166 protein-coding genes, 2 tRNA genes, 4 pseudogenes, 1 riboswitch and 5 other annotated features are annotated in these 173,297 nt (G+C 42.6%); of the genes and pseudogenes, 26 read left to right on the top strand and 146 right to left on the bottom strand.

Going from position 1 to position 173,297, the window contains the following annotated elements:
• Positions 1-1,927: 1,927 nt before the first annotated feature.
• The 4 genes and pseudogenes from safA to nadB form a co-directional block, all read right to left on the bottom strand.
• Positions 1,928-2,075: pseudogene (gene safA / locus SB775_RS08570) on the bottom strand (SafA/ExsA family spore coat assembly protein); the annotation flags it as partial.
• Positions 2,076-2,933: 858 nt separating this feature from the next.
• Positions 2,934-4,040, bottom strand: coding sequence for a quinolinate synthase NadA (gene nadA, locus SB775_RS08565; protein ID WP_410861246.1), 1,107 nt, complete (start codon positions 4,038-4,040; stop codon positions 2,934-2,936).
• The gene (gene nadC / locus SB775_RS08560) at positions 4,037-4,888 is read right to left on the bottom strand and encodes a carboxylating nicotinate-nucleotide diphosphorylase (protein ID WP_089361651.1); all 852 of its coding nucleotides are present in this window, start codon (positions 4,886-4,888) and stop codon (positions 4,037-4,039) included. The genes nadA and nadC overlap by 4 nt, the downstream gene beginning before the upstream one ends.
• Positions 4,869-6,452: an L-aspartate oxidase gene (gene nadB / locus SB775_RS08555; RefSeq protein WP_410861244.1), complete on the bottom strand. Its 1,584-nt coding sequence runs from the start codon at positions 6,450-6,452 to the stop codon at positions 4,869-4,871. The genes nadC and nadB overlap by 20 nt, the downstream gene beginning before the upstream one ends.
• 103 nt (positions 6,453-6,555) lie before the next feature.
• Between nadB and SB775_RS08550 the strand changes: the two genes are divergently transcribed.
• Complete coding sequence (locus SB775_RS08550; protein ID WP_410861242.1) at positions 6,556-7,683, top strand: IscS subfamily cysteine desulfurase; 1,128 nt, start codon at positions 6,556-6,558, stop codon at positions 7,681-7,683.
• 46 nt (positions 7,684-7,729) lie between these two features.
• Entirely contained in the window at positions 7,730-8,263 is a 534-nt protein-coding gene (locus SB775_RS08545; RefSeq protein WP_061466154.1) for a transcription repressor NadR, read from the top strand.
• Between the two features lie 153 nt (positions 8,264-8,416).
• Here the strand turns inward: SB775_RS08545 and SB775_RS08540 are convergent, their stop codons facing one another.
• From SB775_RS08540 to SB775_RS08485, 12 genes are all read right to left on the bottom strand, one after another.
• Complete coding sequence (locus SB775_RS08540; RefSeq protein WP_410861241.1) at positions 8,417-8,551, bottom strand: hypothetical protein; 135 nt, start codon at positions 8,549-8,551, stop codon at positions 8,417-8,419.
• A gap of 93 nt (positions 8,552-8,644) precedes the next feature.
• Positions 8,645-8,812: a hypothetical protein gene (locus SB775_RS08535; RefSeq protein ID WP_410861240.1), complete on the bottom strand. Its 168-nt coding sequence runs from the start codon at positions 8,810-8,812 to the stop codon at positions 8,645-8,647.
• Positions 8,813-8,975: 163 nt separating this feature from the next.
• Entirely contained in the window at positions 8,976-9,851 is an 876-nt protein-coding gene (gene pheA / locus SB775_RS08530) for a prephenate dehydratase (protein WP_089361654.1), read from the bottom strand.
• 132 nt (positions 9,852-9,983) lie between these two features.
• Complete coding sequence (locus SB775_RS08525; protein WP_061464241.1) at positions 9,984-10,433, bottom strand: ACT domain-containing protein; 450 nt, start codon at positions 10,431-10,433, stop codon at positions 9,984-9,986.
• A 40-nt stretch (positions 10,434-10,473) separates the two neighbouring features.
• Positions 10,474-11,763, bottom strand: a complete 1,290-nt coding sequence (obgE, locus tag SB775_RS08520) for a GTPase ObgE (protein WP_061464242.1) — start codon at positions 11,761-11,763, stop codon at positions 10,474-10,476.
• A 48-nt stretch (positions 11,764-11,811) separates the two neighbouring features.
• A complete protein-coding gene (locus tag SB775_RS08515) occupies positions 11,812-12,357 on the bottom strand; it encodes a Spo0B C-terminal domain-containing protein (protein ID WP_410861238.1) in 546 nt (181 codons plus the stop codon).
• A gap of 544 nt (positions 12,358-12,901) precedes the next feature.
• The gene (rpmA, locus tag SB775_RS08510) at positions 12,902-13,192 is read right to left on the bottom strand and encodes a 50S ribosomal protein L27 (protein ID WP_034308845.1); all 291 of its coding nucleotides are present in this window, start codon (positions 13,190-13,192) and stop codon (positions 12,902-12,904) included.
• A gap of 12 nt (positions 13,193-13,204) precedes the next feature.
• Positions 13,205-13,537, bottom strand: coding sequence for a ribosomal-processing cysteine protease Prp (locus SB775_RS08505; RefSeq protein WP_410861236.1), 333 nt, complete (start codon positions 13,535-13,537; stop codon positions 13,205-13,207).
• 13 nt (positions 13,538-13,550) lie between these two features.
• Positions 13,551-13,859 carry a 50S ribosomal protein L21 gene (gene rplU, locus SB775_RS08500; protein WP_034308849.1) on the bottom strand — a complete coding sequence of 103 codons (309 nt, stop codon included), beginning with the start codon at positions 13,857-13,859 and terminating at the stop codon, positions 13,551-13,553.
• A 13-nt stretch (positions 13,860-13,872) separates the two neighbouring features.
• Positions 13,873-13,956 (bottom strand) — a sequence feature (ribosomal protein L21 leader region).
• Between the two features lie 76 nt (positions 13,957-14,032).
• On the bottom strand, positions 14,033-15,502 hold the full coding sequence (locus tag SB775_RS08495) for an Rne/Rng family ribonuclease (protein WP_410861234.1): 1,470 nt from the start codon (positions 15,500-15,502) through the stop codon (positions 14,033-14,035).
• 41 nt (positions 15,503-15,543) lie between these two features.
• Positions 15,544-16,410 (bottom strand): M50 family metallopeptidase, encoded by an 867-nt coding sequence (locus SB775_RS08490; RefSeq protein ID WP_061464246.1) that lies wholly within the window; start codon positions 16,408-16,410, stop codon positions 15,544-15,546.
• Positions 16,403-17,152: a M23 family metallopeptidase gene (locus SB775_RS08485; RefSeq protein WP_089361657.1), complete on the bottom strand. Its 750-nt coding sequence runs from the start codon at positions 17,150-17,152 to the stop codon at positions 16,403-16,405. The genes SB775_RS08490 and SB775_RS08485 overlap by 8 nt, the downstream gene beginning before the upstream one ends.
• 284 nt (positions 17,153-17,436) lie before the next feature.
• On the opposite strand from SB775_RS08485, the gene SB775_RS08480 reads away from it, so the two are divergent.
• Positions 17,437-17,880, top strand: a complete 444-nt coding sequence (locus SB775_RS08480) for a S1 domain-containing RNA-binding protein (protein ID WP_053347157.1) — start codon at positions 17,437-17,439, stop codon at positions 17,878-17,880.
• Positions 17,881-18,024: 144 nt separating this feature from the next.
• On the opposite strand, the gene minD is transcribed toward SB775_RS08480, so the two are convergent.
• The 9 genes from minD to SB775_RS08435 all read right to left on the bottom strand — a co-directional run bounded on the left by minD (position 18,025) and on the right by SB775_RS08435 (position 25,896).
• Positions 18,025-18,828 (bottom strand): septum site-determining protein MinD, encoded by an 804-nt coding sequence (minD, locus tag SB775_RS08475; RefSeq protein ID WP_089361659.1) that lies wholly within the window; start codon positions 18,826-18,828, stop codon positions 18,025-18,027.
• Between the two features lie 2 nt (positions 18,829-18,830).
• Entirely contained in the window at positions 18,831-19,514 is a 684-nt protein-coding gene (minC, locus tag SB775_RS08470) for a septum site-determining protein MinC (protein WP_089361660.1), read from the bottom strand.
• Positions 19,515-19,630: 116 nt separating this feature from the next.
• Positions 19,631-20,149 (bottom strand): rod shape-determining protein MreD, encoded by a 519-nt coding sequence (mreD, locus tag SB775_RS08465; protein WP_410861233.1) that lies wholly within the window; start codon positions 20,147-20,149, stop codon positions 19,631-19,633.
• Positions 20,146-21,018 (bottom strand): rod shape-determining protein MreC, encoded by an 873-nt coding sequence (gene mreC / locus SB775_RS08460; protein WP_410861231.1) that lies wholly within the window; start codon positions 21,016-21,018, stop codon positions 20,146-20,148. Before mreC ends, mreD begins: the two co-directional genes overlap by 4 nt.
• 196 nt (positions 21,019-21,214) lie before the next feature.
• Entirely contained in the window at positions 21,215-22,234 is a 1,020-nt protein-coding gene (locus tag SB775_RS08455; protein ID WP_061464254.1) for a rod shape-determining protein, read from the bottom strand.
• 147 nt (positions 22,235-22,381) lie between these two features.
• Complete coding sequence (radC, locus tag SB775_RS08450) at positions 22,382-23,056, bottom strand: RadC family protein (RefSeq protein ID WP_089361663.1); 675 nt, start codon at positions 23,054-23,056, stop codon at positions 22,382-22,384.
• 48 nt (positions 23,057-23,104) lie between these two features.
• On the bottom strand, positions 23,105-23,674 hold the full coding sequence (locus tag SB775_RS08445; protein WP_410861229.1) for a Maf family protein: 570 nt from the start codon (positions 23,672-23,674) through the stop codon (positions 23,105-23,107).
• Positions 23,675-23,870: 196 nt separating this feature from the next.
• On the bottom strand, positions 23,871-24,836 hold the full coding sequence (locus SB775_RS08440) for a hypothetical protein (RefSeq protein ID WP_410861228.1): 966 nt from the start codon (positions 24,834-24,836) through the stop codon (positions 23,871-23,873).
• A gap of 307 nt (positions 24,837-25,143) precedes the next feature.
• Positions 25,144-25,896 (bottom strand): prepilin peptidase, encoded by a 753-nt coding sequence (locus SB775_RS08435; RefSeq protein WP_410861226.1) that lies wholly within the window; start codon positions 25,894-25,896, stop codon positions 25,144-25,146.
• A 491-nt stretch (positions 25,897-26,387) separates the two neighbouring features.
• Between SB775_RS08435 and SB775_RS08430 the strand changes: the two are divergent.
• Positions 26,388-26,685 (top strand): annotated as a pseudogene (locus SB775_RS08430) (transposase); the annotation flags it as partial.
• A gap of 26 nt (positions 26,686-26,711) precedes the next feature.
• Here SB775_RS08430 and SB775_RS08425 read toward each other — a convergent pair.
• The gene (locus SB775_RS08425; protein WP_410861225.1) at positions 26,712-28,001 is read right to left on the bottom strand and encodes a bifunctional folylpolyglutamate synthase/dihydrofolate synthase; all 1,290 of its coding nucleotides are present in this window, start codon (positions 27,999-28,001) and stop codon (positions 26,712-26,714) included.
• Positions 28,002-28,099: 98 nt separating this feature from the next.
• Between SB775_RS08425 and SB775_RS08420 the strand changes: the two genes are divergently transcribed.
• Positions 28,100-29,041: an ATP-grasp domain-containing protein gene (locus tag SB775_RS08420; protein ID WP_410861224.1), complete on the top strand. Its 942-nt coding sequence runs from the start codon at positions 28,100-28,102 to the stop codon at positions 29,039-29,041.
• Positions 29,010-29,864 (top strand): ATP-grasp domain-containing protein, encoded by an 855-nt coding sequence (locus SB775_RS08415; RefSeq protein ID WP_410861222.1) that lies wholly within the window; start codon positions 29,010-29,012, stop codon positions 29,862-29,864. The genes SB775_RS08420 and SB775_RS08415 overlap by 32 nt, the downstream gene beginning before the upstream one ends.
• A gap of 71 nt (positions 29,865-29,935) precedes the next feature.
• Here the strand turns inward: SB775_RS08415 and SB775_RS08410 are convergent, their stop codons facing one another.
• Positions 29,936-32,587: a valine--tRNA ligase gene (locus tag SB775_RS08410; protein ID WP_410861220.1), complete on the bottom strand. Its 2,652-nt coding sequence runs from the start codon at positions 32,585-32,587 to the stop codon at positions 29,936-29,938.
• A gap of 43 nt (positions 32,588-32,630) precedes the next feature.
• Positions 32,631-32,859 (bottom strand) — a binding site (T-box leader).
• A 237-nt stretch (positions 32,860-33,096) separates the two neighbouring features.
• On the opposite strand from SB775_RS08410, the gene SB775_RS08405 reads away from it, so the two are divergent.
• Complete coding sequence (locus SB775_RS08405; protein WP_061464264.1) at positions 33,097-33,288, top strand: hypothetical protein; 192 nt, start codon at positions 33,097-33,099, stop codon at positions 33,286-33,288.
• 56 nt (positions 33,289-33,344) lie between these two features.
• On the opposite strand, the gene ysxE is transcribed toward SB775_RS08405, so the two are convergent.
• From ysxE to hemA, 8 genes are all read right to left on the bottom strand, one after another.
• Positions 33,345-34,415 (bottom strand): spore coat protein YsxE, encoded by a 1,071-nt coding sequence (gene ysxE / locus SB775_RS08400; RefSeq protein WP_286140740.1) that lies wholly within the window; start codon positions 34,413-34,415, stop codon positions 33,345-33,347.
• A gap of 132 nt (positions 34,416-34,547) precedes the next feature.
• The gene (spoVID, locus tag SB775_RS08395) at positions 34,548-35,969 is read right to left on the bottom strand and encodes a stage VI sporulation protein D (RefSeq protein WP_089361672.1); all 1,422 of its coding nucleotides are present in this window, start codon (positions 35,967-35,969) and stop codon (positions 34,548-34,550) included.
• Between the two features lie 342 nt (positions 35,970-36,311).
• Complete coding sequence (gene hemL, locus SB775_RS08390; RefSeq protein WP_089361673.1) at positions 36,312-37,601, bottom strand: glutamate-1-semialdehyde 2,1-aminomutase; 1,290 nt, start codon at positions 37,599-37,601, stop codon at positions 36,312-36,314.
• 39 nt (positions 37,602-37,640) lie between these two features.
• Positions 37,641-38,636 (bottom strand): porphobilinogen synthase, encoded by a 996-nt coding sequence (gene hemB / locus SB775_RS08385; RefSeq protein ID WP_089361674.1) that lies wholly within the window; start codon positions 38,634-38,636, stop codon positions 37,641-37,643.
• 18 nt (positions 38,637-38,654) lie between these two features.
• Positions 38,655-39,431 carry a uroporphyrinogen-III synthase gene (locus tag SB775_RS08380; RefSeq protein ID WP_410861219.1) on the bottom strand — a complete coding sequence of 259 codons (777 nt, stop codon included), beginning with the start codon at positions 39,429-39,431 and terminating at the stop codon, positions 38,655-38,657.
• Entirely contained in the window at positions 39,431-40,363 is a 933-nt protein-coding gene (hemC, locus tag SB775_RS08375) for a hydroxymethylbilane synthase (RefSeq protein WP_061464269.1), read from the bottom strand. Before hemC ends, SB775_RS08380 begins: the two co-directional genes overlap by 1 nt.
• 9 nt (positions 40,364-40,372) lie before the next feature.
• The gene (locus tag SB775_RS08370; protein ID WP_089361677.1) at positions 40,373-41,203 is read right to left on the bottom strand and encodes a cytochrome C assembly family protein; all 831 of its coding nucleotides are present in this window, start codon (positions 41,201-41,203) and stop codon (positions 40,373-40,375) included.
• Between the two features lie 10 nt (positions 41,204-41,213).
• Positions 41,214-42,563, bottom strand: coding sequence for a glutamyl-tRNA reductase (hemA, locus tag SB775_RS08365; RefSeq protein WP_410861217.1), 1,350 nt, complete (start codon positions 42,561-42,563; stop codon positions 41,214-41,216).
• Positions 42,564-42,815: 252 nt separating this feature from the next.
• Between hemA and SB775_RS08360 the strand changes: the two genes are divergently transcribed.
• Positions 42,816-43,298 carry a LiaI-LiaF-like domain-containing protein gene (locus SB775_RS08360; RefSeq protein WP_410861215.1) on the top strand — a complete coding sequence of 161 codons (483 nt, stop codon included), beginning with the start codon at positions 42,816-42,818 and terminating at the stop codon, positions 43,296-43,298.
• Between the two features lie 75 nt (positions 43,299-43,373).
• On the opposite strand, the gene yihA is transcribed toward SB775_RS08360, so the two are convergent.
• The 34 genes and pseudogenes from yihA to SB775_RS08190 all read right to left on the bottom strand — a co-directional run bounded on the left by yihA (position 43,374) and on the right by SB775_RS08190 (position 73,373).
• On the bottom strand, positions 43,374-43,955 hold the full coding sequence (gene yihA / locus SB775_RS08355; protein WP_061464273.1) for a ribosome biogenesis GTP-binding protein YihA/YsxC: 582 nt from the start codon (positions 43,953-43,955) through the stop codon (positions 43,374-43,376).
• Positions 43,952-46,273 (bottom strand): endopeptidase La, encoded by a 2,322-nt coding sequence (gene lon, locus SB775_RS08350; protein ID WP_061464274.1) that lies wholly within the window; start codon positions 46,271-46,273, stop codon positions 43,952-43,954. The genes yihA and lon overlap by 4 nt, the downstream gene beginning before the upstream one ends.
• Before the next feature lie 254 nt (positions 46,274-46,527).
• The gene (lonB, locus tag SB775_RS08345) at positions 46,528-48,198 is read right to left on the bottom strand and encodes an ATP-dependent protease LonB (protein WP_089361681.1); all 1,671 of its coding nucleotides are present in this window, start codon (positions 48,196-48,198) and stop codon (positions 46,528-46,530) included.
• A 197-nt stretch (positions 48,199-48,395) separates the two neighbouring features.
• On the bottom strand, positions 48,396-49,664 hold the full coding sequence (gene clpX / locus SB775_RS08340) for an ATP-dependent protease ATP-binding subunit ClpX (RefSeq protein WP_061464276.1): 1,269 nt from the start codon (positions 49,662-49,664) through the stop codon (positions 48,396-48,398).
• A 424-nt stretch (positions 49,665-50,088) separates the two neighbouring features.
• Positions 50,089-51,381, bottom strand: a complete 1,293-nt coding sequence (gene tig / locus SB775_RS08335; RefSeq protein WP_061464277.1) for a trigger factor — start codon at positions 51,379-51,381, stop codon at positions 50,089-50,091.
• A gap of 184 nt (positions 51,382-51,565) precedes the next feature.
• Positions 51,566-52,600: a tetratricopeptide repeat protein gene (locus SB775_RS08330; protein ID WP_410861213.1), complete on the bottom strand. Its 1,035-nt coding sequence runs from the start codon at positions 52,598-52,600 to the stop codon at positions 51,566-51,568.
• Positions 52,601-52,767: 167 nt separating this feature from the next.
• On the bottom strand, positions 52,768-53,367 hold the full coding sequence (leuD, locus tag SB775_RS08325; RefSeq protein ID WP_410861211.1) for a 3-isopropylmalate dehydratase small subunit: 600 nt from the start codon (positions 53,365-53,367) through the stop codon (positions 52,768-52,770).
• Positions 53,368-53,395: 28 nt separating this feature from the next.
• The gene (leuC, locus tag SB775_RS08320) at positions 53,396-54,805 is read right to left on the bottom strand and encodes a 3-isopropylmalate dehydratase large subunit (RefSeq protein ID WP_289319944.1); all 1,410 of its coding nucleotides are present in this window, start codon (positions 54,803-54,805) and stop codon (positions 53,396-53,398) included.
• A 69-nt stretch (positions 54,806-54,874) separates the two neighbouring features.
• Entirely contained in the window at positions 54,875-55,987 is a 1,113-nt protein-coding gene (gene leuB, locus SB775_RS08315; protein WP_061464281.1) for a 3-isopropylmalate dehydrogenase, read from the bottom strand.
• A gap of 15 nt (positions 55,988-56,002) precedes the next feature.
• Positions 56,003-57,538, bottom strand: a complete 1,536-nt coding sequence (locus SB775_RS08310) for a 2-isopropylmalate synthase (RefSeq protein WP_089361685.1) — start codon at positions 57,536-57,538, stop codon at positions 56,003-56,005.
• Positions 57,525-58,553, bottom strand: coding sequence for a ketol-acid reductoisomerase (gene ilvC, locus SB775_RS08305; RefSeq protein WP_061464283.1), 1,029 nt, complete (start codon positions 58,551-58,553; stop codon positions 57,525-57,527). Before ilvC ends, SB775_RS08310 begins: the two co-directional genes overlap by 14 nt.
• Positions 58,554-58,598: 45 nt before the next feature.
• Positions 58,599-59,111 (bottom strand): acetolactate synthase small subunit, encoded by a 513-nt coding sequence (gene ilvN / locus SB775_RS08300; protein WP_061464284.1) that lies wholly within the window; start codon positions 59,109-59,111, stop codon positions 58,599-58,601.
• A 3-nt stretch (positions 59,112-59,114) separates the two neighbouring features.
• Positions 59,115-60,830 (bottom strand): acetolactate synthase large subunit, encoded by a 1,716-nt coding sequence (ilvB, locus tag SB775_RS08295; protein WP_089361686.1) that lies wholly within the window; start codon positions 60,828-60,830, stop codon positions 59,115-59,117.
• A gap of 115 nt (positions 60,831-60,945) precedes the next feature.
• Positions 60,946-61,204: a binding site (T-box leader), on the bottom strand.
• A 280-nt stretch (positions 61,205-61,484) separates the two neighbouring features.
• Positions 61,485-61,760, bottom strand: coding sequence for a M15 family metallopeptidase (locus tag SB775_RS08290; RefSeq protein ID WP_410861209.1), 276 nt, complete (start codon positions 61,758-61,760; stop codon positions 61,485-61,487).
• A 23-nt stretch (positions 61,761-61,783) separates the two neighbouring features.
• The gene (locus tag SB775_RS08285; protein WP_410861207.1) at positions 61,784-61,978 is read right to left on the bottom strand and encodes a hypothetical protein; all 195 of its coding nucleotides are present in this window, start codon (positions 61,976-61,978) and stop codon (positions 61,784-61,786) included.
• 146 nt (positions 61,979-62,124) lie between these two features.
• On the bottom strand, positions 62,125-62,400 hold the full coding sequence (locus SB775_RS08280; protein WP_410861205.1) for a GNAT family N-acetyltransferase: 276 nt from the start codon (positions 62,398-62,400) through the stop codon (positions 62,125-62,127).
• Between the two features lie 434 nt (positions 62,401-62,834).
• Positions 62,835-63,194, bottom strand: coding sequence for a YidH family protein (locus SB775_RS08275; protein ID WP_061464288.1), 360 nt, complete (start codon positions 63,192-63,194; stop codon positions 62,835-62,837).
• A gap of 109 nt (positions 63,195-63,303) precedes the next feature.
• Positions 63,304-63,477 (bottom strand): hypothetical protein, encoded by a 174-nt coding sequence (locus tag SB775_RS08270; protein ID WP_167555994.1) that lies wholly within the window; start codon positions 63,475-63,477, stop codon positions 63,304-63,306.
• Between the two features lie 181 nt (positions 63,478-63,658).
• Positions 63,659-63,867: pseudogene (locus tag SB775_RS08265) on the bottom strand (2TM domain-containing protein).
• Positions 63,868-64,034: 167 nt separating this feature from the next.
• Positions 64,035-64,391 (bottom strand): GIY-YIG nuclease family protein, encoded by a 357-nt coding sequence (locus tag SB775_RS08260; RefSeq protein ID WP_089361688.1) that lies wholly within the window; start codon positions 64,389-64,391, stop codon positions 64,035-64,037.
• Positions 64,392-64,409: 18 nt separating this feature from the next.
• Positions 64,410-65,165: a DUF2087 domain-containing protein gene (locus SB775_RS08255; RefSeq protein ID WP_289319938.1), complete on the bottom strand. Its 756-nt coding sequence runs from the start codon at positions 65,163-65,165 to the stop codon at positions 64,410-64,412.
• Positions 65,166-65,474: 309 nt separating this feature from the next.
• A complete protein-coding gene (locus tag SB775_RS08250; RefSeq protein ID WP_410861204.1) occupies positions 65,475-65,711 on the bottom strand; it encodes a hypothetical protein in 237 nt (78 codons plus the stop codon).
• Positions 65,712-65,785: 74 nt separating this feature from the next.
• Complete coding sequence (locus tag SB775_RS08245; protein WP_061464291.1) at positions 65,786-65,986, bottom strand: hypothetical protein; 201 nt, start codon at positions 65,984-65,986, stop codon at positions 65,786-65,788.
• A gap of 224 nt (positions 65,987-66,210) precedes the next feature.
• Positions 66,211-66,284, bottom strand: a tRNA-Arg gene (locus SB775_RS08240).
• A gap of 581 nt (positions 66,285-66,865) precedes the next feature.
• Positions 66,866-67,153: a hypothetical protein gene (locus tag SB775_RS08235; protein ID WP_410861202.1), complete on the bottom strand. Its 288-nt coding sequence runs from the start codon at positions 67,151-67,153 to the stop codon at positions 66,866-66,868.
• Positions 67,154-67,285: 132 nt separating this feature from the next.
• Positions 67,286-67,359: transfer RNA gene (locus SB775_RS08230), tRNA-Arg, on the bottom strand.
• A gap of 173 nt (positions 67,360-67,532) precedes the next feature.
• Positions 67,533-68,045 (bottom strand): metallophosphoesterase family protein, encoded by a 513-nt coding sequence (locus SB775_RS08225; RefSeq protein WP_410861201.1) that lies wholly within the window; start codon positions 68,043-68,045, stop codon positions 67,533-67,535.
• A gap of 2 nt (positions 68,046-68,047) precedes the next feature.
• Complete coding sequence (locus SB775_RS08220; protein WP_089361692.1) at positions 68,048-68,659, bottom strand: XTP/dITP diphosphatase; 612 nt, start codon at positions 68,657-68,659, stop codon at positions 68,048-68,050.
• Positions 68,628-68,831 carry a hypothetical protein gene (locus tag SB775_RS08215; protein WP_318681383.1) on the bottom strand — a complete coding sequence of 68 codons (204 nt, stop codon included), beginning with the start codon at positions 68,829-68,831 and terminating at the stop codon, positions 68,628-68,630. The genes SB775_RS08220 and SB775_RS08215 overlap by 32 nt, the downstream gene beginning before the upstream one ends.
• Before the next feature lie 824 nt (positions 68,832-69,655).
• Positions 69,656-70,735 carry a GerMN domain-containing protein gene (locus SB775_RS08210; RefSeq protein WP_061464300.1) on the bottom strand — a complete coding sequence of 360 codons (1,080 nt, stop codon included), beginning with the start codon at positions 70,733-70,735 and terminating at the stop codon, positions 69,656-69,658.
• A 345-nt stretch (positions 70,736-71,080) separates the two neighbouring features.
• A complete protein-coding gene (gene racE / locus SB775_RS08205; protein ID WP_089361695.1) occupies positions 71,081-71,884 on the bottom strand; it encodes a glutamate racemase in 804 nt (267 codons plus the stop codon).
• Positions 71,885-71,894: 10 nt separating this feature from the next.
• Positions 71,895-72,338, bottom strand: a complete 444-nt coding sequence (locus SB775_RS08200; RefSeq protein WP_089361696.1) for a MarR family winged helix-turn-helix transcriptional regulator — start codon at positions 72,336-72,338, stop codon at positions 71,895-71,897.
• Positions 72,339-72,561: 223 nt separating this feature from the next.
• The gene (locus SB775_RS08195) at positions 72,562-72,786 is read right to left on the bottom strand and encodes a helix-turn-helix domain-containing protein (protein WP_028392149.1); all 225 of its coding nucleotides are present in this window, start codon (positions 72,784-72,786) and stop codon (positions 72,562-72,564) included.
• 122 nt (positions 72,787-72,908) lie between these two features.
• A complete protein-coding gene (locus SB775_RS08190; protein ID WP_410861199.1) occupies positions 72,909-73,373 on the bottom strand; it encodes an acyl-CoA thioesterase in 465 nt (154 codons plus the stop codon).
• Positions 73,374-73,525: 152 nt separating this feature from the next.
• Between SB775_RS08190 and SB775_RS08185 the strand changes: the two genes are divergently transcribed.
• Positions 73,526-73,666: a hypothetical protein gene (locus SB775_RS08185; protein ID WP_410861198.1), complete on the top strand. Its 141-nt coding sequence runs from the start codon at positions 73,526-73,528 to the stop codon at positions 73,664-73,666.
• Positions 73,667-73,724: 58 nt separating this feature from the next.
• Here the strand turns inward: SB775_RS08185 and sdhB are convergent, their stop codons facing one another.
• The 3 genes from sdhB to SB775_RS08170 all read right to left on the bottom strand — a co-directional run bounded on the left by sdhB (position 73,725) and on the right by SB775_RS08170 (position 76,946).
• Positions 73,725-74,498, bottom strand: a complete 774-nt coding sequence (gene sdhB / locus SB775_RS08180) for a succinate dehydrogenase iron-sulfur subunit (RefSeq protein WP_061464304.1) — start codon at positions 74,496-74,498, stop codon at positions 73,725-73,727.
• Positions 74,499-74,515: 17 nt separating this feature from the next.
• Positions 74,516-76,267: a succinate dehydrogenase flavoprotein subunit gene (sdhA, locus tag SB775_RS08175; protein WP_089361698.1), complete on the bottom strand. Its 1,752-nt coding sequence runs from the start codon at positions 76,265-76,267 to the stop codon at positions 74,516-74,518.
• A 70-nt stretch (positions 76,268-76,337) separates the two neighbouring features.
• Positions 76,338-76,946, bottom strand: a complete 609-nt coding sequence (locus SB775_RS08170) for a succinate dehydrogenase cytochrome b558 subunit (protein ID WP_089361699.1) — start codon at positions 76,944-76,946, stop codon at positions 76,338-76,340.
• A gap of 384 nt (positions 76,947-77,330) precedes the next feature.
• Here SB775_RS08170 and SB775_RS08165 point away from each other — a divergent pair, with 384 nt between their 5' ends.
• The gene (locus SB775_RS08165) at positions 77,331-77,801 is read left to right on the top strand and encodes a YslB family protein (RefSeq protein WP_410861197.1); all 471 of its coding nucleotides are present in this window, start codon (positions 77,331-77,333) and stop codon (positions 77,799-77,801) included.
• A 63-nt stretch (positions 77,802-77,864) separates the two neighbouring features.
• Here the strand turns inward: SB775_RS08165 and SB775_RS08160 are convergent, their stop codons facing one another.
• The 15 genes from SB775_RS08160 to zapA all read right to left on the bottom strand — a co-directional run bounded on the left by SB775_RS08160 (position 77,865) and on the right by zapA (position 94,277).
• The gene (locus SB775_RS08160; RefSeq protein WP_289319929.1) at positions 77,865-79,097 is read right to left on the bottom strand and encodes an aspartate kinase; all 1,233 of its coding nucleotides are present in this window, start codon (positions 79,095-79,097) and stop codon (positions 77,865-77,867) included.
• An 89-nt stretch (positions 79,098-79,186) separates the two neighbouring features.
• A riboswitch (Lysine riboswitch) is annotated at positions 79,187-79,363 on the bottom strand.
• Positions 79,364-79,424: 61 nt separating this feature from the next.
• Positions 79,425-81,197, bottom strand: a complete 1,773-nt coding sequence (uvrC, locus tag SB775_RS08155; protein ID WP_284470063.1) for an excinuclease ABC subunit UvrC — start codon at positions 81,195-81,197, stop codon at positions 79,425-79,427.
• 102 nt (positions 81,198-81,299) lie between these two features.
• The gene (gene trxA, locus SB775_RS08150) at positions 81,300-81,614 is read right to left on the bottom strand and encodes a thioredoxin (protein ID WP_061464310.1); all 315 of its coding nucleotides are present in this window, start codon (positions 81,612-81,614) and stop codon (positions 81,300-81,302) included.
• A gap of 206 nt (positions 81,615-81,820) precedes the next feature.
• Positions 81,821-82,798: an electron transfer flavoprotein subunit alpha/FixB family protein gene (locus SB775_RS08145; protein WP_410861196.1), complete on the bottom strand. Its 978-nt coding sequence runs from the start codon at positions 82,796-82,798 to the stop codon at positions 81,821-81,823.
• A gap of 70 nt (positions 82,799-82,868) precedes the next feature.
• A complete protein-coding gene (locus SB775_RS08140) occupies positions 82,869-83,642 on the bottom strand; it encodes an electron transfer flavoprotein subunit beta/FixA family protein (protein WP_410861194.1) in 774 nt (257 codons plus the stop codon).
• 128 nt (positions 83,643-83,770) lie between these two features.
• Positions 83,771-84,544, bottom strand: coding sequence for an enoyl-CoA hydratase (locus SB775_RS08135; RefSeq protein ID WP_410861192.1), 774 nt, complete (start codon positions 84,542-84,544; stop codon positions 83,771-83,773).
• A 124-nt stretch (positions 84,545-84,668) separates the two neighbouring features.
• A complete protein-coding gene (fadR, locus tag SB775_RS08130) occupies positions 84,669-85,256 on the bottom strand; it encodes a fatty acid metabolism transcriptional regulator FadR (RefSeq protein WP_061464314.1) in 588 nt (195 codons plus the stop codon).
• 198 nt (positions 85,257-85,454) lie between these two features.
• Positions 85,455-87,152 carry a long-chain-fatty-acid--CoA ligase gene (locus SB775_RS08125; protein ID WP_410861191.1) on the bottom strand — a complete coding sequence of 566 codons (1,698 nt, stop codon included), beginning with the start codon at positions 87,150-87,152 and terminating at the stop codon, positions 85,455-85,457.
• A gap of 61 nt (positions 87,153-87,213) precedes the next feature.
• Positions 87,214-87,420 (bottom strand): hypothetical protein, encoded by a 207-nt coding sequence (locus SB775_RS08120; protein WP_410861249.1) that lies wholly within the window; start codon positions 87,418-87,420, stop codon positions 87,214-87,216.
• A gap of 284 nt (positions 87,421-87,704) precedes the next feature.
• Positions 87,705-88,463, bottom strand: a complete 759-nt coding sequence (locus SB775_RS08115; RefSeq protein ID WP_410861190.1) for a GNAT family N-acetyltransferase — start codon at positions 88,461-88,463, stop codon at positions 87,705-87,707.
• 211 nt (positions 88,464-88,674) lie between these two features.
• Positions 88,675-89,082, bottom strand: a complete 408-nt coding sequence (locus tag SB775_RS08110; RefSeq protein WP_061464317.1) for a DUF350 domain-containing protein — start codon at positions 89,080-89,082, stop codon at positions 88,675-88,677.
• Positions 89,083-89,146: 64 nt separating this feature from the next.
• Positions 89,147-91,501 (bottom strand): endonuclease MutS2, encoded by a 2,355-nt coding sequence (locus SB775_RS08105; protein WP_410861189.1) that lies wholly within the window; start codon positions 91,499-91,501, stop codon positions 89,147-89,149.
• 35 nt (positions 91,502-91,536) lie between these two features.
• Positions 91,537-93,255 (bottom strand): DNA polymerase/3'-5' exonuclease PolX, encoded by a 1,719-nt coding sequence (gene polX / locus SB775_RS08100; protein WP_317776897.1) that lies wholly within the window; start codon positions 93,253-93,255, stop codon positions 91,537-91,539.
• Positions 93,256-93,466: 211 nt separating this feature from the next.
• Positions 93,467-94,012, bottom strand: a complete 546-nt coding sequence (locus SB775_RS08095; RefSeq protein ID WP_061464320.1) for a CvpA family protein — start codon at positions 94,010-94,012, stop codon at positions 93,467-93,469.
• A gap of 4 nt (positions 94,013-94,016) precedes the next feature.
• On the bottom strand, positions 94,017-94,277 hold the full coding sequence (gene zapA, locus SB775_RS08090) for a cell division protein ZapA (RefSeq protein ID WP_048678967.1): 261 nt from the start codon (positions 94,275-94,277) through the stop codon (positions 94,017-94,019).
• Positions 94,278-94,450: 173 nt separating this feature from the next.
• On the opposite strand from zapA, the gene rnhC reads away from it, so the two are divergent.
• Positions 94,451-95,410 carry a ribonuclease HIII gene (gene rnhC / locus SB775_RS08085; protein ID WP_410861187.1) on the top strand — a complete coding sequence of 320 codons (960 nt, stop codon included), beginning with the start codon at positions 94,451-94,453 and terminating at the stop codon, positions 95,408-95,410.
• A 63-nt stretch (positions 95,411-95,473) separates the two neighbouring features.
• The gene (locus SB775_RS08080; RefSeq protein WP_410861186.1) at positions 95,474-95,716 is read left to right on the top strand and encodes a hypothetical protein; all 243 of its coding nucleotides are present in this window, start codon (positions 95,474-95,476) and stop codon (positions 95,714-95,716) included.
• 41 nt (positions 95,717-95,757) lie between these two features.
• On the opposite strand, the gene pheT is transcribed toward SB775_RS08080, so the two are convergent.
• From pheT to SB775_RS08065, 3 genes are all read right to left on the bottom strand, one after another.
• A complete protein-coding gene (pheT, locus tag SB775_RS08075; RefSeq protein ID WP_061464322.1) occupies positions 95,758-98,172 on the bottom strand; it encodes a phenylalanine--tRNA ligase subunit beta in 2,415 nt (804 codons plus the stop codon).
• Between the two features lie 28 nt (positions 98,173-98,200).
• On the bottom strand, positions 98,201-99,241 hold the full coding sequence (gene pheS, locus SB775_RS08070) for a phenylalanine--tRNA ligase subunit alpha (protein ID WP_061464323.1): 1,041 nt from the start codon (positions 99,239-99,241) through the stop codon (positions 98,201-98,203).
• 58 nt (positions 99,242-99,299) lie between these two features.
• Positions 99,300-99,539: a binding site (T-box leader), on the bottom strand.
• Between the two features lie 43 nt (positions 99,540-99,582).
• Entirely contained in the window at positions 99,583-100,341 is a 759-nt protein-coding gene (locus SB775_RS08065; RefSeq protein ID WP_089361710.1) for a TrmH family RNA methyltransferase, read from the bottom strand.
• A gap of 122 nt (positions 100,342-100,463) precedes the next feature.
• Between SB775_RS08065 and sspI the strand changes: the two genes are divergently transcribed.
• Complete coding sequence (sspI, locus tag SB775_RS08060) at positions 100,464-100,673, top strand: small acid-soluble spore protein SspI (protein WP_061464325.1); 210 nt, start codon at positions 100,464-100,466, stop codon at positions 100,671-100,673.
• A 16-nt stretch (positions 100,674-100,689) separates the two neighbouring features.
• Here the strand turns inward: sspI and SB775_RS08055 are convergent, their stop codons facing one another.
• The 7 genes from SB775_RS08055 to SB775_RS08025 form a co-directional block, all read right to left on the bottom strand.
• Positions 100,690-101,073, bottom strand: coding sequence for a general stress protein (locus SB775_RS08055; protein WP_318682289.1), 384 nt, complete (start codon positions 101,071-101,073; stop codon positions 100,690-100,692).
• A gap of 323 nt (positions 101,074-101,396) precedes the next feature.
• Positions 101,397-102,179: a general stress protein gene (locus SB775_RS08050; protein ID WP_410861185.1), complete on the bottom strand. Its 783-nt coding sequence runs from the start codon at positions 102,177-102,179 to the stop codon at positions 101,397-101,399.
• Between the two features lie 182 nt (positions 102,180-102,361).
• Positions 102,362-103,291, bottom strand: coding sequence for a YsnF/AvaK domain-containing protein (locus SB775_RS08045; protein WP_410861184.1), 930 nt, complete (start codon positions 103,289-103,291; stop codon positions 102,362-102,364).
• Between the two features lie 245 nt (positions 103,292-103,536).
• Positions 103,537-104,862, bottom strand: a complete 1,326-nt coding sequence (locus SB775_RS08040) for a (Fe-S)-binding protein (protein ID WP_410861182.1) — start codon at positions 104,860-104,862, stop codon at positions 103,537-103,539.
• Positions 104,859-106,271 carry a glycolate oxidase subunit GlcD gene (gene glcD / locus SB775_RS08035; RefSeq protein ID WP_410861181.1) on the bottom strand — a complete coding sequence of 471 codons (1,413 nt, stop codon included), beginning with the start codon at positions 106,269-106,271 and terminating at the stop codon, positions 104,859-104,861. Before glcD ends, SB775_RS08040 begins: the two co-directional genes overlap by 4 nt.
• 116 nt (positions 106,272-106,387) lie before the next feature.
• Positions 106,388-107,500 (bottom strand): PucR family transcriptional regulator, encoded by a 1,113-nt coding sequence (locus SB775_RS08030; RefSeq protein ID WP_410861179.1) that lies wholly within the window; start codon positions 107,498-107,500, stop codon positions 106,388-106,390.
• A gap of 68 nt (positions 107,501-107,568) precedes the next feature.
• Positions 107,569-109,260 carry an L-lactate permease gene (locus tag SB775_RS08025; RefSeq protein ID WP_410861178.1) on the bottom strand — a complete coding sequence of 564 codons (1,692 nt, stop codon included), beginning with the start codon at positions 109,258-109,260 and terminating at the stop codon, positions 107,569-107,571.
• A 253-nt stretch (positions 109,261-109,513) separates the two neighbouring features.
• Between SB775_RS08025 and SB775_RS08020 the strand changes: the two genes are divergently transcribed.
• The 4 genes from SB775_RS08020 (at position 109,514) to SB775_RS08005 (ending at position 113,290) form a co-directional block, all read left to right on the top strand.
• Complete coding sequence (locus SB775_RS08020) at positions 109,514-110,245, top strand: FadR/GntR family transcriptional regulator (RefSeq protein ID WP_089361717.1); 732 nt, start codon at positions 109,514-109,516, stop codon at positions 110,243-110,245.
• 177 nt (positions 110,246-110,422) lie between these two features.
• On the top strand, positions 110,423-111,139 hold the full coding sequence (locus tag SB775_RS08015) for a (Fe-S)-binding protein (protein WP_410861176.1): 717 nt from the start codon (positions 110,423-110,425) through the stop codon (positions 111,137-111,139).
• 22 nt (positions 111,140-111,161) lie between these two features.
• A complete protein-coding gene (locus SB775_RS08010; RefSeq protein WP_089361718.1) occupies positions 111,162-112,592 on the top strand; it encodes a LutB/LldF family L-lactate oxidation iron-sulfur protein in 1,431 nt (476 codons plus the stop codon).
• The gene (locus tag SB775_RS08005; RefSeq protein WP_317776950.1) at positions 112,586-113,290 is read left to right on the top strand and encodes a LutC/YkgG family protein; all 705 of its coding nucleotides are present in this window, start codon (positions 112,586-112,588) and stop codon (positions 113,288-113,290) included. The genes SB775_RS08010 and SB775_RS08005 overlap by 7 nt, the downstream gene beginning before the upstream one ends.
• 60 nt (positions 113,291-113,350) lie before the next feature.
• Here SB775_RS08005 and SB775_RS08000 read toward each other — a convergent pair whose 3' ends face one another.
• Together SB775_RS08000 and SB775_RS07995 are read right to left on the bottom strand one after the other, a co-directional pair.
• The gene (locus SB775_RS08000) at positions 113,351-114,436 is read right to left on the bottom strand and encodes a M42 family metallopeptidase (protein ID WP_410861175.1); all 1,086 of its coding nucleotides are present in this window, start codon (positions 114,434-114,436) and stop codon (positions 113,351-113,353) included.
• Between the two features lie 64 nt (positions 114,437-114,500).
• Positions 114,501-114,989: a dUTP diphosphatase gene (locus SB775_RS07995; protein ID WP_410861174.1), complete on the bottom strand. Its 489-nt coding sequence runs from the start codon at positions 114,987-114,989 to the stop codon at positions 114,501-114,503.
• A 109-nt stretch (positions 114,990-115,098) separates the two neighbouring features.
• Between SB775_RS07995 and SB775_RS07990 the strand changes: the two genes are divergently transcribed.
• Positions 115,099-115,476 (top strand): hypothetical protein, encoded by a 378-nt coding sequence (locus SB775_RS07990; protein WP_061464338.1) that lies wholly within the window; start codon positions 115,099-115,101, stop codon positions 115,474-115,476.
• Positions 115,477-115,530: 54 nt separating this feature from the next.
• On the opposite strand, the gene SB775_RS07985 is transcribed toward SB775_RS07990, so the two are convergent.
• The 13 genes from SB775_RS07985 to speD form a co-directional block, all read right to left on the bottom strand.
• Complete coding sequence (locus SB775_RS07985; protein ID WP_410861172.1) at positions 115,531-116,100, bottom strand: TVP38/TMEM64 family protein; 570 nt, start codon at positions 116,098-116,100, stop codon at positions 115,531-115,533.
• A gap of 60 nt (positions 116,101-116,160) precedes the next feature.
• A complete protein-coding gene (locus tag SB775_RS07980; RefSeq protein WP_089361720.1) occupies positions 116,161-116,436 on the bottom strand; it encodes a DUF1294 domain-containing protein in 276 nt (91 codons plus the stop codon).
• 69 nt (positions 116,437-116,505) lie between these two features.
• Positions 116,506-116,865 carry a 50S ribosomal protein L20 gene (rplT, locus tag SB775_RS07975; protein WP_034309067.1) on the bottom strand — a complete coding sequence of 120 codons (360 nt, stop codon included), beginning with the start codon at positions 116,863-116,865 and terminating at the stop codon, positions 116,506-116,508.
• Positions 116,866-116,900: 35 nt separating this feature from the next.
• Positions 116,901-117,101 carry a 50S ribosomal protein L35 gene (gene rpmI, locus SB775_RS07970; RefSeq protein WP_034309070.1) on the bottom strand — a complete coding sequence of 67 codons (201 nt, stop codon included), beginning with the start codon at positions 117,099-117,101 and terminating at the stop codon, positions 116,901-116,903.
• Between the two features lie 34 nt (positions 117,102-117,135).
• On the bottom strand, positions 117,136-117,636 hold the full coding sequence (infC, locus tag SB775_RS07965) for a translation initiation factor IF-3 (protein ID WP_057911473.1): 501 nt from the start codon (positions 117,634-117,636) through the stop codon (positions 117,136-117,138).
• Positions 117,637-117,734: 98 nt separating this feature from the next.
• Positions 117,735-117,871: a sequence feature (ribosomal protein L20 leader region), on the bottom strand.
• Between the two features lie 125 nt (positions 117,872-117,996).
• The gene (locus SB775_RS07960) at positions 117,997-118,491 is read right to left on the bottom strand and encodes a GNAT family N-acetyltransferase (RefSeq protein ID WP_410861170.1); all 495 of its coding nucleotides are present in this window, start codon (positions 118,489-118,491) and stop codon (positions 117,997-117,999) included.
• Between the two features lie 51 nt (positions 118,492-118,542).
• Positions 118,543-118,713, bottom strand: a complete 171-nt coding sequence (locus tag SB775_RS07955; RefSeq protein ID WP_410861169.1) for a hypothetical protein — start codon at positions 118,711-118,713, stop codon at positions 118,543-118,545.
• Between the two features lie 105 nt (positions 118,714-118,818).
• Positions 118,819-120,750: a threonine--tRNA ligase gene (thrS, locus tag SB775_RS07950; protein WP_061464342.1), complete on the bottom strand. Its 1,932-nt coding sequence runs from the start codon at positions 120,748-120,750 to the stop codon at positions 118,819-118,821.
• 414 nt (positions 120,751-121,164) lie between these two features.
• Complete coding sequence (gene ytxC / locus SB775_RS07945) at positions 121,165-122,001, bottom strand: sporulation protein YtxC (RefSeq protein ID WP_061464343.1); 837 nt, start codon at positions 121,999-122,001, stop codon at positions 121,165-121,167.
• 121 nt (positions 122,002-122,122) lie between these two features.
• Complete coding sequence (dnaI, locus tag SB775_RS07940) at positions 122,123-123,061, bottom strand: primosomal protein DnaI (protein WP_061464344.1); 939 nt, start codon at positions 123,059-123,061, stop codon at positions 122,123-122,125.
• The gene (locus SB775_RS07935; RefSeq protein ID WP_410861168.1) at positions 123,048-124,460 is read right to left on the bottom strand and encodes a replication initiation and membrane attachment family protein; all 1,413 of its coding nucleotides are present in this window, start codon (positions 124,458-124,460) and stop codon (positions 123,048-123,050) included. The genes dnaI and SB775_RS07935 overlap by 14 nt, the downstream gene beginning before the upstream one ends.
• Before the next feature lie 64 nt (positions 124,461-124,524).
• Positions 124,525-124,986, bottom strand: a complete 462-nt coding sequence (gene nrdR, locus SB775_RS07930) for a transcriptional regulator NrdR (RefSeq protein ID WP_034309080.1) — start codon at positions 124,984-124,986, stop codon at positions 124,525-124,527.
• 268 nt (positions 124,987-125,254) lie between these two features.
• Positions 125,255-125,635: an adenosylmethionine decarboxylase gene (gene speD, locus SB775_RS07925; RefSeq protein WP_034311443.1), complete on the bottom strand. Its 381-nt coding sequence runs from the start codon at positions 125,633-125,635 to the stop codon at positions 125,255-125,257.
• 547 nt (positions 125,636-126,182) lie between these two features.
• Between speD and SB775_RS07920 the strand changes: the two are divergent.
• Positions 126,183-126,405 (top strand): annotated as a pseudogene (locus SB775_RS07920) (IS5/IS1182 family transposase); the annotation flags it as partial.
• A 151-nt stretch (positions 126,406-126,556) separates the two neighbouring features.
• Here SB775_RS07920 and SB775_RS07915 read toward each other — a convergent pair.
• The 13 genes from SB775_RS07915 to SB775_RS07855 all read right to left on the bottom strand — a co-directional run bounded on the left by SB775_RS07915 (position 126,557) and on the right by SB775_RS07855 (position 142,248).
• Positions 126,557-127,594, bottom strand: a complete 1,038-nt coding sequence (locus SB775_RS07915) for a glyceraldehyde-3-phosphate dehydrogenase (protein ID WP_089361725.1) — start codon at positions 127,592-127,594, stop codon at positions 126,557-126,559.
• A gap of 158 nt (positions 127,595-127,752) precedes the next feature.
• A complete protein-coding gene (gene coaE / locus SB775_RS07910) occupies positions 127,753-128,352 on the bottom strand; it encodes a dephospho-CoA kinase (RefSeq protein WP_061464348.1) in 600 nt (199 codons plus the stop codon).
• 24 nt (positions 128,353-128,376) lie between these two features.
• The gene (gene ytaF / locus SB775_RS07905) at positions 128,377-129,009 is read right to left on the bottom strand and encodes a sporulation membrane protein YtaF (protein ID WP_089361726.1); all 633 of its coding nucleotides are present in this window, start codon (positions 129,007-129,009) and stop codon (positions 128,377-128,379) included.
• Between the two features lie 79 nt (positions 129,010-129,088).
• Positions 129,089-129,919 (bottom strand): DNA-formamidopyrimidine glycosylase, encoded by an 831-nt coding sequence (mutM, locus tag SB775_RS07900; protein WP_089361727.1) that lies wholly within the window; start codon positions 129,917-129,919, stop codon positions 129,089-129,091.
• A 19-nt stretch (positions 129,920-129,938) separates the two neighbouring features.
• Complete coding sequence (gene polA / locus SB775_RS07895; protein ID WP_410861166.1) at positions 129,939-132,563, bottom strand: DNA polymerase I; 2,625 nt, start codon at positions 132,561-132,563, stop codon at positions 129,939-129,941.
• 128 nt (positions 132,564-132,691) lie between these two features.
• Entirely contained in the window at positions 132,692-133,624 is a 933-nt protein-coding gene (hflC, locus tag SB775_RS07890) for a protease modulator HflC (RefSeq protein ID WP_061464352.1), read from the bottom strand.
• On the bottom strand, positions 133,621-134,655 hold the full coding sequence (gene hflK, locus SB775_RS07885; RefSeq protein WP_089361777.1) for an FtsH protease activity modulator HflK: 1,035 nt from the start codon (positions 134,653-134,655) through the stop codon (positions 133,621-133,623). Before hflK ends, hflC begins: the two co-directional genes overlap by 4 nt.
• Before the next feature lie 255 nt (positions 134,656-134,910).
• Complete coding sequence (pnpS, locus tag SB775_RS07880; protein ID WP_410861165.1) at positions 134,911-136,689, bottom strand: two-component system histidine kinase PnpS; 1,779 nt, start codon at positions 136,687-136,689, stop codon at positions 134,911-134,913.
• Positions 136,686-137,405, bottom strand: coding sequence for a response regulator transcription factor (locus SB775_RS07875; RefSeq protein WP_061464354.1), 720 nt, complete (start codon positions 137,403-137,405; stop codon positions 136,686-136,688). Before SB775_RS07875 ends, pnpS begins: the two co-directional genes overlap by 4 nt.
• A 255-nt stretch (positions 137,406-137,660) precedes the next feature.
• On the bottom strand, positions 137,661-138,596 hold the full coding sequence (gene mdh, locus SB775_RS07870; RefSeq protein WP_061464355.1) for a malate dehydrogenase: 936 nt from the start codon (positions 138,594-138,596) through the stop codon (positions 137,661-137,663).
• A 123-nt stretch (positions 138,597-138,719) separates the two neighbouring features.
• On the bottom strand, positions 138,720-140,036 hold the full coding sequence (icd, locus tag SB775_RS07865) for an NADP-dependent isocitrate dehydrogenase (RefSeq protein ID WP_286140741.1): 1,317 nt from the start codon (positions 140,034-140,036) through the stop codon (positions 138,720-138,722).
• 93 nt (positions 140,037-140,129) lie between these two features.
• Positions 140,130-141,245 (bottom strand): citrate synthase, encoded by a 1,116-nt coding sequence (gene citZ / locus SB775_RS07860; protein ID WP_061464357.1) that lies wholly within the window; start codon positions 141,243-141,245, stop codon positions 140,130-140,132.
• Between the two features lie 541 nt (positions 141,246-141,786).
• Positions 141,787-142,248, bottom strand: coding sequence for a DUF441 domain-containing protein (locus SB775_RS07855; RefSeq protein WP_089361733.1), 462 nt, complete (start codon positions 142,246-142,248; stop codon positions 141,787-141,789).
• 194 nt (positions 142,249-142,442) lie between these two features.
• On the opposite strand from SB775_RS07855, the gene ytvI reads away from it, so the two are divergent.
• Positions 142,443-143,570: a sporulation integral membrane protein YtvI gene (gene ytvI, locus SB775_RS07850; protein WP_089361734.1), complete on the top strand. Its 1,128-nt coding sequence runs from the start codon at positions 142,443-142,445 to the stop codon at positions 143,568-143,570.
• 92 nt (positions 143,571-143,662) lie between these two features.
• On the opposite strand, the gene aceA is transcribed toward ytvI, so the two are convergent.
• The 10 genes from aceA to dnaE all read right to left on the bottom strand — a co-directional run bounded on the left by aceA (position 143,663) and on the right by dnaE (position 157,866).
• A complete protein-coding gene (gene aceA, locus SB775_RS07845; RefSeq protein WP_061464360.1) occupies positions 143,663-144,946 on the bottom strand; it encodes an isocitrate lyase in 1,284 nt (427 codons plus the stop codon).
• A 38-nt stretch (positions 144,947-144,984) separates the two neighbouring features.
• A complete protein-coding gene (aceB, locus tag SB775_RS07840) occupies positions 144,985-146,577 on the bottom strand; it encodes a malate synthase A (protein ID WP_289337220.1) in 1,593 nt (530 codons plus the stop codon).
• 399 nt (positions 146,578-146,976) lie between these two features.
• Positions 146,977-147,369, bottom strand: coding sequence for an FxsA family protein (locus SB775_RS07835; protein ID WP_089361736.1), 393 nt, complete (start codon positions 147,367-147,369; stop codon positions 146,977-146,979).
• An 81-nt stretch (positions 147,370-147,450) separates the two neighbouring features.
• Positions 147,451-149,211, bottom strand: a complete 1,761-nt coding sequence (gene pyk / locus SB775_RS07830) for a pyruvate kinase (protein ID WP_410861163.1) — start codon at positions 149,209-149,211, stop codon at positions 147,451-147,453.
• Between the two features lie 118 nt (positions 149,212-149,329).
• On the bottom strand, positions 149,330-150,289 hold the full coding sequence (gene pfkA / locus SB775_RS07825) for a 6-phosphofructokinase (protein WP_061464364.1): 960 nt from the start codon (positions 150,287-150,289) through the stop codon (positions 149,330-149,332).
• 279 nt (positions 150,290-150,568) lie between these two features.
• The gene (gene accA, locus SB775_RS07820; protein ID WP_410861162.1) at positions 150,569-151,567 is read right to left on the bottom strand and encodes an acetyl-CoA carboxylase carboxyl transferase subunit alpha; all 999 of its coding nucleotides are present in this window, start codon (positions 151,565-151,567) and stop codon (positions 150,569-150,571) included.
• Positions 151,564-152,427: an acetyl-CoA carboxylase, carboxyltransferase subunit beta gene (gene accD, locus SB775_RS07815; RefSeq protein WP_410861160.1), complete on the bottom strand. Its 864-nt coding sequence runs from the start codon at positions 152,425-152,427 to the stop codon at positions 151,564-151,566. Before accD ends, accA begins: the two co-directional genes overlap by 4 nt.
• Before the next feature lie 90 nt (positions 152,428-152,517).
• Positions 152,518-153,147 (bottom strand): FadR/GntR family transcriptional regulator, encoded by a 630-nt coding sequence (locus SB775_RS07810; protein ID WP_089361739.1) that lies wholly within the window; start codon positions 153,145-153,147, stop codon positions 152,518-152,520.
• Between the two features lie 5 nt (positions 153,148-153,152).
• Positions 153,153-154,394 (bottom strand): NADP-dependent malic enzyme, encoded by a 1,242-nt coding sequence (gene ystJ, locus SB775_RS07805; RefSeq protein WP_410861158.1) that lies wholly within the window; start codon positions 154,392-154,394, stop codon positions 153,153-153,155.
• 112 nt (positions 154,395-154,506) lie between these two features.
• The gene (gene dnaE / locus SB775_RS07800; RefSeq protein WP_410861156.1) at positions 154,507-157,866 is read right to left on the bottom strand and encodes a DNA polymerase III subunit alpha; all 3,360 of its coding nucleotides are present in this window, start codon (positions 157,864-157,866) and stop codon (positions 154,507-154,509) included.
• Positions 157,867-158,048: 182 nt separating this feature from the next.
• On the opposite strand from dnaE, the gene ytrH reads away from it, so the two are divergent.
• Both ytrH and ytrI read left to right on the top strand, forming a co-directional pair.
• Positions 158,049-158,384 (top strand): sporulation membrane protein YtrH, encoded by a 336-nt coding sequence (ytrH, locus tag SB775_RS07795; protein WP_061464368.1) that lies wholly within the window; start codon positions 158,049-158,051, stop codon positions 158,382-158,384.
• Positions 158,381-158,884, top strand: a complete 504-nt coding sequence (ytrI, locus tag SB775_RS07790) for a sporulation membrane protein YtrI (RefSeq protein WP_410861155.1) — start codon at positions 158,381-158,383, stop codon at positions 158,882-158,884. The genes ytrH and ytrI overlap by 4 nt, the downstream gene beginning before the upstream one ends.
• A gap of 100 nt (positions 158,885-158,984) precedes the next feature.
• Here ytrI and SB775_RS07785 read toward each other — a convergent pair whose 3' ends face one another.
• Positions 158,985-159,923 carry a DHH family phosphoesterase gene (locus SB775_RS07785; RefSeq protein ID WP_061464370.1) on the bottom strand — a complete coding sequence of 313 codons (939 nt, stop codon included), beginning with the start codon at positions 159,921-159,923 and terminating at the stop codon, positions 158,985-158,987.
• Positions 159,924-160,094: 171 nt separating this feature from the next.
• Here SB775_RS07785 and SB775_RS07780 point away from each other — a divergent pair, with 171 nt between their 5' ends.
• Positions 160,095-160,397 carry a YtpI family protein gene (locus SB775_RS07780; RefSeq protein ID WP_061464371.1) on the top strand — a complete coding sequence of 101 codons (303 nt, stop codon included), beginning with the start codon at positions 160,095-160,097 and terminating at the stop codon, positions 160,395-160,397.
• A 32-nt stretch (positions 160,398-160,429) separates the two neighbouring features.
• Here SB775_RS07780 and SB775_RS07775 read toward each other — a convergent pair whose 3' ends face one another.
• From SB775_RS07775 to SB775_RS07765, 3 genes are all read right to left on the bottom strand, one after another.
• A complete protein-coding gene (locus SB775_RS07775) occupies positions 160,430-161,749 on the bottom strand; it encodes a DRTGG domain-containing protein (RefSeq protein WP_061466161.1) in 1,320 nt (439 codons plus the stop codon).
• Positions 161,750-161,820: 71 nt separating this feature from the next.
• Positions 161,821-162,045 carry a hypothetical protein gene (locus SB775_RS07770; protein WP_317776915.1) on the bottom strand — a complete coding sequence of 75 codons (225 nt, stop codon included), beginning with the start codon at positions 162,043-162,045 and terminating at the stop codon, positions 161,821-161,823.
• Positions 162,046-162,262: 217 nt separating this feature from the next.
• Positions 162,263-162,943: a metal-dependent hydrolase gene (locus SB775_RS07765; protein ID WP_410861153.1), complete on the bottom strand. Its 681-nt coding sequence runs from the start codon at positions 162,941-162,943 to the stop codon at positions 162,263-162,265.
• 116 nt (positions 162,944-163,059) lie between these two features.
• Between SB775_RS07765 and SB775_RS07760 the strand changes: the two genes are divergently transcribed.
• Positions 163,060-164,157, top strand: a complete 1,098-nt coding sequence (locus SB775_RS07760; RefSeq protein WP_410861152.1) for a M24 family metallopeptidase — start codon at positions 163,060-163,062, stop codon at positions 164,155-164,157.
• Between the two features lie 87 nt (positions 164,158-164,244).
• On the opposite strand, the gene bamE is transcribed toward SB775_RS07760, so the two are convergent.
• On the bottom strand, positions 164,245-164,547 hold the full coding sequence (gene bamE, locus SB775_RS07755) for an outer membrane protein assembly factor BamE domain-containing protein (protein ID WP_410861150.1): 303 nt from the start codon (positions 164,545-164,547) through the stop codon (positions 164,245-164,247).
• A 747-nt stretch (positions 164,548-165,294) separates the two neighbouring features.
• On the opposite strand from bamE, the gene SB775_RS07750 reads away from it, so the two are divergent.
• Entirely contained in the window at positions 165,295-165,741 is a 447-nt protein-coding gene (locus tag SB775_RS07750; RefSeq protein ID WP_410861247.1) for a universal stress protein, read from the top strand.
• Between the two features lie 47 nt (positions 165,742-165,788).
• Here SB775_RS07750 and argH read toward each other — a convergent pair whose 3' ends face one another.
• On the bottom strand, positions 165,789-167,168 hold the full coding sequence (gene argH, locus SB775_RS07745; protein ID WP_089361747.1) for an argininosuccinate lyase: 1,380 nt from the start codon (positions 167,166-167,168) through the stop codon (positions 165,789-165,791).
• Complete coding sequence (locus SB775_RS07740; RefSeq protein WP_061464377.1) at positions 167,165-168,373, bottom strand: argininosuccinate synthase; 1,209 nt, start codon at positions 168,371-168,373, stop codon at positions 167,165-167,167. Before SB775_RS07740 ends, argH begins: the two co-directional genes overlap by 4 nt.
• A 214-nt stretch (positions 168,374-168,587) precedes the next feature.
• Here SB775_RS07740 and SB775_RS07735 point away from each other — a divergent pair, with 214 nt between their 5' ends.
• Positions 168,588-168,902 carry a hypothetical protein gene (locus SB775_RS07735; protein WP_061464378.1) on the top strand — a complete coding sequence of 105 codons (315 nt, stop codon included), beginning with the start codon at positions 168,588-168,590 and terminating at the stop codon, positions 168,900-168,902.
• Between the two features lie 57 nt (positions 168,903-168,959).
• Here the strand turns inward: SB775_RS07735 and SB775_RS07730 are convergent, their stop codons facing one another.
• The 4 genes from SB775_RS07730 to SB775_RS07715 all read right to left on the bottom strand — a co-directional run bounded on the left by SB775_RS07730 (position 168,960) and on the right by SB775_RS07715 (position 172,841).
• The gene (locus tag SB775_RS07730; protein ID WP_410861149.1) at positions 168,960-169,472 is read right to left on the bottom strand and encodes a MogA/MoaB family molybdenum cofactor biosynthesis protein; all 513 of its coding nucleotides are present in this window, start codon (positions 169,470-169,472) and stop codon (positions 168,960-168,962) included.
• Positions 169,469-170,311 (bottom strand): EcsC family protein, encoded by an 843-nt coding sequence (locus SB775_RS07725; protein WP_318682386.1) that lies wholly within the window; start codon positions 170,309-170,311, stop codon positions 169,469-169,471. Before SB775_RS07725 ends, SB775_RS07730 begins: the two co-directional genes overlap by 4 nt.
• Before the next feature lie 175 nt (positions 170,312-170,486).
• Entirely contained in the window at positions 170,487-171,689 is a 1,203-nt protein-coding gene (locus SB775_RS07720) for an acetate kinase (protein WP_410861147.1), read from the bottom strand.
• Positions 171,690-171,854: 165 nt separating this feature from the next.
• Positions 171,855-172,841 (bottom strand): class I SAM-dependent methyltransferase, encoded by a 987-nt coding sequence (locus tag SB775_RS07715; protein WP_089361751.1) that lies wholly within the window; start codon positions 172,839-172,841, stop codon positions 171,855-171,857.
• Positions 172,842-173,297: the final 456 nt, after the last annotated feature.

The raw sequence follows: 173,297 nt of genomic DNA, 5'->3' as shown, positions 1-173,297 counted from the left end.
CCTCCCATCATTCCTGGTTGGCCTCCTGGATGGCCTCCCATCATTCCTGGTTGGCCTCCTGGATGGCCTCCCATCATCCCTGTATGGCTTCCTTGATGGCCTCCCATCATCCCTGTATGGCTTCCTTGATGGCCTTCCGTCATCCCTGAATGGCTTCCTTGATGACTTCCCATCATGCTTGGATGGCTTCCTTGATGGCCTTCCATCATGCCTGAGTGGCTTCCTTGATGACTTCCCATCATGCTTGGATGGCTTCCATGATGACCTTCCATCATCCCTGAATGGCTTCCTTGATGACCTTCCATCATCCCTGAATGGCTTCCTTGATGACCTCCCATCATGCCTGAATGGCTTCCTTGATGACCTCCCATCATGCCTGAATGCCCTCCTTGATGACCTTCCATCATGCCTGAATGCCCTCCTTGATGACTTCCCATCATGCTTGGATGGCTTCCATGATGACCTTCCATCATCCCTGAGTGGCCTCCTTGATGACTTCCCATCATCCCTGAGTGGCTTCCTTGATGACTTCCCATCACCCCTGAGTGGCTTCCTTGATGACCTTCCATCATGCCTGAGTGGCTTCCTTGATGACCTTCCATCATGCCTGAGTGGCTTCCTTGATGACCTCCCATCATCCATGGTTGACCTCCACCTTGGCCACCTATCATCATACCTGGATAGCTTCCACTTTGACCGCCCATCATCATGCCTGGATCACTTCCACTTTGACCGCCTATCACCATACTTGGATCGCCTCCACTTTGACCGCCCATCATCATACTTGGATCGCCTCCACTTTGACCGCCCATCATCATGCCTGGATCGCTACCACTTTGACCGCCATATTGTTGGACTTGAGCCGATTCTTCTGACTCCGCTTCATATTGATGCTGCATCTCTATTTTTTTGTTTCCTTGATACTGCCCTTTCACATCCGGCCCATAAGTTCCTAGTACCCCCTTATTACAGCCGCAATCTTCCTCTTCTTCACCGGCTGTCTGGGCATACTGCTGAGGAAAGTTATGGTGATCATTTGAAGAAGACGATTCCATTGATGACCCATACTCTTGTTGCATATATGAACCTGCTACTTGAGCTTGTTGATTCATCCCCCCATAAAAATGATGCGGAACCGGTGCTGAGGCTTGATATGGATAATGTTGCTGGCCTGCTGGATTCATACTTGCCCCTTGAACGAATCCTTGCCCCATCGTTTGCATGTCAGGAGATCCTCCCCAAACATCAGAACTTTCTTCCATCATTTGATAACCTTGTGGAGCCGCCTGGTACCCTTGAGCACCTTGATATGGGGCTTGCATCCCTTGCATCTGCATATACGCCCATGGAGGCGGCTGAATACAATAACCGCTTCCAGGCATGATTGGCGTTACTGGAATACAATCATCCACCGGCTCACAATATTCCTGTTCTGGCTGGACAGCAGGCTTTTTCTTCTTCTTTTTAGTGACTGCCTGCACTTCTTTTTTCTTTGGTAAAGGTGGTGGTGCAGGAGGCTTCTGTACACTCATATTGGTCATGTTGACCATATAATAATTATTGATATCGATTTCCGGAATCACTGGCATCGGTACTGGTACTTCTTTTGGAACGATTATTTGCTTCTCTTTAATGATTGGCTTTGGCTGAACGATCTGTTGCTCTTTCTTAGCTGGCTGAACGATCTGCTGCTCCTTCTTAGCTGGCTGTTGAAAGATTTTCTGCTCTTTTACTGGTTTTTGAACGATTGGTTGTTCTTTAACCGGCTGTTGAAATTTCGGCTGTTCTTTTACTGGATGTTTTTGCATAATTTGCTGCTCTTTCATAGGTGCAGGCTGTGCCTGATACGGTTGAATTTGGGATTCTTTCATTCCCTGTTGAATATTCACGTTTGGTTTAACCGTTTCTTTTATTACAGCTCCGGATGTCCCTGGTATTTTAATTTTCATTCCGGGCATCATCATGTCCGGGTTGCTCAATTGCGTGTTAACTTTTTTAAGTTCTTCAAAACTGACGCCATATTTTTTGGCGAGCTTCCAAAGCGTATCGCCTTTTTGGACTATATGAATTTTCACGCTGTTAACCCCTCCTGTGCATATGTCCATATATTCTATGATGCAGTGGGTGAATTGCTATTATTTTTATCATGAAAACTTATGCGTGAAAAAGGACTTTTATGATTGGAACCAATGATTTAGACACATGAAAGGTACTTTTTTGAAGAAGAAAAAATCGATATGGCATCCCGGAAAAAGGATAATCTTTTCTCTTAGGACCTACAGGATCGATAATTAGAAAGGAACCATGCATTCATCCTAAAAAAAGGATTCGTCAGGAATCCACCATGAAAGAAACGCTTCCTTCAACCCATCTAAACTAAAGGGGAATCCTGGTATAATAAGCTAAATGACCTAAAGCTGTGGGTCCAGGTAACTTTTCTTACATTCTGGGAGGAATATTAGTGGAAGAAAGGGCCGCTCGAACGTGGAGGACAAAAGAGGTAAAGGTATGGCCGGAATCGGTTTGGCAATCATCTTGTTCGTGATGCTTCTGGCGGTAATCCAAGCGAATTGCTAGGCAGCTTGAATTCCACAGATTTGGCTATACTTCTATTTTAAAACCAAAAAGAATGTTGGCAAAAGGAGTTTTATCTAAATGGTAAAACAAAATTGACTGAGATGGAAGATGCGAGACTGCTGGGAAAAGTGCGTCCAAGGAAGTCCCCACAGGCGCAAAGAGTGCCCAGGTCGGACCGTCAGCGGAAAGTGAGTGCCCTGCGTTCCAATCAACGTTCAAATTTTACAAACCCACAAAAAAAACTGTAGACACACTCAATTATTTATCGAGTTTGTCTACAGTCTGAGGGGGGCTTCTGCCCTCCCTTTCTTATGTTATGAAAAGTCTTTTTCAATTTTATTATTGATAGGATTAACTTAAACCCGTTCCAACATTCTGTTTAAAGCTAGTATGGCATTATCCGCAATGCCCTTCTCGACTTTTATCGGATTAATGACAATACCTTCTTCAATTGATTCAAGCGCCCAAAGCAAGTGAGGCAAATCAATCCGGTTCATCGTAAGGCATGGACACATATTCGGATTTAACGAGATGATGTTCTTGTCAGAGTTATTGGCGATAAGCCGTTTAACAAGGTTCATTTCCGTGCCGATTGCCCAAGAACTACCTGGTTCGGCCTTTTCTATCATATTAATGATGTACGATGTCGAACCCGCATAATCCGACAGGGCGACTACCTCACGGCGACATTCGGGATGAACGATGATATTCATTTCCGGCTGCTCCGCTCGAAGCGTTTCAATATTCGCCGTCGTGAAATTTTCATGGACCGAACAATGCCCTTTCCAAAGAAGTACCTTCAGATCTTCGAGTTCCCCTTCATAAATCAATTCGTCCTTATGAGGATCCCAGACAGCCATTTCATTTAATTGAATGCCAAGGTCAAAGGCTGTATTCCTCCCAAGATGCTGATCGGGAAGAAACAGGATCCGTTCTTTTTGCGAGAGGGCCCACGATACCATCCCTTGTGCATTTGAAGAAGTCACCGTCGCCCCGCCATTTTTCCCTACAAAAGCTTTGATGGCCGCAGTCGAATTAACATAAGTGAGCGGAAGGATCGTATCGCCAAATAATTCCTGAAGCTTTGTCCAGGCCCGTTCCGTTTGTTCAATATCCGCCATATCTGCCATTGAACAGCCTGCACGCATGTCAGGAAGGATGACCGTCTGCCCTTCTTCAGTCAAAATATCGGCAGTTTCAGCCATGAAATGTACGCCACAAAACACGATATAATCCGCTTCGCGATTTTCGGCGGAAAGCTGTGCCAACTGAAGTGAATCTCCCGTTACATCCGAAAATTGAATGACTTCCTCCCGTTGATAATGATGACCTGGGATATAAAGCCGCTTTCCCATTCGGTTCTTAATGTCATGGACCCGTTTTTCCATATCTTCCATTGTCATCGTCTTATATTTTTCAGGCAATACATTCCCTGCCGTACTAGCCATCTCCAATATGTTCATTTCAATATCCCCTCACGTTCTTTGACCTTAGCGCTAATATCAAGTGCCCTGACACTGTGAGTCAGACTGCCCAATGAAATATAGTCAACCCCTGTTTCCCGATATGAGGCTAGATTGTCTAAATGAATACCTCCGGAAGCTTCAGTTATGATGTGGGCAGGAACCAATTTGATCAGTTGCTTAATTTCTTCGGGGCTCCGGTTATCGAACATGATGATATCAGCACCGGCTTCCACTGCTTCAAGCACCTGTTCGATTGATTCCGTTTCCACTTCCACTTTAGTGGTATGTCCCAGTTTGGATTTTACCGTTTGAACCGCCTTCGTTATGGACCCAGCGAAAGAAATATGATTATCCTTTATCATGACGGCATCAAACAGGCCATATCGGTGATTGAATGCCCCGCCTGAACGGACCGCATATTTTTCAAGCATCCGCAGGCCAGGTGTAGTTTTCCTCGTATCACAAGCCCTCGTCTTCGTCCCCGCTAAAATGTTGGTAGCTTTATGAGCCTGTGTCGCAATGGCGGACATACGCTGCACTAAATTCAAAACCACCCGTTCCCCTTTTAAAAGAGAAGCCATATCGCCGGTCATTCTTGCAAGTTGATGTCCTGGTTCAAAAACTTCGCCATCATGAACAAAAAGGGAAACCTCGATTTGCTCATCCAACAATGCAAACCCTGTCTTGATGACGTCACTTCCACTAAAAACTCCGCCTTCTTTTGCAATGAATGTCAAAGTCCCTTGTTCACCTTGATCAAAAATCGTATCACTCGTTACGTCGCATTCACCTATATCTTCCATTAAAAATTGTTGCAGCATCTGCTTAAGCTTCAATATATTCATATAGTCGCCTCCCTTTTACCCGGTTTTTCACATCTGTGCAAGCAAGGATAACCGAATTTTCAAGCCATTGGGAGTCATCTTCGCTTGGATAGTCACTGCGGAAATGACCGCCCCTGCTTTCCGTTCTGGTCAGTGCGGATTCGGCAATCAGCCATGCCACGATTGTGGCATTGATATTCGTTATCTCTTTTATCGATAATCCCGTTACTTCCATATGCAGCAATTTTTCGATATTGAATGTCTCAAGATAATCCTTCAGTCGAGTTAAACCTGCTTCATTTCGAACGATTCCTGCTTCGTTCATTAATTTTTCCTGCAATGTCGCGAGATCAGGTAAAATGGTAAAATGGCAGGAACCTTTGGACTGCTCTTTTTCTTCCGGTATCGACCTTGCTGGCATATTTGCTAGCAACTGACCAAGCGCATTTCCAAAAACCAGCCCTTCGAGTAGGGAGTTGCTGGCCAATCGGTTCGCCCCATGTACACCAGTGCATGCCACTTCACCAACTGCATACAAAGAAGGGACAGAGGTTCTCCCCCATTCGTCGACTTCAATCCCCCCCATCAGGAAATGGTTTCCAGGCGCTACAGGGATTTTCCCGAATTTAAGGTCCAGCCCGCTTTTTTCACATAATGAGCTCACTGTCGGAAAACGCTTCTTAAAATCCTTAATCATTGAAATATCCAAAAATACCTTTTCTCCGCGCTGTAAATAAGAAAAAATCGTCTGTGCCACAATATGCCTTGGAGCCAGATCTTTCATGGCATGGACATCCTCCATGATCGGTCTTCCCATTTCAGTCACTAACCTTGCACCATCCCCGCGGACCGCTTCTGAAACCAGCCCTTCCGCTTTACCATTTATAAAAAGCAGGGTCGGATGAAACTGTATGAATTCCATGTCACGAACTTTTGCCCCGGCCTTGAATGCAAGTGCGATTCCATCTCCTGAAACCGTTTGTGAATTTGAAGTGAAATGGTATAGGGAACCACAGCCTCCAGTTGCCAAAACTGTTCGTTCCGCGTGGTACGTTACAAGTTTCCCAGCCTTATCAAGAGTTTTGACGCCTATGCAAGAATCATCTTTTCCGATAATCAACTCCACTGCTGCCGCATTCTCGACCACAGTAATCAAAGAGTTTTTCAAACACCCTATTAGATGTTCCATGATGTACTTTCCTGTAGAATCCCCATGACTATGAAGGATTCTCCTTTCACTGTGGGCACCCTCCATGCCAAGCATGAGGGTACCATCATGATCATGGTCAAATTGCATGCCGGAACGAATAAGTTCAGCTATCACCGAAGGGGCCTCTTCGACGAGTATTTCCACTGCCTTTTCCTTGTTATAACGCTGACCAGCCTCCAGCGTATCTTTTTTATGATAGGATACTCTGTCACGATCAGATATTGCAGCTGCAATCCCGCCCTGTGCTAAATAGGAATTACTATGGCGGATCTTTGATTTTGTGATGAGTATCACATGCTTATGTTTACTTGCTTCCAATGCCGTTTTCAAGGCAGCAATCCCGCTACCTATAACGATGATTCCCGCTTTTACCATTATTTCATTCCTCCTGTTTATGACAGGTGTCTTGACAACTATATTTACATATTATTAAACTATTATCAAGAGTTTTTTAAGATTACAAGATAGAGGTGATTTCTTGATTTATTTGGATTATGCAGCCACAACGCCGATTGATGATGAGGCACTCGACGTATTCAGCCAAGCATCCCGGAAGTTTTTCGGGAATGCAAGCAGTTTGCATGATATTGGCTCTGAAGCGGCACGTTTATTGGATATGTCACGGCAGCAACTAGCAGAAATGCTGAACATAAAAAAGGAAGGAATCATCTTTACGAGCGGCGGGTCAGAAAGCAACATGCTTGCCATTGATACATTCATCGCATCAAAACCATCCTGGCAGAACCACTTGATTGTAAGCCGAACTGAACATGCATCAATTGCCAATTTTGTCGCAAAGCTTGAACATGAAGGCTTCGAGGTTACGTATTTACGGCATTTGGAAGATGGCCGAGTTGATATTGAACATCTACAGGAATGTTTATCGGAGAAAACTTGCTTGGTCATCGTCCAACATGTGAATTCAGAAATCGGGGTCATTCAACCCATTGAGCAAATAAGTAAAATCGTTCGAAGACACCATGCTTTCTTGCATGTGGATTGTGTCCAATCATTTGCTAAATTGCCGCTTGGGAAGTTATCTGCCATATGTGATGGATTATCAGTTTCCAGTCATAAAGTTTATGGTCCAAAAGGGACTGGAGCCGTCATTTTCCCGGCCATCCATCGGTTGAAGGCTTCAGTACCTAATATCACTCATGAATATGGTTTCCGGCCAGGGACAGTGGACGTCCCCGGTATAGCTTCCTTCGTAACCGCTGCAAAGAAATTAGGGGATACCATGGAAGATGAACGGAAACGGATTTCCATGCTTAGGGTGCAATTGATCGAGCGGCTTACGGAAAAGAAAGTCGATTTTCAAATCATCGATGCGGAGGACAAGCAATTGCCCCACATTCTGGCACTGACCTTTGCTGGATTCCAAGGACAGTACATCATGCTGGAATTAAACCAGAAGGGATTTGCTGTATCGACGGGAAGCGCCTGTCAAATCGGTAAACAGGATCCTTCAAAAACAATGATGGCCATTGGGAAAAGCGAAGATGAAGCACATCAATTCGTCCGTTTTTCATTTGGTAAAAATACAACGGCCGACGACCTTCACAAGTTGGCAGACTGTCTCGAAGGAATAGCTTCCATTCGATAAACCCCTCCATTCTATGGTAGAATGTTTGTTAATAAAGAGGTGAATGATTATGGAAAGAAAGAAATTACTCGGGGAAGAAAGACGGACGAAACTCTTACATTTATTGCAAACAAGCGATCAGCCAGTAACAGGCAGCGAGCTTTCGCAAATCACGAATGTAAGCCGGCAGGTTATCGTTGGTGACATAACGCTCCTGAAAGCACGGAATGAACCTATCATTGCCACGAGCCAGGGCTATATGTACTTACAAACGGGGAGCACCCAAAAGCCGGAAAGGATAATTGCTTGCCAGCATGATCCTTCACGGGCCCAAGAAGAGCTATTTTTACTCGTGGATATCGGCATCACGGTGAAAGATGTCAAAATCGAGCACCCCGTATACGGCGACCTGACCGCTTCCATCATGGTCAGCAGCCGTAAAGAAGTCCAGCAATTCCTCTCTAAGGTGACGGCAACGAACGCATCTTTTTTATCGGAACTAACGAGCGGCATCCATCTCCATACACTGAGTGCATCATCAGAAGAACTGCTTGATGAAGCGGAAGGTGCATTGAGGGATGCCGGCATTTTGGTCGATTGAAAAAATGAAAATCCTCAAAAGCCACATCTTTTGAGGATTTTTTATTGCCTCCGCACTATCCATCGCCTACAGCCTGTCCCCAGCCCCCTATCCCTTGTGTTAATTCATCATTCGATGGCCTCTTCCAAACGGGATTTTGATATTTCTGCATAATCAGATCCCCTGAAGTTCATTACCAATCAAAGCTAAGTTTTTTGCGAAATTCTTCGTCCAAGGTAATGAATGGGAAATGACGGTTCCAACCGCTTGAGTCCAAGAACCGAACGTTTCTTCGAATTGCCTATCCATCTCTGCTAACCATCATCCTATCATGCATGTTTGGATATTTTTCTAGCATTAAAAAAAGGTGCATCCACTAAGGATTAGTCACAAGGTATGTAATCATGTTCCATACAGGTAATCCTCATATTCCTCTAAAGAATCATCTCCAAAGTGAAAAATAATGAATTCCTTCATCGCTCTTTTCTTGTCCACTTTATATATATTCCATAAAATTACAGAAAGAAACTTGTACACAAGGAAAAGCCCAATCTTAACGGAAACCTTCACAAAAAAATGCCCCGGAACTAATCCCGGGGCACCTTTCTTGTATAAAGCACAGCTGAGGGTTGTACCATTTATCACTTAGGAAATCGATGATGCAAAATTCCAGCCCTATGTACCCAGGAAAAATCGTTTACAGTCGCTTTAAGCGTTCAATTTTCCTGGGAAATCATCGTTGCGGTACACCATTTTGGACTCTAAAGCATGAATAGCTTCCCATGATCGAAACCGTACACCCAAGGGCCTCGAGCTCAGAGATTGCTCCTGGAATGAGAACATCGTCAAGGGCCATTTCAATGTCGATGATGAAAAAGTAATTGCCTAATCCTGTTTTCATGGGTCTTGATTCAATCTTGGAAAGATTAAGCTTCCTCCAGGAAAAAGCGGATAGGACTTGGTGAAGCTGCCCTGAGTGGTCGGCAGGCAGCTGAATCATCAGGGTCGTTTTCTTGTTCCCTTCAACGGTCAAATGCCCTTCATAGTCAACTTCACTGTTGGATACGACAATAAACTTGGTGTGATTATGTTCGTAATCGTGAATGTTTTCTTCCACAATCGTCAAACCATACTCCGCTGCAGCCATATCATTTGCAATCGCAGCAATATTGATATCGGGATTCTCCATCACCATTTTTGCAGCGGCTGCAGTGGATGTGACATACTCATATGGAATGCCCCTTAGTTCTTTATGGAGGAATTTGCGGCATTGAGCGATGGCATGGGAATGCGAATAAACCATGTCCGGTTTGAAACCAGGATATGCATGATCCGGATGCACCATATAATGCTGTTGAATTGGGATCGTCACTTCCCCTTTCATCGGTAATGTGACTTCATGGACTAAGTAATCCATCGTAATATTTACCGATCCCTCCAAAGCATTCTCGATCGGTACGAGCGCGTGATTCACTTCCCCGTCCCGGACAGCATCAAGGCAGTCTGGAATCGTGTTCATCGGCATTTTTATATCATTAGGAAATAGTCGCGAAACAGCTAAATCCGTGAACGTCGCTTTTGGTCCAAGAAATGCAATTTTTGATGTCATATTATAAACTCCTTTTCACGGAAAATCTATTGTTTATGTTATGCCATTTTCTGATTTTTTACAATAGTTAATCGATAAATCATCCTCTAACAAATAAAAACAGCCTGTACATGTGAAATGTACAGGCTGTTTTCATGCGCCGTTCCCAATAATTTCGACTTTTTCGACGAACTCCATTTTACGCAATTTAGTAAGCAGTTCATCAATATCCATCGTCATCCCACCCGTGTTCAGAGATAGGGTAACATTAGCACGACCCTGCAAAGGAATCGTTTGGTGGATAGTCATGATGTTGCAACCGGATGAGGCGACGAGCCGTAAGAGCTCCGATAGAGTACCAGAACGATCCTCGAGGTAGAAGAACAGTGTAATCAGCTTTTCTTTAACAACAGTATGAAACGGAAATACCGTGTCACGGTATTTGTAAAAAGCACTCCTGCTTAGGTCCACTCGCTGTACCGCTTCCCAAACTGATTCTGCTTTTCCCCGTTCAATCATTTCTTTTGCATCCAGCGTTTTTTTCATCGCTTCGGGAAGGACATCCTCCCGAACGAGGAAAAATTTCTGATCGGCCTTATTCAAACTCCGCACGCCTCCTTTTGCCTGCCATCATGGTCTTCAATCAATCAACAAATTCAAATTCATATTCAAGGATACGGACGATATCGCCATTTGTTGCACCTTTTTGACGAAGGCCTTCGTCGACTCCGAATGAACGAAGCTGTCTAGCGAAACGACGTATGGACTCATCACGGGTAAAATCAGTCATTTTGAATAGACGTTCTATCTTGAATCCTGATACGGCAAAGCTGCCATCGGATTCGCGTTCAATATTAAATTCATCTGACTGTGATGTATGTTTATAAAGAACCCGGTGGATTCCAGTATTCTCTTCTTCATGATCAAGAGGGAACTCAGGCGTTTCTTCGATTTTATCAGCAATTGCATAAAGAAGCTCACGGATTCCTTCACGCGTTACGGCAGAAATCGGGAAAACAGGATAGTCTTCTTCCAGCTTTTCTTTGAATGCTGCTAAATTATCTGCTGAGTCCGGCATATCCATTTTACTTGCTACAATGATTTGCGGACGTTCAGTCAAGCGCAGGTTATACTCTTCCAACTCTTTATTGATTGTTTGGTAGTCTTCATATGGATCCCTGCCTTCAAGACCCGACATATCGATTACATGAACGATTACTCTCGTTCTTTCAATATGGCGCAGGAATTGATGTCCAAGGCCCACTCCTTCTGAAGCGCCTTCGATCAAACCCGGTAAATCGGCCATGACGAAGCTGCGGTGATCTTCCGTTTCCACCATTCCGAGGTTAGGAACGATCGTTGTGAAATGATATTCGGCAATTTTAGGTCTTGCTGCGGATACGACAGAAAGCAAAGTGGATTTCCCTACACTTGGGAAACCAACCAAACCGACATCAGCCAACAGTTTCAATTCCATGATTATATCGCGCTCTTGGCCCGGTTCACCGTTCTCCGCGATTTCAGGTGCAGGATTGGCAGGTGTAGCAAAACGGGAATTTCCCCGGCCTCCACGGCCACCCTTTGCGATAATGGCGCGCTGCCCGTGCTCAACTAAATCAGCAATGACTTCCTTCGTTTTTTCATCAATGACAACCGTGCCTGGTGGAACTTTGATGACCATATCCTTTGCGGCCGCACCATGCATGTTTTTGGACATGCCATGTTCCCCGCGGGGTGCCTTAAAGTGACGTTGATAACGGAAATCCATTAACGTACGCAAGCCCTCTTCCACTTCAAAAACGACATTTGCCCCATTACCGCCATCTCCGCCGGCAGGTCCGCCTTTTGGTATGAATTTCTCACGACGATAAGCAACTATTCCGTTACCACCGTCTCCGCCTTTTATATAGACTTTCGTTTGATCGACAAACATGCTATCACTTCCTTGTTTTCTGCAAGTCATTTCTTGCTGTATACTTCTCTAAAAGTTAATATCCATCTTAAAAAATATTTCATCCTCATTACATTCGAGAATTTCAATTGATTGCTCGGCCGTTAATGAACCTTCCAAAAACTCCCTCACTGCGGATTGATCAATGAACCTGCCTTGCATATGAAAGGAACAGCGCATATCGCTCACTTCTTTTTCTTTTTTACCCATAGAAACAGCTAGTATATTTTCAAAAAACGGGTCCAGATTCTTATCCAGAGTTTTAAAGAAATCGTTCGTCCAGCGATACATCAGCTCGTCCATTTCAGCAGAGCCTTCAAAAATATCAATGATTTCATATTCGCAATAAAATGAGCCATTATTCCAATTCGACGTCAGCAACATCTCGGTGAACTTAGGTAAATTCAAACTGGAGAGGCGTGCTTCATTCTGGGTTTCAACAATGATTTCATCAATGATGCCCTTGACACGATCAATTCTGTTCAGCTCCAGATTCCCTTTGATGATTTGAATTTTATTCAGCCAGTCATGCCTGGTTTGACGAAGAGTTTCAATAGTCGTCCAATTTTTTTCCATTATAAACACCTTCAATTATGATAAAGAAACTTTTTTCAGCTCTATCATGTTGAATACTTCCATTTGTACAGTATATCAAAAAAACGACAAACAGGAAATGAAGCTCGATTCACATGCCTTCACATGAAAGCCCCCGTCCAAAAAATACAGCCGCACACCCTGAGTTCTTTGGACGATGGTAGAGCCATTTGAACTAAAAAAGAGAATGGGCCTTATTTATGCACCAATTGGAGATATTATAGTTGAATTGGACTGTCTATTCGGTTTAATCAAATGGGAAGGATGAGTAACTTGGATTTTCCCCCCTGAAAGTTTAAGAAAGCCCGCCGATTGGCGAGCCTTTTGTAAGTCAGAGGTTGTTTTCCTTATACTAATGACTAAAGTCTCCTGCAAAATGCTGGTTATTAATCGTTCCTATAGTATAAATAAAGGGCCAGACCCCTTCTTCACTATATAGCATACCATTATTAAAAATGACGCGGTATATAGTGTCTCGTAGAAGGAATCAGACCCTTTTGAGTCAGCCTCTGTTCAAAGATGCCAATTATGCTTCTTGTGCAACTGGATATACGCTTACTTTTTTACGGTCACGTCCGAAACGTTCGAATTTAACAACACCGTCTACTTTAGCGTATAGAGTATCGTCTCCACCACGGCCTACGTTCTCACCAGGATAGATTTTTGTTCCGCGTTGACGGTAAAGGATAGAACCACCAGATACGAATTGACCATCTGCACGCTTAGCGCCAAGACGCTTAGATTGAGAGTCACGTCCGTTCTTTGTAGAACCTACTCCTTTTTTCGAAGCGAAGAACTGAAGATTTAATCTTAACATTTGTTCCACCTCCTATTGGTTGAGGATAATTTTCATGTATTTACCATAATCACGTTCGATGGTTTGCAGCGATATGAGCATACTGTTCAAAAGCAGCTGAACCTTCTCTTCCGATTCCGGCGAAAGATTCCCCGGAATGACGCAGCGAAGATAGCCGCCTTCCCTACCTTGCTCAATCTCAGGCTCTACGTCCGTTAAGGACATGATCGCATTGACTGCCCCAAAGGAAACAGCCGATGCACCTGCACAAACGATATCAGAACCTTTTTTAGCAAAATTAGCATGTCCGCTTAAGGTGAACGAAGTAATCCGTTCCTGCGGAGCATCAAAGACAACTTTAATCATCTAGAATCAGCCCTTACGCGTTGATTGCTTCGATAACAACTTTTGTGTATGGTTGACGATGACCTTGTTTTTTACGATTGTTTTTCTTCGCTTTGTATTTGAAAACAGTGATTTTCTTTTGCTTACCTTGTTTTTCGACAGTACCTGTTACAGTAGCGCCTTCAACTAGTGGAGCACCGACTTTCACGTCTTCGCCACCTACGAATAAAACTTTGTCAAATGTAACAGTTTCGCCTGCTTCTGCGTTTAATTTTTCAATGTAAACCGCTTCGCCAGCTGCTACTTTAATTTGTTTACCGCCAGTTTCGATAATTGCGTACATACTTGCACCTCCTTAAATGTCTCAGACTCGCCAATCACAGGCGTTTTACCAGAAAGGCAAAAGCTTAGGACCTGTTGTTGAGCGGTTGTAGCACGGGTGCTACAAACATAACATTAAAATCCTAACATGAAACCGGAATGCCTGTCAATATATTTGTGAGATTTACCCTTCCTTCATTCGAAAGCCCGCCCGATTTCCTGTATGCTCCCGAAGCGCTTGATGGAATAGGCATTCCTGGGACCTGGGATAAAAGATAGGAATAACTTTTTAGCGATCAATTCCTCCAGTGTCTGCCGGTATGATTCCTTTTCACCAAGCAGCACGTCCGCCACCGCTTTACTGACCTCCACCCAGACCGCTTCATCATCCGTCTTCCGATGTTCAAGCAATTCACGTTCCAAGCGGAAGGCCACCGTTTCCGGGCTCTCGATTTTACCGATACCACTGCACACGGGGCAAGGCACCGTCATCATTTCACTTAAAGATGGGGATGTTCGCTTTCTCGTCATTTGTAAAATGCCCAGTTCCGTAAAGCCGATGACCTGGATCCGCTTCTCATCCCTCGCCGCTTCCTTTTTGACGATGTCGATGATTTCTTGCGCATGTCGTGATTGGTCCATATTGATGAAATCTATCAAAATGATTCCGCTGATATTCCTCAATCTCAGTTGACGGGCGACCTCTTTCGCCGCAGCCTGATTCACCGCAAACAATGTTGCTTCCTTCGCCACCTTGCCGGTGAACTTACCTGAATTGACATCGATTACGGTGAAAGCTTCCGTTTCTTCAAAAATTAAATATCCGCCATTATCAAGCCAGACGATTTTCTTGGCCATTTTCTCGACTTGCGCTTCCACATTCCATTCAGAAAAAATATTCTTACCAGATACATGGGATATTTCCCACTCCTTACGGTTTTCCTGTACCCATTTTTTCAATTCCTGATAGGCCTCGAAATCATCGATGGCAAGTTCTCCGGCAGCCGTTCCCGACATTTCAGAAATGATCATATCAAGGTATGTGTCCCTCTCATATAGAAGGGACGGGGCCTTGAGGGACGCAGCCTTAATTTCAAGTCCTTTATAGAGCTCCCGCAATATAGTTAACCTATCCAGGAAGACCGTTTCACTTTCGTTCTCCATCGAGGTGCGGACAATCAATCCCTCATCTGGCTTTTTATATTGTAAGGCCGTTTCCCGCCACTGCTTATGCAGATCATCATTTTTGAATTTCTTTGAAACGCCAACATAATCTATTCCATGTATGTATACGAGGGAATCCGTTGAAAACTCGATCAGCCCTGTCAATTTAGCACCTTTCGTACCCGTTTCATCCCGGGCCACCTGAACTAGCAGCTTTTCTCCTTGACGGACATATTGACCGATTGATGCTTTCCCATCGCTTTTTTTTGTCAGCTGGTAAGAGGGAATCTCGTCACGGTGTAAAAAGCCATTCTTCTCTGCACCGTAATCAATGAAGACGGCATCCATACCCGGTAACACCTTCGTCACTTTCCCAAGATAAATATTACCGACCGTACTGCGCTTTTGAGGCGGCATGATTTCAAGTTTACGTAAAACACCATTCTCAAGTACGGCCACTCTTTTTTCGCGTGAAGCTAGGTTCGCGATCATCTTTTTCATCAAAAAAATCCTCTCCTCAATTTGAAGAAAGGATAACATATTTAATAAGAATATAATAGGTCGCCGATTTTCCCGTTTGTCATTTTCTCGGAAAAATAGGCATGAAGGATTTCCGTTTCATCCAACGAACCGCTTTCTTTCCCGTTTTTCATGATGATGACGGGGTGTTTACATCCGCGCTGGAACAGTTCCAGCACTTTATAAATCGGTTCTTGTGAATCCACCGAAATCGGCTTCAGTTTCGCCAAATCATTCGTATGCCCGTAATGGCGCTGCAAAAGAAAGCGGATAAACGCATAATACCGCTGCCGCCATTCCATGACGAGCGACAGACTTATGAAAAAGATGATGAGCCAGATGTTCAAATTGAGCGGATCAAGAATGAGCCAGGTCAAAAAAGCCAGGACAGCGAATGCTGCAGAAAAATGAAGTGTATGTTTCTGCGCTTCAAGAAAGGTACAATATAGGGAAACACCGATGAATAGCAGCCGTCCCCCGTCCAATGGCCAGATTGGCAGCAAATTAAAGACCAGCAGCATAAGATTCATATATAAAAAGGGCTGATACAGTTCATAGGAAATAATAGAAAAGAAATAGAGCAAAAAGGCTGCACCAATGAGCCAAACATGTTGAAGCGGACCGGCGAGCACCACCGCCAAATCCTCCTTCAAACTCTTATTTCCATACTCCTCAGTCTCGACAGCCCCACCAAAAGGAAGCAGCTGGATTGACTTTATCCGCCATTTGAAGTGCTGGGCACAGACGGCATGCCCCATCTCATGAATGAAGACGATGAGCAGCAGCATCATCACTTCAACGAAATGGGCAGTGAGGATGGCGATGCCAATGACAAACCACAATGTCGGATGCACCCTGATTTTAAACAGTAATTTCCCATATTCACTCAAATCGAATCACCTTTTTAGGATTGACGAAAGCGTCATTTTCTTTTATCGCTAAATAAAACCTGCCTTTGGATCCATCTTCACTTACTGTAACCTGTCCGACTTCATTGCCCTTTTTAACGAACTCGTACAACTTCACATCAATACCTTCCAGCTGCCCATACCAAGATTCACTTTTATTGGCATGCTGAATGACGACCGTCTTTCCAATCCCCTCCTTTTCGCCGGCAAAAATGACTACCCCTTCATTAACGGCCTCAACCTTTGAGCCTTTGCTCGTTTCCAATATGATTCCCTCACCGTTCGTCTCGAAGGTTTGGGTAATCTTCGCAGAAGCTGGCATTGCATATTCTTCATTCGAATCAACAGTTTCCTTACCTGCTTCATTCGGTAAAAAAGCAATTGGTTTACCAAACGCACTTTCGTACCAATTGGAGATTGAAGCGAACTGAAATTCCTTGCTCATGTTCTCCGTGACAAAACTTCTGGCAGGGTCAAGCCGCACAGAAGGGTGTTTGAACATCACCGCGATAATCAGGAACAGGCATACACTGGCAAGGACTTTAAAGAAAAAATATTCTTTCTTGAAGAGCGGATGATCTTTCTCGGAATACCCGTTAAATGAATCAACCCCATATGGTTCCTCATTATTGATCTCCGTCCAACTACTGCTTCCTGCCGGTTTATCATTAAACTTACGTCTCTTGGCGATACGATTGCGGATATCTTTCCTCCGATCATCCATTCCAGATTCTCCCCCCTGTTCATGTCAAAGCGCTATATTACAACGTATGAGCAACTTGTCCTGACTATGACGGAGAAAAGTTTTTCTTTCCGGACATCCCCAGGATTTATAAAGCGAAAAAAATTTTTTGAAGGAAAAATCCACCGGAAACTAATGAATTCCTCAGGCAATTTGGGCATCGATTCAGATAATCGAATAATTGAGGAAAAAATCCAATTGATATTGTTCCCATTAATTTGTTATAATAAAGTGGTTTTAACATTATTGAGGGGGAACGTTTTTTTATGTCAATCGAAATAGGCAGCAAAGTACAAGGTAAAGTAACAGGTATCACTAATTTTGGAGCATTCGTAGAATTACCAGGAGGCTCAACAGGTCTTGTGCATATCAGTGAGGTAGCAGATAGCTATGTAAAAGACGTAAATGACCATCTTAAAGTAGGCGACCAAATTGAAGTAAAAGTGATTAGTGAGAAAGACGGAAAAACTGCCTTGTCCATCAAAAAGGCTATAGATAAACCCGAAGGGCAAACCTCTTCTTATACCAAACGCCCACCACGCCAAGGGGATAGCCGTTCTAAAGATTTTCGTTCAAAAGGTAATTTCCAACCAAAGGAAAATTTCGAAGATAAAATGGTTCGCTTTTTAAAGACTAGTGAAGAAAATTTATCGACTCTTAAACGCAGCACCGAATCAAAACGCGGCGGCAGAGGCGGAAGACGCGGATAACCCGCACATTCCAGCATATAGATAAGGCAAGCCAGGATATGGCTTGCCTTTTTTATTTATTATGATGGGAATACCCAATAGTTCCATGCAGCAAAAGAAGCGAATGCATAAAATGCTCCCGCTTCTTAATATGGAATATAGAATTTACCGCACGCTAAAGAATTTTTTCAATTTGGACATGAAGCCTTTCGGTTCTCCGCCAATTGGAGTCAAGGGTACAGATTCGCCAAGGATCCTTCTGGCAATGTTCCGATAGGCAAGTGAGACTCTATTGTCCGGGTTATAGGCAATGGGTTCCTTTCTATTCGCTGCCACAATGACTTGGTCATCATCAGGAATGACGCCGATCAAATCAATTTTAAGAAAATCGGCAACTCCATCGATATCCATTTCTTCATCCTCATGAAGTAAATGGCCGCGTATCCGGTTGATGATCAATTGAGGCGGTTCAATATGCTCTTCTTTTTCAAGCAGGCCAATAATACGGTCTGCATCCCTGACAGCCGGTCTCTCTGCAGTCGTAACGATGATCGCCTTGTCTGCCCCAGCGATGGCATTCCTGAAGCCCTGTTCAATGCCTGCAGGGCAATCAATGATGACATAATCATAGTCAGGCTTCATATCGCTTATGAGTTTCCTCATCTGCTCTTCATTCACCACTGTTTTATCACTATTTTGTGGAGCTGGAAGCAAATACAGCAGATCCTCGAAATGTTTATCTTTAATAAGCGCTTGGTGTAGCTTACAGCGCCCCTCTACAACATCGACCAAATCATAGATGATGCGATTTTCCAATCCCATGATCACATCCAGGTTCCGAAGACCAATATCCGTATCAATCAAGCAAACCTTTTTGCCTAGAAGAGCTAAAGATGTTCCTAAATTGGCGGAGGTGGTCGTTTTCCCGACACCACCCTTACCGGATGTTATAACTATTGCCTCTCCCACGATTAGAGACCCCCTTCTAATCTATTTAAATTAGGTCTATATTTCTTTAAAACTTGCAGTTTTTCTATAATGATATTTTCTTCTTCATCCATGAAGGCACATTCCAAGTCATGTCCCCATTTCGTATATTGGTCAGGAGATAAATTCACTTGTCCAGCAATGCGCAGCTGGGCAGGCTTCATGACAGAGGCAGCTATTATGGCCTCATTATTCCCTTTATATCCGGCATGGGCTATTCCCTTTAGCTGACCCATGATATATATGTTGCCGCCCGCACGAACCGTTCCGTCGGGGTTGACATCGCCAATTAGAAGTAGATCACCAGGGACTTCAAAAACCTGTCCCGACCTGATCACCTTGGTCACGGTCGTCACTTGGTTTTCATCCTTCCAGCGTCTCGCTTCTTCCTTCGTCAGGACATTCGAAATCATCTCATCAACGAAAAGCTTCTTCTTTTTATGGATGACCTCTTTAATCTTTTCTTCTTGTTTTTCATCAAGATAGCGGTTCCCTGTATGTACTTTTACGGAAATGGACGGGTCATTTTCTTGAAACTGATAGTTTGCCGAAAGCTTCACTTCTAACTCTTTCAATAACTCGGAAAATGAGCAAGAATCATCGAGATGAAGCATAAACCCGTCTTTTGTTCCCTTAATCATGACATTTTGCTGAATTCTTTTATTCATGACGTTAGTTTCACCTCAATGAAATATAATTCGACATAGGAAAACAAATTTCCTTTTTCTACGTACACGGAAAAGAGAAAATACATTCTCGACCTGCTTTGTAAGACACAGGAACGTTAATCCGTTCCTCCTTGCAAATCAAGCTTTTCAAACATTCTTTTTAAAGGATAGCAGCTGATAATAATGAATGCGAGGTTCAATAATAATGTCGGCAGCAATCTGCGTTCCGCAAATTCACCGAATCCCATATCTGCAAAAGAAAGGATGACATTCATCTGAAAGATGACAACCTCTAAAACTGCCGTAAACAAAAGCGCCGTCAGGCAGGAAACCAATAAACTATTTTGCAGGATCTTCATGCATTTCGATATCAGATATGCAAGAAAAGGCAACAGGAACATGTAAATCCCCAGGATTTCCGTATACACGACATCATAAGTCAACCCAAGAATCGCTCCATAAAGCATACCCATTTTCCTGGATCCGTACATGGTCAGGAAAAAGACGAAAATCATCATGAAATGGGGAACGAGGATTTTATCGGACCCGAATGCATCACCAGCGAATATCTGGGCGAAGATGCTTTCAAAAACGAAAAAAAACAAGGCTATAAAAGAAAGGATGAAATATCTCACTTAGCTTCATCCTCCCCATCACTTTCTTTCTGTACACCGCCCACTTCACGCTGAACGACCATTACATTATTAATATCATAAAAATCCGTCGAAGGTTCAATATATGCGGTTTGGTTCAATCCATATTGATCCACTTTGACATCGACAACTTTCCCGATCAGCAAACCTTTCGGAAAGATCCCTCCATAACCTGAAGTGATGACCAATGAATTTTTCTTGATCTTTTTATCATAAGGTATCCGCTTCATCAGTAAAAGGTTCTTCTTATCATCGAAGCCTTCAATCAAGCCATATGCTTTATCATCACCTTGAACGATGGCAGAGACACGGTTGGCTTTATCGATCGAACTTAAGAGTTGAACCGAAGCCGTGAAATCCGTCGCTGTTTTCACCTTACCGACTAACCCTTTGGATGTGATGACAGCCATATTTTTTTCTACCCCATTACGCTTCCCTTTATTAATCGTCAGCATTTCATGCCAGCGGTCAGGATTACGTCCAATGACCGTCGCCTGAGTGGGTGAATACTTCCGCAGGTCATCTTCTTTTTTGAGGTTATCGCGAAGGTCTTCATTTTCTTGTTTTAAATCTTGGACTTGGGTTTTCAATAATACATATTCATCCAAGCGGGCTTTCAATTTTTTGTTTTCCTCGTATGTATTTTGAAGGTCTTTTAAGCCCCCTACAAAACCTGTTATACCCGATACTGGCTTATTAAACACATTTCCGACCCAGCCTGTCGTATCTTTCAGGAATTGCTCCGGCCATGTCAACTCTTCTCTCTCTCTTAATGAAAAACCGATCAATGCCACGAGAACGATAATACTAACGAGCAAGAGAAGGAGCTTTTTATTAAAAAACTGTGGCATGATAATTGCACCTCTATATCTAAAATATATAAAATCTAATATCTAAAATCTAAAATCATCTAAAATTTACACAATCGTCTTGTTCATACAGACCAAAAAAACAGCTATAAATGATTATAATGAAACAGATAAACATAAGAAAAACCGGCTCAAAATTGCACCTTTTGTTGAGCCGGCCCTATTTGAGAAGTAATGCTTATCGCGAATCTCTTGATTTAGTCTTGAACAAATGAATGTGGTCCAACGCTTTACCCGTTCCGATTGCAACACAATCCAGCGGATTTTCAGCGATGATTACCGGCATTTGCGTTTCTTCACTGATGACTTTATCCAAATTGCGCAGCAAAGCACCCCCGCCTGTCAGCACAATGCCTCTATCCATGATGTCAGCTGCTAATTCAGGTGGTGTTTTCTCTAGAGTGTTTTTCACGGAATCCACAATTGCAGAAACTGTGTCGCTTAATGCCTTGGATATTTCCTCAGCTGTAATTTCGATCGTTTTCGGTAGTCCAGTCAATAGGTCACGGCCGCGAATTTCCATGTTATCTACGCCTTCCGTGTCTCCAGCAGAACCAATTTCCATTTTGATGGCCTCAGCAGTACGCTCACCGATCATCAAATTGTAGTTCTTACGGATGTAAACGATAATGGCATCATCCATTTCATCACCGGCAATACGGATGGATTGGCTTGTTACGATTCCGCCAAGGGAAATGATCGCCACCTCCGTTGTTCCACCGCCAATATCAACGACCATGCTGCCTGTAGGCTCCCAAACAGGAAGGTCAGCCCCGATCGCTGCTGCAAACGGTTCTTCGATAGGATATGCATCACGGGCTCCAGCTTGTCTAGCTGCATCGATGACTGCGCGCTGCTCAACTGCCGTAATTCCGGAAGGCACACAAATCATGACATATGGCTTATTACCGAATACGCCCTTCTTTTGAGCTTCCTTCATATAGTACTTCATCATGGTAGCCGTCGTTTCATAATCGGCAATCACTCCATCCTTCATAGGACGTAGGGCAACCACGTTACCAGGTGTACGGCCGATCATGTTTTTCGCATCGTTTCCGACTGCAACGATTTGCTTTGTATCTGTTTGCACAGCTACAACCGATGGTTCACGTACTGCGATTCCTCTTCCTTTCACATATACAAGCGTATTCGCCGTTCCTAAATCAATCCCTATATCTCTAGCGCCAATTCCAAACATTATGGTATCTCCCTTTCGTAAACAAAAATGCCTTTTATAAGTTCAAATAATAATTTGTCGTTTTTTGACAATAAGAGTTTTGAAAAAGTTTCCTCTTTTAAAAATCATAAACAATATTATATCGTATCGTCAAAAATTTTGATAGTGTCATAAATAACCTTTTTCCTTCAAACTAACATATTTATGTTCCCCGATAATGATATGGTCCAATACTTCAATCCCGATTATTTTACCACATTCGACTAATCTTTTCGTCACTTCAATATCTTCTCTGCTGGGAGAGGGGTCTCCGGAGGGGTGGTTATGAAGACAGATGATAGAGGCAGCGGACCTTCTGAAAGCTTCTTTAAAAACCTCACGCGGATGAACGATTGAGGCATTGAGGCTACCGATGAAGACCGTAGTTTTTTGAAGCACTTGATTTTTCGTATTTAAATAGAGACAGACAAAATGTTCCTGTGACAAGAACCGCATTTCTTCCATGCAATAATTGGCTCCATCTTCAGGAGATCGAATCACATAACGGTCTTGATCATTCAATTTGTTAATCCTCCTGCCAAGTTCGACAGAGGCCAGTATTTGAATCGCTTTCGCTTCACCAATCCCTTTAATCACCGTCAGTTCTTCCACTGAGGCTTCTTTTAGCAGACGCAGGCCCTTGAAGGAATTGATGAGCCTGCCCGATAGTTGCAGAACGGATTCTTCCTTTGATCCCGTCCTCAATAACAGAGCAAGCAATTCTTGATTGGATAGACTTTGCGGTCCGTCCTGCAGAAACCTTTCGCGCGGCCTCTCTTCTTTCGGGTAATCCCGAATTAACATTTTTGATCCACCCTTTCTTGGAAAAGGGAGATGCCAGAGGGAAATCGTTTATGCTAAGTCTGCCTGCATCGCTTTAAGTTCACGGGCCAATCTTGAGACCGGAAGCCCGACGACAGAGAAATAGTCCCCTTTGATTTGTTTGACGAGAAGAGATCCATATCCTTGAATCCCATAGCCGCCAGCTTTGTCAAAAGGTTCCCCGCTATCCAGATAACGTTCGATTTCAGCTTCTGGCAGCTCCCAAAATGTCACTTCCGTCTTTTCTGCGAATACTCTGCGATGCTCGCCGAATAGGATGGCGACACCTGTGTATACTTGGTGTGTCCGTCCTGATAACATTTCCAGCATTCTTTTTCCATCTGCCCGGCTTGCCGGCTTCCCCAATATCTCACCATCAAGGACAACAACGGTATCCGAGCCGATTACCCAGTTTTCCTGAAATTTCGCTGCGATGGCTTCCGCTTTACGGGAGGCCAAGTTTTTCACCGCAGCATCCGGACACATGTTTTCATCAATACTTTCATCGACATTGGAATTCATGCTTTCAAAGGGGATTTGAAGAAATTGTAGAAGTTCTTTACGACGTGGTGATGAAGAAGCTAAAATCAATGGCTGCATAATTAAAAAGTCACCTTTCTTTACTAGGGAGATACATATCTATCCTATCAAATAATGGTCCAATCCACAATTATTGTTTACTAGGAATCGACAAATGCCCGAAAGTATTTCCCGGAAAATAAAAAAAGGTGTCAGCAGATAGTTTCATATTGGGAGCCTGTCCCATTAGGTAGCTCCCCTTTTTCTTTACTTAACTTTATATATTTTGGTAATTCAATAAAAAATCAAGAAGACTTTCTTGGGCCTGAAATAGCTTTTCTTCGTTTAGGGAAGTCTCATATTCGTTAATCGACTTTGCCGCAGCCGTCAGGTCATCGTTCATTTTTGAAAACTTCGGTGATAATTGCCCTCCCTTCAGTTCATCCAGGTTTTTTTTCAGGGTTTCTCCGTTTACCGTCCCTTCCTTTCCGCGAAGCTTTGTTGCAGATATTTCTGCCAATGATTTATATACTGCCTTCATCTTGTCAAGGGTTTTCTCTTCTTCCTGGCTTGTCCCAGCCGCTTCAAAATTGATTTCCTTCCAATATACGTCTACATCATAGGACTTTAAGAATAAGGCCAGCTCCTTACTTGCAGTGAGACTCTCTGCCGATCCCAGGAATAAATAATAGCTGTCTTCCAATTTGAAAATTTCAGCTGGAACCTGCTTTTGCATGATTTTCTTTTGGATTTGCCTTGCCGCATCCTCGCTGCTGAATACACCACCCTGTACAAGAAATGTCTTTAGCTGGGTTCCTGGTTCATTTGCTGCCGCTTTTTTATCTTCAACAGTGGCTCCCTTTGGAATCGAGGTCCCGACCGAAGAAACTGCGGCTTTTTCCTTTGTAATCGTTTTAACGGCGATCAAGCCAAGAATCGATCCAAAAAACACTGCACACATGACAGCGATCATGAATGCCTTGATCGGTCTATTATCCGGGCTTTTCAGCGAACTAGTCCCAAAACCGATTAGCTTCGGCATTTTCTTCTTTGGCGGTGAGGGAATCAATACAATCTTGTTTTCATTTGAATCCTCAGGGAGTATCCATTCGAAACTCTCATCTGGCTGTTCCAGCTCCTCACTCGCCGCCTCTTGGCTTTCCATTTTATTTTTATCGGCAAATACTTTTTCTTCCCCATTTATTTTAATCGTGACGCCTTTGCTTTTTTCCGTCTTGCCCAATTTTTTTCCTCCCCTCCAGATCATTTTTTTCATCCTAACATAGAGGCAAAAAAAAATAACAAGACTTTTGTCGTCTTGTCATTAATAGGTTTCGTCAAATTTCCCTATTCATATCGAGTTACACAAAAAGGAACTTCCAGGCACTGGTGCTTCTGGTCCATGAACCGTTTAATAACGCCATACACCAATTACATATATACCTCTTCCATGTCATCTTCACTTGAAGCCAAATGGGGATAGTTCCCTACTCCTCATTGTTCAGGTGTTTTTTGACAAATTACTCTTGAACTGGGATGGTCCTTTAAGCTCATCTTAGAAAAGTTACATACCAATGTAAAAGGGAATCGCCCCAAAAATAAGCAGTCAAAGTCCCCAAAACGATATATGGCCCGAAAGGAATCAGTGTTTTCTTTTTTAGAACCCCGGTTAGCAACCCGATGATTCCAAGGAATGCACCATAAAAGCACGCAAAAAGAAACGATAGCAGGACCATCTTCATTCCCAGTACAAAGCCAATCACTGCAAATAGTTTGATATCACCGCCACCCATGCCCCCCTTACTCACCACAGCGATTAATAGCAGCAGGCTAAAGCCAATCGCTGCCCCGACAATTGAATCCCACCATGGCGACAGCGGAAATGAAACTCTTAGAACCGTAAAAATCGCCATAAAGAAAAGCAGTATTTTATCAGGAATGAGCATATAGGCTACATCAGACACGAAGATGATCATAAATAATGAAATCAATGTCCAGCCAACCCAGAGTTCGTCCGACCAGCCAAGAAATATGGGAGCTGAGGCAAACAAAACACCGGTCAGCATTTCCACTGACGGATAGAGGGGGGAAATCCTTGCTTTACAGCCCAGGCATTTTCCGGATTGCATCATATAAGAAATAACCGGTATCAACTCGAAGAATGTCAATGTACGCCCACAAGAAGGGCAAGCAGAGCGCCGATTCGCAAATGAATTACCCGCTGGAACACTTAAACCGACGACGTTAAAGAATGAGCCTAAAATTAAGCCCAAGACGAAGAGATAGATATGGATAGCCATCATTTATACAAAGTGCACGAGGATTCGATTGCTTTTCTTTGAAACCCTAATATAAAAGTCCCTTCCGCTATATAATAATCACTTGGTTTCTTCATGATTTTTCATTCCTCCCGTCATTTTAATAAGTAGATCCTACTATTCATCAGTCATATAGAATCAATATATAAACATATTTTAACAAATATACTTGGTGAATTGTTATCAATCACTCTATTAGAGTTTTTTCTTTTCAAGAGACTCTGTTAACAAGAGAAAAGGACCTTTGAAAGATCCTTTTCTCAGACTGTAGACAAACTCTCGATGAAAATTTTTAGGGGTTTGTGCAATAGGAACGTAGGGCACTCCCTTTGCGCCTGCGGGGTCTCCCATGGACTCGCTTTTCTAAGCAGTAGTCTCGTACACCCGCTCCAATCAACTTTGTTTTAACTTATAGATAGAGCCCTTTTGCCTAAAGTCTTTATTGTTTTAAAATAGACTTAATAAAACTTGAGGTGATGAGGATGCATCCTATTAAGCGTGATCAACTTGAAATGATCATTTTAAATCAACTGGTGCCTGCGAACCATTTGGTTCGTAAAATTGAAGCTAACACTTTCATTTATGATTTGTTGAAAGATTTGTATTCAGAGATAGGACGCCCAAGTATTGATCTAGACTTTCATTCAATATAACTTCGGTATTCGTTCAATGCGTAAAACAATTGAAGAAGTTGAAACAAATATAGCTTACCGTTGGTTCTTAGGCTTTGGTTTCCATGATAAAGTGCCTCATTTCTCAACATTCGGGAAAAATAATTAGTCCGGTAAAGGCACATCCCTTTAGGCATCTTCTCTGATTAGGAATTCCCTCACAAGTGAAAGGAAATGAAGGGAACCTGTGATGACAAGGGCCTCTTTTCCCCCTGTTTTCCGTCTGCCTTCCCTTATCGCCGCCTGCCAATCCTTGTTTATACTTTTATTTTCATGACTGCATTTTTCATAAAGCGTGTGCGCATCCGCCGCCCGTTCGTGGAAGAATTCAGTAATGATGATTTCCATCGCTTCCGTTTCCAGTCCACGAAGCATCTGGGAATAATTTTTATCTTTGAATGAGCTGAATATGAACCGGTACTTATATTCAGGGTAATGCACTTTTAGCGTTTCCATCAATACGTCGATGCCGGCCGGATTATGTGCACCATCAATGATCACCAACGGCTCATCCGATATTTTTTCAAAACGTCCATCCCATTTCGCTTCCCCTATTCCTTTAAGGATGCTTTTTTCATCGATATTTTCCATTCCTAATAGGACAGCAGCAATGGCCAGCGCCGCATTTTCCATTTGATGACGGCCTAACATCTGCATTTCCACATTTTCGATGGACCTGTCTCCAAGCGAAAAGGAGAAACTTTGCCCACATTCACTTTGCTTTACATTGCCTACATGAAAGTCTTTACCTAATTGGTAATAAGGCACGCCTACTGAAGACGCTTTTTCTTCGATTACTTTTGCTGGTTCCCAAGCGGTGACTCCGCTGATGATCGGCGCCCCGCTTTTAATGATGCCCGCCTTCTCTGAAGCAATTTCCCCAAGTGTGTTACCCAGGATATTCGTATGTTCCAAAGAAATCGAGGTAATGATCGAAAGAAACGGCTGGATGACATTCGTTGTATCGAGCCTGCCTCCCAGTCCGGTTTCCATTAAAACCAAATCCACTTCCTTTTTGCTGAAATAAGAAAATGCCATTGCAGTCAATATTTCAAACTGAGTAGGTCCATTCCCCTTACTGTCCATCTCTTGGATGAACGGCTGCAGCTCCCGGAATGTGGCGATAAAATCCTTATCACTGATTTCGTCCGTATTTATCTTCAGCTGTTCATTCAACCGTATTAAATAAGGTGAAGTGAAGGAAGCGACACGTACCCCTTCAGCTAGAAGGATTTCTTTCATATATTGCAAGGTAGATCCTTTCCCGTTTGATCCTGCAATGTGAATATACTTAAGCGCCTTATGTGGGTCACCTAAGTTAGTTAATAATGTTTCCATCCTTGATAAGCCAAAATTCATACCCAATTGAACTTGGCGCCGTTCAAAAAAATGATTGATTTCCTTCATGGTTGTTACCATTATCGTTGAGCCTCCTCTTTCTTTATACCGCTCTTATGCGTTAATATTATTTTATCAATATATGAACGATTAACCTAGATGAAAGGTAGTGTTTTACAATGAAACCTTCAGATCTTCACTGTTGGATCGTCGTTAACGGCTATTTACAGCATGATAAGTTTTCCAATTTAGCTTTGTTCATTAAGGAGGCGGCTGAAAGGAAAGAAATCATGGCAACTCTTATCCGTAATTCAGATCTGATACCCATAATTGAAAAAGGAGTGCCTCTAATTAAAGGAGCCTTTGATAAGCTGCCTGATTTTGTTCTGTTCATGGATAAAGACATTCATTTGGCACGCCATTTGGAATTGCTCGGCATCCCCGTATATAACGGCAGTACAGCTATCGATATTTGTGACAGTAAAGCAAAAACACATCAAGCATTGGCCGGGAATGGCATACCGATGCCGAAAACCTTGTTTCCCCCCTTTACGTACGAAGGTATCGAAAGGGTCAATATGGATGCCTTTAAACAAATCGGCATTGAACTTGGGTATCCACTTATCGTTAAGGAAGCATACGGTTCTTTTGGGGAACAAGTATATTTGATCCATACAGAGGATGAGTTATTTAAGACAATCCGTAATCTTGGCCACAAGCCATTTATCATTCAGGAATTCATCGAACACAGTAAGGGACGGGATATTCGTGTTAATGTCGTCGGCAATCGAGTCATAGCAGCGATGCAACGCCATTCCGAGCACGACTTCCGAGCTAATATGACTGCCGGGGGTCAGGCTGCCCCCTATACACCCACCACGGAAGAAGCACAACTTGCCATCAAATGTGCGGAGATTCTAGGTGCCGACTTCGCCGGCGTCGATTTGCTGTTCGGTGAAGAGGGACCGCTTTTGTGCGAAGTGAATTCGAATTCTCATTTACTGAATATTTATGAATGTACAGGCATCAACATCGCTGATAGCATGTTCGATTATATCCTGAACAAATTAGGAAAAGGAAGTGCATCTGATGAAAAAGCAAGCGGGTTGGTTGATTTATAACCGTGAGGATGCCATAAATAATAAAGGATACATAGATTGGATGCTTGGCGAAGCCAGTCAGCTTGATCTTGATTTACACTTTCTCCATCGGGAGGACCTTAGGATCGGCCACCGTTTCAACGAATTGTACGTGGAACATGAGATGAAGCCAATTTCATTGCCTGACTTTGCGATCGTCCGGACCATCGATCCCTTTTTTACTAGGCAACTGGAGCAACTGGGGATTGCCTGCTTTAACTCCTCATCCGTATCCGAAATCGCGAATGACAAAGCAAAGACGCATCAATATTTGTCCTCGCTGGGGATACCAATGGCCGATACCGTTTACTGCAACGGAAGTCCGAATGCCGAGGATATGGAGTTCCCTTTCATCGCTAAAGAAACACGCGGCCGCGGCGGGAAACAAGTTTATTTAATCGAGCATGCCGATGATTTGGCCGAACTGAATGACGGAAATTGGATTGTCCAAAAACCTGGTTTATTCGGCAGGGATATCCGTGTCTTTGTAGTTGGTAAAAAAGTGAAGGCAGCTGTCCTTAGGGAATCCGCTTCAAGTTTCAAGGCAAATTACACGCTAGGGGGATCAGCTTCGTTATATGAGCTGACCGCATCCGATTTAACCCTTGTAGAAAGAGTAATCGAGGCATTTGATTTTGGCCTGGTCGGAATCGATTTCATATTTGCCGAAGATGGCAGCCTCATGCTCAACGAAATCGAGGATGTCGTCGGCAGCCGGACATTAAGTGCACTAAGCGACATGAATATCGTACGGGATTACCTCCTATTCATAAAAGAAAGAATATCCTCCCAACGGAACATTTGATTCTGGGAATGACATCAATCGCGGTAAATACAAAAGGATGAACCGGCATATAGCTGGTTCATCCTTTTGTTTTACAGTTGTTTCAGTTCGCTGATCCTGTGGATCACAGAGTCGCGTTTTTCGCTATAGTCTTTTTCTTTGGCACGTTCTTCTTCAATGACGCTTGCCGGCGCCTTTTTAACGAAGCCCTCGTTGCCTAATTTTTTCTGTACACGTTCAACTTCTTTATTAAGTTTGTCGAGTTCTTTTTCAAGACGTTTCACTTCTTCGTCGATATTGATCAGGCCTGTAAGCGGAAGGATCAGTTCTACACCAGTTACGACAGCTGTCATGGCTTGAGCAGGTTCTTCGACCTCGATTCCGATCGTCAATTGTTCAGGATTACAGAAACGCTCGATATAGCTGCTGTTTTTCTGTAACGTTTCTAAGACGGACTCATCTTTAGCTTTTAAAATCAAATTGATTTTTTTGCTTAACGGTGTGTTCACCTCAGCACGGATGTTACGGACGGAGCGGATGATTTCAACAAGCAGCTTCATTTCCTCGGCTGCAGCTGTATCTGTCAATCCTTCATTCACTTCCGGCCAAGCGGCAACAGTGATCGACTCACCTTGGTGAGGAAGGTTCTGCCAGATTTCTTCGGTAATGAATGGCATGAACGGGTGTAATAATCTCATCGTGTTATCCAGTACATAAGCCAAGATCGAGCGGGTCGTTATCTTCGCTGCTTCATTTTCGCCATATAACGGAAGCTTCGCCATTTCAATATACCAGTCACAGAAGTCATCCCAAATGAAGTTATAAAGCACACGGCCCACTTCACCGAACTCATAACGGTCCGCAAGTCTCGTCACGTTTGAAATCGTTTCATTCAAGCGCGTCAAAATCCATTTATCGGCTACAGACTTCTCACCGCTTAAATCGATTTCGTCATAAGTCATGCCATTCATGTTCATCAAAGCAAAACGGGATGCGTTCCAAATCTTATTCGAGAAGTTCCAAACCGCTTCCACTTTTTCCGTACTATAACGAAGGTCCTGCCCTGGTGAGCTGCCTGTAGATAAGAAGTAACGCAGGGAATCGGCACCGTATTGATCGATGACATCCATCGGATCCACACCATTGCCAAGCGATTTACTCATCTTGCGACCCTGTTCGTCACGAACCAGACCGTGGATCAGTACATTTTCAAATGGACGCTCACCTGTGAACTCAAGTGCTTGGAAAATCATCCGCGATACCCAGAAGAAAATGATATCATAGCCTGTTACAAGTGCTCCGTTTGGATAGTATCGTTTGAAATCGATACTGTCCTTATCAGGCCAGCCCATAGTCGAGAATGGCCATAATGCCGAGCTGAACCATGTATCCAGAACATCTGTATCCTGTTCCCAGTTTTCAGCATCCGCAGGTTCTTCGTGGCCAACATACACTTCACCTGTTTCTTTATGGTACCACGCTGGAATGCGGTGACCCCACCAAAGCTGACGGGAAATGCACCAGTCTCGGATATTTTCCATCCAGTGAAGGTACGTTTTTTCGAAACGATCTGGTACGAAATGAACCTTTTCCTCATCGGACCCTTTTTGAAGTTCAACGGATGCATCAGCCAGTGGCTGCATTTTTACGAACCATTGAGTCGAAAGATATGGTTCAACAACAGCACCGCTTCTCTCTGAATGGCCGACTGAGTGAAGGTGATCTTCGATTTTGAAGAGCACTCCTTCTTCCTGAAGATCTTTGACGATTTGCTTACGGCATTCGAAGCGATCCATACCTTCGTACTTACCAGCCTTTTCATTCATCGAACCGTCTTCATGCATGACAAGGATGCGCTCCAAATTGTGACGGTTCCCAATTTCGAAGTCATTCGGGTCATGGGCCGGAGTAATTTTAACCGCGCCTGAACCGAATTCCATATCGACATAATCATCACCGACAATTGGGATTTCCCGGCCTGTAATTGGCAAGCGAACCATTTTGCCGATCAGGTGTTTATAACGATCATCTTCAGGGTGTACAGCAACCGCAGTATCGCCTAGCATCGTTTCTGGACGTGTGGTGGCTATTTCAATTTCACCTGTCCCGTCAACCAACGGATATTTCATATGGTAAAATGCACCCTGCACATCTTTATAAATAACCTCGATATCGGATAACGCCGTTTTCGTTGATGGATCCCAGTTGATGATGTATTCGCCTCGGTAAATCAAGTCCTTGTTATAAAGAGAGACGAAAACTTCGCGTACTGCTTTTGAAAGCCCCTCATCAAGAGTGAAGCGTTCACGGGTATAATCAAGCCCAAGACCCAACTTTGACCATTGTTCACGGATATGGCTCGCATATTCCTCTTTCCATTTCCATGTCTCTTCAACGAACTTTTCACGTCCAAGGTCATAACGGCTTACGCCTTCCGAGCGAAGCTTTTGTTCAACCTTTGCTTGAGTGGCGATACCGGCATGGTCCATGCCAGGCAACCATAATACATCATAGCCTTGCATCCTTTTCATGCGTGTCAATATATCTTGAAGTGTCGTATCCCAAGCATGGCCAAGATGCAGCTTACCTGTTACATTAGGGGGCGGGATGACAATCGTATATGGTTCCTTTTTATCGTCACCCGTCGCTTCGAAAAACTTCCCATTAAGCCACCATTTATAGCGGCCTTTCTCTATCGTCTGCGGATCATATTTAGTTGGCATCGAAATTTGGTTCTCTTCCATATCATTTCCTCCTTTTTGGGCATAAAAAAAACTTCCATCATCACAAAAGGACGAAGGAAGTTGTTCGCGGTGCCACCTTTTTTCCGAAAAATAAAAAAATCTCTTTCGGCTCTCAAATCGGATAACGGCTCTTCACCGGCCTTCGCTACTAAGATCTTTCACGAAAACTGCTCGCGGACGACTTCGGATGCTGCTGCCTGGAAACCTCACACCAATTGGTTTCCTCTCTGAAAAGTGCATTTCATCTTACTATTTCCGGTCTTTGCATTGAATTATATTCATATGTAAAATCATTGAATGCATATAGTATATAGTACAAAAAATATGGGGCTCCAGTCAATCATCTTTTCGCTTACTTTCCCAGGAAGCGTCTCATTTCACGCATTCACTCCCGCTGCCCGGCCATTTTCTTTATTTTATACTCCAGGAACAGTTAATGTGACGGCTTTTTCACCTTTCCCACTACCCACCCATATAATAAAAGAAGTCCTAAAAAGGAAGGTAATAATATGAAGCGAAGATATACTCCCTATACTTTACCGCCTTGGATGAAAAAATTCCGCGGTGTTTGCCAGCAGTTCATCATTCCCTTTATCGTATTCCAAGGATTACGTACGCTGATTTTCCCTACTTTCTTCGATATGCTCCTGTTAGTCGCCTTTATTTTCTTGGCCTTGTCTTTATATTTCGAATGGATTTAATTATTCCCTCACAGCAAAAAAATATACATGACTGGAGATGATCCAATCATGTATATTTAGCTTGGGGGTGATTGCTCTTCTTTGGCAGCCTCGGCAGCCGCCTTTTTCTTCTGTTCGATTTCTTCGATTTTCATCACCATATATTCTACATTCTTCAGGAGCCAAAATTGCCTCTGCAGTTGGGTAACATTATCAAGCTCTGAACGATGGCTCCTGCCATCGGAATAACCCTTCACTAATTCCAATGCTGATCCAGGGAAAGCCATATAACTTTGCATGAGCAGCAATTCTTCTTCTTTCAAAGGAAAATAACGAAAATAGTTATATAGCCAGTCGACGCAGTCATCGCATTGGACAGGATAGGTCCTGGCCGATTTAACGAGAAATGGCAGTAAATCGAAATGAGGCGGTGCCGTATTCGAATTCTCAAAATTGATGAAGTAGCCATACCCCCGTTCATCACTAACGAAATGCTTCAAAGAGACCTTTCCGTGCGTGATCACGGTTCGAACCTTTTCACTTTCCTTCGTTTTTTCATACCAGGTTTCAAATTTCTTGATCGAGTACTTCAGTGCCTGTGAAATATCAGTGAAGAATGAACAAACCGTCATTTCAAATGGAGACATATACCACTTCTTTTCGCAGCTGACAATATACTCATCCATAAAGTCCTTCTCGTTATTCCAGGCATCAAGCGTCCGCTCATAATGAGCTTCCCGTTCTTCTATATCCACCTGGATTTCCTTTACGGACAGCGTATGCATCCGAGCAAGCTCCCTGAACATTTGCTTATGCTTTTCATCACGCTCCCCGTCCCCTTCATTATTAAGCCAGGGCATCAGGTAATACAAACGTCCATTATGAAGGACGGCGTAACGCTGATCCATCGTTTGATAAATGGGAACGATCCGGTTATAGCCTCGATGGTACAGTTTTTGAACATTCCTGATAAAATCAATGCCGTTATGCGGTACAATGGATTTCAAGGCAAATGTACCTCGATCACTGTATACTTTTTTCACCCGCCCGAAGTCCTCAATATATTGTACATACATGGCGTATTCCTTCAAAACGGTCTCCGTGTCACGATCCCGATTAATAGGCTGCTGATTCTCGTTTTCCCTCACGAGACTCACTCACTTTCTCTATAAACACTCAACAATCCGATTATTCAATTCTTCTAGCCACCAAAAGGTGTAATTAAATCCGGGCTGCTCTAAAAAACAGGAGCAGACCATATGCTCTGCTCTCTGTCCTGGTCAATTCTTATACGCAACCGCCTTCGGTATATAGATGACTTGCCCTTCATGGACGTTCTGGTTCGACTCCAACTCATTACTGAAAAGTATGGATTGAACCGTAACATCATAACGTTGAGCCAAGTCATCAAGCGTTTCCCCTTGCTGGACAATACAAACCTTCATCCTTACCAGCTCTTCTTCTTGTTTCCGACCGAATAAGTCCATGATGGAAAGCTGCTTTTCATCATGTTCAGCGGTTTCCTTATCATCACGCTCCACGGCTTGTTTCCTGCCTTTGAAATTTTTAACTTCCTTAGCTGGCGGCGCTGGTCTTTCCTTCTTTTTGAATAGATCGCTTATGGACGACGAATTTGCTTCCTCTTCATGTTCCATCTTCGCATGTTCCTTAAGGATAGGACCCGCTGCAGCCTCAGCTTCTTCCTGCCGGATGACATCCTCGTTTTCGGAATTTGAAACAGGGCTATTCTCAACTGGGACACTTATATGATTGATTACATGATTTGGCTCTTCCACTGCTTCCTCTTCCATCAAAGTCTTTCTAGGAGTCTCGACTTTCTCCATGGTTTCCTGCCTGCTTACATTTTCCTCCTGCTTCTCCTCTTCCATGGATGACATAGGTACCTCTGCTGAATCAGGCTGATCACTTATAGAAAAATTCACTTCTTCCTGTCTGTGCACTTCCGTTTCCCACTCCTCCTCTTCAGGATATGGTGAAACGGGAATCTCAAAAACTGGGACACCATGCTGATCGCTTAAATAGATTGGTTCCTCTTCCTCTTCCTCGTTTGCTTCAGATACCCGTTTTGCCTCTGCAGAAAAAGGCGTGTATAACTCTTCCTCCTGCTCATCTCGGAAAACAGGCTGAAAATCTGGGATTGGCGGCACTGCAGCCGCATATGGAATATATGACTCGTTTTCACCGTCCGTTTCTTCTTGTTCCTCTGTTTCCCCAACTTCCTGCTCCGTATCGAACCGTTCTTCCACATATGAATCATTATAAATTCCGGTTATCAACAAATCCGCCTGCAATTTCAAACAGTTATGTTCAGGCATGGCATAATCAAAGCTTTGAATCGAGACATCGATCTCCTCTAATGAGGCAATTCGATTATTCGGAATTGTTATATCAACCGGAAAACGGTGTGTGAACTCAGTAAGTCCATCAGGATGCCTCTCGACCTTTTGAACGGCTTTTGGCAAAAAGGTCTGCGAAAATTCCTCTTCCTCACCATTTTGCGAGTCTTTGTATTCACCGCATAAATCTAACGAGCCTCGTATAAAAACATATTGATCACTTTCTTGAATCGTCACATTTGGATCCAGAGAAATGGAAAATAACTCAGCCACTTCCTGTCCCTTCTGGAACCAAACGGATTCCTCTAAAGAAAATCGTAAATACGATTCATTTTCTTGCGACAAGACAACTCCTCCTTTCAGCTTCAGGAAACGGTACCTATACCAATATCAATCTATGAAGAAAGGAAGCTGATTATTCCTTCATTTCATTTGCAGCCATCCAAACCTTATTTTTACTGAACCATGATAAGGAGTAGACTTTACTTTTTCAGGCTAAAATCCATGTCGATTGGATCAATCAGATTTAAACCATTTTAATTCGGCCTACTGCCATTTAATTTGTCCTTCAACCATTTTTTCGTCCTTCTTCCACTTACTCCTTGAATCAAAAAAACAGGCTACCTTTCTCCAAAAGCTTTTGGAGAAATGGTAGCCTGTTAATAATTTTAATAGTGTCATGAAGCCTCATTTTTTTAATTTTGCAAAGGCCTGTTCTGCCGCTGTGATGGTCTTTTCGATATCTTCATCACTATGTGCAGTGGAAAGGAATAAACCTTCAAACTGGGACGGCGGCAAGTAGATGCCTTGATTTGCCATTTCCCTATAGTAAGAAGCAAAGAACTCTAAATCTGATGTTTTTGCTGTATCATAATTGATTACTTCTTCATCCGTAAAGAATAGTCCAATCATGGAACCGGCACGGTTGAATGTATGGGGAACTCCGTACTTTTTCGCTGCTTCTCCGATGCCTTTTTCAAGCATATCACCTTTTCGGGTGAACTCTTCATAAGATTCTGGAGTCAATTGGCTCAGCGTTTCAAGACCAGCCGTCATGGCCAGAGGGTTACCTGACAATGTTCCTGCTTGATAGATTGTCCCGCTCGGGGCAATTCGTTCCATGAATTCGCGCTTGCCTCCGAAAGCTCCGACCGGTAAGCCACCACCAATTACTTTCCCAAGGCAAGTCAGGTCCGGTACGATGCCAAAATAGCCTTGTGCACAGTTATAACCGACACGGAAACCTGTCATAACTTCGTCAAAGATCAATAGAGCCCCGTATTGGGTCGTCACTTCACGTAAGCCTTCGAGGAAACCTGGTTGCGGCGGAACTACGCCCATGTTCCCTGCAACAGGTTCTACGATGATACACGCGATGTCTTCGCCAAATTGTTCAAACGCATATTTGGTTGCTGCAAGATCATTATATGGTACGGTAATCGTATTTTTCGCAATGCCTTCCGGTACTCCCGGACTATCCGGCAAACCTAATGTGGCAACGCCGGAGCCTGCTTTGATTAGCAATGAATCGCCATGTCCATGATATGAACCTTCGAATTTAAGGATTTTATCCCGACCTGTAAAGCCTCTCGCCAACCTTAGCGCACTCATCGTCGCTTCTGTTCCTGAAGACACCATCCGGATCATCTCAATCGAAGGCACCCGGTCAATGACCAACTTAGCCAGTTCATTCTCAATCAGCGTAGAGGTTCCGAAGCTTGTACCTGATTCCGCTACCTTTTTCAATGCTTCAACGACATGGTCATTCGTGTGACCCAGGATAAGCGGTCCCCATGAAAGAACATAGTCTATATATTCATTGCCATCGATATCATACATTTTTGAGCCTTTTCCACGCTCCATGAAAATGGGATCCATGTCCACGGATTTGAAGGCACGTACAGGGCTGTTCACGCCGCCTGGCATCAATTTTTTTGCTTCGGCAAACGCTTGTTTCGATTTTTCATATGACCGCATGATTCAATCCCCTTTTCCATTACAGGTTTTATTTGTTAATCATCTTTGATTATCTTCGTTTATCCAGCGTGCTACTTCTTTTGAGAAATACGTAATGATCAAGTCGGAACCTGCGCGTTTCAATCCTGTCAGCATTTCCATCACTATCGCTTTTTCATCAATCCAGCCATTTTGGGCAGCAGCTTTGACCATTGAATATTCACCGCTCACATTGTAGGAAACAACGGGAAGATTAAAGTTATTCTTAACGTCCCTGATAATGTCCATGTAGGAAAGGGCTGGTTTCACGATTAAGAAATCCGCACCTTCAGCAACATCGGATTCAGCTTCACGGAATGCTTCAAGGCGATTGGCAGGATCCATTTGGTAAGTTTTCCTGTCGCCAAATTGCGGCGCGCCATTCGCTGCATCACGGAATGGGCCGTAAAAAGCCGAAGCATATTTCACTGCATAGGACATGATCGGAATATCTTCATAGCCAGCTTCATCCAGGCCTGCACGGATGGCCGCAACGAAACCGTCCATCATATTGGAAGGGGCAATGATATCGGCACCGGCCTCAGCCTGGCTGATCGCCGTTTTGGCAAGAAGGTCAAGAGAAGCGTCATTCAGGATCTTTTCCCCTTCAACGACCCCGCAATGGCCATGGCTTGTATACTCACAAAGACATGTATCAGCAATGACAATGACTTCAGGATATTGTTTTTTGATATAGCGGGTTGCCTCTTGCACAAGTCCGTTATGGTGAAATGCTCCTGTGCCTTGTTCGTCTTTATCATGAGCAAAAGGGACACCGAATAAAATGACTGACTTAATGCCCAGACTTACGACTTCATCCATTTCAGCCCCAAGGTTATCCATGGATAACTGATATATACCAGGCATCGAGTTGATTTCATTTTTTACATTTTCACCGTCAATGACGAAGATCGGATAGATCAAATCCTCTTTATGCAATTGTGTTTCACGGACTAAAGCCCTCATGCCAGCACTTGCACGCAAGCGACGGTGGCGATTGAATGGAATGTTTTTCATTTTGAAGTTCCTCCCTTGTTATTTCTTTTTGCTTATGAAGCGTATTAAATCCGCAACCATGGCATCCGTCGTATAAACATCTGGACAAACATCGACGTTTAGCCCATTTTTTTCAGCCGTTTTAGCGGCAATCGGCCCGATGCATGCGATGATGATCCGGTCTATGTATGTATTCAAATCATGGCGTTCCATGATCTGTAAAAAATGATTGACCGTCGAAGAGCTCGTAAAGGTTATGATGTCGATTTCATGATTCGTTATAAGTTTCACGAGTCTTTTTTCACTGCTTCCGGGAAGCACGGTATGATAAATTATCACTTCATCACAGGATGCACCGGTTTCATTGATTGCCTCCGCAATAACCGCCCTCGCGAGATTCCCTTTTGCCAGCAATACACGCGACCCGGGACCAAGCAGGGTAATGAACTCCGCAACAAACCCTTCGGCAACAAACTGAGCTGGAACGAAATCCGCCCTATATCCATGTCGTTTCAGGGCCGCTTCTGTTTTGGAGCCGATAACGGCTATTTTCGGAAGCATTAAAGGCTGTTCACCAATAAGTTTAAAGAAGAAATCCACTCCATTTTGACTGGTGAGAATTATCCAGTCATAGGTATGCAGCTCATCTAACCGCTCTTGAACAACTTCCATATGATCAGGAAGAGTGAACTCAAGCAATGGCACAAGAAGCGGCGTTCCGCCATTTTTATCGATCGAATCTTTTAAACCATCTGCCTGCCCTTTCCCTCTGGTGATTAATACCCGATAATCCTTAAGAGGTTGAAAGGGATTCATTACTGATCAAGCTCCTCTTTTACGCGATCAATCAATTCTTTACCGCCCATTTCACTTATCTGTTTGGCAGCATCATGCCCAACCGTCTCGGGATCAGCCCCCTCAACCATTTCTTTATAAATCACTTTTCCGTCCGGAGAAGCGACCAAAGCCGTCAAGGAAACCAATCCATTATCTTTCTCTACCGCAAATCCGGCAATCGGCACCTGGCATCCGCCTTCCATTTTATCCAAAAAGGCACGTTCCGCTTCAACCGTTCTTTTCGTTTTTTCACAGGTTAATTTCTCAAGTTCAGCCAGCAGTTCTTTGTCGTCTTCGCGGCATTCAATGGAAAGTGCCCCTTGTCCAACTGCCGGAATGCAAATATCCTCATCTAAAAATTCCGATACGATGTCCTGCTCCCATCCCATTCTTGAAAGTCCGGCTGCTGCTAAAATGATGGCATCATAATCTTCCGTGTTCAGCTTATTCAGACGGGTATCGATATTCCCGCGAATCCATTTAATTTCAAGATCCGGCCTTCTAGCCAAAATTTGCGCACCGCGACGCAAACTGCTTGTACCTATAATGGAACCGGGCTTCAGTTCGGAAAGGGTTTCATGGTTCTTTGAAATCAAGGCATCCCGATGGTCCTCCCTTGGTGGTATGCAGCCGATCGTCAAGCCTGGAGGCAGCACCGCCGGCATATCTTTCATACTATGTACAGCCATATCTATTTCTTTATCCAGCATCGCTTGTTCGATTTCTTTAACGAATAAGCCTTTTCCGCCTACCTTGGAAAGCGTTACATCAAGGATTTGGTCACCCTTTGTGACAATTTCCTTCACCTCGAACTCGTATGGAACCCCAAGCTCTTTAAGTTGATCGATTACCCAGTTCGTTTGGGTAATCGCTAATTTACTACGTCTAGAACCAACAATTATTTTTCTCATAGTTTCCTCCTATGTATTCCAAAAGTGGAATGTTGAAAGGCTTCCGAAAAGGAAAAAGTTAATTAACACAATCATGAAAGATCCAATATTCAGAAAGGCTAGGGTCCTTCCATACATTTGTTTCCGAATTTTCAAGTATAAAAACACACTGTAAGCGATGAGCAAAATGAATGAACCGATGATCTTCATATCCAGCCAGGATACCCCAGGCACTTTTATATAAGCCCATTGAATCCCCAAGATAAGGGAGACAACTAATAATGGAACACCTATTACTGCGAGGACATAAGACATTTGTTCGAGCTTCGTTAAATCGCCGAGTCGAAGCAGCCGTTTCCCCCACTTCTTCCGTTTAAGTAAATCATATTGAATTAAGTAAAGAAGGGAAAAAACGAAAGAAAGCGTGAATGCCCCATAAGATAGGATGGCAAAAGTGATATGTATGAGCAATAGCTCTGAAACCAGACGCTGTGCAAGCACTTGAGATTCTATCTGAACAGGTGCAAAGGTATGGATGGCCATAACCATAAAACCTAATACGTTCGTAAAAAAGACCGTAAAATCGACTCTTAGGAATCGGTTAATGATTAAAGATAACGATATGAGGACCCATGCATAAAAATATAAGCCTTCAAAAATCGTCAATACCGGGAACCTTCCCGTTTTCAATACATACAGAAATAAAAAAATTGTTTGCAGTACCCAAACAATAGAAAGCAACCAGAAGGCGACCTTATTCGCCTTCTGGTTATTATTAAGGAAGTCAATAAAGTATAAAAGCATACTGATGGCATACAACAATACAGTGGCTTCATGCAATCTTGTCATTAGTAATTCCATATTTACCTCATTACTGGACAGGAACTGGATTCAATAGGGATGCCTTGGAGCTGTTCATTTCTTTTTCATCATCCGCTACCAGCTGGTCTTCAATCAAGTCCTCTAAATGAAAGATTTTCACGAAATTATTTAATTGCTCTTTTGCATTCGGCTCATCCGCAAGCTCTTTTGCATAAAGAATAGGATCTTTTAGCATTTGGTTGATGATGCTCTTCGTATGCTTGTTCAGAACCTTTTTGTCCCGTTCGCTTAAATGAGGAAGCTTTCTTTCGATGCTTTCCATCGTTTCCTGTTGTATGGATAGGGATTTTTCCCGTAAAGATGAAATGACAGGAACCACACCAAGCAAATTAATCCATTGATTGAAGTCCACAATTTCAGATTCGATCATCAATTCTATTTTCTCGGCAGCTTTTTTGCGCTCTTCGATATTCGCTTGCACGATCCCTTCAAGATCGTCAATGTCATACAAGAAGATATTTTCAAGCTCCGCCAATGTTGGATCAAGGTCACGCGGCACTGCGATATCCACCATGAAAATAGGACGGCCTTTACGAAGCTTATTCACGAATGTCATCATTTCTTTTGTTACTAGAAGATCCTTTGAACCAGTGGAGGTAATCAGGATATCCGCTTCCACTAAAGCGCATTGCAGCTCTTGAAGCTGTTTCGCTGTACCATTGAATCTCTCCGCCAAGTCGACCGCTTTCTGAAAGGTGCGGTTAATGACTGTGATGCTGTCAGCGCCATTACTATGCAGATTCTGAATGGCTAACTCACCCATCTTACCGGCCCCAAGAATCAAGACGTTCTTGCCGTTCAGGCCTCCAAAGATTTTTTTTGCAAGCTCGACCGCCGCATAGCTGACAGAAACGGCATTCGTATTGATATCCGTTTCTGAATGAGCCTTTTTAGCTAATGTAATGGCTTGCTTGAAGAGATGGTTAAAAACGGTGCCGATCGTATCATCCTTCTGTCCTAACATATAGCTTGTACGCACTTGTCCCAAAATCTGGGTTTCCCCCAGTATCATGGAATTCAAGCCGCAGATAACTGAAAATAAATGCTCGGCAGCCCCATCGCCTTCATAGATATACAGGTATTTAGAAAATTCTTCTTTATCGATGTTAAACCATTCCGAAAGAAATTCCTTTATATAATACCGGCTCGTATGAAGCTGGTCACCGACCGCATATATTTCTGTTCTGTTGCATGTTGAAATAATAATGTTTTCCAAGATGCTTTTTTTATTTTTAAGAGCTTTCATTGCCTCGGCAAGTTCGGCTTCGTTAAACGATAGTTTTTCCCGAATTTCAACAGGGGCAGTTTTGTAATTTATACCAACCGCTAGAATATGCATCCTTTTGTTTTGCACCCCCAAAATTTTTCATGTAAATTTATTATACCATGTACTAAAATGGATACACGCAAATAATATGAACAGTTTATGAAAACGTATGCTACCATGAAAAGACGCCAAAACGCCTGAATTGCTCCAAAAGGTGTCTAAGCGGGATTTGTAAGTTACATACATATTTCGACATTGTGTACAAAAGTACCATATCAAAAATGGCAAAGAACTTCAAGTAATCGAATTGAATAGGAGGATAAAATGAAAACGCAACGTATTTTCCCCGGAACCGTTTTAATCGGTTTCGGACTCTACTTTTTTCTTGAACATTCCCAAATGGAAATCTTTCCAGGCTTTTATAGCTGGCCCACTTTATTATGCATAGTCGGTGCCGCCTTCTTGGTTCAGGCCTATAGTGGTAATGAATATGAATCCATCCTGCCAGGCGTCATCCTACTGGGATTCGGGGCTCACTTCCATATCGTAGCAAACCTTGATATTTGGCCGGATAATATAGGTATCTTTATTTTTATCATCTCACTGGGATTTATTCTCCGGGCACGTAAAACAAATTCTGGAATGTTTCACGGGATGGTATTATTCATCGTCTCGATCCTTTTCTTGTTCTATGATAAAATCACAACGTCTTTCGGGATTGTTGAAACAAATACGGCGAACATCGAAAGGTTTTGGCCATTTGCCTTGATGGCAATCGGCATCTACTTTTTGGTTCGAAAAAAGTAAAACTTCAGCCGAGTCGCATTTCATGCGAATTTCATAATGAAAAAGGGTATTCCAAATGCGGAATACCCTTTTCTTTTACATATATTTCTTAAGGACGCCCCAGGCTTGTTCCTTACCTTCGCCTGTTTCACCCGAGAAAAGAAGCAATTCATCTTCTCTTTCCATATTTAACGTTTGGCGTGTTATTTTCAAGTGCTTCTGCCATTTGCCTTTTGGAATTTTATCCGCTTTTGTTGCAATTACGATCCTGGGCAGGTCATAATGCTTCAGGAATTCATACATTGCGATATCATCCTTTGTAGGCGGATGACGCAAATCGACGATCAGAAGCGCAGCGCGGAGCTGATCACGGGAAGTGAAGTACGTTTCGATCATCCTTCCCCAAGCATCACGCTCCGTTTTTGAAACCTTTGCATAGCCATAACCCGGTACATCAACAAAATGGATTGCTTCATTTATGATGTAAAAATTCAAGGTCTGCGTTTTACCCGGTTTAGAGGATGTGCGCGCCAAGTTTTTTCGATTGATCATTTTGTTGATGAAACTGGATTTCCCAACATTGGAACGGCCCGCCAAGGCAAATTCCGGTATTGGAGTATTGGGATATTGTTCAGGCTTTACAGCGCTGATGACAATATCTGAACTTGTCACTTTCATTCGTTCACACCTACCAATGCATGCTCAAGGACTTCATCGACGTGTGAAACTGGAACAAATGTTAATGCTTTACGGACACTTTCCGGGATATCATCAATATCCTTTTCGTTATTTTGCGGGATGATGATTTTCGTAAGTCCTGCGCGATGGGCCGCTAAAGATTTTTCTTTAAGCCCGCCGATCGGAAGAACCCGTCCGCGTAATGTAATTTCGCCTGTCATGCCTACCTCTTTTCTGATCGGCCTATTAGTAAGGGCCGATATTAACGCTGTTGCAATCGTGATGCCTGCAGAAGGACCATCTTTAGGGACGGCACCTTCGGGGACATGAATATGAATATCATATTTTTCATGGAAGTTCGTATCAATATGAAGTTTTTCGGTTTTCGAACGGACATAACTGAAAGCAGCCTGGGCTGACTCTTTCATTACATCGCCAAGCTTTCCTGTCAGGATAAGCTTGCCTTTACCCGGTGACAAGGAAACCTCGATTTGCAGCGTATCGCCACCAACCGATGTGTAAGCTAAACCATTAGCTACTCCTACTTGGTTTTCGACTTCCGCCTGTCCATAATGGAACATGGTTTTCCCTAAAAACTCCTCGACATTCTTTTCAGAAATGACGACCCGCTTTTTATCTCCGGACACGATGATTTTTGCAGTCTTACGACAGATGCTTGCAAGCTGTCGCTCAAGACTCCGAACACCGGCTTCCCGGGTATAATAACGGATGATTTTGGTAAGTGCTTCCTCACGGATTTGCAATTGTGTCTTCATTAAACCATGGTTTTCCAACTGTCTTGGCAGTAAGTGATCCTTGGCTATATGAAGTTTCTCTATCTCAGTATAACCTGCAATCGAAATGATTTCCATACGATCACGAAGCGGGCCTGGAATGGATCCCAAATTATTCGCAGTCGCTATGAACATGACTTTGGAAAGATTATACGTTTCTTCAATATAATGATCACTGAAATTATGATTTTGCTCCGGATCGAGCACCTCCAGCATCGCTGCAGATGGATCTCCCCTAAAGTCATTGGACATCTTATCCACTTCGTCCAGTAAAAAGACAGGATTGATCGTTCCAGCTTTTTTCATGCCTTGGATGATCCTTCCCGGCATCGCCCCTACATATGTGCGGCGATGTCCGCGGATTTCTGATTCATCACGCACCCCGCCTAAAGATATACGGACGAAATTCCTATTCAGGGATGAGGCAATCGATTTAGCCAGACTTGTTTTCCCCACGCCGGGTGGTCCCACTAAGCAAAGGATCGGTCCCTTCAATGAATTGGTCAATTGCTGGACGGCTAAATACTCAAGCACCCGTTCTTTCACCTTTTCCAATCCATGATGGTCCCTGTTCAGGATCTTTTCAGCTTTGTGAATATTCAAGTCATCTTTAGTCGCTTTGGACCAAGGAAGCGAGATCAACCATTCGATATAATTACGGATGACAGAACTCTCGGCAGAGCTTGACGGAACTTTTTCATAACGGTCCAATTCCTTTAATGCCGTTTCTTTAATATGCTCAGGCATATCCGCTTCTTCTATCTTTTCGTTGAGGACCTCAATTTCCCCTGTTTTTCCTTCTTTATCGCCCAATTCCTTTTGGATCGCTTTCATTTGTTCACGCAGGTAATATTCCTTTTGGGTCCGTTCCATTGAACGCTTAACACGCTGGCCAATTTTTTTCTCGAGAAAAAGAACTTCTTTCTCGTTATTGATGATTTCGATTACCCGGCTTAAACGCTTTTTCATATCAATGGTCTCAAGCACTTCTTGCTTCTCCTTCAATTTCAAAGGCAAATGGGAAGCGATTATATCCGCTAATCGACCAGGCTCTTCAATATCGGAAGTGGACGAAAACGTTTCACCGGTTATTTTCTTGGACATTTTTATGTATTGTTCAAAATAATCCAGTAGGGTGCGCATTAATGCTTGATGTTCAGCATCCTTCTCATCACTGTCTTCATATATTTTAATCTTGGCACCATAATGTGTCTCATAATCGTAAAATTCAATGACCTCTGCCCGGTTCAATCCTTCCACTAACACCCGGATTGTACCATTCGGAAGCTTCAGCATCTGTTTTACCTTTGTTAAAGTTCCCATAGTAAATAAATCTTCTTCACCTGGTTCGTCCAACGAAACATCTTGTTGTGTCGTCAAAAATATAAGATGGTCTTCCACCATTGCTTTCTCAAGGGCTTGTACCGATTTATCTCGGCCTACATCTAAATGAAGTACCATTGTTGGATATACAAGCAGTCCTCTAAGCGGCAGGAGGGGGACGATGATTTCTTGATCAGTCATTTCCTGACACCTCCATCTAATTAGTATCGTCGTTGTAAACTATTTACCCATGTTCTCAACCTTTTAACAATTCTATCCTATTTATATAGAAGTGTCTATTCGTTTACCTTAACACGTTTCGACTGCTATTATTATCTCCAATATTAGATAAAAAAGCACGTCTTAACAGTGTTTATTTTTTTGTTAGGTTTATGGAGGACCCCCATTATGGTCCTTAAAATGCCCCGGTTCTGTTTTAATCCGGGGCATTTCCTTTATACGCTTTCTTTTTTCGATAGGTCCAAGGATGTGAGAATTTGTTCCGACATCAGTTCCTTTTTCAGTGCCTGATCCAGCACTTCTTTCACATTCGAAACTGTAATGATTTCTATATCCTTGATCTCAGATAGCAGCGGCTGCATGTTATCGGCAGGGATGATTACTTTCTTTGCCCCGGCAAGTTTTGCTGCCTTGATTTTCGGAATGACTCCGCCAATCGGTTTAACACCGCCATGAATGCTAATTTCTCCAGTCATCGCTAATGTGTGATCTACAGGGATTTTATAAATGGCCGAGTAAATGCCTGTTGCCATTGCAATTCCAGCAGAAGGACCATCTACAGGACTTCCGCCCGGAAAGTTGACATGGATATCGAATTGATCGGCAGGCACTCCCATCGACCGTAAAACCGTAATCACATTTTCAATCGAACCTTTTGCCATGCTTTTGCGGCGAATCGACTTGCCATTCCCACCGCCAATACTCTCTTCTTCGACAATGCCGGTAATATTAATCGAACCTTTTTCATCAGGGGCGGCCATGACCATGACCTCGATTTCCAGCAATGCCCCGCTGTTGGGACCGTAGACTGCAAGACCGTTGACAAGGCCTATTTTAGAATTTGATTCTATTTTCCTGTCCATTCTTTGGGTAAGTTGGCTGCTATGTGCCATCCAATCAATATCTTCTTCTCTGATAAAAGTCCTGTTTTCATTAATTGATATTCCTGCAAGAGTCTGAATCATGTTTACAGCTTCCCTGCCATTTCGGGCATAATCCGAAATCGACTGCAAGCCTTTTTCACTGATGGTAATTCCAACTTTATCGGAGGCATTCTTAGCCACAGTGATTATTTCTTCCCTGTCAAGTTCACGAAAAAACACTTCTATGCATCTCGAGCGTATCGCCGGTGCGATTTCATTTGGCGTTCTTGTTGTGGCCCCAATCAATCGAAAGTCAGCCGGAAGTCCATTTTTAAAAATATCATGGATGTGAGTGGGAATACTTTGATTTTCCTCTTGGTAATAGGCACTTTCCAGAAAGACCTTGCGATCCTCCAATACCTTCAACAGTTTATTCATCTGTATTGGATGAAGCTCCCCTATTTCATCAATGAACAGTACGCCTCCATGAGCATTGCTTACTGCACCTTGCTTTGGCTGCGGAATGCCAGCCTGTCCCATCGCCCCTGCCCCTTGATAGATTGGATCATGCACAGAACCGATCAGCGGATCGGCAATCCCCCGTTCATCGAACCTGGCGGTGGTGGCATCCAGTTCAACAAACACTGCCGAATTCTTAAAAGGGGACTTACCATTTTTCTTAGCCTCTTCCAAAACAAGTCTGGCCGCCGCTGTTTTCCCTACCCCTGGAGGACCATAAACTATCACATGCTGGGGATTTGGTCCACATAAAGCAGCCTTTAAAGATTTAATGCCATCTTCCTGACCGATGATTTCATTAAATGTGCTTGGTCTAACCTTCTCCGCCAATGGCTCTGTTAACGAAATCGATCTCATCTTCCGTAATTGGTCCATTTCCTTACGTGAATCACGGTCAATGGAAACTTTTTGTGTCCGCTGGCCTTTCAATAAGTTCAAAAAATACAATCCAATAATGATCCCAAAAAACAGCTGGATAAACAACGCCAATCCTGTCCAATTCATCGTATTCCCTCCTGCACTCTCCAAGTTTGTCATTTCTGTTAGTATCTCCTTTGGAAGGGCGAAATTATCCAAAAATTTCGTGTTGTAAATTTTGGGGTTTTCATCTCAAAGAACAGTATTTTCTCAATAAACATAAAAAAAAGACAAAAGAAAAAAAGACTGCCAGGATGAACTGGCAGTCTTACTTTTCCTATAAATTAAGCAGATGTTTTCTTTCCTTGTCCTTTGATGGTTGTACCGTCTTTAAGGACGAGCTTTGGAGATTCATTTTTCGAAATCGTGCTGCCTGTGATTACACATTTTGCAACATCATCACGTGAAGGCAGATCGAACATCACTTCAAGAATGATGCCTTCAATGATGGAACGCAGACCACGTGCACCAGTTTTACGTTCAATTGCCTTTTTAGCAATTTCACTTAGCGCTTCCTGTTCGAATTCCAATTCAACATCGTCAAGCTCAAGCAATTTTTGATATTGCTTAACAAGGGCATTTTTCGGCTTTGTCAGGATTTCAATCAAAGCAGCTTCATCCAATTGCTCAAGAGTCGCAATTACCGGAAGACGCCCGATGAATTCCGGAATTAAACCGAAACGAAGCAAGTCTTCAGGAAGAACTTTTGAAAGCAATTCTTTTTCTGCAATATCATCCTTTTTCACGTCAGAGCCAAAACCAATGACTTTTTGACCAAGACGGCGTTTGATGATTGGTTCGATGCCATCAAATGCACCGCCACAGATGAACAAGATATTGGTCGTATCGATTTGGATGAATTCTTGATGTGGGTGTTTACGTCCACCTTGAGGCGGTACGCTTGCAACCGTTCCTTCAAGAATTTTCAATAAAGCTTGTTGCACACCTTCACCGGACACGTCACGTGTAATGGAAGGATTCTCCGATTTACGGGCAACTTTATCGATTTCATCAATATAAATGATGCCTTTTTCCGCTTTTTCCACATCATAATCAGCTGCTTGGATCAATTTTAGAAGGATGTTTTCGACATCTTCCCCAACATATCCAGCTTCTGTCAATGAAGTCGCATCAGCAATTGCAAAAGGAACATTCAGTAATCGCGCCAATGTTTGCGCAAGAAGGGTTTTCCCGCTTCCAGTCGGTCCGATCAAGGCGATGTTACTTTTAGAAAGCTCAACATCGTCGACTTTGCTATTGGAATTGATACGTTTATAATGATTGTAAACAGCGACAGCCAAAGACTTCTTCGCCTGTTCTTGTCCAATCACATATTCGTCAAGAATTTCACGGATTTCCATAGGTTTAGGCACATCTCTGAATTCTACTTCTTCATCAGTCCCCAACTCTTCTTCGACGATCTCCGTACAAAGCTCGATACACTCGTCACAAATATATACACCTGGACCAGCAACCAGTTTACGGACTTGTTCTTGTGTTTTACCGCAAAAAGAACATTTTAACTGTCCTTTTTCATCATTAAATTTAAACATGTACGTTCACCCCTTCAAATACTCTTCCAACTCTATTACATAGCGGTACCCGATTGTAAAAAAACCGGGAACACACCTACTTAAGCATTCCAAAATCCCTAGCATGTTTTGCATTTTATCATGTTCTTGGAAGTTTAGTAACAAAAATGCTCACGCGTCCGAGTTGTAAATATGTACAATAATCAATCAATATGTATTTGCCCTTTACCAGTATGCCCAAAACTTTTGATTTTTAAAATCAGGATTTGCTGTATAAATATGTATATGCGGTATTAGAACTAATCTACACTGAAATTCAAAAAAAATCAATCAGGAACTTACCGATATTTGAAATTTCCACTAATTCTCAATATGTATAAAACAAGGCACGATTACTCGCGCCTTGTTTTTTAAGGAAATATTTAAATCTACTTATTTATAAAAATTATTTTGCGTCAACTGTTTTGCTGTTTTCTACCAAGAAGTCAATAGCTTTCTTAATTTTAAGATCGCCTTTGATTCCTTCTAAGTTTCCAAGAGCTTGTTTAATCGCATCAATTTCCATATTGTACATTGTAGCCATTTGTCCAAGTTCAGCTTCTACATCTTCGTCAGTCGCTTCAATTTTTTCAACTTCAGCGATTGCTTCAAGAGTCAGGCTCGTACGAACTTGTCCTTCAGCTTCTTCTTTCATTTGTGCTTTTAAAGCTTCTTCGTCTTGACCTGAGAATTGGTAGTAAAGTTCCAAATTAAGTCCTTGAGATTGAATGCGTTGAGAGAACTCATTCATCATGCGGTCCACTTCGTTTGAAATCATTGCTTCAGGAACGTCCATTTCTGCGCCTTCAACAGCTTTACCAATTACAGTGTTTTGTATGAAGTTTTCTTCTTCGTGTTTTTTGTCATGCTCTAATTTATGTTTTGTTTTTTCTTTAAGTTCAGCCAAAGTTTCCACTTCGTCGTCGACATCTTTCGCGAACTCATCATCCAACTCAGGAAGTTGTTTAGTTTTGATTTCGTGAATTTTCACTTTGAATACAGCTGGTTTACCTGCAAGTTCAGCAGCATGATATTCTTCAGGGAAAGTAACTTCGATATCTTTTTCAGCGCCAGTTTCAAGACCAACAAGCTGCTCTTCAAATCCTGGAATGAAAGAGTTTGAACCGATTTCCAATGAATGGTTTTCTGAAGCTCCGCCTTCGAATGCTTCACCATCAACGAATCCTTCAAAGTCAAGAACGACTGTATCGCCGTCAGCAGCTTGTCCTTCTTCTTTAACAACAAGCTCAGCTTGCTTCTCTTGCAAAGTTTTCAATTCGTTTTCAACATCTTCGTCAGTTACTTCAGTATTGAATTTTTCAACTTCAACACCTTTGTAATCTCCCAATTTAACTTCAGGCTTAACTGTTACAGTTGCAGTGAAGATCAGGTTTTCGCCTTTTTCCATTTTCTCGATGTCGATTTCTGGACGATCTACAGGCTGGATTCCTGCTTCTTCGACAGCATTTGCATAAGCATCTGGAAGAATGATATCAAGCGCATCTTGGTATAGTGATTCTACGCCGAATTTTTTTTCGAACATTTGACGTGGCATTTTACCTTTACGGAAGCCAGGTACATTTACTTGTTTCACTACTTTTTTGAAAGCTGCGTCTAAACCTTCGTTTACTTTTGCAGAGTCAACTTCAATTGTTAGTACGCCTTGATTACCTTCTTGTTTTTCCCATTTTACAGACATGTGTTTCCCTCCAAAAAATCTATATACTTCAATAATAAGCATTGGATGAATATGCTTTGCAAGTGTAACAAGTCATCCCTCAAATATCCCCAAAAAAAATATTGGGAAATCGTCAAAACCTGACGATTATACATTACAACCACTACATTATACCACAGGTTTAATCTGTTACAACAGCAATAGCTTAAATAATGGGATAAGAAATTTCCTCAATTTCTTTTAAATAGGATAGGATATCCGCAACGGTTTCTTCATCAGCCAGATAAAGGTCAGCCAAGTCACTCCCAAAAACTTCCCCAGTCATGTATTCTTCCGCTAAGGCATGATAGGCTGCTGCCCAAGCCGCAAATCTTTCTGGTCCAGGTTCAAAGGGATACAATATAAAGGAATGACGATCAATCAAACTATGGACCATTTCAAATAAGCTCGGATTTTCCTGACTGATTTCCTCTTCAGTCAGGCCGGTGACCTTCTTATAGAAGTCCGTCTCCTTCACACTTTTCATTTCCCTTGGTATGACCGACTTCGTTTGATTGAATTTCCTTAGTGTCACTTCCTCGTTATATTCCTGGTCAATAAGAATGTTAAGGAGCATCGTTTTAAAGAAAGGGTGTCCCTCATCATTTTGTAGAAATTGTGCGATTTCCGGGATAAATGGTCGAATATTGATATTCGTTAGTTTTGAAATGACCATGAACATTTCATTATCCATTTTCCCTTCAAAAAGATCATTCTCCTGCAATTCCTCTGCAAGCTGCTGATTTTGCCTTTCCTTTTCTTCTTTTTTATCCTCAAGGGCCCTTTTACTGAACTGAAGCATCTTTTCGAAATGTTCCTCTTTATCAAAGGGAATTTGGCTCTCTTCAAATAGCAGCTCGATTGTCGTGACCATTTCCTGATGCTCGCCTAATTGCAGCAGTACCATCAAATAGATATTGATAAGTTGAAAATAGTCGCCTATGCCTTTATTCAGCATCTCTATACACAACTCTTTTGACTCCTCATAATACTCAAGTTCTACTAGTGAGACTACAAGCCCCATGCAAACTTCATCATTTTCGGGCTCATACTCCCTGGCTTGGCTGAAAAGCTGTGCAGCCGCTTTAAAGTTTCTGTTCCCAAGCTCGTCAAGCCCTTTTGCAATCAGCCTTTCACCGAGATTTGGAAAGGCGATAATCTTGGTTTCTCCGGCCTTCTTTTGGTTGTTCTCATTATCCATCCTATTTTCCGCCTCACCGTTCGCTTTTTGAAAAATAGTTTAGCATGTAATAGCAGGAAACACAAAATTATATGGACGGATGAACGCCATTCCGTCTTAACCAGCTTCCTCAAAAAAAACCCGCATCCCTTCAAATGAAAGGATGACGGGAAAATGACATTCTTCAATTAAAAACTCGATACAGCCTTTTCTTGCGATTCATAGGCAGAAATCTTTTGATCATATTGCAGGGTTATCGAAATTTCATCCCAGCCCTTAATAAGCATTTCCTTCCAATATGGATGGATGTCAAAGCTTGTTTCAAACCCTTGGCCATCTTTCAATGTCTGATTGGGAAGGTCGATAGTCAACTCATAATCAGTTGCCGACACCCTCTCCATTAAATACTTTACTTCAGCCTGGGTTAAAGCGATGGGGACCATGCCATTTTTCATGCAATTACTTTTAAAGATATCAGCATAAGACGGTGCGATGATGATATCGAATCCATAGTCTTTCAAAGACCACGGAGCATGCTCACGAGAAGAACCGCAGCCAAAATTTTCACCTGCTATTAAAATGGACGCGTTTTTATTATGGGGCTGATTCAATTCAAAATCAGGACTTTCTTTTCCATTCTCATCAAAACGCCAGTTATAGAATAAAAATTCTCCAAATCCGCTTCGCTCAATCCGTTTTAAAAATTGCTTTGGAATGATTTGGTCCGTATCCACGTTTTTACGGTCAAGTGCCGCCGCTCTTCCTTTGTAAATAGTAATGGGTTCCATTCTCTGCACCTCCGGTTAATTCTTATTCTTAATGGACCTGTTCAGTTCTTTCCGAATTCCTGATATCGACAAACTTCCCATGAATGGCAGCCGCGGCAGCCATTGCCGGACTAACTAGGTGTGTCCTTGCACCAGCTCCTTGCCTGCCTTCAAAGTTCCGGTTACTGGTGGAGGCACAATGCTCTCCGGCTGGAACCACATCAGGGTTCATGCTCAAGCACATGCTGCAACCTGATTCACGCCATTCAAAGCCCGCAGATTTGAAGATCTCATCCAACCCTTCTTCTTCCGCTTGCCTTTTAACACTCTGTGAACCGGGAACGACCATCGCCCGAACTCCTTTTTGCACAGTCTGGCCATCGATCATTTCTGCGGCCTGCCGTAAGTCTTCAATGCGTGAGTTCGTACAAGATCCTATGAATACATGCTGAACGGGGATATCCGTAATTGGCATGCCTTCCTCAAGACCCATGTACTCAAGTGCCCGATTCAGCTCTTTAGAATCCATGATGCCTTCCGCGAAGGTAGGTACTTTACCGTCCACTCCACTAGCCATTCCAGGATTTGTACCCCAGCTGACCATAGGTGAAATCAGGCTGCCATCAAGAATGATTTCTTGGTCATATACAGCATCCTCATCACTTGAAAGTGACTTCCACTCCTGAACACATTGCTCGAACTCTTCTCCTTTCGGCAAATATTTACGACCTTTCAAATAGGAGAAAGTTGTTTCATCAGGAGCAACCAGCCCCGCCCTTGCCCCGCCTTCAATCGACATATTGCAAACCGTCATTCTCTCTTCCATCGACATATCCCGGAAAACTTCCCCGCAATACTCAATGATGTGCCCAGTGCCGAAATCGACGCCAAATTTAGAAATCACATATAAAATGACATCTTTCGCCATCACACCGTGTCCAAGTTTGCCATTAACCTCAAGCTTTAATGTTTTCGGTTTTGTTTGCCAAAGGGTTTGTGTGGCCAAAACATGTTCAACCTCACTCGTACCGATTCCAAACGCAATCGATCCAAACGCACCATGTGTGGAAGTATGACTGTCACCGCATACTATCGTCATCCCTGGCTGTGTAAGCCCTAATTCTGGCCCGATAACGTGAACGATCCCTTGTTCCGGGCTGTCCAAATCAGCCAGGCGGATACCGAACTCCTTACAGTTTTGGTCTAGTGCCTCTAATTGCTTTCTAGCAATATCATCCTCGATGAAATAGCGATTAACGGTTGGTACATTATGATCCATTGTCGCAAAAGTACGGTCTGGTCTCCTGACTGTGCGTCCTTTTAATCTCAATCCTTCAAATGCTTGCGGAGATGTCACTTCATGAATATATTGAAGGTCTATATAAATCAAATCCGGTTTATTTTCCTCTTCATTTACAATATGACGATCCCATATTTTCTCTATTATCGACTTTCCCATCTTATCCCACCTCGATCAATCTTATATTTTTTTAAAAAACACGGCCTAATATTAGGCCGTGAAAGAAGTTTATGCGTAAGCTCCCATGATATTGGAAATGGCTTCCTGGTCTAAAAGATTGGCTTTTATTTCTGCAATCATCTCTGAAGTAGACGTAATAATTGGTTGGCCATTTGCGATATCGCCTGTTCTCAAACCATAATCAAGGACCGTTTCCACTGCCTGCTCAACGGCATGTGCCTCATCTTCCAAGCCAAAGGACAAACGCAGCATGGACGCCGCTGATAAAATGGTCCCAATTGGATTAGCTAAGTTTTTGCCCGCAATATCAGGAGCAGAGCCATGAATCGGTTCATATAAATTAGGCCCTTCCGTTGATATGGAGGCGGAAGGAAGCATTCCAAGCGAGCCAGTCAATACAGAGGCTTCATCGCTTAAAATATCACCGAACATATTCTCCGTCACGATAATATCAAATTGTTTCGGGTTTTTAATCAGTTGCATGGCTGCATTATCCACAAGCATGTGTTCAAGGATTACATCCGGATAGTCCTTGGCGATTTCTTCAGCCGTTTCACGCCACATCCTGCTGGACTCAAGAACATTCGCTTTATCCACGGATGTTACTTTTTTCTTGCGTTCCGATGCTAATTCAAAAGCAAGTTCAATGATGCGCTTCATTTCGCTTTTCTGATAGAAAAGGGTATCGACAACCGCTTCTTTCCCTTCTCTTTCAACGCGCTCACTTGGCTTACCGAAATACAGGCCGCCAGTTAGTTCCCTGACAATCACGAAATCAACATCTTCAATGAATTCCTTTTTAAGAGGAGAAGATTCCGACAAGCTGGAATAGTAGCTGATTGGACGGATGTTAGCATAAAGATTCAAATCTTTTCGGATTTTCAACAAACCACGTTCCGGTCTTAGGTGTGCAGGCTGGTCATCCCACTTAGGTCCTCCAACGGCACCCAATAATACCGCATCGCTGTTTTTACAAATCTCCACTGTTTCATCCGGCAAGGGGGAGCCTGTGTTATCGATGGCCCCGCCTCCAATCTCACCATATTGAAATTCAAAATCGTGTCCATATCTTTGGGCAACGGCTTCGAGGATTTCTACAGCGCCTCTTGTTACTTCTTTCCCGATGCCATCTCCTTGAAGCACCGCAATATTCCTTTTCATCGAAATCTCCCCTTCCTATTGTAATACTGCTTTTTCTTCCAGTTCCCTCATGATGATCACACGGTTCACAGCGTTCAAATACGCTTTGGCAGATGCCTCCAAGACGTCCTGATCAAGACCGCGGCCGCTCGTTTCCACACCGTTATAATCAATTTTCACAAAAACCTGAGCAAGGGCATCCATACCGCCACCCACCGATTGAATTCGATAGTCCAGCAAGTTGATTTCACTGCCCAAACATCTTTCAAGCGTGTTATAAAGGGCTTCAACACTCCCTGCCCCAGTAGCCGCTTCCTGAATCTCTTCATTATCGCCTTTTTTCAGTGTAACCGTCGCTGTGGCAACTTGATGTGTACCGTGGGAAATCTGGAAAGAAATCAGGTCATAGAAACTGATATCCGTCGCTTTCTCTTCAAGCACCAGTGCCACGATATCTTCATCAGTCATGGTCTTTTTATTATCGGCCAATTCCTTGAATTGAACGAATAATGAGTTCATTTCCTCATCCGTTACCGTAAAATTCAACTCTTGTAATCTTTCTTTAAAAGCATGCCGCCCTGAATGCTTCCCTAAAACAAGTGAATTGGACGAAACTCCGACGAGTTCAGGTGATATGATTTCGTATGTCGTTTTTTCTTTTAACATGCCATCCTGATGAATGCCAGATTCATGTGCATAAGCATTGGCGCCAATTATGGCCTTATTAGCAGGAACTTGCATTCCCGTAAGGCGGCTAACCAGGTCACTGGTCCTTTTAATTTCATTTAATACAAGGCCCGTTCCCGCTTGATAGAAATCTTTACGGATGTAGAGTGCCATAGCCACCTCTTCAAGTGCCACATTTCCAGCACGTTCACCAATGCCGTTGATTGTGCCTTCGACTTGTGTTGCCCCGCCTTCGATGGCAGCCAATGAATTGGCCGTTGCCATTCCAAGATCGTCATGGCAGTGTGCAGATAAGCTAACCTTATCAATAGAAGGAACATGTTCACGAAGGTATCTGAAAATGTTTCCGTATTCGATTGGAGCTGCATACCCTACAGTATCCGGGATATTAATGACCTTAGCACCAGCTTGAATGACCGCTTCAACGATTTCAGCCAAATAGTCAAGTTCCGTACGGCTTGCATCTTCTGCAGACCATTGCACGATCGGAAAACGCGCTGCTCCGTACTTAACCATTTCAACCGACTTTTCAATCACTTGCTGCTTCGACATTTTTAACTTATATTCACGATGAATGGGCGAAGTGGCGATGAACGTATGCAATCTCGGTTCCGCCCCGTCCCTTAATGAATCCCAGGCTGCATCAATATCTCCTTTTACAGCACGCGCCAGCCCCGTAACAGAGCTGTTTTTAATTTTGCGCGCGATTTCCTGTACGGAGTTGAAATCCCCTTTGGATGCTGCCGGAAAACCGGCTTCGATAATATCAACACCCAATCTTTCAAGCTGATAAGCAATTTCAAGCTTTTCGGTAAAATTCAAATTCACACCGGCTGATTGCTCCCCATCTCGAAGCGTAGTTTCAAATATATTAATTTTTCGCAACGGCTACCACTTCTTTCTCTTTTTGTTGAGGTTTTACGAATGGCATCATTTTTCTTAATTCACGGCCAACCACTTCGATTTGATGTTGGTTTTCACGATTATTGATAGCATTGAAGACTGGACGGTTCGCTTGGTTTTCCAAGATCCATCCTTTAGCGAACTCACCGTCTTGGATGTCTTTCAAGATCGCTTTCATGGCCTCTTTCGTAGTTTCCGTCACAACGCGTGGTCCAGAAACGAAATCTCCCCATTGAGCTGTGTCAGAAATGGAATAGCGCATGTTTTCCATTCCGCCCTCATACATAAGGTCGATGATTAATTTAAGTTCATGTAAACACTCGAAATATGCCACTTCCGGCTGGTATCCAGCTTCTGTCAAGGTTTCGAAACCAGCTTTCACAAGGGAAGTCAATCCGCCGCAAAGTACGGCCTGTTCTCCAAATAGATCCGTTTCCGTTTCTTCCTGGAAAGTAGTTTCCAAACCGCCAGCTCTTAAAGAACCGATTCCCCGAGCGTACGCAAGTGCCAATTCTCTTGCCTCACCCGTAACATTTTGATAGATTGCGAACAATGCCGGCACCCCTGCACCTTGTTCATATGTACGGCGAACAAGATGTCCCGGACCTTTTGGAGCGACTAATAATACATCCACATCTGCCGGAGGAACGATTTGATTGAAATGGACGTTGAATCCGTGTGCGAACATTAACGCTTGACCTGCGCGCAATACCGGTTTGATTTCTTCTTGGTATACTTTCGGCTGAGTTTCATCAGGTAAAAGGTTCATGATTACGTCTGCCTGTTCAGCGGCTTCTTTAACTGTGTAAACATTGAACCCGTCTTCCACCGCTTTATCGAAGGATTTACCTTTCCTGATTCCGATGATTACTTCTACACCACTGTCACGTAGGTTTTGTGCGTGTGCGTGTCCTTGTGAACCATATCCGATGACCGCTACCTTTTTATTGTTGAAAAAATTCTCGTTTGCTTCTGCGTTATAATATACTTTTGCCATAATAATTACATCTCCCTTTTCTTTTCATTATTGTTTTTGTTTTTTTTATACAATTGTTGCGCTCTTGGCGTGTGCTATTTGCATTCCACGCGGGATGGCGGCTGTCCCTGTCCTTGCCAATTCCTTGATGCCATATGGCTTGATCAGTTCGATGAAGGCTTCGATTTTATCCGATTCCCCAGTGATTTGAACTGTCACGCTATCTTTACTGACATCAATTACTGATGCACGGAAGGGTTCGATGACTGAATAAATCTCAGCTCGGGTATGTGTTGTCACCAATATTTTGATGAGTGCAAGTTCCCTCGCCACAATGGATTGATTCGTAATATCATATACTTTCAATACTTCGATCTGCTTGTTCAATTGCTTGGTGATCTGTTCAACGACTGTTTCGTCATCAACATCGACCACGAAGGTCATCCTTGAAATGCCTTCCTGCTCGGATGGGCCGACAGCCATGCTTTCAATGTTATAATTTCTTTTCGTGAACAGATTCGTAATCCGATTCAGGACGCCTGGCCGGTTGTTCACGGTGAGGCTTAGAATTCCTTTCATTGATTAAACTCCTTCCATTTCATCAAGCCCTTTTCCTTGTGCTACCATCGGAAAGACATTTTCTTTTTGCTTTACACGGAAATCGATTAATACCGGACCATCTGTCGCTAACGCTACATCCAGGCAGTTGCTGGCTTCTTCCTCCGTCGTCACCTTGTAACCCGGAATTCCATAAGCATCGGCTAATTTCACAAAGTCCGGATGCGATTGAAAAATGCTGTGTGAGAAACGGTTATCATGAAAGAGTTCCTGCCACTGCCTTACCATTCCGAGTGCCCCGTTATTGACAATGATGATTTTGATTGGCAGATTCATTTCGGCAATGACCGATAGTTCTTGCAGGCACATCTGGAAACCGCCATCCCCCGATATGGAAAGCACCGTCGCTTTCGGATTCGCCAGTTGTGCTCCGAGAGCCGAAGGTAAGCCAAAGCCCATCGTTCCGAGTCCACCGGAAGTGACCCATGAATTCGGTTTGTTAAACGGATAGTATTGCGCTGCCCACATTTGATGCTGTCCAACATCCGTCGTAACAATGGCCTCCCCTTTCGTTTTTTCATGAAGCATCTGGATGACCCGCTGTGGTTTCAGCACGCCTTCTTCATGTGTATAACGCAATGGGAACTCTTCATTCCATGCAGTCAGCTGTGTGGTCCATTTTTCAATTTCCGGCTTCTTGCCATTTTGTGCGATTAACTCCGTCAGCGCTTCCTTAGCACTTCCGACAACTGGAATTTTCGTCGGTACATTTTTACCGATTTCCGCTGGATCAATATCGATATGGGCCACCGTTGCATGCTGTGCGAACTTCGCTAGATTTCCAGTCAATCGATCATCGAACCTGGCACCGATATTGATTAATAGGTCACATTTCGATAACGCCATGTTTGCTGCAAAACAGCCATGCATACCACCCATTCCGATAAAGAGGGGGTGTTCCGCCGGAAAACCTCCAAGACCCAATAAAGTGTGGACGACGGGAATGCCTTGCTGCTCGACATAGTCCTTTAATAGGTGAGATGCCTTCGCATGCAGGACGCCTGCCCCTGCAAGAATGACCGGTCTTTTCGCTCCACTTACGGCTTCAACAAGCTTTCTGATCTGTAAGTAATTCGGCTTGGTCGTCGGCTGGTAACCAGGGAGATCCATTTCTGGCTCCTCATCCGTGTATGCACCTTCTAAAATGGCCATATCTTTAGGTATATCAATTAATACTGGGCCAGGCCTGCCGCTTGAAGCGATATAAAAAGCTTCTTTTATAATGCGCGGGAGGTCTTCCGGCTTTCTTACCTGGTAATTATGTTTTGTAATCGGTGTAGTGATCCCCAGTACATCCGCTTCCTGGAATGCATCTGAACCAATTACGCTGGTAGCGACCTGACCCGAAATAACCACAAGCGGCAATGAGTCGATCATTGCATCAGCCAAACCCGTGACAATGTTCGTCGCTCCTGGTCCGGATGTGACTATGACCACCCCCGGCTTGCCGGTTATCCTGGCGTATCCTTCCGCTGCATGGATCGCACCTTGTTCGTGTCTTGTCAAAATATGAAAAAGCTCTGAACTGTAAAGCTTGTCATAAATCGGCAATACGGAACCACCCGGATATCCAAAGATGACTTCAACATTTTCCTTTTTCAATGCATTCAGCAGAAATTCGGCACCACTATAATGTGTCTTTCCACCGTTCCGATCAGCTACCACTGATTTTTGTGCCATTTCGTTAATACCCCCTTCACTTTCCTATAAAGTAATTTCCCAAGATTCAGAATTTTCAGGTTTTAAGGCATACAAAAAAGCCTTTTCACCCCAAATGTACTTGCACTCGGCAAGTTAAAGGGGTGAAAAGGCTTGATGAGCCACTCCACGGTACCACCCTTTTTCGCATGAAACTCCATGCGCACTTTGAATAGTCTACACTATTCTCTGTTTTGGTAACGGGTACTGGTACGCACCCGTTCAGCCCTACTAGTCTGACGTTCAAGCTGAAACTCCAAGGTGAGTTCATCTTTCGGGACAATACCGGCTCTCAGCTACCCGGCTCTCTGTGACTGCCTTTTAAAAAGACTACTTATCCTCTTCAATGCTTTTCGCATTATTCATATTTTTCGAAACGCTTATGTTTGATGTCTTGTATTTGTGATTATCTTACGTGTATTTCATGTAGTAGTCAACAGGTTTTTGAGAATTTTTTGATAATTCTAAATTGCGAGTTTTGTTGTATACGCTTACATACCTATCATGGCCACATTTTATAAAAAAAGTTTTTTCAATTTTTAATTTTCAAAAACATCGGATATCCCCATTAAATGATTAATGTCACGCATCATCCACATGATGTCAGTCACAAGTATCGGATTCCTAAAAAAAGAATCATCCATTTTCCCTTTCAGCCTCATTTTCACTGATTGCGGACGCCACTCTTGATATAAGATTCGGCCGCCATCCCTTTTGAAGATCTCTCGTAGATAAACCGCCCGACATCCCAAGATGCGGAAAATCCCGGAACGATTCAAAATCCCCCCAATCAAATACCAGGGATTTTGCCATGGCTGGTACTCTTGTCCACTTTTCTGCCTCTGTCCACAATGCCAGCTTGCCGTCATCACTAACAATGATAAAATCTACAGCAAGTCCATAGTTATGCAAGGGTTGGCCCGCTCTGGCATATGTCACGATCGGCTTTGATTTATTCGTTCTTCCTCGTTCATAAAGAAACATCGGTAACCAGCCGTGATTTGAACAAATATCCCCGCTTCATAAGCTAATTTAACCACATCAAGTATCGACTCGTTCACGACCGGGTTCATACCGCTTCCCATATTTTCCTTTGCGTGATTCAATAGGGTTTGTAATTTGATGGCCATTCTGGCACCTCTCCTATATTAAATGCGAACATAACTGCAGGAGGAAAGGCTTTACCATTATTTTATTGGGGGGTAAAGAGTATCTGAAAAATGAAAAAGGGCTGAACATAGGGGATATTAATCATCCCCTAAGTCAGCCCTCCGGTTCATTTAGCCAAAACATCCTCGTATTCTGCATTTTTTTCAAACTGTTTTTGAACGAACGAACATACTGGAACAATTCTAAGTTTTTCCTCACGGGCGAATCCTATTACCTTTTCGACAAGGGCTTTTCCTACCTTTTGCCCGCGAAGCTTGTCAGAAACTACGGTATGATCAACTGTGATTTCATCATCACCTGATTTAAAAAATGTGATTTCTGCCAGTTTCTCGCCAGATTCTTCGACAAAAAAAGAACTTTCACCTTTTTTGATATCCACCATCTCGATGACCTCCTTTTAATTCCTTTTTATCATATCTCACAAAATGGAAATTAACCAAATATTTAAAGCTTACTCAAATTATTGCTATGTGAAGTTTACTTACAAATAAAAGAGGGATGATAAAAAATGATCCAAGGTAGATAAATGACATGACTTGGAAATCATGATTGATTTTCCAGCTACTCCGAGACGATTTTCCGAAGATATATATTTCCCGTAAAGCCTAGAATTCACTGAAACTGAGGTGTTCGTACTGCATGAAATCTTTTAACAAGGTTTTTCTTACTCTTGCCCAACCATAATGTAATTCAGAGTTTTTCAAGCTTCTGTTTTTTTATTGCAGCTAATAAACGGAAGGAATCTTCCCATGGTGGTGTTAGAATAAGTAAATAGCAGAAACTAAAAAACTGCCCTATATAGGATAGGGCAGAGCGTTATACTTTTATGGACAGAAAATATAAAATAATGATCGATAACAATATGACCATAAAAACAGCGATGAGAATTACGTGCGCACTCGAGGGCCGAAACGTCCCTTCATTGATTTGCCGCTTCTTCTGCAGATAACCGAACGTCGCCAGCACCGTAATCACAAGGCCCAATGCACATGCAAACATCCCCAGTATGATACTGATCAAGTCTATTCGGGCATCCCGATGCACACCAATCGTAAAATGCAGGCTCGTCGTGAGAAAGCCAACCCCCACTATCGCAATCACCGTTCTTATCCACGCCAAAAAGGTGCGTTCATTAGCCAGATGCTGCTGAGCATATTTCAATTGATTTTTCTCCATGTCATCACCTTAATTGAACATTTTTGAATCGATTCTTATGTAACTGATGTGAAAGACTCGTAACACATCTTAATCCGCCGCCTTCAGGACTCGGGCCTCTCATTATCAGTCATCTCTTAAGGAACGACATAGCCCTGAACATAGACCCGACAAACATTAGGCCTGCGCCGCCAAGCAATAAATATATACATTGTGTTTTATCAATAACATCCAAAGGATAAAGCAAGGCACCCAGTGCAATGATTGTCCCTATCCCCGTTATGGTCCATCCTATTTTTTTCATTCGCAACTCCTAAAAATGATGTATTTAGAGAAGGTCCTTCAAGGGTTCCCCCTAAGTTTTACAAACAGGACCCCTCACTAATAGCTTAAACCATTTAAAAACTAACAACAAGTGAGATATCATAATTATCTTCCCACGAAAAAAAGAGCCATAATGACTCCCTATTTTGAATATCCCATTTTCAGCTGTCCTTTTTATCCTTTTCCATGTATTCTCTTATCTTTCTATCTTCCCACTAAAGACGTAAAGCTCCCATGTGCAAAGGGTTGCTATGCCATGCACCAGAACTCCAATCCTCCACCCTCCAAATGGATAAAAGAACCACCAATAACCAGGATCCGACAATAGGTGACACCGTTAAATGAATGAAAATGCCTTAAGGTTTTCCACCCTTTTTTTTGCTCTTAAATATCCATCTCCATTTTCCGTCCCAGCACCACCTAATCGTAAACACTAAATATTACCATCAGCTTTAATAATACGTAATTCATCTAATTTACATTATGAGACGAGATGTGTTAACGCTAAATCGAGAACCAGGAATTCGGAGAAATAAGTCAGTTTGATTTCACTTTATTGTATCCCCGTTCCTCATATGGCTGTATTTTTTCCATCCACACTTCTTCAAGTTTTTTCAATTCGCGTTTTGCATCGAAAAATCCTGTTTCTTTCGGCTTCAATACCTCCAGTATCTCAAAAGAAAAAGCTTCTTTCCCATATTGATTCCATTCACCTTGCAGAACTTTATTGGTGTTCGTTCCCATTTCCAATTCAAATTGTTTACCCTTCAACGTCTTTAAATTTCTGGTGCTCCCGATAAAGATTTTATTATTTACCGTATTTCTTATTTGGTATACACCCGCTTCAACCTTCGTTTCTTTATATAATTGCTTCAATTCTTTTTTACGATCCATCTTCCTTGCCTCCAGTCATCATTTTTTCAGCCAATACTGGCCTCCATCAGGCTTCCTATCCAAAAATCCATATTCTATTAAATATCTTCTCAATAGAACATGATCATGATAAACGGCACCCAATATTTGATTGATTTCTTTTTCTTCGTATTTTCGCTCATTTTCAAAACGCTTCGTAATTTCCAGGAGAATGATTAGCCTTTGTTTTTCTTTTGGCGGGAAAGACTTTAATCCACCCTGACTGCCTTTAGGGAAATACTTTTTCAGCACAGTAATCTTTTCATCCTCGGTAACGTTATAACGATCATCGACCATCCTTGCTTTTTGATGAAGGGGGATGAACGCCGGCGCATATTCATCTTTATCTTTCAAAAGTTCCATCATGGCTAAAAACAACTTAGCCTGCCGCTCTTTCTCTTTCAACACAAAGCGATGGTTACGAATTGTGGAAGAGCTTCCAATCCCCATTTCCTCCTGAACCTCAGCATCATTCTTCCCCTGGTAAAAAAGGCGAAGAAGGCGATTTTGGTGGTCCGTAAGACCTGTAAGTTTTTTATCCAGATCAATCAAGTATTCAAAAACGGAACGATGTGCACGCTCAATATGAATCCTCATATACCTCTCAGCTTCATAAAGAACCCCATCTTCCGGATATACTATTCCCTTTTCAATTGCAAGTCCGCACAGTAAACAAATATACTGGCTCCCTTCTTCGATATACCCTTGTTTAAGCTCATCTTGGGATGCGCTCCAAAACATTTCAGCGTCCTTCATAAAACCAAACACTTCCTCATAAAGTTTATAATATACTAAACATAATATTAATTTGTTTGTAATATGTCAATGTTTTTACGGATTTTTTTATAATTGCACCAAAGGATATACGAATTATACCAGCATTCTTAAAGTCGGAAGGGATTCATAAAACGAGGGTGGCAGGGATAGTGAACAAATTTTCAGGGAGCTGGGAGATGGACCTTTCACCATTCAATCAAGTTAATGATCCCCCTGGTACTATTCCGCTATAATGCACTTAATAATGGTGGAGCGTAAATGTCGAAATATAGCCTTCATCTATCTTATCTAAAGGCTGTTTTCACATACTTTGTTGCTATTTACCAGGTAGTGAGTTGTTGTTGATTTCCCCTCCAGATGCTCGCTTTCCGCGGGGCGGGTGGTGAGACCCGCAGGCACAAAGGCGCCAAGGGCGGACCGCCCGCGGAAAGCGAGTGCCTTGAGGTAACGTTCAAATTGTACAAACCCTAAAAAAAACTGCAGACAAACTCGATTTTCATCGAGTTTGTCTGCAGTTCGAAGCATCCATGATTGGATCCTTTTTTCTATGGGGCATATGAAATTCGTAGTATAAGTCCTTTGTTAAAGCTTATTAAGTATTAGCTTGGCACAAACTTAAGTATTCCTTCCAGATAAACACCTTGTTCTTTTCGCGAGCATTCCCTCAACTTGATTCTTCCCTCTTTTTCTAGCTCCTTGGCTAATTGGACTACCTTAGTTCCATCTTCGGATATTTCGACTGAAAAGAAATTGCCCCGAGTGGAAGTTTGAATGAACTTGAATAATCTATCTTTATTCATTTAAACATCTCCTTATTCATAACAAGTTCGACATAAAAGATCATCCACCTGCGATAAATACGAAATAAAAAACTTCTTTTCTGCATACAACCAATATTAATTCAATGGATGCAAAAGGAAATGCATCCTTTCTACGTTCATTCCATATTCCCTCGTTAACTTAAAACAGCTCAGAAAAAGTAAAAAAGCCAAAACCTTAAAAGGTTTTGACTTTTTTCTGTTAGTGTCCCAGGAGAGATTCGAACTCCCGACCGACGCCTTAGAAGGGCGTTGCTCTATCCAGCTGAGCTACTGAGACGTATCGCTGTTTTTCTTCAGTTCAGTACAAAACGGTCACTTTTCGAACTTAGACCGTAATCGTGATTTTTATTATAACTTAGTATAATACTCATTGCAATACTAGTAATATAATATTTTGAGGCGGGTTAGAATTACGGCTAACAAATACTCAAACCATTTGGCAAGCATTCCTATGAAACACCTATATAGGCTCAATGACATCACCGTTAGGCTGGCCAGTATATTACATCATTCAAGTATTAATCCAATACAATGACACTCGCACTCCTACTTTAGAAACAACTTTCTCTATTGATACAATAAAAAAACATCCACTATTTAAATGGATGCCTTCTTACAATTTTTTAGCTTGTTCTGTAGCAATTCTTTTAAAATTTCAATAGCATTTTCTTCACTTGGGTCATTTGTTCCAAGTTCTCCTTGGAAAGCTTTAGACAAAATAGATGGTTCAAGATATTCTAACTTCGATGTTATCTTAACAAATCCACTGCACGGGACAAAAAAGGTGAAGAACGTGTCTCTCGTGATGACTTAACATTTGAGCCATCAAATCAACAGTTAAATTTCACCAACTACCATTTATTTCAAGAATGACGAACTTTGGCTTTTAAGAACTGTTGATACTTCACAAAAGTGTTTGTATACTGACTGACACATTACATAATCACTTATAGTACGGCTTCTATTACCACTCACCTTCATTTGCCTTGTAATGACGTCTAGAGCGTTTGAAATCAAGATGGAGTCACTTAGAATAGCAGGCTGTTCAGTCCTAGCTTTTGAAGCGGCAGAATTGGAAACGGGTAATTCCTCTAATAACCCTCTTACGTCTACTTTAACATCTAATAATCCTTTTCTTTTGGTCATACGAAAAAACCTCCTATATCGTTAGTAATGTAAGTCGATATACGGTGTAATTTCTTACATGACCGTTATACTGACCGTTTCACTAAACGATATAGAAGGTTGTCGTAGCGGGCTTTATAACCGCTTTGTTAGTGTCCCAGGAGAGATTCGAACTCCCGACCGACGCCTTAGAAGGGCGTTGCTCTATCCAGCTGAGCTACTGAGACGTTTATGATATAAGTTGCGGTAAAACTTATGTATTACCTTAACTGTTCCCTTAGGACACCTCTTATTATAGTAGGATATAAAAAGAAAGTCAACGGTTTTTCATAAAAAGTTTTTTCTTTTTTTCATGAACCAGGAAGCGGGGAAAAACGCTTCCTGGTTATTATACATGAAGTCATCCCATTTGATAAACATTTCTTAGTTTCTCAACGATTTTTCCTTCAAGGTCATAATAGGTGATTGCAAGTTGGTCTGTTCCCATTTCCAAAATGGCGTAGGTTTTCTCTTTTCGTCCCCGCGGCTGGCGTATGCTTCCCGGGTTGATGAAGAGCTTGCCGTCAATCAATTCGGAACCTGCAGCGTGGGAATGACCAAAACAAATAATATCCGCTTCAGCCTCTTCACTTTTATACGCTAAATTCATCAAGGTCATATTTATGTTATAGAGGTGTCCATGCGTAATGAAAAAACGCTTGCCTGAGATGTTCTCCACAATATCATCCGGATATGCCGAATCATAGTCGCAATTCCCGCCAACGGCCAAAAACTCCGACATGTAAGGATCATTTCTTTCCAACTCTGAATCACCGCAATGGATCATGGCAGCAACTTCTTGTTTATGACGGTCGATTATCATGCTGATTTCATGAGTTAAGCCATGACTGTCACTCATTATTAGCACTTTCATCGTCACATTCCTTCTTCCCTTTTTAGAAATAGATCAAGCCTTTCATCTAGCGCCCTCAATGCGTGGGCACGGTGGCTGATTTGGTTTTTTTCCTCTTTTGTCAATTCGGCGTTTGTTTTGCCCTGCTCTTTAACAAAAAAGATTGGATCATAACCAAATCCATTCGTTCCTGAAGGCTGTTCGGTAATCAAGCCCTCCATCGTCCCCGATACAGTAATCGTTTCCTGGTAGGGCGACGCAAGTGCCAAGGCGCAATAAAATCTCGCCGTTCTTTCCTCTTCCGGCACGCCTTCCAGTTCCCTAAGGACTTTTTCCGTGTTCGCTTCATCACTCTTGGACTCTCCAGCATAGCGCGCAGAATATACGCCCGGACGGCCATCCAATGCATCTACAATCAATCCGGAATCATCCGCAATGACAAAGTGGCCTAGCCGATGGGCGATGGCCTCTGCTTTCAGGATCGCATTTTCTTCAAAAGTTGTACCTGTTTCCTCCACATCCGGTGCATCCGGTACATCAAGAAGCGTTTTGACTTCATACCCTTTAGCAGAGAACAAGCTTTCAAATTCCTTTGCTTTCCCTTTATTTTTCGTTGCAATGATTACTGACTTCATTTTTCATTTCACCCTTTTTGTATTTTTCGGCTATGGATTCAAGAGCTTTTCTAGCAAGGCTCTTTTTGAGCTTAGAAAGAAATAGCTGTAACTCGTTATATGTAAAAGCCGTTTTTTCTCCAGTTCCCTGCGATTGAATGAATTCACCGCTGCCTGTCATGATGAGATTCATATCACAAGGGCCGCTGAATCTTCCAGATAATTTCAGTCTACCACAACTCCCGCTTCTGCAATAACCCCGAAAATTGCAGAAGCCAGAAATTTTCAGCTGAAATACTGCCAGTTCTCCTGCAATTTTTAAAACAAGCAGCCAAAGCGACGAAGGCTTCTTTAATGGTACCTGTCCTAGTGCCGCCACCTGCGTGAATTACACAATCAATTTAGGTCGATCGAACACCGGGCGCTTTCGCATGACTGTTAAAAAAGAGAGATTTAAACAGAAGAAGATTAACCTGCATTTTCAAGCTTCAATTTCAATGTTAAAACTTAGATTCTGTCTAGAACTTCGGAATACCTTTAAAAAAATCATAAAGTTTCAGGAAGGAAGATCATTGAAGCTCTTTAGCACTCGGGGATGCAGCAGAGAATTAAGCACAAGGGTATCAGAAGTTATCTGTTTAGCCCGGAAGTGTCCATTTTTCAAAAGAATTAGTCCGGCCATATAGAATTTGGAGGAAAATTTAATAGTCATAAGGAAATCTAACGTTGTAATTTTTCACTTATGTTAAAGATTCCCCCTAATGAATTACATTATTACAAGGTATTTTTTTCTTTTAAAATTTTATTTATGTAAAAACTTTTTAACGAAGAGAGAATGTTTGGTGGAAATACCTTTCAACCTAAACAATGGTTAATTGGATTTTTCTATGAACATTTAAGCAAGGGGCTAAGCATGCAAAAAGAATGTAACCATTAGACTATTGTTATTGGTGATAAAAAAGAATAAGAGGCAGCTGCTGGCTGCCTCCTTGTGCTATATCCATATAAGATCGTTCTTTAAAAGCTACCTGTGTTGACTTTCTCTGGACGGACCACTGGTTCAGATAGTTTCTTACCTTCCTCATTAAGAATATCGGCGCTGCCCTGCACTTGTACTTCAACGCTTTCAATTCCTTTCTGTTCAGTTAAAGAAAGGACCAAAGCATCAAGGACTTCTTGTGACACCTTTTTCTCTTTAAAACTTCCAAGGATATTTTCATTGAAGTTGAGGCTGACCTTACCTTCTGCCACTTTAGGTTTGTCAAGTAAAGCTACATCACTCATGAACCCCGTTTGCAAGTTAGAACCCGAAGGACTCTTCGTTAACTCTTGGACGGCAGCTGTTACATTATCAGACACCGTTTCGCTGATCCGGCGTGTTACCGGAACATAATAGGAGTACTCCTCGTCACCGCCTACATAATAAACGGTCAGTGCTTTGGAATTCGAAATGTCGACCACGTCACTCGTATCGATATTGATTCCTGAAGATCTTGAGATATTCTCATCTATCGGTGTGCCATTGACCGGCATTTCGGAAATATCTTCCCCATTTATTCTCATTTGGATTTTATCGACCGAGTCGAATTGCGTCAGGGTCCATGTAATGGCTTGAAGGATTTTAAGTTCATCCTCTTTTTGATAGTTTTTGAACTCCGGCGAAAAGTCCGCTACAGCCACTCCATCTTTAATGTTTACGCTTATTTGGGTATCGGCAGGAATGACCGCCCTGAACCCATTCGGAAGTTTATCCGTGACTGGACCGTTATCGACAAGGTAATCAAGCGCCTGTTTGGCGACGGCTTCCGATTTAGGAAGTTCCAATGTCTGTGGAACCACATACCCACTTTTATCAATTAAATATAACTCTGTCTTCACTGTTTTCGATTCAACAGCACCAGCGCCTTTTTCTCCATCTGTTGCAGGCTTTTCTTCATCATTCTTTTCTTTTAATGAAGATTCATCATCGACTAATGAAATATCCTTTGGTGGATCAATTTCCTTTTTCTCTTCACCGCCAAATAATCCGCATCCCGAAAGCCAAAAAGAAGATGCCAGAATGGTCACAGCCATTGTTACTTTTGATTTATTGGACATAAAATCACTCCTAGGACAGTTTGTACTCCTATTTATACGAGCCCTAAGGGAAAATAGACCAATTATTTTCCGCTCTGATAATCGAGCTAGGCAATTTGCCCGTACTGCTGCATGTTTGTAAGCCTTCAACGGGATTTCGGGCCTTCTGCCAGTGGATGAATCTGTTAATATGCCTTATTTCCCATAATCACCGTATCCATTGTCCGCTTCCCCTTCTGTCCCTTCAATCCTACTTATGCTTCATTCTTTTCTGGCGTTATATCCATCAAGGTTTGTAGCTATATACAAAACGGTATGCTTTTTCATTTTTCCGCTTCACGAAAAAAAGACTTCCAAATGGAAGCCTTATAGGTGATCAATTTTAATTGTTTCGATTGTATCGGTATGAATACCGAGCCAGCTCGATGCGATAGAACCAAACATATCTCTTGAACCGGTAGTATAAAAGCGATGAACCGGACGGAGCTTGCTTTTATTGATTAATTTATAATAATCCAAAATGACACTTGCCTCACGGGCCGTCTCTTCCCCAGAGGAAATGACTTGTACTCCATCCCCCATATAGGAAGAGATTACAGGCCCCAGCAGTGGATAATGGGTACAGCCAAGAATCAATGTGTCGATCTTCGTTTTCTTCAGCGGGTTCAAGGTTTGTGCCACGACCCTATTGACGATACCCCCTTGAAACTCCCCGCTTTCCACGATTGGGACAAATTTCGGGCATGCTAAACTATCTACTTTCACATCGGAATTGATGGAAGCAAGTGCGTCGTCATAAGCTTTGCTTTTTACCGTGCCTTCCGTACCAATAACGCCAATATGCAAGGAATCAGAAACTTTCAATGCCGCCCTTGCCCCAGGATGGATGACACCCAATACAGGAATCGGAAGTATTGCCCTGATTTCATCCAGTACAGCTGCAGTCGCCGTATTGCAAGCGATGATCAGCATTTTTATATCCTTCTTCATCAGGAACCTCGTCATTTGCCATGTGAAGGTTTGGACATCTTTTTTGGTCCTCGGCCCATAAGGGCATCTTGCTGTATCACCTAAGTAAATTATATTTTCATTTGGAAGCTGGCGCATGACTTCTTTAGCTACTGTCAAGCCGCCTACCCCTGAATCAATGATGCCTATCGGTTGTTTCAAAAAACTCGCCTCATTTTTCTTTCATTTCTTGATGTAGTTTTGCTAAAATCCCTCGGAGGGACACGATGTCAGATTCGTTGAAATTGACTAATACGCCACTCAAGTACTGCTGCCGTTTATTAATCACTTCTTCGATAATCCGTTCCCCTTCGTCAAGAAGGTGAATACGAACCACACGCCGGTCCTTTTCATCTTTGACACGCTTAACAAGCTGATGTTTCTCCATGCGGTCAATCAGATCCGTCGTTGTGCTGAAGGCGAGAAACATCTTCGTGGACAATTCGCCAATCGTCATGTCGCCTGCTTCAAAAAGCCATTGCAAAGCCAGGAATTGAGGAATGGTAATTTTATAATCATTGAGAATTTCCCGTCCCCTTTGCTTAATCCATGACGATACATAGCGCAATTCCCTCTCAATATCGGCTACATAAGCAACCTGCTTCTCTTCATCCATACACACAGCTCCCCACCACTTCATGAAACTTATCATACTACCATTTTGGATGAAAGTGAAATGATTTTCAAGATTGATTGTCCGGAATCCATAATGAAACCCCCTTCATAAAAATAAGCAGCATCCAAAGAAGTCAAAACAACCAAATTGTTTTGGCCTTCCTTATATGCTGCCAACTAGACGGGAGAGAAATATTTATAAGTCTTTATTAAGAGTCAACACATTAAAGCTTAAGTTCCCCCATACGAAGGAGTTCTATGACTGCCTGCGAACGTCCTTTAACTCCAAGCTTCTGCATCGCATTCGAAATATGGTTTCGAACTGTTTTTTCGCTAATAAACAATTCACCTGCGATTTCTTTTGTTGTTTTGTCTTGTACTAGTAACTCAAATACTTCTTTTTCTCTTTTGGTGAGTAGTGGCTTATGAGTGAATTCGTTCTCCTTCAAGTAATGTTACCCTCCTTGCCTTCACCAGCATAAAACCCGGAGTGGGTGTCTATTTAGTCAAGATATAGTATGTTGGCCGGGGCAATGGAGTGACTCTTTTACTTGTCTAAATCGAAATATTTTTAGGTATGTTCAAGCTCTGTATGCAACAACGACCGCTTCATCTCTTCTGTCCAAGGTATCGGCTTTCCGGTGGCTTTGGAGACCTGGACAATCGTTCCCCTGCCCGTGAAACAAATTGAACCATCGTGTTTGCTTCCCATATAATGTATATCTACAGAAGATTTTCCGATATGGTCAGCTTTCACATGAATTGTCAATTGATCATTGAAAAACACCTGCTTCAGGTAATCACATTGTAGATCTGCAACAACCGGCATCTCACCACCTTCAGCCGAGGTCCAATCCTTCATAAAACCCATGCTCTGGAAATATTCAATCCGCGCTTCTTCAAAATAAGTAAAAGGAATCGTGTTATTCAAGTGCCTAAACATATCCGTTTCCGAAAAGCGAACCTTAATCTCATGTTTAAAGGAAAAATCATTGATCCACTCGGTTATATTATCGATATATGATATTCTGTTCAACTTGTGCACTCCCTTTCGAATATGAATGACTATTCACTCATTTTATAAGAAAACAACGATAATGAAAAGGGTTTTCTATTGAAAGCTGTTTATTTTGATTATTGCTCACGTCACTAATCATAACGAGCATCCTTTGCAGGAGGCCGATGTCAATGGGTGTGGCCGATTTCCTCCTCCAATTCTCCATTCACACTTTGATCTTAGCTTTTTTCAGAGCGCTTGCAAAGCTATCATCTTTTATGGATTTGGCTATCGGTCCCTATCGTTCAAGTATTGAATTCACCCAAATGTAAAAACAAAGAAAAAAAAGAACCCATATCAAAATAGATACAGGTTCTTTCATTTTCATTTTTAAACTTCGTCGCTTCCAAAGAAGTTACGGAATTGTTGAATGGCAGTATCACGGTTCAATGCTGCAATCGAAGTCGTTAATGGAATTCCTTTAGGGCAAGACTGCACACAGTTTTGTGAGTTACCGCAGTTTGCAAGTCCTCCATCGGACATGATTGTATTTAAACGTTCCGCTTTATTCATTGCACCAGTTGGATGTGCGTTGAATAAACGAACTTGTGATAATGGTTGTGGTCCCATGAAGTCTGAATTGCTGTTCACGTTCGGACAGGCTTCCAAACAAACACCGCAAGTCATGCATTTAGACAATTCATATGCCCATTGACGTTTCTTTTCTGGCATACGCGGTCCTGGTCCAAGATTGTACGTTCCATCGATTGGAATCCATGCTTTTACCTTTTTCAATGAGTCGAACATACGGCTGCGATCGACTTGAAGGTCACGAACAACAGGGAAGGTACGCATTGGAGCAAGACGAACCGGCTGCTCCAATTGATCGATAAGAGCTGTACATGATTGTCTTGGTTTACCATTGATAACCATTGAACAAGCACCACATACTTCTTCAAGACAGTTCATATCCCATGCGATTGCTGTAGTGTGCTTGCCTTGTACAGTTACCGGATTACGACGAATTTCCATAAGAGCGGAAATTACATTCATATTCGGACGGTACGCTAATTCAAATTCCTCATCATAAGGAGCTGAATCCGGTGTATCTTGACGAGTGATTATAAAACGGACTGTTTTAGTCTCAGATTTAGTTTCAACCATTTTTTTGCTCCCCCTCTTTAATGTTTCGTAGTGTAATCACGTTTACGCGGTGCGATCAGTGATACATCAATATCTTCATAATGGAATTCAGGTGCTTGATCCAAGCCTTTGAATGTTGCCATTGTCGTTTTCATGAATTCATCATCATTACGTTCTGGGAAATCAGGTTTGTAATGTGCTCCGCGGCTTTCATCACGGTTTAACGCACCAATTGTGATTACACGAGCCAATTGCATCATGTTTTGCAGCTGTCTAGTGAATGCAGCTCCTTGGTTACTCCATTTTGCCGTGTCATTGATGTTAATTTTCTTGTAACGTTCCATCAACTCAAGAATCTTGTTATCCGTTTCTTTCAGCTTGTCATTGTAACGAACTACAGTAACATGCTGTGTCATCCACTCACCAAGTTCTTTGTGCAGGACGTAAGCATTTTCGTTACCATCAAGAGACATGACATCATTCCATTTTTCCTGTTGTTGTTTTTCGTAGCCTTCAAACAATGAAGCAGGAATGGATTCTGAAGTTTTATCAAGGCCTTCAATATATTTAACGGCATTCGGTCCAGCGACTGAACCACCAAAAATTGCAGAAAGAAGTGAGTTCGCACCAAGACGGTTACCGCCATGTTGAGAGTAGTCACACTCACCTGCAGCGAATAAACCTTTAATGTTAGTCATTTGGTCATAATCAACCCAAAGTCCGCCCATGGAATAGTGAACGGCAGGGAAAATTTTCATTGGAACTTTACGAGGGTCTTCACCCATGAATTTCTCGTAGATTTCAATGATTCCGCCAAGTTTAATATCAAGTAATTTAGGATCTTTATGAGATAGATCCAGGTAAACCATGTTTTCTCCATTAATACCAAGCTTCATGTTCATACATACGTCGAAAATTTCACGAGTCGCGATATCACGAGGTACTAGATTACCGTAAGCAGGGTATTTTTCTTCAAGGAAATACCAAGGTTTTCCGTCTTTATATGTCCAGATACGTCCACCTTCACCACGAGCGGATTCACTCATTAGACGAAGTTTGTCATCTCCAGGGATTGCTGTTGGGTGAATTTGAATGAACTCACCATTTGCATAATTTACACCTTGTTGATAAACGATGGAGGCTGCTGAGCCTGTATTGATCATTGAGTTAGTCGATTTACCGAAAATGATTCCAGGGCCGCCGCTCGCCATGATGACTGCGTCGCCAGGGAATGATTTGATTTCCATTGAAGTCAGGTTTTGAGCTACGATACCGCGTGCCGTTTGATCATCATCGATAACGGCTCCAAGGAATTCCCAGCCTTCATATTTCGTTACAAGGCCTTCAACTTCATAACGGCGAACCTGCTCGTCCAATGCGTAAAGTAATTGCTGACCAGTCGTTGCACCAGCGAATGCTGTACGGCTATGTTGAGTACCACCGAAACGACGGAAATCAAGAAGACCTTCAGGAGTACGGTTGAACATAACGCCCATACGGTCAAACATATGGATGATTGACGGTGCTGCATCGCACATCGCTTTAACCGGCGGTTGGTTAGCCAAGAAGTCTCCGCCATAAACTGTATCGTCAAAGTGGATAAATGGAGAATCCCCTTCACCTTTTGTATTTACTGCCCCATTGATTCCGCCTTGGGCACAAACTGAGTGAGAGCGTTTAACAGGTACTAAAGAAAATAAATCAACCTGTTGTCCCAGCTCTGCTGCTTTGATCGTAGCCATTAACCCAGCTAGACCTCCACCTACGATAATAATTTTACCTTTACCCAATTCTGTCACTCCCTTATTTCCATTAGCAAAGCTATGTTTTTCCTAACAATTATAAATGAACTCCATCTTCTTATACGAAAGCGAAAATTGCACTTACTCCAACATAAGAAAGAAGAACGAAAATGATCAAAGTAACGTAAGTCATGATTTTTTGTGATTTAGGTGAAATTGTCAGACCCCAGCTCACTGCAAATGACCATAATCCATTTGAGAAGTGGAAAATTGTCGAAATGACCCCAACTAAATAAAATGCAATCATAAATGGATTAGAGAAAATCTCTGCCATCATGTCAAAGTCAACCTCTGTACCCATAGCTACTTGGATCCTAGTTGACCATACATGCCAAACAAGGAAAATCAACGTAATGATTCCGCTTAGACGTTGTAAAAAGAACATCCAATTTCGGAAAAACCCAAATCTACCCAAATTATTTTTAGCCGTGAACGCGATATAAATCCCGTAAACAGCATGATAAATCAAAGGTAAGAAAATGATGAAGATTTCCAGGAAATAACGAAACGGTATGCTTTCTAAGAAATGTGCTGCTGAATTAAATGATTCCGGTCCCTTTGTTGCCATATAGTTGGTAACTAAATGCTCCAACAAGAACAGCCCGATCGGAATAACTCCAAGTAGTGAATGAAGTCTACGATTCCCAAACTCACGATTTTTTGCCACTAAGTGCCCCCCCTTAATTTGTGAAAAATCATGCAAAGATAAACTGGTGGCTACCTTTTATCTCCGCGTGAAAATAAAGTATAGAGTCAGAAAACTCCCCTATACTTCCGTTTACAATTATGTGACATGTCCATTTTACTCCTGACTTCTATGTGCGTCAAGAAAACGGATACAAGAATTCTCTTTTTCAGAATAGATTTTATTGGATTAAATTGTCTATTTTTTATTCATCAAGAAGATATTTTGGAGAAATTACTAATTAAACTATTAATATCTCGGTATAATTTATCATTTTTTCCCAATTGATATTTAAATAAATAAAAAACAGTATAATTTGCAAAAGAAAAACGTTTATAATAGATTAACAGAAAGAGGCGATAAACTATGAAAAAAAATATTGCTGCTGCGATAGAAGAAGAGATTCCAGCTGAGGAAATTCAAACTGAAGAATTCCAAGTTCCAGCTTTCGGATACGAATTAATCAGAGAAGTTCTATTGAACGATATTCTCGGAAAAGACTCTAATCAAATCCTCTATTGGGCAGGTAAACAGTTAGCACGTAAATTCCCATTAAATGGCGATCAAGAAGTTATTGAATTTTTCCAGAGCGCGGGATGGGGCACCCTGGAAATCATGAAGTATACGAAAAACCAGATGGAATTATCACTGACGGGTGAAATAATCAGCCGCCGTATGGATTTACATCCTGACTGTCACTTCCAACTTGAAGCCGGTTTCCTTGCCGAGCAGTTTACACTGCAAAAAAAGTGCCTAAGCGAATCAACGGAAGAAATCAAACGCCGCGCAAAAAAAGTGATATTCACCATTCAATGGGATCCCAGAGATCAAATCTAATGAGCCCTTAAAACAGACTTACCCTTTTTACCGGAAGTCTGTTTTTTATTGGACTCCTTACTCTCAAGCTAGCACATTTGCATGCTGCCCAAGTTTAAATGCTTCATGAAGAGATTCGACCGCCTTCACCATTTCCTTTTCATTGACGACAGTCGAGACTTTAATTTCAGATGTGCTGACCATTTTCACTTGGATGCCTGTATTGGCCATCACTTCAAACATCTCGGCAGCCACTCCTGGATTGGAAACCATACCAGATCCGACGATGGACACCTTGGCCAATCCGCCCTCCGTTTCGACTCGGTCGAATGACAATTGTTCCTTATTGTTTTCCAGTACGATCAAGGCCGCTTGCGTATCTTCACTTTTTGTGGAAAATGATAGATTGGTCGTATCCTCGGCTGTCATGCTTTGAATGATGATGTCCACATTAATCCGGTTTTTCGCAAGTGTCGTGAAAATTGTGGATAATGCACCAAGTGATTGGGGCAATCCATATATTGTGACCCTTGTAATACTGTCTTCAAAAGCAATGCCGCGTACAATTAAGTTTTCTTCCATAGTTGCTTCCTCCTCAATGATCGTTCCTGATTCTCTCTCCATGCTCGAACGGACTTCTAGCGGAATTTGATAATTTTTTGCATATTCTACAGCCCTTGGATGAAGGACGCCCGCCCCTAGGTTGGCAAGTTCCAGCATCTCATCATAAGAAATGGATTGGAGTTTACGCGCGGCTTTTATGTAGCGTGGATCCGTAGTGAAAACACCCGTTACATCCGTATAAATATCGCATCTATCCGCATTCAGCGCTGCAGCGATGGCAACTGCCGTCGTATCGGAACCGCCTCGTCCTAAGGTCGTGATTTCCCCATTTGCATCGTTCCCCTGGAAACCGGCAACGACCACAATTTTCTTCTCCTGGAGCTGAGCTTGAATCCTCGTGGCATCGATGTTTAAAATCCGGGCATTCCCATGAACGGATTCCGTTTGCATGCCAGCCTGCCAGCCAGTGTAAGAAATGGCTTCATGTCCCTCTTCAATCAATGCCATCGTTAACAGGGATATCGTGACCTGTTCCCCCGTAGTCAATAGCATATCCATTTCCCTCTTGCTCGGTGTTCCGGAAATATCCCGGGCCATGGAAACCAATTGATCCGTGGTTTTCCCCATAGCTGAAACAACGACGACTACCTCATTTCCATTCTTCACTTCCTCGATTACCCTATTGGCAACATTTTTTATTTTTTCTACGCTTCCGACGGATGTCCCGCCGAACTTTTGAACGATTAATGCCATCCTAATGCACCCTCTCTACCTTTTTAGGCAATAAAAAAAGCAATGAGAAATATCTCATTGCTGTGATCACATATCCAATACTGTAAACACAGTGAGATAGCTCTCCAGGGCATAAACCCTGACAATCCGCCATTTATTAAATGTCAGACCAGAAAAACAAGGTATGAGTCTTGTCTTCCTTCGGCGTCATCCCCTTTCAAAACCTTTCATGGAAGCTCATACTTCTCCAGGTTTTTACTCTTGAATTCCGCACCTCTATCAGCACTTTTAAGTTGTCTAGTTAAAAATTCCTTCTTATCATAGCATAGAGAATTGCCTGCAGCAAGATTATTCTTGTAATTTTCTAACGATTCCCTCTGCTACCCCTTTTGGCATGCCAGCTTCCATGATTTCCTCGGCCGTGGCCTCTTTGATTTTCTTCAATGACCCAAAATGCCTTAATAATTGCTTCCTCCGCTTTTCCCCGACTCCCGGAATATCATCAAGCTGGGAGTGAACGGCGTTTTTCCCGCGTAGCTGGCGATGAAACGTAATCGCGAACCGATGCACCTCATCCTGAATTCTTTGCAATAGATAAAATTCCTGGCTCCGTGAATCAAGAGGTACGAGTTCAAGCGGATTTCCAATCATTAATTGTGAAGTCCTATGCTTTTCATCCTTAATGAGACCTGAAAGTGGTATATCAAGGCCTAATTCATTCTCCAAAATATCCCTTACAGCTTCCACATGTCCCTTTCCTCCATCAATGATGATTAAGTCCGGAAGCGGCAGCCCTTCTTTCAATACTCGTGAATACCTTCTTCTGACCACTTCACGCATCGATTCATAATCATCAGGTCCCTGGACCGTTTTGATCTTATATTTACGGTACTCCCTTTTTTCCGGTTTCCCATCAATGAACACGACTAATGCGGAAACAGGGTCACTTCCCTGGATATTCGAGTTGTCGAAAGCTTCAATTCGATGCGGGGTGTAGATCCCTAATTGGTTCCCGAGGTTTTCCACCGCATTGATCGTTCTTTCTTCATCCCGTTCAATCAATGAAAATTTTTCCTGAAGGGCGATGGAGGCATTTTCATTCGCCAATTTAAGCATGTCTTTTTTCGATCCCCGTTTCGGGTGAATCGTTTTGACACCTAGCAGACCTTCGGCCATTTCAGCATCCACTGACTCAGGCAGCAGGATTTCCTTTGGTTTAAAGTGGTTGGTAATCTCGTAAAACTGACCGAGGAATGTAAGAAGCTCCTGTTCCGGTTCATCATAGACAGGAAAAAGTGAAACATCCCTTTCGATCAATTTACCCTGTCGGACAAAAAATACCTGAACGCACATCCAGCCTTTATCATAGGCAAACCCAAATACATCCCTGTCGATGAAATCGGTCGTCATCATTTTCTGCTTCTCCATCGTAATATCGATGTGGGCAATTTTGTCACGATACTCCTTGGCCCTCTCGAAATCGAGCTCCTCTGATGCCTCTAGCATTTTTTCAGTCAGCTCTTTTTTTATCTCAGTATGTCCGCCATTCAAAAACCGGTTGATATCATCCACCATTTTTTTATATTCCTGTTCCTCAACATCATATACACATGGGGCCAGACACTGGCCAAGGTGATAATAAAGACACACGCGATCCGGTAAGGTATTGCATTTTCTAAGGGGATAGATGCGATCGAGCAATTTTTTCGTTTCGTTGGCTGCAAAAGCATTCGGATATGGACCGAAATATTTCCCTTTATCTTTTTTGACTTTACGCGTAATAATTAGCCGTGGATGCCGTTCCGCCGTCAGCTTGATGAAAGGATACGTCTTATCATCCTTAAGCATGACATTATATTTTGGATCATGTTTTTTGATTAAGTTCAACTCTAAAATGAGAGCCTCGATATTGGAAGAGGTTACGATGTATTCGAAATCCTCTATCTCACTCACCAGCCGCAAGGTTTTTCCATCATGAGATCCCGTGAAATAAGAACGGACACGATTTTTCAACACTTTCGCTTTGCCTACATATATGATTGTTCCCTGACGATCTTTCATTAAATAACAACCAGGTTGATCGGGAAGAAGGGCAAGTTTATTCTTTATTTGTTGGTTCATGCATTCAGCCTCCTGTTCTCCCATTTTACAATTATTATATATCAAGATAGCGAAAAAAGCTTCAAGTCCGTAGACTTGAAGCTTTTTTTAGCTATCTTGCTATTACGCGTGTTTTGCAATAAGTTCAGCAAGTGCTTCTTTAGGTTGGAAACCAACCACTTTATCCACCACTTCACCGTCTTTAAGGACGATTAGTGTCGGGATGCTCATCACACCGAATTTCCCAGCTGTTTCTTGGTTTTCATCTACATCCACTTTTACGATTTTCGCTGTATCGCCAATTTCAGTATCAAGCTCTTGAAGAACAGGAGCGATCATTTTACAAGGTCCGCACCATGGAGCCCAAAAATCGACAAGAACTACACCTTCGTTAGTATCTGTAGTGAAAGTTTGGTCAGTTGCATTTACAATAGCCATATATATTTCCTCCTCAAATTTACTCCAATAACTAAAGACAGTATACCATCGTTGCTAGAATCGACGCCAATATTTTGCTTCAGTGGTAGGATGTCCAAAAAAAGAGTAAATATGCAGGCTCAAGCCTTGCCGAATAACACCAAAAAATGAAGGGTCCAGACATGTATCGGCTTTTGCCCAATGTCTTGCCCCTTCATTTTTTTCTATTAAGCGTTAACTTTTAGTTTTTTGAATTCTTCAGTCAGTAATGGAACAACTTCGAAAAGGTCCCCGACAATTCCATAATCAGCTATATTGAATATATTGGCTTCCGGGTCTTTGTTGATGGCAACGATAACCTTTGAGTTGGACATCCCAGCTAAATGCTGGATCGCTCCAGAAATTCCGCAGGCGATATAAAGGTCAGGTGTAACGACCTTACCCGTTTGCCCGATTTGCAAAGAGTAATCGCAATAGTCCGCATCACATGCACCGCGGGAAGCACCTACCGCTCCGCCAAGAACTTGTGCCAGTTCTTTTAATGGTTCAAAACCATCTTCACTTTTCACGCCACGGCCGCCTGCGATGATTACTTTTGCTTCTGAAAGGTCGACCCCTTCACTAGCTTTTCTAACAACATCTTTTATGATTGTTCGTAAATCCTTAATATCCACACTTAATGTAGTTACCTCACCAGAGCGTGACTCATCTTTCGCTAATGGTTCAATATTGTTCGGACGGATTGTCGCGAATATCACGCCATCTGTAACAATTTTCCTTTCAAATGCTTTACCAGAATATATCGGGCGGGTGAAAACGATATTTCCGCCTTCTTCTTCAATGGATGTAACATCGGAGATCAATCCTGATTCAAGTTTTCCAGCCAATTTAGGTGCAAGGTCTTTTCCTAAGGCCGTATGCCCAAAGAAAATCCCTTCTGGCTTTTCCTGCTCGATGACTGCAAGCAAGCCTTGAGCATAACCATCTGAAGTATATTGTTTCAATTGATCATTTTCTACAGCAATAACCCGGTCCGCACCATACTGGATCAATTCATCACCGAAATTTTTAACACTGCCACCAACTAAAACACCTACGATTTCCCCGCCATCTGCAGCAAGTTTAGCCGCACCGATAGCTTCAAATGATACATTTCTTAGTGAACCGTCGCGAACTTCGCCCAATACAAGAAACTTTCTAGCCATTTATAAAAACCTCCTGTGCTCTATTTTATCTATTTGTCGTGTGTTGTTGTTTTGAAAAGGACCGTTTCGATTAAATCACTTTTGCTTCGCTGCGTAATAATTGAACAAGTTCGCTAACTTGATCACCGATTTCGCCGGTCAATACTTTACCAGCTTCTTTTTTAGCAGGAAGATAGATTTCAATCGTTTTTGTTTTTGCTTCAACATCTTCTTCTTCCAAATCCAGATCATCCAATTCCAATTCTTCAAGCGGCTTCTTCTTCGCTTTCATGATTCCTGGCAAAGAAGGATAACGTGGCTCATTTAGACCTTGCTGAGCTGTCACTAACAATGGAAGGGATGCTTCGATCGTTTCAGAGTCCCCTTCAACATCACGGATAACGCTTACATTTCCATTTGCGATATCAAGCTTAGTGATTGTTGTAATATAAGGAATTTCCAATATCTCGGCAACACGCGGCCCCACCTGACCGGAACCGCCATCGATTGCAACATTCCCCGCAATGATTAAATCGGCATTTTTACCTTTTAAGTATTCGCCTATAATTTTGGCAGTCGTGAATTGGTCGCCATTTTCTATGTCGTCTTCTATATTTATCAATACGGCTTTGTCAGCCCCCATTGCAAGCGCTGTGCGTAATTGCTTTTCAGCCTCTTCGGTGCCGACAGAAATAACCGTTACTTCGCCGCCCTGTGCATCACGCACTTGAATTGCTTCTTCAACAGCATACTCATCGTATGGATTTATGATGAATTCTGCTCCATCCTCATTAATTTTCCCATTGGATAGTGTAATTTTTTCTTCTGTATCAAATGTTCTTTTCAGCAGCACATAAATGTTCAAGATAATACCTCCCGAATGATTTGAGTTTTGAAGATTATGAATTTTATTGATATATATTATTGTATTCTTCAGGTTTCACCAAAATCCTGCATAATATTTAAAAATAGTTATTTATCTGACGGGAAACATCATTTCCCTTTGAATACCGCTTCCCTTTTTTCAATAAAAGCGCCAATTCCTTCTTGTGCATCAGCCGTATCGAAAGCTTGGCCAAAGAGGACTGCCTCCCTCTCCACACCTTTATAGTAGGAATCATGCTTGGAATAATTTAATAATTCTATAGCCGCCTTTAAAGCGAGTGGGCTCTTCCTGGCAATTTTATTGGCTAGTTCCTTCGCTTTTGGAATCAGTTCTTCATCCGTGAAGGAATGATTTGCCAATCCATATTGCACAGCTTGGATACCTGTAATCGGTTCACTTGTAAACAGCATTTCCGCGGCCTTTGCCATACCGACATATCGAGGAAGGCGTTGAGTGCCGGCAAACCCGGGGATTAAGCCCAACTGCAGCTCAGGCAAACCTAGTTTTGCCCTTTCGGTTACCAAACGGATGTGACAGGACATAGCCAGCTCCAATCCTCCGCCAAGCGCCGCCCCATGAATGGCTGCAATGACCGGTTTTGGAAAAGATTCAATTTTCTCAAATGCAGCTTGACCATTCTTGGTCAGTTTCTCGAAAGCTTTACCATTTTTCAATTCAGTAAACTCTTTAATGTCTGCTCCTGCAGAGAAAAACCTTCCTTCACCATGAAGAACGACAACCCGTACGGATTCGTCCTGCTCCATTTGATCGAAGGCCTGTGAAAGCTCCCCGATGATTGCCGATGAAAGAGCATTTGCGGGTGCATGATCAATCGTTATAAATGCCACATGATTTTCGACAGAAAGCTTAAGGTATTCCATATCTATCCCTCCAGGCATGTAGTCAAACTTTTTTGATAATTCAATATGTATCACTTCCCGATAAAACTGGAAGCAGAATTAACCGATTCTTTCGAGGATGGCTAGCCACCCTCTATTTAAATCGTTAACTTTTCAAGCCACAGCCGCCAATTAGAAGGCGGTGAACGTCTGTTGCAAGGTCTGGGAGCGAATACTTTTGCTCATTCATGACCCAAGTCGTCACTGTTTCGTCGATCGTTCCAAAAATCATCTGCCTTGCAAGTAAATTATTTAAATCAGGCAGAAATTCGCCGTTCTCTTTTCCTTCTATAATGATCTGATCGATTAAATGTAAATACCCTCTTAACACATCATTAATTCTTAGGCGTAATTCTTTATTAGACTGTCTTAATTCCAACTGAGTGACAATTGCTAAATTCACGTCTTCTGAAAGGTTTTGAAAATGTTTTTGGATGAGCACTTGCAGTTTTTCCGAAGCTGTGGTCTTTCCTTTTAGTTCTTCTTCGATCTGTTCCACAAAATAGCCCATCTTTTCATGGAATAATGATATTAGGATATCTTCTTTATTTTTAAAATAAAGATAAATGGTGCCATCCGCTACGCCTGCCTGCTTGGCGATTTTGGATACTTGGGCTTGATAATAACCGTTTTGGGCAATGACGATAACGGCCGCATCAATAATTTGATTATACTTTGGTCTGTTGCGTTTCACTGGATGTCCCCTTTCAGAAATGAATGAATCATCATTCATATTTCCATCATAAAATGACGACCCTTTACTGTCAAGGAAAAACTTCTAAGCGTCCTGACATTCCACATGCTCATTGTACAGCCCCCACCCATAGGTTGTCCAGCCGTTCTGAAAACACGGAGCTTCATTCCGCTGCTCCGTCTAAAGGTGGATGCTTGTTTAAGCTTCTTTTCTATCCTCGGATATTTTTTTCTTCTCTTCTTCGATAAGGACTCTTCTCAATATCTTTCCTATCGTCGTTTTAGGAAGTTCTTTCCTGAATTCATAGCTGCGCGGTACCTTATAGGAAGCCAGGTTCTTTCTTGCAAAATCATTCAGTTCTTCTTCAGTGGCCTTGGCATTTTTTTTCAGTACGACATAGGCTTTGACGGTCTCACCGCGATATGGGTCAGGGATACCTGCCACGACTACCTCCTGTATGGCCTCATGCTCGTATAGAACCTCTTCCACTTCACGTGGATATATATTGAAGCCGCCTGCAATGATTGTATCTTTTTTCCTCTCGACTACATAAAAGAACCCCTGCTCATCCATGTAACCCAGATCGCCCGTTAGCAGCCAGCCATTTTTAAAAGTGCTTTCCGTTTCATCCGGGCGGTTCCAGTAACCTTGCATTACCTGTGGTCCTTTTATGGCAATCTCACCAATTTCATTCGGAGGAAGCTCTTCACCGGTTTCCAGGGATAGAATCACCGAGTCGGTATCTGGCCACGGCAATCCAATGCTTCCTTTTACACGCGGCTGATCCCAGATGAAATTAGCATGGGTCACCGGGGAGGTTTCAGACAGTCCAAAACCTTCAACCAGCTTCCCGCCGGTAATTTTCTCAAACTGCTCTTGGACCTCTAATGGCAATGGTGCAGAACCGCTTATACAGGCATTGATGGAAGAAAGGTCATATTTAGCGATATCCGGATGGTTCAATAGGCCAATATACATCGTTGGCGCTCCTGGAAACATGGTCGGTTTCTGTTTTTGGATGGTTTTAAGCGTTGCTTCAACGTCAAACTTTGGCATGATGATCATGGTGTTCCCCTCCATGATGGAAAGAACCAAGACTGTCGTCATACCGTACACATGGAAGAATGGCAGAATCGCAAGGACCCTTTCCTCACCGCGCTTATTTTTATAAAGCCAGGCATTGCACATTTTCGTATTTGACAGCAAGTTCTTATGGGTAAGCATGACACCTTTAGGAAAGCCTGTTGTCCCCCCTGTATATTGCAAAAGGGCAAGGTCATTATTCACATCGATAGGCTCGGTGACATCTTCGGGGATCTTTCGTTTCATGATTTCGGAAAATAAATGATGATTGCCCGAATGCTCCACATTGATGACGATTCCGTATTGCTTTTTTTGAATAAAAGGATAGATAAGATTTTTCGGGAAAGGCAAATATTCTTTGATAGCGGTTACAATTATATCTTCTATATCCGTTCTTGAAGCGACGGCAGCGACACGGGGAAATAAAATATCCATCGCTAAAATTATTTTCGCTCCGGAATCTTTCATTTGATACTCTAGTTCACGTTCGGTATAGGTTGGATTCGTTTGAACCACGACTCCGCCGGCCATCAATATTCCAAAAAAACTTATGACACCCTGAGGGCAATTAGGAAGCATGACGGCAACGCGATCTCCTTTTTGAAGACCGATACTTTTTAAATAGGCTGCGAACTTTAACGCAGATTCATACACTTCTTGGAAAGTTAATTCTTTTCCCTGGAAATGAATCGATACTTTATCAGGGAATTCTTCGGCTGATTCCTTCAAAAAAGAATAAAGAGGTTTATCTTCGTACGACAAAACAGCTGGTATCTGTTCCGGATAAATAGCTTGCCATGGCTTATTGCTCATTTGCCCCCTCCTTCTGAATATTCCCAATACTCTTTATCATTATAATACAACCGGGATTTTCTTACAATTGTTGAAATTCAGAAAAGTAAGCATAAAAGCTGTTAATGAGTGGTGGAGCAGTCATTATGACTTGTACCACCAAGTCATAAATGAAAGTGAAGTCAATGGCAGCCTCCATTTTACGAACCAAATGGTTCGGTAGCACCAGTTGATCTAACGTAATCATTTCAAGTTGATCTCGCTGAATAGAATCATGTTTAGAAAGCATCCTCATCACCTCAAGTTTTAATCCTTCTATTTTAAAACAAAAATGACTCCAGGCAAAAGTGTTTATCTATAAGGTAAGACAAAGTTGATTGGAACGGAAGGTACGAGACTCCTGCGGGAAAAGCGCGTCTAAGGGAGACCCCGCAGGCGAAAGCCGAGGAGGCTCCCCGACCGCCCGCGGAAAGCGAGTGCCTGGAGTGGAAATCAACGGCCAAATTGAACAACTCATAAAAAATAGACAAACTCGATTTTCCTCGAGTTTGTCTACAGTCTGAAAGGAGTGTTTTACTCCTTAGTTTTAATTCTATACCAATATTTATATTTTTCTACAAATCCCAATTTTCCGTACAAGCAAGTAGCAGGCGCATTCGTTTCTATGACCTGAAGATAGGCATTTTTTGCCCCATTTTCTTTACCCCAATGCAATAGATTACGAATGAGTTTTGCACCATTGCCTTGGTTTCGAAAGTTTTCATGGGTAATGATATTGTACAGGCCTATGTATTCGTCTTCCAAAACACCCAGTCCACTTGCTGTCACGGTTCCACTCTCATCAGTCAACAACATAAAGCATGTTTTTGGAATGATATTCCCTAACATCTTTTTTAGGATGGTTTGATCATGATCATTAACATTACTTAGCAGGCAGAAATGGTGAAACCAGTCATCGTGTAAATGCTCATACTTCATGACATTGGTTTCATTAGGTGATCCTGTTTCTGCCAAATTCAATACCTGGACACTTGTTTTACCTTCAAGAACATACCCGGACTCTTCCAGTACACTATCCAAGATGATAGGCTTGGCCTGTGGAGTGATTTTGTACACGGCCCTATCATTTCTTGCAAAATATAATTGTTCACAATTCAATATTTTCTTTTTCACATTTTCATTCGATAAATAGATGGGATTGATAGAATTCGCCCGTTTCGTATATCCATCCGCAAATCGGATAACCCAGCCATCATAGATTTGCGTTTGCAGGGCCGGTAAAGCGTTCATCGATAGTTCTTCAATCTTTTGCATCAATTTGGAGCGATTCATGTTCTTCCTCCTCTTCCGAAAAGTCTATTTGACCATTATCATTATACACGCCCCCCCTTTTTTTAATAGAATTCAAATAAAAGAAGCGGCACAATGGCCGCTTCAATTGAAGAATATCATATAAACGATTCCTAACAGGAAAAAGATTCCGCAACAAACAATTAAGACTTTTGCAAGCTTCTCCACAGTTTTCTCCCTCTCATGAAGGGCATTAAGAAATTCCGGCGCCGATGACAAAAGATAATGCGATTGAAATGATCATCGATAGGAATCCAACTGCCCGATTATCTTTTTGTATCTCTTCATCTATTTTAAATCGAGGAGTCATAAATTCAAAAATGAAATAACCGATCAACAGAAGGACAAATCCGTATACGCCCCAGCCAATCATGGTAAGAAGCGAATTCTGATGGAGGATGGACTGTTGGAATACATAGGCGATCCCAAATATTTTACCGCCAGTTGCCATCGCGACAGAAAGGTTTCCCTGTTTGATTTCCTCCCAGTTCTTGTACTTTGTGACAAGTTCAAAAATGGCTAAAAAAACAATCATGCACAGAATAACGACACTGTATCGAGCAGCTATATATACATATTCATTTTCCCACATGTTCTCCATGGTCCAACTCCCGAATGGTAACTAGCCAACCGGCTTTTGCAGTAGCCGGAATGGCCACTTTCCTTTATTTAAATTCCACCACCGTAACACCTGTTCCGCCTTCACCGGCTTCACCGAAGCGAATCCTTTTGACGGCGCGGTGATTTTTCAAGTATTCCTGAACACCGGACCGGAGAGCCCCCGTTCCTTTACCATGAATGATGGAGACACTCGAATAACCGGCCAAAAGAGCATCATCAACGTACTTTTCCACCCTTGATATTGCATTTTCAAAGCGTTCGCCACGCAGGTCGAGTTCCACGCTAACGTGATAATCCCGTCCTTTTATCGTGGTAAGCGGTTTTATTTCTTTTACTTTCGTTGCCTTGATGAATTCTAGGTCAGACTCCTTCACCTTCATCTTCATGATGCCGATCTGAACCTGCCATTCATTACTTGAGACCTTCTCGATCAAGTGACCTTTTTGACCAAAGCTTACGACCTTCACTTCATCTCCAGACTTCAAGCTTTTATCCAGCGGCCTCGCCGCTTTATTTGATGTTTTTTTCAATTTTGGCGTCGCGTTTTCAAGCCGTTTTTTTGCATCGATCAGTTCATGCTCTTTAACATCGGCATGCTTTTCCAGACGCAGTTTACGCAAATCGGCAATAATCGCTTCCGCTTCTTTTTGCGCATTTTCAACGATTGCGGCTGCCTCTTTTGCAGCCTTTTCGACCATGGCATCCCGTTCTTCATGATATTCACCAATTTGCTTTTGAAGGTCTTTATGAAGAACTTCAGCCTGTTTCAGGTGATCCGCTGCTTCCCGTTCCTCTTCTTCAGCCTTCTTGCGGCTGTCTTCAAGGGAGGCTATCATATTCTCAACTTTATTTGTATCCTCACCAATATGGCTGCGGGCGCTGCTTATCACGCTTTCTTCCAAACCAAGGCGCTTGGAAATTTCAAATGCATTACTCCGTCCTGGTACACCGATCAAAAGTTTATAGGTAGGACTTAAGGTTTCCACATCAAATTCTACGCTTGCATTAATGACGCCTTCCCGATCATATCCGTACGCTTTTAATTCTGGGTAATGTGTCGTTGCAATCACACGTGCTCCGCGCTTATACACTTCATCCAAAATGGAAATGGCTAAAGCGGCACCTTCCTGAGGGTCGGTTCCCGCACCAAGCTCATCGAATAAAACAAGGCTGTCATAATCGACATTCTTTAGGATATCGACAATATTGACCATATGCGAAGAGAATGTACTTAAGCTTTGTTCAATCGACTGTTCGTCGCCAATATCGGCATAAACAGAGGAAAACACAGCCGTTTCGGAACCATCCAGCGCAGGGATTTGCAGACCGGACTGGGCCATTAAGGTACAGAGGCCAATTGTTTTCAGTGTAACCGTTTTACCTCCTGTATTGGGTCCGGTGATGACGATTGTCGTAAATTCATCACCAAGGAAAATGTCATTGGCCACGACAACATCACTCGGAATGAGCGGATGTTTCGCTTTGAATAATTTCACGCGTCCCTCATTATTCAGAATCGGTTTGGATCCTTTTATCGCTTTTGCATACTTTGCCTTGGCGACAAGGAAATCGATTTGTGCAAGCACTTTGACATTATGAAGCAATTCTGGGGTGAACGCACCGACTTTTTCCGATAATTCGACCAATATCCGTTCTATTTCCTGTGTTTCCTTCACTCGGGTTTCCTGCAGGACATTATTCAGTTGAACGATAGCTTGCGGTTCAATGAACAGCGTCTGCCCAGATGAGGATTGATCATGAATGATCCCTCCATACACACTGCGGTATTCCTGTTTTACCGGGATCACAAAACGGTCATTCCTGATGGTGATGATGGCATCCGATAACATTTTTGATGCGCTGGAAGAACGGATCATGCTTTCTAGTTTTTCCCTGACACGGCTTTCGTTCGTCCGAATCTGGTTTCTTAGGGTACGAAGCTTATCGCTGGCAGAATCCATCACTTCGCCATGTTCACTTACTGCATACGTAATTTCCTGTTGCAAATCAATCAATGGATGAAGGGAATCGATATATTCCGCTAAAAGCGGAACATCAATTTCCTGCTCTGCGAGTTCATCGAAGAAACGGCTGAGGATCCTGCCGGCACGAATCGTACTTGCAAGTTCCATCAATTCCATCGGCGAGAGCATTCCGCCAATCTGTGCCCTTTTTGCATGTGGACGGATATCAAAAATCCCGCCCAACGGCAAGTTGCCTTTCAGCCGGACGATCTTGGCTGACTCATCTGTTTCTTCCTGCCATCTCGACACCTCTTCAAAATCAATGGAAGGCATCAATTGCTGTGCCTTCTCTTTTCCTATGGAAGAGGATGCGTGTGAGATTAATTGTTCTTTTATTTTATGAAATTCCAATGTCTTTAAAGCTTTATTATGCATGGAGTTAAAGCTCCTCCTTATTTATGGGCAAATAGTTAATCATTTCTCTTTAAAAACGCTAATAATCCATCCTTATCCCTTGCATTAAGGACCGTTGATTCTTTAATCCAGCCCTTTTTCGCCGCCGAGACTCCAACAGGCATATGTTCAAGCATATCGATGCTGTGGGCATCGGTATTGATTACGATCGGAACGCCTGCTTCCTGTGCCTTGCGGAGATGGGGTGGCGCCAAATCCAATCGGTTCGGATTCGCATTCAATTCCAATGCGGTATTCGTCTCACGTGCCAGTTCGATCAGCATCTCTATATCAACATCATATCCGGTGCGTCTGCCGATAATCCTTCCCGTTGGATGGGCGATGATATCGACATGCGGATTATTCAGAGCCGTTTTTAAGCGCTCCATGATCGTTTCCCTAGGCTGTGAAAAGCTTGAGTGAATCGATGCGATCACCAAATCCAGCTCCGCAAGCAGTTCATCGTCATAATCAAGTGTCCCATCAGGGAGTATATCCATTTCAATCCCTGAAAGAACGGTAAAGTCATCATATTTTTCATTCAGTTCATGGATGATTCGTTTTTGTTCACGTAAACGCTCCACGGTCAAGCCATTCGCCACTTTCAAATATTGTGAATGATCGGTGATGGCCATATAGCGATAACCTTTTGCACGGCATGCTTCAATCATTTCTTCAATCGTATGAGCCCCATCACTCCATGTGGTATGCATGTGCAGGTCACCTTGGATGGCCTCTATAGATATGAGAGGTTCCTTAGCATCATATTGCTCCACTTCCGTTCCGTCTTCACGCAGCTCTGGGGGAATGAATGGAAGGCCAAAATGATTATAAAATTGTTCTTCCGTTTCAAACGTCAGTACATCACCGGTTTCAACCACTTCCACACCATATTCGCTGATTTTCTCTCCGCGATCTTTAGCCAGCTGGCGCATCCGCACATTGTGATCTTTCGAACCGGTAAAATGATGGAGTGTCGTGATGAATTCCTTATCCTTCACAATTCGGAAATCGACAGAAATATCATATTCATAATCAAGCACGACCGATACTTTTGTATCACCGGCTGCAATCACTTGTTTTATGCCCGTTAAAGCAAGCAGTTGATTCTTGACTTCATCGGGATGATCTGTCGAGATGATGAAATCGAGGTCCTTGATCGTTTCCCTCATACGCCGGATGCTGCCGGCTCTGGATGATCGTATGATGCCTTCCATGTTCGCAAGGGCCGTTTCAATAACATCCGCAATCGGCCTCATGAAGGCAAGGGGCAGCCGTTCAGGCCTTGAACCTGCCTCGGCAATTGCAGACAGGATCTTCTCTTCCGTTTTTTTGCCGAAACCGGCAAGCGCCGCGACCCTGCCCTCTTCACAGGCGATTTTAAGATCATTTACATCATTGACATGCAGCTCTTTATGAAGTTTGGCAATTTTCTTCCCGCCCAAACCCTGAAGCTGCAAGAGCGGAATCAACCCTTTCGGCACCTGCTCCTGCAGCTCTTCAAGTACGGTCGATTTCCCCTCATTTATATACTCTTCGATGACAGATGCCGTTCCTTTCCCGATTCCATTTAAAGCGGTAAAGTCTTCGATAGCGGTAAGGCTCCGATCATCCGTTTCCAAGGCGCCTGCTGCCTTTCGGAAAGCTGAAACCTTGAACGGGTTCTCTCCTTTTAATTCCATATATATTGCGATTTTTTCTAATAATTTAATGATATCTTTTTTATTAATTGTCATTTAATTCACCGCCGAAAAAATTAGTAGGGTGTCCCATGTTTACTTTCTTAAAGATACCTTTCTTGGAGGTAAAGTACAAGCAGTCCGATTCTTAACTTTCGAACCAAATTGGAGGGAGATAACATTCAACTGCATAAAAAGGGGCCTCCCCCGTTCAAAGTATAGGAATCTAGGACTTTGAGAAAGGGAGGCAGGCCCTCGTATATTGACATTAAGATTGTTTTAATTCATTAAACCAAAGGTCTTTCACTTGCTCTGACAGGAACGGCGTATGTTTCACGATCGTTTCTGCCAGAAAAGATTCCGTTAATGGTTTCTGGATGGAATCCATTGGCAGCATGGCAGCTATATATAATATAATAAACATGATAAGATAGACTTCGAGAAAACCCAATATCCCGCCACCCCAGCGATTCAGCTGTTTTAAAATCGGAAGATGGGTAATGAAATTGAGCATAGATCCTATCATTTGCCAAAGAATCTTGGCAGCAAAGAAAATGATTGCAAAGGCAATCGCATTGTAATAAGCCGTTTCAAGCCCGACTGTATCGAAAAACATATTAAGGGTCGAGGAATCACTCATCGTTGGAAACGGGATCCACAATTTCAAATTGGGAGCAAGATCTCCGTAAAATACATATGCGACGATGAAGGCTACTATAAACCCTGTCATATGAACCATTTGTAAAATGAAGCCACGCTTTAAACCGATTAATAAACCGATTAAAAGAATGGCTAGAATTGCTAAATCAAGCATGTACTCAGTCCTTCTCTCTCTTTAATTCCAGTTGAAGCTGGTCTAGTTCATCTTTTAATTTAATATATTCGTGGATGGTATTCACGGCCGTTAGTACCGCTAGCTTGCTTGTATCCAAATATGGATTTTTCATCCTGATCTCTCTCATTTTTTCGTCAACCATCGAAGCGACCAGGCGCATATGGCTTGCGCTTTCTGTACCGACGATTGTGTATGGTTGACCGTATATATCAACTGTTGTTTTATTTCGTTTATCGTCTGACAAAATGATGCCCCCAATCTAAACAATCCTAATTCTATCATATCATGAAGTTTTTCGTCACGAAAGATAGTACAGCGTCATTTCTCGCATAAAAAACTGCAATAATTTGTCAGATGAAAACGACTCTAGGATGAAAATTACCTGAAAAATAAAATGATGTTAGGAGTTTACCCATTATGTCCCATGTTGTTTTACTTATCAGCCCTGAACAAATAAAGGTGATGAAATCCCATTATTCTTCATCCTTAGCCACCAAACTGCCGCCAGGGAGCATCTTTTCCGCCAAACCGCCGTTATGTACGGTGACCGCCTATAAATCCGGCAAAGTACTCTTTCAAGGTAAGAATGCCGAAATAGAAGCGGTAAAATGGCAACAAGGTACCACCGCTGCGGCTTCAAAGAAAAAAACGGCATCATCCGCATCAGTCAACGTCCATCGATATTCACCACCTGCAAATATCGGAACCATGTCAGTGATTGGATCCGATGAAGTAGGAACAGGAGATTATTTCGGCCCGATCACCGTTGTAGCCGTATATGCAAAAAAGGAGCAACTCGCCCTATTGAAGGAACTTGGTGTCCAGGATTCCAAAAACCTGAAAGATCCACAGATTATCGAAATTGCCAAACAGATTAAGGATGTTGTGCCATTCAGTCTGCTCACATGCGACAACCCGAAATATAATACGCTGCAGGCAAAGGGAATGTCACAAGGAAAAATGAAGGCCCTCCTCCATAACCAAGCAATCAAGCATCTCATGCAAAAAATGGACCCGGAACAAGCGGAAGCGGTCCTTATTGATCAATTCGCTCAACCAGATGTATTTTTCAATTACCTAAAAGGCCAAGAACTATTTCAAGCTAATGCCACCTATTTATGCACAAAAGCGGAAGGCATACACCTAGGAGTGGCAGCCGCTTCCATCCTGGCCCGATATGCATTCGTCAAACGCTTTGATTTGCTGAGTGAAAAAGCCGGATTCAAAATCCCTAAAGGTGCCGGCTTTGCAGTCGATGAAGCAGCTGCAAGATTGATTCATGAAAAAGGAATCGATTCATTGAACGAATTCACGAAAATCCACTTCGCCAATACAGAAAAAGCGAAGCGATTATATCAACAAAAATATCATAAATAAGGGAACAGCCGCTTTTTTATTGATGAAAAACACGTTTTACTCGTAAATTCGCATGCTTTACTCGTGAATTCACACCATTTACTCGTGAATTTACACCATTTACTCGTGAGTTCACACGCTTTACTCGTGAGTTTACACGCTTTACTCGTGAATTTACACCATTTACTCGTGAGTTCACACGCTTTACTCGTGAGTTCACACGCTTTACTCGTGAATTTACACCATTTACTAGTGAATTCACACGCTTTACTCGTGAATTCACACGTTTTACTCGTGAATTCACACGTTTTACTCGTGAGTTCATAAAAAGACAGCTTCCCAAGATTCAGGGAGCTGTCTTTTTGGTTTTATCCTCTAAGTTCTGCGCCAGCTTTTTCTTTAACGGCTTCAAGCACTTTTTCATGTGCTTTTGTAATATCTTCGTCCGTTAGCGTCCGTTCCGGGTCGAAGTATTTCAGTGAGTAGGCAATGGATTTCTTGCCTTCCTCCATTCTTTCACCTTCGTATAAGTCGAAGATGCTTACTTCTTTCAGCAGTTTGCCACCGGCTTCTTCAATAATATTCTGAATGTCCCCGGCTTTCGTAGCTTGATCCACAACGAGCGCGATATCGCGTGTAGTTGATGGATAGCGCGGAATGGTTTGGTATGCAATCGGCGCGACTTCGGCTTCGGCCAATGCTTTTAAGGAAAGTTCGAAAATGTATGTTTCTTTAATATCCAGGTCTTTTTGGACAGTTGGGTGCACTTGGCCGATAAAGCCAATCACATCACCATTCAACAGTACTTCTGCTGTCCGTCCTGGATGCATGTCGTTAATTTCCGCTTGGCGATAACTGATTTGATCAGCTAATCCCAGTGTATCGAATAATGCTTCGATCACGCCTTTGGCTACAAAGAAATCTACTGGTTTTTTTTCACCTTGCCATAGATGCGACTCCCATAGGCCAGTGATGGCTCCAGCAATATGTTCTTTTTCTTCAGGCAGTTCTTGTTCGTCCTGCTTAAAGAATACCGAACCGATTTCATACAGTGCCAGTGAATCAATTTGGCGGGCATTGTTATATTTCACGACTTCCAGCAATTGAGGTACAATGCTCAAACGCAATTGGCTTCGTTCTTCACTCATCGGCATTGCTAAACGAATTGATTCTCTTGCTTCCAATGCGAATTGGGACGCTTTTTCCTGGCTTGTAAGTGAATAGGTCACCGCTTGATAAAGGCCTGCGCCTTCAAGGGTACGACGTGCTTTCCGCCGTTTAATTTGATAGTCAGTCAATTGGCCTGGAGTAGCAGAACCGATCGGCAGCGTAGCTGGAATGTTATCATATCCGTATAAACGTGCAGCCTCTTCAACTAAATCAGCTTCAATCGTAATATCGCCACGGCGCGTAGGGACAGTGATTGTGAACGTTTCATTGTCAAGTTCCACGCCGAATTGCAGGCGTTTGAAGATCGACTCCACTTCAGTTACGCTCATGCTTGTTCCAAGAAGTGTGTTGATTTTTTCCAGTGTGATGCTAATGACCGCTGGTTCCATTGTCAATTCGTCAACTTCAGCCGTTCCTTGTAAGACTGTTCCGCCAGCATATTGTGCAATCAACTGTGCGGCACGTTCTCCAGCTTCACGTACACGGGCCGGATCGACGCCTTTTTCAAAACGGGCACTTGCTTCACTGCGCAAGCCGTGGTCTTTTGAAGCTTTACGAACTACTGTACCTGCAAAATATGCACTTTCAATAATGATGTTCGTTGTATCATTTTTCACTTCGGAATCCGCTCCGCCCATCACACCAGCAATCGCAACAGGCTCGCTTCCATTTGTGATCACTAAATGGTCAGGCGTCAAAGTCCGTTCCGCTTCATCCAATGTTACGATTTTTTCAGCATCCTTCGCTCTGCGGATGACGATTTCCTTTGAACCAAAGCGGTCATAATCAAAGGCATGTAGCGGTTGACCATATTCAAGTAAAATGTAGTTCGTGATATCGACCACATTATTATGAGGTCGGATACCTGCAGACATTAACCGAGTCTGCATCCAAAGCGGTGAGGGTCCGACCTTAACATCTTTGATGATTTTAGCAATGTATATCGGGTTATCTTCTTTCGCTTCCACTTTGACACTGATATTATCAGATGCTTTTTCAGCTGCCTCTTCTTTCTCGACAACTGGCCATTTCACTTCCCGGCCTAGGATGGCACCCACTTCGTATGCAACACCAAGCATACTCAATGCGTCAGAACGATTTGGAGTCAGCCCAAGTTCCAGCACTTCATCACTTAAACCAAGTTCTTCCAATGCATCTTTTCCTACTTCCACATCATTAGGGAAGACGAAGATACCTGTTGCATAGTCCTTTGAAACAAGCTTGGATTCGAAGCCCAATTCTTGAAGCGAGCAAATCATCCCGTGCGATTCTTCTCCGCGAAGTTTCGCTTTTTTGATTTTGAAATTACCTGGAAGGACTGCGCCAACGGTAGCGACTGCGACTTTTTGGCCTTTGTCGACATTCGGTGCTCCACAGATGATCTGGACGGGATTTTCGGCACCGATATCAACTTGGCATTTATTCAATTTATCCGCATTTGGATGCTGTTCACGTTCAATGACATGCCCGATGACGACTCCTTTAAGCCCTTCACTCTTCTTTTCTACCCCTTCAACCTCAATGCCGCTTTTCGTGATTTTATCAGCTAGTTCCGTCGCATTGATGCCCGAAAGGTCAACATAATCTTGTAACCATTTATATGACACAAACATGGTAGGTCCTCCTTTTTAAAATAAAAATTTATGCTTCGTGATGGTTGAATTGTTTTAAGAATCGGACATCATTCGTATAGAAGTGACGGATATCATCCACACCGTATTTCAACATGGCAATCCGTTCCACGCCAATTCCAAATGCGAATCCCGAGTATTTCTTGGAATCGAAGCCAGCCATTTCAAGGACGTTCGGATGAACGATCCCGCCGCCAAGCACTTCGATCCAGCCTGTTTGTTTACAAACGCTGCAGCCTTTACCACCACAGATTTTACAAGAAATATCCACTTCGACAGAAGGCTCCGTAAATGGGAAGAAACTTGGACGAAGTCTGATTTCACGGTCTTGCCCAAATACTTTTTTCGCAAATACATCAAGCGTCCCTTTCAGGTCGCTCATGCTGATGTTCTCATCGATGACCAAGCCCTCAATTTGCTGGAATTGATGGGAGTGTGTCGCATCATCGTTATCACGGCGATATACTTTTCCTGGGCAGATGATTTTAACAGGACCTTGACCTTTATGTTTTTCCATCGTTCTAGCTTGAACAGGTGAAGTGTGCGTACGCATCAGGATTTCATCCGTGATATAGAATGAGTCCTGCATATCACGTGCCGGATGGCTTTTTGGCAAGTTAAGTGCCTCGAAGTTGTAGTAGTCGCTTTCAACTTCGGGACCTTCTGCAACGGTATAACCCATTCCGATGAATAAGTCTTCGATTTCTTCCACGACACGTGTTAATGGGTGAAGATTCCCCTTGTTAACCGGACGTCCTGGGAGTGTGACGTCAATCGTTTCAGTTGCCAGCTTTGCATTGATTGCCGCAGTTTCAAGTGCTTTTTGTTTCTCCTCGATCTTTGTTGCAATCGCTTCCCGAACATCATTGGCTAGTGCCCCAATCTTCGGACGTTCTTCGGCTGATAATTTACCCATGCCGCGCAATACCTCAGTGATTGGCCCTTTTTTCCCTAAATAAGCAACACGGACTTCATTCAGTTCTTTTAATTCGGAAGCGGCGGCAACTTTTTGCAACGCTTCTTCCTGCAGTTCTAGTAAACGTTCCTGCATCATGTCTTCCTCCTTTATTTTCCTGTTGTAAAAATGAACACAAAAAAAACCCAATCCCTAAAGGGACGAGGTCTATGTATCGCGGTACCACCCTTATTAGTGCACGAACAAATAAACTTCTGCACTCACTTCATTAAAAATAACGGCTCTTCACCGGAACATTTTTCGGACAATCTGTCTTCCCAATGCCAACTCGAAAGGTGAATTCCCTTAAGGTGCCATAAAAATGCTTTCAGTCAAGGCATTTTTTCCCTGGATATGGATAACTTAAGCTACTACTCTTTGTCATCGTTGTTTCAATATAAAATTCTGTTTTATTATATTATAATTCCACGGCCGTTTCAAATCGATTTTCGTAAATGGTACATTAAAATCCCGGCAGCGATCCCCACATTCAGTGATTCGCTTTTTCCGTAGATGGGGATATAAAGGTTTTTAGTCGTTTTCTTTAGTAATTCCTTAGACACTCCTTGACCTTCATTGCCGACCAGCAGGGCAAAACGAGAAGACTTTTCCACTTCTTCAAATGGGGATGCGCCTTCCAATGCCGTGCCATAAACAGGTGTGCCGATTTGCTTCAGCTCATCGATGATCTCTGAAAGGTTCCCTTTAATGACAGGCATATGGAATAGGCTCCCTTGCGTCGAACGGACCACTTTGGGATTATACAAGTCGGCACATCCTTCGCCAAGAATGACCGCATCGATTCCTGCCGCATCCGCTGTCCTGATCATCGTTCCAATATTCCCCGGATCTTGTACCGCATCGATCAACAATAGTTTATCCGGATTAATGGACGTCATGTTCGTTAATTTCTGTTCACAAACCGCTGCAATTCCCTGTGGGGCTTCGGTATCGCAAATCGCTTTCATAATATCACTTTTCACATAAATGACTTCTGTTCCTTCCAGCTTAAAATGGCCAGGCATTTCAGTTTCTTCATTTACGATCACTTCCAGGACGATTTCTTCTTTTAAGGCTTCTTCAACTAGGTGAAAACCCTCGACTAAATATTTGCCTGTTTTATCGCGTTCTTTTTTCGTCAATAGCTTTTTCCATTGCTTCACTTGCGGGTTTTTTATGGATTCAATATATTTCAAGGGTAAACGCTCCTTTAACTTCACACTGATTTTCCTATTATAACGCAATTCACATACATATTGCATGCCAGTTTGTGAAATGCTATTAATGTCAGTCATTATGTGTTAGAGGAGGAATAATTGTGAATTTAAACCTACGTAATGCGATCATCCAAAATGTATCTGGAAATTCGCAAGATCAGCTAGAAGACACGATTGTCGATGCCATACAGAATGGCGAGGAAAAAATGCTTCCTGGATTGGGAGTATTATTCGAGGTCATCTGGCAAAATTCATCTGAACAGGAAAAACAGGAAATGATCACTGCCCTTGAAGCAGGATTAAAAAAATAACAGCCTTCAAAGGCTGTTATTTTTTTAATTTCGCTTTGCCGGCTTTCAGTTCTTCGATGGAGACTTCCTCATCAAGCAGCAAGATGAACTTTTTTCCGCTCACTTCTTCAAGCATCGTTTTTGTCTCAGCAAAAGAGTAGCCGTATTTCGTGAAAAAGCTGCGTAAATCTCCAGATCCTTCATCTGTGAAGTAGTGGAAGATTCTCAAAAAAAAAGTGTCCTCCTTATCCTGATTGGCGATGATCAGTATATCCGTATGTTCATTTCCAAGCTGCACATCGTTTTTTATATCAGCTGCTACTGTCATTTGGTTGCCAGTCACGCCTTTAGCTTTTAAGTCCTGAATTGCAGCAAGTAGTTCCGGATTAGAGTCAAAAACACCATATACGTTTTTTTCCATGTTTCTCCCCCTCCTTGTTACTCTACTAAAATAAAATTCCTATGTCATTATACCTTGCGGCTTTATCAATAAACAAGCAAATAATCCATTGGGGATTCCTAACTAATGAACGAGGAAACCCCTTGCCTAAAGGGTTTTTTCGCAATCCTAAAAAATTACAGCCTTGTGCAGGCTGTAGACAATTTGAACGCTGCCTCCAGGCACTCGCTTTTCCCGCAGGAGTCTCACACACCCGTTCCAATCAACTTGTTTTGAAATTTAGATAGAACCCCTTTTGTCTTCAAACTGAAATAACAGCCTTGCGCAGGCTGTTATTTCGGGTCTTACAGATTATCTGTGTTAATTCGATTTTTGATGTATTCATCCATCAAGCCTTTCTCCTGCTGCCCGGTCCGATCCAGTGCTCCTTGAGCATCCAAAGCTTTTTTAGCGTCTCCATTGGGGTCGCTTACTAATTTCCCTAAATGATCCCCCGGCTTTTGCTCCTTATATTTTCCGATGGAGTTCCCACTGATTTCCCTTTCTTGGGTTTGCTTCGTATCCAGCTCTTCCTTTTCAAAGATGTTAGCAGAATTTCCGTGGAGTTCCTCGTTTCTTCCTGGCTGTGCTTCTACTTCCCTTGTTTGATATGCATTCGCTGTTGTTTCAGGAAAAAGGTTCGGGTCCGGATTGTTCACCACCCCTGTTTTAAGCGGATTCACTTCAGATAATCCGTCCGCATCCTTCATGCCTTTGGAAGTTTCGCCATCTCGTTGTGATACGGTTTTCGATTCATCTAAAAGAATCAGGAATTTCCCGGCCTCCACTTCATTTATATAAGCGGTGGCTTCACTATCGGAAAGCCCTAAGTCACCTAATCGGTTCCTTATATCTTCTGAACCCTCGTTCAGGAAAAAGTGCTTCATCTTATCAATGAAGGAATCCTCATTAGAGTTCGTAACGACATCCACATCCGGACCCGGCTTTTCATTGAAAAAATCCAAATCTTCTTTCTTATCAGCCATTACAGTTATTTCACTTTCATGAACCCCTTTTTCCTGGAGGGATTGTATAGCCTGGATTACTTCTTTTTCCGTATTAAAAACACCATATAATGTTTTTTCCATGCATCTTCCTCCTCTGATCATTCCGATATTCCTTCTTATGTGTATTTATACCCTGATGGGCGTTATTTAAACAAAAAATGGCTCATTCAAAGGTTTGCCTCCCCTAAGTTCGAACCTTTAGCCAGGCTTTAAAATCAAAAAGAAACCTGCAGTTTAAAAACTGCAGGCCCTTTCCTTCACTCTTAGAAGCGGTCGATTTTTCGTTCAGTTGCCTTTTTTTCATTTACGATCGATTCATCTGTACTATCAAGCTGGATATCTTCCTTTTTAAGGGTATCCTGAACTTGTTCCGTTTCTTGTACGGCATGTTTCTTGATGACGATTTCATCTGTGACAACCGGTTTTTTCGAAACTTCCAGTTTTTCTTCAACAACGGGGATACGTAATGTTTCCCCATCTCCAATGCTTCCAGTTTCCTGATTCGCTTCACGTCCTGAAACTGATCTATGCTCGACTGTCAATTCTTCGTGTTCAACAGGGACATTAATCGTTTTATGTTGTTCATTGACTTCTTTATTAATGACCACTTCGCCTGTCTGAACTCTTTCTTTGTCAATGTTCAGCTGTTCTTCCCTGAGTCGAAGCGTTCTTTCATCTTCAGGCAATTCACGGCCTTGCCCGTTCACTCCATATACATCTTCTTTATTTAATGCATCGGCTTTTTCGGTACCGTTGTAGAGTGGGTTGGCAGAGTTTGTATCCAGCCTTGTACGGGCAGTGTCCGTTGTTCCAGTCGTGAATTTATCCCTTGCCGTTCCAAGGTGGCCTTCACTTTCATCGACAAGGACCAGGACTTTTCCGTTTTCTACATCAAAGACATGTTCAGCCGCTTCACTATTCGAAAGACCTGCGTTCGCCAATCTTGCTGAAAGGTCTGCCGTATCTTCTGGCATGAAGAAGCGTGCCACCTTGTCCATAAATGATTCGTCGTTAGGAACATTCGTCATTGTATGAACATCAGTTTCGCGTTGATGGTTCGTAAAATCCAATGTTTCTGCCTTGTCTGCGACGACCGTAATATCGTCACCTTCAAACCCCTTGGCCTTTAGTACATTGATTGCTTGGATCACTTCTGCATTTGATTCATATACTCCATATACTGTTTTATTCATTTAATATTCCTCCTTAGGTTTTGTTGACTGGTTTAGTGGATGCTATATATAAACTCTACCCGCCATATACCTAAGTAAACGAGAAATCAATATTTCATTTATGTTATATCATTTACATTTTGTTCTCAGCACAGAACATTTTTTCAAATGAAATCCAGGTTTTACAAGGGTTTCCCCATTTTTTAAAATGTAATGTTTAACCAAATTCTGCTATGTCACTATTTTCATGTACCACTTTGAAAGCTTTATAGATCAACTGCCTCCATAAGCAGGTCCACAATATGGACCGCTTTCGTACATGCCCCCAAATTTTCCCTCTCGATCCCCAATTGCATTTGTAACAGACAGCCAGGGTTTGCCGTGACAACAATATCGGCTTTTGTCGATTTAGCGTGCACCATTTTAGAGTCGAGAATATTCATGGACATCTCTGATTCAACAATATTATAAATCCCTGCCGAGCCGCAGCAGCGATCCGCATCCTTCATTTCCCTGAAATCGATTCCTTCTATCGATTGAAGGAGAATTCGCGGAGCCAAAGAGGTATTCATCACATTCCGTAAGTGACAGGAATCCTGAAAAGTTACTGATTGATCTGGCAGTTTCAGTCGAACTTTTTCCTGAAAACGCAAATCAACAAGGATTTCGCTGATATCTTTCAGCTTATTTTTAAATGCGATTGCCCGGTCATGCCATTCGGGTTCATCTTGGAGCAAATGATCATAATCTATGAGAAAAGCTCCGCAACCGCCGGCATTCGTAATAATATAATCCACTTCGTCCGTTTCAAAAGCTTCAATATTACGCTTGGCCAGTTGCTTTGCCCCTTCTTTTTCACCACTGTGCCCATGAAGCGCCCCGCAACAGGCCTGTGATTTCGGAATCACGATTTCACATCCAGCCAGCTGAAGAAGCTTTAGTGTGGCCTTGTTCGTTTCCAAAAACATCGTATCCATCAAACAGCCGGAAAAGAAAGCCACCTTTTTGAGTGCAGTTCCGATTGCAGGCAGCTCAGTTGGCCTATTTTTCATTTCTGATTTTTTCGGGACTTTCGGCAGCACTTTTTCCATGGTTGCCAAATTATCCGGAAGCATGTTGAGGACTCCCGTTTTACGGGCCATGTATTGCAGGCCTGATCTCTGATAGAAGCCAAGCAATCCCGTCATGGCTTGCATTCGCTCCTGATGTGGGAATAATCCACTAAAAACGGCCTTGCGAATCGTTTTTACAGGGAGACTGTGTTTTTTATTCTGATGGATGATATCCCTTGCTTCTTCAAGAAGATGTCCATATTTCACACCAGATGGACAGACAGGCTCACAAGCCCTGCAGCCGAGGCAAAGACTCAAAGAACGCTCTACATCCCTATCCGGCCCAATCACGCCATCCGCCACCGCTTTCATAATTGCAATCCTGCCCCTTGGTGAATGGGATTCCTTCAACCCCGATTCAATGTATGTCGGACAATGGGGTAAGCAAAAGCCGCAGCGCATGCAATTCAACAATTCATCTTCATCCATTTTTTCCGCGAATTGAATGGCAATGGTCTCCCTTTCCTGAGCCGTCGTCATGAAGATACCACCACCCTTTTCCTGCTTTCCTTGGCAAATACTTTACCGGGATTCATGATGTTATTGGGATCGAAAGCTTGTTTAATCGCTCTCATGGCGGCAATCCCTTCTTTCTTCAGCTTCCATTCAAGATAAGGTGACTTCATCGCTCCCACACCATGTTCACCGGTGATCGTCCCGCCAAGGTCGATAGCCACGGCAAAAATGTCGGCAAAAGCTTGCTCCACTCTCTCCATTTCATCATGATCACGAGCGTCGGTAATGCACGTTGGATGAAGGTTCCCATCCCCAGCATGACCGAAAGTGCAAATGTTCACGTTATGCTTGCTGGCAATTTCATTAATCGCTCTAACCATTTTGGCAATTTCCGACCGGGGAACGGTAGCATCTTCCAAAATGGTCGTCGGCTTGAGGCGTGCCAGTGCGGAAAGGGCTGTCCGTCTTGCGGTTTTCAAGGCAACAGCGTCAGATTCCGTTTCGGCAATTTCCACGGAAACCGCCTTTTCTTCTAGACAAATATCGGCCATCCTTTTCATATCACGTTCCACCACTTCAGGCGGACCATCCTGTTCAATCAGCAGAACGGCTTCCACATTGGTGGGCAAACCGATTTTCGCGAAGTCTTCAACCACGATCAAAGTCGGCCGATCAAGAAATTCCAATGTAACAGGAATGATTTTATTGGAAATGATTTTGGCCACTGACTGAGCTGCAGCATCCAGATCTTGATATAAGGCAAGCATGGTCTTTGTCATTTCCGGGATTGGGATCAGCTTTAAGATCGCTTCCGTAACGATGCCCAAGGTCCCCTCTGAGCCGACAAAAAGCTTCGTTAAATCATATCCAGCTACATCTTTGGCAAGCTTGCCCCCTGTTCGAATGATGTCCCCATTCGGAAGGACCACTTCAAGCCCGATGACATAATCACGGGTGACTCCATACTTTAACCCTCGCAGTCCACCAGAGTTCTCATTAATGTTGCCGCCAATCGTGGAGATTTTCATCGAGCTTGGATCGGGCGGATAAAACAAGCCCCTCTCTTCAACTGCAGAAATCAAGTCCAATGTGATGAGCCCAGGTTGTACGGTTGCCGTTAGGTTTTCTCCATCTATTTCAAGTAATGAACTCATCCGATTGAACAATAGGACAAGCCCCCCCTCTGTCGGGCAGGTGCCTCCGCTCAAATTCGTCCCAGATCCGCGTGGGATGATTGGAACACTGTATTCGTTGCAAACTTTGACAATGGCTGCGACTTCAGCCGTGCAGCCCGGTTTAATGACAGCATCCGGCATCGCTTGAAACCCTGGCGTTGCATCATATGAATAGACAAGGCATTCCACTTTCGAGTCATCGTAATTTTCCTGGCCAACGATGGCAAGAAGTAGCTGCTTAACCTGCTTTGTTAACATGTATATCCCCCTCATAAATAAAATGGCATTCAATATTTTTATATGATTTAAGTATAAGAAAAAAAACATTCAACCTTCTATGTATGAACATATAGAATTTACAGATTTACATAGAATTAATTTGGATGTTTATCCAATACTCTTAAGGATAGATACATAATGACTAAATCGGCTAGCTTCCTAGGATTGAGTTTGGTCAAATCCTCTATGCGTTTGAGCCTGTAATGGAGGGTATTGATATGGATATGTAGGGCTGCAGCGGTTTCTTTCAAAGATAGATCACATGCAAAATACATGGAAAGGGTTTTAAGCAGCTCCTCATTAGGAAGCAAATCCTGTATCGTCCGGGATAAATATTCCTGTCTTGTTTCAGTCGTAACTTCATCAAGCAGGATCTCAAGCTTCAAGTCCTCGTCAAATATAATTCCCGATGAAGGAAACGCAATTTTCAAGGAACGTTCCGCTTTAAAAAATGCTTGCCTGAATGCGGATCCCGGTGTACGCGAACTAACCCCTGCACACACTTTATAACCCGAGCTCTCTTCCAGTTTTCTTTGCAGTTTACTTAATTTCTTTAATTGTTGGATTTTTGAACCGATAAAATCGGCTATTGAAAGAATGACGAATTGATTCCTCCCCCAACGGACAACGATGTCCTTGGGATGCTGCTGACCTATGTATATCTGAAGCGTTTTCCACACATGGGGTTCGATGATTTTTTCAGTCTTAAATTCACCTATGGTGATGATTCGGTCTGCATGAACATCGACCCCAAGCAACTTAGCCTTCTGAAGGAATGGCTCATTGAACAGCTGCAGCTGATGCCATTCAAATACAAAGAATTCCATCAGCCGTGATTGGGATTCTACTTGTTCGATGTGATAGCTTTCCTGAATGAACATCTCCGTCATCTTTTTTAAAAGTTCTGCATATGGGGAAACATGTTTGGGGTCTCCCGTAATTCCAATTACACAAACGGCTTCCTGGTTGAAGAAAATGGGTAGATTTATTCCTGCCTTCACCCCTTTCCAACTTCGTTCATCCTGTTTATTGATGATCAATTTTTCACGATTGTTGAAAGCGTGGATGGCTCCTTCATGGTAAGATCCAATACGGCTGCTATCGGTGCTTGCGATAATCGTGCCAGCATGATCAATAATGATGATTTCCTCATCAATCAGCTTCCGAACCTCATGAACCAAATTTTCTGCCACTGCTGCCAATTGCATTAGATTTCCTCCTTTTTTTGAATGAGCTTGGAAAATATTTCGAGGCTCCCCAAAAGGGAGCCTCATACTTATGGAATCATCCAGGAAAGGACGCCATTTTGCAAGAAGGTGATCACACAAATAAGCAGTAATAAGAATAAACTATGCTTTAGCGTGAATCTCAATAATTCAGATTCCCTGCCCGCCAATCCAACGGCAGCACAAGCAATCGCTATCGATTGGGGTGAAATCATCTTTCCGGTGACCCCTCCGGATGAGTTTGCCGCAAGCGCCAGGACCGGTTCCATCCCCACTTTAAGAGCGGTGACTTTCTGAAGACTGCCAAATAAGAGATTGGCTGATGTATCCGACCCGGTAATGAACACACCCAGCCAGCCTAGAACCGGGGCAAAGAACGGAAACAAATCCCCCGATTTTGCCAGGGTCATACCAAGTGTAGTCGACATGCCTGAAGCATTCGTTACGTAGGCAAAAGCCACAACGGAAGAAATCATCAAAATCGGTTTCGCCAACTCATTCATCGCTTCGGCAAAGGTGCTCGAAAAATCTTTTGCTGACATTTGTGCTATGAACTTCGTAACGATGGCAGCCAGCAAAATGGCGGTGCCGGCTGCTCCAAGCAGTTCTATTTTATAAAAAGCGGCGATTGGCAGTCCATTGTTGCCGATTATTTCATTATGCAGACCTGGCACTTCGATTTGGAAGGTTAATAGTTTCCCGATTTCATTGATTCCGCCAAGCAACACATTGGTGCCTTCATAATGCCCTGAGAGCGCCGGCTTAATTGGGTTCATCCCCCAAATCGTGATGAAAGCCGTTAACAGAAGGAACGGTGACCAAGCATGGAATATCTGCCATTTCGTGTACTTTGTTTCCGCTTCGGCTGTAGCGTCCATTTGTTCGACAGCTGCTGCTGTTTCCTCGGATGCAAAGCGAAAGATCGTTTTAGGTTTCCAGAATTTAAGGAAGATCGCTAATGCAAATAGTGACACTAACGCAGAAAGGATGTCCGGTAATTCAGGCCCAAGGAAATTTGAACTTAAGTATTGGGTGATGGCAAAGGAAAATCCGGAAACCAAAATGGCTGGCAAGACTTCGAGCGACCTTTTCCACCCTGTCATTATCAAAATGAGATAAAGCGGGATGAAAGCCGAAAGGAATGGCAATTGACGGCCGACCATTTTTGAAATTTCCATGGCAGCTATGCCAGTTGGGCCTTCCATGGCGATGATCGGTATGCCAACCGCCCCGAATGCTACCGGGGCGGTGTTCGCAATTAAACAAAGCCCGGCTGCATATAGCGGGTTAAAACCGAGACCAACCAAAAGCGCGGCTGAAATGGCGACAGGTGCTCCAAACCCTGCGGCACCTTCCAAAAAGGCCCCGAAAGAAAATGCCACCAATAAAGCCTGAAGGCGGCGGTCTTCGGTAAGCGAAAGCACCGAAGAGCGAATAATATTGAATTGTCCGCTTCTAACAGTCATTTTGTACAAAAATACTGAAGTGATGATTATCCATCCGATTGGGAGCAGCCCATATACCGCTCCTTGTGAAGCAGACATCACTGCTTTTCCTGCAGGCATTCCATATATCAATACTGCCACTGCAAGAGCTACAAGCAACGTCGTTATACCAGCAAAGTAGCCTTTCATCCGTTTGATGGTAAGTGCCCAGAAAAAGTAAAGAATTGGGATGAGTGCGGCAATAGATGATAAAACTAAATTATCGGTGATCGGCGTAAAGTTTTGTGTCCATGTCATTCATTTCGACTCCATTCTCTATAGATTTTTTAAAATTTTCAGAAATCAACCGCGAGTTGAAACCCCTTACATATGCGAATATTCAAAGTCATCTGATGACTTGATGAGTATTCATTAAAATTAAATGATTAAAAATATAAAATCAAGATTTTTTTTATTTTTTGCTAATTTTTAACCTTCTGGAAGTGTGCAAGATCATTTGTGTTATATAATATTAACCAGAGAAACTCATAGAAAATAGAGGTGCTACTACTTGGTGTATAAAAAAATAAAGCCGAAAAAAATTTATGAAGAAGTCAGCGATGAACTTTATGAAATGATTCGGTCTGGTAATCTGAAACCAGGTGAACAATTGGATTCCATTCAGCAGCTTGCGGAAAATTTCCAAGTCGGGCGTCCGGCCATCCGTGAAGCATTAAGTGCATTAAATTCAATGGGTCTCATTGAAATAAAACAAGGGGAAGGGACATTCGTTAAAACCTTCGACCCTACCATCATGAACCATCCCTTGTCTGCTGCCCTTTTGATGGATCAAGATAATATCAAGCATTTGCTGGAAGTTAGAAAAATCCTTGAGTCTGGGACGGCAGAAGTGGCAGCGAAGAAAAGATCGGAAGAAGACCTTATCGAACTCAAGGAAAGGCTTTTTGATATGGAACAGGTATCCGACGATGAAGAACTTAGTGATAAAGCGGATATTGCCTTCCATGTTGCAGTGGCAAACGCTTCACAAAATGAGCTGCTGATTACATTGATGAACCACGTTTCAGAATTAATGACGGAAAAGATGCGTGATATCCGTCGGGTTGCGCTTTATTCCGAAGAGATGACACTTAAGCAGCTTTATCAGCAGCATGCGCGGATCTATGATGCAATCGTGGCTCAAGATGAAGCTGGAGCCCGCAATGCAATGCTGTTTCACCTTCAAAGCGTCGAGGAATCACTGAACCGGGTCATCCAAAAAAAACAGCAAAAGAATAGTTAATTTTCTTAAAAATTTCAAAAATACTCTATACAAACAAAGATAAAATTGATATATTACTTTGAAAATGATTACTACATTTAAATATTGGAAATTGGTTTATTCTCTTAACCATTTCCTTTTTCTATTTTCCAGTCATCAGATGACCTGTTAACCTATTCGAAAAAGGAGGAGTTCAGATTGAAAGTTACTCTCTTTGCAACATGTTTAGTTGATTTGTTTCAATCCAATGTCGGTAAGGCAACAGTGGAGCTACTCGAAAGATTAGGCTGTGAGATCGATTTCCCGGAATCCCAGATATGCTGTGGACAGCCGGCATATAATAGCGGGTATACGAAGGATTCGAAGGAAGCTATGAAGAAGATGATTAAAACGTTTGCCGATGCTGAATATATCGTAACCCCTTCCGGTTCCTGTGCAGCGATGTTCAAAGAGTATCCGGTCCTTTTCAAAGGCGAGGCCGAATGGGAAAAGAAAGCAGCCTCATTAGCGGATAAAACATATGAATTGACCCAATTCATCGTGGATGTCTTAAAAGTGACCGATGTCGGGGCGACCCTTAAGGGAAAGGCCACTTATCATACTTCATGCCATATGACACGGCTGCTTAAGGTGAAGGAGGCACCTTTCATTTTGTTAAGCCATGTTAAGGGACTGGAAATGACACCTCTGCCAGATGCTCAAAATTGCTGCGGATTCGGGGGAACCTTTTCAGTTAAGATGGGTGACATTTCCGGGCAAATGGTGGAGGAAAAAGTCTGCAATATTGAAGATACCGGGGCAGATATTTTAATAGGCGGGGATGCAGGATGTTTGATAAATATCGGTGGACGGATCCAAAGGAAGGGGCAACCGGTGAAAGTGCTCCATATTGCGGAAGTCCTGAATAGTATTTAAAGAAAGCGAGGAGGGAAAGACGATGGCTATGAAAACCAGCTCTGCCAAGTTTAAAGACCGGGTGGATGAAGGAATACATAATGATTTTATGCGTTTGGCCGTTTCAAGTGCCCAAGAACGATTACACGGACGGCGGCTGACGGCCGTTGATGAATTGGGAAGCTGGGAGGATTGGCGTTCCCTTGGGGAAGAAATCCGGCAGCATGTGCTCAGCAACCTTGATTTCTATTTGCACCAGCTTGCAGAAAACGTTTCGAAAAGGGGCGGTCATGTCTTCTTCGCTGAAACGGCTGAGGAAGCAAGCGGGTACATCAAAGATGTCATTGTAAAGAAGAATGCCAAAAAAGTCGTGAAATCCAAATCGATGGTCACGGAAGAGATCAATTTGAATGCAACTTTGGAAGCAGTTGGCCTCGATGTCGTTGAAACGGACCTTGGTGAATACATTTTACAAGTGGATGATCATGATCCCCCTTCCCATATCGTGGCACCTGCTCTCCATAAAAATAAAGAACAGATAAGAGATGTTTTTAAAGAGAAGCTTGCGTATACGCAAACTGAAAAACCGGAAGAGCTAACCGCCCATGTCCGGGGCATTCTCCGGAAAGATTTCTTAAACGCCGATGTGGGAATTACCGGCTGCAACTTTGCGATTGCGGAAACGGGCTCGATCGGTTTGGTGACGAATGAAGGAAACGCCGATTTGGTCACTGCCCTTCCAAAAACGCAAATCACCGTGATGGGAATGGAACGGCTTGTGCCTACATTCGATGAATTCGAAGTCCTTGTCAGTTTATTGACAAGAAGCGCTGTCGGTCAAAGATTGACCAGTTACATCACCGCACTTACCGGTCCGCGTGATGAAGGCGATGTAGACGGACCTGAGGAATTCCACCTTGTGATCGTAGATAATGGACGTTCCTCCATTTTAGGAACTGAATTTCAATCCGTTCTTCAATGTATTCGCTGTGCTGCCTGTATAAATGTATGCCCGGTCTATCGCCAGGTTGGCGGCCATTCATATGGTTCAATATATCCTGGACCAATCGGTGCTGTGCTTTCACCCTTGCTCGGAGGCTATGATGATTTCAAGGAGCTGCCGTATGCCTCAACCCTTTGTGCTGCCTGTACTGATGCCTGCCCGGTAAAGATCCCTCTTCACGATTTACTGAGGAAGCATCGTGAAGTCATCGTTGAAAAGGAAAAAATGGCGCCATTTACAGAAAAGATGGCCATGAAGGCTTTTGGAATCGGTGCGGCCTCGCCTATGCTTTATAAGTTCGGTTCCAAAATGGCCCCATCAGCGATGTCTCCTTTTAAAACTGGGGATATCATCTCAAAAGGACCGGGACCACTCAAAACTTGGACAGAAAGCCGCGAGTTCCCTGCTCCAGGGAAAGAGAGCTTTCGGGACTGGTTCAAAAATCGGGAAACAGGAGGGAAACCATCATGAATGGAACCATCCACAATGAAGGGACATTTTTAAACAATATAGCCAAAAACCTGGGAAGGGCTCCTATTACGGAAGGCATTTCCGTTCCCGTATGGAAACATGCCCCCCAAAAAGAAGTTTTGAAACATGCGACACCAAATGATCTTGTCGCGGAATTGGAGGAGCAATGTAAACGGGTACATACTCAGTTTCACCTTACCGACTCCAAGCAAGTGATGCAGTGTTTAAAACAGGTGATCGAGGAACTTGGAAATGGCCCCTTGATCATCCCTAAGGACGATCGATTTTCTGCCTATAAGTTAGAGGATATCTTAAAGGAAAAAGATGTCCATGTATGGGATCACCAAGCAGGGAAAGAAAATATCGAGAAAGCCGAGAGTGCTAACATTGGAATCACATTCAGTGAAATGACACTAGCTGAATCAGCGACCGTCGTCTTGTTCAGCGACAAGGACCACGGCCGTTCCATCAGCTTCCTTCCTTCCTGCCATGTTTCCATCATCCCAAAAAGCACTATCGTTCCGCGAATGACCCAAGCTGCGGCGGCCATTCGTTCGAAAGTAACCCGGGGCGAAATCGTTCCTTCCTGCATTAATTTCATAACAGGACCGAGCAATTCCGCCGATATCGAAATGGATCTTGTCGTAGGCGTCCATGGGCCCATCAAAGCAGTCTATATAATCGTCGAAGATAAATAGAAATGAGGAAAAAATGGAGAGGACCTAATTAGGCCCTCTCCATTTTCATATTTCACTATCTTACTCGTAAATGATTCGATCTACCGCTTCACGGTCCAGCCGTTTGATCACTTCGACAATGAGCTTAACGGCATTCTCATAATCATCCCTGTGAAGCATTGCTGCGTGTGAATGAATGTAGCGTGTGGCAATCGTGATCGCCAGAGCAGGTACTCCATTTGCCGTCAAATGGATGGAGCCGGCATCCGTCCCACCACCTGGAATCGATTCATATTGATAAGGAATATTCATTTCATCAGCCGTGTCGGTGACGAAATCACGTAATCCCTTATGTGCCACCATCGATGAATCATAGATGACGATTTGCGGGCCTTCCCCCATCTTACTCATCGCTTCTTTTTCGGTTACCCCCGGTGTATCACCAGCTATGCCGACATCGACGGCAAAACCGATATCCGGCTGAATTTTGAATGTGGATGTTTTAGAACCACGCAGGCCGACCTCTTCTTGCACCGCTCCAATTCCATAAACTACATTAGGATGGTCGCTATCTTTCAGCTGTTTAAGCACATCAATGGCAATTGCACAGCCAATTCGATTGTCCCAGGCTTTGGCAAGCAGCATCTTTTCATTATTCATGACCGTGAATTCAAAATATGGCACAACCATATCCCCTGGCTTCACACCCCATTCGCTAACTTCTTCTTTGCTTGCTGCACCAATATCAATAAACATATCCTTAATATCAATCGGCTTTTTCCTCGCCTCCGCTGACAGGATATGTGGCGGCTTGGAACCGATAATTCCAGTTACATCACCTTTACCTGTAACGATCGTCACGCGTTGGGCCAGCATGACCTGTGACCACCAGCCTCCTACCGGCTGAAAACGCAAAAATCCTTTATCATCAATCTGGGTAATCATGAAACCGACTTCGTCCATATGCCCCGTAACGACGATTTTCGGACCTTTTGCATCTCCCGTTTTCTTCGCAATCAAACTTCCCAGGCCATCTGTCGATATTTCATCAGCAAATGGTGTTATGTATTCGGTCATCACTTTTCTTACTTCACTTTCATTTCCTGCAATGCCCTTAGCATCCGTTAAATCCCGCAGCATTCTTAACGTTTCATCTAATTGAACCATGCTTTTACCTCCCTATTAATTACATTATAAGAATAATTATACAGAAAATCGATTGCATTAACAATCAGTAGCCTTGCTTTTGCCGTTCATAGTTCACTTCATTTTTACTTACATATGCTTTTTCCACATCCATTGCCGAAAATCCAAGCAACTCCCCTAAATGCAAATACTCAGCAAAAACCTTTTGGAAAGATGACTCTGTCAATTGCGTGCGAAATTCACTGATGTAGCCGTAAATGGCAGTAAATTGAGCTGTCAAGTCCCTATGCTGCACCTTGAGGGAAGATGGGACTTCCGGCACGAATCCCCGTTCGATCCCGAGTGACAAAATGAAATGAATGCCATCCACATATTCAGCTAAAATCGTTTCTTTATCAGATGGGCCTTTTAGACTCCAGAATTTAAAACATCTCGTTTCATTAGCCAGCTCGCCAAGCTCCACTAAAAGGGCAAGTATCTTACGTTCGACCAAGTCTTCAGCACCCAAATCATGCTTGGATTGTATATGCTCATCTAAAGCCGCCTGCATGTCCAATAATTTACCTATGTTCATTATCATCACTACTTTCTATCGTCTTCCTTTAAATTATATCAAATAAATGAAACTTATTAAAAACCCATACGTAAATGAAGGGAATCACTCTGTTTAGGGAGGTAGCTCCATGGTATTGATCATGCGGTTCATTATTTTGGCTCTCATCATCTTCTTAATATATACAGTCATCAAATACCTATTTAATCCGAAAAGAAAATTAGAGCTGGCACATGAACAGAAAAAATTCTTTTTGCTCGATGATACAGCCAATATACGAAAGAATTTTTTACTGACATACAACGGGGTGATGTTTGAAGGGGAAAAGTATTTAGGTACGACGGAACGCTCCTTTGAAGTCATCTCCATCTTCATATGGCCGAAAAAAGTGGCAGGCCTGAAAGGCTTGAAGCGAAATGACTTTTTAAAAATCGAGGCAGCCATAAAAAAACAATATCCGGATGCCGTCATTGATTGGAAAAGCCCGGTTAAGGAATTTTTGGAATAGTGAAAAATACCGCGCGTTATGAAGAGCCTTGAGAAACGAACTCAAGGCTCCATGTTAATCATGTGAACGGAAAAATTCCTTCCATGGTACGACCGTCTGCTTCTCCCTCAATAAATATAGCAATACGGTCAATGATAATAAAATAATGACGATCAGAGTCGGACTGAAATCTGCAATATAGTGGCCAAAAACCGTGTATACGAAGGCTACGGGGATATTAGTCATGAAGGATAGGTAAAAATAGTTTTTCAATCCTTTATTGGATTCCAATAAGCAAAGCGACAAAAGATAAAAATGTATGAATGGTATTAGTCTCAGTACTGCAATTTGCCGGCTGTTTAGCTTTCGGTTTCCAAACAGCTTATTCTTAAGGCGCAGCAGCTTATCCTTTGTTTTCGGAAATTTGCCGATAACGAAATAAAAGGCCATACTGGATAACGTCAAACCGATTACCGAATATATGGTTCCGAAAGCTGCCCCGAATAAAACTCCGCCGGACATGCAAACCACAATGACGGGAATGAATAAAAATTGCCTTAATAGATGAAAAGTGATAAAGATCAACGGTGCAAACACGCTGCCAGATTGAACGTAGCTCATCACAAGTGTCAGTTTATCATTCATGCTCTCCCTCCAGCTACTCATTGCTGCTTCTACAAGCATATACATCATACGGGCTACATATTACCATTGTATGAATATCTTAATCAATAAGCCTATTTGAAGAATCATCAATATCGGCAGGCCCCACTTGAAAGCGGCATGCTTCGTCTTATGGCGGAAATGCTTCATCCCCAGAAATGACCCTGTCCCTCCACCTATGACCGCCCAAAACCAAAGTGTCTTTTCGCTGATCCGGTATTCCCGATTACGCGCTTTCCTTTTGTCTACTCCCATTATGGCAAACCCGATGATGTTCGTGATGATCACATATGCTACAATGAACCATGCTACTTGCATCCTCATCCCCTCCTTTAACTATGTAAAAAGCCACCCTCTAAAAAAGAGAGTGGCTGATATCAGTCAGACTTATTTGTCTAATTGTTGTTTAGCAGCAGTTGCTAATTGAGCAAAAGCTTGTTCGTCAGCAACAGCAAGATCTGCAAGCATTTTGCGGTTCACTTCGATACCAGCAAGCTTTAGACCATGCATTAAACGGCTGTAAGAAAGACCGTTGATGCGTGCTGCAGCGTTGATACGAGTGATCCAAAGTTTGCGGAAATCACGTTTTTTCTGACGACGGTCACGGAAAGCATAGTTTCCTGACTTCATTACTTGTTGGTTAGCTACTTTGAAAAGAATATGTTTCGCGCCATAGTAACCTTTAGCTAATTTTATTACCTTTTTACGACGTTTGCGAGTAACAGTACCGCCTTTTACACGTGGCATGTTATTTCCCTCCTATTTAACTCGATAAATCGAACTTATTTAATATTGTCTAGCATATGACGAATACGTTTGAAGTCACCTTTGCTTACAAGGCTAGCTTTGCGAAGCTTACGCTTTTGCTTAGTAGATTTGTTAGCAAATAAATGGCTTGTGTAAGCGTTAGAACGCTTAAGTTTGCCGGATCCAGTCTTTTTGAAACGTTTAGCAGATCCGCGGTGAGTTTTCATTTTAGGCATAAGGTATTCCTCCTCATTACAAATTACTTTACAATTACTTTTCAGCTTTTGGTGCTAAGATAATGAACATGCTGCGTCCGTCCATTTTTGGATGTTGCTCGATTGTAGCCACTTCTTTACATGCTTCAGAAAAACGAACGAGTACACGTTGACCAATTTCCTTATGTGTAATGGCACGTCCTTTGAATCGGATAGAAGCTTTTACCTTATCGCCTTTTTCAAGGAATTTAATACCGTTGCGAAGCTTCGTATTGAAATCATGTTCTTCAATCGTCGGGCTCAAACGAACCTCTTTAAGACTGATGACCTTTTGATTTTTACGTGCTTCCTTGTCTTTCTTTTGCTGCTCGAAGCGGTGTTTTCCGTAGTCCATGATCCGGGCTACCGGAGGCTTTGCATTTGCAGCAACTAAAACTAGATCAAGATTTACACGAGCGGCAATTTCCAATGCTTCGAATTTCGTTTTAATTCCAAGTTGTTCTCCGTTTTGGTCAATAAGACGAACTTCACGGGCTCGGATGCCCTCGTTTACCATCGCGTCTTTACTAATAGTTAGCCACCTCCAAAGATATTGGCGAATACGAATATTTGAATCAATTCGGTCACGCTCACAACTCGCTTACAGGATTTAATCATAATAAAAAAGTGTGGATGCATGCTGCACCCACACTGATAGACTCATTCAGAAAGATCCAAATAATCAAATCATGACCTGTTAACTGCATTGCTTGCGTCAACCAGGTGAGAAGCGGGTGCTTCTTCTTTTCCTCAAACACGTATTCAATTCACTTTAGAAATATATCATAAACACTGATGACTTGTCAAATGCTATTTTATACGTTTTTCACAACAAAATTAATATTATCAGACATTCTGTTATTTGACAATACGTTTTTTAAAGTAATTTAGACAAATAGTATTCGTCATGATAGCTATCATCGAAAAATAATGAGTCCCGTTTCGTTCCTTCTAGTTCAAAACCCATCTTTTTATAAAGGGAAAGTGCCGGTTCATTGTTGGCAATAACGGTCAATTCAAGGCGCCGGATTTCATATTCAAGTGCTTGCTCCTCCATTTTTTGAAACAGCTTCGTACCGACTCCTTTTCCTCTCTCTTGTTCGGAGATGCCGATAACAATTTTGGCAGAATGCTTTGTTCTGCTAAGATTATTGCCCAATAAGATGAGATACCCTATCAAGTTGCCGCCGCTTGCTGCAACGAGGAAAACGGAGCGGGGGCTACTTTCAATTTGCTCGATTTGCCTCTCCAATTTACTCTCCGTTGCTTTTCTTTCTCCCGGATTGTACAACATGAACCCGGAATCTTCAACATGATTGATCAGAGCTGCCAATTTCCCGGCATCTTGCCTTGTAGCCTTTCGAATTTCCATCTCTTCCACTCCCTCTTTTTTTACAGTCCCTACGGATAGAACCATCAAAAGTTAAGAGTTTTCTTTCGCCTTTTTCCTTTTCTCAATGGTGTCCCAAGAATATAGAGCTATCCAAAAAATCAGGACCGGGACAATTGCATATTGCCGATAATCATCCAATAACAATAAGATGATGATGGCAAGGAATGTTGGCCCAAATAGATAAGAAAATTTCTTTTTCATGCTGACCCCCCTTTTCATTGCCGGACATATATTCACATGATGGTTTCATTTTATCATGCCTTAATTAAAAAGAGGGACACAACGATATGTGCCCCCCTTTTGCTGTTAACGGCTTACTTCCGCTTTAATCGCTGCAACAAAATCTTCAAAAGCGATTGTTTCCGATTTTTGTTCACCGTATTTTCGTACATTCACACTGCCTTCTTTGGCTTCATTATCTCCAACAACCAGCATGTACGGGATTTTTTGCATTTGTGCTTCACGGATTTTATAACCGATTTTCTCGTCACGTGTATCCAGATCGACGCGAATGCCTTGCGCTTTAAGTTTTTCCTGCACTTCTTTCGCATAATCCAGGTGCACTTCAGGTGAGACCGGAATCACTTGTGCTTGGATAGGTGCCAGCCAAGTCGGGAATGCTCCCTTGTATTCTTCGATCAAGTAAGCGACGAAACGTTCCATTGTGGAAACGACCCCGCGGTGGATTACAACCGGACGGTGCTGCTTGCCGTCTTCACCGACATAATTAAGATCAAAACGTTCAGGGAGCAAGAAGTCAAGCTGAACAGTGGAAAGCGTTTCATCTTTCCCTAAGGCAGTACGAACCTGGACATCAAGCTTAGGACCGTAGAATGCCGCTTCACCTTCCGCTTCGAAATAATCAAGACCAAGTTCATCCATAGCACCTTTTAACATGCTTTGTGCTTTTTCCCACATGGAATCGTCATCGAAATATTTTTCAGTATCCTGCGGATCGCGATATGACAGACGGAATGAATAATCCTTGATATCGAAATCTTTATATACTTCCTGAACCAGGTTCACAACACGCTTGAACTCTTCTTTGATTTGATCTGGACGGACGAATATGTGCGCATCATTCAATGTCATCCCACGTACACGCTGAAGGCCGGAAAGGGCACCTGACATTTCATAGCGGTGCATCAAGCCAAGCTCGGCAATCCGGATTGGCAGTTCGCGGTAGCTGTGGATACTGTTTTTATATACCATCATGTGGTGCGGACAGTTCATCGGACGCAGGACAAGCTGTTCGTTTTCCATTTCCATGACAGGGAACATGCCGTCCTGGTAATGATCCCAGTGTCCAGAAGTTTTATAAAGGTCCACGCTTCCCATTACAGGTGTGTAGACATGGTCGTAACCAAGGCGTTCTTCCTTATCAACGATATACCTTTCGATTGTCCGGCGGATTGTTGCGCCTTTTGGCAACCACATCGGCAATCCTTGCCCCACCTTTTGTGAGCTCATGAACAAGTTCAATTCTTTGCCGATTTTACGGTGGTCACGTTCCTTCGCTTCTTCGAGGAAACGCAGGTGTTCGGCTAAATCTTCTTTTTTATAGAAAGCCGTTCCGTAAATACGCTGAAGCATTTTGTTTTTGCTATCGCCTCTCCAGTATGCACCAGCGATGCTCAACAGCTTGAATTCTTTGATTTTTCCGGTTGATGGAACGTGAATTCCACGGCAAAGGTCAAAGAATTCCCCTTGCTCATAGAGCGTTACTTGCTGATCGGCTGGAATCGCATCGATCAACTCCAGTTTATACTCGTCGCCTATTTCTTTAAAACGGGAAATGGCCTCATCACGACTCACTTCGATGCGGGAAATTTCCAAGTTTTCGTTGACGATTTTCTTCATTTCTTTTTCAATCAATGGTAGGTCTTCAGGAGTCAATGATTCCTCCAGATCCATATCGTAGTAAAAACCGCCCTCAATGACTGGCCCTACACCGAATTTGGCGTTTTTGTACAAACGTTTGATCGCTTGTGCCATCAAGTGTGCTGTACTGTGACGCAATATTTCAAGAGCATCCGCTGCGTCCTGTGTTACGATTTCGATTGTGCCGTCTTGTTCAATCGGGCGTTTCAAATCATATAATTCACCATTGAATTTTCCAGCAATGGATTTTTTCCTTAAACCAGGACTGATGGATGCAGCGATTTCTTCAGTTGTTGTGCCTTTAGCAAACTCCTTGACCGCTCCGTCAGGAAAAGATATTTTCAGTAATTCAGACATTCCGTTTCACTCCTTCTTATTGTTCAAACAAATTTAAGGGTTTTTGATTCCATTACAACACAAAAAGCCCGCCCCTGTATAAAACAGGGACGAGCTTAGTAATAAATATCATTAACCCGCGGTTCCACCCTCGTTCCATCTTGCTTTTCACGGCAAAACGGCACTTGTAACTTGGTAACGGCAGCTTCCCGTCAGCTCATATTCGCAAAATGCCTGCTTTCCGAGCCGAAGTTTAAAGGTGGTAAGTGTTCCATGCGAATAGGAAGCTTACAGCCTTTTGGCTCCCCTCTCTGATAATCGGCGATTAGAATACCCTTGTCCTCATCATAACTTTTAGTTTTTTAATAGTATGTAGGAAATTATAATTTGTTATACAGTGAAAATCAAGGTTAATTTTCTTTTTACGAAGAAAGATTATTCAAATGCATTTGAAAAGGACGAAAGCGGCAGGACGGTCGCCCGTTCTTCGAAAATCCTTGAAATGGTCTGAATCAGCCCTTCTTCCTTGTCATCGGTATAGATGCATAAGTTTTCGGGAGCAATCGATAAAAGCGGGGCAAGTATCACCGTATCAAGAAAAAGTGAACTTTTTGCAAGAAGCCTCCTGTCGATCATACTATTGATTTTTGGACGGTCGAGTTTGCTGAATTTCTGATCATAGAAATGAAAACCATCCCGGTTGACCAAGTGAAGCTTTCTTAATTTCGACTCCTGCCCATGAAGGCAATCACGGAGAGTGGCAATGAAATTTTGATAGTCCTGTTCCAGCTTGTATTCATCAATCGCCTTGACGACATACTTTTCCAAAGTTTGCTGAAATGATTTTAAACGGAAGGTCGTAAAAGAATCGAATGAAAAAGATACCTTTCCAGCCAAGATGCTTTGAAGTCCTTCCTCAATCAATCGTTTCTCCGTACTGAATGCTTCCTCTTGATTCCTGGCTCTTTCCACCTCGATGATTGATGATGCAATTTCAATGATGGCTTCAATTTCTTCCCGTTCCCGATAAAAAAATTTACCGACTATTATTTGCTCCAGAACAGGAAGCGTCTTTTCTTCCAATAAAAAAGAATGAAATGCATCTCGAAGCAGAATTAGCCACTTATCACCTGAAGACTCCGTCATATCCACATGCATGCCTTGTTGCGGAAGAAATCGAATGTATGCTTGAAATTCTGCCCCCAGTGGATGGACAGAAACGAAATCCAGTAATTTCAATGCCTCTGAATCGTTTTGAAACGAAATTTGCACTACGACATCCCCCCTTCCCCCTTGCTTCTTTTTTCATGTATATGGGGATGGGGACGTGTTTAGAAGTGGGATGGACCTTGTAAGAAGAAAAAAGTGACCTCCATTAAGAGACCACTTTTCTTCATCTTCTCCGATTCACGCCATCAAGCTTGACCGGCTCCGCTAAATATTGAATTCTTTCCAGTACCCTGGCCGCCTTCACTTCTTCCTTTTCACCACGCTGTGAAAAGGTCAGGTGATTCTCCAGGCCATTCATGTCAAAATTCGAAGTGAAAAACGTCGGAAGGTTTTCCAGCATTCTAAATTGCAAAATCGGGCCAAAAACCTCATCGCGTCCCCAGCTTGTCATGGACTCCGCTCCAATATCATCCAGCATGAGGATCGGTGCCGTTTTCACCATCTCAATTTTTTCATTGACCGTATTGTCACCTATCGAACCCTTAAGTTCCCTCAAGTAGTCAGGTACATAGACAATAAGGGAGGAAATTTGCCTTTCTGCAAGTTCATTGGCAATCGCACCTAATAAATACGTTTTCCCAACACCGAATTTACCATATATATATAAGCCTTTTTGCCTTTTGCCTGGTTCATACTCCATAATGAACGACATCGCTTTACTTAAAACACCTAAGCGTTTGTTTTGATCATCCGTTTGAGTGAAGTCGTCAATGGTCGCCTTTAAAATATCCTTCGGCACGTAAAGGCTGCGGATCAATTTTTCACGTTTCCGCTTTTCATCCTCTGCCAATTTCCGCGGGCAGATTTCATAATGCAGATTCAGGGCCTTCCCTTGAACGACCAATTTGGGATAATACCCCTGCATCATATTGATGCAGCCGTCCAAGCTTGGACATTTATCGCACTTATTGCTTTGTGAAGTGAACTCATAAAGCTTCCCCAAGTTTTTTTCGATCATGTCTTCCGTGACCGTCGAACTGTTGGCATTCAAAAATAACCGCACCTGTTCATCTTCAAAAATCTCTTGTTTCAGCTTTTCATAACGCTGTTGAAATTGGTTTGTATTGGCCAATTTATTCAGGGATCTATTAATCTTTTCCATCGTTCATTTCACCTCCTGCTTTCCACTGCTTCCATTTTTCCTGAAGCTCACGTTTCTGGGCATTCAATTCGGGCTGATCCGCATTCAGCTCTTGCTGTGCTTCTTCTTTTTTCTCAAGCCACTCCGGAACCACTTCTTCCCGTATCGTCTTTTTCCGGCCGCCCTTCGCAGCATTCCTGCTCCCTTGAGCCCAGTCCTGATATTTCCGGTGTTCATTTTTAGCTAGTTCCATCGCCTCGATGACGGTGGAGACCTTCAGCCGTGCCCAATGGCCTGCCAATTTTTCCACATAGCCCTTCGTGAACTTCATATCCGTTTTGAGCATGACATATTCAATCAAGACATTGACGACACCAGGATTCAGCTTTTGGTTGATCATCACGCCCTCCACCACTTTCAAATCACCGCTTGATGGCTCTGCACCGCCGGACAATTGCATCAGCCGCTCCCGTGGGGATATCGTCTCCAAATGCCGGATTAGCTCTTGTTCCTGTGTTTTCGGTTCTTCTTTTTGTGTCCGTTCACGAATCGGCTGCACTCGATTGACCAGGGAAGGCATGTCTGCCTGCCGTTCAATCTGATACCAGTCCCTTGCCGCCTTCCTGAGCATTTCCTCATCGATCTCATCATCCAATGAAACGGCATCCATTACTAGTTTTTGCATTTCAAGCGGATCAATGCCATATAAAAAAGCAAGTTTGGCAATCGTACTTTTAATTTTCGGAGTAAAGGCCTTTTTCGGTACGATCGAAGATTTCATCCCGGCTAATAAAAGTTCAAAATCGAATAAGTTGTCAAACCCCGAAGGCTCGACGCCATCCGTCCGGTCGATATATTGCTGATCAGGAATGGGGTTCCATTCGTTTTTTGCTTCATCCGTTACATATAAAGAGTCCAAATGATCTGATGAGAATACCTCCGCAAAAGATTTAGTCACACTTTCATATTGATCCGTTAAGATATGATCATCACAAAAGAATCTCTTTAACCGGTTGAATTGTGCTTTACCGATCTTTTTGTATAAATAGATATTCAGCATTCCATCCGTGAAGAACTGTTGAGGGGAAAGCGGCGGATTTATCTCATAGATAAATTCCTTTGTCTCATTTTTCGATTTCTTATATACATTCAACAAACCGATTCCCTCAAGTAAAAGTCGGGCTTCGTAAATATCACCTAACTTAAGGCCGATTGTATTCATTAATTGATAATGTGAGGAGGTTTCCGACCATAGCCTGTTTTCCTCCAACTCACTCCATAACGTCATATATAGGCTAATACAGATAGGTCCAATAAGAGGTTGATAAAGTCGGGTAAGTATTTTCCGATCATAATCATGAAGCAGCCCCGCAGATGAGACCAAATATGAATCAGCTGGGAGCAATTCTTGCCAATGCATTGACATCTCCATTCAAACCTTTCAAAAGATGTAGTGAAAAAAGAGCCAAAGTAAATCTTCAGCTCTACTTTCTTTCTTTATTTATTAAATCTTTCAATTCATCGATAAAGACATTGATATCTTTAAATTGTCGATAGACGGATGCGAATCTAACATAGGCAACCTCATCGACTTCTGCCAGCTTGTCCATCACCATTTCGCCGACACTGTCGCTTTTCACTTCCGATATGCCCTGGTTGCGTAGTTCTTTTTCTACATAACTGGTAATTTGCTCTAGTTCTTTCAAGGGAACCGGACGTTTTTCGCAAGCCCTGATTAAGCCACGCAGGATTTTATCACGACTGAACTCTTCCCGTGTACCGCCTTTTTTCACTACAATGAGCGGTGTTTCCTCTACCTTTTCAAATGTCGTGAATCGAAAACCACATGCCTCACATTCACGGCGTCGTCGAATCGATTTACTTTCATCGACTGGCCTGGAATCGAGCACTCTTGTTCCGTTATATTGACATGATGGGCATTTCATCATTATCAGCTCCGTATTTTATGTAGGACTCCCCTATCTAAATGTTCCCCAAGGAATTACTTTTCTATCTTAATCTTATATTAAAAGGAACGGCCAGTACAAGTAAAAAGTGTAACTTCCAGCAGCAGGCACTTTTTATCACGCACTAGAAGCACCGTTATCAAAGTCTTTGTGCTCTGGGATACTTACCCTTATAAATTGAAGCAAGATCGGATTCATTGCATTAAAAAAGAGATGCACCCATGGCATCTCTGTGTATACGTGTTTTTTATAGGGCACTTATATTGGCTTTTTTCATTTGTACAGGACCTAATCCACGTGGTAATTCTATGTTCTCGCGTGTTTGCGCATTCAAAGCTTCTGCAATGTAATCTGCCGCAATATTCGGATCCAAGTTACCGCATGTATAGACATCAATGCTGGCATAGCCGTGTTCAGGAAAACTGTGAATCGTTAAGTGTGATTCAGAAATGATGACAACCCCACTAACTCCTTGTGGAGCAAACTTGTGAAAGGCAACTTCTCGTACCTCTGCACCTGATTTTAAAGCAGCATCAACAAAAATCTTTTCAATCAAATCGATATTGTTCAGTTTCTCAAAGTCACAACCCCAAAGTTCAGAAATGACATGTCTACCCATAGTTTCCATAGTGTAAGCAGTTTCCATTTTAAGCTTCCCCCTTACCATGATTAAAAAATAAGTCTGATAACTACCACGGGGGAAAGTTAGTCCAAAGAGGTCCTAACCCTTTAAGTAGCCATCATGCAAACCGCTTTTGAAGAAGTTCACGATTCATAGTATATATGGTTTAAATTTTTTTTGCAACTCCAAATTGAATTTTTGGATAGATAAACTTTTTATGTAATAAAGATATGGGGGAGGTCCCAATGTGGGGCAAATTCTGTTTTCGTGTGTTTATTCAGCGCCATAAGGCAGCCAGAAATTGATGATCAATGAATTAAAAATGGTCTGCTAAAAAAATTTAGCAGATAGACAAACTCGATAATAATTGAGTTTGTCTACTGTTTTTTATGTTTTTAATATTTGGCCGTTTATTGGAACGTGGGGCACTCGCTTTCCGCGGGCGGTCCGCCATTGCGCCTGTGGGGTCTCCCTTTGACGCGCTTTCCCCGAAAGGAGCCTCGAACACCCGCTCCAATCACTTTGTTTTAAGATAGAATCCTTTAGTCTATTTAAGGCAGAGAACAAGGGGATTAAGGACAGTTCAACTAATCCTGAAGAGTAGCTACTATGTGAAAGATGAACGAACAAAACAAGTTTGCCTATTCGTTTCATGCAGCATCGAACTTCAATGCATTTGTGTTGGGGACGATACGCATGATCGTCATATCTTAGAGCCTCTGGTTGAACCAGTGATTCCAGAAAGTTGGAAAACCAGGAGAGTTTCCGCAGATGCAAAGGAAGAGCACGGTATGCGCTGGGTCACTATTCTCTCTAACTGCTTCAAATCCAATAAAAAATCAAAAAGGTTTCGGAATGTGGCCATTCCGAAACCTTTTTGTCTACAAACTGGGCCCGCTAAAAAATTTAGCAGGCTCGATTTTTTCATTATTTTACTGATAATTCAACTTCGGAAGTTTTTTTCAACTCGGATGCAACTAATTTTACAAGGTCCACTACCCGGTTGGAGTAACCCCACTCATTATCATACCAAGCCAGGACTTTAACTTTCCTGTCACCAATCATCATCGTTGTCAAACCATCGATGATGGCAGAGTGAGGATTAGTTTTGAAATCACTGGAAACCAAAGGTTCCATCGTGAATTCCATGATCCCTTTAAGTTCATTTTCTGAAGCGTCGATGAACGCTTGATTCACTTCATCAATCGTGACATCACAGTTTAAATCCACAACAAGGTCGACTAGGGACACGTTAGGTGTCGGTACGCGTATCGCCATTCCGTGAAGCTTGCCTTTTAATTGAGGCAACACCAATGAGATCGCTTTTGCAGCTCCTGTCGTCGTAGGAATGATGCTTTCCGCAGCGGCACGAGCACGTCTTAAGTCTTTGTGCGGGTTATCGATATTATTTTGATCATTTGTATAAGAATGTATCGTTGTCATTAAACCATTATTAATGCCGAATTTTTCATCAAGCACTTTTGCAACCGGTCCAAGACAGTTAGTTGTACAAGATGCATTGGATATGACATAATGCTTGTCAATTTCCAGAACTTCCTGATTGACGCCCATGACAATGGTAACGTCTTCATTTTTACCTGGTGCTGATAAAATCACCCTTTTTGCCCCTGCTTCTAAATGAAGAGCCGCTTTAGAACGATCATTGAATTTTCCAGTAGCTTCAATTACAATATCTATGTTCATCTCTTTCCAAGGCAATAGCTTTGGATCGCGGTTATTTATCAATTGTACTCGGCGGCCATTCACTACAAGTGAATCATCTTCCGCTATAATGATACCGTCGAATTTACCATGTATCGTATCATACTTTAGTAAGTGTGCTAAAGTTTCAGCAGGATAGCTTGCATTAATGGCAACAATGTCCAAACTCTCATCTAATATGGCCTTTCGGAAAACCATTCTTCCAATTCTCCCAAATCCGTTAATTGCTATTCTTGAATTCATTGTTCGGACCCTCCTGAAAATATTAATGTTATACTTATTACCTCTCACATGTAATTAGTATAACATAATTCATTGGAATTGTGCTAATAAAAATGCGGATTGTTTTATTTTTTCAACACAAAAGGAAGAAACCCGAAGATTTCTTCCTTTTATCACAACTATATGACATGCCATTCGCTAAGCAGGGCCTTCACCTGCTTCTTCGTTTCCTTAATGTCCCCATTATTATCGATGACGGCATCCGCTAAAGCCTTTTTATCAGCCAAGGGCATCTGAGAATGGATCCTGGCAAGCGCATCCTTCTCCGATAGACCATTCCTGTTCATTAAACGTTCCAATTGAACTTGTTCATCGACATATATCAAAAGCGTCTTTTCCACCATGAATGTCAGCTTACTTTCAAATAAGAGCGGAATATCCATGAATACCGTTTCTTCCCCTGCAGCGAGTGCCTCTTCCGTTTTGAGGCGCATCCAATTCCTGACGGCAGGGTGAACGATGCCATTCAATAGCAATCTCTTTTCCTGATCATGAAATATTATCGACCCAAGCTTTACGCGATCTATATTCCCATCCGCCAATAAGATATCTTCTCCAAACGCCTCCACAACTTGATGATAGGCGTCTTCACCTGGCTCAACGACAGCACGGGAAGCCAGATCTGCATCTACAATCGTGAATCCGAGTTCCTGTAAATAGAGGCTGACACTGCTTTTCCCGCTGGCGATGCCTCCAGTGATTCCGATGATTTGTCCCATATGCTCCCCCTTTTAAACCATGTATCATAACTTGAATAAGCCGATTATAATTAAAAGTACACCTGGAAGAAAGGTTAAATGCTGGATAACTTTATTATTCGAAAGCAATTTCCCGCTTTGCAGTCCGCTCCAAATGAAAATTGAACTCATAACAGCGATGCATACTGCGAGGATAATCGGTGAAATCCCGATCATGGCTGCTCCGACTCCAGCCCCGAACGCATCCAGTGAAAGTGCAAACCCCAAAACAAGCGCTTCAACCCCCGTAATCGTACCTGATTTATCAAAATCGGCATTCAATGGTTTTTGTAAAATATTAATGGCTACCCCAAGTGATTTAATTTCAAAATTAAAGATGATTTTTTCATGATATCTATCATCTTTCAAATCTTTGTCAGGCCTAAAGTATTGATATACCATCCAGGCACCAAGAAAGATGAGGATGATGCCCCCGGTTTTTTCAGCCGCCCCGATAGATATGAGCTGACTGATGAATTGACCGATGACCATCGCTATGCCTAAACTCAAAGCAGAACAAAATGAAATGACCGCTATTGACTTTAAGGGGATTTTCATCTTCCGCATACCGAAAGTCAAACCTACGCCAAATCCGTCAATACTAACTGCAAAAGCAAGAAAAATAATTTGTAGCCACATCGGAATATTACTCCTTCCCTTCTCGTTGCTACCCTAGTATATGGTAGGAGCCCATCCGATGTGTTTTAAAAAACATTAGTTAAATAAGCGGCTGGCACAACGGGCAAATATGTGTGCCGCGTCCTGCAACAACCAGCTTTTCAAGTGGCGTGCCGCATGTTTTGCATTCCTCGCCCTTTCGTCCATAGACATTCAGTTCCAACTGAAACATGCCGATTTGCCCTTGAGAGTTGAGGTATGAACGAATCGTACTCCCACCCTTTTCCACCGCTTCACCCAATGTTGCAATGATTTCCGCATGCAACTTTTTGATTTCCTGCAAGGATAGTGAAGAAGCTATTCTCTCCGGATGGATACCGGAACGGAATAATGACTCGTCCACATATATATTCCCAATTCCAACGACAACCGTTTGATCAAGGAGAACCGGCTTGATTTTCCTGTTGGTTTTGGCCAATTTCGCACTTAGCCCCTCGACAGTAAAATCTTCAGATAACGGTTCAGGCCCTAAATGCAGCAGCGGCAACTGCTCAAACTCTTCTCCTTTGGCAAATAGGTGCATCGTTCCGAATTTCCGGACATCCCTGTACCGAAGCTCACTGCCATCCGTGAAAGTGAAGATCACATGTGTATGCTTATCGTATGGCTCTTCTTTTGGATGCACCCCGTATTTCCCCTCCATCCTTAAATGCGAAACCATCGAATAATCATCCAAGGTGAAAATGAGGAACTTGCCCCGACGGCCTATACTCTGAATCGTTTGCCCTCTTAAAGCATCCTGAAACTGTTCGACAGGCTCAGGCGCTTTAATGATCTTTGGCCAGAAGACGGACACTTCCTTAATCTCTTTTCCAAGTACGAGCTGCTCTAACGTTCTTTTGACTGTTTCCACTTCTGGAAGTTCTGGCATTACAATCACCTATCTTTTATTATTTGGCATCAAACCATGTTGGCCCGAAAGCATAATCCACTTTAAGGGGCACGTTCAATTCAATGGCATTTTCCATTTCCTCCGGAACGATCACCTTAAGGATTTCGAGTTCCTCGGGAGGCGTTTCAAAAATCAATTCATCATGCACCTGAAGAAGCATTCTCGTTTTAAGCCCTTCACTTTTCAGGCGCTTATTCATATTTATCATCGCAAGCTTGATGATATCCGCGGCACTGCCTTGAATCGGTGTGTTCATCGCTGTCCGTTCGGCAAAGCTCCTAATGTTGAAATTCCTGCTTGTAATCTCAGGTATATAGCGCCTTCTTTGCAGCAAAGTCGTGCTATACCCTTTTTGACGTGCCTCATGTATACTTTCTTCCATATATTCCTGAACACCAGGAAAGCTCCTTAAATACTTCTCGATGAACTCTCCAGCTTCTTTTCTCGTGATGCCAAGACTTTGCGATAGCCCGTAGTCACTTATACCATAAACGATTCCGAAGTTGACGGCTTTTGCTTGGCGTCTCATGTTCGACGTGACTTCCTCCGCCTTTACATGGAACACATCCATCGCTGTCCTTGTATGGATGTCCATCCCGGCTTGGAATGCTTCCACCAATCCGCTGTCATTGGCGATATGCGCCAGCACGCGTAACTCGATTTGCGAATAATCCGCAGCAAAAATGATCCAATCCTTTTCGGAAGGAATGAAGGCCTGCCTGATTTTCCTGCCTTCTTCCAGTCTGATAGGGATGTTCTGCAGGTTGGGATCTGTAGAACTTAATCGGCCGGTTTGGGTCAATGCTTGGTTGAACCGGGTGTGCACCTTGTCCGTTTTAGCATTGACCACTTTGAGCAAACCTTCAATATATGTGGATTGCAACTTACCAAGCTGGCGATACAGTAATATTTCCTTAACGATATCATGCTGGCGCTCCAGTTTTTCCAGCACATCGGCTGAAGTGGAATAACCTGTTTTGGTTTTCTTCATGACCGGAAGCTCTAACTTTTCAAAAAGGATGGCCCCAAGCTGTTTAGGTGAATTGATATTGAAAGCCTCTCCAGCCAAATCAAAAATTCGTGCTTCAATGGTTCTTAAGCGAATGGCTAATTCCTGCCCCATGTTTTTCAGCCGGCCTATATCCACCTTGATGCCCTGCCATTCCATATTAGCCAGGATGATCGACAAAGGCAGCTCCAGTTCCGTTAACAGATGATATTGCTCGAACTCTTGCAGTTTATTGATCATCGGTTCTTTAAGAGAAAGGATTGCCTTCGATTTTCTGGCGATATGCTCGCTCAATTCAGCTTGCCCAGGAATCTTGCGTTTTGCACCTTTTCCATAAAAAACATCATCTGTCTCAAGACGGATTGTACCTTGTGTTTTCGTGATTTCGGCCACTTCATCCACTGACTCTGCCGGATCTAGGATATAGGATGCCAAAAACACATCAAAATCGATGCCTTTTATTTCGACGCCTCTATGACGGAGTGCAACAACCGTACGCTTCGCATCGAAAACCGTTTTCTTTTTTGTTTCATCCTCTGCCCAAGTTTTAAATGCCGCGGAACTCAGAGCATCATCTCCATGGAAGTAAAAATGACCTTGTTCATTACTGATGGCTATCCCTATAATATCTGCACGATGATAATTATCTTCTAAAGTTTCAACATATAAAGCACTTTCATCTGCAAACATTCCTTCTGTCATTTCACCCGTGTGAACCTCTATCTTTTCCTGTTCAAGCGGTACACTTTCCGTTACATCCAATTTATCGAGCAAAGTCGAAAAGCCTAGCTCTTTATAGAATGAGATGACTCGTTCCTGATCCATGCCGCTGTACTCGGTCTCGTTTACAGAAACTTCAAGCGGCGCTTCCCTCGTTATTGTTGCCAGCTCTTTACTTAATAGAGCCAGGTCTTTATGTTCCTCTATTTTCTCTTTCAATTTTTGTCCGCTTACCTCATCAATCGACTGCAGGAGGTTTTCCACCGTTTCAAATTGATGCAATAACTTAAGGGCGGTTTTTTCACCAACACCCGGTATGCCGGGAATATTGTCGGAGGCATCTCCCATCAGCCCTTTTAAATCAATGATCTGAAAGGGGGATAGACCGTATTTTTCATGTATATGCTTTGGAGTGTATTCCTCAATTTCAGTAATCCCCTTTTTCGTAATGGAAACCGTCGTACTAGGGGAGGATAATTGTGTTAAATCCTTATCACCGGAAATGACCTTCACCTCAAAACCATCTTTTTCAGCTTGTAAAGACAGCGTCCCGATAATATCATCGGCTTCATAGTTCTCCAGTTCATACCTTTTTATTTGAAAACAATCAAGCAGCTCACGAATGAAAGGAAATTGCTCAGATAATTCAGGCGGCGTTTTTTGGCGACCTCCTTTATATTCTTTAAATGACGCGTGTCTGAATGTCGTTTTACCCGCATCGAATGCAACAAGTATGTGCGTTGGTTTTTCTTCTTCAAGAATGCGGTTGAGCATCATGGTGAATCCGTAAACGGAATTCGTATGTACCCCTTTATCATTATTCAAGAGCGGAAGTGCAAAAAACGCACGGTATGCAATGCTATTTCCATCTATGAGTACTAACTTTTTATCCAATTCCGTCTTCCTCCAGTCATACAGGTTTATGCAGTTTTAGCTTCTATTTAAAAACGCAAAAAGCCGTTCATTTTCTTTCTCTATTCTACCATGAGTAGAAGCGGAAAGAAAAATGACGGCAACGGCGATTATTTAGTATTTCCCATTAACAAGCTGGCATATGGGGAATCCGACGGCAGAACGATGACCGTTTGATCTCCAATCGTTTTTTTGTAGGAGTCAAGAGTCCGGTATAGTTTATAGAATTCGGGATCTTTGGAAAACGACTTATTATAGATTATCGCCGCTTCCCCTTCTCCTTCAGCCCTGATAACTTCTGCATCAGCTTCTGCAGTCGAGAGCAATTCTTTCACTTTACGATCAGTATCCGCAATGATACGATTTTTCTTCGCATCACCTTTGGATAGGTACTCTTGCGCTTTCGATTCCCGCTCTGAAATCATCCTCTTGAAGACGGATGCTTCATTTTCGGCTGGCAGGTCAGTCCGCTTTATCCGGACATCCGTCAGGCTGATGCCATAACTGTCCTTTTGAAGCAGTTCGTTGACTTTTTCTGTTATGCGGTCGTTTAAACTTCCCCTGGATGACTTCTCATCATTGATGATTTCATCATAATTCAGCTGGCCAAGCTCTGAACGAACTGCCGAATAGATGAACTCTTCCATTTTCGTTTCGGCATTCTGTAGCGTCCTTGCATTTGTAATCAATTTCTTCGGATCTTCTATTCTCCATACTGCATAGTTGTCGATCAGCATCCGCTTTTTATCTTTCGTATTGATTTCCGCCTCGGATACATCAGAACTCATCTGATACTTCGGCAAGGTCATGACGCTCTGGATGAATGGCACTTTTACCTTCAAACCCGGGGTTTTATCAATTCTTACCACTTCACCGAATTGACGGACGACTTTATATTCGCCCTCTTTGACGATATATACATTGGTGAAGATGATTAGTAGCAACGCGAATAAAATAATGAGGAAAATGCCAATTTTCACGTAGCCTCTCCAATGAAAATCACCTTTTTTCAACTCAGAGAAATCTATTATTTTTCCACTCATTGTTTAGCGCCCCCTTCCCCCGCCGCTTTTTCTTCCATTGCATTCCCTTTTTCCGTTTCTCCTTCTGGAGCAGTGGATTCATCAGGTGCAGGCGTTTTTTTCGTTTCCTCTTTTTCAAGCGGGCGAAGCGGCAAGTACTTCATTGTGTTTCCATCATCATTCATGATATAAAGCTCCGCATTCGGCAATACTTCTTCAAGGGTCTCAATAACAAGACGGTCCTTCGTAATCCCCTTATTGCCCTTATACTCACTTAGTAATTTTTCAAAGACCGCTACATCCCCACGGGCAGCTTCCGTACGGGCAGCTTTATCCCCATTGGCCTGTGATATGATGGCGTCTTTTTCCCCTTCCGCTTCATTCATCCGTTTATTTTCATATTTATCCGCTTCGTTTATTTTCGTATTGGCCGTTTCCCTGGCATCCGTTACATTGGTAAATGCCTTCCGGACTTCTTCATTCGGTAACTCCACATCCTGGAGTTTAACCGCAGATATCGAAATTCCGACATCATATTTCTCCATTAGCTGTGACAGCAATCCCCATACATCCGCTTCAATTTGCGCTTTACCGGATGTAAGTGCATCATCTATTTTCGTGCTGCCGATAATGCTCCGTAAGGCAGCTGAAGTCGTATCATATAATATTTTCTCTGGATCATCTGCATTGTATAGATATTTTGGAGGGTCTGTGATTTTCCACTGAACCACTAGGTCGGCTAGCACAATATTTTCATCACCCGTAATCATCTTGGTCTCACTCGGGTAATCCTTCACCTCTCCATCCTCTTCCTTATATCCAAACTTAAGGCTGAATGTTTCTTTCGATAATTTTTCAACCGATTGAATCGGCCAAGGCAGCTTAAAGTGAAGTCCTGGTTCTGTTATCGTCTGCTCCACCTTACCAAACGTCATTATGACAGCTTGATCGGATTCATCAACCGTGTACCAGGTCGATATCGCAACTACACCCAAAATTAAAATTAGAAAGACAAGTCCTATGATCGTATATATCCTTTTTAAGCTAACGATATGTATCACCCCTTCTTTGCCGTTATATCTTATTTACGCAAGAAAGGGCCTAAAGTTTCATGAAAATCAAATATTTTCCTAAGAAAATAGGATAGAGGAATGGTTCCCGGGGAATAAGACAAAATTAAAAGACAGAGACTATGGGTCTCTGTCAATGTTTAACTCCTTGGATGAGGGGTTGTACAAACATTGTACCCCTGCATTATGAAGTCCGTTTTAAGAAATTGTAAAGGACATGTAAATTCACGAAACCCGCTACATCTTTCCTTTTAAGCTTTTATTTAAAGTGACTGTAAAAGTCGTCCCGGTTCCAGGTGTGCTTTCCACGTTGATTTTACCTTTATGGACTTCTATTATATGCTTGACGATTGCCAGTCCAATGCCAGTTCCTCCTGAATCGCGGCTCCTTGCCTTATCGATCCGGTAAAACCGTTCAAAGATCCTCGGCAGTTCTTTTTCTTCGATGCCGATCCCGCTATCTTGAACTGCAATATCAACCGTCTGTTCATTCTCCATGATATTCACGGTGACCCTCCCGCCATTTGGGGTATAGGTCAATGCGTTCGTTATCAAATTAATGAAAACCTGTTTGATCCTATCAGATTCCCCTTCAATGAAAACAGGTTCCTGTGATGCTTTAATTTCAAGCGATACTTCTTTTTCCTTCAGCTTCCCAATAAGCATCTCTTGTATTTCACCAAGGACTTTCGTAATATCCACGACACCTGCTTTCAAAACGAATTCCTGCTGCTCCATTTTTGATAAATTCAGAAGCTCCTGAATGAGCTCTTGCAGCCGATCACTTTCTTTCAAGATAATCGTTAAAAAGTGCTTTGAGGTCTTTTCGTCTTTTAAAGCCCCATCTAACAATGTTTCTGAAAACCCTTTAATAGAAGTGATCGGGGTTCTCAATTCATGGGACACATTAGCCACGAAATCCTTCCGCATTTGCTCGAGCCTTTTCAATTCGGTGATATCATGGAAAATGAGGAGGATCCCCTTCCATTCATCATGATTCCCGATAATGGGAGCCCCGTAAATCTCAAAATGCTTACGTTCTATTGCAAGTGGTATCCTCACCTGGCGTTTTATCGTTTTTTCCGTCCGAAAGATCTCTTCGATTATGGCAATCACTTCCTGATCTTTAATGACCGAGTAATATTCCTGAAACAAAAAAGTAGCGGAGTTTACATGGAAGCTTTTCTTGAATTCCCGGTTGATTAAGGTGGTATACCCTTTACTGTCTATGAGCAAGACACCACTACCGATATTTTCAACAAGTGCTTCCAAACGATCCTGATTCATTTCCCTCGCTATTTCAGTTTCCTGAAGATTCCTCGCCAATATGTTCAAGGAAGTTGTCAGCATTCCGGTTTCATCAGTTTGCCTCCCGAATGTCCGAGTTCCATAATTGCCTTTTGCCAGTTCGATGGCTGCCATAGTGGCCTCCTCGATCGGACGGATATAATATGAAGTGATTTTACTCGCGAGCATGAGAATGATGATCAAGGCAACCCCTAAACAAATGATCAATATTTGCCACATTTGTTTATTCACTTGATCGATGGCCTCTATTTCATTGCTATGGACGACAAAACCTTCAATCTCGCCATCCTTTTCGACCGTCTTCCAATAAAAATGGAGGTCCGACTCCCCTTCAACCACCTCAAACCCTTCCCCATACTTAAGCCCTTTTTCCAAAGTTATTTTGCGAAGGACCTTGGCATGGCTTTTAAGTATTTCATTTGATGATGTCGAATCGTATAATATTTCCCCACTCGCAGAGAGAATCGTTAAGTTCGAATCTAAAAGGGGTGTCAGTTTTGCCGTCTCCCCTTCTTCCAAAAAGGAAGCGATCCCCCCATGCTCTTGAATATATGTAGAAATGAAGAATGTTTCGTTCTGTATGCGCTCATTGAACGTTGTAATATAATAACTTTTGAACAAATGCCCCAATAAAAAGCCCACGGCCATCAGGACGACCATCACCAGCGTGATAAGGGTATATAAGAGCTTTTTACGATAGGTCGTCATTCTTTTTTAGGCTCCTCAAGCTTATACCCCAAGCCCCTTATCGTTTTGATATATAGAGGTTTTTTTGTATCCTTCTCTATTTTTTCACGAAGATGGCTAATATGCACATCGACGATTCGGGAATCTCCCGCGAAATCATAATTCCATACCGCACTGAGCAGTTGGTCCCTAGTCAATACTCGCCCTTTATTCTTCGCCAAGTATAAAAGTAATTCAAATTCTTTTGGAGTTAATTCTAATTGCTGTTCATCAAAGAATGCTTCGTATCGATCCGGGAATACTTTCAATTCCCCTAATTTCAAGAGACCATCTTCCTGATCATTACCTGACTCACTGCCGTTCGATTGAAACTGAGATCTCCTTAATATGGCTTTAATCCGTGCTACTACCTCCCGCGGACTAAATGGTTTGGTTAAATAATCATCCGCTCCAAGTTCAAGTCCCAGAACTTTGTCAAATTCATCGTCCTTAGCAGTCAGCATCAAGATCGGTATATTGATTTTTTGCTGGCGAAGCTGTTTACATACTTCAAGCCCATCCATTTTAGGCAGCATCAAATCCAATACCACTAAATCGGGGCGTATGTCCACAGCAGCCTGCAGTCCTTGTTCTCCATCCAAAGCCGTGATCACCGAATAGCCTGCTTGTTCTAAATTGTACTGAAGTAAGGTAACTATTGATTGTTCATCATCCACTACGAGAATTTTCTTTGACATTAGATCCCCCTGAATTATGTATTACCCCATAGACCAAATTCTCAGTCTACTCATCCAATTCCATTATAAAGAATATTATATGAAATTTACACATAAAAAAAACGTATTGAAAGTTATTCCTACCTTAAGCAGGGGCTTATCGTCCCCGGATTTGTTCCAAAGCGGATAAAAAGACTGCCCGGAGATGGAAGATGGCCTCGGCCTTCCCTTCCAATATTCCGGGCAGTCTGATCAAGAGATTGTTTTCACCATCTCTTATTGAAGAACTTGCATTACCGCTTTAACTGATTCAACTGATTTTGAAAGTGCCGCTTTTTCGCCTTCAGTCAATTCAAGCTCGATGATTTGTTCAATGCCGTTTGCACCTAGTACAGTTGGCACACCAAGGTAGATTCCTTCGAATCCGTATTCGCCTTCAAGATAAGCGATGGATGGAAGAACGCGACGTTGGTCTTTAAGGATTGCTTCAGCCATTTCCACAAGGGATGCAGCCGGTGCATAATATGCGCTTCCGTTCCCAAGAAGGTTTACGATTTCTCCGCCGCCTGTACGAGTACGAGCCACGATTGCTTCTAAACGATCTTGGGGGATCAATGTCTCCAAAGGAATTCCGCCAGCATAAGAGTAACGGACCAGAGGGACCATATCGTCACCGTGTCCGCCAAGCACGAAACCAGTTACATCTTTAACGGATAAGTTTAATTCTTGGGCTACGAAAGTGCGGAAACGAGCTGTATCAAGAACACCCGATTGTCCGATAACGCGTTCTTTAGGGAAACCTGATTCTTTGTAAACAGTGTAAGTCATTGCATCTACAGGGTTAGTCAAAACGATGATTGTTGTATTAGGGGAATATTTAACCACTTCTTTAGTTACTGATTTCATAACTTTTTGGTTAGTTTGAACTAAGTCGTCACGGCTCATGCCGGGCTTACGGGCAATTCCAGCAGTGATGATCACTACGTCGGAATCAGCTGTTTCTGAATAGTTGGATGTACCGATGATGTTAGCGTCGAAACCAAGAACAGGTCCTGCTTCCGCCATATCAAGAGCTTTACCTTTTGTAGGGTTTTCAGCTTGCGGAATATCAACTAAAACGATATCACCAAGTTCTTTTTGAGCTGCTAGGAATGCTGCTGTAGCACCAGTGAAACCGGCACCTACCACTGTGATTTTTTTACGCTTAGACATGTTAATTCCTCCTTAAAATATGTGAATATTTTGGAATGCTTTTAACATTTTCATGCACATATATATATAAAGCTCCCTGGAAAAGAAGCCCATTAAGGTACTTTTCCAGAAAGCATTTATAAATTATTTAAGGTTTTTGATAAGCTCGTCAGCGAACTCAGAACATTTAACTTCTGTTGCGCCTTCCATTAGGCGGGCAAAATCGTATGTAACGACTTTAGAAGCGATTGTTTGTTCCACTGATTTTGTGATGCTGTCTGCAGCTTCGTTCCATCCAAGGTGTTCAAGTAAAAGAACGCCTGAAAGAAGTACTGAAGATGGGTTAACTTTATCAAGACCAGCATATTTAGGAGCCGTTCCGTGAGTTGCTTCGAAAATGGCATGTCCAGTTTCGTAGTTGATGTTTGCTCCTGGAGCGATACCGATTCCGCCAACTTGTGCAGCTAATGCATCAGAAATGTAATCTCCGTTCAAATTCATTGTTGCAACAACATCAAACTCTTTAGGACGAGTCAGGATTTGTTGTAAGAAGATATCAGCAATGGAATCTTTAACGATGATTTTGCCTTCAGCTTCAGCAGCAGATTGTGCTTTGTTAGCAGCTTCAGTGCCTTCAGCATCTTTAATTTTGTCATATTGGTTCCATGTGAACACTTTATCGGCGAATTCTTGTTCTGCAACTTCATAACCCCAAGTTTTAAATGCGCCTTCCGTGAATTTCATGATGTTACCTTTATGAACAAGCGTTAATGATTTACGGCCTTCTTTGATCGCATAGTTAAGTGCAGAGCGAACAAGACGTTTTGTTCCTTCTTCAGAAATCGGTTTAATTCCGATACCTGAAGTTTCAGGGAAACGAATGTTTGTAACACCGAATTCATTTTGTAGGAATTCGATTAATTTCTTAGCTTCGTCAGAACCTTTTGCATATTCGATACCAGCATAGATGTCTTCAGTGTTTTCACGGAAGATGACCATGTCAGTGTCTTCCGGACGTTTAACTGGTGAAGGCACACCATCAAAGTAACGTACTGGACGAAGACAAACGAATAAGTCCAATACTTGACGCAATGCAACGTTCAATGAGCGGATACCGCCACCGATTGGAGTTGTAAGAGGTCCTTTAATAGCGATTAGATATTCGTTAATGACATCAAGAGTTTCTTGTGGAAGCCATTCGCCTGTTTGGTCAAATGCTTTTTGTCCAGCTAAAACTTCTTTCCATTCGATTTTCTTTTCGCCGTTGTAAGCTTTTTCAACTGCTGCGTCTAAAACGCGAGAAGCTGCTGCCCAGATATCAGGACCGATTCCGTCTCCCTCAATATAAGGAACGATTGGATTGTTTGGTACGTTAAGAGCACCGTTAGTAACTGTGATTTTTTGGCTTTGTGTCATGTCTCTTACCTCCGATTCAAATTCAAAGGTTAGATGGCCGGCCATTAAACGAGGCAGGACCACTAACCCTTTTTACTCACATCTATTAATTTACTACAAAATCGATGAAATAAAAAATAATTTTTGAAAAACTTTTAATTAGCGTTCTTCAATCGGTACATATTTTTGCATACCTGGTCCAACATACTCTGCACGCGGACGGATCAGGCGGTTGTTTGAATATTGCTCAAGGATATGAGCGATCCAGCCTGAAGCACGGCTTACTGCAAAGATTGGTGTAAATAGGTCATGCTCGATACCTAAACTATGGTAAACGGAAGCAGAATAGAAATCCACGTTTGGCGGAAGATTTTTTTGACCAGTTACGATTTCATTAATTTTAATGGACATATCATAATATTGCGGTTGTCCAGTAAGTTCAGTAAGTTTTTGGGACATTTCTTTAAGGTGTTTAGCACGTGGATCACCTTTACGGTAAACACGGTGGCCAAAGCCCATGATTTTTTCTTTATTGGCTAATTTTTCGTTGATATATGGCTCAACGTTATCAACTGAACCAATTTCAGTAAGCATTTTCATGACTTGTTCGTTAGCTCCGCCGTGAAGTGGGCCTTTTAAAGCGCCGATGGCAGAAGTTACGCCAGAATAGATATCGGATAATGTAGCCACACAAACGCGTGCAGTGAATGTGGAAGCGTTCAATTCATGGTCAGCATGAAGGACCAATGCTTTGTTGAATGCCTCTTCTTCGATTGCCGTTGGTTCATTACCACTTAACATATATAAGAAGTTAGCAGCAAAGCTTAAATCTGTACGTGGTGCAACCGCTTCTTTTCCTTGACGGATGCGAGCGAAAGTTGTTACCAATGTAGGGATTTTTGCTTGGATGCGGATTGCTTTACGATAGTTAGCGTCTTCATTCATTACATCCGCTTCTTCATCATAAAGACCAAGAAGAGATACAGCTGTGCGAAGAGCTCCCATTGGATGTACTTTATCAATCGGGTATGTTTTGAAATGATTAACCACTTCTGCTGGAATTGCAGCATTTTCAGCAAGTTGTTTAGTTAATTCCTTTAGTTGGCTTTTGTTTGGAAGAGCTCCGTGCCATAAAAGATAGATTACTTCTTCGAATGTTGCATTTACAGCCAAATCGTCGATGTCATAACCTGAATACGTTAATGTGTCATCGATAATGGAGCTTACTGATGAAGTTGTTGCTACCACACCTTCAAGACCTTTTGTTGCTGTCATACTAAATCTCTCCTTTTCCTATATATTCCCCTATACCCTTGCTCATTGCGTATAAATATAGCGCTTCCAAGGAAATTAGCTATTCTGAATACAACCATCTATTTTTTAGCAGAAGACATACATCTTGTATTGAAGCGTTCACGGAATATGCCCCCAACAATAGTAAAATGTACGATAATCTTTTATACGAAATCCTAAAAATAATGCTTGTAGCTATTCCTAGTGAGCGCTTGCTCAATAACTACATCTTTTTTTAAGGTTCCTCAAAAATATCAATGATATTCTGAATCCCATTTTTAATAAAACAGAGCAGTTACATGATTATTATAAACAATAAACACTTTTTTGGGAATGAAAAGCACTTAAAATGTGAAAAAATTATTATTTCATTAGAAAAATTAGCAACATATTCACCTGCTTTTTTTTATGCAATCCAACACGTTTTTTTTGAAAATTTGTCACAAAGCAGAAGAAATGAAACATTAGATAGAAAATTCCCATTCCCAATGTTGACGAGCTCTTTCATCCTCCGCCACTCGCTTCATTTAAAAAAATTAAAGATCTGCATGCATAAATAAGCAATTCCTGCCCCGATTAACGGACCGACAGCTACACCTTTGAATAATGCGACAGCAAGAATCGTCCCAAAAACAAGAGCCGCAGTAATATGCGGATCATGTGACAGGAGTGTAATCCCATTTTTCGCTATAAGTGCAACCGCTATTCCGGATGCAAGCGCAATCCAGGCATAAGGGGATTTAATTGCGTCCCCAAGTTCCTTGAAACCAATCGCCCCATTCGCTATTGGGATGAGTACGGAAATCGTGATGATAGTAACGCCCAAGTTGATTCCTTTCGCTTCTAAATATGGAAACACTTTAGCGTCAAGGCCAATCAGTTTCATGCTCAAAAGAAAACCCGCAGCCATGATCAGTGACATATTTTTCCCAAACCAACCGATTGCTGCAAGTAAAATTAAAAATACGACAGGACCGTTGATCATTCTCCCTTCACCTTCTTTCTTCTTTTTTGTTATTTTAACATAACAAACTCCTCTCTTTCTTTAGAGGAGACCGATTTATGGAGCTATGTATTTTAACGGGAAAAAGTTAAGCAGAATGACGAAAGAATCTTTCCTTTCTTTTCCATCATCGTTACAATTATAATACAAACTTTATGATAGAAGGAGGATATGTCTTGAATCCAGTATATATGTATCGCTTCATTCGTTCCCTACTGGTCGTCGGAGGAATAATTTTAGGTGGAATTGCCTTGTTTTATTTATCTAAGTATACATATCCATTCATTATTGCCATGATAATCGCTTTCTTGATGAACCCCCTGGTCACTTTTTTCGAAAAGAAAGGAAGACTGCCAAGGGGATTGGCTGTATTCATTTCCCTTTTGCTCATTTTCCTTTTATTTGCGGGTCTAATCACCTTACTCGTCACCGAGATCATTTCAGGGACCAATTACCTTGCCGGAGTCATACCACAACACATTGAAACGATCGTGGACTTTATAGAAACATACATCACTTCAACCGTCATCCCTTTATATAATCAAATAGCTGCCATGTTCAATAATTTAGATATCGAACAGCAAGACACAGTCCTCAAGAATATCCAAAATATCGGTGAATCCATCACTACCGGAGTAAGCGGCTTCATTCAAGCGTTCTTGAAGAACATTCCCACAATTATCGGATGGTTTCCAACTACGGCAACAGCACTCCTTTTTACCCTACTGGGCACTTTCTTCATCAGTAAAGATTGGGATACCTTTGGCCTTGTGACAGGAAAAGTGTTGCCTGATAAGATTTTTTCGGGTGCCAAGCGTTTATTCAGGGACTTAAAACGGGCTTTATTTGGTTTTATCCGTGCACAATTCACTCTTGTTTCATTGACGACTGTCACGATTTTAATCGGCTTTCTCATCTTAAGGGTGAATTATTCAATTACCATTGCCCTGATATGCGGACTGGTCGATATCATTCCCTATTTAGGGACAGGGACGATTTTCATTCCTTGGATCATCTTTGAATTCATTGCCGGAAATACAAGTCTTGCAATCGGTTTGTCCGTCCTGTACATAATCGTTGTTGTCCAGCGCCAGTTAATAGAGCCAAAAGTTCTTTCTTCCAGTATTGGTTTGGATCCGCTCGCCACTCTCATCGCCTTGTTCATCGGCTTCAAATTGATCGGTTTCCTTGGGCTGATTGCAGGACCTGTCGTACTTGTCATATTCAATACACTTCAGCGTGCCAATGTCTTTAAGGCCATATGGTCTTTCATCATCGGGCAAGATACAAAGAGAACCACATAAAGTAATCCAGCTTATCTTTATATCTTATAGCATTCTCCCATTCCATATAAAAATCCGCCTCGGGTACGAGGCGGATTTTTGATTTCAAGCCTTTATTTTGACGTCTCGAATTGTTCTGTTTCAGTAGAACCTGCAAGTGCTGTTGTGGATGATGTTCCACCAGAAACGACTTGTGCCACTTCATCAAAATAACCAGTTCCCACTTCACGTTGATGGCGTGTTGCTGTATAGCCGTCGGGTTCACTGGCGAACTCTGCTTGTTGAAGTTCTGAGTATGCAGCCATACCGCGGTCTTTATAACCAAGAGCAAGATTGAACATGCTATGATTCAATGAGTGGAAGCCAGCAAGGGTAACGAATTGGAACTTATAACCCAATTTACCCAATTCAACTTGGTAGCTGGCAATTTCTTCATCACTTAATTTAGCTTTCCAGTTAAATGATGGGGAGCAATTGTAAGCAAGGAGCTTACCCGGGAACTCTGCATGGATCGCTTCGGCAAAGCGGCGAGCATCCGCTAGATTAGGTTCAGAAGTCTCACACCAGATAAGGTCGGCATACGGTGCATAAGCAAGGCCGCGTGCAATTGCTTGATCAAGACCCGCGTTGGTGCGGTAGAACCCTTCCGGAGTCCTTTCGCCAGTGATGAAAGGTGCATCGACCGGATCGATATCATCGGTGATCAAGTCTGCAGCATCAGCATCCGTACGGGCAATTAAGATAGTCGGTGTCCCCATTACGTCGGCTGCCAATCGGGCGGAAACCAAATTACGTACTGCCGTTTGGGTTGGCAGAAGAACTTTACCGCCTAGGTGACCACATTTTTTCTCTGAAGAAAGCTGGTCTTCAAAGTGAACACCTGCCGCTCCAGCTTCGATCATGCCTTTCATTAATTCGAAGACGTTAAGGGAACCGCCAAAGCCGGCTTCAGCATCCGCTACGATTGGAGCGAACCAATCGATATCCTCTTTTCCTTCAGCAAAGCTGATTTGGTCTGCACGCTGAAGTGTCTGATTAATGCGTTTAACCACTTGCGGCACGGAGTTGGCTGGATATAAACTTTGGTCAGGGTACATTTGCCCTGCGATGTTAGCATCTGCCGCAACTTGCCAGCCGCTTAGGTAGATTGCTTTTAAACCAGCTTTCACCTGTTGCATTGCTTGGTTACCAGTCAATGCTCCTAATGCATTGATGAAATCCTCTGTATTTAATAGATTCCATAGTTTCTCAGAACCACGGCGTGCCAGTGTTTGTTCAATATCGATGGAACCTCTTAATTTAATAACTTCGTCCGCCGTATAAGGACGTTTAATCCCAGTCCACCGTGAGTCATTTTCCCAGTTTTGTTGTAATTGTTGCGCTCTTTCATTCATCATTATCGTTTCCTCCTAATTTATATTTAATATTTTCAATATTAAGATAATTGTTCATATGCCGGATTGGTTAAGAAATCTGCAAAGTCATCCGCTTCAATCAATTCTTCGAATAGTTTAGTAGACTCTTCAAACTTTCCTGACTTGAAAGCTTCTTCCCCTACTTCCGATTTAATGACCTCCACTTCTTCCTCTTTAATCTGATGGAATAATTCTTCGGTTATTTTCCTGCCATCTTCGAGGATGCCTTTTGGATGCCGGATCCATTGCCAGACCTGTGCTCTTGAAATTTCAGCCGTTGCTGCATCTTCCATTAAGTTATTAATGGGCGCCGCCCCCCTGCCGCTTAACCAAGAGGCAATATATTGGATGCCGACGTTAATGTTCGTCCTTAATCCTGCCTCTGTGATCGTTCCTTCGGGCACAGCCAGCAGCTCTTGCGCTGTTACAAGGACATCTTCTCGTTTTCGGAAAATTTGATTAGGCTTTGGAACAAGCAGGTCAAAAACCTCTTTTGCGATGCTTACCATACCTGGATGGGCAACCCATGTTCCATCATGGCCGTCTCTTGCTTCGCGTTCTTTATCTGCCCGGACTTTCGCAAAAGCCTCATCATTCTTAATCGGGTCATTTTTAACTGGAATTTGCGCTGCCATCCCGCCAATTGCCGGAGCATTACGAGTGTGGCATGTTTTGATTGCCAATAAGGAATACGCTCTCATGTTCGGAACGGTCATCGTCACCTGCAGCCGGTCAGGAAAGATAACATCATCCGAGTGACGGAATTTTTTCAGGAAACTGAAGATATAATCCCAGCGGCCGCAGTTCAGGCCTGCAGAATGTTCTTTAAGCTCGTACAGAATTTCATCCATTTCGAATGCGGCAAGTATCGTTTCAATCAAGACCGTTGCCTTAATGGTTCCTTGCGGTATTCTTAAATCGTTCTGTGCATATACGAATATTTCATTCCATAATCTTGCTTCTAGGTGGCTTTCCATTTTTGGTAAGTAGAAGTATGGACCGCTTTGTTTTTCGACCAATGCTTTTGCGTTGTGGTAAAAGTACAGTCCAAAGTCAAAAATGCTGGCTGATATTGGCTGTCCATCCAAAAGGACATGTTTTTCCTCCAAATGCCAGCCGCGTGGCCTTACCTTTAGGACAGCCCTTTTTTCATTCAATTCATACACTTTGCCATTTGGATTTTTAAATGAAATGGTTCCGCGGATTGCATCGCGCAAATTCAATTGACCATCCACGCAATTCTCCCAAGTGGGTGAGTTGGCGTCTTCAAAATCAGCCATGAATACATTGGCACCTGAGTTCATTGCATTAATGATCATCTTACGATCAACCGGTCCAGTTATTTCAACCCTGCGGTCCTGCAAGTCATTCGGGAGTGGCGCAATCGTCCAATCACTTTCACGAATATGCTTCGTTTCTTCAAGGAAATCAGGCAACTTGCCTTGATTCAGCTCTTCCTGTACGCTTTTGCGCCGTTTCAGAAGTTCCTTCCTTCTTTCACTGAAATGCCGCTCAATTCTTTCGATGAATTGAAGAGCCTCCGTTGTAAGTATTTGTTCATATCCTGGCTTAATGTTGCCCGTAATTTGTAAGCCTTTTGCTTCCGTAATCATGTTGCCTCTCCACATCCTTTCCAACTCTTTTATGTTATAATACAGTTGTTTTATTTCCTGTTTGTATTATATAACACACTGTATAAATTTGTCACCAGTTTTTTCTAAAAAGTTTCCAAAAAAAGAATTTCTCATATGAAAAAGCCTGATTTATCCATGTTTTCGCGGGATAATAGTTAAAAAATTCTGTTATTATACACTACTTCACTTTCTTCCGAATTCTTCATTTAATGGTGAAACAGGCAAAACGGATTACATTCAATCTCCCTATGTTTTGTCCAATTTTAGTGAAATGCCATAAAGGCTGCCAATGAAAAAACCCTTGGTTGCCCTTTGAAGACTTCTTTTTTCCAGACCAAAAAGGCTGCCTAAAAGCTTGAGCTTTTAGGCAGCCTTATATTATTTATGCCGAATGATGGTGACTTTCCCTTTATTCATCCTGTTCATGATAAACCGGATAACAATCGGTTTGAGGAGATTCCGGGTTGGCGGAAATACAAGGAGCAATCCCATGATATCCGAAATGAAGCCAGGGGACAGCAACAGTGCAGCTCCAATAAAGATACAGATTCCATCAATGATTTCATTTCCTGGCATCATTCCGTAACGAATCTGTTCCTGTGCCCTTTTCCATGTTTCCATCCCTTGCCGTTTAGCCAAATAGGCTCCGATTAAACCTGTGGCTACAATCAGGAACACAGTTGGCCAAAAACCAATCATATTGCCTGACAGCAATAGGACAATGATTTCAATGACCGGCATCGCAATGATAAACAATAAAAAATATTTCATCTACATTCCTCCTGCACAGCCCATTTCTGGTGCGGTACATCCATCTTACCTCATTGGCACGGAATCAGCCAAAATTTCGTTTTACAAAACGTTGGCATGTCCATCATAAATGACTCCACGACCTGCATCGACCGTTATTCTTTGCCCATCCGTGAAAACTTTGATCGCGTTTTCCGCCCCAACGATGACCGGAATGCCCAATGTGACCCCTACAACAGCTGCATGGCTTGTCAAACCGCCTTCTTCCGTAATCAATGCTGCACACTTTTCAATCGCTGGCATCATATCGCGGTCAGAACCAATTGTAACAAGTACAGAGCCTTCCGTCACTTTTTCCAAAGCTTCCTTGGCATTCTTAGCTACAACCACTTCACCTTTCGCAGATTTCCTGCCGATTCCTTGAGCCTTCAAAAGAACCTCACCTAACACATGAATTTTCATCAAGTTAGTCGTACCTGTTTCACCAACTGGCACACCGGCTGTTATGACGACTAAATCCCCATGGGACACTAAGCCGGAATGCAAGCTTTCATCAATAGCAGTTTGAAGCATCTCATCGGTAGTCGTCGCTTTGGGACCGATCTGCGGGTAGACTCCCCATGCCAGTGCAAGCCGTCTTGAAACATGATCATTGGAGGTAACGGCAATGATCGGTGCTTTAGGGCGGTATTTAGAAATCATCCTTGCCGTATGGCCACTTTCGGTAGGGGTGATGATTGCTCCGGCATTAAGATTAAGCGCCGTGTGGGCAACGGACTGACCAATTGCATCCGTGACATTATGACGGTTCACTTTGCTTCTGACTGATAATATATCCCGATAATCAAGGGCAGTTTCAGCACGTGAAGCAATGTTATGCATCGTTTGAACAGCCTCGACAGGGTAGGTTCCAGCAGCCGTTTCACCAGAAAGCATGATGGCATCCGTTCCATCAAATATGGCATTGGCTACGTCACTTGCTTCTGCACGGGTCGGCCTTGGGTTACGCTGCATCGAATCGAGCATTTGTGTAGCCGTTATGACCGGTTTCCCGGCATTGTTACATTTTTTGATCATTTGTTTTTGGACTAATGGCACTTCTTCTGCAGGAATTTCCACTCCCAGGTCGCCACGGGCTACCATCAAACCATCTGAAACTTCCAAGATTTCATCAAGCCGGTCTACACCCTCTTGATTTTCAATTTTAGGGATGATTTGAATATGCTCCGCTCCATTCTGCTGCAATAATTCACGCACTTCAAGTACATCGGAAGCCCTGCGTACAAATGAGGCAGCAACAAAGTCGATACCTTGTTCGATTCCAAAAAGGATATCCTGTTCATCTTTCTCCGTTATGCCAGGCAGGTTAACCGAAACACCTGGAACATTCACGCCTTTTTTGTTCTTAAGTGTACCGCTATTCAATATTTTGGTACTGATTTCTTTTCTTACCTCATCTATTTTCAACACTTCAAGACCGATCAATCCATCATCCAAAAGGATCTTAGATCCTGGATGGACATCATGCAGAAGCCCTTCATAGGTAATGGAGAATTTTTCAGGTGTTCCCAGGACTTCATTCATGGAAATAATGACATCATTGCCAGCTACCAGCTCTATGGAGTCATTTTCCATATTATTTGTCCGTATTTCAGGTCCTTTTGTATCCAGCAGGATAGCAACCTGTTTACCCGCTTTTTCACCCGCTTCCCTGATATTGCCGATTCTAGCGGCATGTTCTTCATGATTTCCATGTGAAAAGTTAAGCCGAGCTACATTCATCCCCGCTTCTATTAATTGAACCAGCTTTTCTATACTTTCACTTGCGGGGCCAATCGTACAAACAATCTTGGTTTTTCGCATGTGTCATCCTCCTTTAAGGAAAAATCGCCGCCTGCCCACCTTTTAAATGACAGGGGGCGTAGTGTTATAAGTCTCTTCTTTCAAATACCTGCAATTATTATCATTGATCAATACTGATTTAAATGGATAACTCAGAGGATAAATCGTACATTTTCTTGTCAATTGTATGCGGTTTAGCAAGGGCTTCGATGATATCATAATCAACTAGCCGATTTTGTTCTATTCCAACAGCCCTGCCCCCTTTGCCTTCAAGAAGCAATTCAACAGCTTTGGCTCCAAGCCGGCTTGCCAATACACGGTCATTTGCCGAAGGAGATCCTCCGCGCTGGACATGGCCGAGAACCGTTACACGGGTTTCAAATCCTGCTTTCGCCTCAATTTTCCTCGAAATATCAACGGCACTTCCAACACCTTCAGCTACAATGATGATACTATGCTTTTTCCCACGGTCATGTCCGCGGTTCAGCTTCCCAATCAGATCTTCCATATCATATTCGCATTCAGGACAAAGGATCGTTTCCGCTCCGCCAGCCAGGCCGGCCCAAAGCGCGATATCGCCGGCATTTCTTCCCATTACTTCAACCACATAAGTCCTTTCATGAGAAGTTGCCGTATCCCGAATCTTATCGATAGCGTCGATTACTGTATTCAGGGCTGTATCGAAACCAATCGTAAAGTCCGTACCCGGTATGTCATTGTCAATCGTTCCAGGAACTCCGATACAAGGGAAGCCCCTTTCAGTCAAAGCTTTCGCTCCGCGGTAAGAACCATCGCCACCTATTATGACAATGCCCTCGATGCCAAGTTTATTCAGTTGTTCAATCGCTTTAAGCTGGCCTTCCTCTGTCTTAAATTCCGGACAGCGAGCCGTATGTAACATTGTGCCGCCTCGATGAATGATATCCCCGACCGACCCAAGCTCAAGTTTCCTTATATTACCATTTATAAGGCCCTGATATCCATAATAAATCCCGAAGACCTCCATTTCATGAAAAATTGCTTTACGGACAACCGCACGGACTGCCGCATTCATGCCTGGAGAATCTCCTCCACTAGTCAATACACCAATTCTTTTCATAAATGTCACCTCTCTACAGCACTAATCAATTTTAAGCTCATTATATCATTGTACCCTTTTTCAAGCTTCAATAAGCAGTATCTGTTACACTTATGCTCACCTGATGTAATAAGCCTAACCGATTCTCTACAGAAATTGAAGTAAAATGGTGTAAAAATTTACATACTATACACAAACCATATTCTTTACAGGTTTCGGTAATGAATACATATGCACACCATTAAAGGCTGAAAAAACGTGTTGCCCTTGGCAGCACGTTTTTCCTTTTTGCAAAATGTATTATGAATGCTGTTCAACTTCCTTAGGTTTCCCCTCAGATTGTTTTTCAAATTCATATTCACCGATTTTCTTGAATTTCATGTAACGCTGGTTAATAAGGTCATCACTATTCAATGGCAGAAGTTCATTGAATGAACGTTTCAGGATTTCCTTGATGGCTTCTGCCTGTAAATTTGCATCCCGGTGGGCGCCGCCTCTCACTTCAGGAATGATCTCATCGATGACTCCTAAACGGTTTAAGTCGGGAGCAGTGATTTGCATCGATTCCGCAGCCCTCTTAGCCTGAGAAGCATCCTTCCACAGCAATGCCGCAGCCCCTTCAGGAGAAATTACCGAATATGTTGAATTCTCAAGCATAAAAATTCGGTCTCCAACACCAAGTGCCAATGCACCGCCGCTTCCACCTTCACCAATGACAATGCTGATGACCGGCACCTTAAGCCCTGCCATTTCAAAAAGGTTTTTCGCAATGGCTTCACTTTGTCCGCGCTCTTCAGCAGCTTTGCCCGGGAAAGCTCCCTTCGTATCAATGAAACAAATAATCGGACGATTGAATTTTTCCGCCTGTTTCATCAGACGCAAAGCTTTTCGATAGCCTTCCGGATGGGGCATGCCAAAGTTACGGCGGATGTTTTCCTTCGTATCCTTACCTCTTTGATGTCCAATGACAGTCACGGCAAGTCCATCAAACTCTGCGATTCCAGCCACAATCGCTTCATCATCCCCATAATAACGATCTCCATGAAACTCTATGAAGTCATTGAATAATCTTGGAATGTAATCAAGCGTCGTCGGACGGGCTGGATGACGGGCAATCTGAACGCGATCCCACGGTTTTAAATGGTTATAAATATCCACTTCCAGCTTCTCTAGACGCTTTTCCAACGTTTCGATTTCTGCTGTAAGGTCTACGTCAGCATCCTTCGTAATCGCCTTTAGCTCTTTAATCTTATTTCTCAGGTCCGTAACGGGACGCTCGAACTCTAATTCGTAAATCATAACCATTCACCACCCGGGGCATGAATTTTAAGGATCGTCGTCAAAGTTTCTTTCATTTCCGTACGTTTGACAACCGCATCCAATTGGCCGTGCTTCATCAAGAATTCAGATGTTTGGAAGTCTTCTGGAAGCTCTTCATGAATCGTCTGTTCAATGATTCTTCGTCCCGCAAAACCAATAAGTGCTCCAGGTTCGGCTAGATTAATGTCACCAAGTGACGCGAAACTTGCCGAAACCCCACCTGTGGTAGGATGGGTCATCATTGATATGATCAGCCCGCCTTCATTGCTGAACATCTTGAGTGCAGCACTCGTCTTTGCCATCTGCATCAAGCTTAAAACACCCTCCTGCATCCGAGCGCCGCCTGATGCCGTAAAAATGATAAACGGAATCTTCAATTCACCTGCACGTTCAATGGCACGGGTGATTTTTTCACCAACAACGGAGCCCATGCTTCCCATCCGGAAATTGGAATCCATGATGGCTGTTGATACTTGGTACCCATTGATGTTCCCTACTCCTGTAACAACGGCCTCATTAATCTTGGCCTTCTTTTTGTCCTTTTCCAATTTATCCAAGTAATCCGGAAATCCAAGTGGGTTAACTGAAATCATTTCTTTATCAAATTCATTAAAACTGCCGGCGTCGAATAAACATTCGATACGCTCATGGGAAGACATCGAATGATGGAACCCGCAATGCAGACAGACTTTATTGTTTTTCACTAATTCTTTTGTATACATGATTTTTTTACAGCCGGGGCATTTTGTCATAATTCCTTCTGGTATATCTTGTTTCTCCCGATCTAAAGGAACCGTTGCATATTTCTTCTTAGACTTCGCAAATAGCTCTTTAAGCAAGCTTAATCCTCCCTTTACCACCAATTATCTATTATTTGATACTTGGTACAAACTATATCAGAAATTAAAGTAGTATCGTGTAAAAAGGTGTCACTCGTCCTTCGACATATTTCTAATTCTAATAAGATACGTTTCGATGGCTTTTTCTTCATCCCGTTCGAGTAAATATGTAAGAAGTGCCAGATAATCTTCTTTTTTCACATTACCCTGTACCATCTCTGATGTTCTAGCATAGCTGTTGACAATGCGCCAAATTCGTTCCATCAATCGATTGCGATTCAATATGGCAATTCTTAAGAAGAAATCATCATCATGAAACTCATCCGTCTTGACCCAGACCATTAATCGTTTGATATCCTCAGCTGTAGCGAAAAAGGCGACAATCCGTAAACAGTCAATTTCAATCAGCCTTTTCGTCTCAGCCAAATCTTCTTGTACTTTTTTATCTTGCAAAAAAAAGGTTCCCAGAAGCTCGACTAGCTTATGCTCCTGGAAATCCCTGATAAACGTTCCTTCACCACGCCTTGTTTCTATTAATCCTAATAGCTCTAAGGCACGCAATGCTTCCCGTACAGAGGAACGACCAACATTAAAACGATCCGATAACTCCCGTTCTGATGGGATTTTATCTCCCGGCAGGAGGCTTTCCGCTTCAATCATGCTACGTAGGCTCTCAACGACATCGAGATAAATTTTGGATGAAGAAGTCCGACCTGCCAAATTAATTATTCCTCACTTTTTCCAATGATCGCTAATTTCCTTGTTTTTTCTTTAATTGCCTCGGGATCCATATTAATTCTAGCCACTCCCGTTTCCATCGCTGCCTTGGCAACAGCAGCCGCAACGGCAGGCGCTACCCTCTCATCAAAAGGAGCAGGGATAACGTAGTCTTCGTTCAACTCATGTTCCTCAATTAAACCGGCAATGGCCTCTACAGCAGCAACCTTCATTTTTTCATTGATATGAGTCGCACGTACATCCAATGCCCCACGGAAAATTCCCGGGAATGCAAGGACATTATTGACCTGATTCGGGAAATCCGAACGGCCCGTTCCAACAACCTTGGCACCCGCTGCTTTCGCATCCTCCGGCATGATTTCCGGATTTGGATTAGCCATCGCGAAAATGATCGCATCCTTATTCATTAAAGAAACCATTTCTTTGGTTAACGCACCTGCGGCAGAAACGCCTACAAATACATCAGCGTCTTGAATGACCGCTTCCAAAGGTCCTGAAATCTTATTGCGATTGGTCACTTTCGCCACTTGTTCTTTTATATCATTCATGCCTGACGAACGGCCCTCATAAATGGCACCCTTCGTGTCACACATAATAATGTCACGAACTCCGTAGCTATAAAGCAATTTAATGATAGCAATACCCGCAGCCCCGGCCCCATTCGCTACCACTTTAATTTCTGAGATTGATTTATTCACAAGTCGTAAGGCATTTACAAGACCTGCAACGGTTACAATGGCCGTACCGTGCTGATCATCATGAAAAACAGGGATATTCATTTCTTTCTTAAGTCGTTCTTCAATTTCAAAACAATTTGGTGCGGCAATGTCCTCTAAGTTAACTCCTCCGAATGTCGGTTCGAGTAATTTAACTGTCTCTACAATTTTATCCACATCCGTCGTTTTTAAACAGATTGGAAAAGAGTCCACTCCAGCGAAACTTTTAAATAAAACGGCTTTTCCTTCCATAACCGGCAAAGCAGCTTCAGGGCCGATGTTTCCAAGTCCCAACACAGCCGTTCCATCAGAAATAACAGCAACAGTGTTCCCTTTCATTGTATAATCATAAACGGTTTCTGGCTTATCGTATATTTCTTTACATGGTTCTGCGACACCAGGAGAATAAGCAAGACTTAAATCTTCTGCATTCCTAACCGGTACTTTTGAAACTGTTTCTAATTTCCCTTGATTCATGCGATGCATATGTAAAGCTTCTTCTCTTAATGACATATTTTCACTCCTAAAACATATTGGGTAACCCATATCTTATATGCTGAAATCTAGTGGTCAGACCACAGCGGCCTGTTTTCAATATAACATAACTGCTTAAGTTGTAAAACAGTTATTCTCGCTTATAAACCACATTACCTTTTCCGACTAAACCAAATAATGCCTGCATCAGACTATCTGTAGGATTGACCCAATCCCAATAAGATAGCTGTACATAGCGGTTTTCCCGCTCGTAAAAAAGCATGACCTTTGTTTCGCCGCTATGCTGCATTAAAATTTTTTTTATTTTTTGCAGTGTATCCTTCGTTTGCTTGCCAGCCTCAATTTTCAGGAAAACCGTTCCGTTTTGTTCCTCTTTCATCCTTTTCACTTTTTCAAGCGGATATACGTTCCTGATCAGGAGCTGGGTTTTTCCATCCCGTTCTTCCAATGTCCCCTGCAGCATAACGAGTTGTCCATGATTCAAGTCGGCAGAGTGGTTTTTATATACATTGGGAAAAACGACCGCCTCAATGTCCCCCTCTTCATCACTGACGCTCAAAAAGGCCATAACATCGCCCTTTTTTGTCCTTATGGTTTTAACCGACGTAATATATGCGCCAAGTAAGACTTTTGATTCCTTTTTATTGGTAGCCTCGTCTATGGTCAAACAGCCGAAGTACTGAAATAGTTCCCTGTAGCTGGTCACGGGATGATTCGATAGATAAAGCCCCAATGCACTTTTCTCCAATGAGAGTTTGTGCTCGATAGGAATGGGCTCGACCCGGTTGTATTTCGGTTTGAGTGAAAACCCGCCATCCGAAAACATATCGAATAGATCATCATCTGGATTTACCAATTCCGTATGGCTGATCGCTATGTCCAAACTCGCCAATAATGTTGCCCGGTCTTCACCGAATTCATCAAAAGCACCTGAATGCACAAGCGCCTCCAACACTTTTCGATTTACGATTTTCCCCGAAACGCGCAAACAGAAATCGAATAAATCAGCGAACGTCTTTTGTCGTCTTGCAGCAAAGATTTCTTTCAAAACCGTACCGCCTATTCCTTTTATGGCTCCAAGACTATAGCGGATCCCTTCCTTTTCCGGTAAAAACGGGTATCCGCTCCGGTTAATCGAAGGAGGCAGAACCGTCATCCCTTTCTTTTTTGCCTCACGGATATATTGGGCAATCTTTTCATCATTTCCCACTACCGATGTCATGAGTGCTGCCATGAAATATTCCGGATGGTGGGTTTTCAAGTACCCCAGCTGATAAGCAATGACACTATAAGCAACCGCATGGCTACGGTTGAATCCGTAATTAGCGAAGCGGACGATCAAGGAATAAATCTCATCTGCCGTTTTTTCGGAATATCCTTGTTTCAAAGAGCCGCTCACAAAATGCTGCCGCTCCTGATCCAACACATCCTTTTTCTTCTTCGAAACGGCACGACGGAGCAGGTCAGCTTCCCCAAGTGAAAATCCGGCGAGGCGAGAGGCAATTTGCATGATCTGTTCTTGATAAACAATGACTCCGTATGTAGGCTCAAGGATATCCTTCAAATCCTGGTGCAGGTACTCAATGGGAGCAAGTCCATGTTTTCGCTCGATGAACAGCGGTATGTTCTCCATGGGACCTGGACGATAGAGGGCATTGACCGCGACAATATCCTCGAATCGGTTCGGTTTCAGCTTGATCAAAACCTTTCGGATGCCATCCGATTCAAATTGAAACACTCCAGTTGTTTCACCTCTCCCTAAAAGGGCTAACGTCTCGGGGTCATCCATCGGGATATGCGACAGGTCCAGTTTTTTCCCCGTTCCCTTGTGGATGTTCTTTAAAATATTTTCGATGAGCGTTAAATTGCGAAGCCCAAGAAAATCCATTTTAAGAAGTCCCAGTTCTTCAAGAAGGTCCATTGGATATTGAGTAAGATGGATGCCGTCATGCCCTCCCTGAATCGGGATATGCTCGGTCAGTGCCTTGTCGCTGATGACGACGCCTGCAGCATGTGTCGAAGCATGGCGAGGCAGCCCTTCAAGCAATAACGCCGTTTGAAAAAGTTTTTGATTCATCTCACTCTCATTAACGAATTCCCTCAGCCTTTTCGATTCCTTGAAAGCTTCAGGAAGCGTGATGCCCAGACGGCCTGGAATCATTTTCGATACCGCTTCCTGTTCCTTTGAATTCAAGCCGAAAACACGTCCTGTGTCCCTTAAAGCAGCCTTGGCAGCTAATGTTCCGAATGTAATGATTTGTGCTACATGAAGTTCCCCATATTTCTTCGCGACATAGGCAATCACTTCTTCACGGCGGTTATCCGGAAAATCAATATCGATATCCGGCATCGAGACACGTTCAGGATTCAGGAAACGCTCGAACAGCAAGGAATGCTCGATTGGATCGACATCCGTTATCGACAGCACATAAGCAACCATCGATCCGGCGGCCGATCCCCTTCCAGGACCAGTCAGGATTTGGTGATCCTTAGCGAATTTCATGAAATCCCAAACGATTAAAAAGTAATCACTGAAATTCATCTTGGTAATTATATCCAATTCATACCGAAGGCGCTCTTCATATTGAATGGATGGCTCAGGAAATCTTTTCCGCAGCCCTTGGAAACAGACAACTTCGAGCATCTCCTCGGCTGTGACTCCATCTTCAGTGGGGTACTTAGGCAGCAGTGAACGATGAAACGGAATTTCAAGATTGCATTGCGCGGCAATATGTAGTGAATTTTCGAGTGCATCCGGCCTGTCATGGAATAGTTCTGCCATCTGAGCCCTGCTTTTCAAATAAAATTGATTGGATTCAAGAACCGTATGCGTCTCATCCGACAGCTTGTCACCATTTCCAATTGCCAGAAGGACTTCCTGAGCGAGTGCATCGCTTTCGTTCAAAAAATAAACCGGATTGGTCGCAACGATCTTTATCCCTAATTCTCTCGCCAACTGACTTAAGGCTTCGATACCTTTCTCTTCGTCCGCAATCGAAAGTCTCTGTATGGATACAAAAAAGTTATCATGACCAAAAATTTGCAGAAATCGACCTGCAGCCTGTTTGGCTCCTTCAGTATTTTCTTCTCTTAATAGCGTTTCTATGTGCCCCTCTGCACCCGGTGTTATTGCTATCAAGCCCCCGGAGTAGGCTTTAAGCCAGTTCATTGGAATGCCTGACGGGGATTTCGTTTTTATGGCACTGCTTATTTTAAGCAGGTTTTGATAGCCTTGCAGATTTTTTGCCAATAAAAGAAGGCCATGTGCCGATTCCTGTTCATCGAGGACATCTGCAAGAAGGCCGACAATCGGCTTTATTCCCTGTTTCTTACATTCTTTATAAAAATAGACCGAACCGTACATAACATTTCGATCGGTTAAGGCAAGACTTGTACAGCCATCCGCTTTCGCTTTGGCCACAAGATCAGTGATCTTCACCGTACTTGTCAGCAGGCTGTATCCGCTCTGAATATGGAGATGAGTATACACGTTTTTTCTCCCACCTTTGTAAGGCATGTTTCTTTTCATTATAGTGTTTATTTCAAAAAAAGAAAATATGTTCTCATTACCAATCCAATTTATCACCCTGATTTTCGCCGACTATCATAATACCTCTGCACTTCCCATATAAATAGAATAGAAGAATATCAAGCAAAAAAGGATGATGATATATGAATGAAGCCTTTTTTCCGGCCTTTATCAACAGCTTTTTCATATCGCTTGGCGTATTGCTTGGAGGCTCGTTAATCGGGGGCCTCGCCGCTTTTTTTACTGGACAAGCTCCGATGACGACTGTGTTCCGGCTATCGGACAGCCTGCGTATATGGGCGATTGTCGCTGCCATCGGGGGTACTTTTGATATGGTCTATAATTTCGAACGCGGCATTTTCCACGGAGAAACGAAGGATATAGTCAAGCAGATCCTATTGATTCTATCTGCACTTGGGGGAGCACAGACAGGAGCACTGATCATCAACTGGTTCACTCAGGAGCATATATCATCATGAGGATTCCTCCCTATCACCGGGCACCCACCTGGCAGCGTTTTTTTGCCGGGGCCGCACTTGGCGGATTGATCAGCTGGGTGATTTTCTTTTATATGTATGGGGTCCAGCAAGAAACACAGATACGGATCATTCATGACCAAAGAGAAGAAGTCAAGGATTTGAACGAAAAAATCGGGATCTGGGAGCAGGATTATAAAAAATTGAATCAGCAAAACGAAGAGATCTTAACGATTCAAGAGGTCGAAGTGACGATTACGAATGGAAAAGCATATAGTCTCGATCAGCTGAGTGTCGCGGAGGCGGAGGATGTGATAGAGGACGACCTTTCCTCCCTTCTCGCCAAAGATGTCGTCAGTGTATATAATGGAAAGATGCTCTTGAAAAAATCAATCGAAAATAAAATCGTGACCATCAATAAAAAGCGTTATGACCTTGAAGTCGTGGAAATCATGTTTTATACGAAAATGAACATTGAAATCAAAGTAAAGAGGAGCTCTTGATAAAACCGCTTTCCGACAAAGTCCTTATTATATCCGCAAAGCTAAAAGACCAAATCACTTTGATTTGGTCTTCATGTCATTTCAATCCAAAAATCGTTTTCTAATTCGCTTTATTCAACTCTTCCAAATCGGCAAGGATATTATCCACTTCATCCCAAGAATGGATCGAAGCCCCTGCTGCAAACGGATGGCCTCCGCCGTTATATTTACGGGCAATCGTATTGATGATTGGACCTTTGGAACGGAAACGGACTCGGATTTCTTTATCCTCTTCAATGAAAAAGACCCATGTCTTAACATTTTTAATCGAACCTAGCGAGGAAACGAGCTGAGACGCCTCCGATGCCGAAGCATGGAATGTTTCAAGTATATCCTTTGTGATGATCATTTTCCCCGTGCCATATGGAAGGATCTCAAAATGCTGCAGAACATAGCCATTCAACCTGACAATGCTTTCATTGACATCATACATCTCCTGATATAATTGCGGACGGGAGAACGAATAGTGAATCAATTCACTGGCATAGGCAAATGTCTTTTCAGTCGTGCTTTGGAATAGGAAACGCCCTGTATCGCCAACGATGCCTGCATATAGAAGGCGTGCCGCTTCATCACTCATCTTCAAGCCTTTTTCTTTACCGAATTGGTAGAATTCATAAATCATTTCACTTGCAGAACTTGCTGAAGTATCGACCCAGCGCATATCCCCATATGGATCTTCATTAGGATGATGGTCAATCTTAATCAGTTTATCCCCCGTCATATACCTTGAATCACAAATCCGGTCGGTATTGGCGGTATCACAAACGATGACCAAAGCACCTTGATATGTTTCATCAGAAATCACATCGAGCCTTCTTAAATAATTCAGTGACGGTTCTTCTTTCCCAACCGTATAAATCCGCTTTTCAGGGAAAGATGCCTTCAGGATTTCCGCCAATCCCCCCTGTGAACCATAAGCATCCGGATCTGGACGGACATGGCGATGGAGAATGATAGTATCATAACGCTTTATATCTGCTAAAATTTCAGCCTTCATATTGATCTCCCCTCAAACTATGTATTATCGAACCTAATAAAGATTTTATATATTTCATTTAATCAAAAAATTGGGGAAATAGGAAGTGTCATCTTGGTTTACTGTGGCATTCTCTTTCATTTCCCGCTACAATAAAAAGGTACATATGTTAAATTGGGGGAATTTTAAACGATGCCTATTCTTGTAACCTTGATCGTTCTTTCACTAGGGGTCTATTTGTTTTATAAGATCAAATCGGTCCGAACCAAAATGCCGATGGAAAAAAAGTGGATTTCAGGGAAGTCTTCCATTGCCCTTGGTGCGTTTGTCGCACTATTCGGAATCAATCAGCTTTTTCTATTCCACTCAACCACCACTTATATCATTTCTGCCGTTTTCATTTCCGTTGGCCTATTCAGCGTTTGGGGAGGCTATAAAATGTATAGATTTTACCTGCCGCATGCAATTGAAGAAGCCGTAAATCAAAAAGGATAATCGAATATCGATTATCCTTTTTGATTTATTTATCATGATCGATCAAGCAATTGGCAGGTTAACATCGCCTTACCGACAAGTTTGCCTTGGTTAAACACCTCGACATCCACTTTTCCGAATTTACGTCCTACATCAAGGACACGCGGATGGATTTCAAGCGTGCTGTCGATCTGAACTGGCTTGATGAAATAAATCGTCATATTTTCCACGACCAAGTCACCGCGCTTATAGCTTCGAAGTGCCCGGTTTGCTGAATCCGTAACCAATGTCGTGAACACACCGCTTGAAATGGTCCCAAGATAATTGGTCATCTGCGGAGTGACGCCATAGTTATACACTTCCTCACCCTTGCCGCGATTCGAAGTCATCACAAGCTGACTTGTGATCGTATCGTCGATCGTTTCGCCGACCTGTGGCTGCCTTTGACTCATTTGCAGTGCCTTCAGTACATCCTGCCTGCTCACGATTCCCTTCAGGATATGACTGTCATTCACGACCGGGATTAACTCAATGCCTTCCCAAACCATCATATGTGCAGAAGATGCTACACTCATTTTATCGCCTACGGTCATCGGGTTTTTCGTCATCACCTTATCAATGAGCGTCAACTCTTCCTGACCCATGATATCTTTTGATGTGACCATTCCTTGAACCTTCATATTGTAATCGACAACAGGGAAACGGCTATGCCCTGATTCCTGATTCAGTTCATGCCAAGTCTGAACCCGGTCACCAACCGTTAAAAAGGTCGTTTCCTGTACGGGCGTCAAAATATCCTCCACCAGCAATATTTCCTTTTTGATCAATTGGTCATAGATTGCCCGATTGATCATCGTTGCAACGGTAAAGGTATCGTAACTTGTAGAAATGACTGGCATCTCCAATTCATCGGCCAACCTTTTAACGGGCTCTTCCGTATCGAATCCCCCGGTGATCAGCACCGCTGCACCCGCATTTAACGCGTGCTCATGGGCCTGGGTACGGTTCCCGACGATCAGCAGATTTCCTGCACCTGTATATCTCATCATGGCATCCAGCTTCATCGCCCCGATGACGAATTTATTTAATGTCTTATGAAGTCCCGTTTTTCCACCCAGAACTTGTCCGTCCACAATATTAACTACCTCGGCAAAAGTGAGCTTTTCAATATTCTCTTTTTTCTTTTTCTCGATACGGATCGTGCCTACCCGCTCAATCGAGCTCACGTAGCCCTGGTTCTCCGCCTCTTTAATTGCCCGATATGCCGTACCTTCACTAACATTTAATGCTTTCGCAATTTGACGGACGGAAATCTTTTCACCAACAGGGAGCCCATCGATATGTTTTAATATTTGTTCATGCTTTGTAGCCAAGCGCTTCACCCTTTTCACGGTATTCCTATTCTCCATTATAAGGTCAAAGAGCCTAGTTTATCAAACAACTACTAGTATTGGCGCAACCTTTTGTATTCCAGCTGGCGTTTTACCTTTTGTTTTTTAGGAGAATATAGTATTCCCGTCAAGTTCCCCGCTACCGCCAACAAGGCAAACAACAACCAGGTTCCGGCAAACAGGCTCTCCAAACCGCCACTTTCCAGCGACAAGCGCGGCACGGCATAATACAGCATCACACCGCATAAAAGCAAACATAGTAATAACCTCTGTTTCATCCAATCCCCCCTTTTTACCATCTATTCATTTTATGCCTGCGAAAGGAAAAAAGACTTGGCTGAATGAACGAGATTTACTTTACGACACCTCTATAAAAATCCAGATTCGTAAAAGGCAATGCTACAAGGATTTCCTTTCATTTCAATCCTCCATCCGCTCCCGCTACTTCCCGAACGACCCAAACAAAAACGGGAGGCCATGTGGCTCCCGCTCCTTTTATAATTCAATTTCATCCCCGGCTTCCATGATCAGTCCATTCCCCTCTTCAAGCAGGTCAATGAATTTGTTAGGATCCTGTTTGATGACAGGGAAAGTATTGTAATGAATCGGCACGACCTGTTTGGCTTGAAGGAATTTCGCTGCAAGTGCGGCATCTTCCGGCCCCATGGTGTAATTGTCGCCGATTGGCAAAAATGCCAAGTCAATCGGATGTCGCTCACCGATCAGTTTCATATCGGAAAATACCGCCGTATCCCCTGCATGATAGATCGTTTTCCCTTCTATCATAAGTAATACGCCAGCAGGCATTCCTAAATAAATGATTTGCCCATCTCCGTTATTGAATCCCGTTCCATGGAAAGCAGGCGTCAGTTTCACTTTTCCAAATTCGAATTCGAAAGCTCCGCCGATGCTCATGCCGTGAGTCCTAACCCCTTGAGCACCAAGATAGTCGGCAATTTCTGCAATGCCAATGACAAGTGCGTCATGCCTTTTGGCCAATTCGACCGTGTCACCAACGTGGTCATTATGACCATGTGTCAAGATGATCACATCCGGTTTCACATCTTCTACCTTCAAATCGGTCAATTCATTTCCATTGATGAACGGATCGAATAAAATCGTTTGACCATTCGTTTCGACTTTTACAACTGCATGTCCATGAAAAGATACTTTCATTTCTGATGCTCCCTTCCCATACCACTAATTTTTAAATAGCCTTATTAGGCCTTACCCATTTACTATACTTTTAAATATTGCTAAGGTAATTATATCTTATAGTTGGAGGTATCGTCATGAATGAACGTTTGACAGAACTACAAAATTGGCTTCAGGCCAATGAGGTTGAAGCCGCATTACTTACATCCACAGAAAGCATCTTCTATTTAAGCGGGTTCTTTAGTGATCCTCATGAAAGACTGCTTGCACTTGCCATTTTTGCAAATGCCGACCCATTCCTTGTCTGCCCGCAGATGGAAGTTCCGGATGCTAAACACGCTGGATGGAATGGGGATATCATTGGTTATACCGACATTGAAAATCCATGGGAAAAAGTTAAGCAAGCAGTGGTGAATCGCGGGTTAACCATAAAGAAAATGGCCATTGAAAAAGAGCATATGAATGTAGAGCGCTATGAAAAGGTCCAACATCACTTCGGAGCACCAAAGCTCGTTTCAGCAGAAGAAAAACTCCAAAGGATGCGAATGATCAAGTCGGAAGATGAAATGGTCAAAATCCGTGAAGCATGCCGCCTTGCCGACTTTGCGATCGAAGTGGGTGTCAGCGAAATTCATGAAGGTAAAACGGAAATGGAAATCCTTGCAGCGATAGAATTCGAACTGAAAAAGGCCGGAGTAAGCCAAATGTCATTCTCCACAATGGTCCTGACTGGTAAAAATGGCGCTTCCCCACATGGCACACCCGGGAATACGAAGGTTCAGCGTGGCGATCTTGTCCTCTTTGACCTGGGGGTCGTTCATGAAGGGTACTGCTCTGACATCACTAGAACGGTTGCTTACGGAGATATCAATGATAAACAGGCAGAGATATATGAAACGGTACTTAAAGCACAAGAAGCTGCCGTTACAGCCAGTAAACCAGGTGTATCCTGTTCCGAGATTGACCTGATTGCAAGAAACATCATCAGGAATAAAGGATACGGTGAATTCTTCCCGCACAGGCTCGGCCACGGACTTGGGATCAGCGTCCATGAATACCCATCCTTGACCGAAACGAATACCCTTGAACTTCAATCCGGAATGGTTTATACCATCGAACCGGGTATATATGTTCCAAATGTTGCAGGCGTCAGGATTGAAGATGATCTATTAATCACCGATACCGGCTGTGAGGTTTTGACCAAATATCCGAAGAGCCTGCAAATCATAAAATGATCATGCATTGATCGTTTAATGTAACGAAACCCGGATACCCCCGCCCTCATTAAGGCGGGGGTAACTATTAATCTAATTTCATTTCAACTAATCGGTCCGCAGTTCAAATTTAACAGCTTGTTCATTGCCGTCAAACCAAATGACAAGCCATTCACTATCTATACTTATTATTCCCCTCTCGGCACCAAGGTAATAAACAACATCTTCCTCTTTGAAATATTCCGTTTCTGTTGGAGAACCTAAAAGCGTAATCACTTCTCCTTTTGTCTTTCCTATCAATTCATGATCATTCAGTAAGTCATCAACCAGATATACTCTTCCTTCATCATTATTTAACCATCTTTCGGTGGTGAACCTTGATTCATATTCATTTACCCCTAAAATGACCACACAATAAAGCAGCAGAAGAAAGCCAAGGCTTGAAATGGCAATACACTAATTTTAATTTTCCTTTTATTTTGTGAATCGGTATATTTCCATGAAATCCATTGAAAAAATAGCAAAAGAACAAATGGAAGCAGCAGTGCTGATATACTCGTTATACTGATAGAAGCATGTACAACATTAATGAATAAAATAAAAAGGCTGTTTTCACATACTATGTGCTATTTACCAGGTAGTGAGTTGTGGTTGATTTCCCCTCCAGATGCTCGCTTTCCTTGGTGCGGGCGGTGAGCCTCCTCGGCGTAAACGCCTGTGGGGTCTCACCTGTCCCGCTGCTCCCGCAGGAGTCTCGCACTTTTGCTCCAATCAACCTTAAAAGTTTCGTTTTAAAAACAACAATCTTTACGAAAAGAGCCAATAAAAAAGGAATAGATCAACGTATACAAAAGTACGTATAAATATAATGCATAGTTTAATATTCTTGAAACACTCAAAGAAAAAACTCCCCTCTCACGCCCAGCCTTACCATAAATAAACAAATCAAGTGAATAAAAGACATAAGCGGTTTGGTTAAAGTAAAGCTTCTTATTCGGAATAACAAGTTCAACTTTTCTAGAACCCATATTGTTTCATGTTGCGATTTCTTGGGCACTGGCTAAAACATTCGCTAATTTGTTACAATTGAAATAAGACAATCAGGTAAATAATAGTATAATAGGGATGAAATAGAAGGAGGAGATTCACTTGAATAGTATAGATTATAAGAATATTCTAGTAGCAGTGGACGGTTCGGAAGAAGCAGAGTGGGCTTTAAAAAAGGCTATCTATTTAGCAAAACTCAGTGATGCGACCCTATGTCTTGCACATATTGTTGACACAAGGAATTTCCCTACTATCGAAGCATATGATATGACTATCCGTGAACACTCTGAAACCTTTGCCAATGAGCTATTGGAAAAGTATAAAATGGAAGCCATTGCATCCGGGGTTGCAAAAGTCCAAACAGAAGTGGCATATGGTTCTCCTAAAGTTCAAATTCCAAGGGATATTGCCAAAAAACATTCAATCGATTTAATTGTGTGCGGTGCAACTGGCCTTAATGCCGTCGAACGTTTCCTGATCGGCAGCGTGTCGGAAGGTATCGTTCGCCATTCAAACTGTGATGTAATTGTCGTCCGTACGAATAGTGATAAAAGATGATCATAAAAAAGCTCGTTCGCCAAATTGGTGAACGAGCTTTTTCACTGTTATTCACTTACCAGTTTTTCGGCTTTTTCAATCGCCAGCAACACTTGGGCAAAACCTGTACCGCCCGCACTGTTACGGCGTTTAACGGCTTCGTAAGGATTTAATGCATCGTAAATATCATGTCCAAACAAATCGGAGGCTTCCTGGAATTGTTCAATGCTTAGGTCTACTAAATAGCAGCCATTCTGGACACAGAACAATACAAGTTTCCCGACCACCTCGTGTGCCTTACGGAAAGGCATTCCCTTTGAAGCTAGGTAATCAGCTAATTCCGTCGCATTCGAGAAGTCATTTCTTGTTGCTTTTTCCATGACGTCCGTTTTCACTTTCATTGTTGAAATCATGCCAGCAAATATTTTAAGTGAACCAACAATGGTCTTGACCGTATCGAAAACGCCTTCTTTATCTTCTTGCATATCTTTATTATAAGCAAGCGGCAATCCTTTCAATACAGTCAATAACCCCGTTAAATTCCCATAAACCCTTCCTGTTTTACCACGAATCAATTCTGCCATATCAGGGTTTTTCTTTTGCGGCATAATGCTGCTTCCCGTTGAAAACGCATCATCCAATTCAACGAATTGGAACTCCTGGCTTGACCATAGAATGATTTCTTCGCTGAAACGGGATAAATGCATCATCATCGTCGCACTGTTGCTCATGAATTCAATAGCAAAGTCACGATCACTTACCGCATCAAGGCTGTTTTCATAAATCCCCTCAAACCCCAATAGTTCGGCACTGAGGGCACGGTCAATCGGGAAAGTCGTCCCAGCTAGCGCCCCAGCACCCAATGGAGAAACATTAATTCTTTTGAAGCTCTCGGTGAAACGCTGCTTATCACGCTCAAGCATCCAAAAATAAGCCATTAAATGGTGGGCAAATGAAATGGGCTGTGCCCGCTGTAAATGTGTATAACCTGGAATTAGTGTTTCCACATTTTTTTTGGCCTGTCCCAAAATCGCTTTTTGCAGATCATTGATGAGTTCCAGGATCACTTTTGTTTGGTTCCGCATATACAGATGAAGATCTGTTGCAACTTGGTCATTACGGCTTCTGCCTGTATGAAGCTTTCCGCCCACTGGACCAATTTCGCTTATTAGCATACTTTCCAGGTTAAGATGGATATCCTCCATCTCAACCTTAAAAGTCAATTCACCCTTTTCAGCTTTTTCCTGTAAACTTTTCAGTCCTGCAATGATCTGGTCCGCATCTTCTTCAGGTAAAATGCTACATTGCTTTAACATGGTTACATGGGCTAAGCTGCCTTGAATATCTTCAAGGACAAGTTCCTGGTCAAAGGAGATGGAAGCTCCAAACTCATCTACCCATTCTTCGGCAGACTTGGTGAATCTCCCTCCCCAAAGCTTGCTGCTCACACTGTCACCTTCTTGTTATTGACCATGCTGTTCACTTTCGTTGGAAGTCCCCATAACTTAATGAACCCAACTGCTGCATCATGATCGAATTCGTCCGCTTTTGTATAAGTAGCCAGTTTTTCGTCATATAGAGAGTACTCGGATTTTCTTCCTTCAACAATCGCATGTCCTTTGAAAAGCTTCACACGGACTGTACCCGTTACATTTACTTGTGTTTCTTTAAGGAAAGCGGCCAATGCTTTTTGAAGCGGAGAGAACCAAAGGCCTTCATAAATCAATTCAGTCATTTTCTTCTCGATTACTGGTTTGAAGTGAGCCAATTCTTTTACAAGCGTGATATCTTCAAGCTCTTTATGTGCAGCAATTAATGTCATAGCACCTGGAGCTTCATATACTTCACGGGATTTGATTCCTACTAATCTATTTTCTACGTGATCGATACGTCCAACCCCGTGTTTACCGGCAATCTGATTCAATTCAACAATCAAGTCAGCCAATTTATAGTTTTTGTCATTCAATGTAACCGGTACACCTTGTTCAAAACCAATTTCAATGATGTCAGCAGTATCTGGCGTATTTTCAAGGCTTGTTGTCAGATCATAAGCCTCTTCTGGTGGAGCTGCCCATGGGTCTTCCAGGATTCCGCATTCGTTACTTCTTCCCCAAAGGTTTTGGTCGATCGAGAATGGACTTGCCAAGCCGATTGGAACAGGAATGCCATTTTTAGCTGCATATTCAATCTCCTCTTCACGAGACCATTTCCAATCACGAACAGGTGCAAGAACTTCTAAATCAGGATTCAATGCCGAGATGGATACTTCGAAACGCACTTGGTCATTTCCTTTTCCCGTACAACCGTGCGCAACGGCTACCGCGTTTTCCGCTTCAGCCACTTCCACTAATTTCTTAGCGATCAGCGGGCGTGATAGAGCTGAAACCAATGGATATTTCCCTTCATATAAAGTATGTGCCTGAAGAGCCGTTAATGCGAATTCATCAGCGAATTCGTCTTTCGCATCAATCACATATGAACTGACCGCACCAACAGTGATTGCTTTTTCTTTAATGAAGTCCAAATCTTTCCCTTCACCGACATCCAAGCAGCATGCTACAACTTCGTATCCTTGATCTTGTAACCATTTAATTGCAACGGAAGTATCCAAACCTCCGGAATATGCTAAAACAACTTTTTGATTTTTTCCCATTTTAATCGTCCCTTTCGTGTGAATAAAAATTCACTCAGTGTTATTTTTATTCAATCTATGATTAGTACTTTATCATCTTTATAAACGGAATACAAGGGGTATTTTAAAGATTTAGCTAAATAATCCGTTAATAATTTCAGGGAATTCATACATTGGATGCTTTCGCAAGAATATAGTAAACTAAGAGTATGAAAAATCGAAAAGTGGTGGGAATATGAGAGAACTATTTACCTATGATGAACGGCTTGGCATCCCCATTCCTGATTTGAATCTGGAGTGGGATGAATATACAAAAGGGGAGCAACAGCAAATACTCGTACAATGGGAGAATATCCGCGGGAGCATACCGGACCGCATCAAGGAACTGGAATCCACCATTAACCGTAAGCAGTTTCAGCTCTCCGATGAAAGTAATTTCACCAAATCATGCCAGCTCAATTCCGAAATTGCGGAACTTGCTTCCATCATCAATGATTTATGGCTTTGGTATCGCACCAATCAAGGCGTGAGTGAAAAGATGCATAATTAAGGCCTATTCCATGCAAAAAAGCCACAGTTTAAAACTGTGGCTTTTTTTGCATCCCTCTTATAAATCCTTCCGAAGCTCACCAACGACATGTCCCAATTCCGGGAGAATCAATTTATTCATCGCAAGCCGAACTGCCCCCGTTGAACCCGGGGTGGAAAAAACCGCTTTGTTGTTCACGACCCCAGCAATCGCCCTCGATAGAATGGCTGCAGAACCGATATCCTCTTGAAAGCTGAGCATTCGGAAAATCTCGCCAAAACCCGGAATTTCCTTTGTCATCAATTCTTGAACCGCCTCGATCGTTACATCCCTATTGGCGATGCCAGTGCCACCGTTTGTTAATATGACATCCACCTTGCTGCTTTGGCTGCCAACTGTGACCACAGCTTGAATCGCTTCCCTTTCATCCTTTACAATTTCATATTCCGTCACTTCATGCCCATTCGATTTCAATAATTCCACCATCAGTGCCCCGCTTTTATCCGTTTCTTCATTACGCGTATCACTAACGGTTATCACCATGCAGCGAATTGCCTCCGTGAAGCCTTCTTTATGATCCCTGACACTCATTCTTCTTCAGCCTTCTTCTTCTGTAAATACCGATATTGATAGAACTTCTGCGCAAATTCACTGACATTCCGGGTCATTTGATAATTGGCCCCAGCCCCGATGGCCATGCTGATGAATGGAATGCCCCGAACCAATTTTTTTCGAAAGACAGTTATGGATACGGCTTTCAACAGCTGCTTCAATGGCTGTTCCATCCAGGTCGGATTTGTAAGTTCTTCGATTCCTAAATAAAAATAGTCATCTTCCGCGTTCTGGACTTCCCGGATCAATTCTTCCCAGGCCATCCCTTGAAGTCTCTTTGGCATCGCTCCTGCATTGAATACCTTAAGGGCCATCATCATTTCAAAAGGCGTATTCACCTCAACACCATAAGACATCGCAATCAGCTGTACGATCCTGACATTGATGACCGTCATGGCCGGAATATCACTCCCTAACAGGAGCAGGCTACCAGATCCGCTTACACCGCCTTGTGCAAATGAATACAACCGATGCTTTGCGATATGCTGGTTGGCTATGTAATTCAACTGATCGATCGATAAGTGATTCAAGTCATCCAGCGTTTCGATATCTTCCTTAAACAAGCGCGCAGATGCTAAAATCCGCTCTCTTGCATCTATTTGGATTTGTGAGCTCTGAACCATGGCATGCAAATGAAAAAGCCAAGTATCAAGCTTTTCAAAAAACTGTTGTTGGACGTTATCTGGAAGCAGGTCAAAACCCTGCTCTAACCATTTATCATACAATGCTGACAAATCTTTTCGCTCATATTGATAAAGATTTTCCTGCCATTCACTAATTTCATTCCAAATTTTAATTTCCCGATTCGTGAATTCCATGCATCAAGCCTCCTATGTACAGAATTGGTGGATTCTCCCTTAAGTATACCATAGAGGATGGCTTTTCAAGAAAGATGAAGAGGGGCAAGAAGGTGCGGTTGAGGGTGAAACCATTTGAATCAATGCTTTCATGGAAAAGATCCCTTACCAATAGATAAGGGATCTTTATAAAAAATCATGAAGTCATGTTTTCGCTAAAAGCCAATCTCATGGTATCCCTGACAATCATGATTTCTTCATTAGTGGGAATGACCATCACTTTAACGGGGGAATAAGGTGTATTGATGAAGGCTTCCTTACCCGAGGTACGGTTGAGGTCCTTATCCCAATATACCCCCATGAATTCAAGTCCCTCCAAGATTCGACCCCTAATGGCTTGACTGTTTTCACCGATGCCCGCTGTAAAAATGATGCCGTCCACACCTCCCATTTTAGCCGAATAGGAACCTATGTACTTGTGAATCCGATCTGCAAAAACTTCAAGTGCGAGTACAGCCCGATCATTGCCTTTATCCGCTTCCACTTGTATATCGCGCAGGTCGCTGGAAAACCCGGAAAGGGCTAGAATGCCGCTTTTCTTATTCAGGACATCCAGCACTTCATCAGCCGTTTTTCCCGTCTTCTCCATGATATATGGAATCAGCGCAGGGTCGATGTTGCCTGAACGCGTCCCCATTGTAACACCGGCCAATGGTGTAAATCCCATTGATGTATCAATCGATTTACCGCCCTTTATGGCCGTAATGCTTGCACCATTCCCTAAATGGCAGGATAACAAGCGAAGCTGTTCGATTGGGCGGCCAATCATTGCTGCAGCCCGCTTCGACACATATTTATGTGAAGTACCATGAAACCCATATTTCCTTATTCCATAGTTTTCATAATATTCAAAGGGTAAGCTGTACAAATATGAATCTGCAGCCATCGTTTGATGAAAGGCAGTATCGAATACGGCAACAGCAGGAACATCAAGTATTTGCCTGAAGGCTTTGATTCCCGTGATATTGGCGGGATTATGAAGGGGTGCCAACTCGGAAAGCTTTTCGATTTCCTCTATTACTTCCACCGTAATCAAGACGGAGTCACTGAACACCTCACCACCATGCACAACCCGATGCCCTACGCCATCTATCTCTTCAAAGGATTCAATGATGCGATGGTAAATCAGCTTTTTCAATAAAAGCCCTACTGCCACTTCATAGTTGGGTATATGCACCGTTTCAGATACCTTTTTGCCTTCGACGCTCAAAGTGAATGTGGAATTTTTCAAGCCAATCCTTTCTACAAGACCCTTTGTAATTACGTTTTCACTTGGCATCTCAAAAAGTTGAAACTTCAATGAAGAGCTGCCAGCATTAATAGCCATGATTTTTGACATCCATCCTGCTCCTTTACTCTAAGCTAGTTCTTCCAATGATCATCTCAACGAAACATGCAGTGTATTGTACAATTTTATCATGGCGAGCGGATACAACCAAATAAAAACCAAAAATTAGGAATAAAAAAAATGAAAGCCAATGCCTGTGGCATCAGCTTTCATTGACTACTTTTCCTCTTTAAACCAATCATCCATCTGCTGCATGACAGAGCTTGTCGCTTCGAAATCCGATAACTTCGGAAGTTGTACGAGCAGTGCCTTCTTCGGAGCTTCGATACCCTCTTTTTTCTTTTGAAGGATCAGGATGCTTTTCGCAGCCGCTTCACTCTTAAACATGGAAAGCGGCAGTTGCACCATCCCTTGGATATGTGTATGCTTCTTCAGGAAATCATTGAGTTTCGGCGCTTCCTCCGAGACGAACAGGTTATTAGGGACAATGAAGAAAAGGTGTCCGCCATCCTTTACATGTTTAACACTTTGCTCAATAAACAAATGGTGTGCATATGAATGTCCATTATCTGCCTTCAATTCATATTCGGCTGCACGCACATCATTCGGATAATAACCAATCGGCAAATCACTGACCACAACATCGGAAGGATCGATGAAAAGCGGCTCCAAGCTGTCCTGGTTGAAAAATTGCAGCGGATGTTCTTGCAGGTTGGCACCTGCATAAGCAAGCCTGATCAAGGTTTCATCAATCTCGACACCATATGATGCGATACTTTTATCAGTAAGTTGATTCAAGATCGCAAATAGTAAATTCCCCGTTCCGACAGCTGGATCTAGCATGACCAATTCTTTTTGATCCTTGGTGAATTTACCGACTAAATAGCTGACGAACATGCCGACTGCATCCGGGGTCATATGATGATTCGGTTGGATGCTCTCCTGCATGCCTTTTAAAATAGCAAGCTGGTACGCTTTACGAATTGCTTCCTTCTCATATTTCTCTGGTGAAAAATCTCCATAATGCTTAACTAACCTTTTCTTCGATACTTCACTGATTTCCTCCTGCAGGACTTTCCCCTGGAAGAAGTTCTCACCCGTTTCACCTAGGGCATCCAGATACGTACATGATAATTCACTTTGCAATATTTGGGCTGTTTCATCAAATTCATAAAATAATTGTTCAACTGGGGTAGACTTCACTTATTAATTCCTCCTGTTTGCTTCTGTCCTTATTTTATAGGTAAGAAGAAAGAGATACAAGTCGTACGTCCTGCTTAACATTCTTCGTTTGTTTAACGTACTGTTTTCCTATTTGAAAGTCCGTATATTTAGAATCGAGCCACTCTTTTTTAAAAGTTTTTAAAAATTGGTAAATAAATGGTAAACATGTTCATTTCGAGTGTGGATGACTAGGGGGAAGTGTTATTTGGATGATACTAAAAAAGATTCTAAAGTGGGGATTTTTTGTTTTTATTTTGTACGGGATATTAATTGTTCTTTGGATTATCTTTGTGATTTCACTTGGTTGGTTAGAATTTAATAACCAATGAACTATATTCTCCTTTTAAACATTAGGCTGTTTACCAGGTAGTGAGTTGTGGTTGATTTCCCCTCCAGATGCTCGCTTTCCTTGGTGCGGGCGGTGAGCCTCCTCGG

The sequence above is a fragment of the Peribacillus sp. SIMBA_075 genome (assembly GCF_046534585.1).
Note: the sequence above shows the minus strand (reverse complement) of the source record. Positions and strands in the feature narration are given on the sequence as shown.

Excerpts from the sequence above, each read along its gene's own strand:
- SB775_RS07785 (WP_061464370.1), bottom strand. The coding sequence starts at position 159,923 with ATGAAGGCTGAAATTTTAGCAGATATAAAGCGTTATGATACTATCATT.
- obgE (WP_061464242.1), bottom strand. The coding sequence starts at position 11,763 with ATGTTTGTCGATCAAACGAAAGTCTATATAAAAGGCGGAGACGGTGGT.
- SB775_RS07875 (WP_061464354.1), bottom strand. The coding sequence starts at position 137,405 with ATGTCAAAGAAAATTCTCGTAGTGGATGATGAACAATCAATAGTTACC.
- SB775_RS08110 (WP_061464317.1), bottom strand. The coding sequence starts at position 89,082 with ATGGAGAACATGTGGGAAAATGAATATGTATATATAGCTGCTCGATAC.
- ytaF (WP_089361726.1), bottom strand. The coding sequence starts at position 129,009 with ATGTGGCTACAAATTATTTTTCTTGCTTTTGCAGTTAGTATTGACGGA.
- SB775_RS07730 (WP_410861149.1), bottom strand. The coding sequence starts at position 169,472 with ATGAGTGTCAGGGATCATAAAGAAGGCTTCACGGAGGCAATTCGCTGC.
- yihA (WP_061464273.1), bottom strand. The coding sequence starts at position 43,955 with ATGAAAGTGACAAGTTCAGATATTGTCATCAGCGCTGTAAAGCCTGAA.
- lonB (WP_089361681.1), bottom strand. The coding sequence starts at position 48,198 with ATGAATTGGACAGGATTGGCGTTGTTTATCCAGCTGTTTTTTGGGATC.
- accA (WP_410861162.1), bottom strand. The coding sequence starts at position 151,567 with ATGATTTACGAATTAGAGTTCGAGCGTCCCGTTACGGACCTGAGAAAT.
- SB775_RS08360 (WP_410861215.1), top strand. The coding sequence starts at position 42,816 with ATGAAAACGCAACGTATTTTCCCCGGAACCGTTTTAATCGGTTTCGGA.
- SB775_RS08495 (WP_410861234.1), bottom strand. The coding sequence starts at position 15,502 with ATGAAAAAGATGATCGCGAACCTAGCTTCACGCGAAAAAAGAGTGGCC.
- SB775_RS07765 (WP_410861153.1), bottom strand. The coding sequence starts at position 162,943 with ATGAAAGTATCTTTTCATGGACATGCAGTTGTAAAAGTCGAAACGAAT.
- mutM (WP_089361727.1), bottom strand. The coding sequence starts at position 129,919 with ATGCCAGAACTTCCAGAAGTGGAAACAGTCAAAAGAACGTTAGAGCAG.
- SB775_RS08330 (WP_410861213.1), bottom strand. The coding sequence starts at position 52,600 with ATGGATAATGAGAACAACCAAAAGAAGGCCGGAGAAACCAAGATTATC.
- SB775_RS07980 (WP_089361720.1), bottom strand. The coding sequence starts at position 116,436 with ATGCAAGTAGCATGGTTCATTGTAGCATATGTGATCATCACGAACATC.
- polX (WP_317776897.1), bottom strand. The coding sequence starts at position 93,255 with ATGACAATTAATAAAAAAGATATCATTAAATTATTAGAAAAAATCGCA.
- SB775_RS07990 (WP_061464338.1), top strand. The coding sequence starts at position 115,099 with ATGGTATTGATCATGCGGTTCATTATTTTGGCTCTCATCATCTTCTTA.
- SB775_RS08220 (WP_089361692.1), bottom strand. The coding sequence starts at position 68,659 with ATGAAGTCAGTAATCATTGCAACGAAAAATAAAGGGAAAGCAAAGGAA.
- SB775_RS08270 (WP_167555994.1), bottom strand. The coding sequence starts at position 63,477 with ATGAAAAAAATAGGATGGACCATAACGGGGATAGGGACAATCATTGCA.
- SB775_RS07735 (WP_061464378.1), top strand. The coding sequence starts at position 168,588 with ATGAGAGAACTATTTACCTATGATGAACGGCTTGGCATCCCCATTCCT.
- SB775_RS08515 (WP_410861238.1), bottom strand. The coding sequence starts at position 12,357 with ATGGAAAAAAATTGGACGACTATTGAAACTCTTCGTCAAACCAGGCAT.
- mreC (WP_410861231.1), bottom strand. The coding sequence starts at position 21,018 with ATGCCACAGTTTTTTAATAAAAAGCTCCTTCTCTTGCTCGTTAGTATT.
- SB775_RS08160 (WP_289319929.1), bottom strand. The coding sequence starts at position 79,097 with ATGGCATTAATCGTTCAAAAGTTCGGCGGGACATCCGTCGGAAGCGTA.
- sdhB (WP_061464304.1), bottom strand. The coding sequence starts at position 74,498 with ATGGTTGAAACTAAATCTGAGACTAAAACAGTCCGTTTTATAATCACT.
- nrdR (WP_034309080.1), bottom strand. The coding sequence starts at position 124,986 with ATGAAATGCCCATCATGTCAATATAACGGAACAAGAGTGCTCGATTCC.
- SB775_RS07740 (WP_061464377.1), bottom strand. The coding sequence starts at position 168,373 with ATGGGAAAAAATCAAAAAGTTGTTTTAGCATATTCCGGAGGTTTGGAT.
- tig (WP_061464277.1), bottom strand. The coding sequence starts at position 51,381 with ATGTCTGTAAAATGGGAAAAACAAGAAGGTAATCAAGGCGTACTAACA.
- SB775_RS08055 (WP_318682289.1), bottom strand. The coding sequence starts at position 101,073 with ATGGAAAAAAACGTATATGGTGTTTTTGACTCTAATCCGGAACTACTT.
- SB775_RS07720 (WP_410861147.1), bottom strand. The coding sequence starts at position 171,689 with ATGTCAAAAATCATGGCTATTAATGCTGGCAGCTCTTCATTGAAGTTT.
- aceB (WP_289337220.1), bottom strand. The coding sequence starts at position 146,577 with ATGATTACGGAAGCAAAAGGCTTACAAATTACGGGCAACATTAAGCCA.
- rnhC (WP_410861187.1), top strand. The coding sequence starts at position 94,451 with ATGTCCCATGTTGTTTTACTTATCAGCCCTGAACAAATAAAGGTGATG.
- mdh (WP_061464355.1), bottom strand. The coding sequence starts at position 138,596 with ATGTCTAAGCGTAAAAAAATCACAGTGGTAGGTGCCGGTTTCACTGGT.
- SB775_RS08010 (WP_089361718.1), top strand. The coding sequence starts at position 111,162 with ATGGCTATGAAAACCAGCTCTGCCAAGTTTAAAGACCGGGTGGATGAA.
- SB775_RS07935 (WP_410861168.1), bottom strand. The coding sequence starts at position 124,460 with ATGCATTGGCAAGAATTGCTCCCAGCTGATTCATATTTGGTCTCATCT.
- dnaI (WP_061464344.1), bottom strand. The coding sequence starts at position 123,061 with ATGGAAAAGATTAATAGATCCCTGAATAAATTGGCCAATACAAACCAA.
- pyk (WP_410861163.1), bottom strand. The coding sequence starts at position 149,211 with ATGCGAAAAACCAAGATTGTTTGTACGATTGGCCCCGCAAGTGAAAGT.
- hflC (WP_061464352.1), bottom strand. The coding sequence starts at position 133,624 with ATGAGTGGAAAAATAATAGATTTCTCTGAGTTGAAAAAAGGTGATTTT.
- SB775_RS07835 (WP_089361736.1), bottom strand. The coding sequence starts at position 147,369 with ATGAAATATTTTTTATTGTTTATCATTGCGATGCCGGTCATTGAAATC.
- SB775_RS08200 (WP_089361696.1), bottom strand. The coding sequence starts at position 72,338 with ATGGATGAAGAGAAGCAGGTTGCTTATGTAGCCGATATTGAGAGGGAA.
- SB775_RS07955 (WP_410861169.1), bottom strand. The coding sequence starts at position 118,713 with ATGAAAAAGAAATTTTCTTATCTATTTGGGCCAACATTCCTTGCCATC.
- SB775_RS08040 (WP_410861182.1), bottom strand. The coding sequence starts at position 104,862 with ATGACGACGGCTCAGGAAAGGGAGACCATTGCCATTCAATTCGCGGAA.
- SB775_RS08480 (WP_053347157.1), top strand. The coding sequence starts at position 17,437 with ATGTCAATCGAAATAGGCAGCAAAGTACAAGGTAAAGTAACAGGTATC.
- SB775_RS08105 (WP_410861189.1), bottom strand. The coding sequence starts at position 91,501 with ATGCATAATAAAGCTTTAAAGACATTGGAATTTCATAAAATAAAAGAA.
- SB775_RS08540 (WP_410861241.1), bottom strand. The coding sequence starts at position 8,551 with ATGGATAGGCAATTCGAAGAAACGTTCGGTTCTTGGACTCAAGCGGTT.
- hemA (WP_410861217.1), bottom strand. The coding sequence starts at position 42,563 with ATGCATATTCTAGCGGTTGGTATAAATTACAAAACTGCCCCTGTTGAA.
- SB775_RS08415 (WP_410861222.1), top strand. The coding sequence starts at position 29,010 with ATGAAAAAGCAAGCGGGTTGGTTGATTTATAACCGTGAGGATGCCATA.
- SB775_RS08485 (WP_089361657.1), bottom strand. The coding sequence starts at position 17,152 with ATGGATGATCGGAGGAAAGATATCCGCAATCGTATCGCCAAGAGACGT.
- SB775_RS07770 (WP_317776915.1), bottom strand. The coding sequence starts at position 162,045 with ATGAAACAGAGGTTATTACTATGTTTGCTTTTATGCGGTGTGATGCTG.
- SB775_RS07960 (WP_410861170.1), bottom strand. The coding sequence starts at position 118,491 with ATGGAAATTCGAAAGGCTACAAGGCAAGATGCCGGGAAATTGGCAGCT.
- pheS (WP_061464323.1), bottom strand. The coding sequence starts at position 99,241 with ATGCAGGAACGTTTACTAGAACTGCAGGAAGAAGCGTTGCAAAAAGTT.
- radC (WP_089361663.1), bottom strand. The coding sequence starts at position 23,056 with ATGTTAATTCGGGATTACCCGAAAGAAGAGAGGCCGCGCGAAAGGTTT.
- speD (WP_034311443.1), bottom strand. The coding sequence starts at position 125,635 with ATGGAAACTATGGGTAGACATGTCATTTCTGAACTTTGGGGTTGTGAC.
- SB775_RS07760 (WP_410861152.1), top strand. The coding sequence starts at position 163,060 with ATGAATGAACGTTTGACAGAACTACAAAATTGGCTTCAGGCCAATGAG.
- icd (WP_286140741.1), bottom strand. The coding sequence starts at position 140,036 with ATGGCCGGCCATCTAACCTTTGAATTTGAATCGGAGGTAAGAGACATG.
- leuD (WP_410861211.1), bottom strand. The coding sequence starts at position 53,367 with ATGGAACCCATTACTATTTACAAAGGAAGAGCGGCGGCACTTGACCGT.
- rpmI (WP_034309070.1), bottom strand. The coding sequence starts at position 117,101 with ATGCCTAAAATGAAAACTCACCGCGGATCTGCTAAACGTTTCAAAAAG.
- leuC (WP_289319944.1), bottom strand. The coding sequence starts at position 54,805 with ATGGGAAAGTCGATAATAGAGAAAATATGGGATCGTCATATTGTAAAT.
- rplU (WP_034308849.1), bottom strand. The coding sequence starts at position 13,859 with ATGTACGCAATTATCGAAACTGGCGGTAAACAAATTAAAGTAGCAGCT.
- SB775_RS07725 (WP_318682386.1), bottom strand. The coding sequence starts at position 170,311 with ATGGAATTCACGAATCGGGAAATTAAAATTTGGAATGAAATTAGTGAA.
- pfkA (WP_061464364.1), bottom strand. The coding sequence starts at position 150,289 with ATGAAAAGAATTGGTGTATTGACTAGTGGAGGAGATTCTCCAGGCATG.
- SB775_RS08210 (WP_061464300.1), bottom strand. The coding sequence starts at position 70,735 with ATGTCCAATAAATCAAAAGTAACAATGGCTGTGACCATTCTGGCATCT.
- SB775_RS08285 (WP_410861207.1), bottom strand. The coding sequence starts at position 61,978 with ATGGCCATCAAATTACAAACCCTATTGAATCACGCAAAGGAAAATATG.
- ystJ (WP_410861158.1), bottom strand. The coding sequence starts at position 154,394 with ATGTCATTAAGAGAAGAAGCTTTACATATGCATCGCATGAATCAAGGG.
- pheT (WP_061464322.1), bottom strand. The coding sequence starts at position 98,172 with ATGTTTGTGTCATATAAATGGTTACAAGATTATGTTGACCTTTCGGGC.
- rpmA (WP_034308845.1), bottom strand. The coding sequence starts at position 13,192 with ATGTTAAGATTAAATCTTCAGTTCTTCGCTTCGAAAAAAGGAGTAGGT.
- glcD (WP_410861181.1), bottom strand. The coding sequence starts at position 106,271 with ATGTTAACAAAGCAGGTTAAGCAGCTACTTCTTGCCATCGTTGGCCAG.
- SB775_RS08275 (WP_061464288.1), bottom strand. The coding sequence starts at position 63,194 with ATGGAGAAAAATCAATTGAAATATGCTCAGCAGCATCTGGCTAATGAA.
- ilvB (WP_089361686.1), bottom strand. The coding sequence starts at position 60,830 with ATGGCACAAAAATCAGTGGTAGCTGATCGGAACGGTGGAAAGACACAT.
- nadA (WP_410861246.1), bottom strand. The coding sequence starts at position 4,040 with ATGAACATATTGGAGATGGCTAGTACGGCAGGGAATGTATTGCCTGAA.
- SB775_RS08000 (WP_410861175.1), bottom strand. The coding sequence starts at position 114,436 with ATGGTTCAATTAGATGAAACGTTAAGAATGCTGCGGGATTTAACGGAT.
- leuB (WP_061464281.1), bottom strand. The coding sequence starts at position 55,987 with ATGAAAAGGAATATTGCGGTGCTTCAAGGAGATGGCATCGGGAAAGAA.
- SB775_RS08095 (WP_061464320.1), bottom strand. The coding sequence starts at position 94,012 with ATGCTTGATTTAGCAATTCTAGCCATTCTTTTAATCGGTTTATTAATC.
- SB775_RS07780 (WP_061464371.1), top strand. The coding sequence starts at position 160,095 with ATGCCTATTCTTGTAACCTTGATCGTTCTTTCACTAGGGGTCTATTTG.
- clpX (WP_061464276.1), bottom strand. The coding sequence starts at position 49,664 with ATGTTTAAATTTAATGATGAAAAAGGACAGTTAAAATGTTCTTTTTGC.
- nadB (WP_410861244.1), bottom strand. The coding sequence starts at position 6,452 with ATGGTAAAAGCGGGAATCATCGTTATAGGTAGCGGGATTGCTGCCTTG.
- infC (WP_057911473.1), bottom strand. The coding sequence starts at position 117,636 with ATGGTAAACGAGGGCATCCGAGCCCGTGAAGTTCGTCTTATTGACCAA.
- ytrH (WP_061464368.1), top strand. The coding sequence starts at position 158,049 with ATGAATGAAGCCTTTTTTCCGGCCTTTATCAACAGCTTTTTCATATCG.
- rplT (WP_034309067.1), bottom strand. The coding sequence starts at position 116,865 with ATGCCACGTGTAAAAGGCGGTACTGTTACTCGCAAACGTCGTAAAAAG.
- SB775_RS08410 (WP_410861220.1), bottom strand. The coding sequence starts at position 32,587 with ATGGAAGAGAACCAAATTTCGATGCCAACTAAATATGATCCGCAGACG.
- SB775_RS08445 (WP_410861229.1), bottom strand. The coding sequence starts at position 23,674 with ATGCAGCCATTGATTTTAGCTTCTTCATCACCACGTCGTAAAGAACTT.
- coaE (WP_061464348.1), bottom strand. The coding sequence starts at position 128,352 with ATGGGACAAATCATCGGAATCACTGGAGGCATCGCCAGCGGGAAAAGC.
- SB775_RS08145 (WP_410861196.1), bottom strand. The coding sequence starts at position 82,798 with ATGGCTAGAAAGTTTCTTGTATTGGGCGAAGTTCGCGACGGTTCACTA.
- SB775_RS08245 (WP_061464291.1), bottom strand. The coding sequence starts at position 65,986 with ATGAATAAAGATAGATTATTCAAGTTCATTCAAACTTCCACTCGGGGC.
- SB775_RS08280 (WP_410861205.1), bottom strand. The coding sequence starts at position 62,400 with ATGGTGGATATCAAAAAAGGTGAAAGTTCTTTTTTTGTCGAAGAATCT.
- SB775_RS08165 (WP_410861197.1), top strand. The coding sequence starts at position 77,331 with ATGAAAAAAAATATTGCTGCTGCGATAGAAGAAGAGATTCCAGCTGAG.
- hemB (WP_089361674.1), bottom strand. The coding sequence starts at position 38,636 with ATGAAAAACATTCCATTCAATCGCCACCGTCGCTTGCGTGCAAGTGCT.
- aceA (WP_061464360.1), bottom strand. The coding sequence starts at position 144,946 with ATGATGAATGAAAGAGCGCAACAATTACAACAAAACTGGGAAAATGAC.
- lon (WP_061464274.1), bottom strand. The coding sequence starts at position 46,273 with ATGACTGATCAAGAAATCATCGTCCCCCTCCTGCCGCTTAGAGGACTG.
- ilvC (WP_061464283.1), bottom strand. The coding sequence starts at position 58,553 with ATGGCAAAAGTATATTATAACGCAGAAGCAAACGAGAATTTTTTCAAC.
- SB775_RS08050 (WP_410861185.1), bottom strand. The coding sequence starts at position 102,179 with ATGGAAAAAACATTATATGGTGTTTTTAATACGGAAAAAGAAGTAATC.
- SB775_RS08505 (WP_410861236.1), bottom strand. The coding sequence starts at position 13,537 with ATGATTAAAGTTGTCTTTGATGCTCCGCAGGAACGGATTACTTCGTTC.
- thrS (WP_061464342.1), bottom strand. The coding sequence starts at position 120,750 with ATGTCTGAATTACTGAAAATATCTTTTCCTGACGGAGCGGTCAAGGAG.
- SB775_RS08115 (WP_410861190.1), bottom strand. The coding sequence starts at position 88,463 with ATGAATCGCTCCAAATTGATGCAAAAGATTGAAGAACTATCGATGAAC.
- SB775_RS08030 (WP_410861179.1), bottom strand. The coding sequence starts at position 107,500 with ATGCAATTGGCAGCAGTGGCAGAAAATTTGGTTCATGAGGTTCGGAAG.
- SB775_RS07855 (WP_089361733.1), bottom strand. The coding sequence starts at position 142,248 with ATGATCAACGGTCCTGTCGTATTTTTAATTTTACTTGCAGCAATCGGT.
- SB775_RS08260 (WP_089361688.1), bottom strand. The coding sequence starts at position 64,391 with ATGGATCGTAAAAAAGAATTGAAGCAATTATATAAAGAAACGAAGGTT.
- pheA (WP_089361654.1), bottom strand. The coding sequence starts at position 9,851 with ATGACATCAAAAATTGCATTTCTTGGACCAAAAGCGACGTTCACGGAT.
- SB775_RS08250 (WP_410861204.1), bottom strand. The coding sequence starts at position 65,711 with ATGCTTCGAACTGCAGACAAACTCGATGAAAATCGAGTTTGTCTGCAG.
- SB775_RS08235 (WP_410861202.1), bottom strand. The coding sequence starts at position 67,153 with ATGACCAAAAGAAAAGGATTATTAGATGTTAAAGTAGACGTAAGAGGG.
- hemL (WP_089361673.1), bottom strand. The coding sequence starts at position 37,601 with ATGCGGTCATATGAAAAATCGAAACAAGCGTTTGCCGAAGCAAAAAAA.
- SB775_RS08405 (WP_061464264.1), top strand. The coding sequence starts at position 33,097 with ATGAAGCGAAGATATACTCCCTATACTTTACCGCCTTGGATGAAAAAA.
- uvrC (WP_284470063.1), bottom strand. The coding sequence starts at position 81,197 with ATGAACCAACAAATAAAGAATAAACTTGCCCTTCTTCCCGATCAACCT.
- SB775_RS08215 (WP_318681383.1), bottom strand. The coding sequence starts at position 68,831 with ATGAATCTCATCATGACAGGCAGCGGTGAATTCATTCAATCGCAGGGA.
- SB775_RS07915 (WP_089361725.1), bottom strand. The coding sequence starts at position 127,594 with ATGAATTCAAGAATAGCAATTAACGGATTTGGGAGAATTGGAAGAATG.
- SB775_RS08425 (WP_410861225.1), bottom strand. The coding sequence starts at position 28,001 with ATGGTAACAACCATGAAGGAAATCAATCATTTTTTTGAACGGCGCCAA.
- SB775_RS08045 (WP_410861184.1), bottom strand. The coding sequence starts at position 103,291 with ATGAATAAAACAGTATATGGAGTATATGAATCAAATGCAGAAGTGATC.
- SB775_RS08025 (WP_410861178.1), bottom strand. The coding sequence starts at position 109,260 with ATGACATGGACACAAAACTTTACGCCGATCACCGATAATTTAGTTTTA.
- SB775_RS08435 (WP_410861226.1), bottom strand. The coding sequence starts at position 25,896 with ATGATGGCTATCCATATCTATCTCTTCGTCTTGGGCTTAATTTTAGGC.
- SB775_RS08120 (WP_410861249.1), bottom strand. The coding sequence starts at position 87,420 with ATGCTTTCTAAACATGATTCTATTCAGCGAGATCAACTTGAAATGATT.
- ilvN (WP_061464284.1), bottom strand. The coding sequence starts at position 59,111 with ATGAAAGGAATTCTAAGCCTCACCGTGAACAACCGGCCAGGCGTCCTG.
- SB775_RS08455 (WP_061464254.1), bottom strand. The coding sequence starts at position 22,234 with ATGTTTGGAATTGGCGCTAGAGATATAGGGATTGATTTAGGAACGGCG.
- SB775_RS08135 (WP_410861192.1), bottom strand. The coding sequence starts at position 84,544 with ATGGAATACCTTAAGCTTTCTGTCGAAAATCATGTGGCATTTATAACG.
- trxA (WP_061464310.1), bottom strand. The coding sequence starts at position 81,614 with ATGGCTATTGTAAATGCAACTGACCAAACTTTCACTACAGATACTAAC.
- SB775_RS08370 (WP_089361677.1), bottom strand. The coding sequence starts at position 41,203 with ATGGAATTACTAATGACAAGATTGCATGAAGCCACTGTATTGTTGTAT.
- SB775_RS08380 (WP_410861219.1), bottom strand. The coding sequence starts at position 39,431 with ATGAATCCCTTTCAACCTCTTAAGGATTATCGGGTATTAATCACCAGA.
- SB775_RS08125 (WP_410861191.1), bottom strand. The coding sequence starts at position 87,152 with ATGAGCAATAAGCCATGGCAAGCTATTTATCCGGAACAGATACCAGCT.
- SB775_RS07995 (WP_410861174.1), bottom strand. The coding sequence starts at position 114,989 with ATGAACATAGGTAAATTATTGGACATGCAGGCGGCTTTAGATGAGCAT.
- citZ (WP_061464357.1), bottom strand. The coding sequence starts at position 141,245 with ATGACAGCAACAAAAGGTCTTGAAGGTGTGGTAGCAACAACTTCATCA.
- SB775_RS08255 (WP_289319938.1), bottom strand. The coding sequence starts at position 65,165 with ATGAAGGACGCTGAAATGTTTTGGAGCGCATCCCAAGATGAGCTTAAA.
- SB775_RS07985 (WP_410861172.1), bottom strand. The coding sequence starts at position 116,100 with ATGAATGATAAACTGACACTTGTGATGAGCTACGTTCAATCTGGCAGC.
- minC (WP_089361660.1), bottom strand. The coding sequence starts at position 19,514 with ATGAATAAAAGAATTCAGCAAAATGTCATGATTAAGGGAACAAAAGAC.
- SB775_RS08420 (WP_410861224.1), top strand. The coding sequence starts at position 28,100 with ATGAAACCTTCAGATCTTCACTGTTGGATCGTCGTTAACGGCTATTTA.
- hemC (WP_061464269.1), bottom strand. The coding sequence starts at position 40,363 with ATGAGAAAAATAATTGTTGGTTCTAGACGTAGTAAATTAGCGATTACC.
- ytrI (WP_410861155.1), top strand. The coding sequence starts at position 158,381 with ATGAGGATTCCTCCCTATCACCGGGCACCCACCTGGCAGCGTTTTTTT.
- pnpS (WP_410861165.1), bottom strand. The coding sequence starts at position 136,689 with ATGACGACCTATCGTAAAAAGCTCTTATATACCCTTATCACGCTGGTG.
- nadC (WP_089361651.1), bottom strand. The coding sequence starts at position 4,888 with ATGAATATATTGAAGCTTAAGCAGATGCTGCAACAATTTTTAATGGAA.
- SB775_RS08225 (WP_410861201.1), bottom strand. The coding sequence starts at position 68,045 with ATGAAAGTGCTAATAATGAGTGACAGTCATGGCTTAACTCATGAAATC.
- SB775_RS08185 (WP_410861198.1), top strand. The coding sequence starts at position 73,526 with ATGGGTGTGGCCGATTTCCTCCTCCAATTCTCCATTCACACTTTGATC.